At 64.9% G+C, this 227232-nt stretch carries 206 protein-coding genes, 1 tRNA gene and 5 pseudogenes (1 of these 212 only partly in view); 106 read left to right on the forward strand and 106 right to left on the reverse strand.

The genetic code is table 11. The annotated features are described in order from the left end of the window. Nucleotides 1-637, reverse strand: a pseudogene (locus RND78_RS07340) (hybrid sensor histidine kinase/response regulator); the annotation flags it as partial. A 617-nt stretch (nucleotides 638-1254) separates the two neighbouring features. Between RND78_RS07340 and RND78_RS07345 the strand changes: the two are divergent. From RND78_RS07345 to RND78_RS07355, 3 genes are all read left to right on the forward strand, one after another. Continuing rightward, a complete protein-coding gene (locus tag RND78_RS07345; protein ID WP_312727292.1) occupies nucleotides 1255-1758 on the forward strand; it encodes a hypothetical protein in 504 nt (167 codons plus the stop codon). A 66-nt stretch (nucleotides 1759-1824) separates the two neighbouring features. Next, the gene (locus RND78_RS07350; protein ID WP_312727293.1) at nucleotides 1825-2217 is read left to right on the forward strand and encodes a hypothetical protein; all 393 of its coding nucleotides are present in this window, start codon (nucleotides 1825-1827) and stop codon (nucleotides 2215-2217) included. A gap of 93 nt (nucleotides 2218-2310) precedes the next feature. Further along, nucleotides 2311-2817, forward strand: coding sequence for an OB-fold protein (locus tag RND78_RS07355; RefSeq protein ID WP_312727295.1), 507 nt, complete (start codon nucleotides 2311-2313; stop codon nucleotides 2815-2817). Between the two features lie 51 nt (nucleotides 2818-2868). Here RND78_RS07355 and RND78_RS07360 read toward each other — a convergent pair whose 3' ends face one another. Next, complete coding sequence (locus RND78_RS07360) at nucleotides 2869-3558, reverse strand: YoaK family protein (RefSeq protein ID WP_312727297.1); 690 nt, start codon at nucleotides 3556-3558, stop codon at nucleotides 2869-2871. Between the two features lie 125 nt (nucleotides 3559-3683). Here RND78_RS07360 and RND78_RS07365 point away from each other — a divergent pair, with 125 nt between their 5' ends. Continuing rightward, nucleotides 3684-4529: an EamA family transporter gene (locus tag RND78_RS07365; RefSeq protein WP_312727299.1), complete on the forward strand. Its 846-nt coding sequence runs from the start codon at nucleotides 3684-3686 to the stop codon at nucleotides 4527-4529. Nucleotides 4530-4583: 54 nt separating this feature from the next. Then, entirely contained in the window at nucleotides 4584-5660 is a 1077-nt protein-coding gene (locus RND78_RS07370) for a zinc ribbon domain-containing protein (protein WP_312727301.1), read from the forward strand. Here the strand turns inward: RND78_RS07370 and RND78_RS07375 are convergent. Further along, nucleotides 5626-6156 (reverse strand): GNAT family N-acetyltransferase, encoded by a 531-nt coding sequence (locus RND78_RS07375; RefSeq protein ID WP_312728099.1) that lies wholly within the window; start codon nucleotides 6154-6156, stop codon nucleotides 5626-5628. The two genes, RND78_RS07370 and RND78_RS07375, sit on opposite strands and share 35 nt — an antisense overlap. 57 nt (nucleotides 6157-6213) lie before the next feature. Further along, entirely contained in the window at nucleotides 6214-7008 is a 795-nt protein-coding gene (locus RND78_RS07380; RefSeq protein ID WP_312727303.1) for an OBAP family protein, read from the reverse strand. Between the two features lie 229 nt (nucleotides 7009-7237). Between RND78_RS07380 and RND78_RS07385 the strand changes: the two genes are divergently transcribed. From RND78_RS07385 to RND78_RS07405, 5 genes are all read left to right on the forward strand, one after another. Further along, on the forward strand, nucleotides 7238-7996 hold the full coding sequence (locus tag RND78_RS07385) for a ParA family protein (protein WP_312728100.1): 759 nt from the start codon (nucleotides 7238-7240) through the stop codon (nucleotides 7994-7996). Nucleotides 7997-8079: 83 nt separating this feature from the next. Further along, complete coding sequence (locus RND78_RS07390) at nucleotides 8080-8772, forward strand: AzlC family ABC transporter permease (protein ID WP_312727305.1); 693 nt, start codon at nucleotides 8080-8082, stop codon at nucleotides 8770-8772. Next, nucleotides 8769-9080 carry an AzlD domain-containing protein gene (locus RND78_RS07395; RefSeq protein WP_312727307.1) on the forward strand — a complete coding sequence of 104 codons (312 nt, stop codon included), beginning with the start codon at nucleotides 8769-8771 and terminating at the stop codon, nucleotides 9078-9080. Before RND78_RS07390 ends, RND78_RS07395 begins: the two co-directional genes overlap by 4 nt. A 36-nt stretch (nucleotides 9081-9116) precedes the next feature. Beyond that, a complete protein-coding gene (locus RND78_RS07400) occupies nucleotides 9117-9944 on the forward strand; it encodes an AraC family transcriptional regulator (RefSeq protein ID WP_312727309.1) in 828 nt (275 codons plus the stop codon). Between the two features lie 176 nt (nucleotides 9945-10120). Next, entirely contained in the window at nucleotides 10121-10345 is a 225-nt protein-coding gene (locus RND78_RS07405; RefSeq protein ID WP_312727310.1) for a DUF2934 domain-containing protein, read from the forward strand. A 20-nt stretch (nucleotides 10346-10365) separates the two neighbouring features. Here the strand turns inward: RND78_RS07405 and RND78_RS28180 are convergent. From RND78_RS28180 to RND78_RS07420, 4 genes and pseudogenes are all read right to left on the reverse strand, one after another. Next, nucleotides 10366-10650: pseudogene (locus RND78_RS28180) on the reverse strand (methyl-accepting chemotaxis protein); the annotation flags it as partial. Next, nucleotides 10651-11670, reverse strand: a pseudogene (locus RND78_RS07410) (PAS domain-containing protein); the annotation flags it as partial. Between the two features lie 130 nt (nucleotides 11671-11800). Then, nucleotides 11801-12742 carry a GNAT family N-acetyltransferase gene (locus tag RND78_RS07415; protein ID WP_312727314.1) on the reverse strand — a complete coding sequence of 314 codons (942 nt, stop codon included), beginning with the start codon at nucleotides 12740-12742 and terminating at the stop codon, nucleotides 11801-11803. A 69-nt stretch (nucleotides 12743-12811) separates the two neighbouring features. Next, entirely contained in the window at nucleotides 12812-14131 is a 1320-nt protein-coding gene (locus RND78_RS07420) for a Na+/H+ antiporter family protein (protein WP_312727316.1), read from the reverse strand. 316 nt (nucleotides 14132-14447) lie between these two features. Here RND78_RS07420 and RND78_RS07425 point away from each other — a divergent pair, with 316 nt between their 5' ends. After that, nucleotides 14448-14732: a hypothetical protein gene (locus RND78_RS07425; protein ID WP_312727318.1), complete on the forward strand. Its 285-nt coding sequence runs from the start codon at nucleotides 14448-14450 to the stop codon at nucleotides 14730-14732. 242 nt (nucleotides 14733-14974) lie between these two features. Here RND78_RS07425 and RND78_RS07430 read toward each other — a convergent pair whose 3' ends face one another. From RND78_RS07430 to xylA, 4 genes are all read right to left on the reverse strand, one after another. Further along, a complete protein-coding gene (locus tag RND78_RS07430; RefSeq protein WP_312727320.1) occupies nucleotides 14975-16111 on the reverse strand; it encodes an ABC transporter permease subunit in 1137 nt (378 codons plus the stop codon). Further along, the gene (xylG, locus tag RND78_RS07435; RefSeq protein ID WP_059229007.1) at nucleotides 16111-17667 is read right to left on the reverse strand and encodes a D-xylose ABC transporter ATP-binding protein; all 1557 of its coding nucleotides are present in this window, start codon (nucleotides 17665-17667) and stop codon (nucleotides 16111-16113) included. Before xylG ends, RND78_RS07430 begins: the two co-directional genes overlap by 1 nt. A 63-nt stretch (nucleotides 17668-17730) precedes the next feature. After that, complete coding sequence (xylF, locus tag RND78_RS07440) at nucleotides 17731-18732, reverse strand: D-xylose ABC transporter substrate-binding protein (RefSeq protein ID WP_059229005.1); 1002 nt, start codon at nucleotides 18730-18732, stop codon at nucleotides 17731-17733. A 115-nt stretch (nucleotides 18733-18847) separates the two neighbouring features. Further along, nucleotides 18848-20164 carry a xylose isomerase gene (gene xylA, locus RND78_RS07445; protein WP_312727322.1) on the reverse strand — a complete coding sequence of 439 codons (1317 nt, stop codon included), beginning with the start codon at nucleotides 20162-20164 and terminating at the stop codon, nucleotides 18848-18850. A gap of 183 nt (nucleotides 20165-20347) precedes the next feature. On the opposite strand from xylA, the gene RND78_RS07450 reads away from it, so the two are divergent. Beyond that, nucleotides 20348-21601 carry a DNA-binding transcriptional regulator gene (locus tag RND78_RS07450; RefSeq protein ID WP_312727324.1) on the forward strand — a complete coding sequence of 418 codons (1254 nt, stop codon included), beginning with the start codon at nucleotides 20348-20350 and terminating at the stop codon, nucleotides 21599-21601. Here the strand turns inward: RND78_RS07450 and RND78_RS07455 are convergent. From RND78_RS07455 to RND78_RS07465, 3 genes are all read right to left on the reverse strand, one after another. Then, nucleotides 21583-22113, reverse strand: a complete 531-nt coding sequence (locus tag RND78_RS07455; RefSeq protein WP_312727325.1) for a DNA starvation/stationary phase protection protein — start codon at nucleotides 22111-22113, stop codon at nucleotides 21583-21585. The two genes, RND78_RS07450 and RND78_RS07455, sit on opposite strands and share 19 nt — an antisense overlap. A 337-nt stretch (nucleotides 22114-22450) precedes the next feature. Further along, nucleotides 22451-22603, reverse strand: a complete 153-nt coding sequence (locus RND78_RS07460; RefSeq protein ID WP_312728124.1) for a hypothetical protein — start codon at nucleotides 22601-22603, stop codon at nucleotides 22451-22453. Nucleotides 22604-22814: 211 nt separating this feature from the next. Then, the gene (locus RND78_RS07465; protein ID WP_312727327.1) at nucleotides 22815-23795 is read right to left on the reverse strand and encodes an aldo/keto reductase; all 981 of its coding nucleotides are present in this window, start codon (nucleotides 23793-23795) and stop codon (nucleotides 22815-22817) included. A gap of 255 nt (nucleotides 23796-24050) precedes the next feature. Here RND78_RS07465 and RND78_RS07470 point away from each other — a divergent pair, with 255 nt between their 5' ends. From RND78_RS07470 to RND78_RS07490, 5 genes are all read left to right on the forward strand, one after another. After that, nucleotides 24051-24965, forward strand: a complete 915-nt coding sequence (locus tag RND78_RS07470; protein WP_312727328.1) for a LysR family transcriptional regulator — start codon at nucleotides 24051-24053, stop codon at nucleotides 24963-24965. Nucleotides 24966-25068: 103 nt separating this feature from the next. Next, nucleotides 25069-26802, forward strand: a complete 1734-nt coding sequence (locus tag RND78_RS07475) for an OPT family oligopeptide transporter (RefSeq protein WP_312727331.1) — start codon at nucleotides 25069-25071, stop codon at nucleotides 26800-26802. Between the two features lie 219 nt (nucleotides 26803-27021). Further along, entirely contained in the window at nucleotides 27022-28302 is a 1281-nt protein-coding gene (locus RND78_RS07480; protein WP_312727333.1) for an MFS transporter, read from the forward strand. Nucleotides 28303-28437: 135 nt separating this feature from the next. After that, nucleotides 28438-29496 carry a haloacid dehalogenase-like hydrolase gene (locus tag RND78_RS07485; RefSeq protein WP_312727335.1) on the forward strand — a complete coding sequence of 353 codons (1059 nt, stop codon included), beginning with the start codon at nucleotides 28438-28440 and terminating at the stop codon, nucleotides 29494-29496. 57 nt (nucleotides 29497-29553) lie between these two features. Then, the gene (locus RND78_RS07490) at nucleotides 29554-30084 is read left to right on the forward strand and encodes a glycine cleavage system protein R (protein WP_312727337.1); all 531 of its coding nucleotides are present in this window, start codon (nucleotides 29554-29556) and stop codon (nucleotides 30082-30084) included. Nucleotides 30085-30177: 93 nt separating this feature from the next. On the opposite strand, the gene RND78_RS07495 is transcribed toward RND78_RS07490, so the two are convergent. The 3 genes from RND78_RS07495 to RND78_RS07505 form a co-directional block, all read right to left on the reverse strand. After that, entirely contained in the window at nucleotides 30178-30666 is a 489-nt protein-coding gene (locus RND78_RS07495) for a UPF0158 family protein (protein ID WP_312727339.1), read from the reverse strand. A 220-nt stretch (nucleotides 30667-30886) separates the two neighbouring features. Next, nucleotides 30887-32287, reverse strand: coding sequence for a sugar porter family MFS transporter (locus RND78_RS07500; protein ID WP_312727341.1), 1401 nt, complete (start codon nucleotides 32285-32287; stop codon nucleotides 30887-30889). Between the two features lie 195 nt (nucleotides 32288-32482). Then, nucleotides 32483-33466 carry a LysR family transcriptional regulator gene (locus RND78_RS07505; RefSeq protein ID WP_312727342.1) on the reverse strand — a complete coding sequence of 328 codons (984 nt, stop codon included), beginning with the start codon at nucleotides 33464-33466 and terminating at the stop codon, nucleotides 32483-32485. Between the two features lie 95 nt (nucleotides 33467-33561). Between RND78_RS07505 and RND78_RS07510 the strand changes: the two genes are divergently transcribed. The 6 genes and pseudogenes from RND78_RS07510 to RND78_RS28190 all read left to right on the forward strand — a co-directional run bounded on the left by RND78_RS07510 (nucleotide 33562) and on the right by RND78_RS28190 (nucleotide 38052). After that, nucleotides 33562-34200 carry an alanyl-tRNA editing protein gene (locus RND78_RS07510; RefSeq protein WP_312727344.1) on the forward strand — a complete coding sequence of 213 codons (639 nt, stop codon included), beginning with the start codon at nucleotides 33562-33564 and terminating at the stop codon, nucleotides 34198-34200. Between the two features lie 35 nt (nucleotides 34201-34235). Continuing rightward, on the forward strand, nucleotides 34236-35006 hold the full coding sequence (locus RND78_RS07515; RefSeq protein WP_312727346.1) for a 2OG-Fe(II) oxygenase: 771 nt from the start codon (nucleotides 34236-34238) through the stop codon (nucleotides 35004-35006). 1 nt (nucleotide 35007) lies between these two features. Beyond that, nucleotides 35008-35649, forward strand: a complete 642-nt coding sequence (locus RND78_RS07520) for a LysE family transporter (RefSeq protein WP_312727347.1) — start codon at nucleotides 35008-35010, stop codon at nucleotides 35647-35649. Between the two features lie 32 nt (nucleotides 35650-35681). Then, the gene (locus tag RND78_RS07525) at nucleotides 35682-36011 is read left to right on the forward strand and encodes an Arc family DNA-binding protein (protein WP_312727349.1); all 330 of its coding nucleotides are present in this window, start codon (nucleotides 35682-35684) and stop codon (nucleotides 36009-36011) included. A 196-nt stretch (nucleotides 36012-36207) separates the two neighbouring features. Beyond that, nucleotides 36208-37197 (forward strand): annotated as a pseudogene (locus RND78_RS28185) (methyl-accepting chemotaxis protein); the annotation flags it as partial. A gap of 120 nt (nucleotides 37198-37317) precedes the next feature. Continuing rightward, entirely contained in the window at nucleotides 37318-38052 is a 735-nt protein-coding gene (locus tag RND78_RS28190; protein WP_409457028.1) for a methyl-accepting chemotaxis protein, read from the forward strand. Nucleotides 38053-38078: 26 nt separating this feature from the next. Here the strand turns inward: RND78_RS28190 and RND78_RS07535 are convergent, their stop codons facing one another. Next, nucleotides 38079-38663 (reverse strand): flavin reductase family protein, encoded by a 585-nt coding sequence (locus RND78_RS07535; RefSeq protein WP_312727355.1) that lies wholly within the window; start codon nucleotides 38661-38663, stop codon nucleotides 38079-38081. 175 nt (nucleotides 38664-38838) lie between these two features. Here RND78_RS07535 and RND78_RS07540 point away from each other — a divergent pair, with 175 nt between their 5' ends. Next, nucleotides 38839-39531 carry a hypothetical protein gene (locus RND78_RS07540; protein ID WP_312727357.1) on the forward strand — a complete coding sequence of 231 codons (693 nt, stop codon included), beginning with the start codon at nucleotides 38839-38841 and terminating at the stop codon, nucleotides 39529-39531. 4 nt (nucleotides 39532-39535) lie between these two features. Here RND78_RS07540 and RND78_RS07545 read toward each other — a convergent pair whose 3' ends face one another. After that, the gene (locus tag RND78_RS07545) at nucleotides 39536-40345 is read right to left on the reverse strand and encodes a hypothetical protein (RefSeq protein ID WP_312727359.1); all 810 of its coding nucleotides are present in this window, start codon (nucleotides 40343-40345) and stop codon (nucleotides 39536-39538) included. A gap of 211 nt (nucleotides 40346-40556) precedes the next feature. On the opposite strand from RND78_RS07545, the gene rep reads away from it, so the two are divergent. Next, nucleotides 40557-42569 (forward strand): DNA helicase Rep, encoded by a 2013-nt coding sequence (gene rep / locus RND78_RS07550; protein ID WP_312727360.1) that lies wholly within the window; start codon nucleotides 40557-40559, stop codon nucleotides 42567-42569. 264 nt (nucleotides 42570-42833) lie between these two features. Here rep and RND78_RS07555 read toward each other — a convergent pair whose 3' ends face one another. Both RND78_RS07555 and RND78_RS07560 read right to left on the reverse strand, forming a co-directional pair. Beyond that, nucleotides 42834-45464, reverse strand: coding sequence for a cellulase family glycosylhydrolase (locus RND78_RS07555; RefSeq protein WP_312727363.1), 2631 nt, complete (start codon nucleotides 45462-45464; stop codon nucleotides 42834-42836). Between the two features lie 417 nt (nucleotides 45465-45881). Further along, the gene (locus RND78_RS07560) at nucleotides 45882-46865 is read right to left on the reverse strand and encodes a hypothetical protein (protein ID WP_312727365.1); all 984 of its coding nucleotides are present in this window, start codon (nucleotides 46863-46865) and stop codon (nucleotides 45882-45884) included. Between the two features lie 148 nt (nucleotides 46866-47013). Between RND78_RS07560 and RND78_RS07565 the strand changes: the two genes are divergently transcribed. Continuing rightward, nucleotides 47014-47565 carry a DinB family protein gene (locus RND78_RS07565; protein ID WP_312727367.1) on the forward strand — a complete coding sequence of 184 codons (552 nt, stop codon included), beginning with the start codon at nucleotides 47014-47016 and terminating at the stop codon, nucleotides 47563-47565. 258 nt (nucleotides 47566-47823) lie between these two features. On the opposite strand, the gene RND78_RS07570 is transcribed toward RND78_RS07565, so the two are convergent. From RND78_RS07570 to dadA, 4 genes are all read right to left on the reverse strand, one after another. Then, nucleotides 47824-48378 (reverse strand): cupin domain-containing protein, encoded by a 555-nt coding sequence (locus RND78_RS07570; protein WP_059228949.1) that lies wholly within the window; start codon nucleotides 48376-48378, stop codon nucleotides 47824-47826. A 261-nt stretch (nucleotides 48379-48639) separates the two neighbouring features. Further along, nucleotides 48640-49710, reverse strand: a complete 1071-nt coding sequence (gene alr / locus RND78_RS07575) for an alanine racemase (RefSeq protein ID WP_312727369.1) — start codon at nucleotides 49708-49710, stop codon at nucleotides 48640-48642. A gap of 90 nt (nucleotides 49711-49800) precedes the next feature. Next, nucleotides 49801-50157, reverse strand: a complete 357-nt coding sequence (locus tag RND78_RS07580) for a RidA family protein (protein ID WP_058761624.1) — start codon at nucleotides 50155-50157, stop codon at nucleotides 49801-49803. Next, nucleotides 50132-51430: a D-amino acid dehydrogenase gene (dadA, locus tag RND78_RS07585; RefSeq protein ID WP_312727371.1), complete on the reverse strand. Its 1299-nt coding sequence runs from the start codon at nucleotides 51428-51430 to the stop codon at nucleotides 50132-50134. The genes RND78_RS07580 and dadA overlap by 26 nt, the downstream gene beginning before the upstream one ends. Before the next feature lie 157 nt (nucleotides 51431-51587). Between dadA and RND78_RS07590 the strand changes: the two genes are divergently transcribed. The 9 genes from RND78_RS07590 to RND78_RS07630 all read left to right on the forward strand — a co-directional run bounded on the left by RND78_RS07590 (nucleotide 51588) and on the right by RND78_RS07630 (nucleotide 60450). Beyond that, on the forward strand, nucleotides 51588-52076 hold the full coding sequence (locus tag RND78_RS07590; protein WP_058785672.1) for an Lrp/AsnC ligand binding domain-containing protein: 489 nt from the start codon (nucleotides 51588-51590) through the stop codon (nucleotides 52074-52076). Nucleotides 52077-52135: 59 nt separating this feature from the next. Continuing rightward, nucleotides 52136-53416 carry an FAD-binding oxidoreductase gene (locus RND78_RS07595; protein ID WP_312727374.1) on the forward strand — a complete coding sequence of 427 codons (1281 nt, stop codon included), beginning with the start codon at nucleotides 52136-52138 and terminating at the stop codon, nucleotides 53414-53416. After that, nucleotides 53413-54963: a phospholipase D family protein gene (locus RND78_RS07600; protein ID WP_312727377.1), complete on the forward strand. Its 1551-nt coding sequence runs from the start codon at nucleotides 53413-53415 to the stop codon at nucleotides 54961-54963. Before RND78_RS07595 ends, RND78_RS07600 begins: the two co-directional genes overlap by 4 nt. Nucleotides 54964-55438: 475 nt before the next feature. Beyond that, nucleotides 55439-56488 (forward strand): biotin synthase BioB, encoded by a 1050-nt coding sequence (gene bioB / locus RND78_RS07605; protein ID WP_312727378.1) that lies wholly within the window; start codon nucleotides 55439-55441, stop codon nucleotides 56486-56488. A 144-nt stretch (nucleotides 56489-56632) separates the two neighbouring features. Beyond that, nucleotides 56633-57808: an 8-amino-7-oxononanoate synthase gene (gene bioF, locus RND78_RS07610; RefSeq protein WP_312727381.1), complete on the forward strand. Its 1176-nt coding sequence runs from the start codon at nucleotides 56633-56635 to the stop codon at nucleotides 57806-57808. Between the two features lie 7 nt (nucleotides 57809-57815). Beyond that, entirely contained in the window at nucleotides 57816-58541 is a 726-nt protein-coding gene (locus RND78_RS07615) for an alpha/beta fold hydrolase (RefSeq protein ID WP_312727384.1), read from the forward strand. After that, nucleotides 58522-59319, forward strand: a complete 798-nt coding sequence (gene bioC / locus RND78_RS07620; protein ID WP_312727386.1) for a malonyl-ACP O-methyltransferase BioC — start codon at nucleotides 58522-58524, stop codon at nucleotides 59317-59319. The genes RND78_RS07615 and bioC overlap by 20 nt, the downstream gene beginning before the upstream one ends. Before the next feature lie 5 nt (nucleotides 59320-59324). After that, nucleotides 59325-59996 carry a dethiobiotin synthase gene (bioD, locus tag RND78_RS07625; RefSeq protein WP_312727388.1) on the forward strand — a complete coding sequence of 224 codons (672 nt, stop codon included), beginning with the start codon at nucleotides 59325-59327 and terminating at the stop codon, nucleotides 59994-59996. A gap of 187 nt (nucleotides 59997-60183) precedes the next feature. Then, nucleotides 60184-60450, forward strand: coding sequence for a hypothetical protein (locus RND78_RS07630; RefSeq protein WP_312727390.1), 267 nt, complete (start codon nucleotides 60184-60186; stop codon nucleotides 60448-60450). A 46-nt stretch (nucleotides 60451-60496) separates the two neighbouring features. Here RND78_RS07630 and RND78_RS07635 read toward each other — a convergent pair whose 3' ends face one another. Then, nucleotides 60497-62554, reverse strand: coding sequence for a methyl-accepting chemotaxis protein (locus tag RND78_RS07635; RefSeq protein WP_312727391.1), 2058 nt, complete (start codon nucleotides 62552-62554; stop codon nucleotides 60497-60499). A 183-nt stretch (nucleotides 62555-62737) separates the two neighbouring features. On the opposite strand from RND78_RS07635, the gene RND78_RS07640 reads away from it, so the two are divergent. Next, the gene (locus RND78_RS07640) at nucleotides 62738-63310 is read left to right on the forward strand and encodes a xanthine phosphoribosyltransferase (RefSeq protein ID WP_312727393.1); all 573 of its coding nucleotides are present in this window, start codon (nucleotides 62738-62740) and stop codon (nucleotides 63308-63310) included. A 3-nt stretch (nucleotides 63311-63313) separates the two neighbouring features. After that, on the forward strand, nucleotides 63314-63718 hold the full coding sequence (locus RND78_RS07645) for a YkgJ family cysteine cluster protein (protein WP_312727395.1): 405 nt from the start codon (nucleotides 63314-63316) through the stop codon (nucleotides 63716-63718). 166 nt (nucleotides 63719-63884) lie between these two features. Here the strand turns inward: RND78_RS07645 and RND78_RS07650 are convergent, their stop codons facing one another. Then, complete coding sequence (locus tag RND78_RS07650) at nucleotides 63885-64199, reverse strand: YkgJ family cysteine cluster protein (protein WP_312728101.1); 315 nt, start codon at nucleotides 64197-64199, stop codon at nucleotides 63885-63887. A 130-nt stretch (nucleotides 64200-64329) separates the two neighbouring features. Here RND78_RS07650 and RND78_RS07655 point away from each other — a divergent pair, with 130 nt between their 5' ends. Continuing rightward, nucleotides 64330-66033, forward strand: a complete 1704-nt coding sequence (locus RND78_RS07655) for a penicillin-binding protein 2 (protein ID WP_312727396.1) — start codon at nucleotides 64330-64332, stop codon at nucleotides 66031-66033. A 63-nt stretch (nucleotides 66034-66096) separates the two neighbouring features. Here RND78_RS07655 and RND78_RS07660 read toward each other — a convergent pair whose 3' ends face one another. The 4 genes from RND78_RS07660 to znuA form a co-directional block, all read right to left on the reverse strand. Then, nucleotides 66097-66549: a YiiD C-terminal domain-containing protein gene (locus tag RND78_RS07660; protein WP_312727398.1), complete on the reverse strand. Its 453-nt coding sequence runs from the start codon at nucleotides 66547-66549 to the stop codon at nucleotides 66097-66099. Between the two features lie 61 nt (nucleotides 66550-66610). Then, nucleotides 66611-68005 carry an ATP-binding protein gene (locus RND78_RS07665; protein ID WP_059228914.1) on the reverse strand — a complete coding sequence of 465 codons (1395 nt, stop codon included), beginning with the start codon at nucleotides 68003-68005 and terminating at the stop codon, nucleotides 66611-66613. After that, a complete protein-coding gene (locus RND78_RS07670; RefSeq protein ID WP_007159882.1) occupies nucleotides 68002-68679 on the reverse strand; it encodes a response regulator transcription factor in 678 nt (225 codons plus the stop codon). The genes RND78_RS07665 and RND78_RS07670 overlap by 4 nt, the downstream gene beginning before the upstream one ends. A 500-nt stretch (nucleotides 68680-69179) precedes the next feature. Continuing rightward, nucleotides 69180-70166, reverse strand: a complete 987-nt coding sequence (gene znuA, locus RND78_RS07675; protein ID WP_312727400.1) for a zinc ABC transporter substrate-binding protein ZnuA — start codon at nucleotides 70164-70166, stop codon at nucleotides 69180-69182. 65 nt (nucleotides 70167-70231) lie between these two features. On the opposite strand from znuA, the gene RND78_RS07680 reads away from it, so the two are divergent. Genes RND78_RS07680 through znuB form a run of 3 tightly spaced genes read left to right on the forward strand, consistent with a single transcriptional unit; the run spans nucleotide 70232 to nucleotide 72262 of the window. Then, the gene (locus tag RND78_RS07680) at nucleotides 70232-70717 is read left to right on the forward strand and encodes a Fur family transcriptional regulator (RefSeq protein ID WP_312727403.1); all 486 of its coding nucleotides are present in this window, start codon (nucleotides 70232-70234) and stop codon (nucleotides 70715-70717) included. After that, nucleotides 70714-71484 carry a zinc ABC transporter ATP-binding protein ZnuC gene (gene znuC / locus RND78_RS07685; RefSeq protein ID WP_059228907.1) on the forward strand — a complete coding sequence of 257 codons (771 nt, stop codon included), beginning with the start codon at nucleotides 70714-70716 and terminating at the stop codon, nucleotides 71482-71484. Before RND78_RS07680 ends, znuC begins: the two co-directional genes overlap by 4 nt. Further along, on the forward strand, nucleotides 71477-72262 hold the full coding sequence (znuB, locus tag RND78_RS07690; RefSeq protein ID WP_312727408.1) for a zinc ABC transporter permease subunit ZnuB: 786 nt from the start codon (nucleotides 71477-71479) through the stop codon (nucleotides 72260-72262). Before znuC ends, znuB begins: the two co-directional genes overlap by 8 nt. Before the next feature lie 5 nt (nucleotides 72263-72267). Here the strand turns inward: znuB and RND78_RS07695 are convergent, their stop codons facing one another. Continuing rightward, a complete protein-coding gene (locus RND78_RS07695) occupies nucleotides 72268-73224 on the reverse strand; it encodes a sulfonate ABC transporter substrate-binding protein (protein WP_312727409.1) in 957 nt (318 codons plus the stop codon). 198 nt (nucleotides 73225-73422) lie between these two features. Here RND78_RS07695 and RND78_RS07700 point away from each other — a divergent pair, with 198 nt between their 5' ends. Beyond that, nucleotides 73423-73719 (forward strand): YciI family protein, encoded by a 297-nt coding sequence (locus tag RND78_RS07700; RefSeq protein ID WP_312727411.1) that lies wholly within the window; start codon nucleotides 73423-73425, stop codon nucleotides 73717-73719. A 301-nt stretch (nucleotides 73720-74020) separates the two neighbouring features. Beyond that, nucleotides 74021-75082: an acyltransferase gene (locus tag RND78_RS07705; protein ID WP_312727414.1), complete on the forward strand. Its 1062-nt coding sequence runs from the start codon at nucleotides 74021-74023 to the stop codon at nucleotides 75080-75082. A gap of 56 nt (nucleotides 75083-75138) precedes the next feature. Here the strand turns inward: RND78_RS07705 and RND78_RS07710 are convergent, their stop codons facing one another. Continuing rightward, nucleotides 75139-76155 carry a zinc-dependent alcohol dehydrogenase family protein gene (locus RND78_RS07710; protein ID WP_312727417.1) on the reverse strand — a complete coding sequence of 339 codons (1017 nt, stop codon included), beginning with the start codon at nucleotides 76153-76155 and terminating at the stop codon, nucleotides 75139-75141. 149 nt (nucleotides 76156-76304) lie between these two features. Between RND78_RS07710 and RND78_RS07715 the strand changes: the two genes are divergently transcribed. From RND78_RS07715 to RND78_RS07760, 10 genes are all read left to right on the forward strand, one after another. After that, complete coding sequence (locus RND78_RS07715) at nucleotides 76305-77225, forward strand: LysR family transcriptional regulator (protein ID WP_007159891.1); 921 nt, start codon at nucleotides 76305-76307, stop codon at nucleotides 77223-77225. 197 nt (nucleotides 77226-77422) lie between these two features. After that, on the forward strand, nucleotides 77423-78640 hold the full coding sequence (locus RND78_RS07720; protein WP_312727421.1) for an efflux RND transporter periplasmic adaptor subunit: 1218 nt from the start codon (nucleotides 77423-77425) through the stop codon (nucleotides 78638-78640). Nucleotides 78641-78796: 156 nt separating this feature from the next. Beyond that, the gene (locus RND78_RS07725) at nucleotides 78797-81973 is read left to right on the forward strand and encodes an efflux RND transporter permease subunit (RefSeq protein ID WP_312727423.1); all 3177 of its coding nucleotides are present in this window, start codon (nucleotides 78797-78799) and stop codon (nucleotides 81971-81973) included. Continuing rightward, entirely contained in the window at nucleotides 81970-83403 is a 1434-nt protein-coding gene (locus RND78_RS07730; protein WP_312727426.1) for a TolC family protein, read from the forward strand. Before RND78_RS07725 ends, RND78_RS07730 begins: the two co-directional genes overlap by 4 nt. A gap of 429 nt (nucleotides 83404-83832) precedes the next feature. Continuing rightward, nucleotides 83833-86640 carry a monovalent cation/H+ antiporter subunit A gene (locus tag RND78_RS07735; protein ID WP_312727429.1) on the forward strand — a complete coding sequence of 936 codons (2808 nt, stop codon included), beginning with the start codon at nucleotides 83833-83835 and terminating at the stop codon, nucleotides 86638-86640. Nucleotide 86641: 1 nt separating this feature from the next. Further along, nucleotides 86642-86971, forward strand: a complete 330-nt coding sequence (locus RND78_RS07740) for a Na+/H+ antiporter subunit C (RefSeq protein ID WP_312727431.1) — start codon at nucleotides 86642-86644, stop codon at nucleotides 86969-86971. After that, nucleotides 86968-88467 (forward strand): monovalent cation/H+ antiporter subunit D, encoded by a 1500-nt coding sequence (locus RND78_RS07745; protein ID WP_312727433.1) that lies wholly within the window; start codon nucleotides 86968-86970, stop codon nucleotides 88465-88467. Before RND78_RS07740 ends, RND78_RS07745 begins: the two co-directional genes overlap by 4 nt. Beyond that, nucleotides 88464-88961, forward strand: a complete 498-nt coding sequence (locus RND78_RS07750) for a Na+/H+ antiporter subunit E (RefSeq protein ID WP_312727436.1) — start codon at nucleotides 88464-88466, stop codon at nucleotides 88959-88961. The genes RND78_RS07745 and RND78_RS07750 overlap by 4 nt, the downstream gene beginning before the upstream one ends. Beyond that, entirely contained in the window at nucleotides 88946-89215 is a 270-nt protein-coding gene (locus RND78_RS07755; RefSeq protein ID WP_295462422.1) for a K+/H+ antiporter subunit F, read from the forward strand. The genes RND78_RS07750 and RND78_RS07755 overlap by 16 nt, the downstream gene beginning before the upstream one ends. Before the next feature lie 14 nt (nucleotides 89216-89229). Further along, nucleotides 89230-89559, forward strand: a complete 330-nt coding sequence (locus RND78_RS07760) for a Na+/H+ antiporter subunit G (RefSeq protein WP_312727445.1) — start codon at nucleotides 89230-89232, stop codon at nucleotides 89557-89559. A 27-nt stretch (nucleotides 89560-89586) separates the two neighbouring features. On the opposite strand, the gene RND78_RS07765 is transcribed toward RND78_RS07760, so the two are convergent. Further along, on the reverse strand, nucleotides 89587-91164 hold the full coding sequence (locus RND78_RS07765; RefSeq protein ID WP_312727447.1) for an ABC transporter substrate-binding protein: 1578 nt from the start codon (nucleotides 91162-91164) through the stop codon (nucleotides 89587-89589). A 485-nt stretch (nucleotides 91165-91649) separates the two neighbouring features. On the opposite strand from RND78_RS07765, the gene rpmB reads away from it, so the two are divergent. Continuing rightward, nucleotides 91650-91886, forward strand: a complete 237-nt coding sequence (gene rpmB, locus RND78_RS07770) for a 50S ribosomal protein L28 (RefSeq protein ID WP_059228874.1) — start codon at nucleotides 91650-91652, stop codon at nucleotides 91884-91886. Nucleotides 91887-91897: 11 nt separating this feature from the next. Next, nucleotides 91898-92053 carry a 50S ribosomal protein L33 gene (gene rpmG, locus RND78_RS07775; RefSeq protein ID WP_007159904.1) on the forward strand — a complete coding sequence of 52 codons (156 nt, stop codon included), beginning with the start codon at nucleotides 91898-91900 and terminating at the stop codon, nucleotides 92051-92053. A gap of 66 nt (nucleotides 92054-92119) precedes the next feature. On the opposite strand, the gene RND78_RS07780 is transcribed toward rpmG, so the two are convergent. From RND78_RS07780 to RND78_RS07790, 3 genes are all read right to left on the reverse strand, one after another. Further along, complete coding sequence (locus tag RND78_RS07780) at nucleotides 92120-93514, reverse strand: HDOD domain-containing protein (RefSeq protein WP_312727452.1); 1395 nt, start codon at nucleotides 93512-93514, stop codon at nucleotides 92120-92122. Between the two features lie 75 nt (nucleotides 93515-93589). Continuing rightward, nucleotides 93590-95665, reverse strand: a complete 2076-nt coding sequence (gene recG / locus RND78_RS07785; RefSeq protein WP_312727456.1) for an ATP-dependent DNA helicase RecG — start codon at nucleotides 95663-95665, stop codon at nucleotides 93590-93592. Beyond that, nucleotides 95662-96594 carry a LysR substrate-binding domain-containing protein gene (locus RND78_RS07790; protein WP_312727459.1) on the reverse strand — a complete coding sequence of 311 codons (933 nt, stop codon included), beginning with the start codon at nucleotides 96592-96594 and terminating at the stop codon, nucleotides 95662-95664. The genes recG and RND78_RS07790 overlap by 4 nt, the downstream gene beginning before the upstream one ends. A 354-nt stretch (nucleotides 96595-96948) precedes the next feature. Here RND78_RS07790 and RND78_RS07795 point away from each other — a divergent pair, with 354 nt between their 5' ends. Further along, nucleotides 96949-97794, forward strand: coding sequence for an NAD-dependent epimerase/dehydratase family protein (locus tag RND78_RS07795; protein WP_312727461.1), 846 nt, complete (start codon nucleotides 96949-96951; stop codon nucleotides 97792-97794). Between the two features lie 46 nt (nucleotides 97795-97840). Here RND78_RS07795 and gltP read toward each other — a convergent pair whose 3' ends face one another. The 5 genes from gltP to RND78_RS07820 form a co-directional block, all read right to left on the reverse strand. Beyond that, the gene (gltP, locus tag RND78_RS07800) at nucleotides 97841-99208 is read right to left on the reverse strand and encodes a glutamate/aspartate:proton symporter GltP (protein ID WP_312727464.1); all 1368 of its coding nucleotides are present in this window, start codon (nucleotides 99206-99208) and stop codon (nucleotides 97841-97843) included. A gap of 311 nt (nucleotides 99209-99519) precedes the next feature. After that, nucleotides 99520-100350 (reverse strand): aldo/keto reductase, encoded by an 831-nt coding sequence (locus tag RND78_RS07805; RefSeq protein ID WP_312727467.1) that lies wholly within the window; start codon nucleotides 100348-100350, stop codon nucleotides 99520-99522. Nucleotides 100351-100419: 69 nt separating this feature from the next. Next, complete coding sequence (locus tag RND78_RS07810) at nucleotides 100420-100782, reverse strand: hypothetical protein (RefSeq protein WP_312727469.1); 363 nt, start codon at nucleotides 100780-100782, stop codon at nucleotides 100420-100422. Nucleotides 100783-100926: 144 nt separating this feature from the next. Then, complete coding sequence (gene fdhA, locus RND78_RS07815) at nucleotides 100927-102126, reverse strand: formaldehyde dehydrogenase, glutathione-independent (RefSeq protein WP_059228860.1); 1200 nt, start codon at nucleotides 102124-102126, stop codon at nucleotides 100927-100929. Nucleotides 102127-102265: 139 nt separating this feature from the next. Continuing rightward, nucleotides 102266-103579: an MFS transporter gene (locus RND78_RS07820; protein WP_312727476.1), complete on the reverse strand. Its 1314-nt coding sequence runs from the start codon at nucleotides 103577-103579 to the stop codon at nucleotides 102266-102268. Nucleotides 103580-104063: 484 nt separating this feature from the next. Here RND78_RS07820 and RND78_RS07825 point away from each other — a divergent pair, with 484 nt between their 5' ends. After that, nucleotides 104064-104465, forward strand: coding sequence for an acyl-CoA thioesterase (locus RND78_RS07825; protein WP_058761821.1), 402 nt, complete (start codon nucleotides 104064-104066; stop codon nucleotides 104463-104465). A gap of 3 nt (nucleotides 104466-104468) precedes the next feature. Here the strand turns inward: RND78_RS07825 and RND78_RS07830 are convergent, their stop codons facing one another. Next, nucleotides 104469-105704 (reverse strand): aldose 1-epimerase family protein, encoded by a 1236-nt coding sequence (locus RND78_RS07830; protein ID WP_312727478.1) that lies wholly within the window; start codon nucleotides 105702-105704, stop codon nucleotides 104469-104471. Between the two features lie 269 nt (nucleotides 105705-105973). On the opposite strand from RND78_RS07830, the gene RND78_RS07835 reads away from it, so the two are divergent. Beyond that, the gene (locus RND78_RS07835; RefSeq protein ID WP_059228854.1) at nucleotides 105974-106408 is read left to right on the forward strand and encodes a hypothetical protein; all 435 of its coding nucleotides are present in this window, start codon (nucleotides 105974-105976) and stop codon (nucleotides 106406-106408) included. Nucleotides 106409-106508: 100 nt separating this feature from the next. On the opposite strand, the gene RND78_RS07840 is transcribed toward RND78_RS07835, so the two are convergent. The 9 genes from RND78_RS07840 to RND78_RS07880 all read right to left on the reverse strand — a co-directional run bounded on the left by RND78_RS07840 (nucleotide 106509) and on the right by RND78_RS07880 (nucleotide 117319). Continuing rightward, nucleotides 106509-107195: a DUF2931 family protein gene (locus RND78_RS07840; RefSeq protein ID WP_312727481.1), complete on the reverse strand. Its 687-nt coding sequence runs from the start codon at nucleotides 107193-107195 to the stop codon at nucleotides 106509-106511. Beyond that, nucleotides 107192-109075 (reverse strand): PAAR domain-containing protein, encoded by a 1884-nt coding sequence (locus RND78_RS07845; RefSeq protein ID WP_312727484.1) that lies wholly within the window; start codon nucleotides 109073-109075, stop codon nucleotides 107192-107194. Before RND78_RS07845 ends, RND78_RS07840 begins: the two co-directional genes overlap by 4 nt. Nucleotides 109076-109259: 184 nt before the next feature. Further along, nucleotides 109260-110660, reverse strand: coding sequence for a sugar porter family MFS transporter (locus RND78_RS07850; protein ID WP_312727486.1), 1401 nt, complete (start codon nucleotides 110658-110660; stop codon nucleotides 109260-109262). 102 nt (nucleotides 110661-110762) lie between these two features. Continuing rightward, a complete protein-coding gene (locus tag RND78_RS07855) occupies nucleotides 110763-111815 on the reverse strand; it encodes an SMP-30/gluconolactonase/LRE family protein (protein WP_312727488.1) in 1053 nt (350 codons plus the stop codon). A gap of 91 nt (nucleotides 111816-111906) precedes the next feature. Continuing rightward, nucleotides 111907-113232 (reverse strand): MFS transporter, encoded by a 1326-nt coding sequence (locus tag RND78_RS07860; protein ID WP_312727489.1) that lies wholly within the window; start codon nucleotides 113230-113232, stop codon nucleotides 111907-111909. Between the two features lie 468 nt (nucleotides 113233-113700). Next, nucleotides 113701-114849, reverse strand: a complete 1149-nt coding sequence (gene dgoD / locus RND78_RS07865) for a galactonate dehydratase (RefSeq protein WP_145011302.1) — start codon at nucleotides 114847-114849, stop codon at nucleotides 113701-113703. Between the two features lie 106 nt (nucleotides 114850-114955). Continuing rightward, complete coding sequence (locus tag RND78_RS07870; protein ID WP_312727496.1) at nucleotides 114956-115582, reverse strand: 2-dehydro-3-deoxy-6-phosphogalactonate aldolase; 627 nt, start codon at nucleotides 115580-115582, stop codon at nucleotides 114956-114958. Continuing rightward, nucleotides 115575-116528, reverse strand: a complete 954-nt coding sequence (locus RND78_RS07875; RefSeq protein WP_312727498.1) for a 2-dehydro-3-deoxygalactonokinase — start codon at nucleotides 116526-116528, stop codon at nucleotides 115575-115577. Before RND78_RS07875 ends, RND78_RS07870 begins: the two co-directional genes overlap by 8 nt. Next, nucleotides 116525-117319 (reverse strand): IclR family transcriptional regulator, encoded by a 795-nt coding sequence (locus RND78_RS07880; protein WP_312727500.1) that lies wholly within the window; start codon nucleotides 117317-117319, stop codon nucleotides 116525-116527. Before RND78_RS07880 ends, RND78_RS07875 begins: the two co-directional genes overlap by 4 nt. Before the next feature lie 159 nt (nucleotides 117320-117478). Here RND78_RS07880 and phoB point away from each other — a divergent pair, with 159 nt between their 5' ends. From phoB to RND78_RS07915, 7 genes are all read left to right on the forward strand, one after another. Further along, the gene (phoB, locus tag RND78_RS07885) at nucleotides 117479-118168 is read left to right on the forward strand and encodes a phosphate regulon transcriptional regulator PhoB (RefSeq protein ID WP_295465932.1); all 690 of its coding nucleotides are present in this window, start codon (nucleotides 117479-117481) and stop codon (nucleotides 118166-118168) included. Nucleotides 118169-118188: 20 nt separating this feature from the next. Continuing rightward, nucleotides 118189-119502 (forward strand): phosphate regulon sensor histidine kinase PhoR, encoded by a 1314-nt coding sequence (gene phoR, locus RND78_RS07890; RefSeq protein WP_312727505.1) that lies wholly within the window; start codon nucleotides 118189-118191, stop codon nucleotides 119500-119502. A 55-nt stretch (nucleotides 119503-119557) separates the two neighbouring features. Then, a complete protein-coding gene (locus RND78_RS07895; protein ID WP_312727506.1) occupies nucleotides 119558-121306 on the forward strand; it encodes an ATP-binding protein in 1749 nt (582 codons plus the stop codon). Nucleotides 121307-121413: 107 nt separating this feature from the next. Continuing rightward, complete coding sequence (locus RND78_RS07900) at nucleotides 121414-122742, forward strand: sigma-54 dependent transcriptional regulator (RefSeq protein ID WP_312727508.1); 1329 nt, start codon at nucleotides 121414-121416, stop codon at nucleotides 122740-122742. Between the two features lie 169 nt (nucleotides 122743-122911). After that, nucleotides 122912-124219, forward strand: a complete 1308-nt coding sequence (locus RND78_RS07905) for an MFS transporter (protein ID WP_312727509.1) — start codon at nucleotides 122912-122914, stop codon at nucleotides 124217-124219. A 176-nt stretch (nucleotides 124220-124395) separates the two neighbouring features. Then, nucleotides 124396-124704, forward strand: a complete 309-nt coding sequence (locus tag RND78_RS07910) for a hypothetical protein (RefSeq protein WP_312727511.1) — start codon at nucleotides 124396-124398, stop codon at nucleotides 124702-124704. 370 nt (nucleotides 124705-125074) lie between these two features. Next, the gene (locus tag RND78_RS07915; protein WP_312727512.1) at nucleotides 125075-125407 is read left to right on the forward strand and encodes an endonuclease domain-containing protein; all 333 of its coding nucleotides are present in this window, start codon (nucleotides 125075-125077) and stop codon (nucleotides 125405-125407) included. Here the strand turns inward: RND78_RS07915 and RND78_RS07920 are convergent. Continuing rightward, nucleotides 125394-127352 carry a DNA topoisomerase III gene (locus RND78_RS07920; protein ID WP_312727514.1) on the reverse strand — a complete coding sequence of 653 codons (1959 nt, stop codon included), beginning with the start codon at nucleotides 127350-127352 and terminating at the stop codon, nucleotides 125394-125396. The two genes, RND78_RS07915 and RND78_RS07920, sit on opposite strands and share 14 nt — an antisense overlap. A 244-nt stretch (nucleotides 127353-127596) precedes the next feature. On the opposite strand from RND78_RS07920, the gene RND78_RS07925 reads away from it, so the two are divergent. Then, nucleotides 127597-127788: a hypothetical protein gene (locus RND78_RS07925; RefSeq protein WP_312727515.1), complete on the forward strand. Its 192-nt coding sequence runs from the start codon at nucleotides 127597-127599 to the stop codon at nucleotides 127786-127788. A gap of 18 nt (nucleotides 127789-127806) precedes the next feature. Here RND78_RS07925 and RND78_RS07930 read toward each other — a convergent pair whose 3' ends face one another. After that, the gene (locus RND78_RS07930; protein ID WP_312727517.1) at nucleotides 127807-128712 is read right to left on the reverse strand and encodes a LysR substrate-binding domain-containing protein; all 906 of its coding nucleotides are present in this window, start codon (nucleotides 128710-128712) and stop codon (nucleotides 127807-127809) included. Nucleotides 128713-128868: 156 nt separating this feature from the next. On the opposite strand from RND78_RS07930, the gene RND78_RS07935 reads away from it, so the two are divergent. Further along, on the forward strand, nucleotides 128869-129483 hold the full coding sequence (locus tag RND78_RS07935) for a glutathione S-transferase (protein WP_312727519.1): 615 nt from the start codon (nucleotides 128869-128871) through the stop codon (nucleotides 129481-129483). A gap of 140 nt (nucleotides 129484-129623) precedes the next feature. Here RND78_RS07935 and gcvT read toward each other — a convergent pair whose 3' ends face one another. From gcvT to RND78_RS07965, 6 genes are all read right to left on the reverse strand, one after another. Beyond that, the gene (gcvT, locus tag RND78_RS07940; protein WP_295465897.1) at nucleotides 129624-130733 is read right to left on the reverse strand and encodes a glycine cleavage system aminomethyltransferase GcvT; all 1110 of its coding nucleotides are present in this window, start codon (nucleotides 130731-130733) and stop codon (nucleotides 129624-129626) included. Between the two features lie 183 nt (nucleotides 130734-130916). Next, complete coding sequence (gcvP, locus tag RND78_RS07945) at nucleotides 130917-133772, reverse strand: aminomethyl-transferring glycine dehydrogenase (RefSeq protein WP_312727522.1); 2856 nt, start codon at nucleotides 133770-133772, stop codon at nucleotides 130917-130919. A 7-nt stretch (nucleotides 133773-133779) separates the two neighbouring features. After that, entirely contained in the window at nucleotides 133780-134148 is a 369-nt protein-coding gene (gcvH, locus tag RND78_RS07950; protein ID WP_312727523.1) for a glycine cleavage system protein GcvH, read from the reverse strand. Between the two features lie 253 nt (nucleotides 134149-134401). Continuing rightward, nucleotides 134402-135556 carry a glutathionylspermidine synthase family protein gene (locus RND78_RS07955; RefSeq protein WP_312727524.1) on the reverse strand — a complete coding sequence of 385 codons (1155 nt, stop codon included), beginning with the start codon at nucleotides 135554-135556 and terminating at the stop codon, nucleotides 134402-134404. Between the two features lie 3 nt (nucleotides 135557-135559). Next, the gene (locus RND78_RS07960) at nucleotides 135560-136105 is read right to left on the reverse strand and encodes a DUF1190 domain-containing protein (RefSeq protein ID WP_312727525.1); all 546 of its coding nucleotides are present in this window, start codon (nucleotides 136103-136105) and stop codon (nucleotides 135560-135562) included. Nucleotides 136106-136114: 9 nt separating this feature from the next. Then, nucleotides 136115-136519: a DUF350 domain-containing protein gene (locus tag RND78_RS07965; RefSeq protein WP_295465890.1), complete on the reverse strand. Its 405-nt coding sequence runs from the start codon at nucleotides 136517-136519 to the stop codon at nucleotides 136115-136117. A 193-nt stretch (nucleotides 136520-136712) separates the two neighbouring features. Between RND78_RS07965 and poxB the strand changes: the two genes are divergently transcribed. After that, the gene (gene poxB, locus RND78_RS07970) at nucleotides 136713-138437 is read left to right on the forward strand and encodes a ubiquinone-dependent pyruvate dehydrogenase (RefSeq protein WP_312727527.1); all 1725 of its coding nucleotides are present in this window, start codon (nucleotides 136713-136715) and stop codon (nucleotides 138435-138437) included. A 3-nt stretch (nucleotides 138438-138440) separates the two neighbouring features. Here poxB and RND78_RS07975 read toward each other — a convergent pair whose 3' ends face one another. The 4 genes from RND78_RS07975 to RND78_RS07990 form a co-directional block, all read right to left on the reverse strand. Then, the gene (locus RND78_RS07975) at nucleotides 138441-139175 is read right to left on the reverse strand and encodes a transporter substrate-binding domain-containing protein (RefSeq protein ID WP_312727529.1); all 735 of its coding nucleotides are present in this window, start codon (nucleotides 139173-139175) and stop codon (nucleotides 138441-138443) included. Further along, nucleotides 139172-141040 (reverse strand): diguanylate cyclase, encoded by a 1869-nt coding sequence (locus RND78_RS07980; protein WP_312727531.1) that lies wholly within the window; start codon nucleotides 141038-141040, stop codon nucleotides 139172-139174. Before RND78_RS07980 ends, RND78_RS07975 begins: the two co-directional genes overlap by 4 nt. Continuing rightward, nucleotides 141037-141777: a transporter substrate-binding domain-containing protein gene (locus tag RND78_RS07985; protein WP_312727533.1), complete on the reverse strand. Its 741-nt coding sequence runs from the start codon at nucleotides 141775-141777 to the stop codon at nucleotides 141037-141039. Before RND78_RS07985 ends, RND78_RS07980 begins: the two co-directional genes overlap by 4 nt. Before the next feature lie 267 nt (nucleotides 141778-142044). Next, nucleotides 142045-143565: a sigma-54-dependent transcriptional regulator gene (locus RND78_RS07990; protein WP_312727535.1), complete on the reverse strand. Its 1521-nt coding sequence runs from the start codon at nucleotides 143563-143565 to the stop codon at nucleotides 142045-142047. An 87-nt stretch (nucleotides 143566-143652) separates the two neighbouring features. Between RND78_RS07990 and RND78_RS07995 the strand changes: the two genes are divergently transcribed. From RND78_RS07995 to RND78_RS08005, 3 genes are all read left to right on the forward strand, one after another. Then, complete coding sequence (locus tag RND78_RS07995) at nucleotides 143653-144087, forward strand: MarR family transcriptional regulator (RefSeq protein WP_312727536.1); 435 nt, start codon at nucleotides 143653-143655, stop codon at nucleotides 144085-144087. Between the two features lie 143 nt (nucleotides 144088-144230). Then, a complete protein-coding gene (locus RND78_RS08000; RefSeq protein ID WP_312727538.1) occupies nucleotides 144231-144647 on the forward strand; it encodes an organic hydroperoxide resistance protein in 417 nt (138 codons plus the stop codon). A 301-nt stretch (nucleotides 144648-144948) separates the two neighbouring features. Continuing rightward, on the forward strand, nucleotides 144949-145974 hold the full coding sequence (locus RND78_RS08005; RefSeq protein ID WP_312727540.1) for an alpha/beta hydrolase: 1026 nt from the start codon (nucleotides 144949-144951) through the stop codon (nucleotides 145972-145974). Between the two features lie 51 nt (nucleotides 145975-146025). Here the strand turns inward: RND78_RS08005 and RND78_RS08010 are convergent, their stop codons facing one another. Continuing rightward, the gene (locus tag RND78_RS08010; RefSeq protein ID WP_312727543.1) at nucleotides 146026-146934 is read right to left on the reverse strand and encodes a LysR substrate-binding domain-containing protein; all 909 of its coding nucleotides are present in this window, start codon (nucleotides 146932-146934) and stop codon (nucleotides 146026-146028) included. A 104-nt stretch (nucleotides 146935-147038) separates the two neighbouring features. Here RND78_RS08010 and RND78_RS08015 point away from each other — a divergent pair, with 104 nt between their 5' ends. Together RND78_RS08015 and nfsB are read left to right on the forward strand one after the other, a co-directional pair. Then, entirely contained in the window at nucleotides 147039-148046 is a 1008-nt protein-coding gene (locus RND78_RS08015; protein ID WP_312727545.1) for a zinc-binding alcohol dehydrogenase family protein, read from the forward strand. Nucleotides 148047-148119: 73 nt separating this feature from the next. After that, on the forward strand, nucleotides 148120-148767 hold the full coding sequence (nfsB, locus tag RND78_RS08020) for an oxygen-insensitive NAD(P)H nitroreductase (RefSeq protein ID WP_312727547.1): 648 nt from the start codon (nucleotides 148120-148122) through the stop codon (nucleotides 148765-148767). A gap of 340 nt (nucleotides 148768-149107) precedes the next feature. Here the strand turns inward: nfsB and RND78_RS08025 are convergent, their stop codons facing one another. Together RND78_RS08025 and RND78_RS08030 are read right to left on the reverse strand one after the other, a co-directional pair. Next, a complete protein-coding gene (locus RND78_RS08025) occupies nucleotides 149108-150109 on the reverse strand; it encodes an LLM class flavin-dependent oxidoreductase (RefSeq protein ID WP_312727549.1) in 1002 nt (333 codons plus the stop codon). Continuing rightward, nucleotides 150093-150503: a helix-turn-helix domain-containing protein gene (locus tag RND78_RS08030; protein ID WP_312727552.1), complete on the reverse strand. Its 411-nt coding sequence runs from the start codon at nucleotides 150501-150503 to the stop codon at nucleotides 150093-150095. Before RND78_RS08030 ends, RND78_RS08025 begins: the two co-directional genes overlap by 17 nt. 194 nt (nucleotides 150504-150697) lie before the next feature. Between RND78_RS08030 and betI the strand changes: the two genes are divergently transcribed. The 3 genes from betI to betA all read left to right on the forward strand — a co-directional run bounded on the left by betI (nucleotide 150698) and on the right by betA (nucleotide 154847). After that, nucleotides 150698-151285 carry a transcriptional regulator BetI gene (betI, locus tag RND78_RS08035; RefSeq protein ID WP_027597348.1) on the forward strand — a complete coding sequence of 196 codons (588 nt, stop codon included), beginning with the start codon at nucleotides 150698-150700 and terminating at the stop codon, nucleotides 151283-151285. Nucleotides 151286-151551: 266 nt separating this feature from the next. Beyond that, nucleotides 151552-153024, forward strand: coding sequence for a betaine-aldehyde dehydrogenase (gene betB / locus RND78_RS08040; RefSeq protein WP_312727556.1), 1473 nt, complete (start codon nucleotides 151552-151554; stop codon nucleotides 153022-153024). An 80-nt stretch (nucleotides 153025-153104) separates the two neighbouring features. After that, on the forward strand, nucleotides 153105-154847 hold the full coding sequence (gene betA, locus RND78_RS08045) for a choline dehydrogenase (protein ID WP_312727560.1): 1743 nt from the start codon (nucleotides 153105-153107) through the stop codon (nucleotides 154845-154847). Between the two features lie 157 nt (nucleotides 154848-155004). Here the strand turns inward: betA and RND78_RS08050 are convergent, their stop codons facing one another. Continuing rightward, on the reverse strand, nucleotides 155005-155349 hold the full coding sequence (locus RND78_RS08050; protein ID WP_312727562.1) for a hypothetical protein: 345 nt from the start codon (nucleotides 155347-155349) through the stop codon (nucleotides 155005-155007). 115 nt (nucleotides 155350-155464) lie between these two features. Here RND78_RS08050 and RND78_RS08055 point away from each other — a divergent pair. Beyond that, nucleotides 155465-155540 (forward strand) — tRNA-Thr (locus RND78_RS08055). Nucleotides 155541-156724: 1184 nt separating this feature from the next. On the opposite strand, the gene RND78_RS08060 is transcribed toward RND78_RS08055, so the two are convergent. From RND78_RS08060 to wecB, 16 genes are all read right to left on the reverse strand, one after another. Then, the gene (locus RND78_RS08060; protein WP_409457024.1) at nucleotides 156725-158761 is read right to left on the reverse strand and encodes a polysaccharide biosynthesis protein; all 2037 of its coding nucleotides are present in this window, start codon (nucleotides 158759-158761) and stop codon (nucleotides 156725-156727) included. A 21-nt stretch (nucleotides 158762-158782) separates the two neighbouring features. Then, a complete protein-coding gene (locus tag RND78_RS08065; RefSeq protein ID WP_312727564.1) occupies nucleotides 158783-159364 on the reverse strand; it encodes an acetyltransferase in 582 nt (193 codons plus the stop codon). Further along, the gene (locus RND78_RS08070) at nucleotides 159361-160398 is read right to left on the reverse strand and encodes a glycosyltransferase family 4 protein (RefSeq protein WP_312727566.1); all 1038 of its coding nucleotides are present in this window, start codon (nucleotides 160396-160398) and stop codon (nucleotides 159361-159363) included. Before RND78_RS08070 ends, RND78_RS08065 begins: the two co-directional genes overlap by 4 nt. 330 nt (nucleotides 160399-160728) lie before the next feature. After that, a complete protein-coding gene (locus RND78_RS08075; protein ID WP_312727567.1) occupies nucleotides 160729-162873 on the reverse strand; it encodes a bi-domain-containing oxidoreductase in 2145 nt (714 codons plus the stop codon). Nucleotides 162874-162973: 100 nt separating this feature from the next. Further along, nucleotides 162974-164902, reverse strand: a complete 1929-nt coding sequence (gene asnB / locus RND78_RS08080) for an asparagine synthase (glutamine-hydrolyzing) (RefSeq protein ID WP_312727570.1) — start codon at nucleotides 164900-164902, stop codon at nucleotides 162974-162976. Nucleotides 164903-164912: 10 nt separating this feature from the next. After that, complete coding sequence (locus RND78_RS08085) at nucleotides 164913-166223, reverse strand: O-antigen polysaccharide polymerase Wzy (RefSeq protein ID WP_312727572.1); 1311 nt, start codon at nucleotides 166221-166223, stop codon at nucleotides 164913-164915. After that, entirely contained in the window at nucleotides 166210-167484 is a 1275-nt protein-coding gene (locus RND78_RS08090) for a hypothetical protein (RefSeq protein ID WP_312727574.1), read from the reverse strand. The genes RND78_RS08085 and RND78_RS08090 overlap by 14 nt, the downstream gene beginning before the upstream one ends. 40 nt (nucleotides 167485-167524) lie before the next feature. Beyond that, nucleotides 167525-168607 carry a glycosyltransferase family 4 protein gene (locus tag RND78_RS08095; RefSeq protein WP_312727576.1) on the reverse strand — a complete coding sequence of 361 codons (1083 nt, stop codon included), beginning with the start codon at nucleotides 168605-168607 and terminating at the stop codon, nucleotides 167525-167527. Continuing rightward, on the reverse strand, nucleotides 168576-169496 hold the full coding sequence (locus RND78_RS08100; RefSeq protein WP_312727578.1) for a GDP-mannose 4,6-dehydratase: 921 nt from the start codon (nucleotides 169494-169496) through the stop codon (nucleotides 168576-168578). Before RND78_RS08100 ends, RND78_RS08095 begins: the two co-directional genes overlap by 32 nt. Next, a complete protein-coding gene (gene gmd, locus RND78_RS08105; RefSeq protein ID WP_312727579.1) occupies nucleotides 169480-170517 on the reverse strand; it encodes a GDP-mannose 4,6-dehydratase in 1038 nt (345 codons plus the stop codon). The genes RND78_RS08100 and gmd overlap by 17 nt, the downstream gene beginning before the upstream one ends. Before the next feature lie 135 nt (nucleotides 170518-170652). After that, nucleotides 170653-171708 carry an LPS O-antigen chain length determinant protein WzzB gene (locus RND78_RS08110; RefSeq protein WP_312727581.1) on the reverse strand — a complete coding sequence of 352 codons (1056 nt, stop codon included), beginning with the start codon at nucleotides 171706-171708 and terminating at the stop codon, nucleotides 170653-170655. A gap of 223 nt (nucleotides 171709-171931) precedes the next feature. Beyond that, nucleotides 171932-172903 carry an SDR family oxidoreductase gene (locus tag RND78_RS08115; RefSeq protein WP_312727583.1) on the reverse strand — a complete coding sequence of 324 codons (972 nt, stop codon included), beginning with the start codon at nucleotides 172901-172903 and terminating at the stop codon, nucleotides 171932-171934. Between the two features lie 2 nt (nucleotides 172904-172905). Then, the gene (locus RND78_RS08120; RefSeq protein ID WP_312727584.1) at nucleotides 172906-174084 is read right to left on the reverse strand and encodes a glycosyltransferase family 4 protein; all 1179 of its coding nucleotides are present in this window, start codon (nucleotides 174082-174084) and stop codon (nucleotides 172906-172908) included. A gap of 6 nt (nucleotides 174085-174090) precedes the next feature. After that, nucleotides 174091-175707: an alginate lyase family protein gene (locus tag RND78_RS08125; RefSeq protein WP_312727586.1), complete on the reverse strand. Its 1617-nt coding sequence runs from the start codon at nucleotides 175705-175707 to the stop codon at nucleotides 174091-174093. Between the two features lie 404 nt (nucleotides 175708-176111). Next, nucleotides 176112-177377 (reverse strand): UDP-N-acetyl-D-mannosamine dehydrogenase, encoded by a 1266-nt coding sequence (wecC, locus tag RND78_RS08130; protein WP_312727588.1) that lies wholly within the window; start codon nucleotides 177375-177377, stop codon nucleotides 176112-176114. 12 nt (nucleotides 177378-177389) lie between these two features. After that, entirely contained in the window at nucleotides 177390-178514 is a 1125-nt protein-coding gene (gene wecB / locus RND78_RS08135; RefSeq protein ID WP_312728105.1) for a non-hydrolyzing UDP-N-acetylglucosamine 2-epimerase, read from the reverse strand. Between the two features lie 698 nt (nucleotides 178515-179212). Between wecB and RND78_RS08140 the strand changes: the two genes are divergently transcribed. Further along, the gene (locus RND78_RS08140; protein WP_312727591.1) at nucleotides 179213-180916 is read left to right on the forward strand and encodes a DUF4214 domain-containing protein; all 1704 of its coding nucleotides are present in this window, start codon (nucleotides 179213-179215) and stop codon (nucleotides 180914-180916) included. Nucleotides 180917-181285: 369 nt separating this feature from the next. On the opposite strand, the gene RND78_RS08145 is transcribed toward RND78_RS08140, so the two are convergent. The 4 genes from RND78_RS08145 to RND78_RS08160 all read right to left on the reverse strand — a co-directional run bounded on the left by RND78_RS08145 (nucleotide 181286) and on the right by RND78_RS08160 (nucleotide 183903). Further along, complete coding sequence (locus RND78_RS08145) at nucleotides 181286-181738, reverse strand: Lrp/AsnC family transcriptional regulator (protein WP_312727592.1); 453 nt, start codon at nucleotides 181736-181738, stop codon at nucleotides 181286-181288. Between the two features lie 60 nt (nucleotides 181739-181798). Beyond that, on the reverse strand, nucleotides 181799-183130 hold the full coding sequence (locus RND78_RS08150; RefSeq protein ID WP_312727593.1) for a VOC family protein: 1332 nt from the start codon (nucleotides 183128-183130) through the stop codon (nucleotides 181799-181801). 250 nt (nucleotides 183131-183380) lie between these two features. After that, nucleotides 183381-183629: a hypothetical protein gene (locus RND78_RS08155; RefSeq protein WP_312727594.1), complete on the reverse strand. Its 249-nt coding sequence runs from the start codon at nucleotides 183627-183629 to the stop codon at nucleotides 183381-183383. A 70-nt stretch (nucleotides 183630-183699) separates the two neighbouring features. Continuing rightward, the gene (locus RND78_RS08160) at nucleotides 183700-183903 is read right to left on the reverse strand and encodes a hypothetical protein (protein WP_312727597.1); all 204 of its coding nucleotides are present in this window, start codon (nucleotides 183901-183903) and stop codon (nucleotides 183700-183702) included. Between the two features lie 196 nt (nucleotides 183904-184099). On the opposite strand from RND78_RS08160, the gene RND78_RS08165 reads away from it, so the two are divergent. The 12 genes and pseudogenes from RND78_RS08165 (at nucleotide 184100) to RND78_RS08215 (ending at nucleotide 195543) form a co-directional block, all read left to right on the forward strand. Continuing rightward, entirely contained in the window at nucleotides 184100-185914 is a 1815-nt protein-coding gene (locus RND78_RS08165) for an ATP-binding protein (RefSeq protein ID WP_312727598.1), read from the forward strand. A 31-nt stretch (nucleotides 185915-185945) separates the two neighbouring features. Next, the gene (locus RND78_RS08170) at nucleotides 185946-187370 is read left to right on the forward strand and encodes a sigma-54 dependent transcriptional regulator (protein WP_312727600.1); all 1425 of its coding nucleotides are present in this window, start codon (nucleotides 185946-185948) and stop codon (nucleotides 187368-187370) included. A 475-nt stretch (nucleotides 187371-187845) separates the two neighbouring features. Next, a pseudogene (locus tag RND78_RS28195) lies at nucleotides 187846-188787 on the forward strand (cache domain-containing protein); the annotation flags it as partial. A gap of 120 nt (nucleotides 188788-188907) precedes the next feature. Continuing rightward, nucleotides 188908-189645 carry a methyl-accepting chemotaxis protein gene (locus RND78_RS28200; RefSeq protein WP_409457029.1) on the forward strand — a complete coding sequence of 246 codons (738 nt, stop codon included), beginning with the start codon at nucleotides 188908-188910 and terminating at the stop codon, nucleotides 189643-189645. 394 nt (nucleotides 189646-190039) lie between these two features. Continuing rightward, nucleotides 190040-191050: an SIS domain-containing protein gene (locus RND78_RS08180; protein WP_312728107.1), complete on the forward strand. Its 1011-nt coding sequence runs from the start codon at nucleotides 190040-190042 to the stop codon at nucleotides 191048-191050. Nucleotides 191051-191259: 209 nt separating this feature from the next. Further along, nucleotides 191260-191886 (forward strand): LuxR C-terminal-related transcriptional regulator, encoded by a 627-nt coding sequence (locus tag RND78_RS08185; RefSeq protein ID WP_312727602.1) that lies wholly within the window; start codon nucleotides 191260-191262, stop codon nucleotides 191884-191886. Then, complete coding sequence (gene csgE, locus RND78_RS08190; RefSeq protein ID WP_312727604.1) at nucleotides 191883-192266, forward strand: curli production assembly/transport protein CsgE; 384 nt, start codon at nucleotides 191883-191885, stop codon at nucleotides 192264-192266. Before RND78_RS08185 ends, csgE begins: the two co-directional genes overlap by 4 nt. Beyond that, nucleotides 192263-192667: a curli assembly protein CsgF gene (locus tag RND78_RS08195; RefSeq protein ID WP_312727606.1), complete on the forward strand. Its 405-nt coding sequence runs from the start codon at nucleotides 192263-192265 to the stop codon at nucleotides 192665-192667. The genes csgE and RND78_RS08195 overlap by 4 nt, the downstream gene beginning before the upstream one ends. A gap of 15 nt (nucleotides 192668-192682) precedes the next feature. Continuing rightward, nucleotides 192683-193522 (forward strand): CsgG/HfaB family protein, encoded by an 840-nt coding sequence (locus RND78_RS08200; RefSeq protein WP_312727608.1) that lies wholly within the window; start codon nucleotides 192683-192685, stop codon nucleotides 193520-193522. Nucleotides 193523-193784: 262 nt separating this feature from the next. Further along, nucleotides 193785-194270 carry a curli fiber surface-exposed nucleator CsgB gene (locus tag RND78_RS08205; RefSeq protein WP_409457025.1) on the forward strand — a complete coding sequence of 162 codons (486 nt, stop codon included), beginning with the start codon at nucleotides 193785-193787 and terminating at the stop codon, nucleotides 194268-194270. Between the two features lie 23 nt (nucleotides 194271-194293). Beyond that, entirely contained in the window at nucleotides 194294-195214 is a 921-nt protein-coding gene (locus tag RND78_RS08210; RefSeq protein WP_312727610.1) for a hypothetical protein, read from the forward strand. Beyond that, nucleotides 195211-195543, forward strand: coding sequence for a hypothetical protein (locus RND78_RS08215; protein ID WP_312727611.1), 333 nt, complete (start codon nucleotides 195211-195213; stop codon nucleotides 195541-195543). The genes RND78_RS08210 and RND78_RS08215 overlap by 4 nt, the downstream gene beginning before the upstream one ends. A gap of 185 nt (nucleotides 195544-195728) precedes the next feature. Here RND78_RS08215 and RND78_RS08220 read toward each other — a convergent pair whose 3' ends face one another. Both RND78_RS08220 and RND78_RS08225 read right to left on the reverse strand, forming a co-directional pair. Further along, on the reverse strand, nucleotides 195729-196682 hold the full coding sequence (locus RND78_RS08220) for a homoserine kinase (RefSeq protein ID WP_312727613.1): 954 nt from the start codon (nucleotides 196680-196682) through the stop codon (nucleotides 195729-195731). Between the two features lie 62 nt (nucleotides 196683-196744). After that, on the reverse strand, nucleotides 196745-197035 hold the full coding sequence (locus tag RND78_RS08225; RefSeq protein WP_312727614.1) for a DUF2782 domain-containing protein: 291 nt from the start codon (nucleotides 197033-197035) through the stop codon (nucleotides 196745-196747). 254 nt (nucleotides 197036-197289) lie between these two features. Between RND78_RS08225 and polA the strand changes: the two genes are divergently transcribed. Then, nucleotides 197290-200037 carry a DNA polymerase I gene (gene polA, locus RND78_RS08230; protein ID WP_312727616.1) on the forward strand — a complete coding sequence of 916 codons (2748 nt, stop codon included), beginning with the start codon at nucleotides 197290-197292 and terminating at the stop codon, nucleotides 200035-200037. Between the two features lie 201 nt (nucleotides 200038-200238). Here the strand turns inward: polA and RND78_RS08235 are convergent, their stop codons facing one another. The 7 genes from RND78_RS08235 to RND78_RS08265 all read right to left on the reverse strand — a co-directional run bounded on the left by RND78_RS08235 (nucleotide 200239) and on the right by RND78_RS08265 (nucleotide 209524). Then, nucleotides 200239-201039, reverse strand: coding sequence for an electron transfer flavoprotein subunit beta (locus tag RND78_RS08235; RefSeq protein ID WP_409457026.1), 801 nt, complete (start codon nucleotides 201037-201039; stop codon nucleotides 200239-200241). Beyond that, nucleotides 201029-202264, reverse strand: coding sequence for an electron transfer flavoprotein subunit alpha/FixB family protein (locus RND78_RS08240; RefSeq protein WP_312727617.1), 1236 nt, complete (start codon nucleotides 202262-202264; stop codon nucleotides 201029-201031). The genes RND78_RS08235 and RND78_RS08240 overlap by 11 nt, the downstream gene beginning before the upstream one ends. A gap of 217 nt (nucleotides 202265-202481) precedes the next feature. After that, nucleotides 202482-204473 carry a dimethylglycine demethylation protein DgcB gene (dgcB, locus tag RND78_RS08245; protein WP_312727619.1) on the reverse strand — a complete coding sequence of 664 codons (1992 nt, stop codon included), beginning with the start codon at nucleotides 204471-204473 and terminating at the stop codon, nucleotides 202482-202484. Nucleotides 204474-204616: 143 nt separating this feature from the next. Beyond that, nucleotides 204617-206677, reverse strand: coding sequence for a dimethylglycine demethylation protein DgcA (dgcA, locus tag RND78_RS08250; RefSeq protein WP_312727621.1), 2061 nt, complete (start codon nucleotides 206675-206677; stop codon nucleotides 204617-204619). 102 nt (nucleotides 206678-206779) lie between these two features. Further along, a complete protein-coding gene (locus RND78_RS08255) occupies nucleotides 206780-207310 on the reverse strand; it encodes a DUF5943 domain-containing protein (protein ID WP_312727622.1) in 531 nt (176 codons plus the stop codon). 118 nt (nucleotides 207311-207428) lie between these two features. After that, nucleotides 207429-208406, reverse strand: a complete 978-nt coding sequence (locus tag RND78_RS08260; protein ID WP_312727624.1) for a dipeptidase — start codon at nucleotides 208404-208406, stop codon at nucleotides 207429-207431. 131 nt (nucleotides 208407-208537) lie between these two features. After that, nucleotides 208538-209524 carry a GlxA family transcriptional regulator gene (locus RND78_RS08265; protein WP_312727625.1) on the reverse strand — a complete coding sequence of 329 codons (987 nt, stop codon included), beginning with the start codon at nucleotides 209522-209524 and terminating at the stop codon, nucleotides 208538-208540. A 155-nt stretch (nucleotides 209525-209679) separates the two neighbouring features. On the opposite strand from RND78_RS08265, the gene choX reads away from it, so the two are divergent. The 7 genes from choX (at nucleotide 209680) to RND78_RS08300 (ending at nucleotide 215693) form a co-directional block, all read left to right on the forward strand. Then, nucleotides 209680-210615 (forward strand): choline ABC transporter substrate-binding protein, encoded by a 936-nt coding sequence (choX, locus tag RND78_RS08270; RefSeq protein ID WP_059228423.1) that lies wholly within the window; start codon nucleotides 209680-209682, stop codon nucleotides 210613-210615. 17 nt (nucleotides 210616-210632) lie between these two features. Next, nucleotides 210633-211520: a 3-keto-5-aminohexanoate cleavage protein gene (locus tag RND78_RS08275; RefSeq protein ID WP_059228425.1), complete on the forward strand. Its 888-nt coding sequence runs from the start codon at nucleotides 210633-210635 to the stop codon at nucleotides 211518-211520. Continuing rightward, nucleotides 211517-212461 carry an L-carnitine dehydrogenase gene (locus tag RND78_RS08280; RefSeq protein WP_312727635.1) on the forward strand — a complete coding sequence of 315 codons (945 nt, stop codon included), beginning with the start codon at nucleotides 211517-211519 and terminating at the stop codon, nucleotides 212459-212461. The genes RND78_RS08275 and RND78_RS08280 overlap by 4 nt, the downstream gene beginning before the upstream one ends. A 9-nt stretch (nucleotides 212462-212470) precedes the next feature. Further along, nucleotides 212471-212941, forward strand: a complete 471-nt coding sequence (locus RND78_RS08285) for a thioesterase family protein (RefSeq protein WP_312727638.1) — start codon at nucleotides 212471-212473, stop codon at nucleotides 212939-212941. Nucleotides 212942-212978: 37 nt separating this feature from the next. Further along, nucleotides 212979-214133: a gamma-butyrobetaine dioxygenase gene (locus tag RND78_RS08290; RefSeq protein ID WP_312727640.1), complete on the forward strand. Its 1155-nt coding sequence runs from the start codon at nucleotides 212979-212981 to the stop codon at nucleotides 214131-214133. Then, complete coding sequence (locus RND78_RS08295) at nucleotides 214130-215101, forward strand: alpha/beta hydrolase (RefSeq protein ID WP_312727643.1); 972 nt, start codon at nucleotides 214130-214132, stop codon at nucleotides 215099-215101. The genes RND78_RS08290 and RND78_RS08295 overlap by 4 nt, the downstream gene beginning before the upstream one ends. Nucleotides 215102-215444: 343 nt before the next feature. Continuing rightward, nucleotides 215445-215693 carry a hypothetical protein gene (locus tag RND78_RS08300; protein WP_295465751.1) on the forward strand — a complete coding sequence of 83 codons (249 nt, stop codon included), beginning with the start codon at nucleotides 215445-215447 and terminating at the stop codon, nucleotides 215691-215693. Here RND78_RS08300 and RND78_RS08305 read toward each other — a convergent pair. The 3 genes from RND78_RS08305 to RND78_RS08315 all read right to left on the reverse strand — a co-directional run bounded on the left by RND78_RS08305 (nucleotide 215690) and on the right by RND78_RS08315 (nucleotide 218554). Continuing rightward, nucleotides 215690-216484, reverse strand: a complete 795-nt coding sequence (locus RND78_RS08305; protein ID WP_312727645.1) for a phosphatase PAP2 family protein — start codon at nucleotides 216482-216484, stop codon at nucleotides 215690-215692. The genes RND78_RS08300 and RND78_RS08305 overlap by 4 nt on opposite strands. 104 nt (nucleotides 216485-216588) lie before the next feature. Then, the gene (locus tag RND78_RS08310) at nucleotides 216589-217467 is read right to left on the reverse strand and encodes an alpha/beta hydrolase (RefSeq protein WP_312727647.1); all 879 of its coding nucleotides are present in this window, start codon (nucleotides 217465-217467) and stop codon (nucleotides 216589-216591) included. Between the two features lies 1 nt (nucleotide 217468). Then, nucleotides 217469-218554 carry a tartrate dehydrogenase gene (locus RND78_RS08315; RefSeq protein ID WP_312727648.1) on the reverse strand — a complete coding sequence of 362 codons (1086 nt, stop codon included), beginning with the start codon at nucleotides 218552-218554 and terminating at the stop codon, nucleotides 217469-217471. Nucleotides 218555-218658: 104 nt separating this feature from the next. On the opposite strand from RND78_RS08315, the gene RND78_RS08320 reads away from it, so the two are divergent. Genes RND78_RS08320 through RND78_RS08330 form a run of 3 tightly spaced genes read left to right on the forward strand, consistent with a single transcriptional unit; the run spans nucleotide 218659 to nucleotide 221097 of the window. Then, nucleotides 218659-219588: a LysR family transcriptional regulator gene (locus RND78_RS08320; RefSeq protein ID WP_312727649.1), complete on the forward strand. Its 930-nt coding sequence runs from the start codon at nucleotides 218659-218661 to the stop codon at nucleotides 219586-219588. 37 nt (nucleotides 219589-219625) lie between these two features. Continuing rightward, entirely contained in the window at nucleotides 219626-220465 is an 840-nt protein-coding gene (locus RND78_RS08325) for an AraC family transcriptional regulator (RefSeq protein WP_312727650.1), read from the forward strand. Nucleotides 220466-220512: 47 nt separating this feature from the next. Further along, the gene (locus RND78_RS08330; protein ID WP_312727652.1) at nucleotides 220513-221097 is read left to right on the forward strand and encodes a LysE family translocator; all 585 of its coding nucleotides are present in this window, start codon (nucleotides 220513-220515) and stop codon (nucleotides 221095-221097) included. Here RND78_RS08330 and RND78_RS08335 read toward each other — a convergent pair. Next, nucleotides 221094-222002, reverse strand: a complete 909-nt coding sequence (locus RND78_RS08335; RefSeq protein WP_312727654.1) for a LysR family transcriptional regulator — start codon at nucleotides 222000-222002, stop codon at nucleotides 221094-221096. The two genes, RND78_RS08330 and RND78_RS08335, sit on opposite strands and share 4 nt — an antisense overlap. Nucleotides 222003-222110: 108 nt before the next feature. Between RND78_RS08335 and RND78_RS08340 the strand changes: the two genes are divergently transcribed. Continuing rightward, the gene (locus RND78_RS08340; protein WP_312727656.1) at nucleotides 222111-222713 is read left to right on the forward strand and encodes an FMN-dependent NADH-azoreductase; all 603 of its coding nucleotides are present in this window, start codon (nucleotides 222111-222113) and stop codon (nucleotides 222711-222713) included. 165 nt (nucleotides 222714-222878) lie between these two features. On the opposite strand, the gene RND78_RS08345 is transcribed toward RND78_RS08340, so the two are convergent. Then, the gene (locus RND78_RS08345) at nucleotides 222879-223859 is read right to left on the reverse strand and encodes an aldo/keto reductase (protein WP_312727658.1); all 981 of its coding nucleotides are present in this window, start codon (nucleotides 223857-223859) and stop codon (nucleotides 222879-222881) included. Between the two features lie 118 nt (nucleotides 223860-223977). On the opposite strand from RND78_RS08345, the gene RND78_RS08350 reads away from it, so the two are divergent. Together RND78_RS08350 and RND78_RS08355 are read left to right on the forward strand one after the other, a co-directional pair. Further along, nucleotides 223978-224406 carry an OsmC family protein gene (locus tag RND78_RS08350; RefSeq protein WP_059228458.1) on the forward strand — a complete coding sequence of 143 codons (429 nt, stop codon included), beginning with the start codon at nucleotides 223978-223980 and terminating at the stop codon, nucleotides 224404-224406. A 115-nt stretch (nucleotides 224407-224521) separates the two neighbouring features. Further along, nucleotides 224522-224650, forward strand: a complete 129-nt coding sequence (locus RND78_RS08355; RefSeq protein ID WP_269085527.1) for a hypothetical protein — start codon at nucleotides 224522-224524, stop codon at nucleotides 224648-224650. Nucleotide 224651: 1 nt separating this feature from the next. Here RND78_RS08355 and RND78_RS08360 read toward each other — a convergent pair whose 3' ends face one another. The 3 genes from RND78_RS08360 to RND78_RS08370 form a co-directional block, all read right to left on the reverse strand. Beyond that, nucleotides 224652-224924, reverse strand: a complete 273-nt coding sequence (locus RND78_RS08360) for a cupin (RefSeq protein WP_312727660.1) — start codon at nucleotides 224922-224924, stop codon at nucleotides 224652-224654. Between the two features lie 177 nt (nucleotides 224925-225101). Next, entirely contained in the window at nucleotides 225102-225335 is a 234-nt protein-coding gene (locus tag RND78_RS08365) for a hypothetical protein (RefSeq protein ID WP_312727662.1), read from the reverse strand. Nucleotides 225336-225399: 64 nt separating this feature from the next. Then, nucleotides 225400-225816, reverse strand: coding sequence for a MarR family transcriptional regulator (locus RND78_RS08370; protein ID WP_312727665.1), 417 nt, complete (start codon nucleotides 225814-225816; stop codon nucleotides 225400-225402). A 54-nt stretch (nucleotides 225817-225870) separates the two neighbouring features. On the opposite strand from RND78_RS08370, the gene RND78_RS08375 reads away from it, so the two are divergent. Next, nucleotides 225871-226665, forward strand: a complete 795-nt coding sequence (locus tag RND78_RS08375; protein WP_312727668.1) for a siderophore-interacting protein — start codon at nucleotides 225871-225873, stop codon at nucleotides 226663-226665. Continuing rightward, nucleotides 226662-227232, forward strand: the beginning of a protein-coding gene (locus RND78_RS08380; protein WP_312727671.1) for an MFS transporter. Its footprint extends 773 nt past the window's final position; 571 of the gene's 1344 nt are visible here — the first part of the coding sequence; the start codon lies at nucleotides 226662-226664; the stop codon falls past the right edge of the window. The genes RND78_RS08375 and RND78_RS08380 overlap by 4 nt, the downstream gene beginning before the upstream one ends.

Below are 227232 nucleotides of genomic sequence, written 5' to 3' on the forward strand. Positions count from 1 at the left end.
GGGCATGGATCGGCTGGCGCAGGTCATGGCTGGCCTGGGCCAGGAAGCGGGCCTTGGCCCGTTGCGCGGCCTCGGTTTCGCGCATGGCGCGCTGCAAGCGGTCGAGCAAATAGTAGATGTAGCCGGGCACGATCAGAGTGGTGATCAGCAGCGCCAGGGCCACCGCCGGATACTGGCGCAGGAAGGGCAAGCCGGCTACCAGGATGCCCAGGCAGAGCAGGGCGAAGGCGGTCGCCAGCAGCAGGTAGCTACGGCCGAATCTCAGACCGTTGCCCACGGTGATCCAGACCACAACGCCGTGCAGCAAGAGGAAGTTCTCGCCGATCATCAGGGTGGAGAAGGTGATGGTCCCATAGTCGAGGCACATGCCGAGCAGCCGCCGCCAGAAGATGGCGCCTGGACGACGACCGATATGCCAGAGAATGCCGGTGGCGATGAGCAGAAAGAGGCTATGGGCGATCAGGATGGTCAGCAGCGTCCCGAAGGTGACGGCGCCCCAGAGATACAGCAAGACGACATACAGCGTCGCCAAAGCGGCGATGACCAATCGAATACGCGCCTGACCGCGCTCGGCATCGGCCCACTGCATCGCCGGCAAGTCATTGCGCAGGCTCAGGGCAAAGCGCGAACTAAACATGGACCTAACTCCTGTGACGTCAGCGACACTGAAATCCTTCTTAGACGGTCAACTGAGCGGTGCCTGCATCATCAGGAACAACACAGCTTCTGCAACTGACGGCCAAGATCGCAGAACAGCACGGGACGTTGGCCGAAACGCGTTGGACGGCAATCGAGTCTGCCTGAAAATATGGCACGGCACACCCGTACATCTATACTAATCAGCTATAAACCAAGGACTCCGTTGTGCCGACACCAGGGCGCATTGATGGCATCCAGAGCGCCACTCCCAGCAACAACCCCAATGCCGGCAGGTACGTCCCGGGCATATCGCGACATTATTACAGCAACAATTATCGCCATCATGAAGATCATCGAGGTTCACCTATCCCCTTATCCCCGCTAACCAGTACATCTGTACTATTCCTTGCCAAAACCGCCTTTCCCTAGACTCCTCCCGAACTTGCCACTCTTGCTCGGTCGCCTGCGATAACGGCATTCAGCGGCATAGCCCCAGTATTTCCCGCCAGCCACGCAGTCAGGGCAGCGGCCCGCTCCTTCCCGACCAACGTGTCTGGCCGGACCCTTTGCTGCCCCGCGGCGCGAAATCAGGATTCATCTAACAAGGGAACGTCCATGCGCACCTCTCTGCGAAACACCCTATTTTCCATGCTATCCGCCTTTACCCTGGTCATGCTCACGGGCTGCCAAGGCGGTGGCGGCATTGGCGACCTCACGAATCCACTGGGCCCAGGCGGCAAGAAGTACGAAGCGGCCTACTTGAAGCAAAATCTAATACCGGGCAAGACGACCAAGGATCAGGTACTGCAGCTGTTGGGGGCGCCACACGACGAAGATGCAAACTCTAGCAACGGCAGCAACGAAATAACCTGGAGCTATGAGAAGAGCCAGGAGCCCAGCCTGGACAAGTACCTCAACGTGGCTCAAAAATATGTTTCAACGGATACATTCTGGAAAATAAATGACGCCAAAGTTGAGGCAAACAAGGGTCAGGATGTAATGAAGGACATCAACACCGTTACCGGGACCAGTAATAAAAAACTGTCGAACGGCGCGACTGGCAACATACTGCGAATCTACTTCAAGAATAACGTGGTAGACCACTACTACCTATACTAACCCCCTACTTATAGCCAAAGAGCAGAGCCAAGCTTCCGGCGGGCTACGATTGTTCAGGGACACTCCATGCGCAACACGTACCTCTTTATCTTGCTGGTTTGCCTTACCGGCCTGGCATCCCTGACCGCCCGAGCAGACACCCAAGCCTGCACCCTGGAAGGCCAGGTGAACGCCCTGGGCACCCTGGTGGATACCAAGGACTGCATGGAGACCAGTACCGACTTGCCGGTCGCCCGCTTCAAGGAAAGCTGTTCGGCCCTGGCGCAACTGGGCGCCATGGGCGGTGGCACGCCGGGCAAGGTCACCTACAGCGAGAAGTGCCCGGCCAATCCCCAGGCGGTCTGCAAGCACTTCATGGGGCAGGCGGTGGATGCCTACTACTACCGTCGTGATGCCGACCTACTCAAGACGACTCGCGAGGGTTGCGGCAAGACGGGCGGCACCTGGTGGGTGCCCTAGATTCCCAACCGGCTCCTTCAAGCACCGATAAGCCAGGCCTAGAAAGGCCAGCGCCCGGATCGCGAACACTCGACACGGAAAAAGGACTCAGTCATGAAGAGATGCCTGGCATTGGCCATCATCCTTACCTCGCTATCGGGCTGCGAAAGCCTCGACCAGGCGATGTCCGCCACCAATAACGCCCTGGGCACCACCGGCGACCTCCTGAATGGCGACCTGAGATCGCTCTCCGCGACCCAGCAGACCACGCTGTCGGACATCTGGAAGGACTGGCAGCAGAACGAGGTCGCGGCCAAGGACAAATGGAGCCTGAAGAACCTCGCCATCCCGGGCGTCGTGACCCGGGTGACGACCACCGGGGTGATCACGGGGCAGAACAAGATCGTCGTGGTCTTCAACGATCCGACCAACCCCAAGTGCTCGGCACAGGCCATCACCCGGGATGACCTGCTGGTCAACAAGAAGGCTACCAACAAGCTCAAGAAGGGTGATCGCGTGACCGTTACTGGGGTGCTCAATAGCGATCCCGCCATGTTCACCGACGATCCCGACAAGTGCTGGTTCACCATCGGCAATGCGCAGATCACCGCGAACCAATGACCCTGTCCAGGCGCGGATGAAGCAACGCGGCGCGCCTTCCCCGCTGCCGGCTCAGCCCGCCAGATAACGCACCTGCCAACCATGCGGCACCAGGCGAAACGCCACCGCCAACGCGGCGGCCAGGCCGCTGCTGACGAACAGCGCGGCAAGGCCCAGGTGGCTCTCCAGCAAGGCCCCCAAGATCCCTCCGAGCAGCATGCCGCACCAGGGCACCAACTGACTGCGCCAGCCCGGCCGGCGCTCACCCAGCAGCCAGCGCCCGAGGCCGCGGCCGAAGCGCGACAGGGCGCCGGTCACGTAGGTGAGGCCAATGGGCAGGCCGTTCACCTGCTCCACCGCCGCATTCACCATGCCCATGGCGAAGATGGCCAGCAACAGTGCCGCCTCCGCGTTCGGCAGCCAGGCGGCCAGGCCCAGCAGCAGCGCCAGGAACGCCAGCAGCACGCAGGCGCGGCGACCGCTGAGACGCTGGAACAGTACCCCACCGGCATTGCCCAGGACGAACACCAGGATGGCCAAGGCCAGCTGGACGGCCGGCCACCACTGGCCATGGCCGAGATCGGCCGCCAGGCGCGTGGTATTGCCACTCATGAAGGAGACGAAGTTGCCGGTGGCGAGAAAGCCGATGGCGTCGGTCATGCCAGCCAGGATCGACAGCCCGGCGACCAGGGCCAACCCAACGCGCCCCTGGCGCGCCTCGACCCCATCGGGTAGCAAAGTAGACAGCTGCTGTGGCCCCATGAACCCTCCTGGTCAGGGTGACGACAGCTGGCATTCTGCGCCGTGCCGCTCCGACCGCCAAGCCGATCGACTACCAGGCCGGAGGCTTCTTGCTAGACTCGGGAGCTGACCCAGTCGGAGGCCTCGTGACCACGCCCCTGTTCGCCCTGGTACTGCTCGCCGCCCTGCTGCACGCCGGCTGGAACGCCCTGCTCAAGATCGGCCTCGACCGTTTCCTCACCGCCAGCCTGATCCAGATTGGCGCCGGCAGCGCCGCGCTGCTCGCCCTGCCCTTCGTCGCCGTCCCACCCGCTGCCGCCTGGTCCTGGATCGCTCTCTCCGCCCTGCTGCACATTGGCTACAACGCCTTCCTCGCCCGTGCCTATCGCTATGGCGACCTCGGCCAGGTCTATCCCCTTTCCCGTGGCAGTGCGCCTTTGCTGGTCAGTGGGGTGGCCTTCTTTGCCCTGGGTGAAGCCCTTTCGCCACCGGCCCTGCTCGGGCTGGGCCTGCTGGTGACGGGACTCGCCTTGATGGCGCTGCTCGGTGCCCGGCGGGGGACGCCACCGAGCCTGGCACTGCTGGCCTGCGCCTTCACCACCGGCACCTTCATCGCCGGCTACACCCTGGCCGATGCCCTCGGTGCCCGCGCCAGCGGCGATGCCGTGGCCTATGCCCTCTGGCTGTTCGCGGTGAACGGCGCGGTGGCGGCCCTGGTGTTGCGGCTGACCCGCGGCGCCCAGGCCTTCGCCGGCCTCGGTCCGCACTGGCGTGCCGGCCTCGGCGGTGGGGTGATGTCGATGCTGGCCTACAGCCTGGTGATCGTCGCCACCACCCAGGCGCCCCTCGGCCTGGTCTCGGCGTTGCGCGAGACCAGCGTGCTGTTCGCCCTGCTGATCGGCGTGCTCTGGCTGCGCGAGTCGCTGCCGCTGGGCCGCATCTGCGCCGGCCTGGCCATCGTCGCCGGGGTGGTGGCGATCAAGCTGGCCTGAGCGGCGCTGCCGCCGACCGGCTAAGCTGAGACCTCTCTCGACCAGGACGGACCCATGGGCAAATCGCTGCGACTCTCGGAAAAGTGGTTCAACCGCGGCCTCTGGCTACTGGCGCTGGTGTTCGCCGGCTTCCTCATCGGCCTGGGCGGCACCCTGGTCGGCGACCTGCCCCAGGTGGAGCGCCAGCAGAGCCTGGACGACTTCATGGACCCGGCGGCCACCGCCGCGGCGCGAAACGACCAGCGCCAGGCGAGCCGGGCCCGACGCGACGCCCAGGACGCCCTCGACCAGGCCCAGTTGCAGCAGGCCGCGGCGGCGCGCAGCTACCAGGCCAACCGCGCGACCTTCGACAACTGGCTGGCGACTCGCCAGACCACCCAGCGCCCCGAGCAGGACGCCGAGCTGATCGCCCGCAGCCGCGCCCTGGATGAACTCAAGGCCAGCGAGCGCGCGGCCGAGCAGCAGGTCGAGCGGCAGCAGCAATTGCTGCTGAATGCCGAACAAGGCGCCGAGGGTGCCCAGCGACGCCTGGCAGAGCTGTCCGCGGCAGCCCAGAACGCCTGGCTAGACGCCCGTCGGCAGGCCGAATTGCGCGTCTTCCTCTATCGACTGGCGCTCACCCTACCCTTGCTCGCCGTGGCCGCCTGGCTGTTCGTCCGTCAGCGCCAGAGCCCCTGGTGGCCCTTCGTCTGGGGCTTCATCTTCTTCGCGCTGTTCGCCTTCTTCGTTGAACTGGTGCCTTATCTGCCGAGCTACGGCGGCTACGTGCGCTACCTGGTGGGCATCCTGCTGACGGTGCTGGGTGGACGCTACGCCATCCGCGCCCTGCAGGACTATCGCGCGCGCCTGGCGCTCAAGGAAGCCCAGCCGGATACCGTGCGTCGCGAGGAATTGCACTACGACACCGCCCTGGCACGCCTGGCCAAGGGCGTCTGTCCTGGCTGCGAGCGCCCGGTGGACCTCAAGGACCCAGGGATCGACTTCTGCCCTCACTGCGGCATCGGCCTGCACGACCACTGCGGCACCTGCCAGACGCGCAAGAGCGCCTTCGCGCACTTTTGCCATGCGTGTGGGACGGCAGCGCGTGGGCCTGGGACTACCTCTGCTGCGCCAACCACTGCGCCCGGGTGAGCGCCCAGCGCTCCGCGGGCAGCCGTCCGCTCACGCTGTCCATCTCCAGGCAGGCGATACGCTGCATGCCTTCGCGCTGCGACAGCCGGCGGGAGCCTTCATTGGCGATCACCTTGGTCACCCGCAGACTCGGTCGTGCGAGTGTCTGGAACCAGTAGCGATTGAGCTCGACGCAGGCCTCGCTCATGAGACCCTGCCGCCAGTATCCGGGATCGAGCCAGAAGCCGCGCTGGTTGTCTGGTTCCTCCTGCAGACTAGCCAGGCCGATCAGTTCGTCTGGTCGTGCCTGAAGCCGCAGAGTCCAGCACCAGTGGGTATTAGCGGCCATGCCGGGCAGGACCAGATCACGGACGAAATTCAGGGCACCGTCCGTGGGATAGGGCCAGGGCACCCGGGCAGACAGGTACCGCACGATCTCCCACTGCGGAAAGATCCGCTGGATCGCTTCTGCATCCTCCAGCTGCAAGGGGCGTAGCAGCAGGCGGGGCGTATGCAGCCTGGGCAAGGGCCTGGCGGACTCCGGTCAGGTTCCTGACCGGAGCCTAACCTACCCTCAGGGCTTGTTCGAACTGGTATTGACGCCCTTCTCGGTGTGCTCGCCAGCGTGGTTGTGCAATTGGCCAGTGGGGTCCTGCAGCTGGATGACCTTGCCCTGCTGCCAGGCGTCGGCGCCGGGGGCGACCGCAGGTGCGGGCAGGTCGGCACGGGCGGTCTTGGTCTCGGCGCTGGAGACGCCCAGGCGGCGATCACGCTCGGCGAGCAGCTTGGGATCGAGCTGGCCATCGGCGGTGAAGCCCATCATCAGCTGAGGAACGCCCAGCGGCAGCTCCAGGTCCTGGTCGGTATGCCAGGTGTGCCAGGTCTTGCCGTAGGTGTGCACCAGCTTATCCATCAGGCGGTGCTCGGCCACCTGGGGGACGCCGGGGGCGATCAACTGGCCGGACTTCACCTCGTGCACATGGCTGTGCCAGAGCGCCTTCTCGGCAGCGGGAAGAGTCTTGAACAGCCGCTCGCTGATGATGTACTCGACGCCCATCAGCTTGGCGTCGGCGACGTTGCCGTCGTAGATCACGCACTGGAACATCTCCTCGCCCAGCACGCTGCAATAGTGGTGGGCCTCCATCTGGCCCTGGGGATGGCCATTGTAGAAATGGAAGCCGTCCAGGTAGGTGTTGAGGGCGGCGATGGGTGGCTTGCGCTGCAGCACGTCGGCGCCGGCTTCGAGGACGCGGGTGTCGGTCTGGGCGGGGGCACCCGGTACCGGTACCGGCGACTGGGTGTCGCCTGCGGCCTGGGCCAGGGAGGCGCAGGCGAGCAGCAGCAGAATGGGGAGCCGGGAGGCGGTCATGGCGGATTCTCGCAGGGGACTTGCCGGGTTCGAAGGCCGGGCAGACGCCAAGGTTCCACCGCTGCGCTAGGCTCGTCATACGGCTGTCATGCAATGGCCATAAATTCGTCATCATCCGATCGCGGCGTTTCGGTATAAGCAAAGCGGTCGCTCGGGCCTCGCGCCTCTGGCTTTCCATTTCTGTCGGGACGACTCCATGAACGCACACAGCTCCCCTTCCGGTCAGGCCCTGCGCCGGGTGGTGTTCAACAAGAAGGGCGGCGTCGGCAAGTCCAGCATCGCCTGCAACCTGGCGGCCATCAGCGCCCACGAGGGCTATCGCACCCTGCTGGTGGACCTCGACCCCCAGGCCAACTCCAGCCAGTACCTCACCGGCCAGGTGGGTGACGACCTGCCGCACGGCATCGCCGACTTCTTCAAGCAGACCCTGAGCGGCGGCAAGAAGGCCCAGGCCAACATCCATGCCACCGCCTGGCCGAATCTGGATCTGATCGCCGCCTCGGGCGAGCTGACCGAGCTGCAGTTCAAGCTCGAGTCCAAGTACAAGATCCAGAAGCTGGCCAAGTACCTCGACAAGCTCGGCGAAGACTACGACCGTATCTACCTGGACACCCCGCCGGCGCTGAATTTCTACAGCATCTCGGCGCTGATCGCCGCCGACCGCTGCCTGATCCCCTTCGACTGCGATGTCTTCGCCCAGCAGGCGCTGTACGACCTGATCGAGGAGCTGGAGGAGATCCGCGAGGACTACAACGAAAAGCTTACCGTCGAGGGCATCGTCATCAACCAGTACCACGCCCAGGCCAGCACCCCGCGCCAGCTGATCGAGGAACTCCAGGCCCGTGACCTGCCGGTGCTGGCGGCGCCGCTGATGTCTTCGGTGAAGATGCGCGAATCCCACCAGCAGCATCGTCCGCTGATCCACCTGGACCCAGGGCACAAGCTGACCCGGCAGTACCTGGAGCTGTTCGCCCTGCTGGAAGGCTGAGGGCGCAACAGCGCAAGAACGTTCAAGACGGCGGTGACGCGGTGCGGCACCCTGGGTATCCCCTGCACTCCGGAGCCCTGCCGATGACCGCTTCCCGCCGCCGCGCCTTCCTCCAGGGCGCCTGGCAGATCATGCCGCTGTCGCTGGCCTGCGCGCCCTGGGGCCTGCTGGTCGGCGCCCTCGCCATCGAGACCGGGCTCAGCGTGCTGGAAGGCCAGGCCTTTTCCCTGCTGGTGTTCGCCGGCGCGGCCCAGCTGGTGGCCCTGGGCATGCTCAAGGCCGGCGCTGGCCTCGCTGCCATTCTGCTGACTACCCTGCTGCTCACCTCCCAGCACCTGCTCTACGGCCTGCACCTGAGACGCGTGCTGGCGCCGCAGCCGCTACCCTGGCGGCTAGGCTTCGGCTTTCTGCTCACCGACGAATTCTTCGCCCTGAACCACGCCGAACAACCAGCGGGCTTCGATCGCTGGCGCGCCCTGGGCATGGGCCTGAGCTTCTACCTGCTGTGGAATCTGTTCACCCTTGCCGGTCTGCTGCTGGGGCGGGTGCTGCCGAACCTGGGCGCCCTGGGCCTGGACTTTTCCATCGCCGCCACCTTCATCGCCCTGGTGGTGCCCCTGGTGCGCGACCTGGCCACCGTCGCCTGCGTGCTCACCGCGCTGCTGGTGTCGGTCTGGCTGCATCATCTGCACTGGCAGGGCGCCCTGGTGCTGGGAGGCCTGGCCGGGATGGGCGTGGGCTTCATCGTGCGCCGCCTACGGGAGCACCGCTCATGATCCTCGCTACCCTGCTCGGCATGGCCGCCCTGGTCTTCTTCAATCGCTATCTCTTCCTCGAACCCCGGCTGCCGCTGCGTCTGGGACGCAACCTGCGCACCTTCCTGGAATTCGCCGTGCCGGGCATGCTCACCGCCATCTGCGGCCCCATCCTGTTCTCTGGCGAACAGTCGCTGGCCGCGATCCTGGTCGATCCCTATCTGCTGGCGGGCCTGGCGGCGGTGGGGCTGATGCTGTGGACACGGCGGGTGCTGACCACGGTGATGCTCAGCGTGGGGGTGTTCTATCTGCTGCGCTGGCTGCTGTAGCGCGTTAAGGTGAGCCGAGTTCACCCCGAGGGCATCATGAAGGAACAAGAAGAACGGGCCCGGCTCTGGTCCGCCCCTAGGCTGGGGGGCGTCGAGTTGTTGCACGCCCATTATCGACGCCGGCGCTTTGCCCCCCATGCCCACGACGGCTATGTGTTCGCCTTGATCGAGCGCGGCGTCGAACGTTTCAACCATCGCGGCATCGAGCACTTCGCGACGGTGGGCAGCCTGGTGCTGATCAACCCAGACGAATTGCACACCGGCGCCACGGCGGTCGAGGAAGGCTGGCAATACCGCGGCTTCTATCCGACGCTCGCGCAACTGGCACCGGTGTTCGCTGAACTGGGGCGACCGCTGCAGGCCACCCCGGCCTTCGCCACCAGCGTGCTGCACGACCCGCAGGTGAGTGCGGCCTTCAGCCAACTGCACCGGTTGGCCGACCAGGGCGCCGAAGCCTTGGAGCAGCAGACCGCCTGGCGTGAGGCCCTGCTGTTGCTGTTCGGCCGACACGCCCGCCTGGATGCCATCCCGGAGCCGGGTCGCGAACCCCTGGCGGTGCAGCGCGCACGGGAATTGCTCGGCCAGCAGTTGCAGCAACCGCCGAGCCTCGAAGAACTAGCCCAGGCGGTGGGGCTATCGCCCTTTCATTTCCTGCGGGTGTTTCGCCGTGCGACGGGCCTGCCGCCCCATGCCTGGCTCAAGCAGCAACGCCTGACCCGCGCCCAAGGCCTGTTGCGCGCCGGCTGGGCGCCCCTGGAAGTAGCCCTGCACCTGGGCTTCGCCGACCAGAGCCACCTCGGCCGCCAGTTCAAGCAGGCCTACGGCGTGGCACCCGGTGCCTATCGACGCGCCTGGCACGGCTAGGTGATTACCGACGAACGGTCAGCCGGCCCAAAGTCGCCAGCCAGAGCCGGACAAGCGGCGGCCACTGCCTGGCGGACATCGCCCAGGGAGAAACTTTCGCCGACGCCGCCAGCCTAGTCAGGGAGAAGCACGGCTCTGCCGTCCCTTCTCCCTGCCCTCTGCCTGGAGTCACCGCCATGAGTCTCGAAGAACGCATCCGCCAACGCGCCTATGAAATCTGGGAGCGCGAAGGCCGTCCGCATGGCCAGGATTTCGAACACTGGTTTCGTGCTAATCGCGAGCTGGAAGACCAGCCCGACGACAACCTGACCCAGGTCGGCGGCATCCAGAGCAGCGTCGCCCCGCCAGCGCCCAAACCGCGCAGTCGCTCGCCCAAGAAGGCGAGCGCCGGCCACGCCTGACGCCGCGCCCGCTATTTGCGGATCATATCGGCCGCCCGCTGCGTCGCCTCCGAGGTGCGAGTCGCCAGCTTGCGTACCTCGTCCGCCACCACGGCAAAGCCGCGACCGGCTTCACCGGCCCGGGCAGCCTCGATGGCCGCGTTGAGCGCCAGCAGGTTGGTCTGGGCGGCGATGCCCTGGATGGAACCGACGATCTCGGTCACCTTGTGCAGGTTTTCTTCCATGGTGCGGTGCTGGGCTTCCTGGGTCTCGCGCAAGGATTCCTGCTCATGCGTGGCGTGGACATCGGCCAGCGCACCGACCACCCGTAGCGGAGTACCGTCAGCAGCGCGCTTGGTCTGGCCACGGGCGCGGAACCAGCGTACCTCGTTGTTCTTCAGCAACAGGCGATAGGTGATGTCGAAGCCGGTGCGGCCGGTACGGTCGTTGATGTGCGCGCCAAAGGCCTCGAGCACGCGCTCGCGGTCTTCCGGATAGAGGCGCGAGGCCCAGCTGTCCAGCACATCGGGAAATTCCTGGATGGTCTCGTAGCCGAGCAGGCGACGGAATTGCGGCGACCACCAGAAGGGATTCTTGGGATTGATGGGATCGCCGGCGATCACCTCCATGTCCCAGAGGCCGTCGTTGAGCATCTCGCGCGCCAACTCGAAACGGGTCAAGGTGACGTCCAGTTCTTGGTCGCGCAGGCGCTGGTCGTGGATGTCACGCAGGGAGCCGGCCACCCTCAGTGGTACGCCGCGATCATCACGCAGCGTCGCACCCGTGGCGCGCATCCAGCGGTATTCGCCGGACTTCAGGGCGATGCGGTACTGGACATCGAAAGGCGTCTGGCCGCTGCGATCCTTCATGTGGGCGGCGAAGGCGTCCAGTACCCAGGCGCTGTCCTCGGGGTGCAGGCGCTTGGCCCAGCTGCCGAGTTCGCTGGGGAAGTCGCTTTCGTCGCGAAAGCCGAGCATGGCGCGGAATTGATCCGACCACCAGAAGGCGTTGCGCGGATTGACTGGATCGCCGGCCACCACTTCCATGTCCCACAGACCCTCGCTGGAGCCCTGGCTGACCAGCTCGAAACGCGTCCCTAGACGTTTGGCCAAGGATTCGCTCTCGGCCATCCGCGCCGTCAGGGCGGCATTGTCCTGACTGAGCGTCTGGACCTGCTGCTGCAATTCGCGCTGCTGCTGCAGCAGCGCCTGGAGACCAGAGGCCAGGCGCGCCAGCGTGCGATCGCCCTGGAAGCTACCGACCTCGGCGAGGGGCGTGGCGTTCTCGGTCGCGGCAGCCAGGGTGTCCAGTGCACGCATGATCGAGTAATGCTTGAGCAGGGCCATGATGGGCTCCTCAGGAGGGATTAGCCGCGGCAGCGCTGCGCGCGGTCCAGCTCTCCATATCGGCGGCGCCGCTTCGCTCTTTAGCCCGCCCTAGAGCCTTTTTTTCACGGTCGCGCCGGGCTGCTGGCGATCAGCGCCAGTCGTCCAGCAGCCAGACATCGGGACGATCGTAGTGCCCTTCGCCCCGGTGCAGGGTGATGCCGAGGATCTCGCTGCGAAAACCCTGGGCCAGCAGCCACTGGTAGGCGCCCAGGCGGGCGGTGTTGACCCCGGCCAGCAGCCGCTGCTGACCTTGCTCGCGGGCCAGGCCGTCGCAGGCGGCGATGAGTTGGGCGAAGCGGGTCTCGGCGCCGCGGCCTGGGCGCACGGCGGCGCACTTGACGTAACAGACCCCCGCGCCTGCCTCGCTGCTCGGACCGAAGTGGCAGACGGCGAAGCCCGCCGGGCGACCGTCGTCGGCGTGGAGGAACAGGCTATCGCCCAGGTCCTGGTCGCGCACCGCGCTCACCTCGGCCGAGACGTCCAGTCCGGGCGCGTTGGCGGCGCCCAGCTCGGCACAGGCCGCCAGCAGGGCAGCCGGATCGGTGGCCCGGGAAAAGCGCTGCGCGGTAGTCGGGACCGGCGCACCCAGCGCGCGCGCCATCACCGCCGTCAGGGTCTGTGGCCAGAAGCCGAAGCCCTGGTAGAGCCCCAGATGGCGTGGGCTGTCGGGAAAGGTGAAGAGCCCGGCATGCTCCAGTCGCCAGGCATCGAGCTGACCGACCGCGGCGCCCAGCAGCGCCTTGGCGACCTTGGCGTCCCAGTAGTCGGGGTGCACCGCCAGCGGCCCGAGGATGCCATGGCGACCCCAGCGGGTGACACCCACCGTACCGACCAGGCGCGCCCCGTCCAGCGCCTTGAACCAGGCGGTGTGGGGTGCGACGAAGCGACTGCGCACATAGTCGCGGTCGTTCCAGAACTCCCCCGGCTCGGCAGCGCCCATCCAGGTGGCGAAGGCCAGGCGGACCACCTCGGTGGCGGCAGGCAGGTCGGCGGCGGTGAGGGGTTCGAGGCGAAAGGCGGCAGCGGACATGGGCGACTCCTGGGCGATAGGCCTTGGACCCGCCCGGCCGTCGCTTTGCGCCCGTACGGCAACCGCCGGTTACAGCAGCAGGACCGCAGCCCAGCCGAACGCCAGCATCGGCAGGCTGAAGTGCAGGAAGGACGGCACCACGGTGTCCCAGATATGGCTGTGCTGGCCGTCGACGTTGAGGCCGGAGGTGGGCCCCAGGGTGGAATCCGAGGCCGGCGAACCCGAGTCGCCCAGCGCACCGGCGGTGCCGATTAGGCAGACGATGGCCAGCGGCGAGAAGCCCAGGTGCAGGCATAGCGGGCCGAGGATCGCCGCGAGGATGGGCACGCTGGAAAAGGACGAGCCGATGCCCAGGGTCACCAGCATGCCCAGCAGCAACAGGAGCAGCGCGCCCAGGGCGCGGTTGTCGCCGATCAGCCCGGCGGCGGTCGCGGCCAGGTCCTTGATCTGGCCGGTGGCGGTCAGCACCTCGGCGAAGCCGCCGGCGGTGAGCATGATGAAACCGATCACCGCCATCATCTTCGCCCCCTCGCTGAACAGGTCGTCCGCCTCGCGCCAGCGCACCACGCCGGTGGCGGTGAAGACCACGAAGCCGACCAGGGCGCCGAGGATCATGGAGTCCAGCCAGAGCTGCACGCCGAAAGCCGCGACCACGGCGATCAGCGCCACTGCCAGGGTCCGGCGATTGTACGGCCGGTCGGCCCGCTCGGTGCGGGCGACCAGACTCAGGTCGTAACGGCGCGGCCGGCGGTAGCTGACGAAGACCGCCAGCAGCAGGCCAGCCACCATGCCCAGGGCGGGCAGCAGCATGGCACGACTCGGGTCCACGCCGCTGACGTCCACCCCGGCGCGGGACACGCTGGCCAAGAGGATGTCGTGCAGATAGAGGCTGCCGAAGCCCACCGGCAGGAACATGTAGGGGGCGATCAGGCCGAAGGTCATGACGCAGGACAGCCGCCGCCGGTCCAGCTCCAGGCGTGTCAGCACATAGAGCAACGGCGGCACCAGCAGCGGGATGAAGGCGATGTGGATGGGCAGGATGTTCTGCGAGGCGATGGATACCGCCAGCAGCAATCCGAGCAGCGCCCAGCGCAGCGACCGTCCGCCCTGGGCCGCCTGCCGCTCCATCAGCGCCAGGGCCCGATCAGCCAGCATGTGCGCCAGGCCCGACTGGCTGATGGCCACGGCGAAGGCACCCAGCAGCGCATAGGAGAGCGCCACCTTGGCGCCATTGCCCAGGCCGGCGTTGAAGGCCAGCAGGGTCCCTTCCAGGCCGAGTCCGCCGACCAGCCCACCGGCCACTGCCCCGGCGATCATCGCCACCACCACGTGTACCCGGGCGAGACTCAGCACCAGCATGAGTCCCACCGCCACCACCACCGCATTCATCGCCGACTCCGCACCGCCAAAAGGGCGCGCACTCTGCCGCAGCCTGGCGCAGGCGTCAAAGGTGAGGGATGGATGGATGCGGGCCGGGGTTATCCACAGCCAGGATGACCGTACCCAGGTGGAAAACCCGAACGACACGGGCGCTCGGCCAGGGCAGGTATCACCTGGATACGCCACCCTTCTCGCCAGCCTGGACAATCATCATATTTTTCATATGATGAAATCCCGAGCTGAAATCGCTCTGGAATGAACCTTTGAGACCCCGGGCAGGTCTGACCCGGACGCTTTCCACGGTCATGACAGGGACGATCTGCCCATGCAAAACGCTATTGATGCGCTGATTGACGCCTTCAGCCCCCACTCCTGCCTGGCGGTTCCTCGCCGGGCCGACCGCACCCTGCTGTTCACCATCAACGACACCGCCCGCTCGGCCACGGTGACCAAGGCCATCCCCTTCTGCAATCTGGAATGCGCCACCTCCCTGGCCACCGTGATCCAGGACCTGCAGCGCGATCTCGACCGTGCCGTCGGCACCCTCAGCCCGGAGAGTCTGGCCGACCTGCGCCAGCGCGGGCCGCGGGTGCAGCGGTTCGAGACCTGAGGTGATGGGGGCGCTGCCGATCCATCCTCTCCCAGTCCTATCCCAGGAAAGGACGACGATTCGAGGCCATGTGTAAGGGGAACCATTTTGATCGCGGCCATGGGCCGCTCCTACAAAGGCATCACTTCCTGTAGGAGCGGCCCATGGCCGCGATTGACCGGCCCCCTCACCCCAGCCCTCTCCCCGAGGGAGAGGGGGTGGTCAGAAGCGGTGGATAGGTCCCTGGCTGGGATGCCGTCTCCTCAGCGCCGGCTGGTACGGGTGCTGACGTCGACCCAGACGGCCAGGACCAGGATGCCGCCCTTGACGATCATCTGCCAGTAGCTGTCCACGTCGAGCATGGACATCCCGTTGTCCAGGCTGGCGATCACCAGGGCGCCGAGCAGGGCGCCGTAGACGGTGCCGGAGCCGCCGCGCATGGAGGTGCCGCCGATGAAGCAGGCGGCGATGGCGTCCAGTTCGCCCATGGTGCCGGCCGAGGGTGAACCGGCGGCGAGCCGTGCGGTGTTGATCAGTCCGGCCAGGGCGCACATCACGCCCATCAGGCCGAAGATGCCGAGCTTGATCGCCTGGACGTTGATGCCGGACAGCCGGGTGGCTTCCAGGTTGCTGCCCACCGCATAGATGCGCCGGCCGAACACCGTCTGGCTGGTGATGTAGCTGAATACCCCGAGCAGCACCAGCAGGATCAGCACCGGCACCGGGATGCCGTCGTAGCGGTTGAGGGTGGTGATGAAGCCGACCAGCACCGCGCCGATCACCGCCACCCGCAGCACGTCGCGCCACAGCGGCGCCAGGGCGAGGCCGAGGGTCTTGCGCCTGCTGCGCTGGCGCCAGCTGAGCACGACGGCCACCGCGAACAGCAGCACGCCCAAGGCGCTGCCCACCGCCGGCGGCAGGTAGCCCTGGCCGAGGTAGACCAGTTCCGGCGACACCGGGGCGACGGTGACGCCGCCGGTGAGACCGAGCAGCACGCCGCGAAAGGCCAGCATGCCGCCGAGGCCGACGATGAAGGAGGGAATCCCGCGATAGGCACTGAGGTAGCCGTTGACCAGGCCGATCAGCAGGCCACCGGCGGCCACCGCCAGCAGGGTGATCGGCAGGGGCACGTGGTAGGTCACGTCGAGTATCGCCGCCACCCCGCCGAGCAGGCCGAGTTGCGAGCCCACCGAGAGATCGATCTCGCCGGCGATGATCACCAGCACCATGCCGCAGGCGAGGATGCCGGTGATGGACATCTGCCGCAGCAGGTTGGAGAGGTTGCGTGGGGTAACGAAGCCGCCCTCGGTCTGCCAGCTGAAGAACAGCCAGATCAGGGCCACGGCGATCAGCAGGGCGAGCATCTTGTAACGGGTGAACAGCTGTTTCACGGCGTGCATCAGAAGTGCTCCCGGGCTTGGGCGACCGCCCGTTCGGTGGTGCCCAGGGCGGCGGCCAGTACCCGCTCCTGGGTCAGGTTCTCATTGGGGAAATCGCCGCGCAGCCGGCCTTCGCCGAGTACCAGCACCCGGTCGGAGACGCCGAGGACCTCGGCCAGCTCCGAGGAGACCATGACGATGGCCACGCCCTCCGCCGCGAGCAGGCCGATCAGCCGGTAGATCTCGAACTTGGCACCGACGTCGACGCCACGGGTGGGCTCGTCGAGGATCAGCACCTTGGGCCGCGCCAGCAGCATCTTGGCGAGCACCGCCTTCTGCTGGTTGCCGCCGGAAAGGCCGGTGATGGGCAGGAAGGGGCTGCTGGTCTTGAGTTGCAGCCGGGCGATCTCGGTGTCGATGCAGGACAGTTCCGCCTCGCTGTCGATGCGACTCAGGTGGGCGAATCTATCCAGCACCGTGAGGGTGATGTTCGAACCAACGCCCAGGTCGGGAATGATGCCCTGGCGCTTGCGATCCTCCGGTACCAGGCAGAGGCCGGCGCGAATGGATTTCAGCGGAGAGCGGGTATCGATGCGCTGGCCATGGAGCCAGACCTCGCCTTCGTAGCGGCCGTCGTAGGCACCGAAGATGGCCGAGACCAGCTCGGTGCGCCCGGCGCCTACCAGCCCGGCGATGCCGAGGATCTCGCCGGCGCGCACGGCGAAGGAGACGTCGTCGACTCTCTTGCGCTGGGGGTTGTCGACGTCCAGGCAGGTGAAGTGGCGCGCCTCGAAGATCACCTCGCCGATCTGGTGGGGGATCTGCGGATAGAGGTTGGTCATGGCGCGGCCGACCATCTGGGTGATGATGCGGTCGATGTCCATCTCGGCCATGGGCGTGGTGGCGATGTGCTTGCCATCGCGGATCACCGTGATGGTGTCGCAGATGGCCGCCACCTCGTCGAGCTTGTGCGAGATGTAGACGCAGGCGACGCCCTGCGCCTTGAGGTCGCGGATGATGTCCAGCAGCACGGCGATCTCGGAGGTGGTGAGCGCCGAGGTCGGTTCGTCGAGGATCAAGAGCCGGGCGTTCTTGTTCAGCGCCTTGGCGATCTCCACCAGCTGCTGCAGGCCGCCGCCGTACTGGGACACCGGCAGGGCCACGTTCATGTCCGGCACCTTGAGCCGGCGCATCAGCTCGGCCGAGCGCTGCAACATGGTCGGGTAGTCCAGCCGCCCGCCGAAGCGGCGCGGCTCGTGGCCCATGAAGATGTTCTCGGCCACGGACAGATCGGGCACCAGGGTCAGTTCCTGGTGGATGATGACGATGCCGGCCGCCTCGGATTCGGCGATGGACTGGGCCTCGAGGGGGCGCCCGTCCCAGCGGATCTCGCCTTCCCAGGTACCGTGGGGATAGACCGCCGAAAGCACCTTCATCAGGGTGGACTTGCCGGCGCCGTTCTCGCCGCACAGCCCTACGCATTCGCCCGGACGCACCTTGAGATCGATGCCGTCCAGCGCCCGCACCCCGCCGAAGCTCTTGGCGATGCCGTGCATTTCCAGCAGATAGTCGGCCATGGCCGCTCCTCGCCCAGCAGCCGCCCGACGCCAGGCGTCAGGCAGCCAGCCGGTGGCCAGTGGTTATTTGCCGTCGATCTGGGCCTGGGTGTAGAAGCCGTCCTTGACCAGCAGGTCGACGTTGGCCTTGGTCAGCTCGGTGGGGGTGAGCAGCAGGGTGTCGACCTTCTTGGTGCCGTTGTCGTAGCTGGAGTTGAAGGCCGGCTTCTCGTTGCGCACCAGTTGCACCGACAGCTTGGCCGCCTCGGAGGCGATCAGCTTGAGCGGCTTGTAGACGGTCATGGTCTGGGTCCCGGCGATCACCCGCTTGATGGCGGCGAGGTCGGCGTCCTGGCCGGACACGGCGACCTTGCCGGCCAGCTTCTGCGCGGCCAGGGCCTGGATGGCGCCGCCGGCGGTGGCGTCGTTGGAGGCGACGATGCCGTCGATCTTGTTGTCGTTGGCGGTCAGGGCGTTCTCGACGATGGCCAGGGCCTCGGTCGGGTTCCACTCCTTGACCCACTGCTGGCCGACGATCTTGACATCGCCCTTGTCGATGGCCGGCTGCAGGACCTTCATCTGGCCCTGGCGGAGGATCTTGGCGTTGTTGTCGGTGGGCGCGCCGCCGAGCAGGAAGAAGTTGCCCTTGGGCTGGGCCTTGAGCACGCCACCGGCCTGCATCTCGCCGACCTTCTCGTTATCGAAGGAGATGTAGGCGTCGATGTCGGCGTTGAGGATCAGGCGGTCGTAGGAGATCACCTTGACCCCGGCCTTCTTGGCCTCGGCCACCACGTTGTTCAGCACCGTGGCGTTGAAGGGCACGATGACGATGGCGTCCACGCCGCGGGAGATCAGGTTCTCGATCTGCGACAGCTGGCGCTGTTCGTTGGCGTCGGCGGATTGCACATAGACCTTGGCGCCGAGTTGTTCGGCGGCGGCGACGAAGTAGTCGCGGTCACGGGCCCAGCGCTCCAGGCGCAGGTCGTCGATGGAGAAACCGATCTTGGGGTGCTGGGCGTCGGCCTGGGCGAAACCGGTGGTGCACAGGGCGAGCAGACCGGCGAGCAGGGTCGTCTTGAAGTTCATGGTGGCGTCCTTGGTTATTGTTGTTGTGGAGCGAGCGAACGGGTTTGAGTGTAACGATTCAGCGGGCTTGTACAAGCGGGTCGGCATGGCTTTTCTGCCGACCCGCTCGCGCGGTTCAGCGATACAGGTAACGATTGACCACGCCTTCGAGCAGCTCCTGACGGCCGCTCACCGGCTGGGGTGCCAGACCCTGAGTGAAGGTGTGTTCGGCGAGCTGCGCAAGGTCCAGCTCGCCCCCGAGGATGCGCTGGCCGAGGGATTGGTCCCAGCCGGCGTAGCGCTCAGCCTTGAACTTGCCCAGGGGGTCGTCCTGCAACAGCGCCGCGGCGCGTTCCAGGGACAGCGCCAAGGTATCCATGGCCGCCACGTGGCCGTGGAACAGGTCGACGTCGTCCAGGCTCTGGCGCCGTACCTTGGCGTCGAAGTTGAAGCCGCCGCGGGTGAAGCCGCCGCCCTTGAGGATCTCGTAGATCGCCAGGGTCATTTCCTCGACGCTGTTGGGGAATTGGTCGGTGTCCCAGCCGTTCTGCGGATCGCCACGGTTGGCGTCGATGCTGCCGAACACGCCGAGGGCCACGGCGCTGGCGATCTCGTGCTGGAAGCTGTGCCCGGCCAGGGTGGCGTGGTTGGCCTCGATGTTGACCTTGATCTCCTTTTCCAGCCCGAATTGCTGCAGGAAGCCGAAGACGGTGGCCACGTCATAGTCGTACTGGTGCTTGGTCGGCTCCTGGGGCTTGGGCTCGATCAGCAAGTCGCCCTGGAAGCCGAGGCGGTGCTTGTGTTCCACCACCAGTTGCATGAAGCGGCCGAGTTGCTCGCGCTCGCGCTTGAGATCGGTGTTGAGCAGGGTCTCGTAGCCTTCGCGACCGCCCCAGAGCACGTAGTTCTCGCCGCCCAGGCGGTGGGTGGCGTTCATCGCCGTGCACACCTGGGTAGCGGCGCAGGCGAAAATCTCCGGATTGGGGTTGGTGGCGGCGCCCGCGGCGTAGCGTGGGTGGCTGAAGCAGTTGGCGGTGCCCCACAGCAGCTTGAGGCCGGTCTCGCTCTGGTGGCGCTCCAGCTCGTCCACCAGGCAGGCGAAGTTCTCGCGGTACTCGGTGAAGCTGGCGCCCTCGGGGGCCACATCGGTGTCGTGGAAGCAGTAGTAGTCCACGCCCAGCTTGCTGAAGAATTCGAAGGCCGCAGCGGCCTTGGCGCGGGCTTGCTCCAGCGGCGCGCCGGCAGCGTGCCAGGGGCGCTGGAAGGTGCCCTGGCCGAAGACATCGCTGCCCGGCCAGACGAAGGTGTGCCAGTAGCAGACCGCCATGCGCAGGTGCTCGCGCATGGGCTTGCCCATGACCAGGCGGTCGGCCTCGTAGTGGCGGAAGGCGAGTGGGGAAGAGCTGTCGGGGCCGGCGTAGCGGACCTTCTCGACATTGGGGAAATAAGCCATGGCGTTGTCCTTGTTCTTATCTGTCGCACCCGGCACGGCGTACCGGCTTGTCTCGATGGTAGCGCTGCCACCCGGGCTGCCTATTGTGAAAATCACCAGGGCCGAGTGCGATTTTGCCGCTTGAGAGACGCCCGGCGCGGTCGTAGTCTGGTATCCCACCGCGCCTCTCGCCGGAAGCCAGCCATGCCCAGCCAGCCGCCCGTCCATCGCGTCGCCCTGCTGTTCAACGGCAGCAAGATCTACGACCGCGGCATCCTCGCCGGCATCGGCAACTACCTGAGCGGTACCCGGGCGCGCTGGGACCTGTTCCTCGAAGAGGACTTCCTCTGCCGGCTCAAGGGCATCGAGCGTTGGCAGGGCGACGGCATCATCGCCGACTTCGACGACCCCGCCGTGAGCGCCGCCCTGGCCGACAGCAGGCTGCCGGTGGTGGCCGTGGGCGGCTCCTATGCCGAGGCGCACGACTATCCGCCCGGCATCCCCTACGTCGCCACCGATAACGCCGCCCTGGTGCGACTGGCCTACGACCACCTGATCGAGTCCGGGCTGACCCGCTTCGCCTGCTTCAGCCTGCCCGCCGCCGACACCAATCGCTGGGCCGGCGAGCGTGAGGCGGCCTTCGCCGCCCTGCTCCGCCGCGACGGCCTGCCGGTGGAGATCTATCGCGGCCTGGAGACCAGTGCGCCGCTGTGGGACACCGCCGTGGAGCAGCTGATCGCCTGGCTGGAGGCGTTGCCCAAACCGGTGGGCATCCTCGCCGTCACCGACGCCCGGGCGCGGCAACTGCTCCAGGCTTGCTTCACGGCCGGCATCCCGGTGCCTGAGCAGGTGGCGCTGGTGGGCATCGACAACGATCCGCTGGCGCGCACCCTGACCCGAGTGCCCCTGACCTCGGTCATCCAGGGTACCGAAGCCATCGGTCGCGAGGCCGCGCGCCTGCTGCACCAGCGGCTGCACGGTGTCGACCTGGGCGCACCGCGAGTGCTGATCCCGCCGGAGGGGATCAATATCCAGGCCTCCAGTCGCCACCAGGCGGTGCACCACCCCCAGGTGATGCGCGCCCTGCACTTCATCCGTCAGTACGCCTGCCAGGGCATCAAGACCGACCAGGTGGCCAGCTACGTCGGTATCTCCCGTTCGGCGCTGGAAACCTCCTTCCGCCGTGAGCTGGGGCGCAGCGTTCACGACGAGATCTTAGGCTTCAAGCTGGCCGCTGCAGCGGTTGCCCTGCAGGAAGAGACGCCGAGCCTGGCCGAGGTCGCCCGGCGTTGCGGCTTCACCTCGGCGCAGTACCTGCACGCGGTGTTCCGCCGCGAATTCGGCTGCACCCCGCGCCAATACCAGCAGCAACCCCGCGCCCTGGCCAGCGCCCATGAAAAAGCCCGTCCGGAGACGGGCTTTTCGGTAGATCCCGTGGCTTACTTACCGACGGTCTGACCCAGGAACCAGGCACGCTCTTCGGCCTGGTCGATCCACTCTTCCAGCAGGCTGGTGGTGGAGACGTCGTTGGCGTCGTCGGTCAAGGTGTGGGTGGTACGCATGTAGGCAGCCAGCGACTGGTTGTCGTCGTGCAGCTCGGTCAGCATCTGCTCGGCCGACAGGTCGGTGGCATCGCTGCTGGCCAGGCGCTTGAGCTGCACCATCTGCTCCAGGGAGCGTACGGTGGGCTGGCCGATCTTGCGGGCGCGCTCGGCGATCAGATCGGTGATGCCATACAGCTGAGCGGCTTGCTCGTCCAGCAGCAGGTGATAGTCGCGGAAGTGCGAGCCCTTCATGTGCCAGTGGTAGTTCTTGGTCTTGATGTACAGCGCGAAGACATCGGACAGCAACACGGCCAGGGCCTCGCCCACGGCCGGCTGGTTCTGCAGGGTGGCGTCCTCGCCCTGGTGGGCCTTCTGCTTGACGCTGGAAACGGTCTTCAGTTCTTGCTTGGCATTGGCAACGGCCATGAGAGATCTCCTGTCATTGTGACGTGAGTTGAAGAGGGAGGTCCGCACTCGGCGAACGTCAACGTCTGCATGAATCGACCGCACCGGGCGAAAAAACGTTCATCGAATTTCCATATCGCCACCATGGGCAAGACGAATGGTTGCCCAGGTTGCGATTGCGTTTCATTGCCAGGCCTAGAGCGGCTCGCAGCCGGGTGCGGTAGGCGATGAAAGTGGCATGGGCATCGCGCGTCGCGGCTAAACGCAAGGTACCCTCGGGGCACGGGCACCCTTCCGAACGAAACGAAGGCGCACGGGTTTCTACCCATGCGCCTTCGTCATTTCAGCAACTGCTCTCTCAATAACCCGGGTCCGGATTCTCCTTCGGCTGCTCGGGTCGTTTGCTGTTCTGCGGGCGCTGTTCTTCACCGCCTTGGTTGAGATCCTTGTGGGTCTCGCCGACCTTGCCGGCGTTTTCCGGCTTGTGGTCGAGATCGTCGCGCTTGGCCATGATCCTCACCTCTTGTGGCTGAGTTCTTTAGAACCTGTTCACGATCTCGCGAGCTAGAGCAAAACAAGGCAAAAATGGCTGAGGAAGCGGAGTTTACGAGTGGTAAATGAGCATTCCGAAGCCATTTTTAACGCCGTTTGGCCGACGCGCAGCAGATCGTGAACAGGTTCTTAGGCAACAAGGCGGGGCCAGGGTGCCCCAGCCGCCGGGATCAACGCAGAGGGGGCGCCATGAACTCTGGCCCCACCGGGTCCTCGACGTGTTCGGCAAGGATGCTGTCGATGGCCGCCAGGTCCTCGCCGGACAGCCGCCAGCCGAAGGCTTCGTCCAGCCCCTGCAATTGCTCGGGCTTGCGCGCGCCCCAAAGGGCGATGGTCGGCCCCTGGTCGAGAATCCAGCGAATCGCCAGGGCCAGCACCGACTTGCCATGGCGCTCGCGGGCAAAGGCCGTCAGCGCCTCCACGGCGGCCAGATACTGGACGAAGCGCGGCGCCTGGAACTTGGGATCGCCCTGGCGCAGGTCGTCGCCGTCGAAGCGGGTAGCCGCACTCATGCGGCCGGACAGCAGGCCGCGGCAGAGCGCGCCGTAGGCCAGCACCACCAGGCCGTGGCGCTGGGCATAGGGCAACACATCGGCCTCGATGGCGCGCTCGAACAGGTTGTAGGGCGGCTGGACAGTGGAGGGATTGGCGAACTGACGGAAGGCCTCCAGTTGCTCGGGCGAGTAGTTGCTCACGCCGATGGCGAGGATCTTGCCCGCCTGGCGCAGCCTCTCCAGTTCGCGCGCGGTCTCTTCGTGGGGCACCTGGGGATCGGGCCAGTGCACCTGATAGAGATCGATGCGGTCGGTACGCAGGCGACGCAGCGAATCCTCCACCTCCTGGCGAATACGGGTCGCGCTGGCGTTGCGGCGCACCTCTTCGTTCGGCCACTCCAGGGCCACCTTGGTGGCGATCACCGCCTGGTCGCGGATGCCTTCCAGGGCCTTGCCGACGATTTCCTCGGAGCGGCCGAAGCCGTACACCGGGGCAGTGTCTATGAGGTTGATGCCGCCCTGCACGGCGCCGCGGACGGTCTCGATGGAGCGGGCTTCGTCGGTGCCGCCCCACATCCAGCCACCGATGGCCCAGGTGCCGAGGGCAATGCGGGAAACGGGGGTATCGATACCCGGGATACGGAGGGTTTCAGTCATGGAAGGCTCCAGGCGAAGACGCCAGTTGGACGGATCAATGTTGTGAGGCTAATTCAAAAGGCGTTGAATAGGGCTCAACGAACGCTTGACCCTTAGAGCCTGTTCAAAGGCTCGCGAGCTAGAGCCAAACAAGGCGAAAAGACCTGAGGAAGCGGAGTTTACGAGTGGTAAATGAGCATTCCGAAGGGCTTTTCAACGCCGTTTGGCCGACGCGTAGCAGACTTTGAACAGGCTCTTATCGCGCGAGGATTATGCATGCCGACCTTCAATCGCGGCGAACTGGCCGATCTCAACGTCTTCGTCGCCCTGGTCCGTCGCCGTAGTTTTCGCCAGGCCGCCATCGAGCTGGGCGTCACCACCTCGGCGCTGAGCCATGCCCTACGCCAGCTGGAGACGCGCCTGGGGGTCAAGCTGCTCAATCGCACCAGCCGCTCGGTGGTGCCGACCCTGGCCGGTGCCGCCCTGGCGGAAAAACTCGAACAGGGCTTCGCCCTCATCGGCGAGGCCCTGGGCGAGCTGGACCAGCACCGCGACGCCCCGGTCGGTCGCCTGCGCCTGAGCGTGCCGCGCGATGCAGCGCGCCTCTTGGTCACCCCTACCCTGCCGCGTCTGCTGGCCGCCTATCCGCAGTTGCAGCTGGATATCAGTGTCGAGGATCGTCCGGTGGACATCGTCGCCGACGGCCTGGACGCCGGCATCCGCTATGGCGATACCGTGCCCCAGGACATGGTCGCCCTGCCGCTGACCGACGAGCTGCGTTGGGTGGTGGTGGGCGCCCCCGCCTACCTCGACCGTCATGGCCGACCGCAGCAGCCGGAGGATCTCGCCGAGCATCGTTGCGTGCGGGTACGGCTCGGCAACGGTGCCCTCTATCGCTGGGAATTGGGCAGCGGCGCCGCAACGCGGGTGGTCGACGTCCCCGGCCCGCTCACCCTCAACGAGACCGAGACCTCGATCCAGGCCGCCCTCGACGGCCTGGCCCTGGCCTACTGTCTGGAATGGCGGGTGGCCGAAGAGCTGCGCGACGGTCGCCTGGAGCAGGTGCTGCCGGACTGGGCCTCACCCGGTGCGCCGCTGTGCATCTACTACCCGAGTCGGCGCCAACCGCCACCGGGGCTGCGCCAGTTGATCGAGGCGCTGCGCCAGACCTGGACCGAAAGGCACCCCTGAAAGCCTGCGCAAAGGCTGCTGCGCATCGGCCAAACGGCGAACCAACCGGCGTACGAATGAGTCCCCTAACGACGCTCGCCGTTTCCGAGACCAGGAGCCCCGCTTGCCTGACGCCACCGCCGCCCCATCCGACCTGCCGCTGCCCGTGGAGCGCGAACTCAGCCCCCGGGCCCTGCTCACCGGCGCGCTACTGGGCATCCTGCTGACCCCGGCCAACGTCTACGCCGGGCTCAAGATCGGCTGGTCGTTCAACATGTCGATCATCGCCCTGCTGGTGAGCTATGGCCTCTGGCACCGCCTCGGACGACGGCTGCAGCAACCGGGCTGGACGCTGCACGAGAGCAACATCAACCAGACCGTGGCCTCGGCGGCGGCCAGCATCGTCTCCGGCGGCCTGGTGGCCCCCATCCCGGCCTACACCCTGCTGACCGGCCAGCAACTGCCCACGCTGCCGCTGATGAGCTGGGTGTTCGCGGTGAGCTTTCTCGGGATCTGGGTGGCCTGGTACCTGCGCCCCCTGTTGCTGGCCGATGCCAGTCTGAAATTCCCCGAGGGCCTGGCCACCCTGGAAGCCCTGCGCCACGTGTATGCCAGTGGTGCCGAAGCCCTGGCGCGGCTGCGGGTGCTCCTGGGCGCCCTGGTGCTGTCGGCGGCGGTCAAGCTGGTGGATACCTTCGCCTGGGCCCTGCCACGGACGGCGCCCTCGCCCGTCCTGGAGCGGCTGACCTTCAGTTTCGATCCTTCCCTGCTGCTGCTCGGCTTCGGCGGCATCATCGGTCTGAAGGTCGGCCTCTCGCTGCTGCTCGGTACCCTGCTGGCCTGGGCCGGGCTGGCGCCCTGGTTGCTGGCCAGTGGCGTGGCCGAGTTGCCGGCGGATGCCAGCGGTCCGCAATATGCCTTCCTGGTGCAATGGCTGCTCTGGCCGGGGGTGAGCCTGATGGTCAGCGCCACCCTGGCCTCCCTGGCGGTGCGCCTCGTCACCCTGCCCCGCGGTGAGCGGCAGCGCTCGGGCTGGCGGCGCCCGCAGGGTTGGCCCCTGGTCCTGCTGCTGCTCGCGAGTCTGCTGGTGGTGGCACTGCAGGTCCGGCTGTTCGGCATCGATCCCTGGCTGGCCCTGCTCGCTCTGCCCCTGGCACTATTCCTCGCCGCCATGGCCGCCCGGGTGGTGGGCGCCACCGGCATTCCACCCATCGGCGCCATCGGCCAGCTGTCGCAGCTCACCTTCGGGCTGGCGGCGCCCGGGCAGGTCAACATCAACCTGATGGGCGCCAACACCGCCGGCGGCGCGGCGGGCCAGAGCACCGACCTGATGAACGACTTCAAGGTCGGCAAGGCCATCGGCGCCACCCCGGCCAAGCAGGTGGTCGCCCAGTGCCTGGGCATCGCCCTCGGCGCGGTGACCGGGGTGCTCACCTATCGGCTGCTGATTCCCGATCCCCAGGCGCTGCTGCTCAGCGCCGCCTGGCCGGCGCCGGCGGTGGCCCAGTGGAAGGCGGTGGCGGAAACCCTGACCCAGGGCCTGGGCGCGCTGGACACGGCGATGCGCCTGGGCATCGTCCTCGGCGCCCTGGCCGGCTTGCTGCTGGGCTTGGCCGAAGCCCTGCTGCCCGTCCGCCGCGCGCGCTGGCTGCCCAGCTCGGCAGCCCTGGGCCTGGCCTTCATCCTACCGGCCTCGGTGTCGCTGATGATGACCCTGGGCGCCCTGCTCACCGCCCTGGTGCGCTGGCGGACGCCGGCGGCGGCCGAGCGCTTCGCCCTGGCTGCCGCCGCCGGCCTCATCGCCGGGGAAAGCCTGGCCGGCGTCGGAGCGGCGTTCTGGCAAATGCTCTCAGCCTGAACTGCGACAACGTGTCAACTGGACAATAATTTCCAGACGTAATGTCGCGAACCTTTCACCAACCTTTCAAATCCAGGAAATTCACAGGTTTCGGTCGGATTAAGCTTGCCAGCGCCGTTTTGCAACACATAAGGTTACAAACAGCGCGACCCACCCGCGAGAGGTTTGGGCGCCCTGCGCGAGCTGTCTCCATAACAAACCCAATCCGAGCTAGCAGTCATGGCCACCACCTCGAAAGCCAAATCCGTGTTCCGCGTCGTCAGCGGAAACTTCCTCGAAATGTACGACTTCATGGTGTATGGCTTCTATGCCACCGCCATCGCCAAGACGTTCTTCCCCGGCGACAACGAAATCGCCTCCCTGATGCTGTCGCTGGCCACCTTCGGCGCCGGCTTCCTGATGCGCCCGCTGGGTGCGATCTTCCTCGGCGCCTACATCGACAAGCACGGCCGTCGTCATGGCCTGATCGTGACCCTCGCGCTGATGGCCCTGGGCACCCTGCTGATCGCCGTGGTGCCGGGCTATGCCACCCTGGGCGTCGCCGCACCGCTGCTGGTGCTGCTCGGCCGTCTGCTGCAGGGCTTCTCCGCTGGCGTCGAACTGGGCGGCGTGTCCGTCTACCTGTCGGAGATCGCCACCCCCGGTCGCAAGGGCTTCTTCGTCTCCTGGCAGTCCGCCAGCCAGCAGGTCGCCGTGGTCTTCGCCGGCGTACTGGGCGCCCTGCTCAACCATTGGCTGTCGCCCGCCGAAATGGGTGAATGGGGCTGGCGCATCCCCTTCCTGATCGGCTGCCTGATCGTGCCCTTCCTGTTCATCATCCGTCGCTCCCTGGAAGAGAGCCCCGAGTTCGAGGCACGCAAGCATCGCCCGAGCTTCGGCGAGACCATGACCTCCATCGGCCAGAACTTCGGCGTGGTGCTGGCGGGCGTGGCCATGGTCTCCATGACCACCGCCTCCTTCTACCTGATCACTGCCTACACCCCGACCTTCGGCCGTCACGAGCTGCACCTGACCGATCTGGACAGCCTGATCGTCACGGCCTGCGTGGGCATCTCCAACTTCATCTGGCTGCCGGTGATGGGCGCCCTGAGCGATCGCGTCGGCCGCCGTCCGCTGCTGATCTTCGCCACCGTGCTGGCCATCCTCAGCGCCTACCCGGCGATGATCTGGCTGACCAACGCCCCGGGCTTCGGTCGCCTGCTGATGGTCGAGCTGTGGCTGTCCTTCCTCTATGGCACCTACAACGGTGGCATGGTGGTGGCCCTGACCGAGGTGATGCCGGCCCATGTGCGCACCACCGGCTTCTCCCTGGCCTACAGCCTGGCCACCGCGACCTTCGGCGGCTTCACCCCGATGGTTTGCACCTGGCTGATCCAGGAGACCGGCAACAAGGCTGCCCCCGGCATGTGGCTGACCGTGGCTGCGGTACTCGGCCTGGTGGCGACCCTGACCCTGTTCAAGGGCAACGCCGAGCCTCGCTTCAAAACCGTCACCGCCTGAAGCCGTGTCGCAGAGCGGCAGGCCCTGCCGCTCTCGCATCTACCCAGGTCGCTCCGTGCATCGAACTGTCATGACCTTTTGTTATGGTCTAGACCAGATGACCGCATATCGCGGTCGCCGTGCCGGAGCCCGCCAATGTCCACCCTCACCCGCCTTCTCGCCGGCTTGGCCGGCGGTCTGCTCAGCCTCACCGCTGCCGCCACCGAGCTGACCCACTGGCCCGCCGAGGCCGCCCGCCAGCTCGACGCCCTGATCGCCGCCAATGCCAATAAAGGCAACTACGCGGTGTTCGACATGGACAACACCAGCTATCGCTACGACCTGGAAGAGTCCCTGCTGCCCTTCCTGGAAATGAAGGGCGTGCTGACCCGCGACACCCTCGACCCCTCGCTCAAGCTGATTCCGTTCAAGGACGTCGGCGGCCACAAGGAAAGCCTCAACAGCTACTACTACCGGCTGTGCGAGATCGACGACCTGGTCTGCTACCCCTGGGTCGCCCAGGTGTTCTCCGGCTTCACCCTGCAGCAGCTCAAGGGTTACGTCGACGAGCTGATGGCCTACGACAAGCCGATCCCCGCCACCTATTACGGCAAGGACGACAAGGTCGAGACGGTACAGATCAACCCGCCCAAGCCCTTCACCGGCCAGCAGGAGCTCTATCACAAGCTGATGGAGAACGGCATCGAGGTCTATGTGATCAGCGCTGCCCATGAAGAGCTGGTGCGCATGGTCGCCGCCGATCCGCGCTACGGCTACGGCGTGAAGCCGGAGAACGTCATCGGCGTCACCACCCTGCTCAAGGACCCCGCCACCGGCGCCCTGACCACCGCCCGCAAGCAGATCGCCGCAGGCAAGTACGATCCCCAGGCCAACCTGAAGCTGCAGGTCACCCCCTACCTGTGGACCCCGGCTACCTGGTTCGCCGGCAAGTACGCTGCCATCCTCACCTACATCAGCCCCTGGAAGAAGCCGATCCTGGTCGCGGGTGACACCCCGGTCAGCGACGGTCCCATGCTGTTCCAGGGCGTGGACGGCAGCAAGGGCGGCATCCACCTGTGGGTCGACCGCAAGCCCAAGTACCGTACCCAGATCGAGGCGATGATGAAGAGCAACGCCGAGGGCCAGGCCCAGAACGGCGTAGCGGTGAACGCGGACAAGAACTGGGTGATCGTCAAACCCGAGGACATCCAGTAGGCCAGCGCTCCAGGGCGGGCTAGACTGCAGGCAACCCTGTCTGCCCTGGAGCCCGCCATGGAACACTTGGTCCTGACCGTCATCGCCCCCGATCGCCCTGGTCTGGTGGAAGCCCTGGCCGACTGCGTAGCCGCCCAGGGCGGCAACTGGCTGGAAAGCCGCATGGCCCACCTGGCCGGGCAATTCGCCGGCATCCTCTCGGTGGAGGTGGAACCGGAATTGCGCAACGGCCTGGTGGAGGCCCTGCAACAACTGGCCATTCCCGGCCTGCGCATCCTGGTGGGAGAGCCTGGCCAACCGGCCCCGGTGGGCGCGCCGCTGGTGCAGCTCGAACTGCTGGGCAATGATCGCGTCGGCATCGTCCGCGACATCACCCGGGCGCTGCATCAGGTCGGCGTCAATGTCGAACGGCTAGCCACCGAGACCCGCCCAGCGCCCATGAGCAGCGAACTGCTGTTCCACGCCACCGCCCTGCTGGCGCTGCCGGCCGATCTCGAACTCGAGGCCCTGCAGGCCCACCTGGAAACCCTCACCGACGACCTGATGGTGGAGCTCAAGCTCTATCGGCATGGGCATGATCAGGCCTGAGCAGGCTGCAGGGCGACGATCTCTAGAGATCGGGGAAGGCCCTCAATCACCTGTAACGACGCGCTTCGGTGATTTTCACCGCCGAGGTGCCGCTCAGCGCTCCCGCCCCTTCTCCAACCGCCGCCGGATGCCTTCGGGCACATCGTCCGGTAGCGGCACCCGACCATCCGCCGGCAGAGCCTCCAGGCCGGCTTCGTCCAGCAGTACCAGCAACTCTTCCTTGAGCCGATTCAGGGCGAAGGCCTGCCAGGCCTCGCGCACCGTGGGGAAGAGCTCCAGTTCGTAGTCGAAGGTGCGGATCGGCCGGCGGCTTTCCAGGGCGGCGCGCAGCAGCGGCTGGGCGTGGGGATGGCGCAGTTGGTGCAGGAAAGCTTCGCGCAGCTCCAGGCGATCCTCCTGGGTCAGGCGTGGCAGGGGCAGGTAACGTTCGGGATCTTCCAGTTCCTCGCGTTCTTCCAGGCTGAGGTCGTCCGGATCGAGCAGACGCAGGACGCCGCTGTCGAGATCGAGGAAGTGGGTACCTCGCTCGCGGCTGTCGAGGGCGGCAGCCAGCAGATCGAGGTCGAGGGTGAGGGGGCGCATGGCAGGACTCCGGCACAGGCGAACAGGAGCGGAGAGCTACCTCCGCTCCTGTTGCGACCTCAGAGCCTGTTCAAAGGCTCGCGAGCTAGAGAAAAACAAGGCGAAAATGGCTGAGGAAGCGGAGTTTACAAGTAGTAAATGAGCATTCCGAAGCCATTTTCAACGCCGTTTGGCCGACGCGCAGCAGCCTTTGAACAGGCTCTGGCACTGGAGCCTGCGTTCAGCCTTGCCTTTGATAGGGAAAGAAGCGCCGCTCGCGCAGGTCGTGCTCGATCTGCTCCAGGCTCTTGCCCTTGGTTTCCGGCACCAGGCGCCAGATGAACAACAGGGCGACCAGAGAGATGCCGGCGTAGAGCCAGAAGGTATGGGCAGCGCCCAGCTGGGTCACCAGGCTCAGGGTGGTGAGGGTCACCAGCAGGTCGAAGCCCCAGTGGCTGAAGGCGCCGACGCTGGCGCCCTTGCCGCGCACGAACAGCGGATACACCTCGGCGTTGATCAGCCAGATGCAGACGCCGAAGCCGCCGCAGTTGAGCATCAGGTAGGCCGCCAGGCAGGCCACCACCGTCCAGCGTTCGACATCAGTCTGGGGGCCGGCACCCTGGAACAGGTAGCCCATGATCGCCAGGGCGATGATGGAGCCGGGAATAAGCGTCAGCAGGTAGCGGCGACGACCGATGCGATCCACCAGGAAGCTGCCGACCACGGTCATGATCACCACCAGGATGGTGCTGCAACCGGTGGCCAGCACCGCGGTCTGGTCGGAGAAACCAGCCTGGGTGAGGATGGTCGGCGCGTAGTAGATCAGGGCGTTGTTGCCGGTGATCTGCGAGAACATGGCGATCCCCGCGCCCACCAGCAGGGCTGGCCGTACCCAGGGCGAGAACAGATCGCTCCAGCTGCCTTCCGGTGCATTGCTCACGGTCTTGATCTCGGCCAGCTCTGCCTGGGCCGCAGCGGCGCCGCCACGCACCCGCTCCAGCACGGCCAGGGCGTCCCGCTCACGACCTTTCACCAGCAGCCAGCGCGGGCTTTCCGGCAGCACCGCCATGCCGGCCAGCAGGATCAGCGCCGGCACCAGGCCGAGGCCGAACATCCAGCGCCAGTGCTCGTCGAGGGCGAAGCCGGTGAAGTAGGCCACGGTGATGCCGAACACCACCATGAACTGGAACAGCACCACCAGCTTGCCACGGTGCTCCGGCGGCGCCACCTCGGCGATGTACACCGGGATGATCTGGGTGGAGCTACCGGCCGACAGGCCGAGCAGGAAGCGCGACAGGATCAGCAGGGTGACGTTGGGCGACAGCGCCGAGAGCACCGAGCCCAGGGCGAAGACCAGGGCCACGCCAATGATGGTCTTGCGCCGGCCGAGGCGGTCGGAGATCGGGCCGGTACCCAGGCAGCCGAACAGTGCACCGAAGATGATGGCACCGGTCACCAGTTGCTTGACGGTGTCGTCCATGGCGAATTCCCGGCCGAGGCCGAGCAGGGCGACGCCGATGATGCCGGTGTCGTAGCCGAACAGCAGGCCGCCCAGAGCGGCGATCACGGCGATGAGCACGACCAGCCCCTTGCGCGGGGTGGCCGCCACGGGTGCGGCGAGCGAGGGTGAGGAAGCGAGCATGGGGGAAAATCCTTTCTTGTTCTGCCAGGGCCAGGATCGCGGCAGCGACCTGCACGACCCGCGCAAGCGGGCCGTCATGAGCATGGCCCAGGAAAAAGCGCCGCACGTGCATGAAAGAAACGTTAGGTGAATCGCTTCACCTAATAGGGCGCGTTGTAACAGGAGTTGTGAAAAGTCTCACGAAAAGCCGGATGGCTAGCTGCCGATGGTGAGCTCTTGAAAGCGTTGCTCAGGCAAGGCCGCAGCGCCGCGCCCCTGGCGTAACGCCTGGTCACTCAGGCGCTCGACGAGAAAGTCGATGAACACCTTGAGCTTGGGCGGCAGGTGGCGGGTTGCCGGATAGAGCAGCCAGGCACCGCCGTGGTAGTGCGGCAGGAAGGTCCAGTCGGGCAGCACCTGGATGATCTCGCCACGGGCCAGCGCCGCCTGGGCGGTGAAGAATGGCAGGCTGCCGATGCCGATATGGCTGAGCACCGCGTCCAGGCGCACGCCGGTATGATTGGCGGCGTAACGACCGCGCACGTTGACGTGGACCACCTTGGCGCCTTGGCGGAATTTCCAGCGCGAATCGGCCGGCTCCTCGCCCAGGTAGATGCAGCTGTGCTGGGCCAGGTCGCGCGGATGCGCCGGACTGCCGTGTTCGGCCAGGTACTGCGGCGTGGCGCAGAGCAGGTGCTCGATGGTCAGCAACTGGCGCCCGACCAACCCCGGCGGCGGGCGGTCGGTGATGCGGATGGCCAGGTCGACGTTGTCGTCGATCAGGTCGACATAGCGGTCCTCCAGCATCAGTTGCACGTCCACGGCCGGATAGCGGCGCAGGAAGTCGGCCATGTGCGGATGGATCACCGTGCTGCCCACTGCCTTGGGCACCGACAGCCGCACGATGCCGGCCGGCGCCTGGTTGAACTGGCCGCTGACCTCCAGCACAGCCCGGGCGGCGCCGACCATGTCGCTGCAGCGCCGGTAGACCTCCGCCCCCGCTTCCGACAGCCGCAGCTTGCGCGTGCTGCGATTGAGCAGTCGGGTGCCCAGGGCCTTCTCCAGGCGCGCCACGCTGCGGCTGGTGGACGAGGGCGTCAGCCCCAGTTGCCGGGCCGCGGCAGAGAAGCTGCCGCTCTCCACCACCCGCACGAAGATGGCCATTTCGCTGAGCAATGGTAGGGGGAGATTCATGCTCACAGCGCAAAATTCCTTTGGAGGGAGGGTGGATTATCACCTTATCGAGCGATCTTTAGAATGAGGGCGTTTCTCGTTTTCCAAGAGTAGTAAGACAAATGACCGAACGCCTGTATTTCCTGAGCGACAGCCTGATCGCCGAGGTCGAGGTCCTTGCCTGTACCGCCACGGGAGATGGGTATGCCGTCGAATTGCGCGCCACGCCCTTCCATCCCCAGGGCGGTGGCCAACCCAGTGACACCGGCTGGCTCGGTACCGCCGAGGTGCTGCATGTGGTGCAGGACGGCGAACGCATCCTCCACCACGTCAATCGTCCGCTGCAGCTGGGTCGCGTCCTGGCCCGGATCGACGAAAAGCGTCGCCTCCTGCATTCGCGCCTGCATTCGGCCGGCCACCTGATCGGCCATATCGGCGAGGTCCATGGCTGGCAGCCGGTCAAGGCCCATCACTGGCCGGGCGAAGGCAAGATCGAATTCGTTCCGGGGCTGGAACCCCGTCCGCTGGACGGCGCTGCCCTGCAGGCGCACTTCGATGCGCTGGTGGAGGCAGACCTGGCGCTGCACAGCGACGTCGATGCCGACGGCCAGCGCCAGGTGCGCTTCGGCGAAGACATCGCGCGCTACGCCTGCGGAGGAACCCATGTGCGCTCCACGCGCACCGTCGGTCAGCTGAGCGCGCTGGGCATCAAGGAAAAGAAGGGGCGCCTGCTGGTGAGTTACGACATGGCTGGCGCCTGATCACCCGCCTCCCTCACCCGCAGAAAGGAAGCGCCATGCTGCTCGAACTCGACACTCTCGACACCGAGAGCCTGAACCGTCTCGCCGATGAACGCCTGCTGGCCGTACGTATCCGGCGTTTCGTCCCCCGCCCCCTGGCCGACGACCTGGGCAAGCAGATCCTCGGCAACGGCTTCGCCACCTACACCAACGCCCCCAGCATCGGCCGCATCGGCATGGCCTTCTACGAGGCGGAGAACCAGCGCGCCCAGATGGACGACTATTTCGCCAGCGTCGCCCACAACCTGGAAGAGCTGCGCCGCCGCTGCCGGCCCTATCTCAATCCCATCGACCTGGTGCGCTGCGTCCTCGACGAGGTCTGGCCGGCCGGTGCCCGCCTGCAAACACTCTGGGGCCGCAAGATGTATGTCGGCCTGTCGCGCGTGGTGAAGCCCGGGGTGCGCTTTCTCGCCCACCACGACATCTTCGCCAAGGACGCCCCCGGCAGCACCGAGGCCGAAAGCGTGGTGACCCAGCTGGCCTGCAATGTCTACCTGACCATGCCCAGCCAGGGCGGTGAATTGCAGCTCTGGGCCAAGGAGCTGTCACCGGACGACTTCGACGCCCTGCGCGGCGACAGCTACGGCATCGAGCCCGACCTGCTCGGCCCGCCGAGCCTGACCATCCGCCCGGAACCGGGCGATCTGATCCTCTTCAATTCCCGGCGCATGCACGCCGTGACGCCCGGCACCGACCAGCCGCGCCTGTCGCTCTCGTGCTTCGTCGGCTATCGCGGGGCGACCGAGCCCCTGACGTACTGGAGCTGACATGTCCCCTTACCTGAGCGAATTCCTTGCCCTGGCGACCATCCATTTCCTCGCCGTCCTGGCCCCGGGCCCCGACTTCGCCGTGACCGTGCGGCAGAGCGTGAGGTTCGGCCGCCTGATCGGCCTCTGCACCGCGCTCGGCATCGGCGCTGGCATCTCGGTGCACGTGCTCTACACCCTGCTCGGCATCGGTGCCCTGATGCACACCACGCCCTGGCTGCTGGACGCCGCGAAGGTACTCGGCGGTGCCTACATCCTCTGGCTGGGTTTCAACCTCATCCGCAGCAAGCCCACCGCCGCGCCGCTGGACGACAGCCAGTGGCAGGCCGCCGACCTGGAACGCCAGGCACCGGCCAGGGCCTTCCTCACCGGCTTCCTGACCAATGCTACCAACCCCAAGGCCACGCTGTTCTTCCTGGCCATCTTCACCACCGTGGTCAGTGGCAGCACGCCGCTGGCCGTGCAGGGCCTTTACGGCCTGTGGATGTGCGCGGTCAACGCCGGCTGGTTCGCCCTGGTCAGCCTGCTGTTCTCCAGCGCCCGCGTTCGCCAGACCTTCCTGCGCCTGGGCCACTGGTTCGAAAGAACCATGGGCCTGGTGCTGGTTTTCTTCGCCGGTCGACTGCTGTTGTCGGCGCTTTGACGTCAGCCACCCCTTGTCTTCGGAGGTTCGCCATGCCTTACGTCCACCGCGCTCCCGCTGGAATCCCTACGGAAAAGTTCGTCGTCCGCCTGCCCGATGGCATGCGCGAACGCATCGCCACCGTGGCCCGGACCCATCGCCACAGCATGAACACCGAGATCGTCGCCTGGCTGGAGCGCAGCCTGGTGCAGGACGGCGTGCTGGTGCAGAGCGATTCCCACCAGGACGACGACCTGCTCAGCGGCAACGAGCAGTTGCTGCTGCAGCGTTTCCGCCAGCTCAACGAGCGTCAGCAGAACGCACTGATCTCGGTGCTGGAGCTGGAGCTGCCGGTCCCCCTGGCCAACCAGGAGCACGCCTGACCGCGGCCTGCCCCCAGGCGCCGGTCGTCGGCGCCTGGCGCGGTGTCGCTTGGGACGGTCAAGAATCGGGGGCTGCGGCCGATGCAGGGAAACTGAACCTTTCCCTGGTATCGCCATGTCCGTCTCCAAAGCCTCCTGGCTGAACAATCTCGGTATCTCCAAGAAGCTGGCCCTGGGCTTCGGCGCCCTGCTGGTCATGGTGGTGGTGGTGGCCCTGTTCGGCTACCTCACCGCCAACACCCTGCTCGAACGGATCAACAAGACGCGCTACAGCGGCCAGCTCAAGGCGAACATCCTCAACCTCCGGATCGATGAGAAGGACTACCTGCTCAACCCCAGCGCGGCCAATGTTTCTCGACAGCAGGCCGACCTGACCGCGGTGACGAACGATCTCGCCAAGGGCCTCAACCTGCTTGGCAATCCGAACAACCGAGCCATCCTGAGCAATATCCAGCAGGAGCTGGGGACCTACCAGCAGCGCTTCACCGCGCTGCAGCAGGCCAACCAGGCCAGCACCGTGGCCCAGCAACAACTGACCCAGATCTCCGACAGCCTCACCAAGATCCTCGATGAACTGTTCGAGCTGGCCTTCAGCCCGGACGGCAATTACCGCACCGAAGACCTCAAGGCCGTGGCCCAGATCAAGGCGCAGATGGTAGGCGTGCGCCTGGCCATCCGGCGCTTCCTCGGCAATCCCGAAGAGAGCAAGGCCCAGGCGGCGCTGCTGGCCATCGACGACCTGCTCAAGACCTTGACCACGGTGCAGGGGCAGATCGACGGCGACAGCGCCGCGCGCTTCTACAGCGCCATGCAGGACGTGACCCGCTATCGCACCTTCTTCGAAACCATCGTCACCCAGACCCGCCAGGCCCAGGCGGCCGTGCCGACGCTGCAGGAACAGGGCAACAAGCTGGTGCAGCTGCTCGACGAGCTGAGTGCCGGCCAGCTCAAGTCCGCCGCCGCCGAACGAGACTCGGCCTTGCTGCAACTGGCCCTGAGCATCCTTATCGCCCTGCTGATCGGCATCGCCGCCGCCTGGCTGATCACCCGCCAGATCACCCAGCCGCTGGCGACCGCCATGGCCATGCTCAAGCGCGTCGCCGCCGGCGACCTCACCCAGCGCAGCGAGGTGCGGCGGCGCGATGAACTGGGCGAACTGCAACGCACCACCCAGGCCATGGCCGACGACCTGCGCCAATTGGTCGGAGGCATCGCCAGTGGCGTCAGCCAGCTCAGCAGCGCGGCCGACGAACTGTCCGCCTTCGGCGTGCAAACCAGCCGGGGCGTCACCCAGCAGCGTGACGAGATGCACCAGGTGGCCACCGCCATGAACGAGATGGCCGCCACGGTGCACAACGTGGCGCAGAACACCTCCACCGCCTCCAGCGCGGCCCAGAACGCCGACAACATGGCCCGCGAGGGCAGCCGCACGGTCAAGCGTGCGGCCCAGGAGATCGCCCTGGCCGCCGAGGAGGTCCAGGGGCTGGGCACCGCCATGGAGCAGTTGGACGCCGCCAGCGGCCGCATCGGCAGCGTCATCGACGTGATCAAGGCCATCGCCGAGCAGACCAACCTGCTGGCCCTCAACGCCGCCATCGAAGCCGCCCGCGCCGGCGAGCAAGGCCGCGGCTTCGCCGTGGTGGCCGACGAGGTCCGTTCCCTGGCCAAGCGTACCCAGGAGTCCACCCAGGAGATCGGTGACCTCATCGCCGCCCTGCAGCAGGGCACCACGACGGCCAGCGAGCGGATGCAGGCCAGTCGCGACCGTACCCTGGGCACCGTGACCCTGGCCCAGGACGCCGAGCGCGCCCTGGACGCCATCTACCAGACGGTGGCGGAGATCCAGAACCTCAACCAGCAGATCGCCACCGCGGTGGAAGAGCAGAGCCTGGTGGCCGAGGAAATCAACGGTAACGTGGTCAAGGTCAGTGGCCTGGCCGAGGAATCCGCCACCGCCAACGCCCATGCCGCCGCCTCGGTAAGCGAGCTGGCGCGCCTGGGCGGCGACCTCCAGCGGATGGTGGCGCGCTTCCGCGTCTGAACCTCCCGGCGCGGGCGTCGACGGCTTCAGTCCAGGGGCGGCAGCATCCGTCCCTGGATACCGTCGCCGATCACCAGGAAGTGCCCGCCCGCCACGTGGTGCAGGGTGCGCAGCCCGTCCTGGCCGGCGAAGTCCCAGTGGCCGTCGCGAAACACCCGGGTATCGGCCTGGGCGGCGACCACCTCGCCAAGGAAGAGGTCGTAGCCCTGCTGGTTGTGCGCCTCAGGTAGCAGCCGGCACTCCAGCCAGGCCACGCAACTGGCGATCAGCGGCGCGCTGACCTTTTCGCCTTCCAGGGTCTCGATGCCATAGGCGGTGAACTTGTCCAGCTCGCGGCCGGTGGTGTTGCCCACCGTCTGCACCAGATCCACCTGGGCGGCGCAGGGCACGTTGAGCACGAAGCTGCCCTCGGCTTCCAGCAGCTCGCGGGTCCAGGTCTGCTTGTCCAGCACCACCGCCACCTTGCAGGGCTCGAAGTCCACCGCCATGGCCCAGGCCGCCGCCATGACGTTGCGCCGGCCGCCATGGGCGGCGCTAACCAGCACGGTGGGGCCGTGGTTGAGCAGGCGATAGGCCTTGGCCAGGGGGACGGGGGCGAGGATCGAACTCATGGGCGGACTCCAGCGGGAAAGCCCCAGGGTAGCGCAGCGGGCACCATTCGGCGCCAAGTGAGCAAAAAGTTGCCATTTTCGTCGCAACGCGCCAAACGCTCCGGCTCATCCAGGGTCTATCGGCCACTCCCCGCTGTCCGGGACCGACAAGAAACTCGTGTTAAGGATGACCCCCATGCCCTCTCGCCTGGCCCTTCCCGCCCTGCTGCTCTCCGCCTGCTGCCTGGCCGTACCGCTGGCCCATGCCCAGAAAGCCAGCCCGCCGGCCACCAGCACGGCTCCCCAGCCGCTGCTCTCCAGCTCGATCAACGACTTCACCAACGAGGATTGGGATCGCGGCGTACTGCGCCGGGTAGCCGGCGTGACCATTCCCGCCACGCCGGCCAACGTCGAGGGCTTCATCAGCGGCCGCCAGGCGCAACTGGGCGATGGTCAGTGGCGCGCCATCACCGACGTCCAGCGGGTGGGCAACAACCTCGCGGTGTTCGTCGAGGGCGAACCACTGGACGCCGAGACCGTAGGTTATCCGCGGCGCCTGGCGGTGGACGACGCCCCCGGTACCGGGCGCCATCTGCAGCGGCTGCCGGGGCGCTTCAACACCCCGATCAACGACTTCACCAACCAGGACTGGCTCAAGGGCATCTATCGCAAGGCCGCCGGGGTCTCCATCCCGGTCACCGAGCGCAACCGCGAGGAATTCAAGAGCGGCGCCATCGTCCGCCTGGCCGATGGCCAGGACTATGCCGTCACCTACGTCAACGAATTCGGCCGCAGCATGGCGGTGTTCCTCGACAGCCCGGCCCTGCCCGGGGAGAAGTACGGCTATCCGCGCCAGCTGACCTTCGTCGCGCCGCCACCCAAGCCGTGACCGGTCAACGCTGATTGACGGTCATGCTGTTGCCATTGCCGTTCTGGGTCAAAAAGGCCGTGTTGGCGTCGCGCTGGGTCAGCGCGACCTGGTTGGCGTTGCCATTCTGGTAGACGTAGGCGGCCGGGTACAGGATGCCGTCCGGCCCGGCCGGCGTCCAAACACCCAGGCCAGTCTGCTCGATGGTGACCAGGTTGTTGTCGCCGATCTGCTGTGCTCCCGCGCTGAGGAGCTCACCGTCCTGACTGATGTCGATGCGGTTGTCGTTGCCGCGGCTCGCGTTGCTGATGTTGTTGCGGCGGCCCGAGACCGACAGGGTCTGCACGTTACGATCGCCATCCTGGCTCACATTGATCGCCGAGGAGCCGCGCTGGGTGACGGTCAGCTGGTTGTCGTTGCCGATCTGGATGAGGCCGGCCGACACATACTCGCCGCTCGGGCCGCCCGTCTGTTCCAGTGTCGCGCTATTGCCGTTGCCGACCTGGGAAAGATTGCCGTCAAAATCGAGGGAGCCCTGCTGGGAGATCTGGGCGGTATTGAGTGCACCCTCCTGGCGGATGACCGCCAGCGAATCGCGGTTCATCTGATAGAGGACAGCCTGGTTGTCGGCCCCCTGCTGCTCGATCCAGGCCGCGCTTCGCGTGGCCTCCTGGGTGATCGAGGCGCTCAGGCGATCGCCATTCTGAGTGACGCGTCCGTCGTTCGCATCGCCCGTTTGCCTCAGCTCCGTGGTATTGGCGGCGGCCAGGGCCAGACCGGAGCAACCGAACAGGGTGGAAAGCAGCAGAACGCGGGATAGGGACATGGCGGGCATCTCATCAAGGGAGGTTGAGGTTTTCAGGACGACCGCCGGGCCGCCCCGCAGGCCTGAAGTCTAGTGAGGCTGGCTGATAACGCTCTCGCTCGATCGGTCCCTTTTGCGGCCGGCAAGGCATTAATCCTCTGTCGATGGCATCGGCCAGTGCTCCCCGTCTGCGGGCCGTGACTGCTAGAATCCACCGCCCAGCGTCACCCCTCGGTCCGCCATGTCCAAGCTCAATCCCCGCCAGGCCGAAGCCGTGGCCTACATCAGCGGCCCCCTGCTGGTGCTGGCCGGCGCCGGCTCCGGCAAGACCAGCGTCATCACCCGCAAGATCGCCTACCTGGTGCAGCAGTGCGGCATCCGTGCCCAGTACATCTGCGCGGTGACCTTCACCAACAAGGCGGCGCGGGAAATGAAGGCGCGGGTGGCCAGCCTGCTCAAGGCCGGCGAAGGCCGCGGCCTGACCGTCTCCACCTTCCACAACCTCGGGCTGAACATCATCCGCCGCGAATACGTGCACCTGGGCTACAAGCCGGGCTTCTCCATCTTCGACGAGGGCGACATCAAGGCGCTGCTCACCGACATCATGCAGAAGGAATACCAGGGCGACGACGGCCTGGACGAGATCAAGAACTACATCGGCAACTGGAAGAACGACCTCATCCTGCCGGAAGAGGCCCTGGAAAAGGCGCGCACGCCCAAGGAGCAGACCGCCGCGGTGGTCTACCTGCACTACCAGCGCACCCTCAAGGCCTACAACGCGGTCGACTTCGACGATCTCATCCTGATGCCGGTGAAGCTGTTCCAGGAGCATCCCGAGGTGCTGGAGCGCTGGCGCAATCGCATCCGCTACATGCTGGTGGATGAGTACCAGGACACCAACACCAGCCAGTACCTGCTGGTGAAGATGCTGGTGCAGGAGCGCGCCCAGTTCACCGTGGTGGGCGACGACGACCAGTCGATCTACGCCTGGCGCGGCGCGCGGCCGGAAAACCTGATGCAGCTCAAGGACGACTTCCCCTCGCTCAAGGTGGTGATGCTGGAGCAGAACTATCGCTCCACCAGCCGCATCCTCAAGTGCGCCAACGTGCTCATCGCCAACAATCCCCATGTGTTCGAGAAACAGCTGTGGAGCGAGATGGGCCACGGCGATCCGATCCGGGTGCTGCGCTGCAAGAACGAGGACGGCGAGGCCGAGCGCATCGCCCTGGAGATCCTCACCCTGCACCTCAAGACCCAGCGGCCCTACGCGGACTTCGCCATCCTCTACCGCGGCAACCACCAGGCCAAGCTGATGGAGCTCAAGCTCCAGCACCACCAGATTCCCTACCGGCTCTCCGGCGGCACCAGCTTCTTCGCCCGCCAGGAGGTCAAGGACGTGATGTCCTACCTGCGCCTGCTGGTGAATCCGGACGACGACAATGCCTTCCTGCGGGTCATCAACGTGCCGCGCCGGGAGATCGGCTCCACCACCCTGGAGAAGCTCGGCAACTACGCCGGCAGCCGCGATCTGTCGATGTACGCCGCCGCCGACGAGATCGGCCTGGGCGAGCACCTGGACGCCCGCTTCACCGAGCGCCTGGCGCGCTTCAAGCGCTGGATGGACGGGGTGCGCCAGAACTGCGCCGGTGAAGACCCCATCGGCGCCCTGCGCAGCATGGTGATGGACATCGACTACGAGAACTGGATTCGCCAGAACGCCAGCTCCGACAAGGTTGCCGACTTCCGCATGGGCAACGTCTGGTTCCTCCTGGATGCGCTGAAGAACATCCTGGAAAAGGACGAGGACGGCCAGCTGACCATCGAGGACGCCATCGCCAAGCTGGTGCTGCGCGACATGCTCGAACGCCAGCAGGAGGAAGAGGAAGGCGCCGACGGGGTGCAGATGATGACCCTGCACGCCTCCAAGGGCCTGGAATTCCCCTATGTGTTCATCATGGGCATGGAGGAAGAGATCCTGCCCCACCGCTCCAGCATCGAGGCCGACACCATCGAGGAGGAGCGCCGCCTGGCCTACGTGGGCATCACCCGCGCCCGCCAGACCCTGGCCTTCACCTACGCTACCCGGCGCAAGCAGTACGGCGAGCTGATCGACTGTACCCCCAGCCGCTTCCTCGACGAACTGCCGCCAGAGGACCTGCAATGGGAAGGTCTGGAAGAGGCGCCCCAGGAACAGAAGGCCGCCCGCGGCAACGACGCCCTGGCGGCGATGCGGGCGATGTTGAAGAAGGGCTGAGCGCCGCTGCCGAGGATCACCCTCACCCCAACCCTCTCCCCGAGGGAGAGAGGGCTAACGTGTGCCGTCGCGAGCCGAGGCATTTAGCCTTGGGCTTAGTCATACCGCCACTGGCTACGCGACCAACCCACTCACTCCGATCAGTCCCCTCTCCCTCCGGGAGAGGGCTAGGGTGAGGGCCCGCCCAACTCCCATCCCCCCAAAACGACACCGCCCCCACGCCAGACAGGCAGTGGGGGCGGCGCGTTTTGACGCTGGGCGTCCTTACTTGGCGAAGCTGGTCACCATGTCGAAGATCGGCTTGGGTCGCTTGAGGTCATACATCATCCCGAAATGCTGCTCGTGGACCACCGGGTTGTTCGGCTCGTCGAGCAGTTCATAGACGTTGATCTCGGCCACCACGTCGCGGTAGCTGGTGTTGAGCACCGTGAGCATCTGCTTGACGCTGTCGTAGCAGGCCTGGTCGCCGGCGCGGCCGCCGTCGGTGTTGCCCTGGTAGACGTTGCCGCAGTTCATCTCGTTGAAGAACACCTTGGTCTTGTACTTGGTGGCCATGGCGCGCATCTGCCCCAGGTACATGTCCATCCAATAGCCCTTGTCGTCGAAGTAGGGGTAGTAGTGGAAGCTCACGTAGTCGAAGTTGAAGCCCGACGCCTTGGCCTGGTCGAGGAACCACATGGCGCCATTGCGATCACCCGGGCAGCGCGCGGTGCTGCTCTTGTCGTCCGAGTTGCAGGCCATGACGTTGATGGTGGTCTTGAGGTTGGCGCCCAGCTCGTCCGAGGCCTGCTTGATGCCACGGTAGATGCCGACCAGCACGTTGATGCGGTCCTGGGCACCGGTCTTGGTGTAGTCCTGTTCGTTGCCGATCTCCCAGATCTTGATGTCGTTGGCGTAGCGCTTGGCCAGGGTATAGGCCTGGGCCTGACTCAGCTTGTGGGTGATCACCGGCCGCAGGGTGATCTTGTACTGGCGTGCCAGGGCCACCAGCCGATCCAGCCGGTCGAAGTTGGTCACCAGGTACTCGCCGGAACGATAGGTGCGCAGGTTACGCGCCGCCAGGAGTTGCAGGCGGGCTTCCATCTCCGAGTCCGGATAGGCATCGCTGTTGTCGTGCCCCACCACCCCCAGGGGGATGTTGGCGAAGCCACTCAGCGGCGCCGAGGAGACCGTGCCATTGGCCACCGGCGGGGTCACGGTCTGCACCGGCTGCACGCTGGCCGCGGGGGTTGGCGTGGTGGCGGTGCCCTGGGCCATGGCCGTGCTCACCTTCTTGTCGAAGGCGGTCTTATCGTCGCCGAGGCTGCTGCGCATGACCTCCAGCGGCAGGTTGGCACGTGAGGTGACGCCATTGGCCAGACGGCTGGTCCAGTAGGCGCTGCCACTGCTATCGGCGCTGCGCCCATAGAGGGTCTGGTAGACCTGGTTGACCAGGGCCGCGCCACTCAGGGAGCCATAGAGGGCGGTGGATTCGCTGTTGGCGGCGAAGGTGGCCGCCAGTTGCTCGACGCTCAGGTCGCTGGCCAGGCGCGAGGCCCAGTAGTTCAGGCCGCCGGCATCGGCCGCCCGCCCGTAGTAGGCCAGGTAAAGCTGCTGCACGGTAGTCAGCTTGGACGAGGTCGCGGCATTGGCGGCAGTCCCGGTCGTGCCGGTGGTGGTGCCCGTCCCCGTGCTCACGCTGGCACCTGCGGTGATGGCGGTGGTGGTGCCCGTACCCGCAACCGGTGCGGCGCCCGTGGTGGCACCGGTGGTCCCGCCCGCAGTGCCGGCGGTTCCGATTGCGCCGGTGGTGCCCGTCGTCGCCCCGCCGGTGGCGGTCTCGGTCTTGGCCGGCGTGGTGGCGGTTGGCGTGGCGGCGGTTGGCGTCACCTGGGGGCCGATGCCGCTGCAGCTGTCCTTGTCGAGATACTTGGCGAGCACTGCCCACTGCGGCCGGTCCTTGCCATTGATCGGCTCGACCGCCTGGTTGTAGTTCGCCCAGCCGGGGCCGGCAGCCCAATAGGTGGCCGGGATGCAGTTCTGCTTCAGGTAGGCCAGCATGTTGTCGAGAATGGGCAACCAGCGCGCATCCGTGTCAGGCACGCCGAAGCCACCGATGAAACCGCGCTTGTTGTTGGCCTTGAGCCAGGAGACGAAGGGCTTGAGGCGATCGACGCCATAGCTGGGCGCCAGGGTCGCGACGTTCAGGTTGGTGTCGAAGAAGGCCTGGGCCATGAAGACCAGGTTGTTGGCGGGGTCGGTCAGCCCGCGCAGGGCGTCGTTCCACTGCGGCCAGCGGGTGGTGTCGGCCCAGCCGTTGCCCTCGATGAAGATCGGGTGGGTGGTGTCGGCCACGCGCACGCCGTTGATGCCGTACTGGGCGGCGGTCGGCCAGTTGCTCACGGCGTCGTGGGGCTCGTTCATGATGTCGTAGCCATAGAGCGCCGGATGGGTACCCCAGCGCTGCGCGACCCGGGTCATGAGATTCTGGAAGGCCTCGTAGGGGACTTCACCCGCGCCGATGACCTTGCCCTGGTAGCGGGCGTAGTTGTGCAGATCGAGGATGACCTTGACGCCGTACTTCTGGGCATAGCCCAGGGTGCGATCGACCAGGCCCGCGTAGGTCGGGTCGAGGTTGACCCCCATGGACGGCTGCAGACGCTCCCAGAGGATGGGAAAGCGCACCAGCTTCACGCCCTTGGCGCTCCACTGCTGGAAATGGCTCTCGGCCGGGAAGATGAAGTTGCGGTCGTTGACACCGGGCAGTATTTGAGCGGCGAAGGTGGCGCCGGAGAAGTTGAGGCCGACCAGGTCGACGGCCTGGGCCGAGGTAGCGAGCGAAGCGGTAGCGAGCAAAGCAGGGAGCAGCAGCGCCTGACGCGGCAGGCGACGCGAGATAGAGCGAAGGATAGTCATTGAAGCGGAACCAGATAGGCCCGAGGTGCGCGATTCGATCCGTGCATCCCACCTCGGTACAGCAGGAAAACTGCCAGGGAAGATCGTTTGCCCGGCACCCGCGGAGACTAGTGCAAGCGCTGGACCAAGAAAAACCGGTGCCATCACAAAGCGCAGTGAACGTGACGCTTTTCCAGATGTACGGCGCTGATGATGGCACCTTCGCTACCGTTGGTCGGTGACTGGGCGGTCAGCCGGTGGTCCAGCCGTAACGAAAAGTCAGACTTGTCCGCTTTCTGACGCCTAGTATGGTGTTTCAGAAGTTCCGCAAGAATTGGCGGTGATTCTGGTTCGGTTCGGCGCTCCGGCTGAGCGGCAACGCCACTCAGGGGCAAAAAGCGCCGCCAAAATTGTCTAGATAACTTCTGAAACACCACACTAGGGCGAACCGGCATAACGACGAACCAGCGCCATCACCGCCTTTGGTCGATCCAGGTCGTACAGCAGTCCGAAGTGCCGCTCGTGGGGCACCGGATGGGTGGGCTCGTCGAGCAGTTCGTAGATATTGATCTCGCGTACGACGTCTCGATAACGCCCATTGAGTTCGGACAGCAGCTGTTCGAGGCTGTCGTGGCAGCCGTGGTCGCCCGGCCGGCCGCCGTCGGTGGCGCCGTTGTAGATCTCGCCGCAGTTGGCTTCGTTGAAGAAGACCTGGGTGCGGTACTTCTCCGCCAGGGCACGCATCTGGCCCAGGTAGAGATCCATCCAGCGCCCGCGGTCGTGGTAGTGCGGGTAGTAATGGAAGCTGATGTAATCGAAATCGAAGCCGGCGGCCTTGGCCTGCTCGAGAAACCACAGGGAGCCCGACCGCTCACCGGGGCAGCGCGCCTTGGGGCCGGTGTCATAGGGATTGCAGGCCATGACGTTGATGGTGGTCTGCAAATTCGCGCCCAGTTCGTCGGAGGCCCGGCGGATGCCACGGTAGATGTCCACCAGGCGACTGATGCGGACGCCGGCGCCGACCCGCGAATGATCCTGCTCGTTGCCGATTTCCCAGATCTTGATGTCACTGGCGTAACGCTTGGCCAGGGCATAGGCCTGGGCCTGGGTCAGTTGCTGGGTGATCACCGGCCGCAGGGTGATCCTGTATTGCCGGGCCAGGGCGACCAGGCGATCCAGGCGCGGCAGGTCCAGCAGCAGGAATTCGCCGGAGCGGTAGCTGCGCAGGTTGTAGCGGTCGAGCAGTTGCAGCCGCTTTTCCATCTCGGCATCGGGATAGGCGGCGTTGTTGTCGTGGCCCACCACGCCCAGGGGAATATAGCCCAGTGCCGGCAGGGTCACGGACTCGGCGGCCGGCACCGTGCCGACCAGGAGCAGCGCCAGCGCCAGTCCCAGGCCGTACCCTCGCGAACCCTGTCGCATCGTGCACTTCCTTGCCGGTGAGAGATCCAGGGCGCGAGCATGGCAAAGCGCCGCCAGAGCCTCAATGCCGAGGGTGCCCAGGCTGCGACCTCCGGCACACAGCGGCAGGTTACAGTAGGTGTCCGCGCGCCTTGCCGAGGACTTGTCCATGACCACCACCCTGCTGCTGGCCCAGGCCTGCAACAATCGCTGGTCCAATCACCGCCTGCTCGCCGCCTGCGCCACGCTGTCGACCGATGCCCTGCACGCGCCGCAACCCGCGGCCTTCTTCGGTTCGCTCTGGGCCCTGCTCACCCACCTGCTGGATGTCGATCGTTTCTATCTCGATGCCCTGCACGACCAGCCCCGACCCTACCGTGATGAGGACTGGCCGGACCTGGCCACGCTGACGGCAGCCCAGGCCGTCAGCGACCAGCGCCTGATCGCCCTGTGCCGCACCCTCGATGCCGAGCATCTGACCCAGCTCATCACCCTGCCCCGCGCCACCGGCCCGGTACGGGAACAGCGGCTGCGCACGCTCCAACATCTCTTCGTGCACCAGCTGCATCACCGGGGCCAGGCCCACGCCCTGCTGCTGGCCAGCGGCGTGGCCCCGCCGCAACTGGATGAGTTCTTCCTCGCCCAGGACGAGCCGCTGCGCCGGGCGGAATTGCAGGTGCTGGGCATAGATGAAGGGGAGTTGTGGGGGACTACCTTGTAGGAGCGGCCCATGGCCGCGATTGCGCCCCCTCGACGCCATCCTATCGCGGCCATGGGCCGCTCCTACGAAGCCAGGTCGTAGCGTGGAAAACGCTGTAGCCTTTTCCACCTGGAATCCATCATCAGGGGCACCCTCACCCCAACCCTCTCCCGAGGGGAGAGGGAGCTATCCGAGCAGACGCTTGCCTCCATCACTCCAGGCAAGATCGCGATCAGCCGTTGCGCTCCTACAGAGATACGCCCTGCGCCGCGGCGATACTCAGAAATTCGCCGGCGTGGTCGCGCTGATCAGCCGGGCGGGGGCCTCGAAGGGATTGCGGAAGCGGTGCGGCCGGCTGCTTTCGAAGTAGTAGCTGTCGCCGGGTTCGAGGATGTGCACCTCGCCGCCCACGGTCAGTTCCAGGCGGCCTTCCACCACCAGGCCGGCCTCCTCGCCTTCGTGGGCGTACATCTCCTCGCCGGTGTCGGCACCCGGCGGATAGGTCTCGTCGAGGAAGGCCAGGGCGCGGCTGGGATGGGCGCGACCGACCAGGCGCATGCGCACGGTCTGGGCGCCGCTGGCGATGTCGATGAGTTCGTCGGCGCGATAGACCACCTGGGTCGGGGCGTCCTGCTCCAGGTCCAGGGAGAAGAACTCGACCAGAGACATGGGGATGCCGGCCAGCACCTTCTTCAAGGAGCTGATGGAAGGGCTGACGCTGTTCTTCTCGATCATCGAGATGGTGCTGTTGGTCACTCCGGCGCGCTTGGCGAGCTCGCGCTGGGACAGGCCCTTGAGGGTGCGGATGGTTTGCAGGCGGGCACCGACGTCCAAGGTGGTGAAGTCTCCTCGACAGGGCGGACGAGCCGCGGGCTAGCACCACGAAGGTGTGGTGTTCAGCATCATGGCAACGCTGTTCGAGATTTACAACACGCCCGCGGCGCCGGCTGTCTTAGAGCCTGTTCATAAGCTCGCGAGCTAGAGCCAAACAAGGCGAAAATGGCTGAGGAAGCGGAGTTTACAAGTGGTAAATGAGCATTCCGAAGCCATTTTCAACGCGGTTTGGCCGACGCGCAGCAGATTTTGAACAGGCTCTTAGCCTTGGTAGTGGCGTGGCACCCGCTTGAGGTTGCACAGCAGCTGGTAGGGAATGGTGCCGCAACGTTCGGCCAGGTCGGCGACCGAGACCTGCCGCCCCCAGAACTCCACCTCGCTGCCTACCCCCGCCTGGGGATGATCGCTGAGATCGACGGTGAGCATGTCCATGGATACCCGCCCGATCAACCGCCCTGGACGGCCCTCGATGGCCACCGGAGAGCCATTGGGCGCATGACGTGGATAGCCGTCGGCATAGCCCAGGGCAACCACGCCGACCCGCGTCGGGCTCTCGGTGACGAAGCGGGCGCCATAGCCCACCGGCTCGCCGGCGGCCAGCTCGCGTACGGCGATCACCCGCGAGGTCAGGGTCATCACCGGCTGCAGTCGCTCGGCGGCGGCCTGGGGCGTGGTGAAGGGCGAGACGCCATAGAGCATCAGCCCCGGGCGTACCCAGTCACCGGCCGCCTGGGGCCAGCCCAGGGTAGCCGGCGAATTGCGCAGGCTGGTGGGACCCCGCAGGCCCTCGGTGGCCGCGCGAAAGGTGGCGATCTGCGCCGCGGTGGCCGGGCTGTCCGGTTCGTCGGCGCGAGCGAAGTGGGTCATTTTTACGATGCTGCTGACCTTGCCGCTGGCCAGCACCCGCTGATAGGCCGCCGCGTAGTCCTGGGGAAAGAAGCCGACCCGGTGCATGCCGGAATCCAGCTTCAGCCAGACCTGCAACGGCCGCGCCAGGGCGGTCCGCTCCAGGGCGTCGAGTTGCCAATCGGCGTGGATCACCGTCCAGAGATCGTGCTCGGCGATCAAGGGCAGCTCGTCGGCGGCGAAGAAGCCTTCCAGCAACAGGATAGGCGCGCGGATGCCCGCGGCGCGCAGCTCCAGCGCCTCCTCGAGGCAGGCCACGGCGAAGCTATCGGCGTCGTCAGCCAGGGCGCCTGCCACCGCCACCGCACCATGCCCGTAGGCATCGGCCTTGATCACCGCCAGGGCGCGGGCATCGGAGAGTTCCCTCGCCAGGCGATAGTTCTGGCGCAAGGCGGCAAGGTCGATGAGGGCGCGAGCGGGACGCATGGAGAGGTCTCGGCAGAGAGGGAAAGTTTGGCGGGCGTTGAAACACCCTCACCCCGGCCCTCTCCCAGGGGGAGAGGGGGAATAGCGGTCTTACGCCTTGACGGCGGCGATGACGTTCATTTCCACCAGGATATCCGGCTTGGCCAGCTTCGCCTCTACCGTGGTACGACCCGGGGTGGCGCCCTGGGCGACCCACTCGTCCCAGGCGCGATTCATGCCCTCGAAATGCAGGGCGATGTCGCGCAGGAAGATGGTCACCACCAGGATGTGCTGCTTGTCGCTACCGGCCTCGGCGAGAAATTTGTCGACGTTGGCCAGGGTCTCGCGGGTCTGCTGGTAGATGTCGCCGGAAAAATCGTCGGCCAGCTGGCCGGCCAGGTAGACGGTACCGTTGTGGATGTTGATCTCGCTCAGGCGACGATCAGTGTGCAGACGCTGTACGGGCATTGCGCGGGGACTCCTGGGTAGCGGAATAACGGGAGATGTCGAGACCCGCGGCGCTGATCTGCGGCTGCTTGCGGGCGATCAGGTCGGCCAGCAGGCGACCGGAGCCGCAGGCCATGGTCCAGCCCAGCGTCCCGTGCCCGGTATTGAGGAACAGGTTGCGATAGCGGGTGGCACCGACGATGGGGGTCCCGTCCGGGGTGGTGGGACGCAGGCCGGTCCAGAAGCTGGCCCGGGCGAGGTCGCCGCCGCGAGGATAGAGATCGCCGGTGATCATTTCCAGGGTCGCGCGCCGGCGCGGGTCCAGGCTCAGGTCGAAGCCGCAGATCTCGGCCATGCCGCCGACGCGGATGCGATCGTCGAAGCGAGTGATGGCGACCTTGTAGGTCTCGTCGAGGATGGTCGAGGTCGGCGCCATGGCGGCATCGACGATGGGCACGGTCAGCGAATAGCCCTTGAGCGGATAGACCGGGGCGCGAATGCCCAGGGGCGCCAGCAGTTGCGGCGAATAGCTGCCCAGGGCCAACACATACTGGTCGGCGGTGAGCAGCTCGCCATCGACCTTGACGCCGTCGATACGATCGCCATTGGCGCTGAGTTGCTGGATCTCGGCGCCGAAGCGGAATTCCACGCCCAGGCGGCGGGCTTCCTCCGCCAGGCGATTGGTGAACAGGAAGCAGTCGCCGGTCTGGTCGTTGGGCAGGCGCAGACCACCGGCCAGCTTGTGCTTGACCGCCGCCAGCGCCGGTTCGACGCGGGCCACGCCGTCGCGGTCGAGCATTTCGAAGGGCACGCCGGAGCGCTCCAGGACGGCGATATCCTTGGCTGCCGCATCCACCTGCTGCTGGGTGCGGAAGATCTGGGTGGTGCCCAGCTGACGGCCTTCGTAGGCGATGCCGGTCTCCTCGCGCAGCTCGTCGAGGCAATCGCGGCTGTATTCGGACAGCCGCACCATGCGCTCCTTGTTCACCGCATAGCGGGCCGCGGTGCAATTGCGCAGCATCTGCGCCATCCACAGGTACTGGCTGGCATCGCCGGTCAGGCGAATGGCCAGGGGCGCGTGCTTCTGGAACAGCCACTTCAGGGCCTTGAGCGGCACGCCGGGCGCAGCCCAGGGCGAGGCATAGCCAGGGGAGACCTGGCCGGCGTTGGCATGGCTGGTCTCCAGCGCGGGACCGGCCTGGCGATCGACCACGACCACCTCGAACCCCTGGCGGGCCAGATAGTAGGCGCTGGTGGTGCCGATGACGCCGCTACCCAAAACCAGTACACGCATCGTTAGCTCCTGGCCGGCGAGAGGATTTCGCCGGCTTTCGTCGGAATGAAGGCAGATACAGCAAGTATAGAAAGCAGCGTGCAGTGCTAATCACTGAAGAATTGCCTATATTCGGAGTAATTTTCCGGTAAAGCCCCCTTTGGCAGAGACCCCCGCGATGCGTACCCATCACCAGGCCAGGCGCGAGCTGGACAAGATCGACCGCAACATCCTGCGCATCCTCCAGGAAGACGGGCGCATTTCCTTCACCGAGCTGGGCGAGCGGGTGGGCCTGTCCACCACGCCCTGCACCGAGCGCGTCCGCCGGCTGGAGCGCGAAGGCATCATCCAGGGCTACAACGCCCGCCTGAATCCGCAGCACCTCAAGGCCGGCCTGCTGGTGTTCGTCGAACTGAGCCTGGACTACAAGTCCGGCGACACCTTCGAGGAATTCCGCCGCGCCGTGCTCAAGCTGCCCCAGGTACTGGAATGCCACCTGGTCTCCGGCGAATTCGACTACCTGGTCAAGGCGCGCATCTCGGAGATGGCCTCCTACCGCAAGCTGCTCGGCGACATCCTGCTCAAGCTCCCTCATGTGCGCGAATCCAAGAGTTATATCGTGATGGAAGAGATCAAGGAGACCCTGAGCCTGCCGGTGCCGGATTGAGGCTTTTCGTCGTGCGTCCGACGCGGTAGGGTCCCGCATCGCCCGAAGTGAAGCCACCCATGTCCGCGCATGCCCCCTCCTACTACGCCGCCACCGTCAACCAGACGCTGAGCTTTCCGCCCCTGGAGGGCGAGGTCCAGGCCGATGTCTGCGTGGTCGGTGGTGGCTTCTCCGGGCTCAATACCGCCCTGGAACTGGCCGAGCGCGGCGCGCGGGTGCTGCTGCTGGAAGCCCGGCGCATCGGCTGGGGCGCCAGCGGGCGCAACGGCGGCCAGTTGATCCGCGGCGTCGGCCATGACGTCGAGCAGTTCGAACCGGTGGTAGGCGCCGAAGGTGTGCGCGAACTCAAGCGGCTGGGCTTCGAGGCGGTGGACCTGGTGCGCCAGCGCATCGCCCGGCACGGTATCGACTGCGACCTCACCTGGGGTTTCGCCGACCTGGCCAACAAGCCGCGCCACTGGCAGCACCTGCAGGAAGAACAGGCCGCGCTCCAGGCGCTGGGCTATCCCCATCCGCTACGGCTGGTGCCCAAGGCCCAGTTGGCCGAGGTAGTGGGCTCCGAGCGCTACGCCGGCGCCCTGGTGGACGAGGGTTCCGGCCACCTACATCCACTCAACCTGGCCCTCGGCGAAGCCGCCGCGGCCCGGGCCCTGGGCGTGCAATTGCATGAAGACAGCCAGGTCACCCGCCTGGAACACGGGCCCAAGGTACGGATACACACCGCCCGCGGTCGGGTGGTCGCCGATACCCTGGTGCTCTGCTGCAACGCCTATATCGATGACCTGCAACCCGACCTTTCCGCCCAGGTCCTGCCGGCCGGCAGCTATGTGATCGCCACCGAGCCACTGCCCGCCGAGCGCGCCGCGCGGCTGTTGCCGGGCAATCGCGCGGTCTGCGACCAGAACGTGGCGGTGGACTATTTCCGCCTCTCCGCCGACCGTCGCCTGCTGTTCGGCGGTGCCTGCCACTACTCGGGACGCGATCCCAAGGACATCGCCGGCTACATGAGACCCAAGATGCTGGAGGTCTTCCCCGAGCTGGCGGACGTGCGGGTGGACTATGCCTGGGGCGGCATGATCGGCATCGGCGCCAATCGCCTGCCGCAGATCGGCCGGTTGCGCGAGCACCCCAACGTCTTCCATGCCCAGGCCTATGCGGGTCATGGGGTCAACGCCACCCACCTGGCCGGTCACCTGCTGGCGGAGGCGATCCTGGCCCAGTCGGCCGGTTTCGACCTCTTCGCCCAGGTGCCCCATGCGCGCTTCCCCGGCGGTCGCCATCTGCGCTCGCCGCTGCTGGCCCTGGGCATGCTCTGGTATCGCCTCAAGGACCTGCTGTGATCCGTCTGCTCGTCCCCCTGCTGCTGGCGCTGCTGGCCGGCTGCACCACGCCGATCCCACGCCACGCCTCCCAGGTCCTGCCCGCCACCGGCACCGCCCTGGACCGCCAGGTGCGCGCGGCCGGCGCCGCCCACCCGGGTCTGTCTGGCCTGCGCCTGCTGGAAACCAGCACGGATGCCTTCACCGCCCGCGCCGAGCTGATCCGCAAGGCCCAGCGCAGCCTGGACATCCAGTACTACATCGTCCACGACGGCCTGACCACCCGCCTGCTGGTCAACGAATTGCTCAAGGCGGCGGATCGCGGCGTGCGCATCCGCTTCCTCATCGACGACACCAGCAGCGACGGCAACGATTACCAGATCGCCGTGCTGGCGGCCCACCCCAACGTGCAGATCCGCGTGTTCAATCCGCTGCACTTGGGCCGCAGCACCGGCCCGACCCGCGCCCTGGGACGGCTGGTGGACCTCAACCACCAGCACCGCCGCATGCACAACAAGCTATGGCTGGCCGACGACAGCGTGGCCATCGTCGGCGGGCGCAACCTGGGCGACGAGTACTTCGATGCCCGCCCGGAGATGAACTTCACCGACCTCGACCTGCTCGCCGCCGGCCCGGTGGCGCGCCAGCTGGGTACCAGCTTCGACCAGTACTGGAACAGCCCCCTGAGCCAGCCGGCCCGGCGCCTGCGCTGGTTCGCCCCCTCCGCCGGCGCCCTGGTACGGCTGCGCGAACGGCTGCATCACTACCTCGACAGCGAACGCACACAGGACCTCGCGCTCTACAACCGCCTGCGCCGCTACGCCACCGCGCCCCAGCTCGATGGCTGGCTGCAGGAGCTGACCTGGGCCCACGCCCAGGCACTCTGGGATGCGCCGCGCAAGGTACTGGCCGACGACGAACCGGACTGGCAACTGCTGCTGACCCGCCAGTTGCAACCGACCCTGGATGGCGCCCAGCACGAACTCTTGCTGGTGTCCTCCTACTTCGTGCCCATGGACCAGGGGGTCGCCTACCTGGGAGGCCTGGCCGCCCGTGGCGTCGACGTCCGGGTGCTGACCAACGCCCTGGAAGCCACCGACGTCCCCGCGGTGCACGCCGGCTACGCGCCCTATCGCGCCGCCCTGCTGGCCCAGGGCGTCAAGCTCTTCGAGCTGCGCGCCCGTCCGGACCAGAAGAGATCCGCCCTGCCCTACAGCTTCGGCGAGTCCGAATCCAGTCTGCACAGCAAGGCCATGGCCATCGACGGGCGCTGGTCCTTCATCGGCTCCTTCAACTTCGATCCGCGCTCGGTACTGTGGAACACCGAGGTCGGCATCCTGGTAGACAGCCCGGTTCTCACCGGCCGCCTGCGCCAGCTGATGCTGCAGGGCATGGCCCCCAGCGTGTCCTACGAGGTGCAGCGCGTCGAGGATCAGGGGCGGGTACGGCTGGAGTGGGTCAGCGAACGTAACGGCCAACCCCGGGTGCTGCACCACGAACCCGGCAGCGCCTGGCGCCGCTTCAACGCCTGGGTGGTCAAGGCAGTGGGATTGGAACGGATGCTCTAACCCAGGTGGGGCCACCGCGGCCATGGCGGTCCGCCGATGCGGCCGCTCCTACAGAAGCATCACACCCCTGTAGGAGCAACTGTCTCATCGTAGGAATACATCACGTAGCGTGGAAAACGGCGTAGCCTTTTCCACTGGGCCTCGTGGTGAGGGGCACCCTCACCCCAACCCTCTCCCGCGGGGAGAGGGGGCTACCCGCGCAGGCACTCGTCTCCATCACCCCGGCAATACCGGGATCGGACGTCTCCCCTTCCGTAGGAGCGGCCCATGGCCGCGATAGCCCTTAGGCCTACGAAGTTACCTCCGTACCGAACCCAACGAACCCGATCCGCGCCACAGCGCGTCAATCTCCCTGCAAAAAATCCGGTAATTGGTCGTTTTTCACACAGTAGTCAACCACAACTTCCGCTAAGGTCGACCGCATTCCGAAGGCCCCGCTCCGGCACCCGGCCGTCCAATGCATCGAGGATCTCCCATGAGCGCTACCACCCTGCGTCACGACTGGACTCTCGCCGAAGTCCGCGCCCTGTTCCAGCAGCCCTTCAACGACCTGCTGTTCCAGGCCCAGAGCGTGCATCGCCAGCACTTCGATCCCAATCGCGTACAGGTCTCCACCCTGCTGTCGATCAAGACCGGCGCCTGCCCGGAAGATTGCAAGTACTGCCCCCAGTCCGGCCACTACAACACCGGTCTGGAAAAGGAAAAGCTGATGGAGGTGCAGAAGGTGCTGGAGGCGGCCGCCGAGGCCAAGGCCATCGGTTCCACCCGTTTCTGCATGGGCGCCGCCTGGAAGCACCCCTCCGCCAAGGACATGCCCTACGTCCTGCAGATGGTGCAGGGCGTGAAGGCCCTGGGGCTGGAGACCTGCATGACCCTCGGCCGCCTGGACCAGGAGCAGACCCGCGCCCTGGCCGACGCCGGCCTCGACTACTACAACCACAACCTGGACACCTCGCCGGAGTTCTACGGCAACATCATCACCACCCGCACCTACGGCGAGCGCCTGCAGACCCTGGCCTACGTCCGCGAAGCCGGGATGAAGATCTGCTCCGGCGGCATCCTCGGCATGGGCGAGTCGGTGGACGACCGCGCGGGCCTGCTGATCCAGCTGGCCAACCTGCCCGAGCACCCCGAGTCGGTGCCGATCAACATGCTGGTCAAGGTCCAGGGCACCCCGCTGGCCGAGGAAAAGGACGTCGATCCCTTCGACTTCATCCGTACCCTGGCCGTGGCGCGCATCCTCATGCCCAAGTCCCACGTGCGCCTGTCCGCCGGCCGCGAGCAGATGAACGAGCAGATGCAGTCCCTGGCCTTCCTGGCCGGCGCCAACTCCATCTTCTACGGCGAGAAACTGCTGACCACCGGCAACCCCCAGGCCGACAAGGACATGCAGCTGTTCGCCCGCCTCGGCATCCAGCCCGAAGCCCGCGAGGAGCATGCCGACGAGGTACACCAGGCCGCCATCGAGCAGGCCCTGGTGGAGCAGCGCAACAGCGAACTCTTCTACGACGCCGCCACCGCCTGACTGCCCCCGCTCTTCCCCCTCTCCCTCTGGGAGAGGGCCGGGGTGAGGGAACACCCTTCAGCCAACCCGCGCTCCAGACCACCCCCTCTCCCCTTGGGAGAGGGCTGGGGTGAGGGGCTCTAAGAACCACTGAGATACCATCCCATGGCCTTCGACCTCGCCGCCCGCCTGGCCCAGCGTCACGCCGAGCACCTCTACCGGCGCCGACCACTGCTGGAAGCGCCCCAGGGCCCCGAGGTGGTGGTGGATGGCGAACCCCTGCTGGCCTTCTGCAGCAACGACTACCTGGGCCTGGCCAATCACCCGCAGGTCATCGCCGCCCTGCGCGCTGGCGCCGAGCGCTGGGGCGTGGGCGGTGGCGCCTCGCACCTGGTGATCGGCCATAGCGGCCCCCACCACCAGGTGGAAGAGGCCCTGGCCGAACTCACCGGCCGGCCGCGCGCCCTGCTGTTCTCCACCGGTTACATGGCCAACCTGGCGGCGGTCACCGCCCTGGTCGGGCGTGGCGACAACGTACTGGAAGATCGCCTCAACCACGCCTCCCTGCTCGACGCCGGCCTGCTCAGCGGCGCGCGCTTCGCCCGCTATCTGCACAACGACCCCGCCAGCCTGGCCGAGCGCCTGGCCAAGGCCGAGGGCGATACCCTGGTGGTCACCGACGGCGTCTTCAGCATGGACGGCGATCTCGCCGCCCTGCCCGAACTCTGCCAGGTCGCCCAGCGCCACGGCGCCTGGACCCTGGTGGACGACGCCCATGGCATCGGTACCCTGGGCGCCACCGGCGGCGGCATCGTCGAGCACTTCGGCCTGGACCACACCCAGGTCCCGGTGCTGGTCGGCACCCTGGGCAAGGCCTGCGGCACCGCCGGGGCCTTCGTCGCTGGCAGCGAGGAACTGATCGAAACGCTGATCCAGTTCGCCCGCCCCTACATCTACACCACCAGCCAGCCACCGGCGGTGGCCTGCGCCTCCCTCGCCGCACTGCAGCTCGTCCGCGAAGAGGGCTGGCGCCGTGAGCTCCTGCACACTTTGATCCAGAGATTCCGCACGGGCGCGACGGCCCTCGGCCTGGACCTTATGCTCAGCGCCACGCCGATCCAGCCGATCCTGGTCGGCGACAGCGCGCGCGCCCTCGCACTCTCCGCCGCCCTGCGTCGCCGCGGGATCCTGGTCACCGCCATCCGACCGCCCACCGTACCGGCCGGCAGCGCCCGCCTGCGGGTGACTCTGACGGCGGCCCATCGCGAAGCGCACGTGGACCTCTTGCTCGACGCTCTGGCCCAGGCCATGGCCGAATTACCGCCCGACGCGGATAAGTGACCGACCGATGCGCGATACCCTGATCTTGCTACCCGGCTGGGGCCTGGGCAGTGCCCCGCTGGAGCCTCTGCGTGACGAACTCGTCGAGCAGGCCCCCTTTCTCGACGTGCTGATCGAGCCGCTGCCGACCCTGACCGACACCCAGGCCTGGTTCACCGACCTGGAAGCCCGCATCGCCGAGGGCGTCTGGCTGGCCGGCTGGTCGCTGGGCGGCATGCTCGCCAGCGAGTTCACCCTGCGCCGCCCGGAAGGGGTGCACGGCCTCGTCACCCTGGCCAGCAATCCCTGCTTCGTTGCCCGTGCCGGCTGGCAGACCGCCATGGCGCGCAGTGTCTTCACCGATTTCTTCGAAGCCTGCTCGCTGGACGCCGACCAGACCCTCAGGCGCTTCACCCTGCTGGTCGCCCAGGGCGCGCGCGACAGCCGTACCCTCGCCCGCCAGTTGCAGGTGACCCTGCCCGAGGTCGAGCCCGAGGTGGTCCTCGCCGGCTTGGAACTCCTGGCACGGCTGGACACCCGCGCCGCCCTGCAGGCCTTCAGTGGTCCCCAACTGCACCTGTTCGGCGCCCACGACGCCCTGGTCCCGCCTAGCGCCGCCCAGGCGTTGCGCGACGAACTGCCCAGCGCCCAGATCGAGGTCCTGGAGCACGCCAGCCATGGCCTGCCCCTGGAGCGTCCGGACGAGGTGGCCACCCGTATCCGTGAATTCATCTATGCAGGACGCGATGGCTGACGTATTGCCCGACAAGCGCCAGGTGGCGCTGTCCTTTTCCCGCGCCGCCGACCACTACGACGGTGCCGCCCTGCTGCAACGCCGGGTCGCCGACCGCCTTCTCGCCCGGCTACCCGCCATGAGTCCGCGACGCTGGCTGGACCTGGGCAGCGGCACCGGCTATTGCAGCCGCGCCCTGGCCCGCCGCCATCCTCAAGCCGAAGGCCTGGCCCTGGACCTGGCACCCGGCATGCTCCGCCACGCCCGGACGCAGGGCGCCGGCGCCCGGCACTACCTCACCGCCGACGCCGAACGCCTGCCCCTGCGCGCGAACTGCTGCGACCTCATCCTTTCCAGTCTGGCGCTGCAGTGGTGCCCGGACCTGCCCGCCGTGCTCGCCGAGGCGCACCGTATCCTGCGTCCGGGCGGGATACTGGCCTTCAGCAGCCTGGTCGAGGGCACCCTCGACGAACTGCGCCAGAGCTGGGCCCAGGTGGACGACCAGGTCCACGTCAACCGCTTCCGTCGTCAGGTCGCCTACGTCGAGGCCGCCGCAGCCAGCGGCCTGGCGACGCTGGCCCTGGAGGTCGAACCCGAGCGGCTGCACTTCCCCGACCTGCGCGCCCTCACCCAGCACCTCAAGGCCATCGGTGCCCATAACCTCAACCAGGGTCGCCCCCAGGGCCTCACCGGACGCCAGCGCCTGGCGGCCTTCACCCAGGCCTACGAAAGCCTGCGCCAACCCGCCGGCCTGCCCGCCACCTACCAGGTGATCCACGTCCTGCTGCGCAAGGAATGACCACCATGCCCGCCTATTTCGTCACCGGTACCGACACCGAGATCGGCAAGACCACCATCGCCGCCGGCCTGCTGCACCGGGCCCGGCTGCAGGGCCTCGCCACCGCCGGGGTCAAGCCGGTAGCCTCCGGTTGCGAACGTACCGCCGAGGGCCTGCGTAACGGCGATGCCCTGGCCCTGCTCGGCGAGACCTCGCTGCCCCTCGCCTACGCCGACATCAATCCCATCGCCCTGGAACCGGCCATCGCCCCGCACCTGGCCGCCCGCGAGGCAGGTATCGACCTCAGCGTCGCTACCCTGGCCGCACCGGTGCGGCGCATCCTGGCACTGCAGGCCGACTTCACCCTGGTGGAAGGCGCGGGCGGCTGGCGCGTCCCCCTGGCCGGGCGCGAGTCGCTGTCCGACCTCGCCCGCGTACTGGGCCTGCCGGTGATCCTGGTAGTCGGCGTTCGCCTGGGCTGCATCAACCACGCTCTGCTCAGCGCCGAGGCCATCCTCGCCGACGGCCTGCCCCTGGCCGGCTGGGTGGCCAACCTGGTGGCGCCGGCCACCCTGCGCCTGGACGACAACCTCGCCACCCTGCACGAGCGCCTGCCCGCGCCCTGCCTGGGCATCGTGCCGCACCTGGCCGAGGCCGGCCCCGCCGCGGTCGCCGCGCACCTGCGCCTGCCCGGCTGATATCAGCTGGGCGCTGGTCAACCCGCTGCCATCAGCCAGGCGAGTGCGGGCAACCACGTCAGCCTCCAGCGTGGCCTGGGCGACGATCCAGCAATAGCAGGGACACAGGCGGTCACAGAGAACGATGGTTTGTTGGCGTCAAAACTGATCTAATAGCCCTCTGACATCACCGTCGAGGACGTCGTCCATGAACGTGACATCAAGCAACTCGCTCTACGGCGGCCTGCAGGCCTTCCAGAACGGTAGCCGTATGGTCGACAAGGCCGGCACCGCCATTGCCTCCCAGACCGCGCGCAACCAGGAACAAGCCCTGGGGGCGACCACCAACAGCGAGGCTGATCTGGCCAGCCAGCTGGTCAATCTGGATGTCGGCAAGTACCAGGCATTGGCCGGCAGCAAGGTCATGCAGACCGCTCAGGAAACCCTCGGGACCCTGATCGATACCAAGGCCTGATCGTACATCTTGGTTGAAAGGGGCGCCTGGGCGCCCCTTTCGTCTTTCAGCTCAGCCGGAATTTCGTGGTGTTGGCCACCAGGGTTCGGCTGCCCTCGGCCAGCCCGGCTGCCGTGTTCTGCACGGTGCGGGCGTTGCCGAGCAGGTCGGCGGCGGCGGCATCGATCTGCTGGATGTTGCCGCTGACCTCATCGGCAGTGGCTGCCTGTTCCTCGGCTGCCGTGGCGATCTGCACCAGGGTATCCGACACTCCCTGCACCGATTCGGCGATTTCCTCCAGCCGTCGCCCCAGGCCGGTGACCGACTGGGCGTCGCTGGCGGCCTGGCCACAGGCCTCCTGCATCAGGGACACGGCCTGGGCCACGGTGCTGCTCAGGCTGCCGACGGTCCCGGCGATCTGCGCCGTGGAGGCCTGGGTGCGTTGCGACAGCGAGCGCACCTCATCGGCCACCACCGCGAAGCCGCGCCCCTGATCACCCGCCCGCGCCGCCTCGATGGCGGCGTTGAGCGCCAGCAGGTTGGTCTGCTCGGCGATGCCGCGGATCACGTCCACCACCTGCTGAATCTGCCCGGCCTGGGCATTGACCTGGGCCATGGCCTCGGCGGTGTCGCCCAGGCGCTGGTTCAGCCGCTGGATGCTGCTGGTGGTCTGCCGGCTGTCGTTCTGGCTGGCCTGGGCCATCTCGCGCATCTGCTCGGCGCGCCCAGCAGCCTGCTCGCAACTCTCCGCCACACCCTGGGCCGTAGCGGCCAATTCGGTCGCCGCGGTGGCGATCTGGGTGATCTGCAGGCGCTGGGCCTCCACTGCACCCAGGGCCGACTCGGCCTGCTGGCCCAGCTGCCCGGAGGCGACGCCCACCTGGCGACTCTCCTGGTCGACCGCCTGCAGACTGCCGCGCAACTGGACCACGGCCAGATCCAGGGCCTGGCCGATGTCGGCCAGCTCGTCCTGGCCGACGATCCGCGCAGTGCGGGTCAGATCGCCGTCGCGCAGGCCTTCGGCCAGGGTGGTGATGCCGCGGGCACTGCCACGAATGGCGGCCTGCATGCACAGCAGCAGATAGCAGGTCACGATCAGCAGCAGGCCGAAGCCGGCGGCGATGACGCTGAAGCTGCGCACCGCATCGGTGGCGTAATACTGCAGCCGACCATCCAGGCTCAGCAGGGTCTGCTGCCGAAAGGTCTGCAACCCTTGCAGGATACCGTCGATCGTTGCCTCGAACTGCTCCGGCTTGAAGGTGATCTCGGTGCCATACAGGCCGTCATCGATGCGCTTGAGGCTGGCGTCCAGCTGGCCCAGCAGTTGCTGGTAGTCGCCGCTCCAACTGGCCATGCTGGCGGGCAGCTTGTCACTGAGCAGGGTACCGACCTTGACCAGGCTGTCGCGGGAGTCGCCGACGCGCGCGCGCAGGTCGCGCAATTGCAGGCGGCTCTGCAGGCTGAATTGCCCCGCCACCACGCTGGTCTGGCCGATGCTGCCCAACCGGCCCAGGCGCTCGGTCAGATCGACCGCTTGCGTCGTACCTATCTGCATCAGCAGATAGGTTTCCAGCCAGGGATCGAGGATCAGGCCGCTGCTGAGAGCGATCTCCTCGCGCAGCGCCTGGACGGCGACGAGAGCATTGGTCAGACGATCATAGCCATCCGGCCACCAGCCGAGGTTGCGCAGGTCCTCGACCCCCAGGCCCTTGAGGGCCTGCTGCAGCGTCTGTAGCCGCTCGTTCACTCCAGCACCCAGGCGCTCCGCCTGAACCTGTTGCTGCAGCGCGGCCAGGCGTTCCTGACGGTTGGCGATGCGTTGCTCCATGGCCGCGATGGCGGCCTGCACGGCCGGCGTCGGCTGGCGGACGACATCGATCGCCTTCCAGCGCGCGGTCAGGTTGCGTTGCGCGATGATCCCGGCCTCCAGGGCATCCAGCCGTTGCAGCAGGCGGACACCGCTGCGCTCGCCACTGACGGTCGACAGCTTGGCCTGAAAATCCGCGCCCAGCAGCCAGAGGCTGATCCCCATGGGCAACAGGAACAGCACGAACAGCAAGGCGAACTTGCGGGCGAAACCGAACCGGCTCAGCACCCGGATCCCCGGTGACAACAAAACACCCATGACCCACCGCTCCTCTGCCCATCCGCCCACTATCGCCGTTCACCCCTTGCGGGTGTTCATAAGACGAATTGTCGGCAAACTAACGACTTTCTTGATAGATAGGGCACAATCGCCGCCCTTCCCGTTTTCCCAGACCCGGTCCTGCCCGGCAGGACCGGGCGTTGCCGTCAAAGGACCGCCCGCGTGGACCGTCTCAAAGCCAAGATCCAAACCGAAGGCCAGGTACTTTCCGAACAGGTGCTCAAGGTCGATGCCTTCCTCAACCACCAGATCGATCCGGCCCTCATGCAAGCCATCGGCCAGGAATTCGCTCGTCGCTTCGCCGGGGCCGGTATCACCAAGATCGTGACCATCGAAGCCTCGGGCATCGCCCCGGCGGTAATGACCGGACTGGAGCTTGGCGTGCCGGTGATCTTCGCCCGCAAGCACCAGTCCTTGACACTCACCGACAATCTCCTGGTGGCCAGTGTCTATTCCTTCACCAAGCAGATGGAGAGCACCATAGCCGTCTCGACCATGCATCTGTCGTCCGACGACCGGGTGCTGATCATCGACGACTTCCTCGCCAACGGTAAGGCGGCCAAGGCCCTGATTTCGATCATCGGCCAGGCCGGCGCCCAGGTCGTGGGACTGGGTATCGTCATCGAGAAATCCTTCCAGGCCGGACGCGCCGAACTCGACGCCCAGGGTTACCGGGTCGAGTCCCTGGCGCGCGTCGCCTCCCTGGCCGATGGCCAGGTCACCTTCGCCGAGTAGATCATGGCCCAAGTACTGCGCATTCTCGGAGCGGATCTCGATCGCACCGAAACCTGGATCCGCTACGACAAGGCCATGTGCCTGGATTGCGTCTCCAGTTGCTGCACCCTGCCGGTGGAAGCGCGGCTGTCCGACCTGATCCGCATGGGCGTGGTGGACGAATTCGAGAAGGGCGAGCCGCTCAAGGACATCGCCAAGCGGCTGAAGAAGGATGGCATCGTCGAGCGTCTCAACGCCAAGACCGGGCTGTTCACCCTGGTGCGGCTGTCCAACAACGACTGCCTCTATCTTCATCCGAAGACCCGGCTGTGCACCATTTACGGTCAGCGCCCGGAAACCTGCCGCAACCACCCACGGGTCGGCCCGCGGCCGAACTACTGCGCCTACAAGCCACAGAAGCTGCGTTGAGTCTCTGATCGCGGCCATGGCAGTCCGCCGCTGTGGCCGCTCCTGTAGGAGTCAGGTGCTTTGCTGATCGCGGCCATGGGCCGCTCCTACGGAACCATCCGCGCCTGTAGGAGCGGCCCAGGGCCGCGATATGACCACCCGGCGGCCTAGCCTTTCAGGCGAACCGCTAGAAATCGCCACTCTCCATCGCCCTTTTCATTTCCGCGCGCTCTTCCAGGCATTCCGGCCCGGCCATGTCGAAGATCCGGCAGACCCAGGGTCGTACCTCGTAGATGCTGCAATTCATCTGCTCGCGATCCAGGGCCGCGCACCAGCCGTCGTCGAGACGCTTCATGCGGGTGCCGGTCCAGTCTTCCTCGATGTAGCGGGCGGGCACGCCGGCGTCGTCGAACAGCAGCACTTCCTGGCGGCAGCACCAGGCCTGGCAGCTGTCGCAGGTCACGGCGGGAGGGGTGAGATCGTGCAGGGGGATGTCGCTCATCCGCGCAGTGTAACGCGCCGTGTCGCCCAGCGGTTTCCGGGCGATGGCCGGAGCAGTTACCATGCGCGCTCCCGAATGGTTGTAACCAGTTGTGACCATGCCCAAGCCCTCTTCCCGCGCAGGAGCCGCCATGACGGCCGCACCCCGCTATCGCTTCTATGTCGTGGTCATCGTGCTGGTCCTGTTGACCTGCGTGGTCGCCGGTCGCATCACCTATCTCAAGCTGTTCGACGCCGACTTCCTCGGTGACCAGGGCGACCGCCGCTCGGTACGCCACATTCCCATCCCGGTCACCCGCGGCATGATCACCGACCGCAACGGTGCGCCCCTGGCGGTCTCCACCGAGGTGGTGACCATCTGGTGCAACCCGGCGGAGATGCAGGACAGCGCCGACCAGTTGAGCCGCCTGGCCCAGGCCATCCACAAGCCCGAGGCCGAGCTGCGCAACCTCATCCTCGGCCACCCGGAAAAGCACTTCCTCTACCTGGCCCGCGCCCTGTCGCCCATCGACGGCGAGAACATCATGGCCCTGGGCGTGCCCGGCGTACGCCAGATCAAGGAGTACAAACGCTACTACCCCAGCTCCGACCTGGTGGCCCAGGTGATCGGCATGGTCAACATCGACGGCCATGGCCAGGAAGGCCTGGAGCTGGGCTTCGAGGACTGGCTGGCCGGCCGCGGCGGCGTGCGCGAGGTGCTGATCAACCCGCGTGGCTCCGTGGTGAAGAACATGCGCGTGGTACGCCAGCCGCGGCCGAGCAAGGACGTGGCGCTGTCCATCGACCTGCGCCTGCAATTCATCGCCTATCGGGCGCTGCAATCGGCGGTGGAGAAGTTCGGCGCCCAGTCCGGTTCCGCCGTGCTGGTCGATCCCAAGACCGGGCAGATCCTGGCGATGACCAACTTCCCCTCCTACAACCCCAACAACCGGGCGACGCTGCAGATCCCCAACATGAGAAACCGCACCCTGACCGATGCCTTCGAGCCCGGATCGGTGATCAAGCCGTTCAGCATGTCGGTGGCCCTGGCCTCGGGCAAGTTCAACGAGAACAGCACCGTCGACGTGGCGCCCGGCTGGATGACCATCGACGGCCACACCATCCACGACGTGGCCAAGCGTGGCGTGCTGACCATGACCGGGGTGCTGCTCAACTCCTCCAACATCGGCATGAGCAAGGTGGCCCTGCAGATCGGCCCGCTGCCCATCTACGAGCAGCTCAGCCGCGTCGGCTTCGGCAACCCCATGGAGCTGGGCTTCCCCGGCGAGAACGCCGGCTACCTGCCCGGCCATACCAAGTGGTCGCAGATCGCCACCGCCAGTATGTCCTTCGGCTACAGCCTGGCGGTCAACGTCGCCGAGCTGGCCCAGGCCTACTCGGTGATCGCCAACGACGGCAAGCTCACCCCCCTGACCCTGCTCAAGGACCAGAAACAGCAGAGCGTCCAGGCCATGGACCCGACCATCGCCCGGCGCATCCGCATGATGCTCAACCACGTGGTGGAAGACGACGGCGGCGTAATCCGCGCCCGGGTGCCCGGCTACCACGTGGCGGGCAAGTCCGGTACCGCGCGTAAGGCCGGGGCCGGCAGCTACACCGAGCACGCCTATCGCTCGCTGTTCGTCGGCATGGCGCCGGCGGCCGATCCCAAGCTGGTGCTGGCGGTGATGCTGGATACGCCGACCAAGGAAGGCTACTTCGGCGGCCTGGTCTCGGCGCCGACCTTCAGCGAGATCATGTCCGGTGCCCTGCGCGCCCTGGCCGTGCCGCCGGACAACCTGCCCAAGACCGATACCGCCCAGCAGGCGCCCGCCGAGTCCCACTCCCACGGCTAGTCATAGACCGGCAATGAAAAAGGGCGACCCTGGGGGTCGCCCTTTTTCATGCTGCTGCAGCCGTCAGCGATGCAGCACGTACTGGCCGCTGAAGCGCACACCATCCTCGCCACTTTCGGTGACGATACGCGACTGCAGGGTGATGCGCGCCCGCCCGCGACGGCGGAAGGTGGTCTCGAAGCGCTCCCAGGCGCGTTCATCGGCCGGCTCGCCGTAGGCCAGGGCATCGGCGGTGATCGGCCGCGGATAGCTGATCTGGCCTTCCTGGATGAGGATGTGCCCTTCCTCGATGCCCGCCTCGCGCAGCCGCAGGTACAGCCAGCCCCAGCCGGCCAGCACGGCCACGCAGTAGAGGCTGCCGCCGAACATGGTGCTGGCGTGGTTGATGTTGGCGTCCAGCGGCGCGTGCAGTTGCAGGCGGTGCTCGCTCCAGTCGCGGACTTCCAGGCCCAGGGCCTTGGTGATGGGAATATCGTGGTGCAGCAGGGATTCGAGGTGACGGCAGTCGCGGCTCATGCCGGGATCCTTACAGACAAAATTTCACTATCGGGAGCAGACGCCAGTCATGACCAACGGGTCACGTCCTGGCGCCATTGTGCACCAAGGAAGGACGCTCCGGGGAAATGGCGGCGGGCAGGCGGAAGCGGAAGCGCGCACCGCCCAGGCTGGATTCGTCGATGGTCAGGCTGCTGCGATAGCCCTCGAGGATGTCCTGCACCACCGCCAGGCCGATACCCTGACCGGGATGCCGGCTGTCCATGCGCATGCCGCGGCGCAGCACGCTTTCGCGGCGTTCGGCCGGGATGCCCGGGCCGTCGTCCTCGATGTCGAGGATCCAGTGCTCGGTATGCCGCCGGGCGCTGACCCGCACCTGGGTCAGGCACAGCCGGTAGGCGTTCTCCAGCAGATTGCCGAAGACCTCCAGCATGGCCGCTTCCTCCGCCTGGACGCGCAGGTTGGGCGGCAGCTCCAGCTCGGCCTGGACGCGCTTCTCGGCGTAGACCTTGTCCAGGGTGCTGAACAGCGATTCCAGCAGTGGCGCCAGCTCCAGCGGCCGACTGAGCACCGCACCGCCCTGGCGGGTGGCCCGCTGCAGCTGGTACATCACCTGCTGGTTCATGCGCTCGATCTGGGTCTGCAGGGTGCCGACCTCCTGGTCCAGCTGCGGCCGTCGGCGCAATTCCTCGGTCACCCCCTGCAAGACCGCCAGGGGTGTCTTCAGGCTGTGGGCGAGATCGCCGAGCGTGTCGCGATAGCGCTCGCGCTGCAGGCGTTCGTGGTCGAGCAGGCGGTTGAGCGAACGGATCAGGCGGCTGATCTCACTGGGCACGTTCTTTTCGTCGAGCAGGTCGCGCTGGTCGGTTTCCACCGCGTCGAGTTGCTGGCTGAGGCGACGCAGGGGGCGCAGGCTCCATTGCATGACCAGCGCCAGCAGCAGCAACAGGGCACCGAGCACCCCCACCAGCCAGAGGATCACCTGGTGCAGGAAGGTAGCGCGCAACCGTTCGTATTCCTCGGCCGGCTGCATGGTAACCACGCTGAAGCCCGCCACCGGCGGATTGCCCAGCAGCACCTCGCGATCGAAGACGAAGAAGCCCTGGCCCTGGTCATCGGTGGCCTTGACCAGCTTGACCCCGCCGCCGTCGAAGGTGGGCTTGTAGTTGGGTCGCTCCTTGATTGCCGAGCGCGAGCGCCAGAGCAGGCGCCCGTTCTGGTCGTAGACATAGCCGAGGATCGGCGAACCGGGCCGGTCGAAGACCTCCTCGGCGATCATCTCCGGCATCGCCAGGCGTCCGTCGATGGCCCGTGCCGCGCCGATCAGGGTGTTGGCGTTGGCTTCCAGGCGCGCGGCGACGAAGTTCTCCACCGTGCGATCGAAGGCATTGCGAATCGCCGGCACGATCAACGCCAGGCAGACGATCACCAGCAGCGCCGCGCTGAGCAATAGCCGCACGCGAAAGGAACGGATCACTGGCAGCGCTCGGTGAACAGGTAGCCGCGGCCCCGGACCGTTTCGATGGGTTGCATCTGGCAGCTGGCCTCCAGCTTGCGCCGCAGGCGGCCCACCAGCACCTCGATGACGTTGCTGTCGTGCTCGCCGTCATCGTCGTAGAGCTGCTCCATGAGCCGCTCCTTGGTGATCACCTGCTGGTGGTTGCGCATCAGGTATTCCAGCAGGCGGTACTCGTAGGCGGTGAGCTGCAGCGGTTGCTCTTCGTTGAAGGCCTGCTGGCGACCCAGGTCAAGCTTGAGCGAACCGGCGCGGATGCTCGGCTGGACGAAGCCCGCCGAGCGCCGCAGCAGCACGTTGAGGCGCGCTTCCAGCTCTTCGAACTGGAAGGGCTTGACCACGTAGTCATCCGCGCCGGCACCGAGACCCTCGACCTTGTCCTGCCAGCTGCCGCGGGCGGTGAGGATGAGGATGGGCAGGGTGGCGCCCTGGTTGCGCAGCTGGCGGATCAGATCGAGCCCGCTCATGCCCGGCAGGCCCAGGTCGATGATGGCGAGGTCGTGATGGAATTCGCGGGCGCTGTAGAGCGCTTCTTCCGCATCGGCCACGGCATTGACGACATGACCGGCTTCACCCAGACGCACCTTGAGGTGGTGGCGCAGCAGGTTTTCGTCTTCGACGACGAGGATCTTCATGCAGACTCCTGAACAGCTAACGAGACGCTCTCTGGTCGCGATCGCACATGTCGCACGCTTCGCGCAGCGGAGCCGGGATACCGATTATGGCGCCTGTGGCGGGCTGGCGGCGAGAGTGCGGGATGGATGGACGAGGTCACTCACTTTATTCCAGGCAAAAAAAACCTCTCCAGTTGGAGAGGTAAGGAGCACTTCATGGGGATCGGAAACTGCCGTTGGGGGACGGCTACAGGGAACCAGAGCTGACTTGGTGACCCTGCAATGGAGTTACAAGGATGAACATCGCCAGGTCGGGTCGAAGTGTCCGGACGATCTGCCTTAGCGGGAGCTGCGCTAGGGTGAACATATCCGGGCGACCTCGGCGTTGCTGATCTGACAGTTGCAGATTAGGCCAATGGCCCTGAACGCTCCCTGAACTCGTCCTGAACGCTAGCTGAACGGTGGCGAAGTGGCGCGAAGGCTATGAACAGGCGGCTCAGCCGATCCGTCGCCCAACGACTTCAGGGCAGCTGGCCCAGGCAACCGCCGAGGGTGTCGGCCACGCGCTGCAACAGCGCGGTGTAGCCCTGTCGATCCACGGCGATGCGGGCACCCAGCGGGTCCAGCTCCACCAGGGTCACCGGCAGACCGCTGCTCAGGGTGGTGGCGATCTTCGGCTGCAGCGGCGGCTCGGTGAAGACACAGGTCGGCCCGGCCGCCTTGAGTTCTTCACGCATGGCGGCCACGTGACGGGCGCCGGGCTGGACGTCGGCGCCTAGGGCGAAGACGCCACGATGCCCCAGGCCATAGGCCTCCTCGAAATAGTCGAAGGCCTCGTGGAAGACGAAGTAGGGCTTGCCGGCCAGGGGCGCCAGCTGAGCGCGCAAGGCCTGATCCTTGGCCGCGAGTTCGGTCTCGAAGGTCTGGAGGTTGGCCGCATAGCGTTGCGCATTGGCCGGATCGGCCTGGCTCAGATCGGCAGCCAGGCGGGTGGCGATCACTCGGGCATTGGCCGGGGCCAGCCAGAGATGGGCGTCCAGGCTACCGGGACGATGGTCATGGTCGTGGGCATATTCGGGCTCGCTACCATGTTCATCACCGTGCGCATGGTCGTGGCCATGCTCGTGCTCGTCGCCGTGATCGTCGTCCTGGGCGTCCGCCTGCTCTTCGCCGAAGCGCCGCAGGTGCAGGCCCGGCAACTCCTGAATCGCCACGCTGGGGCCCTGGCGCTCCTTGAGCACGGCCGGCAGGAAGGTCTCCAGATCCGGGCCGATCCAATAGACGAGATTGGCCTCGCGCACCTGGCGCAGGTCCGAGGGGCGCAGGGCGTAATGGTGTGGCGAGGCGCCCGGTGGCAAGAGCACGGCGGGCTGCCCGGCACCGTCCTGGATGGCCGCGGCGATCAGTTGCAGAGGCTTGATGCTGGTCAGCACCTTGACCTCGGCCTGGGCGGGCAGCAGGGCGCAGGTGAGCAACAGGGAGGCGACGAGGGGTAGGAGGCGCGGCACGTGAAAATCCCGATTCTTAAGAGAGGTGCAATATAATAACGTCCTGGCTTCCAAGGTACTGCTCCATGTCCGACGCTCCCCTGGCCTTTCGGCCCCACGATCACTCCCGCTGCGTCGCCCACGCGCTGGCCGAGGCCGACGATCTCTGCCGTCGCGCCGGCGTGCGCCTCACCGACCTGCGCAAACGGGTGCTGGAGTTGGTCTGGCAAAGCCATAAGCCTCTGGGCGCCTACGACATCCTGGCCGTGCTCAGCGAGCAGGACGGCCGCCGCGCCGCGCCACCCACCGTCTATCGGGCATTGGATTTCCTCGTCGAGAACGGCCTGGTGCATCGCATCGCCTCGCTCAATGCCTTCGTCGGCTGCAACCATCCCGGCGAGGCCCACCAGGGCCAGTTCCTGATCTGCCGTAGCTGCCAGGTGAGCATCGAGCTGGAACAGCCGGCCGTGCACCAGGCCATCCTCGACGGCGCCAGCGCCGTGGGCTTCCAGGTGGAAGGCCAGACCGTGGAAGTGGTCGGTCAGTGCTCCGCCTGCCGGAAGCAGGCATGAGCGAGGCGCTGATCCGACTGCAGGATGTCAGCGTGACCTTCGCCGGCCAGCCGGTGCTCGACCAGGTCAGCCTGACCCTGGATCCCGGCCGCATCGTCACCCTCATCGGCCCCAACGGCGCCGGCAAGACCACCCTGGTGCGCAGCGTGCTCGGCCTGCTCACGCCGGATCGCGGCAGTGTCTGGCGCCGCCCGCGGCTGCGCATCGGCTACATGCCGCAGAAGCTGCAGGTGGACGCCACCCTGCCACTGTCGGTGCTGCGCTTCCTGCGCCTGGTGCCAGGGGTGAATCGCGCCAGCGCCCTGGCGGCCCTGGGCGAAGTGGGTGCCGAAGGGGTCATCGACAGCCCCCTGCAAAGCATCTCCGGCGGTGAATTGCAGCGAGTGCTGCTGGCCCGCGCGCTGCTCCGCCAGCCCGAACTGCTGGTGCTCGACGAACCCGTGCAAGGGGTCGACATCAATGGCCAGAGCGAGCTGTACCGACTGATCGGCCAGTTGCGCGAGCGCCATGGCTGCGGCGTGCTGATGGTCTCCCACGACCTGCACCTGGTGATGGGTGCCACCGACCAGGTGATCTGCCTGAATCGCCACGTCTGCTGCTCCGGCCATCCCGAGCAGGTCAGCGGCGATCCGGCCTACCAGGCGCTGTTCGGCCAGAGCGCGCGCAATCTCGCCGTCTATCACCACCACCACGATCATGCCCACGACCTGCATGGCAGCGTGGTCAAGACCCCGCATGTCCATGGAGCCCACTGCAAGCATGGCTGATTTTCTGCTGTATGCCCTGCTCGCCGGTCTCGCCCTCGCCTTGGTCGCTGGTCCGCTTGGCTCCTTCGTGGTCTGGCGACGCATGGCCTATTTCGGCGACACCCTGTCCCATGCCGCCCTGCTCGGGGTAGCGCTGGGCTTCCTGCTGGATGTCAGCCCGACCCTGACCGTCACCGTCGGCTGCCTGGCGCTGGCCGTGCTGCTGGTGGTACTGCAACGCCGCCGGGGGCTGGCCGCCGACACCCTGCTGGGCATCCTCGCCCACAGCACCCTGTCGCTGGGGCTGGTGGCGCTGTCGTTCATGCACGAGGTGCGGATCGACCTGATGAGCTATCTGTTCGGCGACCTGCTGGCGGTAGGTCCGGCCGACCTACGCTGGATCCTCGGCGGCAGCGCCCTGGTGCTGGCGGCCCTGGCCTGGCTGTGGCGGCCGCTGCTGGCCATCACCGTGCACGAGGAGCTGGCCCAGGTCGAAGGCCTACCGGTGACCTGGATCCGCCTGGCGCTGATGCTGCTGGTGGCCATCGTCATCGCCGTGGCCATGAAGATCGTCGGGGTGCTGCTGATCACCTCGCTGCTGATCATCCCCGCCGCCACCGCCCAGCGCCATGCCCGCAGCCCGGAGCAGATGGCCTGTGGCGCCAGTCTGCTGGGCATGGCCGCGGTCTGCCTGGGCCTGACGCTGTCCTGGTACCAGGACACCCCGGCCGGCCCCTCGGTGGTGGTGGCCGCTGCGGGAATGTTCCTGCTGGGCTATCTGCTGCCGCGGCGCGCTTAGCCGTTCTAGTGGGGCGCCTGCCACACCGCCTGGCTCACGTCGACCTTGCGCGGAATCAGCCCCTGGGCGTGGAAGATGTCGGCAGTCTGCTGCTGGGTGGCGATGATCTCGGGCGTCAGTGCCGTCACCCCATAGCCGGCACGGGCCTGCCAGGTGGCGATCACCGCTTCCGGCAGACCGATCTGCTGCGCCAGGATGCGGCTCACCTCCGGCTTGTGGGTATTGGCCCAGGCCCCGGCCTTGGCCAGCTCCGCCAGCAGCAGGCGGATCGCCTCGGGATGGGCATCGGCGAAGCGGCGCGACCCTTCATAGAAGCTGTTGGCGTGCAGCAGGCCCTTGTAGTCGGCGAGTACGCGCACCGGCTGGCTTTGCTGGATGGCCGCCAAGTACGGGTCCCAGACCACCCAGGCGTCCACCGAGCCGTTGGCGAAGGCGGCGCGGGCATCGGCGGGCGGCAGATAGACCGGCTGGATGTCCTTGAAGCCGAGCCCGGCCTTTTCCAGGGCAGCGACCAGCAGGAAGTTCGCGCTGGAACCCTTCTGCACCGCGACCTTCTTGCCCTTGAGTGCCGCCACGTCGCGGATCGGTGAGCCTTCCGGCACCAGGATGGCCTCGACCGACTCACTGGCCGGTTCGGCCCCCAGATAGACCAGATCGATCCCGGCGGCCTGGGCGAAGATCGGGGGCGGCGAGCCGGTGTAGCCGACGTCGATGCTGCCGGCGTTGAGCGCCTCCAGCAGCTGCGGGCCGGCCTGGAACTCACGCCAGCTCACTTGGTAGCCCTGGGCGCCCAGGGTCTGCTCCAGGGTACCCTGGGCCTTGAGCACGGCCAGCAGGCCACCGCCCTTCTGGTAGCCGATCCGGAGTGGCTGGTCGGCGGCCTGGGCCGCGGCCAGGCTGCCGAAGGTCGTCAGGGCCACCAGGGCGATGCATGCCAGGCGACGAAGAGTTGCGAAAGTCATAGCGGCCTTCCCTTATTCCATTGAGGAAGGCCAGCTTGGCTGCTTTATACGAAAAGGTTTAATACTCTTCTCGCCTAAGGCTATGCCGTCCGCCAGGGTGTGGTCAGTTGTCGAAGGTCCGATTGACGCTGTGCCCAGGATCACGCCACCCTGCGCGGGCGGCGGCCACCGGGGCCACCGCCCCTATCGGAGCCTGCCATGCCTTTTCTGATCGAGACCTTCGACAAGCCGGACAGCCTGGCCCTGCGCCAGCAGCATCGCCCGGCCCACCTGGACTTCCTCCGCGAGCAAGCCGCCGCCCTACTGGCCTGCGGCGCCAAGCTCAGCGACGACGGCGAGACCGCCAGCGGCAGCATCTACATCGTCGACGTGGAAACCCGTGCCGAGGCGGAGGCCTTCCTGGCCCAGGACCCCTTCAGCCAGGTCGGCCTGCCCGCCGAGGTGCGCATCACCCGCTGGCGCAAGGCGGTGCTCGACGGCAAGGCCTTCATCTGAGTATCCGGCGGCCCCGGCCGCCATCCCCGACCCCTCCTTTGGCTTAAGAAATCCTTAAAACTGGCAGAATGCCAGCTTAATCACCGCCATTCGCCGGTGTTGTCAGTTCACACTTTCGGGAATCGCTTCACGGAAAAGTGATGCAGCGCAAGAAAACCCGGGCTTTTCCGATCGCCTCGTTAAGGAAGGAAGCGAACTAGCCTAAGCTCAGCGGGCTCAGATGAACGATGCGCCGACATCCGTTCCCCATCGCTCGATTGAGGCAACGCTGTCTCGCCTTCGCTAGTACAGAGGACTCAGCATGACCAAGACCACGCCCGAGAAAGACCTGCGGATCGAGACCATTCGTGGACTGGCGCTGTTTCTGATGGTGGCGGGCCATGTCATCGGCAACTCTTCCATCTACGGCATGAAGGTGCCGGACGATTCGACGCTCCGCTACCTGTACGACTCCCTGGTCTACGTGCGCATGCCGCTGTTCACGGCGATATCCGGCTATGTCTATGCGCTCCGCCCGGTAAACACCGGGAGCGATCTGTCGCGTTTCTATCTGGGCAAGTTCAAGCGCATCGGCATTCCCCTGCTAGTCGTGTCGACACTGTTCTTCGCCGTGCAGATGGCCATTCCCAATACCAACACCAAGCCGCAGCTGACCGACATCTTCAGCATCTACTTCTTCAGCTACGCACACTTCTGGTTCCTGCAGTCGATCTTCTGCATCTTCGTGTTCATCGCACTGCTGGAGAAGGCCGGGCTGTTGCTCAGCCTGCGGAATTTCGGTTTCGTGCTCCTGGCCGCGCTGGTTGCATCCCAGGCCTGGGAAAACTTCCCGGACCTTTTCAGCCTGAACAAAGCCATGCAACTGCTGCCGTTCTTCCTGTTGGGCCTGGGGTTGTACCGTTTCGCCGATCGCCTGATCACGCATCGAAACATCGTCCTTGCCGGCATCGCCTTGTGCTTGCTGGTGGCCATCGATCAGGCCTATCTGTTCGAACTGCTTGACCTCGATGAGAACGAGATCGAACTCATAGGTACTGCCCTGGGCCTGGCCGCCATCAGCCTGCTGATAGCCCGGCGCTTCTATTTCAAGCCACTGGCCTGGCTGGGCTATTTCTCCTTCGAGATCTACCTGTTCCACGTCTTCGGCACCGCTGGTGCCCGCATCGTGCTGAACAAGCTGGAGGTCCATAACCTCTGGGTGATCTTCACCGTCAGCATGGTGCTGGGCTTGTTCCTGCCGGTGGCGTTGAAGCTGGTGCTGGAGCGGATCAGCCCGCTGCACTTCCTCAGCGTGGCCTTCTTCGGCGCCAAGACACGGGTCAACCGGGCCACGCCGCCGCTGCAGAAAAAGGCCGCTGCCTGACTCGACCGGCCACAAAAAACCCACGCCGAGGCGTGGGTTTTTCATGACCGCGAGGATCACTCGACGCTGAGCACCACGCGCCCCCGGGTCGGGCACTGCTCCATGCAGCGATGGGCCTCGACGTACTGGTCGAAGGGGAAGACCTGCTTGATCTGTGCCTTGAGCAGCCGATCACGGGTCAGCTGGTCGATGTGCTGCAGCGCCTCGCGTACCACGGCGCAGTCCGCTTCCAGGCCCATCTCCGGCTGGCCGGTGAAATCCTGCACGCAGTGGATGTAGAGCTTGAATTTCTTCTTGAAGGCCGCGCAGGCCGGCAGCGGGGTCTGGTTGCCGCCGTTGAGGCCGTAGAGCAGCAGGCGCCCACGGGGCGCCATGGCCTCGCCGAGCAGTGCCAACTGCGGGCCGCCCAGGGCATCCAGGGCCACGTGCACGCCTACGCCGTCGGTGATGCTGGCGATGCGGCTGACCAGATCCTCTTCCTCGGCGGCGATGACCTTGTCGGCACCCAGTTCGCGCAGGTAGTCGCGGTCGCCGGCATCGTGGGTACTGGCGATGACCCGCGCGCCCAGGGCCTTGGCCAGCTGAATGGAGACCGGTCCGCAACAGCGGCTGGCGTCGGTGATCAGCACCCATTCGCCTGGCTGCAGGCGCGCCTGGTGCACCAGACCGGTGTAGGCGGTCAGCAGCGGGGTGTAGTGCACCGCGGCCTCGACCGGGGTAAGGACATCCGGATAGCGCACCAGGGAGGTGGCAGGATAGACCAGGTCATCACCATAGGCCGGATAGCGATTGATGTCGTGACCGAGGAAACTGGCCACCCGATCACCCACTGCCAGGTCGGCAACGCCCTCGCCCAGGGCGGTGACCACCCCGGCCAGCTCGCAACCGAGACCCGCTGGCGGATTGGCCTGCTCGGGGGCCAGGTTCTGCCGCCAGAGCACGTCGTACCAGCTCACGCCAATAGCCTGCACCTGCACCAGCACCTCGCCGGGCCCGGCCATGGGCGTGGGCCGGTCGATGCAGGTGAGCACCTCCGGTGGGCCGAATTCGGTGAACTGGATCAGGCGGGACATGGGACTACCTCGCGTTGATGCCGACCCCGGAACGGTTGCCGAGGCGGACTGCTATGACTAGGACTCTAACCAGCCTTCCCTTAGGATTCTATGCATCCCCATCGATAATGGACATCGGGGGTATCGATCCACTCCCTGCCGGGGCCTGAATGAACCGTACCGATCTGCGTCGCGTCGACCTCAACCTGCTCATCGTGTTCGAGACCCTGATGCTCGAGCGCAGCGTCACCCGTGCCGCGGAAAAGCTGTTCCTTGGCCAGCCGGCGATCAGCGCCGCCCTGGCGCGGCTGCGCACCCTGTTCGACGATCCACTGTTCGTCCGCACCGGGCGCAGCATGGAACCCACGCCCCGCGCCCAGGAGATCGCCGCCCTGCTGTCGCCGGCGCTGGACCAGATCTCCAGCGCGGTGAGCCGCACCCAGAGCTTCGAGCCGGCCAGCGCCGACCGGGTGTTTCGCGTCGGCCTGTCCGACGATGTCGAATTCGCCCTGCTGCCGCCCTTGCTGCGACGCATCCGCATCGAGGCGCCGGGGACCACCCTGGTGGTGCGACGGATGAACTACCTCACCGCCGCCGGCATGCTGGCCTCCGGCGAGATCACCGTGGCGGTGGGCTACACCGAGGAGTTGCCGGCCAACGCCAAGCGCCGACCGGTGCGCCGCTTCGGCTTCAAGGTCTTGCGCGCCGACAGCAAGCCTGGGCGCCTGACCCTGGACGAGTACTGCGCTCGTCCCCATGCCCTGGTGTCCTATGCCGGCGACCTCACCGGCTATGTCGACGAATTGCTCGACAAGCTCGGCCGCCAGCGCCGGGTCGTGCTGGCGGTGCCCCAGTTCAACGGCCTGGGCTCGCTGCTGGCGGAAACTGACCTGCTGGTGATGGTGCCGGACTATACCGCGCGCCTGCTGGCCAGCACTGGCGGTCTTCGCTACGAGGACCCGCCCGCCGAGCTGAACGACGGCGGCCACGAACTGCCCATGGCCTGGAGCGGCGCCCAGGATCACGACCCCGGCGAGCGCTGGCTGAGGTCACGCATCCAGATGTTCATCGGCGATCCGGACAGCCTTTGAGGCTGAGCCCCTGCCCTCGATCGGGCGGAAGGGCTCAACAGCGGCCCTTTCCGGCGGGCGCCATCACCGCCAGCGATACCTACGTCAAAACCATCATCGACATCGATAAATAAGTTCGAGCCCTTCGATTCGTCGCTGCCCTCGCGCGGCGGCAGACTCGCCTTCCTGACCTCTTTCCACCTCGGGCGGACTCGAACATGGAACTCTTCGCGAAAACCCTCGGCCCCCTGGCCCTGACTTCCACCCTGCTGCTCGCCGCCTGCGGTGATTCCCATCCCCAGGCCAGCGCTGCACCGCCCGCGCCCAAGGTGAGCGCCGCCGAGGTGCTGCGCCAGCCGGTGGTGGAGTGGGACGAGGTGACCGGTCGCCTGGAGGCCCCGGAATCCGTGGTAGTGCGACCCCGCGTGTCCGGCTACGTCGACCGGGTAATGTTCCACGAAGGTGCCCAGGTCAAGCGCGGCGACCTTCTCATGCAGATCGATCCGCGGCCTTTCCAGGCCGAGGTCAAGCGCCTCGAAGCCGAGCTGCAACAGGCTCGCGCCAACGCCAGCCGCACCGCCGACGAAGCCGCCCGCGGCGAACGCCTGCGCAGCAGCAACGCCATTTCCGCGGAGATCGTCGAGGCCCGCCGCAGTGCCGCCCAGGAAGCCAAGGCCAGCGTCGCCGCCGCCCAGGCGCAACTGGACGCCGCCCGCCTGAACCTGGGCTTCACCGAGGTCCGCGCCGCCATCGACGGTCGTGTCGGCCGTGCCGAGGTCACCGCCGGCAACCTGGTGAACGCGGGCGATACCCGTCTCACCACCCTGGTCTCCACCGACAAGGTCTACGCCTACTTCGATGCCGACGAGCGCGTCTTCCTCAAGCAGCAGGCGCTGGCCCGCCAGGGTCAACGTGGCAACGCCAGCCCGGTCTACATGGCGCTGTCCAACGAGGAGGACTTTTCCCACGAAGGCCACATGGACTTCATGGACAACCAGCTCGATCCGCGCACCGGCACCATCCACGGCCGCGCCGTGTTCGACAACGCCGACGGGCGCTTCACCCCCGGGCTCTACGCCCGACTGCGCCTGGTGGGCAGCGGCACCTACGAAGGCACCCTGATCCAGGACGCCGCCGTGGGCACTGACCTGGGCAAGAAATTCGTGCTGGTGGTGGATGGCCAGAGCAAGGCCGCCTACCGCACCGTCGACCTGGGCCCACGCCTGGAAGGCTTGCGCATCGTCCGCAAGGGCCTGGAAGCCGGCGATCGCATCGTGGTCAACGGCCTGCAGCGGGTCCGTCCGGGCATGACCGTCGACGCCCAGTCGGTACCCATGGCCGACGCCACCACCCTGGCCGCCCTCAAGCGCCAGCGCGATGCGGTATTGGCCAGCCTGCCGGCGCCTAACCAGCCGCTCAAGCTGGGTAGTCGCTAGACCCCAGGCTCCACCCCGTCCAGCTCAAAACCTTCGCCCATATAGGCATCGCGGTATCGCGGCCATGGGCCGCTCCTACGAGATATCCGGCTTCTGTAGGAGCGGCCCATAGGCCGCGATGGACGCGACGGCCGCCTGTTGCCCAAGGAAAGCCCGATGAACTTCTCCCAGTTCTTCATCCGCCGGCCGATCTTCGCCGCCGTGCTCTCGCTGATCATCCTGATCGGCGGAGCCATCTCGCTGTTCCAGCTGCCGATCAGCGAATACCCCGAGGTGGTGCCGCCCACCGTGGTGGTGCGCGCCACCTTCCCCGGCGCCAACCCCAAGGTGATCGGCGAGACCGTCGCCGCGCCCCTGGAGCAGGCCATGAACGGCGTGGAGCACATGCTCTACCTGTCGTCGCAGTCCACCGCCGACGGCAAGCTGACCCTGACCATCACCTTCGCTCTGGGTACCAACCTGGATACCGCCCAGGTACAGGTGCAGAACCGCGTCACCCGCACCCTGCCCAAGCTGCCGGAAGAGGTGCAGCGCCTCGGCGTGACCGCCGACAAGGCCTCCCCGGACCTGGCGATGGTGGTGCACCTGACCTCGCCGGATCAGCGCTACGACATGCTCTACCTGTCCAACTACGCCCTGATCAACGTCAAGGACGAACTGGCGCGGCTGGACGGCGTGGGCGATGTCCAGCTGTTCGGCATGGGCGACTATTCCCTGCGCGTCTGGCTCGATCCGGATAAGGTGGCCTCGCGCGGCCTGACCGCCAGCGACGTGGTCGCCGCCATCCGCGAGCAGAACCGCCAGGTCGCGGCGGGCGCCCTCGGTGCGCCGCCAGCGCCGGGCAGCACCAGCTTCCAGTTGGCCATCAACACCCAGGGCCGCCTGGTGGACGAGGAAGAATTCGCCAACATCATCGTGCGCGCCGGCAGCGACGGCCAGATCACCCGGCTGCGCGACATCGCCCGCATCGAACTGGGCTCCAACCAATACGCCTTGAGATCCCTGCTGAACAACCAGCCGGCAGTGGCCATCCCGATCTTCCAGCGCCCCGGCAGCAATGCCATCGACCTGTCCAACCAGGTGCGCGCCAAGATGGCCGAGCTCAAGCAGAGTTTCCCCCAGGGCATGGACTACGAGATCGTCTACGACCCGACCATCTTCGTGCGCGGCTCCATCGAAGCCGTGGTCCACACCCTGTTCGAAGCCATCATCCTGGTGGTGCTGGTGGTGATCCTGTTCCTGCAGACCTGGCGCGCTTCCATCATTCCCCTGGTGGCGGTGCCGGTGTCGCTGATCGGCACCTTCGCGGTGATGCACGCCTTCGGCTTCTCGCTCAATGCGCTGTCCCTGTTCGGCCTGGTGCTGGCCATCGGCATCGTGGTGGACGACGCCATCGTGGTGGTGGAGAACGTCGAGCGGAACATCGGCCTGGGCCTCGATCCGGTGGCCGCCACCCGCCGTGCCATGGGTGAAGTGACGGGCCCCATCATCGCCACCGCCCTGGTGCTCTGCGCGGTGTTCGTCCCCACCGCCTTCATCTCCGGCCTTACCGGGCAGTTCTATCGCCAATTCGCCCTGACCATCGCCATCTCCACGGTGATCTCGGCGTTCAACTCCCTGACCCTGTCGCCGGCCCTGGCCGCGGTGCTGCTCAAGGGCCACGACGCGCCCAAGGACCGCTTCTCGCGGCTGCTCGACCGACTGTTCGGTGGCTGGCTGTTCGCCCCCTTCAACCGCTTCTTCGAGCGGGCCAGCCACGGCTACGTCGGTACCGTGCGCCGGGTGCTGCGCGGTAGCTCCATCGTGCTGGTGCTCTATGTGGTGCTGCTCGGCCTGACCGGCCTGGGCCTGGTGAAGACGCCGACCGGCTTCGTACCGCCCCAGGACAAGCAGTACCTGGTGGCCTTCGCCCAGCTGCCCGACGCCGCCACCCTGGATCGCAGCGAAGAGGTCATCCGCCGCATGTCGGCCATCGCCCTCAAGCACCCGGGCGTGGAAAGCACCGTGGCCTTCCCCGGCCTGTCCATCAACGGCTTCACCAACAGCCCCAACAGCGGCATCGTCTTCGTGACCCTGAAGCCCTTCGAGGAGCGTCGTGATCCCTCGCTGTCGGCCGGTGCCATCGCCGCCCAGCTGAACGGTGAATTCGCCGCCATCCAGGAATCCATCATCGCCATCTTCCCGCCGCCACCGGTGCAGGGGCTGGGCAGCATCGGCGGCTTCCGCCTGCAGGTGGAAGACCGTGGCAACCTGGGTTACGAAGAACTCTACGCCCAGACCCAGAGCGTGCTGGCCAAGGCGCGGCAGTTGCCGGAGCTGGCGCCGGAGTCGCTGTTCACCAGCTACCAGGTCAACGTGCCACAGATCGATGCCCACATCGACCGTGAGAAGGCCAAGACCCACGGGGTGCCCATCGACGCCATCTTCGACACCCTGCAGGCCTACCTGGGCTCGGTCTACGCCAACGACTTCAACCGTTTCGGCCGTACCTTCCAGGTCAACGTCCAGGCCGACCAGCGCTTCCGCCTGGAGCCCGAGCAGATCGGCCAGCTCAAGGTGCGCAACGACCGCGGCGAGATGGTGCCCCTGTCCACCTTCGTCAAGATCAGCGATACCGCCGGCCCCGACCGGGTGATGCACTACAACGGCTTCCTCACCGCCGAGATCAACGGCGCGCCGGCACCGGGCTACAGCTCCGGCCAGGCCCAGGCGGCCATCGAGCGACTGCTCAAGCAGGAGCTGCCCAACGGCATGACCTTCGAATGGACCGAGCTGACCTACCAGCAGATCCTCTCCGGCAATACCGCCCTGCTGGTGTTCCCGCTCTGCGTGCTGCTGGCCTTCCTGGTGCTGGCTGCCCAGTACGAGAGCTGGAGTCTGCCGCTGGCGGTGATCCTGATCGTGCCCATGACCCTGCTCTCGGCCATCACCGGGGTGATCCTGGCCGGCAGTGACAACAACATCTTCACCCAGATCGGCCTGATCGTGCTGGTGGGCCTGGCGTGCAAGAACGCCATCCTCATCGTCGAGTTCGCCAAGGACCAGCAGGCCACCGGCAAGGACCGCGTCGCCGCGGTGCTGGAGGCCTGCCGCCTGCGCCTGAGGCCCATCCTGATGACCAGCTTCGCCTTCATCATGGGCGTGGTGCCCCTGGTGACCTCGACCGGTGCCGGTGCCGAGATGCGCCATGCCATGGGCGTCGCGGTGTTCTCCGGGATGCTCGGGGTGACCTTCTTCGGCCTGCTACTCACGCCGCTGTTCTATGTACTGGTGCGCGCCTTCGTGGAGCGTCGCCAGGCCCGTTCCGCCATCGCCCGGGAGGCCCAGGCATGAAGGTCTTCGCTCCCCTGCTGCTGGCGCTGGCGGTTTCCGCCTGCGCCGTCGGCCCGCACTACCAGGCCCCGCAACCGACACCTGCGCAGCTCAAGGCCAGCGAGCAGCCCGCGGTCTACGACCAGGGCCGCTTCGAGGCGCTCTGGTGGCGCCAGTTCGAGGACCCGACCCTCAACGCCCTGGTGGCAAGCAGCCTGGACGGCAACCGTGAATTGCGCGCCGCCTTCGCCCGGCTGCGCGCCGCCCGCGCCCTGAGGGACGACGACGCCAACGATCTCTATCCGACCGTCACCAGCCGCGCCAGCAGCCAGCTCGGCAAGGCCCAGCAACCCGGCTTCACCGAAGAGCGGGTCAACAGCGACCGTTACGACCTGGGCCTGGACATGGCCTGGGAAATCGATCTGTTCGGTCGGGTACGCCATACCCTGGAAGCCAGCGACGCCCGCGCCGAGGCGGCGGCCTCCGACCTCGCCGGGCTGCAGGTCAGCCTGATCGCCGAACTGGTGGATGCCTATGGCGATCTGCGCGGCGCCCAGTTGCGCGAACGCATCGCCCGCGACAACCTGGGCAACCAGCGCGAAGCGCGCCGCCTGACCGTGACCCTGAGGGACGAAGGCATGGGCAGCGACCTGGACGTGCAGCGCAGCGAAGCGCGCCTGGCCGCCACCGAAGCCAGCCTGCCGGAATTCCAGGCCCAGGCCACCCGCGCCCGCAACCGCATCGCCACCCTGCTCGGCGAGCGGCCGGACGCCCTGAGCGTGGATCTCTCGCCCAAGGCCCTGCCGGCCATCGCCAAGCGCCTGCCTATCGGCGATCCCGGCGAATTGCTGCGGCGGCGCCCGGACGTGGCGGCCGCCGAACGCCGCCTGGCCGCCGCCACTGCCGACGTCGGAGTCGCCACCGCCGATCTCTTCCCGCGGGTCAGTCTCTCGGGCTTCCTCGGCTTCACCGCCGGGCGCGGTTCGCAGATCGGCAGCAGCGCCGCGCGCGCCTGGACGCTGGGGCCGAGCATCAGCTGGCCGGCCTTCGACCTGGGCAGCGTCCGCGCCCGCTTGCGCGGCGCCCGTGCCGGCTCGGACGAGGCCCTCGCCAATTACGAGCAACAGGTGCTGACCGCCCTGGAAGAAAGCGCCAATGCCTTCAGCGACTACGGCCGCCGCCAGGAGCGCCTGCAGGCATTGATTCGCCAGTCGGTGGCCAGCCGCGCCGCCGCCGATCAGGCCGAGATCCGCTACCGCGAGGGCGGCACCGATTTCCTGGTGCTGCTCGATGCCCAGCGCGAGCGCCTGGCCGCCGAGGACCAGCAGGCCCAGGGCGAGATCGAGCTCTATCGCGGCATCGTCGCCCTCTACAAGGCCCTGGGTGGCGGCTGGGACGTGCAGCCCGCCCGTCTCGCCCAGGGCAACGTTTCCCCCGCGCAGGCGTTCTGACCGTCTGCGCTTACCCCCGGCACGCGTTTCTTGCTCCTTTGGCGTGTCGGGTTTTTTCTTCCCCGCAGCCGGCGCCCGTCCAGCACGACGCGCCGGCTGCTGCCCTCTCGCCCGCCCTTGAGCAAAAGCCCGCTCCAGAGGTCTCAATCAGGTCTGGAACGCACCTGCCGCCGGCCTGGACGACCCTGGGGTTCGCCTGTGCCCTGTTTCCTAATATTTTGTAAGGGAGACAGGCCTAGGAATTCGTGGTCTCTCTTTTATTATCACCGTAGGTTATTAAACCGTCGGTTCTTGTACGAAACTCATAGATCGATTGCCTTACCGCTCGCCGTCCGGCGAGTCTCCCGGTGAGCGGATCGAATGCCTCGAAGCCTCGAGGGAGCCCCATCTACCAACCGCCGTGAGGCGGCTCAGCTAAAGGATGCAGGCATGGTATTGGCGCTGATCATCGCGTTGCCCTTCCTGGGAACATTGCTGTCGCTGGCGACCGATCGCGTTGGTCGGCGCGCCTGTGCCCTGGGCGCCGCCGTGGCCCCTGCCGTAGCTCTCGCCCTGCTGGCGACGCAACTGCCTGCAGTACTGGACGGCGCCGTGCTGCTGCACCGGGTCGACTGGCTGCCCGCCCTGGGCCTGAACCTCAGCCTGCGCCTGGATGGCCTGGGGCTGATGTTCGCCCTGATGATCCTGGTCATCGGCCTGTTGGTGATCCTCTATGCCACCTATTACCTGAGCAAGGACGAACCGGTCGGGCGCTTCTTCGCCTACCTGCTGCTGTTCATGGGTGCCATGCTGGGCGTGGTACTGGCGGAAAACCTGCTGCTGCTGATGGTGTTCTGGGAGCTGACCAGCCTGTCGTCCTTCCTGCTGATCGGCTTCTGGAGCCACAGCAAGGAAGCCCGCCAGGGTGCGCGCATGGCGCTGACCGTCACCGGCGGCGGCGGCCTGGCCCTGCTCGCCGGCATCCTGCTGCTCGGCCATATCGTCGGCAGCTTCGAACTGAGCGACGTCATCGCCGCCGGCCCGCTGATCACCGGCCATGCGCTCTATCCCCTGGCGCTGATCCTGGTGCTGCTGGGCGTCTTCACCAAGTCCGCACAATTTCCCTTCCACTTCTGGCTGCCCCAGGCCATGGCCGCGCCGACACCCGTGTCGGCCTATCTGCACTCGGCGACCATGGTCAAGGCCGGGGTCTTCCTGCTGGCGCGGCTCTATCCGGCGCTGGCCGATTCGGAGTGGTGGTTCTATATCGTCACCCTCACCGGCCTCACCACCCTGGTGGTGGGCGCCATCCTGGCGCTGTTCCAGCACGACCTCAAAGGGTTGCTGGCCTATTCCACCATCAGCCACCTGGGCCTGATCACCCTGCTGTTCGGCCTCGACACCCAGCTCTCCACCGTGGCGGCGGTGTTCCACATCCTCAACCACGCCACCTTCAAGGCCTCGCTGTTCATGGCCGCCGGCATCATCGACCACGAGACCGGCAGCCGCGACATGCGCCGCCTGGCCGGCCTCTGGCGCTACATGCCGCACACCGCGGTGCTGGCCATGGTCGCCGCCGCGGCCATGGGCGGGGTACCCCTGCTCAACGGCTTCCTGAGCAAGGAGATGTTCTTCAACGAGACCCTCAACCACGGCCTGTTCGGCAGCTTCAGCTGGATCGTGCCGGCGGTGGCGGTGCTCTACGGGGTCTTCTCGGTGGCCTATTCGCTGCGCTTCATCCACGACGTCTTCTTCAACGGCGAACCGCGCGACCTGCCCCACTACCCACCCCACGAGCCGCCACGCTACATGAAGATCCCGGTGGAGATCCTGGTGCTGCTGTGCCTGCTGGTGGGCGTGGTACCGGGCTACACCGTGGCGCCCCTGCTGGCCGCCGGTGCCAGTGCCGCCCTCGGTGGCAGCCTGCCCGACTACAGCCTGGCCATCTGGCACGGCTTCAATACCGCCCTGGTGATGAGCATCCTGGCCATGGTCGGTGGCGTACTGGTCTATGCCTGCCGCCAGCCGCTGTTCCGCTGGCAGGCCGGCCTGCCGGACGTTGACGCCCGCCTGGTCTTCGAACACAGCCTCAATCGCCTGATCGGCTTCGCCCAGCGCCTCACCGGGCGCCTGGAGAGCGGCTCGCTGCAGGGCTACATCGCGCTGATGCTGTCGGCCACCCTGGTGCTGCTGGTCGCGGCGCTGTCCGGCCTGGAAAGCCTCGGTGGCGAGGTTGCGCTGTCGCCCTTCGATCCGCTCACCGCCCTCGGGCTGGGCATCCTCATGCTGACCGCGGTGCTGACGGTGGTCTTCCACCGCAATCGCCTCAAGGCGCTGATGACCCTGAGCACCGTCGGCCTCATCGTCTCCCTACTGTTCGCTCGCTATTCCGCACCGGACCTGGCCTTGACCCAGCTGTCGGTGGAGGTGGTGACCATCATCCTGCTGGTGCTGGCGCTGTTCTTCATGCCCGATCGCACCCCCATCGAATCCAGCAGCCTGCGCGGCCTACGCGATGTCCTGCTGGCCGGCGGCCTGGGATTGCTGGTGGCGCTGCTGGCCTACGCCGTGCTCACCCGTCCCTACGAGGGCATCGGTGACTTCTTCCTGGCCAACTCGGTGTCCGGTGGCGGTGGCTACAACGTGGTCAACGTCATCCTGGTGGACTTCCGCGGCTTCGACACCCTCGGCGAGATCACCGTACTGGCCATCGCCGCGGCCGGCGTCTATGGCCTGCTCAAGCACCTGCACCTGCCGCATCCGCTGGTCGATCCCAAGGGCACGCCCTGGTCCCGCGACAGCCACCCGATGATCCTCAACAACGTGGCGCGGGTACTGCTGCCACTGGCGCTGCTGGTGTCGGCCTTCATCTTCGTGCGTGGCCACAACCTGCCCGGCGGCGGCTTCATCGCTGGCCTGATCACCGCCATCGCCCTGATCCTGCAATACGTGGCCCACGGCGTGACCTGGACCCAGCGGCGCCTGCCGATCAGCTACCACGCCATCTGCGGCCTCGGCGTGCTGATCGCCGCCCTCACCGGCCTGGGCTCGTGGGTCTTCGGCTACCCCTTCCTCACCACCGCCTTCGACTACTTCGCCATCCCGCTGATCGGCAAGACCGAACTGGCCACCGCCCTGATCTTCGATCTCGGCGTCTACCTCGCTGTGGTCGGCGCCACCCTGCTGATCCTCTCCAACCTCGGCCACGTCAGCCGGGACGAGACGGACAAGGACGGCTCCAACCAGGAGGTGCTCTGACATGGAAATCCTGTTCTGCACGGCCCTCGGGGTGCTCACCGCCAGCGGCGTCTACCTGCTGCTAAGGGCGCGTCTCTACCCGGTGGTGCTCGGTCTCACGCTGCTCTCCTATGCGGTCAATCTCTTCCTGTTCGCCATGGGCCGGCTGCGCACCGGCGTGCCGGCGGTGATCGGCAAGGCCGCCGAGCAGGCCGATCCGGTGCCCCAGGCGCTGGTACTCACCGCCATCGTCATCGGCTTCGCCATGACCGCCTTCGTGATCGCCCTGTCGCTACGCGCCCTGGGCGAGCTGCGCACCGACCACGTGGACGGCGAGGAGCCGCGCCGATGAAACACCTGATCATCCTGCCGATCCTCGTCCCGCTGTTCATGGGCGCCTTCCTGCTGATGCGTCCGCGGCTATCGGTGACCACCTCGCGGCGCCTGTCATTGCTCGCCACCTGGGCGCTGCTGCCACTGGCCGTACTACTCCTGCAGCGCGCCGATGGCGGCCAGCTGGAGGTCTACGCCCTGGGCGACTGGTCGGCACCCTTCGGCATCGTCCTACTGCTGGATCGCCTGGCCGCGCTGATGCTGGTTACCGTGGCGGTACTGGCCGGCTGCGCGGCGCTCTACGCCTGCCGGAGCGATGACGAACGCGGCCCGGATTTCCATGCACTGTTCCAGTTCCAGCTGCTGGGGATCAACGGCGCCTTCCTTACCGGCGACCTGTTCAATCTCTTCGTCTTCTTCGAGATCCTGCTGATCGCCTCCTACGCCCTGCTGGTGCACGGCGCCGGTCCCGCGCGGGTACGCGCCGGCCTGCACTACGTGGTGCTCAACCTGGTGGGCTCGGCGCTGTTCCTGATCGGTATCGGCCTGCTCTACGGCCTGCTCGGTACCCTGAACCTGGCCGACCTGGGGCTGAGAGTCGCCAACGCCGATCCCGAACAGGCACCACTGCTGGCCGCCGCGGGCTTCCTGCTGTTGGTGGTGTTCGGCCTCAAGGGCGCCATCCTGCCGCTGTACTTCTGGCTGCCCAGCGCCTATTCGGCGGCCAGCGCGCCGGTCGCCGCGCTGTTCGCCATCATGACCAAGGTCGGGCTCTACGCCATCGTCCGCGTCTTCCTGCTGGTGTTCGGCGCCGCTGCCGGGCCGCTGGCCGGCTACGTCCTTCCCTGGCTCTGGCCACTGGCGGCCATCACCCTGGCCGCCGGGGTGTTCGGTGCCCTGGCGGCCCACCACCTCAAGGCGCTGCTCGGCTACCTGGTGGTCATCTCGGTGGGCCTGCTGCTCAGCGGCGTCGCCCTGGGCAGTGTCGCGGGCCTGGCCGGGGCGTTGTTCTACCTGGTGCATAGCACCTGGATCGCCGGTGCCCTGTTCCTGCTGGCGGACCTCGTCGCCCAGCAGCGCGGTGCCCAGGGCGATACCCTCAACAGTGGCCCGCAGCTGGCTCACCCACGCCTGCTCGGCGGCCTGTTCTTCCTGGGTGCGGTATCCGTGGCGGGGCTGCCGCCCTTCCCCGGCTTCCTCGGCAAGGTGATGCTGCTGCAGGCCACCGGCACCGCCTGGCCGGCGCTGATCGTCTGGCCGGTGGTGCTGCTCGGCGGCCTGGGCATGATCATCGCGCTGTCCCGCGCCGGCACCACGCTGTTCTGGCGCAGCAACAGCGTGGCCCTGGACGTCCGCCTCGACCCCGTCCAGCTCGCCGCCGTGCTCGGCCTGCTGCTGGGCAGTCCGCTGCTGATGGCGCTGGCGGCCCCGCTGCATGGCTACGCCCTGGAGACCGCCCGGCAACTGCTGGACGTCGCGCCCTACTTCGACATCGTCCGGGGGGTTGGCCCATGAAGCGCTGGCTGCCGCATCCGCTGCTCACCGGGCTGCTGACCCTGACCTGGCTGCTGCTCAACAACACCCTGAGCCTGGGCCAACTACTCTTGGGCCTGCTGCTCGGCTGGGGCATCCCGCTGCTCTGCCAGGACTTCCTACTCAAGGCCCCGCGCCTGCGCCGCCCCGGCCTGTTGCTGCGCTACATGCTGATGGTGGTGTACGACATCGTCGTCGCCAACCTGCACGTCGCGCGCCTGGTGCTGGGGCGTACCCAGGACCTCAAGCCGGCCTTCATCGAGGTGCCCATCGACATCGAGGACGAGTTCCTCCTCACCCTGCTGGCCTGCGTGGTGTCCCTCACCCCCGGCACCGTCTCGTCCGGCCTCAGCGGCGATCGCAAGACCCTGCTGCTGCACGGCCTGGACGTCGCCGACAAGGACGCGGTGATCCACCAGGTCAAGACCCGCTATGAAGCCCCGCTCAAGGAGATCTTCGAATGCTCACCTACGTGACCCTGCTGTGCATGGGAATGATGGGCGTGGCCGCCGTGCTCAACGTCTATCGCCTGGTGAAAGGCCCGGACATCCCGGATCGGGTACTGGCCCTGGATACCCTCTACATCAACGTGCTGGCGCTGATCGTGCTGTTCGGCATCTGGCTGGCCACCGACGTCTTCTTCGAAGCGGCGCTGCTGATCGCCGTGACCGGCTTCGTCGGCACCGTGGCGCTGGGCAAGCATATGCTCCACGGCGAAATCATCGATTAACGAGGAGCTACCTCATGCCCTTCTGGCTCGAACTCCTGATCTGCGCCCTGCTGCTCATCGGCAGCGGCTTCGCCCTCATCGGCGCCATCGGCCTGTACCGGCTGCCGGACTTCTTCATGCGCCTGCACGGCCCGACCAAGGCCACCACCCTGGGCGTGGGCAGTACCATCATCGCTTCGATGCTGTTCTTCAGCGTCCAGGGCGATGGCCTCAGCCTGCACGAGTTGCTGATCGCCCTGTTCCTCTTCATCACCGCGCCGGTGAGCGCCCACATGATGGCCCGTGCGGCCATCCAGCAGAAGGTCAAGCTGGTGGAGCGCACCGACGGCCAGCCTTGGCGCTAGCACGCTCCAGAAGAGCCGCGCTGGCCTTCAGCGTCCGCCGCTGACCTGGCTGAAGTCCTGGCGACCGAAGGGACTGGGCTGGTAGCCCTGCACGCCGCTTCTGGTCAGCACCGTCACCGTCGGGTGCGCCAGCGGCAGCCACAGCGCCTGGTCGTGGATGATGCGCTGCGCCTGATGATAGACCGTAGCCCGGGCCATCTGGTCGGACAGGGTCTTGCCCTTGGCGATGGCGCCATCCAGGGTCTTGTCGCAATAGCGGGCGAAGTTGAGCCCCGACTGCACCGAGGCACAGGAGAATTGCGGGGTCAGGAAGTTATCCGGGTCACCGTTATCACCGGCCCAGCCCATGAACAGCAGATCGTGCTCGCCGGCCTTGGCGCGGCGGATCAGCTCGCCCCACTCGATCACCTGGATCTGGGCATCGACGCCGATCTTCTTCAGGTCCGCCTGCAGCATCTGGGCGCCCAATTGCGGATTGGGGTTGAGCAGGCTGCCGCTGGGTCGCGTCCAGATGGTGGTCTTGAAACCGTCCTTCAGGCCCGCCTGGGCCAGCAGCGCCTTGGCCTTGGCCGGATCGTAGGGATAGGCCGGCACGTCCTTGGCATAGCCCCAGGTCGTGGGCGGATAGACGTTGTCCGCGGCCACCGCGGTGTCCTGGAACACCGCCTTGAGGTAGCTCTGCTTGTCGAAGGCCAGGTTGATGGCCTGGCGCACCTTGATGTTGTCCAGCGGCGCATGGGTGGTATTGATGCCAACGAAGGCGGTCATGAAGGCCGGGGTCTGCAGCGCCTGCAGGTTCCTGTCCTCCCGGGCGCTCTGCAGGTCCTGGGGCTTGGGCGACAGGGCGATCTGGCATTCGCCACGCTTGAGCCGCTGCAGGCGCACCGCCGAATCCGGGGTGATGGCATAGATCAGGCCGTCCAGCTTGGGCTTGCCGCCGAAGTAGTCCGGATTGGCCGCGTAGCGCACCACGGCATCCTTCTGGTAGCGCTTGAAGACGAAGGGGCCGGTGCCCACGGGCTCGTCGTTGAGCTGGGCGGTCTTGCCCGCCTTGAGCAACTGGTCGGCGTACTCGGCGGAATAGATGGACGCGAAGCCCATGCTCAGGGTCGGCAGGAAGGTGGCATCAGGGGTGCTGAGCACGATGCGCACGCCCAGGTCGCCGGTCTTCTCCACGCGCTTGATCAGCTTGGGCCACTGCATCGACTGGGCATGGGGATAGCCGCTCTTGGCCACCGCGTGCCAGGGATGGTTCTTGTCCAGCATGCGCTGGAAGCTGAACACCACGTCGTCGGCATTCAGGGTGCGGCTCGGGGTGAAGTAGTCGGTCTGGTGGAACTTCACGTCCGGACGCAGGGCGAAATCGTAGGTAAGTCCATCGCTGGAGACCGTCCAGCTCTGTGCCAGGCTCGGCACCAGCTTGCCTTCGCCGGCGTCGTACTCCACCAGGCGATTCATCAGCACGTCGGCCGAGGCGTTGGTGGTGGTGAGCGAGTTGTACTGCACCACGTCGAAACCGTCCGGACTCGCTTCGGTACAGACGCTGAGCGTGGCGGCCTGGGCCAGCAGGGGCGCGAAGAGCAGAGGCAAGGCGGCGAAGCGCATGGACGTATCCTTGTAAACCTGGGGTGGGCAGACGTTCGGCTGAGTCTTAAACTAGTGCGGTATTTCAGAGGTTGACTGCACAATTCTGGCGGCGCTTTTTCGGCCCTGCCGGCGTTGCCACTCCTCGCCATAGCCCTGCTATGACTCGTCGCGGCGCCTAGCAGGACCAAAAAATCACTCGCCAATTCTTGCGCGAACCTCTGAAACACCACACTAGACCACCCGTCCGTCCGTCACAATGCTTCCGACCGACGAGCGGTCCACATGCCGGCGCCTGTCGCACAGGCTGCTGTTTCCAGGCATTTCATCCGTCGCCCTACCTTGTGGTCACGGAGCGCTTCTGGTATAAAACAGCGCTCTTTTTTCGGGGTATGGCCGCTTCCGGTCCCCGGCTTTGGCCGGCTCTCCCCGTCAAAACAGGAATCAATACAGTACAAGCGGCCAACCCATGCCGGGTTTGGCATGAGGTTTATGAGGGCTGAGCCATGTCGAGAGTTTGCCAAGTAACCGGTAAGGGTCCGATTACTGGGAATAACATTTCCCACGCTAACAACAAAACCCGTCGTCGTTTCCTGCCGAATCTGCAGCATCACCGTTTCTGGGTAGAATCCGAGAAGCGCTTCGTGCGTCTGCGCGTTTCTGCCAAGGGCATGCGTATCATCGACAAGCGCGGTATCGAAACCGTCCTGTCCGAGCTGCGTAGCCGCGGCGAAAAATTCTAAGGGGATTCGTCATGCGTGAATTGATCCGTTTGATTTCCAGTGCCGGCACCGGTCACTTCTACACCACTGACAAGAACAAGCGCACCAAGCCCGAAAAGATCGAGATCAAGAAGTTCGATCCGGTCGTGCGCAAGCATGTCATGTACAAGGAAGGCAAGATCAAGTAATTGATCTGTCCCTTGACGAAAAACCCGCCTCGGCGGGTTTTTTGTTGTCTGGCGTTCGGGCGGCCTTCACTTGAACTGGCCGGTCAGTTCGCGCAGGGCGGCTTCCGCGCCGAGGATCTTCTGCATGCACTCCCAGGCCTTGGCCGGATCGATGTTCAGGCGGGCATAGAGGTCGTCGGGGATCGGCTGCGCCGGGTCGTTGCCGATGCCCTCGCGGCGCAGCAACTGCACGGCGAGGAAGATCAGGTTCGGATAGACGGCCTGGGCGCCGCGATAGTCAGGATCGCCCTGGAAACGCAGGGCGCTCACCACCTCCTCGGGCATTTCCCAGCAGCGCATCAGGGCCGCACCGATCTGTTCGCGAGTGATACCCAGCAGGTGATGCTCGATCACCTGGTGATCCAGCTGGCGATTGGACTCCAGGTGGCGGCAGATCAGCGAGAAGTGCGGCGGGAAGACATGAGCCAGCACCAGGTAGCCGAAGTTGTGCAGCAAGCCGCCGAGGTAGGCCAGGCCCATCTCCGGGCGCTCGGCGCGCGGCATGGCGCGCGCCAGGCCCTCGATCAGGGCAGCGGTATAGATGGCCTGTTTCCAGTAGGGCGTTTCCTGCTGCGGCTGGTCACTGGGCAGGCTGAGGGTCTTGCCCAGAGCCAGGCCGAGCGCCAGGTTGATCACCAGGTCGAAGCCCAGCACCCGGACGATGGCGTCTTCCACCGAGCGGATCTTGCCGGGGGCAGCGTAGTAGGGCGACGCGGCCCAGCTGATCACCTGGGCCGCCAGCGCCGGATCGGTCTCCACCACGTTGGCCAGCTCGTCCACCGTGGCGTCGGGGTCGACCCGCAGCTTGATGACCTTTTCCGCGGTCTTCGACAGCGGCGGGATTTCCAGGGTCTCTTCCAGGCGCTGGCGGATGCGGCGCGCGGTGAAGGCCGTGGCGGCGTGCAGGATTTCCGCCTCGTCGCGCTCGGGATGACGCAGGTTCGGCTGGATGCCGGCGACCGGGATGCCGAAGCGGCCGGCGGTCGCCTGGCTCAGCAACCGGCGATAGTCGGCGGTCTCCACCTCCAGCAGCAGCGCACGCTCGCCGGACTCCAGCAGCAGTTGCGGCGTGTCCAGCAGCCGTTCATCGAAGAGGCAGGGCGAATTGGTCAGCGAGGGCAGACCCGGCAGTACGTCCAGCTCGTAGCGCTCCAGCGTACGCATCAGGCGCTCCGGCGCCACCACTTCGAGCTGGCGACCGGTGAACTCCACCAGGCGCCGCAGATCCAGCAACTGGTCCTGGGGCAGCAACACCAGCAACATGCCGACGCTGTCGCTCAGCAGTACCGTGTGCACCCGGTTCGCCTGCAGCTGGGCAGTCGGCACCGGGAGCGGACGATAGGGCAGCCCCAACTGGGTCAGCAACTGCTGGATCGAAGGGGGAACTTCCGGAAGGGGCGAAGCGAGCGCTACATCGGTCATGGCATTTTTATCCTCACGTGCGCCCGTGAGTATAACCATTCGGCTCCGTAGGTACCGCCGTCTGTATAGGTATTGTCAAACCTGACCGTATTGCTGCCCATGGCGCAACCAGCGCTCCAGCAGTGGCCCGGCATGGCTCGGCCAGCGCGCCAGCAGCTCCTGGGCGGCATCGCGCACGGCGGGCAGCCAATGGGCATCGCGCATCAGGTCGGCCACCTTGAATTGCAGCAGTCCGGTCTGGCGGGTGCCGAGCATCTCGCCGGGACCGCGCAGCTCCAGGTCCTTCTCGGCGATGATGAAGCCGTCGTTGGTCTCGCGCATGATGGCCAGACGCTCGCGGCCGATCTGCGACAGCGGCGGATGGAACAGCAGCACGCAGTGGCTGACCGCACTGCCCCGCCCGACCCGACCGCGCAGCTGGTGCAGCTGGGCCAGGCCCAGGCGCTCGGGATTCTCGATGATCATCAGGCTGGCGTTGGGCACGTCCACCCCTACCTCGATCACCGTGGTGGCCACCAGCAGTTGCAGGTGGCCGGCCTTGAACTCGGCCATCACCGCGGCTTTCTCCGCCGGCTTCATGCGGCCATGGATCAGGCCCACGCGCAACTCGGCCAGGGCCAGCTGCAATTCCTCGTAGGTGGTCTCGGCAGCCTGGCAGGTGAGCTCCTCGGACTCCTCGATCAGGGTACAGACCCAGTAGGCCTGGCGCCCTTCGTGGCAGGCGGCGCGCACCCGCTCCACCACTTCCTCGCGGCGGCTGTCGGTCACGCTCACGGTATTGACCGGGGTGCGGCCTGGCGGCAGTTCGTCGAGCACCGAGGTGTCCAGGTCGGCATAGGCGCTCATGGCCAGGGTGCGCGGGATGGGGGTGGCGGTCATTATCAGCTGGTGCGGCGCCAGGCGGCCGTCGACGCCCTTCTGGCGCAGGGCCAGGCGCTGCTGCACGCCAAAGCGGTGCTGTTCGTCGATCACCACCAGCGCCAGGCGGGCGAAGCGCACCTCGTCCTGGAACAGCGCATGGGTACCTACCACCATGGGCGCTCCCGCGGCGATGCGCTCCAGGGAAGCGGCGCGGGCCTTGCCCTTGAGCTTGCCGGCCAGCCAGGCCACCTCGATGTCCAGGGCGGCGAACCAGCGCTGGAAGTTGAGGAAATGCTGCTCGGCGAGGATCTCGGTGGGCGCCATCAAGGCCACCTGGTAGCCGGCCTCGATGGCCTGCAGGGCGGCCAGGGCGGCGACCACCGTCTTGCCCGCGCCCACGTCGCCCTGCACCAGCCGCAGCATGGGCTCGGACTGGGCCAGGTCGAAGGCGATCTCGCGGCCGACGCGCTGCTGGGCGCCAGTGGGGGTGAAGCCCAGGTTGGCCAGGTAGCGGCCGGGCAGGCGCTGGGCCGCCGGCAGGGGTACGGCACGCTGGGCACGCAGCGTCTCGCGCAGTCGCTGCAGCGACAGCTGGTGGGTCAACAACTCTTCGAAGACCAACCGCTCCTGGGCCCAGTGGCGACCTTCGGCCAGTTCTTCCAGGTCCGCATCCGGCGGTGGTCGGTGCAGATAGCGCAAGGCGTCGGCCAGGGGACCCAGGCGATAGTGCTCGGCCATCTCCGGTGGCAGCCAGTCCGGCAAGGACTCGGGCCCAAGCCGCTCCAGTGCCTGGCCGCTGAGCTGGCGCAGGCGCAGCTGGGTGAGGCCCTCGGTGGTCGGGTAGATGGGCGTCAGCGTCTGCTCGACCGGCGCCGGGGCGCTTTCGTCCTGGGCGCGGTATTCCGGGTGGTAGATCTCCAGCCCCGAGGCGCCGGGGCGCACCTCGCCATAGCAACGCAACAGGGTGCCGCGCTTGAGGCCGTCCTTCTGCGCCTGGCTGAAGTGGAAGAATCTCAGCGACAGGGTGCCGCTGCCGTCCTGCAGCCGCACCAGCAGGCTGCGGCGGCGGCCCATGATCACCTCGGCGGAGGCGACCATGCCCTCCACCACCGCGTCCTGGCCGGGCCTCAGGGCACCGATGGGCACGATGCGGGTGCGATCCTGGTAGCGCAGCGGCAGGTGGAAGAGCACGTCCTGCAGGGTTTCCAGCCCCACCCGCGCCAGTTTCTCCTGCAGCGCCGCGCCGACGCCCTTGAGGGCGGTGACCGGCGTCGCGGCCAGCTCATTCATGCCGGCTGTACGACGCCCTTGGCCTCGGGCCGCGCCACCGAGCACAGCCGGACCGAATCGGCCAGCACCTCGATGGCCTTGGGCCGCGGGAAGCTGGCGCGCCAGGCGATGGCCACGGTGCGATAGGGCACCGGCCGCTCGAAGGGTCGTACCTCGATGATCCCCGGCGCATAGTGGTGACTCTCCACCGCCGAGAACGGCAGTACCGAGACGCCCAGGCCCGAGGCCACCATGTGGCGAATGGTCTCCAGCGACGAGGACTCCACCGTGGAGTTCTTGTTCTCCTCGTGCTTGCGTACGGTCGGGCAGGCTTCGAGGACCTGGTCGCGGAAGCAGTGACCCTCGCCCAGCAGCAACAGGCTCTTGTCGCTGAGCTGGTTCTGCGGGATGGTCTTGAGCTTGGTCCAGGGGTGCCGCGCCGGCATCATCACGTAGAAGGGTTCGTCGTACAGCGGCAGGGTCAGGACGTCCGGCTCGCTGAACGGCAAGGCGAGGATGACGGCATCCAGCTCACCCGTGCGCAGCTTGTCGCGCAGCAGATGGGTGAAGTTTTCCTCGATGTACAACGGCATCTCCGGCGCCACCCGGTTGAGTTGCGGGATGAGATGCGGGAAGAGATAGGGCCCGATGGTATAGATGGCGCCGATCTTCAGCGGGGCACTGAGCTGGTTCTTGCCGGCCTGGGCCAGCTCGCGAATGCCCTGGGCCTGCTCCAGCACCTTCTGCGCCTGGGCGACGATGCCCTCGCCGGTGGGGGTGAGGCGCACGGCACTCTTGCTGCGCTCGAAGATCAGAATGCCCAGCTCGTCCTCGAGCTTCTTGACGCCCACCGACAGCGTCGGCTGGCTGACGTGGCAACGCTCGGCGGCTCGGCCAAAGTGCTGTTCCTGGGCGAGCGTGACGATATAGCGCAGTTCAGTCAGGGTCATAGTCAAATTCCATGGGTTGCCGGCCAATCTTAGCGGCTGTCTCTATCAACGGCCAAGCGCGACGGGTGCGCAGCCGGCCTATCCGGTTGGACCCCGGTCACGCTCGGGCTACCCTGGCCATTCGTCCAGGCCTTTTCCAGGTTCTGTACGAAAAGTGCCTGCGCTCGGTAATGCTTCGTTGAAAAAGGCCTCGGAATGCTCATTTACCGTTCGTAAACTCCGCTTCCTCAGCCTTTTGATTCGCTAACGCTCACCCTCCGGGCCAGCCTTTGGCTGTTACTCCCGTTGGTCGTTTCGCCTCGCCTGACCTTCGCTCGGCGACTTTTCGTACAGAACCAGAGGAAGGAAACACCGATGAGCACCATCCTGATCGCCGGCTGCGGCGATGTCGGCAGCCGCCTCGGCCTGCAACTGGTCGCCCAGGGCCACCGGGTCTACGGCCTCAGACGCAACGTTGCCGCCCTCCCCGCCGAGCTGCTGCCGGTCGCGGGCGATCTCGCCGACGCCAGGCCACCGTCCGCCTGGCCGCGGGAACCCCTCGACCAGGTAGTCTATGCCACCGCGGCCACCGACCACGACGAAGCCGGCTACCGCGCTGCCTACGTCGACGGCCTGCGGCACCTGCTGGGCTGGCTGAGCGCCTGCGGACAGCATCCGCAGCGGCTGCTGTTCGTCTCCAGCAGCGGCGTCTATGCCCAGCAGGACGGTGCCTGGATCGACGAGACCGCACCGGCCGAACCCCAGCGCTTTTCCGGGCGCCTCCTGCGCGAGGCGGAAGACCTGGCACTCGGCAGTGGCATCCCCGCCACGGTGGTACGCCTGACCGGCATCTACGGCCCCGGACGCGAGGCGCTGCTGCGCCAGGTCCGCGCCGGCGCGCGAGCCGCTCGACAACCGCCGCTGTACGGCAATCGCATCCATGTCGAGGACGCCGCCGGCCTGCTGGCACTGTTGCTGCAGCGGGATCGCGAAGGCGTCGCCCTGGACGAGCTTTACCTGGGGGTGGACGACGATCCTGCCCCCTTGGACGAGGTGGTCGACTGGCTGCGCGCCCGCCTGGGCATCAGCTTCTGGTCGGACGCAGCCGAACTGCGCCGCGCCGGCAGCAAGAGATGCCGCAACGCCCGCGCCCGGGCACTGGGCTGGGAACCGCGCTTCCCCAGCTATCGCGAGGGCTACGCGGCGATTCTCGAAGGCTGAAACGAAGAAGCCCGGCGCAAGGCCGGGCTTCTTTCAGGACGAGCGTTTAGCGCGAGAGATCCAGACCGTCGCGCGGCTGTTCGCTCTGGGCGACCTGTGAAACCTCTTCCTGTACGGCGCCGTTCCTCAGGTGCGGCAGCGCGGCCCAGTAGGCGGCGCCCTTCTCGGCGTCGTAGAGGCCTTCCCACTTGGCGATGACCAGGGCGGCCAGGGCGTTGCCGATGACGTTCAGGGCGGTACGCGCCATGTCCATGATGCGATCCACGCCGGCGATGAAGGCCAGGCCTTCGAGCGGGATGCCGACGCTGCCCAGGGTGGCCAGCAGCACCACGAAGGACACGCCCGGCACGCCGGCGATGCCCTTGGAGGTGACCATCAGGGTCAACACCAGCAGCAGCTGCTGGCCGAGCGACAGGTCGATGCCATAGAGCTGGGCGATGAACAGTGCCGCGATGCTCTGGTAGAGGGTGGAGCCATCCAGGTTGAAGGAGTAGCCGGTGGGCACCACGAAGCTGGTGATGGACTTCGGCGCACCGTAGGCCTCCATCTTCTCGATGATGCGCGGCAGCACGGTTTCCGAGCTGGCGGTGGAATAGGCCAGGATCAGCTCGTCCTTGAGGATGCGGATGATGCGGAAGATCGAGAAGCCGAACAGCTTGGCCACCAGGCCCAGCACGCCGAGGGCGAAGAAGCCGATGGCGACGTAGACCAGCACCACCAGCTTGGCCAGCGGCAGCAGGGAGGCGAAGCCGAAGTTGGCCACGGTAACCGCGATCAGCGCGAAGACGCCGATGGGGGCGTAGTTCATGATCATGTGGGTGACCTTGAACATGGCCTCGGAGATACCCTGGAACACGCGCACCACCGGCTCGCGGGTGGCTTCCGGCAGGGCACCCAGGCCCAGGCCGAACATCACGGCGAAGAAGATGATCGGCAGCATCTCGCCGCGGGCGACGGCGGCGAAGACGTTGGACGGGATCAGGTTGAGGATGGTCGCGATGAAGGCATGGTCATGCTGCACTTCCGCGGTGGTCTTCTGGTACTGGGAGATGTCGGTGGTGCCCAGGGTGCTCATGTCGATGCCGGCACCGGGCTGGACGCTGTCGGCGAAGAACAGGCCGACGACGATGGCCAGGGTGGTGACGATCTCGAAATAGAGGATGGTCTTCAGCCCGATGCGGCCCAGCTTCTTGGAATCGCCGACGCCAGCGATGCCGACCACCAGGGTGGCGATGACGATGGGCACCACGATCATCTTGATCAGCCGGATGAAGATGTCACCCGCCGGCTTGAGGACGTTCGAGATCCACCAGGCCTTCTCGGCGCTGAAGTGATTGAGCAGTGCGCCGACGGCGATCCCCAGCACGAGGCCGATGAGGATCTGCCAGGCGAGGCTGAGCTTGGGCTTGGTCATGTACCGACACCTTTGTTCTAGTTGCTTGAGTTCGGGACGAACGTCACCGGGCCGGTACGAGATGCGCAAGGCGCATGCGATGCCAGCGGAAGGTCTGCGTTCAGGCTGCGGAAACGGCGCTCGAAAAGGACGAGGAGCGCCAAAGCGCTACACCTTTTGCCAGAGCGTTACCGGACGTGTCTAATGCCGCTGTCGCCTGCCCTATGCCGATCCGGCATGAGGCGTCCCGAAAGGGCCGCGCAGCATACAGGCACTGGCGCCTTGCGCGCCAGGCATACAGAGACGCCGCTCATCGCGGCGCCTCGTGAACGTCAGCCGTTGAAGGTGGACGGGTCCGGACCGAGGCGCTTGTCCTCGTTGAGCCCGGCGATCTGTCGCAGGTCCTCGTCGTCCAGGGCGAAGTCGAAGATTTGCATGTTCTCTTCGATACGCGCGGGCGTCTTGGACTTGGGAAAGATGATGTTGCCGAGCTGGATGTGCCAGCGCAGCACCACCTGGGCCGGGGTCTTGCCATGCTTGGCCGCCAGGCGCTGCAATACCGGGTTGCCCAGCAGCTCGCCACCCTGGGCCAGCGGGCTCCAGGCTTCGGTGGCGATGCCCTTGTAGGTGTTGAAGTCGCGCAGCTCTTGCTGTTGCAGCAGCGGATGGCATTCGATCTGGTTGACTACCGGCACCACGCCGGTCTCGGTCAGCAGCGTCTCGATGTCGGCCTGGCGGAAGTTGGACACGCCGACGGACTTCACCCGGCCCTGATTGCGCAGCTCGATCAGGGCTTTCCAACTGTCGAGGAACAGGCCCTTCTCCGGCAGCGGCCAGTGGATCAGGTAGAGGTCGACGTGGTCCAGGCCCAGCTTGGCCAGGCTGGCATCGAAGGCGCGCAGGGCGCTGTCGTAGCCCTGGTCGGCATTCCACAGCTTGGTGGTGACGAACAGTTCGTCGCGCGGTAGGCCGGCTTGGGCGATGGCCTGGCCGACGCCCTCTTCGTTGCCGTAGATGGCAGCGGTATCGATATGGCGATAGCCCAGGTCGAGGGCCGTCTTGACCACCCGGGCGGTCTCGTCGGCGGGGGTCTGCCAGACGCCGAGGCCGAATTGCGGAATATGGTGACCGTCGTTGAGCTGGAGACGGGTGATGGCGGACATGCGTCGCTCCTCTGGAATGAATGGATGTCAGAGGTGTGACTGGCGGCGATGGCCTTTTGCTCCCGGTGGCTAGTCGAGACGCATGGCCTCGGGCACGTTGTAGCTTTCCACCCAGCCCAGCAGGGTGCGACCATCCTGCTGCACCTCGACGCGCTTCCAGCGCTGGAAGGAGCGGGTTTCGATCACCCGCACCTGGGTATCGCCGTCAAGGCGCACCAGGGTATTGCGCGCCCGTTCACGGCTACGGTCGTAGACGAAGGGCCACTTGAGGACATCGACCGGACCGCGCAGCAGCCAGCCCTGCCCTTCTTCGGCCAGGCGAAAGGAGACCCCACCCTCGGCGCGGGCGGCATTGCCGCCCAGCAACAGCAGGGACGCCACGAACAGCGAGGGAAGGATACGGCGAAGGGTCGAAAGGACATTCGGAGTCATGCTGGCCTCGTGTGTGGCACCGAAAAAGCAGCGTCCAGGGCGGACGCTGCGGAGGTAGACCCTCTGGTGCGACAAACGACTGCACGGCTTGCCCGAGAAATGCCAAATCGCCAGCACTCTCGGACAAAATCCCCAGTGCGATAGCTAGGCCGCGCTGAACAACCGGTGCGGATCGATGACGAATTTCTTCGGCACGCCCGAATCGAATTCGCTGTAGCCGCGCGGGGCCTCGTCGAGGGTGATCACCTGGACACCGACGATGTCGGCGATCTTGATGCGATCCCACATGATCGCCTGCATCAACTGGCGGTTGTACTTCATCACCGGGGTCTGGCCGGTGTGGAAGCTGTGGGACTTGGCCCAGCCCAGGCCGAAGCGGATGCTCAGGGCGCCCTGCTTGGCGGCGGCGTCGACGGCGCCCGGATCGTCGGTGACGTAGAGACCGGGGATGCCGATCTTGCCGGCGACGCGAACGATGCCCATCAGCGAGTTCAGCACCGTGGCCGGCGCCTCGCTCTTGGCGCCTTCGTGACCATGGCCGCGAGCCTCGAAGCCAACGGCGTCGACGGCGCAATCCACCTCCGGAGTACCCAGCAGCGCAGCGATCTGCTCGTGCAGCGGGGTGTCCTGGGACAGGTCGGCGATCTCGAAGCCCTGGGCCTTGGCATGGGCCAGGCGCACCGGATTGACGTCGCCGACGATGACCACGGCAGCGCCCAGCAGGCGGGCCGAGGCCGCGGCGGCCAGGCCGACGGGACCGGCACCGGCCACGTAGACGCTGGTGCCCGGGCCGACGCCGGCGGTGACGGCTCCGTGGTAGCCGGTGGGCAGGATGTCGGACAGGCAGGTCAGGTCACGGATCTTCTCCATGGCCGCGTCGCGATTCGGCAGTTTCAGCAGGTTGAAGTCGGCATAGGGGACCAGCACGTACTCCGCCTGGCCGCCGACCCAGCCACCCATGTCGACGTAGCCGTAGGCACCGCCGGCGCGGGAGGGGTTGACGGTCAGGCAGACGCCGGTGTCCTGCTCCTTGCAGGTACGGCAGCGACCGCAGGCCACGTTGAACGGGACCGAGACCAGGTCGCCTACCTTGAGGGTTTCGACATCGCGGCCCGCTTCGATCACCTCGCCGGTGATCTCATGGCCGAGCACCAGGCCTTCGGGCGCGGTGGTCCGGCCGCGCACCATGTGCTGGTCGGAGCCGCAGATGTTGGTGGAGACCACGCGCAGGATGACGCCGTGGTCGATACGCTTGCCTTGCGGGGTTTCCATCTTGGGATAGGGGATGGTCTGCACCTCGACCTTGCCCGCCCCCAGATAGACGACGCCACGATTACCGGACATGTTGCACCTCGCTCTTATTGTTGGACTGGCTGTAGCGCTTCGAGCCTAGTCCTCGCGAGGCGAGACGTCTGTGGGGATGACGTTTTTGGCGATGCCGAGGTCGCCCAGGCCGCCACGACCGGCGGCCTGGGCGTCGCGATCAGGCAGTGGCCAGGGCAGCAGCGCGGCGTTCGCGACCGAGCAGATAGAAGCCGATGCCGACCCCCAGCAGGGCCAGGCCCGTGACGTACCAGGCCGGGCCCAGCGGGTGCTGCTTGAGCATCAGGGTGACGACCATGGGCGTCAGCCCGCCGAAGATGGCGTAGGCGACGTTGTAGGAGAACGACAGTCCCGAGAAGCGCACCTTGGGCGGGAAGGCCAGCACCATCACCCGCGGTACCCCACCGATCACGCCCACCGCGGCACCGGCGAAGGCATAGAGCGGGAACAGCCACTCCGGATGAGTCTTCAGCCCCGCATAGAGCGCCCAACTGGCCACCGCCAGCAGCAGACCGCCGACGATGAACACCGGGCCGCTGCCGAAGCGATCGGACAGGGCGCCGGAGAGGATGCAACCGAGGGTCAGGAAGACGATCGCCAGGCTGTTGGCCTTGAGCGCCAGGGCGGCGGAGAAGCCGTACTGGGTCTGCAGCAGGGTCGGGGTCATGAGGATGACCACGACGATGCCGGCAGTGAGCATCCAGGTCAGCAGCATGGACAGCACCACGCTGCCGGGGTGGTCGCGCAGCACGGCCTTGAGCGGCACCTCCTCGGCCAAGGACTTGTGGATCGCCAGCTCGGCGAACACCGGCGTCTCGTGCAGCCAGCGGCGCAGGTAGACCGAGAACAGGCCGAAGATACCGCCTACCAGGAAGGGTAGGCGCCAGGCGTAGTCGGCCACTTCCAACGGGGTGAAGACGGTATTGATCAGGGTCGCCATCAGCGAGCCGAGCAGGATGCCGAAGGTGAGGCCGGCGGTGAGGGTGCCGCAGGCATAGCCGACGTGCTTGCCGGGGACGTGTTCGGAGACGAACACCCAGGCGCCGGGTACCTCGCCACCGATGGCCGCGCCCTGGATGATGCGCAGCACCAGCAGCAGGATGGGCCCACCTACGCCGATCTGGGCGTAGGTGGGCATCAGGCCCATGCCCAGGGTGGGCAGGGCCATCATGAAGATGCTCAGGGTGAACATCTTCTTGCGCCCGAGCAGGTCACCGAAGTGGGCCATGACGATGCCGCCCAGAGGGCGCGCCAGGTAGCCGGCGGCGAAGATGCCGAAGGTCTGCAGCTGCCGCAGCCATTCGGGCATGTCGGCGGGGAAGAACAGTTTCCCCACCACCGCAGCGAAGAAGACGAAGATGACGAAGTCGTAGAACTCCAGGGCGCCACCCAGGGCGGACAGCGACAGGGTCTTGTAGTCGCTACGGCCCAGGGGGCGCGACGTGAGGGGCGCGGAGGCGGATTGCAGTTTCATCGGAGATCCCGGACAGAAGAGGAGCGCAAAGGGAATTCGGCCTCTGGCATCCCTCCGGGTGTAGCGGACAAGACGCGGCCCCGAGTGACGTTCCGCCTGGGACGGATGGGGTAAGGATCGGGCGGGCCGCCGGATGGGCGCCGGACCTGCACTGCACCGCGCGTGCCCTTGTGGAGCCGCGCGGCAGCAGGTCTGACCGATCGTTACCTGATCACCGGACGTGCCTGGCCCTCTGGATTGCCTGGCCGGGCACGGATACCACGATAGCAAATCTGCAAGGAATTTCCGCTATAGATTCAGCTGGCATTCAGCCGCCATCTGCCGAGATATCTCGCCCCTACTCTCGGCGAAAGCGGTCGAGCGGCTCTGCCACAGGCGTTATACTTTAGCCTCCTAACGATCTCCGACGCAGGGATTGGCAGCATTCTTGCGTGTGGATGGTGAACGTTACCTACCTATCCGGGCTCCCGAGGGCCCTGTCATGATCGAAGAGCTCGAACAAGAAGATCCCATCCCCCAGGGCGACCTGGCCATGCAGATCACCGCCCTGCCCCGCGAGACCAATGGTTTCGGCGACATCTACGGCGGTTGGCTGGTGGCCCAGATGGACCTGGCCGGCAGTGCCATGGCCAGCCGACTGGCCGCTGGACGCGTCGCGACCGTGGCCATCGATCGCATGGCCTTCATGACGCCGGTGCCCGTGGGCGCACAGCTCTCTTTCTATACCAACACCCTGGAGATCGGCCGCAGTTCCATCCAGATCCTCATCGAGGTCTGGAGCGACGATCCCCTGTCCAGCGAGTGGCGCAAGGTGACCGAGGCGGTGTTCGTCTTCGTCGCCATCGATGGCAGCGGACGCACCCGCCCGGTGCCGGCGCGGCGCTAGTCGCTACCTGGCTGCCCCGCTTTCGCTGGCCTGGGGCTCCTGTGCCAGGGGCGTCTCCCGCACCCTCATGGGGCGCCCCTGCTGGATCTTCTCGACCTGGCCGAGCGCCTGTTGGACCGCCGCGGCACTGGGTAGCAGGCGATACTCCAAGATGAAGTCGCGGGTGCCCCCGGCCTCGATACGGGGTACCAGCCCGAGGGCTCGCTGCAGGCTGCGGTTGTAGGAGAAGCTGGTGCCCGGCTCCAGCCCGGTGACGTAGCCCTGGGCCTTGCCATCGGTGTTCTTCCACAGGGTGAAGACCGGCAGCTCGTGTACGTTGAAGGCCAGGGCCACGCCCTGATGGGCACCGCGATCATGCAGGACCGCCAGGCTGCGACCCTGGTCGTCGCCCAGGGGATAGAGGTTGTAGACCGTCTCGCCATAGCCCGGCGTGGGCGCACGGAAGCTCTGCCACTCGCCAAGTTCGCGGCGCGCCCGCGTATCGAAGGGTGACACCTCACGTACCGGCGCAGCGAAACGGCTGCCCTCGCCGAGCAACGGGGGGCCGAAGTTGCTGTGGTAGAGCACTTGATACTCGGCGGCCTGGTCACCCTGGTTGGTCAGGCGATCGTGCAAGGTGAAGCGGGTGGCGCCGGCCTGGGTGACCAGTTCGGTGTCGATGCGGAAGTTGGCCTGCTTGAAGGCCTCCTCGTGCAGCACGCCCTTGAGGCTGATGCGATGGGGTGGCTGCTCATCGATGGTCAGTACCACCTGACTCGCCGGCAGGTAGCTGGCCCGGCCATGCAGGGTCAGCAGCTGACCCTTGTCCAGCCCCGGATGGCCGACCCACTCGAAACCGGCGCGGGCCACCAGTTCGTTGAAGCCCTCCAGCCAGCCCAGGCCGCCGCGGCTCTCCAGGTTGACGAAGGCTGGATTGACCACCTCGCGCACCGGCGAATCCCAGCCCAGCCGCAGGGTGCCGGCCTGGGCGCGCAGGACATTCATGCCGCGGGTGGCGACCACGGTGAGCTGCAGGGCGCCGGTATCGATCTCGATCAGCACCGAGCCCTCCTGGCGTCCGCCGCTCAGGCGATGCATCCCGACGGTGAAGGCCAGGCCGTCGCGAATCCCCAGTCGATCGCTGCTGATGCTCCAGTTCTGCACTGGCTTGTCAGGGGCGATGAGGGTGTATTCCCAGGCCTGGGCGGCGGGCAGGACGCCCGCCAGCAGACAGCCGAACAGCAAACGCGCCTGGATCATGGAGTCCCCTTGCCGATGCACACGGCCGACGCGCGAGCGCGCCGGTAAGCCCCAGTCTAGACCAGTGCGGCCGTCCTGACAGCGCAGTCAGCGGTAGCGGCGAGTCGCAGGCGAAAACCCGCTGAGACCGGTCCGCGGAGTAAGGGTTTCTTCAGCGAAATCAAAGCATTGAGTAAAGACAACCTTTACCCTTCAAACGACCGTTCGGTACTTGCCAGGGCAGCGATTTGGACCGAGGATCGGCTCGTCTCTACCACGGAGTGGACTCCATGAAACCTTCAGCCCTATTCCTGTTGCTAGCCCTGGCGGGCGTTGCCCCGGCCTATGCGGGCAATACCGAAGCCGGACTTGGCGGCGCCGTGGGTGGCGTGCTCGGCACCCTGGTCGGCCAGCAGGTCGGCGGTAGCACCGGTGCGGCCATCGGCGCCGGCGTGGGTGGTGCGGCCGGTGGTGTACTGGGCGCGGATCGCCGCAACAGAACTGAGGCCGCCATCGGCGGTGGCCTGGGTGCAGCCGGTGGCAACGTGATCGGCAATCGGGTCGGCGGCAGCACCGGCGGCCTGGTCGGCGCGGCCCTGGGTGGTGGCGCCGGTAGCGCCCTGGGCAACAATCTGGGTGACGACGGCCGCGACGACCGCCGCTACCGTGACCATCCCGGCAAGGGCTGGAAGCATGCCAAGCATCGTCATCATCGCCATCGCTGAGCGATAGACAAAAAACGCCCGGCACTGCCGGGCGTTTTCGTTTCCACGAGGCGAATGGTATCGCCACCGCCTCTGGCAGCTTTCATCCGACCCCAGTACCTCAAGGGCCGACCGTGGTGTAGGGAATCGGCGCCCACCAGCTGCCATAGGGTACGCCGTACTTGGCAACGTAGCTCTTGACCACTGGCGACAGTGGACGGTACTTGCCATTGGATTTGCCGCCATAGGGCCCTTTGGGCTCGACCTCGGCTTGGAGGGTCAGGACTTCGATGGGGTCGAGGCATGGGCCCATGATCCAAACCTTGACGACACCACCCGGTGCCAGGCCGATGGTGAGGTCCTTGCGATAATCCGAGGTACGACCACTGACGGGACAGTCTGCCGGCAGACGCTCGACCATCTTATTCCGCGCCCAGTCAGGGATAAGGAACACCGCGTGGTAGGTCTGGGGCTCGACCATGGACTGCCAACGCAGCGAAACCACATAGGGCAGGTCCAGGCCGGTCAGGTAGCGGCCAGCGCCCGAACCGATTCTCCTAGGCCAACCCTTGGCAGTAGCCGATAGACTCTCGGGCTGGCCCATGGCAACCACGCCCCCCATGGCCCGGGGAAAGATGAGTCCGTTGACATCGCTGATATTGGCCTGCTCCAGCCAGACTTCCATGTAATTGGGCGCCAGGAAGCCTAGGTACCAGGCAGCGTAGGGCAACTTGGGGTGGGTCGCAGCACTTGAATGGCGGCCGGTCAGGCCCAGCGCCAGGATGAGGCAAAGCAGCCAACGGCTCATTGTGGATAGCCTGCCTGGGGACGATTGGGATAGGCGTAACGCCGACCGTCGGGTGTAGGGGCATGGACGAAGACCGCGTCCACGTTGCCCAGGCCGCGGCCAATCTGAGCCTGCCAGTGGGCGGAGAGATGCACGTAGCGCCCGAACAGCAAGCGCGTTTCAGCCTGATCGAGATTGAGCGCAGCACCCTGAGCATGAGCCTGAAGCTTGGTGGCTATCACCTGAAGCTCATCCGGCAGGCGTAATTCGGGATCCTCATCATCGATGACCGACAGCGGTACCCCGTGGGCACTGGCCAGGCGATGCATCACCCGCAGGTAGACCAAGGACAAGTCCCCCCGCACCCGTCGCTCCAAGCGCACGGCGGCGAAGACCTCGGATTCCGGCAGTTCGCCGCGAGCGGCTGGCAGCCTGGTGCGCCAGGTGTCTAGGGTCAGACTAGCCTGGCCCGGAGCGAACCAGGACGACTGCTGGAGGCGCGCCAGCTCGGCCTGGGCCTGGCGATAGCTCCAGGCGAAGTGACTGTCGGTGCCATAGCGCTCGCGTGAGACGAGCGGTCGGGTCAGCAATAGGCGCTCGGTCATCTCGGCCGGATAGCCACCACCCAGATCGGCATGGGCGCCGGGCAGGACGATGTCCTCGTGTTGGGGCGCGACGCGGGTAAGGGCGAAGTTGCGGCGCTGCTCGTCGTTGGCCACCAATTGCACCACCTTACGCGCGCATCCGGCCGGCAGATAGAGGTTGAGCCCTGGATTGACGGCATTGGCCGGGCTGAAGTCGCCCCGCAAGGGGTCGGCCACTGCCGCGACTGTATCGAGCAGGCCGATGAAGTTGAGCCTTACCTTGGCGCGTTGCCAGGAAAAGCACGGCGCCAGCCCCGTAGCCGCGATACCACCATCGGCCTTGAGCACCTCGTTGGCGAAGTGTCGCGCCGCCGCCGCACCCCGGCTGAAGCCGAAGAGATCGAACTCGATGGCTTCGACGATGACCTCGGGGTTACTACGCTTGAATTGGTCGTACCGTTCCGAAAAAGCGGTTGGAAACGTCCGAACGCAAGCCAGGACGCCAGTGCTCCCAAGGCCGGTACCCATGGATAGAAGGCTATCCGGCTGCCCAGCACGGGTACCGATGCCTTCGATATAAATACGTAGTTTGGCGATTGACTCGTCATCCTCGAGTACACGTTCGGAATCGTTGTTATACAGCCTGAACAACCGCGCAATGTTCGTCTCCGCATTGCCATAGCTACTGTCGGCGTTGCGCATGAACTGCTCGCAGTGCTGCGCAATGCTTTCTGCCTGGTCCTGTCGAAAGCCCAGTTGCTCGGTCCGGCAGGCGGCGCCGGTGGCGGCGTTGAACTGGTTGTTGCCGGTGCCATCGAAGAACACCCCGATACGCAGGGTGATGCGTTGCTCCACCGCACGTTCAAGCTCGCCAGACGAGGTGCCCTGCCCTGTCGGCGTATCAGCCGGGTGACTGGATGAGCTTCCCGGCCCCGGCCGCTCCCGACCGCGCAACCCCAGAGGTGCGCCCCGCCCCGGTGCCCGCCGCACGGGCGCTCCGTTCGCTGCGCAGGCATCAGGAGCCACCCTGCCAGCGCTGGTCCCGCCGCCCGTACCGATGACGACAGTGCCCGAGCCGCCGATCACCACACCGCCATGGTTGGTGACACTGCCCAGCACGGCCGCCGGCTGGCCGTTGATGAGGACGTTGGGGATGACGGCAGCACTCAACGCCGCCCCGCAGCCACAGGCATGGCCCAGGGTGGCGGCGGGCAGGCCGTCGAAGAAGACATTAACTGAGCCCTGGACCAGGGCGGTGGTACCGCATTTGGGGCAGGTGACGGCGTCACCCAGGCGTGCCGCGGGTTTTCCAGACATGACCGATCTCCCTATCGGTAACTGCAGGTGCTGAAAATGCCGCAGGAGAGGCTCTAGAACAAGGCTTTCGCCCGGGTTTGCGTCCACCATCACAAAAGCACCATCGCGGTGGAGCGCACCTTGGCATGGCCAACACAGACGAAAACGCCCGGCACTGCCGGGCGTTTTCGTTTCGCTCTGACCCTTACTGACCCAGGTCGCGCAAGCGCTTGCCCTGCATCAGGTTGCGCTCGATGCGCTCCAGGGTGACGCCCTTGGTTTCCGGCACCAGCAGGAACACCAGGAAGATGAACACCACGTTCAGACCGGCGTAGATCCAGAAGGTGGTGCCCTGGCCCAGGGTACCCAGCATGGTCAGGAAGGTGGCGCCGACGATCATGTTGGCGATCCAGTTGGTAAAGGTGGAGCAGCCGATGCCGAAGTCGCGGCCCTTGAGCGGCTGGACTTCCGAGCACAGGGTCCAGATCAGCGGACCGGCCGACATGGCGAAGCCGACGATGAAGATCAGCAGCATGACCACGGTGAAGGTCTGCTGGCCATGGCTCAGGTTGCCCATGCCGAGCATGGTGCCGACTACGCCCAGGCCTACGGCCATGACCACGAAGCCGGTGTAGAGGATGGGTTTGCGGCCCCACTTGTCGACCAGGAAGATGGCGATGAAGGTGGCCAGCACGTTGGTCAGGCCGACCGCGGCGGTGAACCACATCTGGGCGGCGGTATCGTAGCCCATGCCTTCGAAGATGCGCGGGGCGTAGTACATCACCACGTTCATGCCGGTGAATTGCTGCACCACCTGGAGGAGCACGCCCAGGCCCACCGAGCGACGGAAGTTGGGATTTTCCTTGAACAGCGACCAGCCTTTCTGCGGGACCTTGAGTTGCTCTTCGATTTCCCGGACTTCCTGCTGGATGACCTTTTCGTCACCGCGCAGCCGGTGCAGGACCTTGATGGCTTCCTCTCTGCGACCGGCCATGATCAGCCAGCGCGGACTGTCCGGCAGGGCGAAGACGCCGATCAGGAACAGCACGCCAGGGATGGCGATGATGCCGAGCATCCAGCGCCAGGCTTCGTAGTAGCTGAAGGCGGTGTTGGAGAGAAAGGCCAACAGGATGCCGGCGGTGATCATCAGCTGGTACAGCGAGATCATCGAGCCGCGGATGTTTTCAGGAGCGACTTCGGCCAGGTACAGCGGCGCGGTGAAGGAGGCGATGCCGATGGCCAGGCCCAGCAGGAAGCGGGCGAAGATCAGCATGGTCGGCGAGGTGGCCAGGCCGCACAGCACCGAGCCGACCACGAACAGCACAGCGCCCAGCATCAGCGACTTCTTGCGACCCAGCTTCGCCGACAGCGAACCCGCGCCCAGGGCACCCAGGGCAGCACCGGCCATCATGCTGGAGACGATCCATTCGATCACCTGGTCGGAGATCTGGAATTCCTGCTGGATGAACTTGGTGGCGCCGGAGATCACGCCGATGTCGAGACCGAACATCAGGCCGGCCAGGGCGGCCATCAGGCAGGCGAAGATGGCTTTTGGCTGGGCCTTTTCAGTGACGTGGCCGTCGGCCGTCGTAGTGGTACTGCTCATGGGAGGCTCCTCTCTCGCTTCGTGGGCGATTTTGTTGTCGCGGTGGTTCCGTTTCCGTTTGTTACAGACCTAGCTAACGATTCTTGGTTCGCCGCAGGCCGCTTACCAGAGCCGCGCGGGCTGGGCATTCACATAGGTGGCATAGAGCGAACCGCCGCCGGTGATGAACAGGCGGTTACGCTTGAGCCCGCCGAATTCGACGTTGGAGACGGTTTCCGGCAGGTGCAGGGTGGCCAGCGGCTGGCCGCTCGGATTGAACACCCGCACGCTGTTCTGCTCGGCCGAGCCGGCCCAGCTGCACCAGAGGTTGCCATCGCTGTCGACGCGGAAGCCGTCGATCACGCCCTGATCCTTGGCGTCGATCAATACCTCGCCGCCGCCCAGGCTGCCGTCGTCCTTCACGCTGAACGCCCGTACGTGATTGGGCTTGCCGGGATTGCCACCGCCGGCGGTGTCGCTGATGTAGAGCCGCTTGCCGTCGGGCGCGAAGGCCAGGCCGTTGGGCCGGCCGAAATCGCCCGCCGCTACCGTGGCCTTGCCCTGGGGGTCTATGCGATAGACGTTGGTGGGCAGCTCGAATTCAGCCTTGTGGCCCTCGTAGGCGCCGAGGATGCCGTAGCCCGGATCGGTGAACCAGAGGGCACCATCGGCGCCGACCACCACGTCGTTGGGGGCGTTGAGCGGCTTGCCGTCGAAGCGGTCGAGCAGCACGGTGACGCTGCCGTCGTGCTCGCGGCGGGTGACGCGACGGGTGTCGTGTTCGCAGCTGACCAGGCGCCCCTCGCGGTCTCGGGTGTGGCCGTTGGCGTTGTGCGATTGGTCGTCGTAGATACTGACGTGGCCGTCGTCGGCGCTCCAGCGCATCACCCGGGCATTGGGGATGTCGCTGAACAGCAGGCAGCGCCAGTCGGCCATCCACACCGGCCCCTCGGTCCAGAGACCGCCGGACCAGAGCCGCTCGACGAAGGCATTGCCCAGGCGCCCCTTGAAGGCCTGGTCATGGATCTCCCAGGCGGGATCGGGCATGACGATGGGCGGCTTGCCCTCCCAGTTGCGGGTGAGACCGAATTTGTCTTCGGCCAGGGCGCGGCTGGCGACCAGACCGGCCGAGGCGGCCAGGGAGACGCTGAGGAAGGTGCGACGGGCGAGCGGCATGGGCAGGTTCCTTTATTGTCGTTGTGGGTCCGGCAAGGCCGGTGGCAGAGCGCCTCCGCATTCAGGACAAGAGGCGCCTCTTTAGTCGCCCTTATTCGGGCAGACGTTCAACCTTGCCCACCACCAGGCCATAGCAGAGGGCACCGACCAGCGCGGTCACGCCGATGAAGGCGATGGCCGGGGCGAAGCTGCCGTCCTTGACCAGGAAGCCGATGACGATGGGCACGCAGATGGCCGAGAGGTTGCCGATGAAGTTGAACATCCCACCGGTCAGGCCGATCAGCCGCTCCGGTGCCATGGCCGAGACCATCGACCAGGTGATGGAGGCCAGGCCATTGCCGAAGAAGGCCAGCGCCAGGCAGGCGATGATCAAGGCCGGCGAGTCGACGAAGTTGGCGCCGACGATACTGGTGGAGATCAAGAGGCCACCGATGATCGGCAGCTTGCGCGCCAGGCCCACGGAGGCGCCGCGGCGGACCAGCCAGTCCGACAGCAGCCCCGAGCAGATCACCCCGAGGAAGGCGGCGAGGAAGGGCAGCGAGGCGAGGAAGCCGGCCTTGATGAAGTCCAGGCCGCGGTATTTCACCAGGTAGGTGGGGAACCAGGTCAGGAAGAACCAGAGGGTGGAGTTGAGGCAGAACTGGCCGATGTAGATGCCCCAGAGCTTGCGCTTGTTGAGCACGCTCCAGAGGTCGCGCCACTGGAAGGCGGCGCGGCGGCGGTTCTTCTGCTCCAGGTCGACCAGACCGCCGCCCTCCTGGATCAGTGCGACCTCGGCGGCGTTGGCGCCGCGGAAGTCCTTGGGTTCGCGATAGACCAGGTACCAGATGGCCGCCCAGAGGATGCCCACGCCGCCGGTGACGACGAAGACCATGTGCCAGCCGAAGGTCTGCTGCAGGTAGATCAGCACCGGGGTGAGAAAGGCCAGGCCGACGAACTGGCCGGAGGTGTAGCAGCCGATGGCGGTGGCCCGCTCGCGCTCGGGAAACCAGGTGGTGACCACCCGGTTGTTGATCGGATAGGCCGGTGCCTCCAGGGCGCCCACCGCCAGGCGCAGGACGATCAGGCCGATGAAGCTGCCGACGAAACCGAGGCCGATGGTGGCCAGCGACCAGAGCGCGATGGCGACCGGATAGAGGATGCGCGGGGCGACCTTGTCCACCAGCCAGCCACCGGGGATCTGCATGGCGGCGTAGGTCCAGCCGAAGGCCGAGAGGATCAGGCCCATGTGTACCGGTTCGATGCCCAGGTCCTGCGCCAGGTGCGGCGCGGCGATGGAAAGGTTGCTGCGGTCGAGGTAGTTGATCACCACGGTGACGAACAGCAGCAGCATGATGAAGAAGCGGGCCCGGCTGGGCTTGGCCAGGGTCGGCGCGGCCGTGGCCGCCGCCGGGACGGCGTGGGTGGGGATGGGCATGGCTCGGGTCCTGTAGTTGGCGTTGTGGCGAGCGTTGGTGGTGTTTGCGGATCAGGGCGCCGCGGCAGCCCTCACCCTGGCCCTCTCCCTAAGGGAGGGGGGATGGTCGGTACGGTAGTCGAGCCCCGCGCTCCTGCTCTTGCCCCCTCTCCCCTCGGGAAAGGGCTGGGGTGAGGGGCCAGCGGTGTGCCTGGCCATTAATGGTGGCGTTGCTTTTCCCTCACCCTGGCCCTCTCCCAGAGGGAGAGGGGATGGTCAGTGCGAGCGTCGGGGCCGGAGCTCCTGCTCTTGCCCCTTCTCCCTTGGGGTGAGGGAGCAGCGGCGCCAATCTTCGAAAGCAACGCGTCGCGAGCGCAGGCGGAGCAAGGCGAAAGCCGGTGAGAAAGCGGAGTGCACATCAAGTGCATGAGCATTTCGAACCGGCTTTCAACGCCGCTCCGGCAAGCGCAGCAGCGTTGAATCGAAGATTTACCACTCGGCGAAACTGCCGTCCTTGTGCCGCCATACCGGATTGCGCCAGCGGTGGCCGATGGCGGCGCGCTCCTTGACGAATTCCTCGTTGACCTCCACGCCGAGTCCTGGCCCCTGGGGGATCTTCACGTGGCCGTCACCGTAGTCGAACACCTCGGGATTCTTGATGTAGTCCAGCAGGTCATTGCCCTGGTTGTAGTGGATGCCCAGACTCTGCTCCTGAATGAAGGCGTTGTAGCAGTTGGCGTCCAGCTGCAGGTTGACCGCCAGGGCGATGGGGCCGAGTGGGCAATGCAGGGCGATGGCGACGTCGTAGGCCTCGGCCATGTTGGCGATCTTGCGCGTCTCGGTGATGCCACCGGCATGGGACGGATCGGGCTGCAGGATGTCGACGTAGCCCTCCTGGAGGATGCGCTTGAAGTCCCAGCGCGAGTACAGCCGCTCGCCCAGGGCGATGGGCGTGTTGCTCATCAGGGCGATTTCCTTGAGCGCCTCGTGGTGTTCGCTGAGCACCGGCTCCTCGATGAACATCAGGCGGAACTGCTCCAGTTCCTTGACCAGCACCTTGGCCATGGGCTTGTGCACCCGGCCGTGGAAATCCACGCCGATGCCGAAGTGCGGCCCGCAGGCGTCGCGAATGGCGGCGACGTTGGCGATCACCTGGTCGACCTTGTCGTAGGTGTCGACGAACTGCATCTCTTCGCTGGCGTTCATCTTGATGGCGGTGAAACCCTTGGCCTGGCGCTCCAGCGCCTGGGCCGCGGTCTCGGCCGGGCGGTCGCCGCCGATCCAGGAATAGACGCGGATGCTCTCGCGCACCTGGCCGCCAAGCAGTTCGTGCACCGGTACGCCCAGGGCCTTGCCCTTGATGTCCCACAGCGCCTGGTCGATGCCGGCCAGGGCGCTCATGTGGATGCCGCCGCCGCGATAGAAGCCGCCGCGGTAGAGCACCGTCCAGTGGTCCTCGATGTTGCGCGGGTCCTTGCCGATCAGGTAGTCGGCCAGTTCCTCGACCGCCGCCGCCACGCTGTGGGCGCGGCCTTCCAGCACAGGTTCGCCCCAGCCGTGGATGCCCTCGTCGGTCTCGATCTTGAGAAAGCACCAGCGCGGCGGGACGACATAGGTGGTGAGTTTGGTGATTTTCATGGTGTGCACATCTCGATTTTAATTGTTGGATCGAGGGGGGATCGCGGCCATGGGCCGCTCCTACAGGCACGGACGCCATCGTAGGAGCGGTCCATGACCGCGATAATCAGGAACCTTTGGCTACTCGCCACCCCGCCGCGAAGGCCTGGGCATTGGCACTGACCTGAGCGGCGTTCAGGCCCGGCTTGTACAGCGCCGAGCCGAGGCCGAAGCCGTTGGCGCCGGCGGCCACGTAGGGGCCCATGTTGTCCGGGGTGATGCCGCCCACCGGCAAGAGCGCCAGCTCCTTGGGAAACACCGCGCGCCAGGCCTTGACCACCGCCGGGCCGAGTTGCTCGGCGGGAAACAGCTTGAGGCTGTCGGCCCCGGCCTCAAGGGCGGCGAAGCCTTCCGAGGGGGTGGCCACGCCCGGCGCACTGACCAGGCCGGCGGCCTTGCTGGCGCGGATCACCGCCAGGTTGGCATTGGGTGAGACGATCAACCGGCCGCCGGCGGCGTCCACTTCGGCCACCTGGGCCTCGGTGAGCACGGTGCCGGCGCCGATCAGGCAGCTGTCACCCAGCTCGACGGTGAGCCGGCGGATGCTCTCGAACGGCTGCGGCGAATTGAGCGGGATCTCGATGACGCGAAAGCCGGCGTCGTACAGGGCGCGGCCGACCGCGACGATCTCGTCCGGGGTGACACCGCGCAGGATGGCGATCAGCGGCAGGTCCTTGAGATAGGTATCAAGCATGGGAACCTCCAGAGGCGGGAAGCAGGCCGGCGGCCTGGGCCAGGCGCCAGAGCCCGGCCCGGGTGGCCTGCTCCAAGAGGCGAACCTGATGGATATCGAACAGCGCCAGGGCGTCGCGATAGCGCTGGCAGAGCGCCGCGTCGCCGATCAGCACCAGGGGTGGACAGGGATTGCCCGCGAGGGCGGCGACCTGGCTGCGCAGCTCTTCGCCGATCAGCAGGCCGGAGAGGTAGTCGAGGCTGTGCGCCGCACCCAGCTCTCCGGCCAGCACCCGGCTGCGGGCGGTGAAGAGTCGGCCGAACAGACCCTCGGCGCCGGCATCGCGCGCCGTGGTGAGGCCCAGGCGGAAGGCCTCGGCGCTGGCTTCGGGACCGGCCTCGGCGGCTGGGCGACCGAGAATGGAATGCTCGCGCAAGACGGCGAACAACTCGCCGGTCATGTAGGTGGCGAAGTCGGTGAGACGGCCGTCGCGTACCCGTACCCACTTGCTGTGGGTGCCGGGCAAGACCAGCAGGGCCTCGGCGGCCAGGTCCGGCTCCAGCTCGAGGGCGCCGAACACCTGGGTTTCTTCCCCGCGCAGGACATTGGGCAAGGCGCCGCGCTGCATCACTCCGGGCACCAGGTGGAGGTCGCCGCAGCCGCTGTCCAGGCGCAGCAGGCCGGCGGCCAGGCTGTGGACGTCCGCCGGGCACTCGGCATAGGGCACCTCGCGCCAGCCACCGCGACTGCCGACCATGCCACAGGCGATGGCGGGCAGTTCTGGATGGGCCTCGCGCCAGTCGCCCACCAGGGTGCGATAGGCCGCGGCGAAGTCGCCGTCGGGCACGTGCATGATGCCCCAGGGCCGGCTGCGGGTTTCCAACACGGCGCCCTGGGCGTCGAGCAGTTGGGCACGCAGGGACGAAGTGCCCCAGTCGAGGCCGATGAGGTGCGGGGTGGCGGTCATGCGGGACTCCAGCCGAGTTCGCGGGAAATGGCCCGGGCGCAGGCACTGACCTCGGGCTGCAACTCGTGCAGCCGCGCCTCGGGCATATAGGGAATAGCACTGGCCACGCTCAGGGCCGCGACGATGGCGCCGTCGGCACCGCGGATGGGAGCAGCCACGCAGCGGATGCCCAGTTCGTTCTCTTCCAGGTCCAGGGCATAGCCCTCGGCGGCGTGGCGCCGCAGGCGCGCGTAATAGTCCGCCCAGGGTAGGAAATCCTCGCGCAGGCCGGGCTGGCCGGTTCGCCGGGCCACGCCTTCGCCGTAGAGGGTTTCCCATTCATCTTCGGCGAGATCCAGCATCAGCGCCTTGCCGACCCCGGTCAGTGCCAGCGGCATGCGCAGGCCGACCCGGGATCTCATCTCCAGCCCCCGACTGCCCGGCAGCTTGTCGAGATAGAGGACGTCGCCGCCCTCGCGCACCCCGAGGTGCACGGTGTCGCCACAGTGCTGGGCCAGGCGTTGCAGATGGGGACGCGCCACGCTGGTCAGCGGCAGCTGCTCGCGAGCCTGGTAGCCGAGGGCGATGAGATGGCTGCCGAGGATCAGCCGCCCGCCATCGCTACGCAGGTAGCCAGCCTGGGTCAGGGCGGCGACCAGTCGGTGGGTGGTGCTGCGGGTGCAGCCGATGGCGGCGCCGACCTGCGCCAGGCTGTCGGCACCGGCGGCGACGGCTTCGAGCACGGCCAGGCCACGAAACAGTGCCTGGGCCCCGCTGGGCGCTTCGCCCTTGTTGGAATTGTTGTCGTTCATGGCCTTCACTTTAGAAGGCTCATCAGAAAATCTCAATATGTGATACGTAATCCCATATTGTGGGATAAAAGTTAGATATGACAGCCTTGTCACATAGCTGCAATATTGGCGCTATCTAATGCACGGCACATTGCAAGGACTCGAGAGGCAGAGCGCTCCATGACGGGTAAATCCATCCTGATCGTCGACGATGAGGCGCCCATTCGCGAGATGATCGCCGTGGCCCTGGAAATGGCGGGCTATGAATGCCTGGAGGCGGACAACAGCAAGGACGCCCACGCCCTGATCGTCGATCGCAAGCCCGATCTCATCCTGCTCGACTGGATGCTGCCCGGCACCTCCGGCCTGGAACTGGCCCGCCGCCTCAAGCGCGACGAGCTGACCGACGCCATCCCCATCATCATGCTCACGGCCAAGGGCGACGAGGACAACAAGGTCCAGGGCCTGGAAACCGGTGCCGACGACTACATCACCAAGCCCTTCTCGCCCCGCGAGCTGGTGGCGCGGTTGAAAGCCGTGCTGCGCCGCACCGGGCACCTGGAGAACGACGGCCCGCTGGAGGTCAACGGCCTGGTGCTGGACCCGGTCAGCCACCGGGTGACCATCGACGGTGCGCCGGCCGAGATGGGCCCCACCGAATACCGCCTGCTGCAGTTCTTCATGACCCACCAGGAGCGCGCCTACACCCGCGGCCAGTTGCTCGACCAGGTCTGGGGCGGCAACGTCTATGTCGAGGAGCGCACCGTCGACGTGCACATCCGCCGCCTGCGCAAGGCCCTCGGCGAGACCTACGAAAACCTGGTACAGACGGTGCGCGGCACCGGGTATCGCTTCTCCACCAAACTCTGACCGCGCAGGCCACCGCCGCCGTGAACATCAACTGGCGCTCCCGCTTGGCCACCCAGCTGTCGATCGTGGTCGGCGGCTGCGCCCTGGCCGGCTGGCCCTTCGGCCATGTCGGCCTAGCGATGGCCCTGGGACTGGCGGTGTACCTCGCCATCACGCTGCGGCACCTGTTGCGCCTGCATGCCTGGCTGGCCAGCGAGGTCACCGGCGAGCCGCCCGAGGCCGAGGGGCTGTGGGGCGATGTGCTGGATCGCCTCTATCGCCGCCAGCGCCACGAATTGCGCCAGCGCGAGGAACTGCTTGCGGTCATCGGTCGCGCCCAGGCCTCCACCGAGGCCCTGCGCGATGCCATCATCCTGGTGGATCGCCATGGCAACCTGGAATGGTGGAACCGCGCCGCGGAAACCCTGCTGGGCCTGCGCCAGCCCCAGGATCTCGGCCAGCCCATCACCAACCTGGTGCGCCATCCGCGCTTCGCCGACTACTTCCTCGGCGGTGACTACGGCGAGCCGCTGGAACTGGCCTCGCCGCTCAACGACGATCAATACCTGCACATCCTGGTCACCCGCTTCGGCGAAGGCGATCGCCTGCTGCTGGTGCGCGACGTGACCCGCGTCCACCAGTTGGAACAGATGCGCAAGGACTTCGTCGCCAACGTCTCCCACGAATTGCGCACCCCGCTGACGGTGATCACCGGCTACCTGGAGACCCTGCTGGACAACGCCGAGCACGCCACCCCGCGCTGGCGGCGGGCGCTGGGGCAGATGCAGCAGCAGGCCGGGCGCATGCAGCACACCATCGACGACCTCTTGCTGCTGGCGCGCCTGGAAGCCACCGACTACCCCGCCGACAATCGTCCGGTGACCCTGGCACCGCTGCTCGGCTCCATCCTGCAGGACGGCCGGGCACTGTCCGGCGCCGTTGGTCACCGTCTGAGCCTGGAGTGCGAGCCGGGCCTGGCGCTCCTGGGCAGCGAGACCGAGTTGCGCAGTTGCTTCTCCAACCTGGTGTTCAACGCGGTCAAGTACAGCCCCGAGGGCGGCGAGGTGCGGGTGCGCGCCTGGCAGGACGCCGAAGGCGCCCACGTCGCCGTGCAGGACAATGGTCCCGGCATCGACGCCCGCCACCTGCCGCGGCTCACCGAGCGCTTCTATCGCCTCGATGCCAGCCGCGCCTCCAGTACCGGCGGCACTGGCCTGGGCCTGGCCATCGTCAAGCACGTGCTGATCCGCCATCGCGGTAGCCTGGACATCCACAGCGTGCCCGGCGAGGGCAGTCGCTTCACCTGCCATTTCCAGCCCGAGCAGATCGCCCGGCGCGCCGCCGCCTCGGCCTGAGTCAGCTCCCCGTGGCCGTGCTATCGTCCGGCCATCCCGGCCACGGTCTCGCCCCATGCCCCCTGCCCTGCGCCTGCTGCCGGTCCTGCTGCTCGCCCTGCTCGGCGGCCTGCTGCTCGGCAGCCAGGCCTGGCACCGCGCCGAACAGGCGACCCTGGCCGAGGCCAGCCTGCTCGGCCAGGAGCAGTTGCGCCTGCACGCCAGCGGCCTGCAGACCCTGATCGACCGCTTTCGCGCCCTACCGGCGGTGCTGGCCCAGGACCCCGAGCTGATCGCCGCCCTCACCACCGCGCCGGACGCCGCCACCACCGAACGCCTGAATCTCAAGCTGGAGCGCCTGAACGCGGCGGCGCAATCCTCGACCCTGGAACTGCTGGATCGCAGCGGCCTCGCCATCGGCGCCAGCAACTGGCGACTGCCCACCAGCTACGTCGGCCACAACTACGGCTTCCGTCCCTATTTCCGCGACACCCTCGCTGGCGGCAGCGGGCGCTTCTATGCCGTCGGGGTCACTACCGGCATTCCTGGCTATTTCCTTTCCCACGCCGTGCTGGATGCCCAGGGGCGCTTTCTCGGTGCGGTGGTGGTCAAGTTGGAGTTTCCCGCCATCGAGGCGCGCTGGGGCGAGCATCCCGAGATCCTGCTGGTGAGCGATGCCCGTGGCGTGGTGTTCGCCGCCAATCGCCCGGCCTGGCGCTATCGCCTGCTGCGCGACCTGTCCCCAGCGGATCGCGCCGAACTGGCCGCTACCCGCCAATACGACCGGCGCCCGCTGCAGCCGCTGCCCCAGGTCGTTCGGCAGGTGCTGGGCGACGGCGGGCAGGTGGCGCGGATCGAAGCACCGGATGGCACCGCCGACTACCTCTGGGACAGCCTGCCGCTGCCCAGCGAAGGCTGGACGCTGCACCTGCTGCGGCCGACCCGGGACCTGCAGGGCGGTGGGCTGGGTGCCGCGTTGGCCGCCGCCTGCGTCTGGCTGCTGTTGGTCTGCGCGGGCCTGCTATGGGCACAAAGGCGACGGCTGCAACGCCTGCGCCAGCGCAGCCGGCTGGAACTGGAACGCCTGGTGGAAGCCCGCACCACCGAATTGCGTACCGCCCAGGATGGCCTGGTGCAGGCCGCCAAGCTGGCTGCCCTGGGGCAGATGTCGGCGGCCCTGGTGCATGAACTCAACCAACCGCTCACCGCCCAGCGCATGCACCTGGCCAGCCTGCGCCTGCTGCTGGACCACGGCCGGCTGGACGAGGCCCGCGCCGCCCTGGAACGCCTCGATGGCCTGCTCACCCGCATGAGCGGCCTGACCGGCCACCTCAAGACCTATGCGCGCAAGACTCCCGCCGGCCTGCGCGAAAGAGTCGACCTGGCGCGGGTGGTGGACCAGGCGCTGGAATTGCTGGAAGCGCGCCGCACCGAAGTGAACGCCGAACTGGTGCTGGAGCTACCGCGACCGGCCTGGCTGCTGGGTGATCCGATCCGCCTGGAGCAGGTGCTGGTGAATCTGCTGCGCAATGCCCTGGACGCCGTGGCCGAACGACCGACGCCGCGGGTCACGGTCAGCCTGAGGCGTGACGGCGACAGCTGGCAGCTGGACGTGGCGGACAATGGCGGCGGCATCGCCGAGGCGCACCTGGAGCAGGTGTTCGACCCTTTCTTCACCACCAAGCCGGTGGGCGAAGGCCTCGGCCTGGGGCTGGCGGTGTCCTCGGCCATCGTCCAGGCCCAGGGCGGCGCCCTCACCGTCGCCAATGGCGGCGAGGGCGCCGTCTTCAGGCTACGGCTGCCCGTCGCACCCGAGTCGGGCTAGCTGCCGGTCAAGCCCTGGCCTGGTCCTGTTGCGCTGGCCGCCGAGGACTCGACCGCTCCACGCTGTTCGGGCAAGGTAGCGGCGCGCAGGCAGCGAGAGGACGCCCCATGCAAGCCCAGGTCTATCTGGTCGACGATGAAGCCAGCATCCGCGAGGCGGTACGCCAGTGGCTGGAGCTGTCCGGGCTGCAGGTGCGGCTGTTCGCCCGCGCCGAGGACTGCCTGGCGGCGGTGACCCCGGACTTCGCCGGGGTGGTGGTCAGCGACGTACGCATGCCGGGCATGGACGGCCTGGCCCTGCTGGAGCGCCTGCAGGCGCTGGATCGCGACCTGCCGGTGATCCTGCTCACCGCCCATGGTGACGTCGCCCTGGCGGTGGCCGCCATGCGCCAGGGCGCCTACGACTTCCTGGAAAAGCCCTTCAGCCCCGAAGCTCTGCTGGGCGGCCTCGGCCGCGCCCTGGAAAAGCGCCGGCTGGTGCTGGAGAACCGCCAGCTGCACCGCCGGGTCGACGGCCAGAGTGCCCTCGCCCGACGCCTGCTGGGCGTCTCCCCCGGCATCGTCCGCCTGCGCCAGCAAATCCTCGACCTGGCGCCGACGCCGGTGAACGTCCTGCTGCGCGGCGAGACCGGCAGCGGCAAGGAACTGGTCGCCCGCTGCCTGCACGACTTCGGCCCCCGCGCCGGCAAGGCCTTCGTCGCCCTCAACTGCGCGGCCATTCCCGAACAGCTGTTCGAGAGCGAGCTGTTCGGCCACGAGAGCGGCGCCTTCACCGGTGCCCAGGGCAAGCGCATCGGCAAGCTGGAATACGCCAATGGCGGCACCCTGTTCCTCGACGAGATCGAGAGCATGCCCCTGGCGCAGCAGGTCAAGCTGCTCAGGGTACTGCAGGAACAGCGCCTGGAACGCCTGGGTTCCAACCAGAGCATCGCCCTGGACCTGCGTATCGTCGCCGCCACCAAGCCGGACCTGCTCGAAGAGGCCCGCGCCGGGCGCTTTCGCGAAGACCTGGCCTACCGCCTCAATGTCGCCGAACTGCACCTGCCGCCGCTGCGCGCCCGGCGTGAAGACATCCCGCTGCTGTTCGATCACTTCCTCGCCGAGGCCGGCGCCCGCCTGGGCCGTCCGGCCGCACCGCCCAGCGCGGCGCGGCTGGCCCAGCTCCTGGGCCACGGCTGGCCGGGCAACGTCCGCGAACTGGCCAACGCCGCCGAGCGCGAAGTGCTCGGCCTGGGCGCCCCCGCTACCACGGTCGCGGGCCACTCCCTCGCCGACCAGTTGGAAGCCTTCGAAGCCCAGTGCCTGCGCGCCGCCCTGGCCCGCCATGGCGGCGAGATCAAGGCGGTGATGGATGAGCTGCAGCTGCCACGCCGCACCCTCAACGAGAAGATGCAGCGCCACGGCCTAGTGCGCGCCGATTTTCTCGACGAGGATTGATCGGCGATAGGCGGAAATCCGCTCATCGCCGCGATCGATCCGGCAGACTTTCGCCTATTACACCCCCAAAAACCTAGCCAGCACAGGCCTTTGCGGCTTGGCACGCCGCCTGCACAAGCCCTTGTCGACGCCTCGAGCGCACTAATAACAACGACAAGAGGACTACCCTGTGGATAGCACCGCTACCCTCGCGACCGGCCTAGCCGCGCCCAAGACCACCTCGCAACGCATCAAGTCCATCTTCAGCGGTTCCGTCGGCAACCTGGTCGAATGGTTCGACTGGTACGTCTACGCCGCCTTCTCCCTGTATTTCGCCAAGGCCTTCTTCCCCCAGGGCGACCAGACCGCCCAGTTGCTCAACGTCGCCGCCATCTTCGCCGTGGGCTTCCTCATGCGCCCCATCGGCGGCTGGCTGATGGGCCTCTACGCCGACAAGGCTGGACGCAAGGCCGCGCTGATGGTCTCGGTGGTCATGATGTGCGCTGGCTCCCTGATCATCGCCCTCACCCCCAGCTACGCCACCATCGGCGTCGCCGCGCCGGTCATGCTGGTACTGGCGCGTCTGCTGCAAGGCCTCTCCGTGGGCGGTGAGTACGGCACCTCCGCCACCTACCTGAGCGAGATGGCCACCAAGGAAAGCCGCGGCTTCTACTCCAGCTTCCAGTACGTGACCCTGATCTCCGGCCAGCTGCTGGCCCTGGCCACCCTCATCGTGCTGCAGCAGACCCTCACCGTCGAGCAGCTGGAAAGCTGGGGCTGGCGCATTCCCTTCGTCATCGGCGCCGCCTGCGCCGTGACCGCCCTCTACCTGCGCCGCGGCATGGAAGAGACCAGTTCCTTCACGAAGGCCGAGAAGCCCAAGGAAAGCCTGATGCGCACCCTGGCGCGGCATCCCAAGGAGCTCTTCACCGTGGTCGGCCTGACCATGGGCGGTACCCTGGCCTTCTACACCTACACCACCTACATGCAGAAGTACCTGGTCAACTCGGTGGGCATGAGCAAGACCGACGCCACCACCATCTCGGCGGCCACCCTGTTCCTCTTCATGCTGCTGCAGCCCCTGGTCGGCGCCCTCTCCGACAAGATCGGCCGCCGTCCGGTGCTGATCGCCTTCGGCGTGCTGGGTACCCTGTTCACCTATCCGATCCTGACCGCCCTGGGCAGCGTCACCTCCTGGTGGGGCGCCTTCTGGCTGATCATGGCGGCGCTGGTGATCGTCAGCTTCTATACCTCGATCAACGCCGTGGTGAAGGCCGAGTTGTTCCCCACCGAGATCCGCGCCCTCGGCGTCGGCCTGCCCTACGCCCTGACCGTCTCCATCTTCGGCGGCACCGCCGAATACGTGGCCCTGTGGTTCAAGAGCATCGGCCTGGAGAGCGGCTACTACTGGTACGTGACCGGCTGCATCGCCTGCTCGATGCTGGTCTACGTCTTCATGAAGGATACCCGCGACCACTCGCGCATCGTCCACGAATAACCGCTCGTCCCGGGGTGCGGGCCTCTCGGTCGCAAGATTCGTCCGTCCGGCCCGCCCCTCTTTGCCTGGGCTTTCCGGCGCGCCATGGTAGCGCCACCGGCAGCCGTCGCATCGGCCGTTCTTCTCGGTCAATGTGGCGAGTTCGCCCCCTCCTCCCAAGCCCCGGTTACACACTCATGGAAATCGACTACGGTCCCAGCTACGCCAAACTGGGTCTCCAGTTCCAATACCAGTGGAGCACCCTGCTGCGGGATGCCCTGAAAAAACACGGCATTACCGACGCCCAGGCCAAGGCCATCTGCGGCGACTTCGCCTTCGACCTCTCCAAGCTCATCGACGAATCCGAGATCCAGGCGGATGGTGTCTCCTACCGCCCGGTGATCGCCTTCACCGAGGACGAGGAAACCCTGCTGGTGCAGTCGGCCGAGTTCGACTACCACGAAGCGGCCTACGCCACTGCCGCTGCCGCGTTCGACAAGAAGTAAGCCGCGCAGGGCTGGCGTGCGCCCTCACCCCAACCCTCTCCCCCGGGGAGAGGGGGCGGTCTGGAGCGGCGGCGGGCTTCTCCGCCAGGGGCAAGCACCGCCAGCGTTTTGAAGTTACTGCGCTAACGGTTGTCGGCCATAGCGTCAGAAGATATTCCAATAGCACCCTCTTCGTTCAGTACCGCTCCCCTGCCGAGCGCTACCTCCACACACAAACGCTCAAAACTGCGTCCCAGGGCTCTCGCCAAACGCAAAACATCCGGCAATACTCAAAAAAATCACCTCTCGCTCCATACCGCCCCCTCTCCCTCCGGGAGAGGGTTGGGGTGAGGGCAAGCCCAAACCCAGAATCTCAAGGGAACGGACTCCCATGCCCCTCATCACCCACGCACGCAGCCTAAGACGCAACCAAACCGATGCCGAGCGAGCCCTTTGGTACCACCTGCGCGGCAACCGTCTACAGGGCCATAAATTCCGCCGCCAGCATCCATACGGCCGCTACATCCTGGACTTCGTCTGCCTGGAAGCGCGTTTGGTGATCGAGCTGGACGGCGGCCAGCATCAAGGCAGCGTCGCCGACCGCGAACGCGATGCCTGGCTGCAAGCCCAAGGCTTCCAGATCCTGCGCTTCTGGAACCACGAGGTCCTGACCCAACCGGATGCCGTACTCGAACGTATCTTCGGCGCCCTCAGCCCGGCTTGACCTTCGGCTTGCGCACCCGCGTCGGGGCGCCGCCAGACTTGGTCTTCGCCTTACCCCCACCCGCCCGCCGCTTCTTCTTCCAGGGCGCGCCCTTGCCCGCCGGTGGTGGGCCGCTGATGGTCAGGGTCAGGCCCAGGCAGCGCTCCACCTGCTTGCCCATCCAGGTCGATTGCTTGGCGACGAACTCGGCCAGGCTCAGCTCGCCCTCCTGCACCCGATCCAGCGCCTGCTCCCAGAGCGCCGTGGTGCCCGGATCGGCGATGGCGCGGGGCACTGCATCGATCAGACCGAAGGCCGCGGGCGTCGCCGCCAGCGCCTTGCCCTGCTTGACCAGGTAGCCGCGATCCAGCAGGCCCTGGATGATGCTGGCGCGGGTCGCCTCGGTGCCGATGCCGGTGGTGTCCTTGAGCTTCTGCTTGAGCGCCGGGTCTTCCACCAGCTTGGCGACGTTCTTCATCGCCTTGATCAGATCGCCCTCAGTGAAGGGCTTGGGCGGCTGGGTCAACTGATCCTTGCAGCGCACCTCGACCACCGGATAGTGCTCGCCCTCGCGCAAGGCGGGCAGCGCCTGGGGGGGCGGCGCCTCGCGGCCCCTGGGCGGGGTCAGGGCTTCGGGCAGGGCGCGGCGCCAGCCCTGCTCCACCAGGCGCTTGCCGGTGGCCCGCAGGCGTTCGCCGCCCGCCTCGAAGTCGGCCTGGGTACGGTCGAATTCGTGCTGCGGCAGGAACTGCGCCAGGTAGCGGGCGCGGATCAGGCCGTAGACGTTGCGCTCCTGGGGACTCAGCCGGCCCAGGTCGCGGGTCACCAGGGTCGGGATGATACCGTGGTGGGCGCTGACCTTGGCGTCGTTCCAGGCCCGCGAGCGGCGACTGGCATCCAGGTGCTCGCGCAGCGGCGCCAGACTGCTGTCGGCGCCCAGCAGGGCCGCCAGCAGCGCCGGTGCCTCGGCATGCTGGGACAGCGGCAGGTAGCCGCAATCACTGCGCGGGTAGGTAATCAGCTTGTGGGTTTCGTAGAGCGCCTGGGCCACGTCCAGGGTCTGCTGGGCGCCGAGATTGAGGCGCTTGGAGCAGACCTCCTGCAGGGTACCCAGGTCGAAGGGCAAGGGCGCCACCTCGCGAATGCGCTCGGTCTTGAGCTTGACCAGCCGCGCCTGGCCGGCCGCCTCGATGGCCTGGGCCGCCGCCTGGGCCACGTCCGGCTTGAGACAGCGCCCCTGGTCGTCGCAGACGTCCTCCGGCGGCTGCCACTGGGCCTGGAAATGATTGCCCGTGGCGTCCAGCGTCGCCTCCACGGTCCAGAAGGGCACCGGTACGAAGGCGGCGATGGCGCGATCGCGGTCCACCACCAGACGCAGGGTCGGGGTCTGTACCCGCCCGACCGAGAGCACACCCTGGTAGCCCGAGCGGCGCCCCAGCAGGGTGAACAGCCGACTCATGTTCATGCCGATCAGCCAATCGGCCCGCGAACGGCCCAGGGCCGACTGATAGAGCCCATAGGTCTCGGCACCGGGCTTGAGCGCAGCCAGGGCGCGGCGGATGGAGACGTCGTCCAGCGCCGACAGCCATAGCCGGCGGATCGGCCCCCGGTAGCGGCAGTGCTCCACCAGCTCGCGAGCGATCATCTCGCCCTCGCGGTCGGCGTCGGTGGCGATCACCAGTTCGCTGGCCTCGCCGAGCAGACGCTTGACCGCCTTGAACTGGCTGCCGGTGGTCTTCTTGACCTGCAGCTTCCACTGCGCAGGAACGATGGGCAGGTCGTCCAGCGACCAGCGCTTGTAGCGGGCGTCGTAGGCATCCGGCGGCGCCGTCTCCAGCAGATGGCCTATGCACCAGGTGACGGTCACGCCCGGCCCCTGCAGGCAGCCCTCGCCACGCCGGGTGGCGCCGAGGACGCGGGCGATGTCCTTGGCCTGGGAAGGTTTTTCGCAGAGATACAGCTGCATGGTGGGCATCGCGCAACGGGGAATGACGACAGGATGCAAAGCCGCGGCGACCCGCGCAAGAACTAATCTGTATATCCATACAGAAAGCCGCCTTTGCGCAAATTCGCCCAATGGGCCACAGCACCCGTAAGACGTGGATCACAGCCTGGGCGGCGGTTGCCGCGGGCGCGGAATCTTGCCGCTGCTGGGCAGTCCTTGGGCTACGGCACTTTCGCCGTCTTTAGCCGAGCTCTGGGAGGCGTCAATGAATACTGTAGCTATGGACCGCGCCAAGGCCGAGAGCACCGGCGCCGGAAATCTCGTGGATACCGCCAGCAGCCAGGCGCTGCGGGCCGCCATCAGCACCATGCGGCGCACCACCAGCCAGGTGCAGCGGATCAACGATCAACTCTGGGAAGTTTGGCCCGATGGTCGCCGCAAGCTGCTGCTGCGCTGAGACCTCTTACCCGACGCCCTAAACGGGCGCCGGGGTATCCAGTGCAGCCAGATAGGTCGCGACCTCAGCGTGGATCCAGGCCATGAAGCGCTCCTGCTTTTCCGCCGACTCCGCCCGCTCCGGCCAGACCAGCCAGTAGGCGTAGGGATAGGGCGCCACCACCGGGCTGAGCTGGACTAGCCGACCCTCTTCCAGCGCGGTCTGCACCAGGCTGCGTCTTTCCAGTGCCAGAGTCTGCCCGAGGCGCAGCGCCTCCAGCACCAGGTTGGAGTCGTTCACGCTGATGGCGCAACTGGGTGTGGCCTCTCCCATGCCGGCCGCTTCGCCCCAATGCCGCCAGGTTTCCTCGGTGTGCATCAGCGGCTGCGCCAGGGCCTCGTCCAGGGTGCCTGGCAAGCGACCACCGTTGTATTCGGGCGCGGCCACCAGCAGCACGTCGTCCTGGAACAGCCGTTGCGCCGTCAGGCCATCCCACTGCCCCTCGCCCATGCGTACCCCGATGTCCACCATGCCCTGGCGCAGGTCCTGGAAATCCATGCTGGTCTGGATGCGGATACGGTACTCCGGATACCGGGCGCGAAAACGCGGTAGCCGCGGCAACAGCCAGTGGGCAGCGAAGGAAGGGAAGGTGGCGACTACCAGCTCGTTGCGCCGTGGTCGGGCCTGCAGCCGGCGGGTCGCCTCGCCCAGGTCGGCGAGCAACTGGCGTACCTGCTCGGCGTAGACGCGCCCGTCGCCAGTGACCTCGATGCCGCGCCCCTGACGCTCGAACAGCACCATGCCCAGCTGATGCTCCAGCCCCTTCACCTGCTGGCTGACCGCGGCATGAGTCAGGTGTAACTCGCTGGCGGCGCGGGTCACGCTGCCCAGCCGGGCCACGGCCTCGAAGCAGCGCAGGGCATTCAGCGGGGGCACTCGCGACATGTAAGATTTCCTTAACGATCTGGTCAGATTTTCTCGCTGGAAGCAGCTTCCTCGAATCCTTAATGTCTTGTCCAGAGCGGAACCTAGCGCTAAGTACGCTACGAAGGTGACGTTCCACGTGAAACAGGATTCACCCTTTCTGACAGGATGCTCTCAATGCAACTCATCGGCATGCTCGACTCGCCCTATGTACGGCGGGTCGCGATCTCCCTTCGCCTGCTAGCGCTGCCTGTCGAGCTGCGCCAGTTGTCGGTGTTCCGCGATGTCGAGCGCTTTCGCGCCTTCAATCCGGTGATCAAGGCGCCCACCCTGATCTGCCTGGACGGTCAGCGGTTGATGGATTCGTCGCTGATCCTCGACTACGCCCAGCACCTCGCTTGCGGCAGCCGCCAATTGCTGCCCAGCGGTCATGCCGCGCGCGCGACCGCCCTGGGCCGGATCGGCCTGGCGCTGGCACTGTGCGAGAAGGCGGTACAGCTGGTCTACGAGCGTGACCTGCGACCCGAGGAGAAGCGCCACGAGCCCTGGCGGCAGCGGGTGGAGGGGCAACTGCGCGCCGCCTGTGGCGCCCTGGACAAGGCCTGGCTGGGCCCGCGCCCACCGCTGGGCGAAGGGGACATCGGCCAGGACGCCATCGACCTGGCGGTAGCCTGGAGCTTCCTGCACTACGCCCTGCCGGGGCTGATCGACCGGCGTAATTACCCGACGCTGGAAGCCCTCGCCACCGAGGCGGAAGGGTTGTCGGTATTCAGGGATTATCCGCTGGTGTGACGGCGAAAGCATCGCGGCATGGCGGCCCGCCGATGCGACCGCTCCCAAGGAGCACGCCTTGCTCATCTGCCGCGGCCATGGGCCACTCCTACGGGACCCAGTAGGAGCGGCCCATGGCCGCGATGCTCTTGGTCGACTATTTACCCGCGGTAGTACCGCTGCGGCACGAAGGGCGTCTTGGCGACCTTGACCGGGACCTGCTTGCCGCGCACCACGGCGAAGAGCTCGGTATCCAGGGCGGCGAAGGCGCTGTCGACATAACCCATGGCCACCGGCGCGCCCAGGGTCGGGCCGAAGCCGCCGCTGGTGACGCGGCCGATGCTGGCACCGTTGGCATCCACCAGCTCAGCGCCTTCGCGCACCGGTACCCGCTCCTGTACCAGCAGCCCCACGCGCTTGCGGCTCACGCCGTCGCGCTGCTCGGCGAAGATGCGCTCGGCACCGGGGAAGCCACCGGCGCGGCCATTGCCTTCGCGACGCACCTTTGACAGCGCCCAGCCCAAGTTGGCCATCACCGGCGTGGTGCCGGCGTCCATGTCGTGGCCATAGAGGCAGAGTCCGGCTTCCAGGCGCAGGGAGTCACGGGCGCCCAGGCCGATGGCTTCGACCTCGGGCTCGGCCAGCAGGCGGCGGGCCAGGGCTTCGGCGGCGGCGCTGGGTACCGAGATTTCGTAGCCGTCCTCGCCGGTGTAGCCGCTGCGGCTGACGATGCAGGGCTGGTCCAGCAGCTTCACGCGGCGTACCTGCATGAAGGTCATCTCGGCCACTTCCGGCGCCAGGCGCGCCAGTACCGCGGCGGCGGCGGGCCCTTGCAGCGCCAGCAGGGCGCGATCGAATTGCGGCAGCACCTGGCAGCGATCGCCCAGGTGCTTTTCCAGATGAGCGAGGTCGGCTTCCTTGCAGGCGGCGTTGACCACCAGGTAGAGGCAGTCACCCAGGTTGGCGACCATGAGGTCGTCGAGGATGCCGCCATTGTCGTCGGTCAGCAGGGCGTAGCGCTGCATGCCGCTGGGCAGGTCGATGATGTCGACCGGGACCAGGGTCTCCAGGGCTTCGGCGGCGGCGTCGCCTTCGAGCAGCACCTGGCCCATGTGGGAGACGTCGAACAGCCCGGCCTGGGCGCGGGTGTGCTGGTGCTCCTTGAGCACGCCCAGCGGATACTGCACCGGCATCTCGTAGCCGGCGAAGGGCACCATGCGGGCGCCGAGTTCCAGGTGCAGGGCGTGCAGCGAAGTCTTGAGCAGGGACATGGTGGGGCTCCTGTCGGTTGGCGGCTGTCGCGCTCCTGGCAGGAGGAGCGCGACAGCGCTGGGCTGTTGGGTCGCAACTTTGGGTGATTCGGGCCATCCCTCACCCCGGCCCTCTCCCAGGGGGAGAGGGGGAAGAGCGGCTCTGCTCCCCTCTCCCTCCGGGAGAGGGGCCGGGGGTGAGGGTCAGGCCTCCCCGTAGGCTTCGATCGGCGGGCAGGAGCAGACCAGGTTGCGATCGCCGTAGACGTTGTCGATGCGCGCCACCGGCGGCCAGTACTTGCCATCCACCAGGCTGGGCAGCGGGAAGACCGCCTGCTCGCGGCTGTAGGGGTGGGTCCACTCCCCGGCCAGTTCGCGGGCGGTATGCGGCGCGTTCTTCAGCGGGTTGTCCTGGGGGTCCAGGGTGCCGGCTTCCAGGGCGCTGATCTCTTCGCGGATGGCGACCATGGCGTCGCAGAAGCGATCCAGTTCAGCCTTCGACTCGCTCTCGGTGGGCTCGATCATCAGGGTGCCGGCCACCGGGAAGGACATGGTCGGGGCATGGAAGCCGAAGTCGATCAGGCGCTTGGCCACGTCGTCCACGGTCACGCCGCTGCTGTCCTTGAGCGGGCGCAGGTCGAGGATGCACTCATGGGCCACCAGGCCGCTGGTGCCGGTGTAGAGCACCGGGTAGTGCTCTTCCAGCCGGCGGGCGATGTAGTTGGCGCTGAGGATGGCCACCTGGGAGGCGCGGGTGAGACCGGCGCTGCCCATCATCTTCAGGTACATCCAGGAGATCGGCAGGATGCTGGCGCTGCCGTAGGGCGCGGCGCAGACCGCACCTTCCTTGCGTTCCAGGTGCGCATGGCCGGGCAGGAAGGGCGCCAGGTGCGCCTTGACGCCGATGGGACCGACGCCCGGACCACCGCCCCCGTGGGGGATGCAGAAGGTCTTGTGCAGGTTGAGGTGGGAGACGTCGCCGCCGAACTGGCCCGGGGCGCAGAGGCCGACCATGGCGTTCATGTTGGCGCCGTCGATGTAGACCTGGCCGCCGTGGTCGTGGATCACCTGGCAGATCTCGCGGATGGCCTCCTCGAACACCCCGTGGGTGGACGGATAGGTGATCATCAGCGCGGCCAGGCGCTCGCTGTGCTGCTCGGCTTTGGCGCGCAGGTCGTCGAGGTCGACGTTGCCGCGCTTGTCGCAGGCCACCACCACCACGCGCATGTCGACCATGCTGGCGGTGGCCGGGTTGGTGCCGTGGGCCGAGGCCGGGATCAGGCAGACGTCGCGCTCACCCTGGCCGCGGCTCTGGTGATAGGCGCGGATGGCCAGCAGGCCCGCGTACTCGCCCTGGGAACCGGCATTGGGCTGCAGGGAGACGGCGTCGTAGCCGGTGGCCGCGCAAAGCATGGCTTCCAGCTCGGTGGTGAGCTGGGCATAGCCCTGGGCCTGGTCGGCCGGGGCGAAGGGGTGGATGCCACCGAACTCGGCCCAGGTGACCGGGATCATCTCGCTGGCGGCGTTGAGCTTCATGGTGCAAGAGCCCAGCGGGATCATGGTGCGATCCAGCGCCAGGTCCTTGTCCGCCAGCTTGCGCAGGTAGCGCATCAGCTCGGTCTCCGAGCGATGGCTGGCGAACACCGGGTGGGTCAGGAAGGCCGACTGGCGCTGCAGCGCCGCGGGCAGTTCCACGCCCTTGGCATCGCCCAGCTCGGCAACCTGGGGCGCGGCCTTGCCGTCCGCCAGGATCTCCAGCAGCACCTGGACGTCGGCCAGGGTGCTGGTCTCGTCCAGGGAGATACCCAGGGCTTCTTCGCTCACTTCACGCAGGTTGTAGCCACGGGTACGGGCGGCCTCGTGCAGGGCGGCGGTGCGTTCGCCGAACACCAGGGTCAGGGTGTCGAAGGCGGTGTGCTGGGTCTGGTGACCCAGGCGCTGCAGGCCGGCGGCCAGCAGGCTGGTCAGGCGCTGCACCCGGGTGGCGATGCGGGTCAGGCCTTCGGGGCCGTGGTAGACCGCGTACATGCTGGCGATGTTGGCCAGCAGCACCTGGGCGGTGCAGATGTTGCTGGTGGCCTTCTCGCGGCGGATGTGCTGCTCGCGGGTCTGCAGGGCCAGGCGATAGGCCGGGTTGCCGTGGCGGTCGATGGAGACGCCGACGACGCGCCCGGGCATGTCGCGCTTGTACTTGTCTTGGGTGGCGAAGTAGGCCGCATGGGGGCCGCCGAAGCCGAGCGGTACGCCAAAACGCTGGGCGGTGCCGATGGCCACGTCCGCGCCCAGTTCGCCGGGTGGGGTGAGCAGGGTCAGGGCCAGCAGGTCAGCGGCCATGGCCACCAGGGCACCGGCGGCCTGGAAGGCCTGGATGCTCTCGCGGTAGTCGCGGATCTCACCGGTGGTCATCGGATACTGGAACAGCGCGCCGAAGAAGCGGCCGTGGTCCTCGAGCTCGGTTTCAACGCCCACCACCACCTCGATGCCCAGCGGCTCGGCGCGGGTGCGCAGCACGTCCAGGGTCTGCGGATGGCAGTGCACGGAGGCGAAGAAGGCAGTGGCCTTGTTCTTCGCCAGGCGCTTGCAGAAGGTCATGGCCTCGGCGGCGGCGGTGCCCTCGTCCAGCAGCGAGGCGTTGGCCACCGGCATGCCGGTGAGATCGCCGATCAGCGTCTGGAAGTTGAGCAGGGCTTCCAGGCGACCCTGGGAGATTTCCGGCTGGTAGGGGGTGTAGGCGGTGTACCAGGCCGGATTTTCCAGCAGGTTGCGCAGGATCGGCGCCGGGGTGTGGGTGTTGTAGTAACCCTGGCCGATCAGGCTCTTGAGTAGGCGGTTCTTGCCGGCGATGGCGCGCAGCTCGGCCAGGGCGTCGGCTTCGGAGAGGCCGGCGGGCAGGTCCAGCACGCTGGTGCCCTTGATGCTCTCGGGGATCACCTGGGCGGTCATGGCGTCCAGGGACTCGTAGCCGAGCAGGTTCAGCATGGCGATCTCGTCCAGCTCGCGCGGACCAATGTGGCGCGGGACGAATTCGTCGGCGGTGCTGAGGGTGTCGTGCAGCGACATGGCGGTCTTACCCCTTGATCAGTTGCTGATAGGCGGCTTCGTCGAGCAGTGCGGCGAAGGCCTCGGCATTGGCGGGCTGGAAGCGGAAGAACCAGCCGGCGCCCAGCGGATCGCTGTTGATGGTCTCGGGCGCATCGTTGAGCGTCTCGTTGACCGCCAGCACTTCGCCGTCCAGCGGCATGGTGATGTTGCTGGCGGCCTTGACCGATTCCAGCACCGCCACCTCGTCGCCCTGGGCGTAGCTGCGCAATTCCGGCAGTTGCACGAAGACCAGGTCGCCGAGCGAATCCTGAGCATAGTCGGTGATGCCAACGGTGATGCTGCCATCGGCTTCCTGACGCAGCCATTCGTGTTCTTCGGTATAGCGCAGACCCATTGCAGACTCCTGCGGACGTTCGTCCCGGTGGATAGATGGGCGTGACCAGTGCAAGGCCGATGCCAGGCGCGAAAGCCAGCGTTTTCAAGACTTTTGCCCAGCATCGAATGGCCATCCGTAGCGAAAACGTTACAACTGGGCAGGATGCCACTCTTGCGCGTAACGATTTCCGAACGATGTATCCAATTCACTACAGATATAGCGTTGCTCCTGGGTCCGATAGTCCAGCTGCACGTTCCAGACGGGCTGGCTGTCAGTCGAGGATGAAATGCGGCAGGAAGCGCGAGCTGTCCTGGGTGATCAGCGAACGATCCTCGCGGATACCCAGGCCGCAGGCGCGGTCACCCACCACCCAGCTGCCCAGTACCGGGTAGTGACCGTCGAAACAGGGCAGTGGCTGGCACGCCTGGCGGATGGTCGCCCCGCCGTAGGGACCAGGCACCGCTGCCCGGCGACCGTCGGCGGCATGCAGGCTGACGTTGGCGCCCTCGCGGGAGAACAGCGGCTTGCGTACCCAGCCCGGCGCCAGGTGCGTGCTGGGGCGGGCGTCGAAATAGCTCGGCAACAGGTTGGGATGCCCCGGATGCTGCTCCCAGAGCAGCGCCAGGATGCCCTTGTTGCTCAGCAGCGCCTTCCACGGCGGCTCGATGAAGCGGGTGCCGCTGGCCGGGATGGCAGCGCCAAAGGGGTCTTCCAGCAGTTGCTCCCAGGGATAGAGCTTGAACAGGCTGAAGATGGAATGGCCATTGAGATCGACGAAGGTGCCCGAGCGTTCCAGGCCGATGTCCTCGACGGCGATGAAGCGCGCATCCAGCCCGGCCTGGACGGCGCAGTCGCGCAGGTAGTCGACGGTGCCGCGGTCTTCCAGGGACTCGTGCACCGCCGCCAAGTACAGCGGCTGCGGCACGCCCAGGTCGGCCAGGGTCTCGATCAGCCGCTCCTGGATCAGGTTGTACTGGTCGGCGGCGGGCGGCAGGGCGCCGCGTGCACGCTGCTGCTCCAGCCACAGCCACTGGAAGAAGGCCGCCTCGTAGAGCGAGGTAGGGGTGTCGTAGTTGAGCTCGAACAGCTTGGCCGGGCCCTGGCCGCTGTAGCAGAAGTCCATGCGGCCATAGAGCGAGGGCTCGCGCCGACGCCAGCTGATACGCAGATGCTCCCAGAAGAAGCGCGGGATGTGCAGCCGCTCCAGCAGCTCTTCGCGCTCGACGATGAGATCCACCAAGGCCAGGCACAGCTCGTGCAACTCGGCGGTGGGCGCCTCGAGATCGTCCTCGATCTGCCGCAGGCTGAAGCGGTAGGCCGCGGTCTCGTCCCAATAGGGCTCGCCCTCGAAGGTATGGAAGGCGAAGCCCAGGGCTTCGGCCTGCTGGCGCCAGTCGGGACGTTCGCTGAAGGAGATCCGCTGCATGATCTAGCCTCCGCTGCTGGCACGCGCCGCGGCGGCCTGGCCGAAGCCACCACGACTGACGAAACGCCCCGTGTCCACCGCCTGGGCGGCGCGATCCACCGCGACCCGACCGCTGCGATCAGCCACGGCGACGTTGCTGCCAGTGCGCCAGGTACCCGGATCGTCCAGCGAGCGGTAGAGCGGCTGACTGTCGCGGCGGCGGTCACGGGCCTGGTCCAGGTCCGGTACGTTGGAGCCAGAAGCCGCTTCACGATTGATCAAGAAGCCGGACATCCGTGGCGTGTAGTAAGGCTGCGGTCCTTCGCAGCCACCCACGCCGAAATCTGCCTCGCAGTCGCCCGACTGGATATAGCGGGGTGCCTGCAGGGCTTGGGCACTGCGGGCACTGGCGTACTCACGGGCGCAAACCGTGTTGCTGAACACCCCGTCCCGGGTGCATTGCTCGGCCGTCGCGTAGGTATAGCCGGGGGTGGGCCGACTGGTGCACCAGGCCAGGGTCAGTACCGGGGCGCCGATGAGCACCAGCTTGAGCGCTTGGCTGCGTTTCATGGCGTGCCCTCAGCCGGTGATGGCGGCGGCGTTGAGCACACCCACGGCGATGGCGAAGCAGGCGGCGAGGATGCCGCTGGCCATCTCGTTGGCCGCCAGCCGCTGCGGCAGTCCGGGCAGGCCCAGACGCAGCAGCTGGAAAGCCAGCAACTGGGTGACCAGGGCGATGAGTGCCCAGATGAGAAAGTCGGTCAGGCTCACCGCCACGCGCATGGCGCCCGCCAGTGGCAGCACGAAGCCGAGCAGGCTGCCACCGAAGGCCAGGGCCGCCGCCGGCACGTTGGCGCGGATCAGCTGCCATTCGCGATGGGGCGTGAGCCAGGCGTAGAGCACGCAGAACAGCCCGAGCAGAGCCAGGGACAGCAGCAGATAGAGCAGGAAGGCGGAAAACCCGCTGAGGTAGGCGGCGAGCACGAGAGACGTTCCTTGTCGATGAAGAGTCAGGCGCGATTATCGCCGCCTACGCGGGCTCCGCGCCGACCGTTCACCGGGCGAAACGGCGGGACGGTCGCGAACTTCCGCCTTTTTCATGGGACCAACACAGCACAAAAAGACCTCTACCAAGCGGCTCTAGACCTTCCCACCCCTCTCGTCTGGAGATCCTGTCATGGCTGTAAAAACCGTTGCCGATCTACTCGTCGCCACCCTCGAAGCCGCCGGCGTCGAAACCATCTGGGGCTTGCCGGGCGATTCGCTCAACGGCCTCACCGAAAGCCTGCGCAAGCGCGAGCGCATCCGCTGGCGCGGCGTGCGCCATGAAGAAGCCGCGGCCTTCGCCGCCAGCGCCGCCGCCGACATCAGCGGCCGCCTCAGCGTCTGCGCCGGCTCCTGTGGCCCGGGCAACCTGCACCTGATCAACGGCCTGTTCGACGCCCAACGCAGCGGCGCGCCGGTCCTGGCCATCGCCGCCCAGATTCCCTCCAGCGAGATCGGCTTGGGCTACTTCCAGGAGACCCATCCGGAGCGGCTGTTCCGCGACTGCAGCGACTACTGCGAGGTGGTCTCCCATCCCGAGCAGCTGCCGCGCATCCTCGAGACCGCCATGCGCTCGGCCATCCTCAATCGCTCGGTGTCGGTGGTGGTGATCTCTGGCGACGTGGCCCTGGCCGAGGCGCCCACCCAGCAGGTCCAGTGGAGCGAGCCGGTACGCCCGGTGGTGGTACCGCCGGAGGCCGAACTGGATGCCCTGGCCGAATTGCTGGCCGGCGAAAAGCGCATCACCCTGCTCTGCGGTGCCGGCTGCGCCGGGGCCCACGCCCAGGTGGTGGCCCTGGCCGAGCGGCTGCAGGCGCCGGTGGTCCACGCCCTGCGCGGCAAGGCCCATATCGAATATTCGAACCCCTACGGCGTGGGCATGACCGGACTGATCGGCTTTTCCTCCGGTTACCATGCGCTCAAGGAGTGCGACCTGCTGCTGATGCTGGGCAGCAATTTCCCCTATCGCAACTTCTACCCGGACCACGGCCGGGTGGTGCAGATCGACCTGCGCGGTGCGCACCTGGGTGTGCGTACCCCGCTGCTCAAGGGCCTGGTGGGCGATGTCCGCGCCACCCTCGACGCCCTGTTGCCGCGCCTCAAACCCAACGACCATCGCCGCTTCCTGGAAAAGGCTCAGGAGCACTACCGCAAGACCCGCGCCGAACTGGACGACCTGGCCACCCCGACTCCGGATGACACCCCGCTGCACCCGCAATACCTCACCGCCCGCATCAGCGAGCTGGCCGCACCGGACGCCCTCTTCACCTGTGACGTCGGCACCCCCACCGTCTGGGCCGCGCGCTACCTGGCGATGAACTTCGAGCGCAAGTTGTCCGGCTCCTTCAGCCATGGCTCCATGGCCAATGCCCTGCCCCAGGCCATGGGTCTGCAGGCGGCCTTTCCCGGTCGGCAGGTAGTAGCCCTGGCCGGTGACGGCGGGCTGTCCATGCTGCTCGGCGAATTGGCGACCCTGGCCAGCGAGCAGCTGCCGGTCAAGGTCATCGTCTACGACAACGCCACCCTGGGCTTCGTCGCCATGGAGATGAAGGCCGCCGGCATGCTCGACGAGACCACCGATCTCGCCGCCGTCGACTTCGCTCAGGTGGCCGAGGCCTGTGGCGTGCGCGGCTGGAAGGTGGAGTCGGCCAGCCTGCTCGACGCTACCCTGGAAGAAGCCTTCGCCCACTCCGGGCCGGCACTGGTGGATGTGCGCATCGCCAAGCAGGAGCTGTCGCTACCGCCGAAGATCGAGGCCGCCCAGGCCAAGGGCTTCAGCCTCTATATGCTGCGCGCGGTAATGAGCGGCCGGGGTAGCGAGGTGCTGGACCTGGCCAAGACCAACGTGCTGCGTTGACGGCTAGCGCCCGCCCGACTGCTCCAGCAGCCGGGCGAGTTCGCCGCTGGCCTTGAGCTGCGCGAAAGCCTCGCGTAATCGCGCCACCAAAGGCGCCGGCGTGGTCGGACTGAACGCCATGTACAGCGGGGTATCGAGATCCTCCAGGACGGCCAGGCGGTGCAATCCCGGGCAGGTGCTGGCCGCATCCTGGCAGAAGTGGCTGGCATCCCTCTCCGGAAGCAGCAGGGCGTCCACCTGGCCGTTGAGCAGGCGGCTGAAGTTGTCCTTCTGCTGGCCCGACACCACCAGTCGCTGGAAGCCGAGGGTCTGCAGATACTGGTGGCGCACGTCATCGCGCATCACCCCGAGACGATAGGCACGCGCATCGTCGAGCCGCTCGATACGCACGTCGTCGCGGCTGGCCAGCCGATAGAAGTAGTAGCGCAGGCGCGTGACCTCCCCGACCCACTGGAATTGGGCCTCGCGGGCCGGGGTACGGGCGATGAGATAGATCAGCACCCCCGGTTCGTGCAACGCCAGGTCATAGGCGCGGGCCCAGGGGTAGAGTTCCATGCGGTAGTCGGCGATGCCCGCCAGCGCCAGGGTGCGCTCCACCACCGCGGCTGCCGGCCCCGCTACCCGGCCGTCGACGCTCCAGGTAAAGGAGGTCTCTTCGGTCACGGCGCGGACCGTGGCGGCCTCCACACCCTGACCCAACAGGGCCAACAGCATGGCCAACAGCAGACGATGCTTCATAGCGGTGGCTCCTCATGCAACTGACAACTGCGATGGCGGCCCAGGCTCTTGGCGCGGTAGAGCGCACGGTCGGCCTGCTCCATGAGGGCAGCGAAATCAGGCATCTCGGCGCTCAGCGAGGCGTAGCCGATGCTCAGGGTGACATGGTTGGCGATCTCCGAGCCGGCATGGGCGATCTCCAGCGCGCTCACGGCCCGACGCAGGCGCTCGGCCATCTCACCCGCGCCCGCCAGATCGGTCGCGGGCAGCAAGACCGCGAATTCCTCGCCGCCGATTCGCGCCACCAGATCGCCGGAGCGCGTGACGACCTGCTGCATGGCGGTCGCCACCCGCTGCAGGCAGAGGTCGCCCTGGGCATGCCCGTAGGTATCGTTGTAGCGCTTGAAGAAGTCGACATCGCAGAGCAGCAGCGAGAGCGCCAGCCCGGAGCGCCGGGCACGACGAAACTCCTGGTGTTCGGCCTCATCGAAGCAGCGTCGGTTGGCCAGGCCCGTGAGTGGGTCGCTGAGCGACAATTCTTCCAGCCGCGCGTTGGCGCTGCGCAACGCCTCCTGGGATGCCAGCAGATCGCGCAGTTGTGCCTGGTGGTGGGACGCATGCAGCAGCAGCTGGGTGGTCATATTGATCAGGGCGCGCTCGTCGGTGCGCCACTCGCCCCCCTGTGCACAGCCGAAGAGCAGCAACCCGTATTCGTCGTCGGCGATCCGCAGGTGGACCAGCGCCAGGGCCTCGTTACCCAGGGCCAACAGGGGCTCGGCCGCCTCACCGAAAGTGGCCACGAGCGCCTCGCGCGTGGCGAAGGTGGAAGGCACCTCGGGCTCCAGCAGGCCCTCCAGCACCTGAGCGCAAGCGGTCGGCAGCAGCATCATGCCCTGGGCCGGCTCGGCCTCGCCGAACCAGCCCTGGTACAGGCGATAGGGCGCATCCTGGGCGTGGCGCTTGAACCAGCAGGCCTGACGCGCGCGCAGGCGTTGCGCCACCTCCTGCAGGCAGAGCTGGCAGTGCTGATCGAACCGCTCGTAAGGGGCATGGATCAGCTGGTTGGACAGTCCGAGGATGGTTTGCTGCGCCGTCGCCAGTGCCTCGAGCTCTGCCGTACGCTCGCGAACCCGGTCCGCCAGGCGATCACGATGCGCGGCCAGCTCCTCTTCATGCCGATGCTGCCGGGCGAGGTGGTCCGCCAGGTTGCCCTGCAGCGCATTGATACCGCTCACCAGCAGATCCAGTTCGTCCTGCCGGGCGGGTCGCTGCAGACGGAGGGGTTCGGCAAGGGTGGCGGCCGACAGCCGTGACAGGTGTCGGGCGATCCGGCGGACATGCAGGGTCACCAGCCGATTGAACGCCAGGCTGACTAGGCCGGCGAGCAGCAGGGAGAGCACCAGCTGGGTCAGCAGGGTGCCAGCCACGCTGTCGCGCAACTCGTGCCAGAGCACGGGTTCGCTGCCTTGGATGAGGAGTTCGCCGAGCACCTCGCGACCGCCGGGATAGGGGCTGTAGACCAGCTCGCAATGCCGGCTCGGTGCCAGGCTCGAGGGCGCCCAGTCGGCCCGCTGACGGGACTGGACCTCGGACTCCTGGCCGTGACCGCTGAGACGCAGCTCGATGCGGCCGACCGAGGCGATGCGCAGCGCGCCATCCAGGTGCGCCTGCACCGCGGGTTTGTCCAGCTCCCAGATGGCCTTGGCCAGGGTCGATTGGTACACCTGCTCCAGCAGTTGCAGCTCGGCATCCATTCTGACGCGATTCTGCTCCCAGATATTCCAAGTGCGCAGCCCCGCCGTAAGCACGGAAAACAGCAGGCAGAACAGCACCATCAGCAGCGCCAGGCGGTGGCCGAGCGAGCGCCGCTTCAGGACGCCATTCATAGCCAGCGGCGCTGGAGCTCGGCCAGCGTGCCGTCCTGCTGCAGGGTCGCGAAGGCGGCGCGTAGCCGCGTCATCACCTCGGGAGAGGTACCCAGGCTGGCCGCCAGGTAGAGAGGATAGGGCGGCGCGCAATAGACCTGCACCAGATCGCGCCGAGGATCGTAGCCCGCCTGCCGGGCCATGTGATTGACCATGACCCGATTGGCGATCCATAGATCGACCCGCCCGGCTCGCAGTTTCTCCAGGTTGAGGCTGTAGTGCGCACTGGGTTGCAAGTCGCGGCCGATGACGAAGCCCTGCTCCACCAGGATGCGTTCGCCGGCGTCACCATTGACCGTGGCGATCTGCAGACCACGAGCCGCCTCCAGGTTGGCCAAAGGCCGAACGCGACCTTGCCAGCTGAACAGACAGAGATTGGTCTCGGTGAGGGGTACCACCCAGTTGAACAGCGCCTCCCGTTCGGGCAGGCGCGCCATGGAAAAGATCAGGACGTCGGGCCCACCCTGGGCCTGGGCGAAGGCACGGGCCCAAGGCATGACCTGGGGCTCGGCGACCAGCCCGGCACGGGCCAACAGCAACCGCACCAGCTCGATCGAAAAACCGGTCACCCGACCATCCGGCTGGACTTGGCTGAAGGGCGGATAGTCCTCGGTCACCACCTGCAAGGCGGTCGCACGGACGCCAGTGCCGACCAGCACCAGACCGAAAAGTAGACATCTCAGGAGTTTGCTCGTCACGAAGCCCTCCCCGTCCGAGCATGACGTGATCTGGACGTTATCGGGCTGCAATGACGAAACTTGAAGCGTGGCGCTAGTGTGGTGTTCCAGAAGTCCGCGCAGGAATTGGCGCGTGATTCTTGGGCGGTTCGGCGCTCTGACTGGGCCAGGCGCCGCGGCGAGTCATGGCAGGGCTATGGCGAGGAGTGGCAACGCCGCCCAGACGGTCCGCCGCTGCGGCCGAAAAGGCGACGCCAAAATTGTGTAGTTAACTTCTGAAACACCACATTAGTCCCGCCGCGGAATACCGTAGCGCCGCAGGCGCATGGCGATGGCCGAGTGGGAGGTCTGTAACCGCGCGGCCAGTTGGCGGCTGGAAGGGTACTGGGGATAGAGCCGCTCCAGTAACGCTGCTTCGAAGCCCTGCACGGCGGCTTCCAGCGTGCTGACCTCGGTCTCGACGTGCCCGGCCACCGCGGTGCCGGCCAGATCGAGGTCGTCGACGTCGATCTGACCGCTCTCGCTGATGGCGGCGGCGCGGAAGAGGATGTTCTGCAGCTGGCGGACGTTGCCCGGCCAGGCGTTGCCCAGCAGCACCCCGTAGGTGGCCGGCGCCAGGCGGCACGGCGGGCGGCCGATCTGGGCGCAGGCCTGCTGCAGGAAGTGCCGCGCCAGCAGCAGGATGTCCTGGCCGCGCTCGCGTAGCGCCGGTACCTGCAGGCTCAGCACGTTGAGGCGGTAGAAGAGGTCCTCGCGAAAGGTGCCGGCGGCCACCATGGCCTGGAGGTCGCGATGGGTGGCGGCGAGGATGCGCACGTTGACCCGGGTCTCGTGGGCCCCGCCGACCCGGCGGAAGGTGCCATCGGAGAGAAAGCGCAGCAGCTTGGCCTGCAGATAGGGCGACATCTCCCCCACCTCGTCGAGGAACACCGTGCCCTGGTCGGCCAGCTCCAGCAGCCCCGGCTTGCCGCCACGCTGGGCACCGGTGAAGGCGCCCGGGGCATAGCCGAACAGTTCGCTCTCGGCCAGGCTCTCCGGCAGGGCGGCGCAGTTGAGCGCCAGGAAGGGTGCGTCGCGCCGGGCGCTGGCGGCGTGGCAGGCGCGGGCCACCAGCTCCTTGCCGGTACCCGTCTCGCCGAGGATCAGCAGCGGCGCCTCGAGCGCGGCCAGGCGCTGGGCGCGGGCCTTGAGGGTGCGGATGGCGGCGCAGTCGCCGAGCAGCGAATCGAAGCCCTCGGGGGTATCGTGGCGCAGCGCCGACAGACGACCGCCGATGCGACTGGGGGCATAGAGGGTCAGTAGCCCGCCCGCCAGGCCGCCCACCGGCTCGCCGATGGGGGTGGCGTCGAGCAGCAGTGCCTGGCCGCGCAACACCACCTCGCGCAGCGGCAGGCGAAAGCCCTGGTCCAGCAATTCGGCGGGCAACTCGGCGTCGTTAAAGAGTTCGGCCAGGGTCACGCCGGCATCCTCGCCAGCGAGGGCGGCGAAGGCCGGGTTGGCCAGCAGGATGCGGCCTTCGCCGTCCACCGCCAGCACCGGATCGGCCATGGCGGCGAGCAGGGCGTCGAGCTGCAAGGTGCGCCGCTGGCCGGGCAGGATGTCCACCACCCGCACCGCCTCCACGCCCACCACGGTCAGCAGGGCGTCGCGCAACTCCTCCAGCACCGCCGCGCTCAGGGTCGGCGCATCGATGTAGACGTTGGGCGGCACCATTTCCACGGCATCGAGGTTGAGATTGCGCGCACCGAGCAGGGCCAGGACTTCCTGGGTGATGCCGACGCGATCGATGAACGATACATGGATACGCATTGAAGCCCTGGGGTCTGAGAACGAAAGGAACATGCTACCCAAAGGCTCGGGGTAGAATCACTTCTCATTTGCCAGGGCGAGGCCACCATGACCACCAAAGATCCCCTCCTACTCGATCAGCAGCTGTGCTTCGCCCTGTACTCCACCTCCCTGGCGATGACCAAGGTGTACAAGCCGCTGCTCGAAGAAGTGGGCCTCACCTATCCGCAGTACCTGATGATGCTGGTGCTCTGGGAAAACGACCGCCTACCGCTCAAGGAACTGGCCCGCCGGCTGCACCAGGATTCCGGCGCCCTGACCCCGGTGCTCAAGCGCCTGGAAACCGAGGGCTACGTGACCCGCCAGCGCAACGTCGACGACGAGCGCAACCTGTCCATCGAGCTCACCCCGGCGGGCCGTGCCCTGCGCGAGCGGGCCCACGACATCAACGGCACCATCGGCAGCTACTGCGCCCTGGGCGACCAGGAGATGACCGAACTGCGTGAGCACCTCACCGCCCTGCGCGCCAAGCTGGAGCGCTGAGACCGCGAACGGCCGTTGGTCGTCTCTCCAAAAATATATTTGCGCGATAACAAATATCACGATAACTTAAATCCGTACCCGGGCCTTCCCCTTCGGCGAGTCCCGACCAAACAGTTATCGCGATACCTAACCAGGAGCACGCCATGAACATCCTCTATACCGCTTCCGCAACCAGCACCGGTGGCCGTGACGGCCGTTCCATCAGCAGCGACAAGACCCTGGACGTGCAGCTGTCCACGCCCAAGGAACTGGGTGGCGCCGGTGGTGCGGGCACCAACCCCGAGCAACTCTTCGCCGCCGGCTACTCGGCCTGCTTCATCGGCGCCCTGAAGTTCGTCGGTGCCAAGGAAAAGATCACCGTTCCGGCGGATGTCAGCGTGACCGCCCAGGTCGGCATCGGCCCGATCCCCACCGGCTTCGCCCTGGACGTCGAGCTGACCATCAGCCTGCCGGGCGTCGATCGCGCCGTGGCCGAAGACCTGATCGAGAAAGCCCACCAGGTCTGCCCCTACTCCAACGCCACCCGCGGCAACGTGGACGTGCGTCTGACCTTGGCCTAAGAACCTGTTCACGATCTCGCGAGCTAGAGCCAAACAAGGCGCAACGACCAACGGGAGTAACAGCCAACGGCTGGCCCGTAGGGTGAGCGCCAGCGAATCAAATGGCTGAGGAAGCGGATCGGACCCGCGCTCGGATTTACCAGTGGTAAATGAGCATTCCGACGGGGCTGGCCTTCCAGGCCATTTTCAACGCCGTTTGGCCGACGCGCAGCAGATCGTGTACAGGTTCTAAGCGTCACGGCCGCTACTAGGCGCCTCAGTACGAGGCGCCTGGTCCTTCAGCTTCGAGGAGTCATCCGTCATGCGCACCTTCTCTCGTCTGCTCGGTCTTTCCACCCTCACCCTGGCCATGGGCAGCGCCTTCGCCGCGCCCCAGCCCGATCCGCACCTGGAGCGCACCACCCAGGGCTTCGTCGACGGCTTGAACGCCAGCGGTGGCAAACCCCTGGAGACCCTGTCGCCCAAGGATGCCCGCGCCGTCCTGGTCGGTGCCCAGGCCAGCGTCAAGGTCGACCTGTCCGGGGTCAAGACCAGCCAGAAGACCATCCAGGTGGATGGCAAGCCGCTGGAACTGACCATCGTCCGCCCGGCGAACGCCAAGGGCGCCACCCCGGCGTTCATGTTCTTCCACGGCGGCGGCTGGGTGCTGGGCGACTTCCCCACCCACCAGCGCCTGGTGCGGGACCTGGTGGTGGCCTCGGGTGCCACGGCGGTGTTCGTCAACTACACGCCGAGCCCGGAAGCCCATTTCCCGGTGGCCATCAACCAGGCCTATGCCGCGACCAAATGGGTCGCCGAGCACGGCAAGGACATCGACGTCGACGGCAGTCGCCTGGCCGTGGCCGGCAATAGCGTCGGTGGCAACATGGCGGCAGTGGTCAGCCTGATGGCCAAGGACAAGGGCACGCCCAAGCTGCGCTACCAGGTACTGTTCTGGCCGGTGACCGATGCCAGTTTCGACAATGGCTCCTACCAGGCCTATGCCGAAGGCCGCTTCCTCACCCGCAACATGATGAAGTGGTTCTGGGACAACTACACCACCAGCGAAACCGACCGCGCCAACGTCTACGCCTCGCCGCTGCGCGCCAGCGAAGACCAGCTCAAGGGGCTGCCGCCGGCGCTGGTGCAGACCGCCGAGAACGACGTGCTGCGTGATGAAGGCGAGGCCTATGCCCGCAAGCTCAACGCCGCCGGCGTCGACGTGGTCCAGGTGCGCTACAACGGCATGATCCACGACTACGGGCTGCTCAACGCCCTGGCCAAGGTGCCCGAGGTCCAGGCCGCCCTGACCCAGGCCGGGCAGCAGCTCAAGCAGCACCTGCAGTAAGGTTCGACGCAAGTCCCGGAGGGGCGCCAGCGATGGCGCCCCTTTTTCGTTTCAGCCCGGCTCGCCTAGGGCGGTGAAGCGCTCCGCCAGCCAGTCGTGCAGTTGCCGGACCGCCGGCGAGAATTGCCGGCGATGCGGACAGAACAGCTGCAGCGGCAGCGGCTCGCCGGACAGCTCGGGCAGCAGTCGCACCAGCCGCCCGGTCTGGAAGTCCTCGCGCAGCTCCAGCCAGGACTTATAGAGGATGCCTTCGCCCGCCAGTGCCCAGCGATGCACCACCTCGGCATCGTCGCTCTGCAGCGGCCCGCTCACCCCCACCTGGCGCAGGCCGCCCTCGGGCAGCACGAAGCTCCACTTGTCGTGGATCCGGCCGTGCAGCTGATAGAGCAGGCAGGCGTGCCCGGCCAGCTCGTCCAGGCTGCGCGGTGTGCCATGGCGCGCCAGATAGGCCGGCGCCGCGGCCAGCAACCGGCGGTTGTCCGGTACCAGCGGCAGGGCCACCAGGCTGTCGTCCTGACTGCGCCCGTAGCGGATGGCGATGTCCACCGGATCGCGATAGACGTCCGCCTGCTGGTCCGACACGTACAGCCGCAGCGTCAGCCCCGGATGTCGCTGGCGGAATTCGGTCAACCAGGGCAACAGCAGATTGCGCCCCAGATCGGACGGCGCGGCCACCTGCAGCACGCCACGCAACTCGGGACTTTCGCTCTGCAACCGTTCGCGTCCCTCGCGCAAGGTTTCCAGCACATCCCGGGCATAGGGCAGATAGGCCTCACCCTCGGCGGTGAGCCTCAGGCTGCGGGTCGAGCGGGCGAACAGGCGGATGCCCAGTTCGCGCTCCAGCCGGCCGATGGCCGCGCTCACCTGACCCGGCAGCAGGTCTGCCTCGCGGGCCGCACCGGAAAAGCTGCCCAGGGCTGCGGAGCGCACGAAGAGGCCAAGATCGTCGAAGCGGATCATTTTCACTCCAGCAGTGAAGGTGCTATCCAATTCTGCCGCTTTTTCCCACCAACGATGAAGAAGACCATGGCTCCCTCTCTTCCCAGCGCTCAAGGAGCCCCTTCATGAAAGCCATCGTCCACGGTGACATCACCCTGCCCGCCAGCGATCCCCGCGCCCTGCAGGACGTCGAGCTGCCCGCGCCCACCCCCGGAGCCCATGACCTGCTGGTGGAAGTCCGCGCCGTCGCGGTCAACCCGGTGGACGCCAAGGTGCGCCAGGGCCTGGTGGAGCGCGAATCCAAGGTACTGGGCTGGGACGTCTCCGGTGTGGTCCGCGAAGTCGGCAATGCGGTCAGCCGCTTCGCCGTGGGTGACGAGGTCTACTACGCCGGCGAGCTGTTCCGTCCCGGCTGCAACAGCGAGCTGCACCTGGTGGACGAGCACCTGGCCGGACACAAGCCCAGGAGTCTCGACCATGCCCAGGCCGCCGCCCTGCCGCTGACCGCCGTCACCGCCTGGGAGTTGCTGTTCGATCGCCTCGGCGTCGCCGAAGGCGGTGGCGCCGGTCAGCAACTGCTGGTGATGGGGGCCGCGGGTGGCGTCGGCTCCGTGCTGGTCCAGCTGGCCCGCCAGCTCACCGACCTGACCGTGATCGGCACCGCCTCCCGCGCCGAGACCCAGGACTGGGTGCGCGAGCTCGGTGCCCACCACGTCATCGACCACCACCAGCCGCTGCGCCCGCAACTGGAAGCCCTCGGTCTGGACGGCGTGACGATGGTCGCCAGCCTCACCCACACCGACCAGCACTACGCTCAGCTCGTCGAGGCGCTGCGGCCCCAGGGTCGCCTGGCGGTGATCGACGATCCCGAACGACTCGATGCCGTGCCCATGAAGCTCAAGTCCCTGTCGCTGCACTGGGAGCTGATGTTCACCCGCTCGCTGTTCCAAACCCCGGACAAGGTGCGCCAGCACGAGATCCTCGAACGGGTCGCCCAACTGGTCGACCAGGGCACGCTCAAGACCACCCTGGGCGAACACCTCGGCCGCATCGATGCCGCCAACCTGCGCCGCGCCCACGCCCTGCTGGAGAGCCATCAGGCACGCGGCAAGCTGGTGCTGGAAGGCTTCTAAACACTCTTCAAGGCTTCACGTTGTCGCCGCGCCCCCAGGGGCGCGACGCTCACCCCCGATCAGGAATCGACCCATGCAGCTGTCCCAGATCGCCCGTACCCGCTACACCACCAAGGCCTTCGACGGCTCCCGCAGCATTCCCGCCGAGCAGGTCGAGGAATTGCTGGAGCTGTTGCGTCAGGCGCCCTCCTCGGTCAACTCCCAGCCCTGGCACTTCGTGGTCGCGGCCAGCGCCGAGGCCAAGGTACGCATCGCCCGTGGCATGCAGAGCCCCTACAACGAACCCAAGGTGCTGCCAGCCTCCCACGTCATCGTGCTCTGCACCCGCCTGGAGATGACCGAAGGCCATCTGGCCCAGGTGCTGGAGCGGGAGGCCCAGGACGGCCGCTTCGCCAAGCCCGAGGCCCGCGCCGCCCAGGATGGTACTCGCCGCCACTTCGTCGACCTGCACCGCCATGAGCGCAAGGACGTGCAGCACTGGATGGAGAAGCAGACCTACCTGGCCCTGGGCACCCTGCTGCTGGGCGCCGCCGCGCTGGGCATCGACGCTACCCCGATGGAGGGCTTCGACGCCAACAGCCTGGATAAGGAACTGGGTCTGCGCGAGCAGGGCTACACCGCCCTGGTGGTGGTCGGCCTGGGCTATCGTGGCGAAAGCGACTTCAACGCCGCCCTGCCCAAGTCCCGCCTGGCCCGCGAGCAGGTGTTCACTTTCCTGTAAATCGCCCAGCCTCGTAGCGTGGATAACGGCGCAACCTTATCCACAACTCACGCCAGCACCAGCCAGTGGAAAACGCTGCGCGGTTTTCCACGCTACGAGACGCGGCTCGTGTCGGTTGGGCTGAGCCCAGCGAAGCCCAATAAAGCACCACCACGCTGCACGTACAAAAAAGCCGACCGTCGCAAGACGCTCGGCTTCTGTTTCTGGGCCGCTCCTACAGGGGCGATGTTTTTGTAGGAGCGGCCCATGACCGCGATAGAAAGATCGAGCTATAAACCGAAGCGGCCTCGATGAACCTTGGCTGGCTGAGCACAGCCAAACCCAAGGTTAATCGCTGCCATCAACCGCCCTTCAAATCCGCCAGGATCGAAAACGCCCGCAAGCGATCCGCCTGCTCATAGACGTCGCAGGTGAAGATCAGCTCGTCGGCATCGGTCTTCTCCAGCAGCAGCTCCAGGCGCTCGCGCACCTTGTCCGGTCCGCCGATCACCGCCATGCCGAGGAAACTCGACACCGACTCCTTCTCGTGGGGCAACCAGATGCCCTCCATGCTGCGCACCGGCGGCTGCAGGCGCAGGCTATCGCCGCGGAACAACGCCAGGATGCGCTGGTAGAGGGTGGTCGCCAGGTAACTGGCCTCGTCGTCGCTGTCGGCCGCCACCAGGGGTACGCCGAGCATCACATAGGGGCGGTCGAGTACCTTGGACGGCTGGAAGTTCTCCCGGTACAGGCGGATCGCCTCGTGCACGTAGCGCGGTGCGAAGTGCGAAGCGAAGGCGTAGGGCAGTCCCTTGGCCGCCGCCAGCTGGGCGCTGAACAGACTCGACCCGAGCAACCAGATCGGCACCTCGGTGCCCACGCCGGGCATGGCGATCACGCCCTGGCCGGGTTGCTGCGGGCCGAAGTAGTGCTGCAGTTCCTCCACATCCCGCGGAAAGTCGTCGGAACTGCCCAGGCGGTCGCGGCGCAAGGCATAGGCGGTACGCTGGTCCGAACCCGGCGCGCGGCCGAGGCCCAGCTCGATCCGCCCTGGATACAGCGACGCCAGGGTACCGAACTGCTCGGCCACCACCAGCGGTGCATGGTTGGGCAGCATGATGCCACCCGAGCCGAGGCGCAGGGTGCTGGTGCCGGCGGCCAGATAGCCCAGCAAGACGCTGGTCGCGGAACTGGCGATACCGTCCATGTTGTGGTGCTCGGCCACCCAGTAGCGGGAAAAATCGAGCTGCTCGACATGCCGCGCCAGGGTCAGGGCATTGTGCAGCGCCTGGGTCGCATCGCCATCGTCGCGGATGGGGACGAGGTCGAGGACCGACAGGGCGGTCTTAGAGAGACGAGTCATCAGGGATCTCCTCGGCGGCCTGGTCGTAGGCCGCCCTGTGGCGCTGAATGAGAGGCTGCTTCGCGGACGCCCAGGCGGCCAGGGCGCCTACCGGCACCATCAGGCTCTGGCCCAGCGCGGTGAGGGCGTACTCCACCTGGGGCGGCTTGCTCGGCGTCACGGTGCGCGAGACCAGGCCATCGCGCTCCAGCTGGCGCAGGGTGACACTGAGCATGCGCTGGGAAATACCCTCTACCCGCCGGCGCAATTCATTGAAACGCAGCGGCCCGGGTTCCAGGGTGAACAACGTGAGCAAGGACCAGGCATCGCCGATCCGATCCAGCACATCCCGGATCGGACAGGCATGGGCATGCAAACGACGGCGACTGGAGATACGACTGACCACGGCGTCCATGACGATCCTCGAAGCAGAACTGACTTCAGCCTACGCCTTTCAGGCGGTTATTAAAAGTAACCACCCGTCAGGGCTGGTGCAGCTGCCTTGGCCAAGGCACAATCCAAGAGGTCGTGGCATTTTTTATTGATTGAACGTTCAATAAAAAATAGTTACCCTCGGAGGCTCCTTCCGCTCTATTCAGGAGACGCTCCGTGCCCAAGGTCGGGATGCAACCCATCCGCCGCTCGCAGCTCATCGCCGCGACCCTCGAAGCCGTCGACGAAGTCGGCATGGGCGATGCCAGTATCGCCTTCATCGCCCGCAAGGCCGGCGTCTCCAACGGCATCATCAGCCACTACTTCCAAGACAAGAACGGCCTGCTCGAAGCCACCATGCGGCATCTGATGAATGCCCTGCGCCAAGCCGTGCGCGAACGCCGCGCCGCCTTGCCTGGTGACGACCCTGCCGCCAACCTGCGGGCCATCATCCAGGGCAACTTCGACGATACCCAGGTCAGCGGTCCGGCCATGAAGACCTGGCTGGCCTTCTGGGCCACCAGCATGCACCAGCCCAACCTGCGTCGCCTGCAACGCATCAACGACCTGCGCCTCTACTCCAACCTCTGCTGGCAATTCCGGCGTCTCCTGCCCCATGAGCAGGCCCGTGCCTCGGCTCGCGGCCTGGCCGCCATCATCGATGGCCTCTGGCTACGCGGCGCCCTCTCCGGCGACACCTTCAACACCCAGCAGGCCCTGCAGATCGCCTACGACTATCTGGATCTGCAACTGGCCAAGGCTTGACCGCCCCCACCCTGCCGTCATCGATGGCAGGGGCTCCATCCCTGCCTCCCCCGCTGCCCCCTCTCCGCTGATCCTCTGCCGTCGTGCCCGAGCCCCTCTGGACCGCCCACCGAGCCGTCTCCGTACGCCCGCGAATTTTTCATTGATTGAACGTTCAATAAAAATTAAGTAGACTGGATTCATCGCTGGAGCAGAAAGGCCTCGCCTCTCGCTCCCCCTGTGTTCCTCGCGGGTGCCACGGCGCCCGCCCAGCTTGGGAGATCGTCATGGCCCGTTTCGCCGAACAGCAGCTCTACATCGGTGGCCGTTACGTCGCCGCCACCAGCGGCGTCACCTTCGAAACCATCAACCCGGCCACCGGCGAAGTCCTCGCCAAGGTCCAGCGCGCCAGCCGCGCCGACGTCGACAAGGCGGTCGAAGCCGCTGCTGCCGGCCAGAAGGTCTGGGCCGCGATGACCGCCATGCAGCGCTCGCGCATCCTGCGCAAGGCCGTGGACATCCTCCGTGAGCGCAACGACGAGCTGGCGCTGCTGGAAACCCTGGACACCGGCAAGGCCCTGTCCGAGACCCAGGCCGTCGACATCGTCACCGGCGCCGACGTGCTGGAGTACTACGCCGGCCTGATCCCGGCCCTGGAAGGCGAGCAGATCCCGCTGCGCGAGACCTCCTTCATCTATACCCGCCGCGAGCCGCTGGGCGTGGTCGCCGGCATCGGCGCCTGGAACTACCCGATTCAGATCGCCCTGTGGAAATCCGCCCCGGCCCTGGCCGCCGGCAACGCCATGATCTTCAAGCCCAGCGAAGTCACCCCGCTGAGCGCCCTGAAACTGGCCGAGATCTACACCGAAGCCGGCCTGCCCGATGGCGTGTTCAACGTCGTCAACGGCCAGGGTCGCGAGGTCGGCGCGGCCATCACCGAGCACCCCGGCATCGAGAAGGTCTCCTTCACCGGCGGCGTGGACACTGGCAAGAAGGTCATGGCCAGCGCCGCCGGCTCGACGCTCAAGGAAGTCACCATGGAACTGGGCGGCAAGTCGCCGCTGATCGTCTGCGCCGACGCCGACCTGGATCGCGCCGCCGACATCGCCGTCATGGCCAACTTCTTCAGCTCCGGCCAGGTCTGCACCAACGGTACGCGGGTCTTCGTGCCCCAGGCGCTCAAGGCCGAGTTCGAAGCCAAGATCCTCGAACGCGTCAAGCGCATCCGCCTGGGCGATCCACTGGCGGCCGAGACCAACTACGGCCCCATGGTCAGCTTCGCCCACATGGAGAGCGTGCTCGACTACATCGCCAAGGGCCGCGCCGAGGGCGCCCGCCTGCTGGTCGGCGGCGAGCGGGCCACCGACGGCGCCCTGGCAAAGGGTGCCTTCATCACCCCCACCGTCTTCACCGACTGCCGCGATGACATGACCATCGTCCGCGAGGAGATCTTCGGCCCGGTCATGAGCATCCTGGCCTACCGCGACGAAGACGAAGTCGTCCGGCGCGCCAACGCCACCGAGTTCGGCCTGGCCGCCGGCGTCGTGACCCGCGACCTGGCCCGCGCCCATCGCCTGATCCATCGCCTGGAAGCCGGCATCTGCTGGATCAACACCTGGGGCGAATCCCCCGCCGAGATGCCCGTCGGCGGCTACAAGCAGTCCGGCGTCGGTCGCGAGAACGGCATCTCCACCCTCGGCCACTACACCCGCATCAAGTCGGTGCAGGTCGAGCTGGGCGACTACGCCTCGATTTTCTGAGGCCAGGCCTTCCCCATCGTTCTCCCCTCCTGTGCGCAGGAGGGTCCGGGCCAGGGCCCGCTGCTAAGAGGAGACACTTCATGGCACACGAATTCGACTACATCGTCATCGGCGCTGGCTCGGCCGGCAACGTTCTGGCCACCCGGCTGACCGAAGATAAGGACGTCACCGTCCTGCTGCTGGAAGCGGGCGGCCCCGACTATCGTCTGGACTTCCGCACCCAGATGCCCGCCGCCCTGGCCTATCCGCTGCAGGGCAAGAGATACAACTGGGCCTACCAGACCGAACCCGAGCCGCACATGGACAACCGCCGGATGGAATGCGGCCGCGGCAAGGGCCTGGGTGGCTCCTCCCTGATCAACGGCATGTGCTACATCCGCGGCAACGCCCTGGACTACGACAACTGGGCGCAGCTCGACGGCCTGGAAGACTGGACCTACCTGGATTGCCTGCCCTATTTCCGCAAGGCCGAGAGCCGTGACGCCGGCGCCAACGACTGGCACGGCGGCGACGGCCCGGTCTCGGTGACCACCGCCAAGCCGAACACCAACCCGCTGTTCGAAGCCATGGTCGAGGCCGGCGTCCAGGCCGGTTATCCGCGCACCGAAGACCTCAACGGCTACCAGCAAGAAGGCTTCGGCCCGATGGACCGCTTCGTCACCCCCGACGGCCGGCGCTCCAGCACCGCGCGTGGCTACCTGGACCAGGCCAAGGGTCGGCCCAACCTGACCATCGTCACCCATGCCACTACCGATCGCATCCTCTTCGATGGCAAGCGCGCCAGCGGCGTCGCCTACCTGAAGGGCGACTCCCTGGAGGCCATCACCGTGCGCGCCCGCCGCGAAGTGCTGCTCTGTGCCGGCGCCATCGCCTCGCCGCAGATCCTGCAGCGCTCCGGCGTCGGCCCCGCGCCGCTGCTGCGGCGCTTCGACATCCCGCTGGTGCTGGATCTACCCGGTGTCGGCCAGAACCTCCAGGATCACCTCGAGATGTACCTGCAATACGAGTGCAAGCAGCCGGTCTCGCTGTATCCGGCGCTGAAGTGGTACAACCAGCCGCAGATCGGCCTGGAGTGGATGCTCAAGGGCACCGGCCTGGGCGCCACCAACCATTTCGAGGCGGGCGGCTTCATCCGCTCCAGCGAAGAATTCGACTGGCCCAACATCCAGTACCACTTCCTGCCGATCGCCATCAATTACAATGGCACCAACGCCATCGAGGCCCACGGCTTCCAGGCCCACGTCGGCTCCATGCGTTCGCCCAGCCGCGGCCGCATCGAACTGACCTCGCGCGATCCGCGCCAGCATCCCAGCATCCTGTTCAACTACATGAGCACCGAGCAGGACTGGCGCGAATTCCGCGACGGCATCCGCCTGACCCGCGAGATCATGCAACAGCCGGCACTGGACCCCTATCGTGGCAAAGAGATCAACCCGGGCCGCGATTGCGTGACCGATGCCCAGCTGAACGCCTTCGTGCGCTCCCACGCCGAGACCGCCTACCACCCGTCCTGCTCCAACAAGATGGGTACCGACGACATGGCGGTAGTCGACGGCGCCGGTCGCGTGCACGGCCTGGAAGGCCTGCGCGTGGTGGACGCCTCCATCATGCCGATCATCGCGACCGGCAACCTCAACGCCCCGACCATCATGCTCGCCGAGAAGATCGCCGACAAAATCCGCGGCCGCGCCCCGCTGCCGCGCAGCAACGCTGCCTACTACGTCGCCAACGGCGCCCCGGTACGCGGCACCCCGCTGCGTGACGTCAACGGTCAGCGTGCCACCGAGCCGGTCCCGCAGCGCCGCAACCAGCCGGCCGCCTGACTTCAGGCACTGAACGCAAGAAGGGCGCCCATGGGCGCCCTTCCTGTATCTGACCGTCGACGTTCGAAATCACCTGCCAGGTCTTAGCGATGCAGCCCGCTCTTCCCCCTCTCCTTCAGGGAGCGGGCCAGGGTGAGGGCCCGCCGCGCCTGTCACCTCACAAACAATCCTTCACCGCCGACAACACTGCCCGCGGCCGCAGCGGATTGTTCGCCATCTGCTCACGCAGCTGGACCCGTGTCCCGCGCGACGCCGAGCCGATATCGATGATCGCCGCGGTCGCCCCGGGCACCTTGCTGTCCACCAGCACCCGCTGACTGCTGCCCTGGGCCTGGATCTCCACGTGGCGCCCATCCTTCTCCAGCCCAGCCACCAGGCAGCTCCGGTAATCCGCGGCACTCTTGCCGGTGCGCAGCTCCATCGGCGGATTGCGCTCCAGATTCGCCTGGCTGGTGCAACCCGCCAGTGCAGCGGCCAGTACGGCCAGGGTCTTGGCTTTCATCAAAGGCTCCTTGCAGCTTCAGCTTTCATTTTACCGCGCCGTGCTTACGCCTGGCTTAACCAGCGCACATCCTTGGTTTACAAGGGCTTATCCATGGCTATAATGGCCTCCCCTTGCCGGTATAGCTCAGCTGGTAGAGCAACTGACTTGTAATCAGTAGGTCCCGGGTTCGACTCCTGGTGCCGGCACCAAGCGCTACAAGACCCTTAGGCCAACCTTCCGGTTGGCCTTCGTCGTTTCTGGGCCGAGGCAAACACGCTTTCGACACGCTAGCGCACGGACGGGCCTCTCTCGCATGTCTTGGGCGAGTCGCTGCTCCCCTCCTATCAAGAAACTCCTCGATCAGCTCGAGCGGCGGCACTCCTATAGGTGTGTCTCAGGATATGCGCCCAGTTCGGCCCGCTTGACCTCGGAGGCCCTGCACTGCGACTGTCTGCGGGGAATAGCCAGCGCGAGCTGGCGCCCTGCCGGCGGTGCTCCATCAGGTCCCGAAGCGACTTGAGGGGCAGGTCGAAAGTCTTGGCGGCGCCACCCTTCGGCCTCGTAACGTGCAGAGCGTCGCCCGTCGGTAGTAGTTGCTCGACCTGGTCAGCACAGGCGGAGGTCCTGCTCATGCCGGTCAGAATCATGAAGAGGTGGAGGTCTCGGCGCACCGGGTTGTCCAGCGCCACGACCGCCCTACCCCACGCTCGCAGGCGATCCTCGTCCGCGTCGACGCGCCTGCGCTGTAGGCCATGGAAGTCGACATTCGCCGTCGGGTTGGAGGGCAGGTCGGGGGTGCTCCCGTAGGACGCGGTTGTATACGGCACGTAGCACCCGCATGACGCCGTCAGCGCCGAGAGGTAGAGTTCCAGTGTCTCGCCTAGCGTGACGCCGCAAGCTTGCGCCTTGCCTCGCTCCTCGTTCGGGTTCGCCTCGCATGCTGACCAGCGCGTTGCGGGCGAGGTCGCGGGCGGCCTTGGCGTCGAGCGCAGGGTGATCGTCGAACTTGGTCCGCACTTGTCGCCCGTTAACAAGTGACTGTACATAGTAGGCGCGCTTGGTGGGAGAGAGGATGAAGTAGAAGCCCTGAACTCGGTGTCGGCGTACAGGGGGTTTCGGCCACGCTCGGGGACGGGGCTCGCTCGGCAAGGGACTGGGTTATCTTCGACGTCAAAGGGGACGCGTTCCGTGTTGAAAGGTCACATCCCGGACACGATTCGCTGCCACAAGGCACCAGGTTCGATCACGCAAGCCCCGCTGATTTATCCCCATTAAGTCGCGTTAAATCAGCCTCGTAAGCTCCTTTTGGCCTTCCGATTCAAATGTTGGCACGAGTTCCGGCGCCCGACTTGTAATCAGCAGGTCCCGGATTCAACTCCTGATGCCGGCACCATCATTTCTCTACGTTGATCAGCCCTCTGTTTTTCTTCAAGAGGTAGCACCAGTCAACGATTTCTCCCTCTGGCACATAGCCAATAACCATTTCTCGCAGTAGTCTTCTGACTGCATCATGGTCTTTGCTCTCAGTTGCCTCAAGTAGGTTTTTTAGCAAAGGTCTCAACTGTGCCCACGAGAGATATTCCTCGTCAGCGCGCATAATCATGGGATGTTCAGTCGAGGTTACTCCCTCGTCTGTAATCAATAGCTCCTCGTAGAGCTTTTCTCCAGGTCGTAGGCCTGAAAACTCTATTGCTATTTCACCATTAGGGTTGCTTTCCGAACGGACGCTTGAGCCTGACAACTTAATCATTTTTTCCGCCAGATCAACGATACGAACAGGTTTACCCATATCTAGGACGAAAACATCCCCGCCACGCCCCATAGAGCCTGCCTGAATGACAAGTTGTGCGGCCTCCGGAATAGTCATGAAATAGCGCGTGATGTTCGGATGAGTAACAGTGACCGGCCCACCGCGCGATATCTGTTCGCGGAAACGAGGAATCACCGAACCTGAGGATCCCAGTACATTACCGAACCGCACCATGGTAAAGCGCGTCTTGTTCAAGCAGTGTAATGAGCCTTTGTCGTGTAGTGGTACCGGCGCCTCTTCCTGACTCAAAGCTTGCAGGACCATCTCGGCAATACGCTTTGTACTACCCATCACATTTGTTGGTCTTACCGCCTTATCTGTAGAGATAAGCACGAAGTTCTCTACATTGGCGTTCAGGGCTGCTTGCGCGGTATAGAGAGATCCGAAGACATTATTTAATACGCCCTCAATGATGTTGTGCTCAACCATAGGCACATGCTTGTAGGCTGCCGCGTGATAGACCGTCTCAACTGCCCACTCGCACATTAGTTCTTCCAGATACAGATAGTCACGCACCGAGCCTAAAAGTGGTATAATAGTAATAGGCGCAGATTCTTTTAGTATTCTTCTCTCTAACTCGCAGTGAATGGAATACAAGTTGAATTCGCTATGCTCAAAAAGCAAAAGCGTTTTCGGTAAGCTAGATATGATCTGACGACAAAGTTCAGAGCCGATGGAACCGCCTGCACCTGTTACCATTACCACCTTATCGCGGATGCATTTCTCAAACAACTCTTGACGCGGAGGGACTGCTTCTCTACCCAACAAGTCTGCAATGTCCACTTCCTGGACATCTTCTACTTTGACTCGACCAGAAGTAAGATCTAAAAAGCTTGGGACACTGCGCACATGAACTGGAAACCTTTCCAAATAGGCTAAGATTTCGCCACGACTGCTACGACTAGCGGAAGGGATAGCAAGCAGTATCTCTTGAGCACCTGTCTCATCCAGCATCTGTTGTACATGCTTCCGACTATAGACTTTAAGTCCTGCGATTACTCTATTAGCTAAGGCACGATCATCATCGATAAAGGCAATGGGTTCAAAACCCCGACCAACACGCAAAGCATATGCTAATTGATTGCCAGTTTGACCAGCCCCCCATATCGCAACCTTTGGCATGTTTCCACGCTTACCCAGAAAAGGAACGTGGCGAATAGCGCCATACCAATCGCCAAGGAAATATTGACGCATCAGCAAGCGTAACCCACCGATTAGCATAAGGCTTAACCACCAATAATTAAAAATGGCCGATCGAGGAATTAGAGCATCGGTAAATTGATTCCAATACATTATCAGGGTCAATAATAAAGCCGAGAGCGTTACCGCCTTAAAAATTGCCATTAGTGCGTCATTTCCAATATAACGCATCACTGCCCGATAAAGCCCAAACCGCACAAATATAGGAATACCGATGATAGGTGCAGCAGCAAATAGCCATAGGTGTTTTCCAAAAGGATCTAACCTCTGATCCAACCCCAAACGCAATACAAACCCTAACCAAAGCGCCAACCACAACAGAAACACATCCGTGACGATTTGGAGCAAACGTTTCTGCCGACGCGGTAAACGCACCAACCAGTCACGTATCCTTGAGCCAATCCTGGACAATGCCTTCACCTTCCTCTTAACTTACAGCAGTCAATTTTGGAAAAGCACGGTACCTGGGGCGATTACCGACCCGCTCTCTATTACCACTGAATAGCCGGCACAGCAGCCCGCCTGCAGCCAAGCACCTTCACCAATATGTACACCACCGGCTAATTTCACACCAACGCCCAGATGTGCAAACTCACCCAGGATAGTATCGTGATCTATGACGGATCCTGCATTGACGATAGCGCCACGACCGACGATAGCGTTGGTTCCTATTATCGCACCGGCCATGACGACAGATCCGACGCCCACTTGAGCTGAACCACTAACAAAAGATCTTGGGTGGAAGACCGATACCAACGTAAGACCCACGGCCTCTATCGCAGCGGTCCATACCTGACGACGCTTGTTGTCACCTACCGCTGCAACAGCGCCTCCCACCTCTCTGCACAACCCAGCTATACTAGAAATGTTTGCAACTACACGTGCACCAAAGCACTGCGTCAATTCCGGCCAGCGATCATCAGCGAAAATTACCTCTTGCCATTCGCCACTTGATAGAGCCGCCTCTGCAACAGCTTTGCCGTGTCCGCCAGAGCCTAATACAAGTAAGGTCCGAGGTATCATGCCGCCCTCTCCAGAGCTCCAGCTCTAAACCTCACCGCAAGCAACAATAGCGGCGAGTAAGCTAAAACAAGAGACACTAGGCCATCCAACAAGCCCAGGCCTGCGCACAACGCCAAAGGTATCAACCAAAAGACATTGATCAATAAAACTGCAATAGTAATGGGGAGATGGTGCCCATAATGACGAGAGGCGTATTGGTATGCATGACTTCGATGGGCTTCATAAACTCGCTCCCCACGTAGTAAGCGGCGTAAAAGTGTAAAGGTTGAATCTACAATGAAAACACCCAGCAGAATTAGCCAACTCCACAACCAACGTGGTTCAGTCCACGCAGACTGTAGTGAAAAGGTCGCTAAGACAATGCCTAAAAATCCACTACCCGCATCTCCCATGAAAATTTTTGCTGGCGGAAAGTTCCAGAATAAAAATCCCGCTACCGCAGCTGCAAGCGCGGTCAATGGCCACCATTGAGTCTTTATAGCTACAGAGTTATCCAAAATGATCAAAAGCACTCCACCGATGCATACACAAATTGCTTCAATGCTGGCAAGTCCATCAATTCCATCCATAAAGTTATATAAATTGAGCAGCCATACGAGATAGAGTGCGCCTATAATTTGCCCAAACCAGCCTGGGGCAAAAGAACTACCGAATAACCAAAAATTAGGCATGCCGTCAAGCCAAACCAATACCCATACTGCTGCAGCAAAGTGCCCCAGTAAGCGCCAGCGTGCAGCTACATGTCCACGATCATCAAAAAAGCCAAGGACGGCAATACCAGCTCCAGCCCCTCCAATCCCTACTAAAATATAAAACGGAACGTTTCCCCAGCAATAGCCTAAAACCAGCCATACCAAATAGACGATTACGATAGCTATACCGCCCCCTCTGGGTGTTGGAACCGAGTGAGAGCTACGCGCATTAGGCATATCTATAATATTACGAGAGATAGCGTACCGCCTTATACTTCCAGTTAGTATATAGCCGAAAAACATAAGAATAAAAACACCAGCAAAACTCATTAACAAGAACATGATCTATAACATCCCCTGAACCTAAAAAACCAAAAGGGATAAAAATCGTTCATAAGGAAAACCCTATAAGATAATCTTCACCCAAAATAACTTTGAAGGACAAATTAGGTATGAGAAGCAACTCGGCCGGCTAAAGTCTATTGACGAAAGCTCCACGCGAAACACTGGAATTCTTTTGGGAAAGTTTCTAAAATTCCAATTCATTTATACATCACTTCTATAGCGCTAACACACCTTGCACAAAAACACTCAAAATAAACCATCACAACGATCCATAATGCTAGTACAATGAGGGCGCATATTGAAAGCATTTATATTTTTGATCGGAAGTTACTGCTCACGAAGCATTTGTGCCACTTCAATACTAACTCGCGCCACCTCGAAGACTTCCTCACTAGAAATAGGAGTTGCCTCGCCCTGCGCCACTGCACTCAAAAAAGCAGCTGCACACTCTGCTTGCCCTTTGTTTTGCTTCCACAGGTTCATACGATTGAACCCAGGCCAGCCGAAGCCTTTGAGCTTGCGGAAGTTGTCCAACTGCAGCACCCGACCGGCAGTGAAAACCTCAACGCGTTCTTTGGGAAAGCTGGCGGCGCCATTAGCAAGGTAATGAATAGTGCCGAACGAACCATCCTCGAAGCCGAGGATAATGGATACCTTGTCCTCACTCACCGCAATCAAGGGCGTATCACCCATTCTACGCGCCTGAATGGAAACAATCGGAACGCCCGCCAGGAAGCGCATCAAGTCTATAAAGTGGCAAGCCTCGCCGATGATTCGGCCACCGCCTACCGCGATATCCTGCGTCCAGTGATCGGCGGGAATGGCCCCTGCATTCATGGTCATTATGAATGACTTCGGCTCCCTCACGGCTCTCAGCAGCGCCTTCATCTTCTGCACCTGCGGCGAGAAGCGCCGGTTGAAACCTACCATCAGGTGCGGCTTGAAACCTTTCTGTACCGCATCGAGATAGGCAGACTCGACATGCGACAGTTCTTGGGGCTTGATCGCCAGCGGTTTTTCGACGAACACATGCTTACCGGCTGCCAAGGCCTGGGTGACCAGTCGGGCATGGCTGTCATGTCGGGTGACGATCGCTGCAACATTGATCTCAGGATCAGCTAGCAACGCCTCGATATCTGTGGATGCCTGGGTAAAACCTGCCTTGCTGCCATGGATTACGCCGCTGAGCCCACCCGCGGTGACGATGGTTCGAAACTGCGCGCCCGCCGCCTTGAACGCTGGTATCAACATGCGTGAGGCATAGTTGCCAGCGCCGATGAAACCGACCACCGGCTTAGCGGGATCGAATGGGAGTTGCGACTGGGCTGGCAGCGCGACTTGCTTGACATGACGCTCCTGAGGCGGCGAATTGTACTCAAGGACGATACCCAGTGCCGAACCCTCATTGGTCAGGACCTGGTAGGCGTCAGGCGCAGCTTCGAACGCGAAGCGGTGGGAGATCAGGCCTTCGACATCGAGCTGCCCACTGGCCAGCATATCCAGTACAGCTTCGAAATTTCGTTGTTCGGTCCATCTTACGAAGCCGATGGGAAAATCGTTGCCCTGCTCCTCATACACCGGATCGTATCGACCCGGGCCATAAGAACAAGAAACTTGGAAGGTCAGCTCCTTCTCATAGAAATCCGACCGGTTCAGTTCCAGCCCCGTGACCCCTACCAGCACGATACGGCCGCGCTTGCGGCACATGTTCGCCGCTTGTGTCACCGGGTTAGACGACTTGGTGGAGGCGGTGATGATGACACCATCGACGCCTCGGCTACGGCTGAAGGCCATTCCCGCCGCCACGGGATCTTCGCCCTTGCCGGGGTTACAGATCTCGGCACCATAGCTGCGAGCCAGAGCCAGCTTCTGCTCGTCGAAGTCGATGGCTAATACCCGGCAACCCTGCGCACGCAACAATTGCACGGTGAGCAGGCCGATCAAGCCGACTCCTGTCACGACAAACGCCTCCCCCAACGTAGGCTGCGCTAGGCGAATACCCTGTAAGCCGATGCTGGCCAGTACCGTAAACGAAGCGGCTTCGTCGCTGACCGCATCTGGGATCAGCGCGCAGAGATTCTTGGGCACCACCACGACGTCGGCATGGGGTCCGTTGGAGACGACACGATCTCCCGCCTTGAATCCCGACACACCGGCTCCTACGGCACCGATCATACCCACATTGCAATATCCCAAGGGCAGCGGTTGCGCCAACTTCGAGCGCACAGCCTCGACGGTGGTCGCTAAGCCATCAGTCTGGATCTTCTGCAGTACCATGCGCACCTTGTCCGGCTGTTGGCGTGCCTTGTCGATCCAGTTCGCCTTGCCGAAGCCTACCAGCATCCTTTCGGTACCGGCAGAGATCAGAGTCCGCGTGGTGTTGATCTGCAATGCACCACTACGAAGAGCGGGCATCGGCGCCTGGACCAGCGTGGTATCGCCGTTCGCCATGTTCTGAACAACTTGCTTCATGAAGTACTACCAATGAAAGTGAAGATCCTGGTGCACTGACCGTGATCGAAAAATGAACCATGTGATCGTACCGTATACTCTGCCAAGCCAGCTCAGGCCTTCAGGCATCAAGCGCGAAGCTACCGTCCAGATACTGTTTGCACCACAGCTCGATACAGACGATGCCGAACAGGGTATAGGCTGCATCGATACGGCCAGCGCGATCGTCGCTGATCAGCTTGGCGACTGCCTTGGGATCGAAGATGCCGCGCCGACTCAGCGAGTCGGAAGACAGGACTTCGTCGACCAATGGTTTCAGTCGCCCCTGCAGCCAATGGCGCAATGGCACGCCGAATCCAGTTTTGGGGCGATAAATGATGTCGTGCGGCAGGTAGGGCTCCATCGCCTTCTTGAAAATCCACTTACCCTCATGCCCCTTCTGCTTGATCTTCTCGGGCAAGGAGCCAGCTAGGCGCACCAGATCCAGATCCAGTAGGGGCACACGAACCTCGACGCCGGGAGCCATGCCCATCTTGTCGGTGTAGTTGAGGTTGTGATCGGCTAGGAAATGCTTGCATTCGAGCGTCAGCATCTTGTCAAGCTGAGTCGCGTCTGCAGGTAGTCGCGCTAGCGTCTCGCGCAAAGGCGCGAACAATTCATCGGCCGCTAGTTGGCGGCGTAAGTCCGGGGCAAGCAGGCCATGCGCCTGCTTGGGCTCAAGCCAGAAGAAATAGCTGATCAAACGGTCATTTGTAGGCAGGTCTGCATAACGGAAGGCCTTGCGCAAGCGGCGCGACAATGGCAGCGAAGTCGGTAGTAAGTTAGAACCCTGGGCGAGTGCGCCGCGTACAGGCGTAGGCAAGCCACTCCACCAGCGCTCCTGGGTCAGTGCAAAATGCCGGCGGTAACCTGTGAAGATATCGTCGCCACCGGCTCCGGATAGCAATACCTTGATGCCGTTCTGGCTCGCCAGCTCGGAGATGAACAGGGCGTTGAGCGCGGCAGGATCCGGTGTCGGTTCATCCAATAAGTAGACCATCTCCGGCAGGCGGTCCATCATCTCATCGCCAACGCTTACGACATTTAGATCCACGCCAAGATGCTTGGCAACCCGCTCTGCATAAGGTAAGTCATCGGCAAATCCGTCATTGGCGGCCGCACCATCCTCAATCCGGATACTGAAACACTGCAAACGCCCCTTGTCACACATCTCTTCGGCCGCAAAGGCGACGATGGCACTTGAATCAAGGCCGCCTGATAGGAAGGCACCTACAGGGACGTCCGATACCAGCTGGCGCTTAACTGCCTTACGGACGGCCTCACTGACCAGGGTAGCGGTCTGCTCAACGCTATCCTGAAGAGGCTGCTCAGCGATAGGCAATTGATAATAAAACCATTTTTTTTCGATCTGCCCCTTGCGTACGCAAAGCGCCTGCCCAGGCAGAACTTTGTGGATACCTCGCACGATGGTGCGCTCCCCGGGCGACCACAGGTAACCCAAGTGGGCGAGGACTGCCTTTGCATCGATCTCGGGTGTACCGAAGCCCCCTCTGATCAACCCCTTCATCTCACTGGAAAACGCAAAGCAACCCGCGTCTTCTTGGATATAGAGTGGCTTCACGCCCAGCGGATCGCGTGCCACCCAGAGCGTCTCGCGGTCGCGCTCCCAGAACACCACAGAAAAGATGCCATTCAGTTGACCTAGGCAGTCAATGCCATGGCGACAGAACAGAGCCAACAGTACTTCGGAGTCGGATTGGCTGGTGAAGGTAAGCCCATCCGACTCAAGCGCGGCCCGCAACTCTCGGAAATTGTAGATCTCGCCATTGAAGACCATGATCACGCGTCCATCCGGAGAGACCATGGGCTGGTGACCGGCCGAAGATGTATCCAGAATGGACAGACGAACTTGGCCCAGCCATACACCGGCACTCGCATCGGACCATATTCCCTTATCGTCGGGACCTCGTCGCCTGATGAAGGAAAGGGCCGAGGTAATATAAGGCGTTTCTTTCGCATCCGAATGTAGATAACCCAAAATTCCGCACATAACTATATCTCTAAACCGGATTAGGGGCAGGCGGTTCTCGTCTTGAACTCAATAGCAGAAAAGGCAGCCAAATTGAAGCTACTAAAAGTAACACCGACGAAAACTCGCCACGAAAAAGATGCAGCATGGACGCTACGGCTAAAGCATAAGTGCCTAATGCCCGATCACTTTGGGGGTTGTACATAACAGCACCGTAAAGTCTTCCCCACACTATACCTAGCAGTATGCCACCCAAGAGCACCCCAACGGCGCCAAAGTTCATGTAAACCTCGCCGAATACTCCTGGGGGCAATGTGGTCCCCTCCATTAGCCATTTATTGGGCCAAAAAGCAGTTGTAAAAACACCAGCTGCGGTGAGCGGTTTACCAGGAAAAAAAGCCGAGGGTACCAAAATCAAGGCGATCATAAGTAATGTAGAACCATTCTGCCAAGGCAACCGTTCTGGCATAGCATCTATCAGTACCGTCATAGTCTGCAGCTGCATTAGGTTTCCGGTAAACTGCGTTGCCATAAAGCTCAGAAAAGATATAAAGACACCCTCATCTTTCTTTATAAAGAAGAATTTGCCAGTTGCTAGATACTCTTGCTTAAAAACATGATAAATCATTAGTGAAACAAACATCACGAAACCCAGCAGCGCAGCCCTAGCTAGATTGATGCGCTTTACCCGGTAATGCCTTACAACTATTAGAGAAAGCAAAGAGATAAAAAGAGTTGACTTCTGACCTTGCAAGGCGCAAATCATCAATGCTCCAACAAAATAACCCCAAAACAAACACCTCTCAAAAAAGATCGACTCACTGCTCCGGGTCAGGCGTATATACCAAGCCAAGGAAACTGAAAGCAATAAATTTTGCAACAAAAATAATCCATTTAAGCCAGCGAACGCTCTGATTCTATCACTGGCACCTTGAATTAATCCGGAAACACCGCCAATAACAAATAAAATAACTAGAAAAGCTGACGCCGCAACTAACGTAAAAATCGCCGTTCGCTGTAAAAAGATACGCGGACTGACAATGAATCTTGTTTGGCTGGGAAGATCTATTTGAGTTTTCCGCCCCACATAAGTCCCAATCAATACTAATATTAGCGTAAAGCTGTATAGAACCAGCGCATTAATTAAAGATGATTCCTTGTCTGAGTATTTGAACTCCCAAAACGCAGTAAAACCATCGAACCCCATTAAAAATGGATAGAGCGGGACTAGAACCCCCGCACACCAAATAACCAAAAAAAAGAAACCCGCAGAGAAGCAATCAAAATTTTGTGGATAGACTTTTCGCCCTCTCAATCTTCCTATAGCCCTACATTCTCGCACGCTTATTGGTTCCTTTAAATTTCTTTATCTGAAATACTACCGCCAAATAAAATAGTATTGCTGACAGCAGTGATCCTCCGACATAGGCCAAAACCCCAGCCCATCCGTTTAGCACGGGAATCAAAAAATATAATATGGCAAAGACCAAAAGCCCCTCAAGCATATTGATCTTTAAGCTTAGATGGAAAACTCTAAGCACTACAAGCATGGTTCCTGACGCAAGCATAATCGCCTTAAAAGGCAAACTCATCGCGAGGATAAGTACATATTTTGCCGTTGGGGCATATTGGCCGCCTACGAATATTAGCCAAAACGCAGCGCCAGTAATCAATGAAGCAGTCATCGCCGATGACACTAGGACCATAGATTTTAGTAGCAGTCTAAACTTTCCATAAATTAAAGATTTATCATCGAGCACCTCTACCAAATCTGGAATCATCCGCTGCGCAATAATAGCCAATGGTAGCTGACCTAGTAACAAGCTTAAAATCGCCAAACCAAAAAAGCCGATCTCGTCAGTTCTGATACGCATTGCGGTAAGCGTAAGTACCGGAAGGCTATCTACTAGCAAGCGTACAAAAAGACTTGCATTGATGATCAAACCTGAGCCTGCGATAGACGCAAGATCACTGCGTTTTACTTCAGAAAACTTAAAAGCAGGAACAACGTAGGCGCGCAAACGCCACCATACTACAAGGAGGCAAGTTATCTCAGTAATATAGCGGGCAACTATCCAGCCGCCAACTCCATAAAGGCGGGTCAGGACCACATGCAGGATAACTCCCATGCCTGTAGCCAGCGTGAGCGAAAGATAAATTTTGTTGATGACCTTTGCGCCTTGAGCAAACCCGGTGGTTACGCGAACAAGATTAGTGAGCAGAACCAAGCCAGACGTAGTGAGTACATAGTAGCTAATAGCAGTGGTGATCACGAACTCGTGAGCGATAAAAATACCTAGTATAACAATGCAGGAAGTAGCGCCAACCAAGAGGAAAACTTGCCGTAACACTACACTTTGACTAGACATTTCTAAGCATGCCGACGTGTCGCGTATAGCGATGCTTTGCATGCCCAAACTGCCTGCCAAAACTACCAGAGCTATCACTGTTTCTAGTGATCGCACAACTCCGACAAGGGATGGATCAACAAAAGGAGCTATGAGAAACTGACTAACAACAACTCCACCTTGAATACAAATCGTAACAACAAACAAAGGCAATAGCCTGGAGTTATCAAAAATATTTATCAGACGCGCGAGCACGCAGCACCACCATTCTCACTTATCATCATCAGCATACCAGTCAATTTATGTGTAAAGATTCAAAAACTTGCTTGATTGCTTCCTTGCGAGAATCTATTGAATAGTTTTCAGCGATCCAACGGTGCCGCGCCAGTACATATTTGACGGCTGAAGGTGCGTTAATTACATTCCGCATTGCCTCCTCAATTTCCGCAATATTATCGGGTTGGACCCAGTCAACAAATGTTCCCGCCACTTCGGGAACCGCCCCACTCGGAGAGGTAATAACGCGCGCCCCACAAGCAATAGCCTCACCAATCGCGTGGCCAAAACCTTCGTGCAAAGTGGGTTGTATATATGCGATGCAAGAGCGATAATAATGAAGCTTTTGCTCATCTGAAATGAAGCCAACGAAATCGACGCGTTCACTTATTTTAAGCTCTTGAGTCAAGGCTTTAAGTTGAGGTAGATAGTCGCCAGGTTTACCAGCCACTATCAAACGAACATGAGGGTAGCTTTTTGCCAACCGAGCAAAAGCTCTAATGGTAGGTATCAGTCCCTTCCGAATTACGTTGGTTCGACTAGTCCATGTGACGGTGAAAAAGTAATCTGACTGCCGTGCTGGATGGGCAATAGGACAGTAATAGTCGGTATTGATGGCCAGGGTTGCGTAGACCGGATTACGCACAGGGAGATTTTCCGTAACCTCGCTATATTCTGCCTTAGAAATAAATAGATTCCTATCAGCCAGCAACAGTGAAGTGCGCAAAACAACCTTTTGCCAAAGAGGTCTATCGAGGTAGCACATGCCAGGGATCTCATTCCGGCACGTCGAGTAGTCGAATGCCCCGGTCACCACCACAGGCTTGCGTCGCAATTTTCCTACCAGAAGAGGAAGAGGAGCATGCCCCCACCACCAGCAATAATAAAGATCAGCTTTCCAATCCAAGGTCGAAGGCGTACCAGACAGTACCACCTCATGCCCCAACTCATTGAGAATGCGGATGTCAACCCGATAGAATTCGACTCTATCGAACATTTCCCGCCAGTTTTCATGAGCAGACATATTTGCAAAAAAACATATGCGCACAGTTACACCAATATCCTTGCAATTACTTGCCTTGGCTTTGAATATTCCATTCATACATGGAGCTTAATGTCTCATGCAGGCTTGGCACTTCGAGCGGCCCTATTAATCCAGATAGCTTGCGAGGACTTCCATAAAGTTCCTTGACTTCATCCGCCCTTACCAGTGCCGGATCAACTACGATTCGCGGACGATGGCCGGCAATTATCTCCAATTCGGAGATCACTTCGAGCAGGGAAACGCTACGGCCTGAACAAATATTTACAAAAGTGCTCATATCATCGCATTCAAGTAGTCTTGCATAGGCTTCAATAACATACCGAACATCAGAAAGATCACGGGACACGTCCAAATTCCCCAGTCGTAGCTCTGCTTGACGACGAGCAAAAGCTGCAACTATCTTGGCAAACACAAATGATTCCGACTGTCCAGGACCTGTATAGTTAAATGGTCGAGTTACTATTATAGGAAATCTTACGAACCACTTCTTCACTAGCGCTTCCATTGCTAGCTTACTCAATGCATAGTGGTTCATAGGCTGGAGCTCGCTGCCCTCCACAATGGGCGAGACTAGCGCATTACCATAAATGTTGGCACTGCTAGCAATAATGATCTTAGATACAACCACCTCGCTCTTTTGTAGCGCAACCAATAGACTCTCGGTGCCGAGAACATTCACACGATAGTACGACAAGGCATCGCTGGAAGTAACATGAGACAAGGCAGCCAGATGAATTATGTGCGTCGGCTGCACAGCACGTATCCATTGCGTTAGACGCTTCGTATCGTTAAGGTCCGCTTCCAAATGATCGAATTCGCACTCATGGCGATGCCCACCCAGCCCTGCAACTTTCCAACCTGCTTGGGCCAGTTGATGCGCCAAGTGCTCACCCGTAAATCCCGAAAGCCCCGTGACGAGCACAGTTCTATCAGAACGATACGCCATATTTAGCTCTCTTCAGATCCGCGTTCACCATCAACTGGCATAGTTGTTCCAGAGAGGTCTTTGGCGTCCATCCAAGACGTGCTTTAGCGAAGGAGGCATCGCCGATGAGCAGATCTACTTCCGCGGGCCGATAAAATTGCGGATTCACTTTCACTCGGGTAATGCCAGTGCGACGATCAACACCGAACTCTTTCTCACCACTCTCACGCCATTCGATCTCAACACCTATAGCTTTGAAGCTCATGGTGACAAAATCGCGAACTGATTCGGTACGACTAGTAGCCAGAACGAAAGTTTCTGGCGTCTCAATTTGTAGCATGCGATGCATGCCATCAACATATTCTTGAGCATATCCCCAATCGCGCTTGGCATCCATGTTACCTAACTCCAAGAGCTTCTGACGCCCAACTTCGATATTAGCAACTGCATCAGTGATTTTTCGCGTAACAAATTCTTTGCCACGAAGTGGTGACTCGTGATTAAATAAAATACCACTAGCGCCGAAAATCCCGTAGGACTCTCGATAGTTGACTGTCATCCAATGTGCGAAGAGCTTAGCCACCCCATAAGGACTACGAGGATAAAAAGGCGTGTCCTCACTCTGAGGAACTGCCTGTACCAAGCCAAACATTTCTGATGTAGATGCTTGGTAGAAACGGATCTCAGAGTTAACTATTCTGATTGCCTCTAGTAAATTTAGCGCCCCCACCCCTGTAATTTGAGAGGTTGTAATAGGCTGTTCAAAAGATACACCGACAAAGCTTTGAGCAGCCAGATTATAAATTTCATCCGGCCGCACTTTTTCCAGTAATCGCACGACCCCAGAAAGATCAGTCAAATCAAATTCGACCAATCGAAGATTTTCGTGATTTAAAACACCTACTTCGTTGAGCCGCCAAAAGTTTACAGAACTCGTCCGCCGAAATGTACCATAAACGTCATAGTTTTTTTCGAGCAATAGCTTTGCGAGATAAGCTCCATCTTGTCCTGTAACCCCTGTAACTAATGCAATCTTTTTCACACAGACTCCGATTTAAGTTAGGCTCTTAAAAGGATACGCATTTAAAACCATGCATCTCATGCTAAATTTAAAACCACCACAAACAATGGAAACTAGCGGCCTATTTATCACGCCCAGGCATCCAGCTGACTAACACTAACCATACTTAACCTTATATTTTTTACCAAAAAACTCTCGCATGAGGCCTAAGAATCCTCCAATCAAAATACCAAAAAGTGCCCCTAAAAAAATAATTAGTGGCTTGTTCGGCTTCACGGGTCTATCTGGCAGCTGGATAGCACCATCCTGCCGATAAACCTCAAAATTGCTACTATCGACAGAGAATGACTTATAAAAACTCACCAGCTCTTCTTTTTTTCGCAGATCACGAATGAATGGATCGTCTGAAGATCGATTTTTCAAGTTTTCAATTTCAGTTTTTATAGCCTTACTACCTCGCATGTAAGTTAGCTCACCCTCCATCCCGGCAGATACCTCTCCTGACAGGGAGTTTGATATAATAGGCGGCTTTTCTAAACCAATAGAATTAGCAACGCTAAGCGCCTCTGTTAGTAGTGCGATTTGATCATCCCGTTGTTTTTTGGCACTATTCCTAGAGGCGAGTATGCTTTGCTCGAGGTTCTTAGCTTTAACCAATACACCGGCCTTCAGGTCTCTGATCAACTGGCTTTTTGTTCGATCACTGGCCAATTCTGAATATTTCGCCAACCAGTTAGCCGCAGTCTCCGGACTACTTGAGCTCACCATCATATAGTATTTACCAGGTGACTCAGCACCTAGCGCTCCAAACTGTAGAATTTTAGAAAATTTAGAATACAATTCATCCTGTGATTCTTTACCAAATTCTCCGCCTAAACTGGGGAGATAAAATTCTCGAAAAAACTGTCGTCGCAAATACTCTGACTGCAAATTCTGCAAGTAAAAGTCATATACCTCTTTAGCACCTAAAGGATCCAATTCAGAAGCACGGTCACGGCCTATATTTAGCTGAGCGATATCGCTTTCAGTTGGAGGTAGGATTACTAAACGAGCCTCATAGGTGGGTGTTGTGGTAAATGCATAAATTGCTGAACCGCAAATCAATAGTGAAGCCACAGCGAAAACGAGTAGCTTCTGTCGCCATAAGCCACTGGCAATATCCCCAATAGAAACCTCACTTTCAAAGTGGGGCGGATTAATATTCTTATTCATCGATTGAAAATCCTTCATGCATATTGTATTAAAATTCAATTTTCTGAAGCACCTTAAACTCTCCGTGATTTCTTCGCTAAAGTATAGCATACTTACATAGCGCCACAAGAATTCAAATCTGAAAGTGACGCATTTGGCACTTTGAAAATGTAATCACAATCAACTTTATAAATTATGTGCCTAAGGGCATCAAAACCGTAATGATCAGCTCTAGTTAAAAATTTTAATTTTTACTCACAGCATATTTGCTCTTAAAGTCTTGAACAACTCTATCTATTGAAAAATCCATTGTGAATGGCGGTGTCCAACCTAACAATGTATTCGTTTCGCTAATATCGACCTCTAAAGATCCGCACAACCTACGTAAGTGAGACTCTTTCTTTAAGAGGACCGCACAGAGCTCCAAGCAACAAACAGGAATCGGGAGCAAGAAAACTTTTCTATTCATTGCTTTGCCTATTTTTTGGATTAGCATTGTTGTAGACAAGTTTTCTCCATCGCTGACGAGAAAAATTCGATTCGCTGCCGCTGGGTGTTCAAGGCAGTGTAAAATTAGATCAACCAGATTATCCAATGAAACAAAACTTCTTCGATTTCTAATAGCGCCAAATGGCAAAGGTACTCCCTTATGTATCAAGGCCATCAACTTCATAAAGTTCGCGCGAACACCTGGCCCATAAACTAACACCGGACGGATTATCACTACCTCCATGTCCGTTGAGGATGCTATGGCTAATAGACCCTGCTCTGCCTCCATTTTTGAGATGCCATAGGGATCTGTCGGAGCAGCTTCTGTACTAGCCGTATAAGGCTTACCTGGAAAAGTTTGCTCACCGTTGACCTTAATGGAACTTATAAAGATGAAGCGCTTAACTCCTGCAGCGGCTGATTGCCTTGCTAAATTGAGCGTACCCTCAACATTTACCTTTCGAAACTCTGATAATGGATCATTCGCACCTTCACTCATCACATGCACGCGCGCAGCTGCGTGAATGACCACTTGTTGATTATCTACTATTGATCGCCAGTCTTGCTGAGCAGACAGGCCATCAATTATTTGCTTGCTAGCGCGCGAATCAAATTTTGCTGAGCTCGATTTACGCACTACGGCTCTAACTACATGCCCGGGCTCAAGCAAGCGAGCAATTAGGCCACCGCCAACAAAGCCACTGGCGCCCGTCACAACAATACGCATAATTAAACCTTTTCAGCGGTGGTGATAACGTCTAATGCCATATTCTGCTGAATAGTCTTTCGAGAAAAACATTCAACAAATGCGATACGCGGTTTGGTAGTCAATCGCAAATATTCAAAGGAGTGAACCGCTGCGTCAGCATTACATGGAGCAAACACTACAGCATTATCGATGTGTTCCTTGATAAACTCAGCAGCATAGCCCGCAACACCAGCCCAGATTGGCTTGCCAATGGCAGCGTATTCGAACAATTTCGATGGCAATACCTTGCGGAAGGCGTCGTAATCGTTAAGGTGCAAAAACAGTACATCAGCGGTTTGGTAGATTTTGATCAATTCATTGCGCTTGACGGGACTTATGATCTCGACGTTGGTGCAGCCCGTTTTTACAATAGCTTCCTTCAACTGCAGCAACCGACCACCATCACCGATAAGGCGGAATCTGAGCTGGCCTTCGAAACGAAGGGCGATCTCGGGAATGATGTTGTGCAGCCCCTGTCCTTCCCCTATGTTTCCGGCGTAGATAACCTCAAGCACTCTGCTCGACGACGCCGCGCACGTTGTCGGCTGAACCTCAAGGAACTCGTCATCGATCCCGTTGGTAAAGATGGAGTAGCACTGACGTGGATATTTACCCTTAAAATAAGGCATAAAACCAGCAGAAACTAGGTTGACTTTCCTTGCACTACTTATTGTCAGTCTTTCAATTACCGAGAATACCGGCCTGACCAGCAAAATAATTTTTCTGGGTAGAACTTCCGTGATTGTGTCAACGAAAATATCTCGAATGTCTAGGTACAACGGTGCCTTCGACATGCGGGAAACGAACGCTCCCAACGCGGCGGTCATCAGGCGCGAAGAAGTCGCATAAACCAGAGAATAACGTTGTCCTCGAACGATACTACGAACAAAATTAGCGTATACGAAGAATGCCCTGGCCTGATCCAGCATGCCGCTTTTATGGGCGGGCAAGGCGACGCGACGAATCGATAATCGCGGATGTTCCTCCAGTTCCGGCGCTTCGCTGTTGTATGAGCTGTAGCGGTTAGGCAGCGTGGTCAACAGCTCGATATGGGCATTCTCGGGTAACTGATCCAGAAGTGCCTTTACCAGTGTCGTCGTGCGGAACGATCCCGCTGAAAGATCAGGCGGGTAATAGAAACTCAAGATTAGAATATTCAAAGGGAACTACCAAGCTATGGTCGTAATAATAGTATTTGCCGAGAAGCTTGCGGTAATGCACTTATTTGGGACGGACAAGCCAAACTCGGGGTGCCAGGTGGACGCGACCACCTCCACATGGCTGGCCCCTTGAATGACAATCCGCACGACTTCCCCACCTGGCAAGGTTGCGAGTAGCAGCTCGCCATCCTGTATGACAGCGACCTTTGGATGCGTGAAGAGCCTTGCCGTCGCCTGACCAAAGGTTCCGGTCAAGCGGTCCGTAACCTTCAAGCTGCCGACCTTTGCCTCCCATTCCCGCATGTGCAGGTTTTTGCCTTGCAGGCGCCGGTAGCCATCATGGTGACAACGGATCCTAACCATGTCCGGCTCCGCCACGACCTCCTCAAGTACGGCACGGGCACGCCGGGCGACCCGAAATCCAGCCCACACCTCAGAAGAGTTTTCACCATCAATCTCGACGGTGTTGTGGGCAGCCGTACTGCGTTGACGATTGCGCTCACTGTCTTCGCCGTATTGCGAGGTTCCAGAATTGACAAACACTCTATGGCCAAACAGGCTAAGTTCATAGCTCAGGGTGTCCGCATGGCTGTGTCCTGGTTGGTAAACCGGGGCTATCTGGGCAAAATTGACCAAAGCCTTACAGCCATCGCCAAGGTCTATGACGCCATAACCGCTTTCGGTATGGCAGTTTACTGAAACCGGGAGTGCCTCCGGAGCCTTACTCGGTGGAAGACAACCCAGCTGACCTGCATAACCCTCCAAGTCGCTCAACGTAGGAGAGATACCAAACGCAGCATCGTTGAAGAAGGGAATACGACCATCGGGATGCTGTACGCTACGCAGCCAAGCGATACCACGCATGATTACGTGCTGCCAGCTGGCCAGACGGGCACTCAAAGGCGCCTGGGGTACGTGGAGTGCAAGATTGACCAGATCGCACATGTCCCAGAGCAACGCAGCGTGATACATGGGAGATAGTTCGAAGTGCGCTCCGTCGGCCAGAAACTGCTCAGTAATCTCGGCATCCATTATCTTGAGTCCCTGCGCCTGCCATCGGTCGGCGTGGACACCCTCAAGAAAGCTACCAGCAAATATGAGAGCCTTGCCATTGACGAAGAGATGATTGGCCAAGATGTGGTACTCGACCTGCTGAGACAAGGCATGGGTCTGAAGTGCCAGGCTTTCTAACCACTCGGCTTTGCAGGTGGTCTGGCGCTGGAACCACTTGATGAGATTGACGATACGCAGAGACAACGGATAAGGCTCCCAACCCACTCCTGCAAATGGAGGGTTGCTCTGGATCCAGCTATCGATCAGAAGGCCGTCGGCTTTGGCTGAAACCTTGCTGGAGGATGCAAGATGCTCGAGGTAATGCAGGTTGTAAAGCCAGATCTTGGGCAAGGTCGTATTGCCCCACGCTACAGGGCCTTGAATGCCCATGAAGTTAAACTCACCATTTTCCAGAAAGCGCGATGGCCCCCATTGGGGGGGGGGCACCAAGTAGAAAGAGCCCCGACGAACGAACCCGCTGGCAGTGAATTTTTTCACCCTATGCAAACGATAGTAGAGGCGATAGAAAATCTGCTTCAATCGCAACGTTTTTGCGGTGTGGTAAAACATCAGAAATCGAGAAATTGACATCCTATCCATATTCAAGTCTTCATCAAGCTAGCTGTGAACCAGATGCCCTGCGAACCCCCCATAAATCGGTCCAGAAAGGCCAGCCTAAGGTTTTCATATGTGCAAGCTCCTTTTGATAACTTACCAAGAACGACAAACACAAGAAATGACTGCTCGAGAGCGTCACAATACAGACACTTTCGGTTTTGAGAAGTCTCGATAGAACGGCGCTCATCCCACTCTGTCAACAAAGGGTAGCCCTTGGTCAGAAGACTCGCTTGTGGGGCAGGCTTGTCGGCATCATGACCTATCGAGGCCCTTGAGCCGCAGGACCTACAAAGCTTTGAGAAATAGCACCTAGCGGAGCCGGCGCTATTTCCCTCATCACGATCAGCAACCGTCGATCAGGTCCAGATACCTCGAGTATCGATGAGCTCAATGGAACCCAAATCGCTTCTATGGATGCCTTTGAAGACACTGTGGTCAACGAGCAGAACCACGACGTCTGCACAGGACAGCGCTTGATCGACACTGACTAGGGATGCGATGCCCTCCAGAGAAGCAGGCAATTTCTCAATGTTGGGCTCTACCGTCAGTACCTTCCCAGGGTGGGATTGGGCGATATGAACTGTAATCTCCAGCGAGGGGCTTTCACGCAGATCGTCGATGTCCGGTTTGAATGCCAGCCCTAAACACGCGATTGTTACGTCGGCAGCGGTCTTTGCCGGCTGCCGTTGCAGAAAGGTGCCAATGGCCAAGCGGACTTGTTCCATCACCCAGAGCGGCTTGCTGTCATTCACTTCCCGAGCGGTGCGGATCAAGCGCGCCTGCTCGGGGGCTTTGCTCACGATAAACCAGGGATCAACCGCTATGCAGTGGCCGCCGACACCTGGGCCAGGCTGCAGTATACTGACACGCGGGTGATGGTTGGCCAGTCGAATGAGTTCCCAAACGTTGATGTCGAGCTTGCTGCAGACCATGGATAGCTCATTAGCGAACGCAATATTCACGTCGCGGAAGCTGTTTTCGGTGAGTTTGCACATTTCAGCGGTACGCGCATCTGTAATAATACACTCGCCCTCCACAAAAGTTCGATACAGGCTCACGGCCGCTGCGGAGCACTTGGCTGTCAGGCCACCGATGATACGGTCGTTTTCAATCAGCTCGCGCAGAACATGTCCCGGCAGTACCCGTTCAGGGCAATGGGCGATGCGAATGTCCGAAGCTTCGCCATGGCTGGCGGGAAAGGTAAGGTCCGGGCGTGCTTCGGCCAGCCAGGCAGCTATCTGTTCAGTAGCCCCCACTGGCGAGGTTGATTCGAGGATAACCAAATCGCCCTTTTTCAATACGGGTGCGATAGCCTTGCTGGCCGATTCGATGTAGGTCAGATCGGGTTCATGATCTCCCCGGAAGGGGGTAGGTACCGCCAGCAAAAATGCATCTGCCGGCTCTGGTGTCGTAGTTGCGCGCAAATATCCTTCGGTTACAGCCGCTCGTACAACAATATCAAGGTCGGGCTCGATGATGTGAATATTACCGCGGTTTATAGTATCGACGGCATGGCGATTCACGTCTACACCAATGACTTTCTTTTTACGCGCTGCAAAAACAGCGGCTGTAGGCAGGCCGATATAACCGAGTCCGACTACGGAGATAGTTTCAAAGCTCATGCGTTAGCCCTACTAGAATTTGGAAAGAATTTCGAGAATACGAGAACAGGCCTCACCATCGCCGTAGGGGTTATGGGCAAAGCTCATCCTAGAATAGGCAGCAGCGTCCGTCAGCAACTGGTATAAATTACGCTTGATAAGATCGACGTCTGTACCTACCAGTTTGACGGTACCGGCTTCGACCGCCTCTGGTCGCTCGGTCGTGTCGCGCATTACCAGTACCGGCTTACCCAAAGAGGGAGCCTCTTCCTGAATACCACCCGAGTCGCTCAGAATTAAATAGGATCGATTCATTAAATAGACAAATGGCAGATAGTCAAGTGGCTCAATCAGATGAATATTGCGAACACTGGCCAGCAAGCGGTTTACCGGCTCACGAACGTTCGGATTCAAGTGTACCGGGTAGACAATCTCGACATCCGGAAAGGCTAGCGCGGTTTCGAGTAGAGCTTGGCATATCTTTTCGAAGCCGCCGCCGAAGCTTTCGCGGCGGTGCCCAGTTACCAAGATGATACGCTTGCCCTCACCGATAAAAGAAAACTGCTCATGAAACTGCTTTTGCAATCTCGCACTACCTGCCACTCGTGCAACAACACTTAGCAGGGCATCAATCACGGTATTCCCCGTGACATAGATACTAGCAGGATTTACACCCTCCCTAAGCAAGTTTTGCCGGGATGCATTCGTTGGCGCGAAATGTATCTTGGCCAGCGCGCCGGTCAACTTACGATTAGCCTCCTCCGGCCAGGGCGAGTATAGGTTACCTGTACGCAGCCCGGCTTCGACATGGGCTACGGGAATCTGCTGATAGTAGGCCGCCAAGGTGACCGCCAAAGTGGTAGCGGTATCGCCGTGTACCAAAACTATATCCGGCTTAAAAGCTGTGAAGACCGACTTCATACCCTGCAGTATAGCGGTCGTCACGTCCGTAAGATCTTGCCCCGGCTTCATAATATTCAGATCGAAATCAGGAACGAGCTCGAACAGTTCTAGAACTTGGTCCAGCATTTCTCGGTGCTGGCCGGTAACGCAGACCTTTGTTTCAAAGCGCTCGTCGGCAGCGAGACTCAAGGCCAGGGGAGCCATCTTTATGGCTTCAGGTCGTGTGCCAAACACACATAGAGTTTTCAAGGTCATCGTTGCACCAGTATTAAGAATATGCATGGTGTGTAAACCAAGGCACGACATTCACTGTTTAATGCCCAAATGACGTTTAGTCGCATCCGTTCACTGGACCAGAATACGTGACATCAAAGAGGAGGTTAGCCCTCTTTCCTGCCAGATAGGCGTGCATTGTAGACACATTTACGTGAGCCATATACCAATCGTGCGGTAGGCTGAGCGACTGCTGTGGCGTGCGCCGGAGAAGCCATTTTGTCCACCTCGGCTATGAGCGGGCTGCCTAGCAGGCGAGGGCTAGAATACGCCTTGGAGCTGGCTACGGCATGCGTGAAAAATCGGCAGGTGCCTTTGCGGCTCAGGCTTGTTGGTCGCACTGGTGCCACTGACCTGTCCAGATCGTTAGGCGATGAAAACGGACAGACTTGGTGGTATCCCTCCACTTTACAGCACGGCCTGCAAGGCGAAAATACGAAGATAGCTCAGGCACCTACGTGCAGCACGATAGGGATCCTACCGCAACGGTGGCTGGCGATAGAAATCGTTACCTTCAGCGGTTCCAGGTCAAATACCAAGCGGTGCCTTGGACACCTTTCATCGCCTGGATCTAAAGAAATCTAGAGCAGCTACAGATATCAATGCATGTCAGGTCGCCCTGCAGAGCTCTGCTCCGCAAGGCCTCGCTGGATGTTCAGACTTGGTATCCGTAGGCGCTTATGATCTCCAACCTTCGCTTTCTCTGCCTCGCCAGTGCCCTCGGTGCGCTAACAAGCCTGTCTGCCTCGAATCTTCAGGCTGCAACAGTGCATCTGCTTGGCCTCAATCTATCCGGCGCCGCCTTCGCTCCTCAAGTGCTGCCAGGGATAAATGGTACCCATTACATCTTTCCAGTCGAGGCCCATTTCAAGCAGTGGAGTGACAGAGGCGTAAAACTGATCCGTTTCCCCATTTTATGGGAGAGGCTGCAACCGACGCTGGGTAATGCTCTGGACCCTACCTACTCTGCCTTAATTGATCGCACCTTCGCCTATGCCGAAAAATACGGCATGAAAATTATTCTCGACCTACACAATTACATGCGTTATCGGGGAGTGGTGATTGGCACTGGCAACGTGCCCTATTCCCAGTATCAGGATGTCATGACCCGTATCGCGCAACGCTGGAGCTCTCAGAATTCTCTGTACGCTTACGATTTAATGAACGAGCCCCACGACGCAGTTAGTCAGTGGCAAATTGCCGCTCAGTACGGTATCAACGGGGTGCGTACCTATGACTCGATTAGACCTATCTTAATCGAAGGAAACGGTTGGGCTGAGGCCACCCGCTGGCCTCAGTGGAATGATCCTCTGCTAACGCTAAAGGACCCGGCCAATAACATAATCTATCAGGCGCACGTCTATTTCGATGGGGAGGGCGGTGGTGGCACCTATGTCAATACCAGTGCCAGCAGCTATGACGATGAATATGGAATCGAACGGGTCCGCCCCTTTGTCGACTGGCTGAGGAAAAACGGCAAGCGAGGTATGATTGGTGAGTTTGGCGTACCGGACAGTGACCCCCGCTGGAATACCATCATGGGTCGAATGCTGGCCTATCTAAAGCAAAATTGCATTCCAGCGACTTATTGGGCAGCTGGTCCGGGCTGGGCAAACTACAATCTTTCAGTTGAGCCGGTGAACGGCGTAAACCGTCCACAGTGGATAACTTTGCAGGCTTATTTGGACGATATCAGCTGTGCCAGCGTGGGACCAATGGGCACAGGGGTCGCCGCAAATATTGTAAATACTAATAACGTTAGTGCCGTGACCAGCGTCTATCAGGATTATCTGGGCCGCGCCCCCGACCAGACCGGCTTAGACTACTGGACGACTCGAATAGCCAACGGCAGTATGACATTGGCTGGAGTCGTCAACGCTATAATGAGCAGCACTGAGTATCAGAATCGCTCCACAGTGGATCGACTATATCAAACTTACTTAGGACGTAGCGCTGACAGTGCGGGATTAAGCTATTGGGCCAGCAAACTGAATACCGGCACCATGACCGTCAATGCTGTGGCTGCAGCGCTCATCGGCAGCACTGAGTTTCAGGGCAATCTCTACACCACACTCAATCAACTTTACATTTCCTATCTCGGGCGTAATGCTGAGCAGGTCGGAATTTCTTACTGGGCGCAGCAGATATCTAGCGGCACCATGACCATCTCCGCAGTCAAAACGGCCATTGCGGGAAGTGCAGAGTGTTTGGTACGTACTCAGACAAACGTCAGGCAGTTCTATCGAACCTATCTGGGCCGGGAAGCGGATTCTATTGGCCTGAACAGCTGGACTGCGCAGGTAATCAGTGGCACCAAAACATTGGACGATGTATTGGTAGCTATCAAAGCTAGCGATGAGTATCTAGCTCATAGCACCAACTGACCGATCAATTCTTCTGACATCTACTGCTATATCGCTTTAGAGACCGAAACTCGTACTCATCATCTCAATGGATTTTCAAAAATTTTAAAATCTATAAATATACACTTCGAACTGATCAATAGAGCATGCTCTTAAAGCGAAATCAATGAAGGCGCATAACATAAGTTTCAATCTTGCCGCAAACACGCATGGTTTCGGCTTGCTTTAACAGGCCTTTAGAAGAAAATTCGAGTAGATACCTCAACACACAATACAGCTGATACAGCTGATACAGCTGATACAGCTGATACAGCTGATACAGCTATAGTACTGTTATTCACTTATTCTCTAGTATACCACCCAGCAACAAACGGCTCTTTCGAACCAAGCTCAACTTTCCCCACCGCGCCGATCGATCTTCCGATTGAGGATGATCGACGTCTGCGTCTGCTTCACGCCCTCAAGGTTGCCGATGCGGTCCAGCAGGTCGTCGAGTTTTTCGTGGGTGGTGCAGCGCAGGAAGGCCAGGTAGTCGAACTGACCGCTGACGGAGGAGACTTCCTCGACCTCGATCATCTTTTCCAGGGCGCGGATGACGCTGGCGGTGCTGCGCGGCAGGACGCTGATGGCGCAGTAGGCGCGGACGGCGGCCTGCTCCAGTGTGGAACCCAGGCGCAGGCCGTAGCCCTGGATGATGCCCTCGCGCTCCAGGCGCGCCAGGCGGGTGACCACGGTGGTGCGCGCCAGGCCCAACTGGCGCGCCAGGGTGGCGTTGGAGGCGCGGGCGTTCTGCTGCAGCAGGTGGATGAGCTGCCAGTCGGTTGGATCGAGCTTGGTGAACATCGTGGCTCCCGGCCAGGGGCGGGCGTCGGCAGCATAGGCCGTCGACGCGGGAGCCTCATTCTAGGCGGGGCGGCCGAGGGCAGCCAGGGCGGCGTCCAGAGATTCGCGCTGCTGGCGCTCGTACAGCGCCATCTCGTCGAGCACCGGGGCGCCCAGGGCGGCTTCGAAGGCCGCGCGATTACCGCCGCTCTGGTATTCCTGCTGGCTGCCGGCACCCAGGTTGGACTGGAAGATGCCGGCGGCGCTGACCGGCAGGAAGTCCTCGTAGGTGATGGGGTCAGCAATGAGCTGGCCAGCGGCGATCAGGGCCTCGGGATCGCGACTATCGGTAGCCGGTCGGCTGCAGGCCGTAGCGCGGTAGCGGAACCAAGCCAGGCCTTGGCGGCGCAGTTCGTCCCAGTTGTCGGGCAGGGCCTGGAATACCTCGGCCAGCACGGTTGCATAGTCGCTACCCGGAGTCTTGCTGCGCTGACGGACGTCCTGCAGGAGTTCGTCGTAGCGCTGCCGACCGGCCGGGGTGAGGGCGACGCCGCGCTGTTCGATCTCGCCGAAGCGTGCGGTATGCGAGCCCTGGACTTCGCCCTGGAACAGGATGGGCTCTTCCAGGGCCTTGAAGCTGGTCTGGCGCAGCAGGATGGGGCACTGGCGACGGGGCGGACCTTCGATGGTTTCCTTGGGCGCGATGCCATGCGCAGGCATGAGTGCCTGGACGGCGTCGATGTCGAGGGTGCGTGGGGTGAGGTGGTTGATGTGGGGGCCCTTGAAGCAGACCACGTCGGCGATCAGCCGATGGGCATCATGCAGACGCTGATAGAGACCGGCGTCAACATTGGCCTCGCGGTGCCAGCGGAAGGTTTCGAGGGCTTCCTGGACGAAGGCATCGGCCTCGGCGTCGGTCAGGCCACCCTGGGTCTCGGCGCGCTCGATCAATTCCAGCGCACCGGGGGTGAAGATACGGCGCTCGGCCAGCACCCGCTCGGCCAGTTGGCGCAGTTCGGCGTCTCCAATCAGTTCCAAACGCAGCAGCGAGGTGAAGACGCGGAAGGGATTGCGCTGCAGGGCGACCGGGTCCACCGGGCGGAAAGCCGTGGAGTGTACCGGCACGCCTGCCACGCTCAGGTCGTAGTAGCCGACCGGCTGCATGCCCATCACCGCGAACAACCGGCGCAGGGTGGCCAGCTCGGCCGCGGTGCCGACCCGGATCGCACCATGGCGCTCCAGATCCAGGCGCTCCGCGGAGTCCTGGGCGAACCCCGGCTGTCCGGCGTTCACCTCGGCGACCAGTTCCAGCAGGGTGCCGTACTGGGGCACTTCCTGGCGGTACATCGCGGACATGGCCTGGGAAAAACGGGTACGGATGACGTCCGGGGAAAGCAGCGACGGGGCGGTCATGGGAGCGGCTCCTGGCTCAAGCTAGAAGCCGATTTCGACACGCCCGCGCAGGCCACTCAAGCGATCTTTACTCATCGGATCATTCCCGGCGGGAATGGGCGCCCCGACGAAGAGGCTGTTCAAAGTCTCGCGAGCTAGAGACAAACAAGGCAAAAATGACTGAGGAAGCGGAGTTTACGAGTGGTAAATGAGCATTCCGAAGCCATTTTTAACGCAGTTTGGCCGACGCGCAGCAGACTTTGAACAGGCTCTAATGCTGCTGATGCTTGGTCTTCGGCTTTTTCACATGATCGGTGCCGGTATCGCTGCCCGAGCCGGCACTGGTGCCATTGTCGGCGGCGCCGACACCGGTGCTGGGCGCCTTTTCCATACTGTGGGTACTGGTGGAATCCGGTCGCGCAGGGGTGGCAGGCGGATTGGTCGGGCTGGTTTGTGCAAACGTGGCAGCGGACAGGCCAAGGCCGAGAATCAGGGTGGGAAACACCAGGGTCTTGCGCATGGGAGGACTCCTCGACAGGGATTCACTTCCAGTTAGGCACCTCCCGCCCGGGGAGGTGCCGCACCGCGGATCAGCTGCCGCTGGTGCTGTTGGCCTTGTGGACCTTCTTGTGGGCCACCTTCTTGTGGTGGGTGGTGGCCTGCTTGCCGCTCTTGGCGGGACTGCTGGTGGTGGCGCTCGGCGTCGCCGCGGGATCGGCGGGCGCCGTCTGGGCGAAGGCGGCAGAGGTGGCCAGGAGGCCGGCGAGGGTCAAGCAGAGGGTGGTGCTTTTCATCGAAGTCACTCCTTCGGTGGCTGATTGCCGGTTCAGTTAGCCGCCTTTCGCCCGGCAAAAGCGTGTTCGCCTCCACAGTCGGGCCGATAGGTAACAAGATATTTCAGTCGACTGCCAACGCGTTAACAATCCGGCAACGCGTTCGCAGCGGCCTGGCCTTGGGCATAATGTCGGGAGTCCCCCACCGTGCCCGCCCATGTCCAAGAGCCCCGATCTACCCAAGCGCCCGCGCTGGAGCAGCCTGCTACTGCTGGCCCTGGGCCTGACGCTGCTGCTGATCCCGCTACGTTATGCGGCCCAGCACTACTATGAGGCGCAGCTGGCCGAGCAGAACGGCCAGACCCTGGATCTCTACGTGGCCAACCTGCTGGGCACCCTGAGACGCTACGAGGTGCTGCCGGACCTGCTGGGCGATCTCCCGGTGCTGCGCAACGCCCTGGCGCACCAGGGTGACGAGGCGTCCCAGGACGCCGCCAGTCGCATGCTGGAGGACATCCGCCAGCGTACCGGTGCGGACGTCATCTATCTGATGCAAGACGACGGCACCTGCCTGGCCAGTTCCAACTATCGCCAACCAGACAGCTTCATCGGCCGCGATTTCTCCTTCCGCCCCTATTTCAAGGCGGCCATGCAGGGCCAGCCCGGGCGGTTCTTCGGCCTCGGCACCACCTCCAGCAAACGCGGCTACTATTTCGCCGCAGCGGTACGCGACGGCGCAGGCGCCATCGGCGTGGTAGTGGTCAAGGTCGACCTGGACAGCGCGGAACAGCTCTGGGGCAAGTCGCCCGAGCAACTGCTGGTCACCGACGACCTGGGCGTGGTCATCCTCACCTCCCACGACGCCTGGCGCTTTCGCGCCACCCGTCCGCTGGACGAACGCCAGCGCGAGCAGGTCAATGCCAACCGCCCCTATCCCACCACCAATCCGCCACCCCTGAGCCTGGTACCGAGCGACTGGCTGACCCAGACCCGCGATCTGGACGAGGTGGGCTGGACCGCGCAGATCCTGGCGCCGCGGGAAATGGTCGAGCGCCAGGTACGCAGCGCGCTCTACGTGGGCGCGGCGACCCTGCTGGCGCTGCTCCTGCTGCTAGTGGTGATGACCTTGAGACGGCGCCACTTCATCGAGCGCCTGGCGCTGGATGCCCGGGCCAAGCGCGACCTGGAACTGAACGTGGAGGAACGCACCCGTGACCTGCAGACGCTGAACGCGCGGCTGCAGCAGGAAGTCCACGACCGCGAACAGGCGCAGCGCGAACTGATGCGCGCCCAGGACGAAGCCGTGCAGGCCGGCAAGCTCTCGGCGCTGGGCACCATGTCGGCCAGCATCAGCCACGAACTCAACCAGCCACTGGCGGCCATCCGCAGCTATACGGAAAACGCCGTCGTGCTGCTCGATCACGATCGGCTGGACGATGCCCGCGGCAATCTCAAGCTGATCGGCGAGTTGACCACGCGCATGGCCAACATCATCGCCCACCTCAAGGCCTACGCCCGTGGCGCCCGGCGCGCACCGGAAAGCGTGGTGCTGCAGGGCGCCCTGGAAGATGCCCTGGCGCTGGTCGCCGCCCGCCGCCGGGCCATGCAGGTGGAGCTGATCCGCGACCTGCCCGATGCACCGCTGTGGGTGCAGGCCGGGGAAACCCGCCTGCGGCAGATCATCAGCAATCTGCTGAGCAATGCCCTCGACGCCCTGGCGGAAAAGACCAGTACCCGCCGGCTGTGGCTGACGACGCGTATCGACGAACGCGGCGTGACCCTGGTCCTGAGGGACAACGGCCCCGGCTTCTCCAGCGAGGCCCTGGCCCGCGCCCACGAACCCTTCTTCACCACCAAGGCCACCGCCCAGGGACTCGGCCTGGGCCTGGCGATCTGCGATAACCTGTTGCGGACCCTGGGTGGCCACCTGCACCTGTCCAACCATGCCGATGGCGGTGCCGAGGTGCGCCTCTACCTGCTGCACGGCAAGCCCGGCGTCGCCTCGGTGCCCCAGGAAGAAGTCCGCGGTTGACCGCGTCGCCTCTCACATTCAGGTCTTTGTCATGAACACCCTGCCCCCCTTCGATCCCGCCAGCCAGATCCTGCTGATCGACGACGATGCCCATCTGCGCCTGGCCCTGAGCCAGACCCTGGACCTGGCCGGCTTCAAGGTGACCACCCTGGCCGATGCCCGTGACCTGGACATGGTCGCCGTGCGCGGCTGGCCCGGCGTGGTGGTCAGCGACATCCGCATGCCCGGCATCGATGGCCTGGAGCTGCTGGCCCAGTTGCACCAGCGCGACGCCGAGTTGCCGGTGGTGCTCATCACCGGCCACGGCGACGTGCCCCTGGCGGTGCAGGCCATGCGTGCCGGCGCCTACGACTTCCTCGAGAAACCCTTCGCCAACGACGCCCTGATCGACAGCGTGCGCCGGGCCCTGGGCGCCCGCCATCTGGTCCTGGAAAACCGCAGCCTGCGCCTGGCCCTGGCCGAGCGCCAGGAACTGCAGACGCGCCTGATCGGCCAGACCCCGGGCATGGCCCGCCTGCGCGATCAGATCGGCGCCCTGGCGGCCACCCAGGCCGATGTGCTGATCCACGGCGAGACCGGCGCAGGCAAGGAGGTAGTGGCCCGCGCCCTGCACGACCTGTCGAATCGACGTGACGGTCCCTTCGTCGCCATCAATGCCGGTGCCCTCGCCGAATCCGTGGTGGAAAGCGAACTCTTCGGTCACGAACAGGGCGCCTTCACCGGTGCCCAGAAACGCCGCATCGGCAAGTTCGAATACGCCAGCGGCGGCACCCTCTTCCTCGACGAGATCGAGAGCATGAGCCTGGATGTCCAGGTCAAGCTGTTGCGCCTGCTGCAGGAACGCAAGGTCGAGCGGCTGGGCTCCAACCAGCAGATTTCACTGGACATCCGGGTGATCGCCGCGACCAAGGAAGACCTGCGCCAGGCCGCCGACCAGGGCCGGTTCCGCGCCGACCTCTACTACCGGCTGAACGTCGCTACCCTGCGCATTCCCGCCCTGCGCGAGCGCAGCGAAGACATCCTGCCGCTGTTCCGCCACTTCGCCCTGGCCGCCGCCGAGCGCCATGGCACGCCGGTGCGCGAGCCCGATGCCGAGCAGCGCGCCGCACTCATCGGCCACAGCTGGCCGGGCAACGTACGCGAATTACAGAACGCCGCCGAGCGCTTCGCCCTGGGACTGGACCTGGCCCTGGACAACAGCGCCTATGCGCCCTTCAGTATGCCGCCCGGGGCTACCCCGACACCTGTCGCTCCAGCGCCGGCCGGACTGGCCGCGGGTCTGGGCGAACAGGTGGAGGCCTTCGAGCGCGAGCTCATCCAGCGCGAACTGGCCCGGCCCCATGCCTCCTTGCGCAGTCTCGCCGAAGCCCTGGGCCTGCCGCGCAAGACGCTCTCCGACAAGCTGCGCAAGCACGACCTGCAATTCACCGGCGGCGCGGCGGACGAGGGTGACTAGGGGCTCTGCACCCCGGTTCCGAAACGCATCGCTGCGGACCTCAAGCGCCCCACCGGGTGGCCTTGCCGCCTGGGTGCTTCACGCCCCAACGCCAGCTGTTCCCGGCAGGCAGCAAAGGGACTGATATCACCTGGCCACAATATCGGTCACGTCAGGCGGCGCTGCACTGACTTAGGGCCCCTTGCCCAGCAATGGCCTTTCGCTGAGCCGGACGGCAAGGTATCAAGCTCGCGGCTTCCACCTGGGTTTCGGACAGTGGCACGACTTTTGTCTGGAGATGAAAAGTTGTCCGAACGGTCATGTTTTCTCGTACGCCTGATTCCCGGGGTTTGTCATGCAGCGCTGGCGCAAAAGTATTCAATTCCAACTGACGGCCAGCATGGGGGCAGCCCTGCTCACCAGCAGCCTGATCATCATTGCCCTCTATGCCTTCGCCCTGAACCGGCTCAGCGATCGCTACCTGGTCGGCCAAGCCATGCCGGCCAGTGTCGAGGCCATCCGCAATGATCTGGAGCGGTTGCTCGCCGCCCCGCTGAACGCCGCCACGGACATCGCCGACAACACGCTGGTCGGCGAATGGCTGGCCAACGGGGAAGCTGCCGCTCAACAACCCGCCTTCATTCGCTATCTGGCCGAGATAAAGACCCGGCAACAGGCGCTTTCCACCTTCATCGTCGCCAAGGACAGCGCCCATTACTTCACCAGCCAGGGTCTCGACCGCACCCTCCTGCGCAGCGCGCCGGAGAATCGCTGGTTCTACGACTTCCTCGACAGCGGCAAGGAGCGCACGCTGGACATCGATATCGACCAGACCACCAAGGTCCCGACCCTGTTCATCAACCAGCGCGTGGAGCATGCCGGGACGGCGGTGGGCGTCGCCGGGCTCGGTTTCAGCCTGAGCAAGCTGTCCGAGCTGATCCGCGAATTTCGCTTCGGCAGCCAGGGCCAGGTCTTTCTCGTGAGTGCCGATGGCAAGATCAAGATCCATCCCGAGGCGAGCAGGAACGACGTCTCGACCCTGGCCGAGCTGACCGGCGCGGCGCCGGCCGCGGCCCTGCTCAAGGCGGGGGCGCTGGAGGGGAACACCCTGCATTTCACCCGTAACGGCGAAGACTATCTGGCGCTGAGCCGGCCGGTAGCCTCGCTGGGCTGGGTGCTGGTCGGCGAGATTCCCGCGGCCGAGGTGTATGGGCCCGCGCGCCAGACGTTGACCCTCATCGGCGCGATCAGCCTGGCGATCGTGCTGCTTTTCCTGCTGTTCGTGGCCTGGATCGCCCGCGGCATCGTCCGGCCGATACGCCAGGTCACGGCGGCGCTGGTGGACATCGGTGGCGGCCAGGGCGATCTCAGCCGGCGCCTGGACGAGCATCGCGAAAACGAGCTGGGTGACCTTGCCCGTGGCTTCAACCGCTTCATCGAAAGCCTGCGGCGGTTGGTCGGCGATGCGCTGCAGACCAGTGAAGAGTTGCGGCGCAGCGTCAAGGGCGTTGCCCAGGTGGTGGACGGTACCGCGACCCGGGCGGTGCGCCAGCAGGAAATGACGGAGACGGTCGCCACCGCCGTGCATGAGATGGGCCTGACGGTTCAGGAAATCGCCCGGAATGCCGCCGAAGCCGCAGAGGTGTCCCAAGACACCCAACACGAAGCGACCTCCGCCAGGACGGTGGTGGGACATTCGATCGCCACCATAGAAGGCATGTCGCGCGACATCGGCACCTCCGCCGGCGTGGTGGAACAGCTGGCCGAGCAGATCGCCACCATCGAGCGGATCGCCACCACCATTCGCGGTATTTCCGACCAGACCAACCTGCTCGCCCTCAATGCGGCAATCGAGGCCGCGCGCGCCGGCGAAAGCGGGCGCGGTTTCGCCGTCGTCGCCGATGAGGTAAGGACCCTGGCAGCGCGTACCCAAGGCGCGACCGGCGAGATCCAGACCATCATGGGGCAGTTGCGAACCGGCGCCGCCCAGGCGGTCGCCTCGATCCGTGCCGGTCAGGCGGCGACCGCGACCGGGGTGATGTCCAGCCAGCAGACGGGCGAGTCGCTGAATCGGATCGCCGACTATGTGGCTGGGCTCGCGGACCGGAATCAACAGGTGGCCACGGCCACCGAAGAGCAGAGCGCGGTGACCGAAGACATCAACGTCACCATCCAGGGCATCGCCGACCTCGCCCAGTCCACCGTCAAGGACGTGCAGACATGCCATCAGGACTGCCAAGCGCTGAACCACTATGCCGAGCACCTCGCCACCCAGATGGCACGTTTCAAGCTCTAGTGTGGTGTTTCAGACGTTCGCACAAGAATTGGCGAGTGATTTTTGTCTTCGGGCCAGGCGCCGCGACGAGTCATAGCAGGGCTATGGCGAGGAGTGGCAACGCCGCCCGGGGAGGTCCGCCTCTGCGGCAACAAGCGCCGCCGACATTGTGTAGATAACTTCTGAAACACCACACTAGAGTCCGTCAGGCCATGCTGGGGGCTCCTGCTGGAAAAACGGCGTGAGCGGTGGAGCCTGCCAACGCGAGAACCGTGACCTCCTGGGGAAAGCCCTCGGGGGAGTTCCGGGACCGTCCGCCTCCGCGGTCTCTTCACGATGCTGGTCGGCGACGGGGCGGAATGGCAGAGTGGGCGGCATCAGGCTATGGCCGTAGGAGACCCTCTTGACCTCGCTCATGCTCGCAGAAGCCGCCGCCAGCGGGGCGGCCGTCGCCCGCCAACTGGAGACCATCGACCAGGCCCTGGCGGACTTGGCTGCCGATCTCAGGGCCAATCCGCCCCAGCTGGCGCTCACCGTGGCCCGTGGCAGCTCGGATCATGCGGCGAGCTACTTCGCCTATCTGGCCATGGCCCACCTGGGTCTGCCGGTGCTGTCCTTGCCACCGTCCCTGGTGACCCTGCGCCAGGCGCCGCTGCGCGTCGAAGGCCAGCTCGCCCTGGGCTTTTCCCAGTCCGGCCGCAGCCCCGATCTGATCGAGACCCTCACCGCCCTGGATCGCTACGGCGCCCGTACCGCGGCGCTGGTCAACGAGATCGACTCGCCGCTGGCGCTGGCCTGCCGCCACGCCCTGGGCGTACAGGCGGGACCGGAACACAGCATCGCCGCCACCAAGAGCTTCATCGCCACCCTGGCCGCCGCGGCGCGGCTGATCGCCCACTGGCAGCAGGACGAGACCCTGCTCGCCGCCGGGACGGCCCTTCCCGCGGCCCTGGATCGCGCCGCCGAGTTGAGCTGGGCGCCAGCATTGCCAGTGCTGCGTGACGCCGAGCGCTGCATGGTGGTCGGCCGTGGGCCGGGCTTCGCCATCGCCCAGGAAGCCGCACTCAAGCTCAAGGAGACCTCGGCGCTGCAAGGCGAAGCCTTCAGTGGCGCTGAGCTGCAGCATGGTCCCCTGGCACTGGTGGAGCGCGGCTATCCGCTGCTGATCTTCGCCCTGCGCGGCCCGGAACAGGCCGGCCTGTTGCAACTGGCCCGCGACCTCCGCGGTCGCGGCGCCCGGGTGCTGCTGGCCGCCCCGGAAGACATCGCCGAACGTGACCTGCCCCTGGTCACCGCCGCTCATCCCGACCTGGACGGCCTCCTGGCGATCCAGAGTTTCTACCGCATGGCCGCACTGCTGGCCGAGGCCCGCGGCCAGGACCCGGACCAGCCGCGGCACCTGCGCAAGGTCACCCTCACCCGCTGAGGCCGAGAGGCACTGGCAGCCTGCCGGTGCCTCGCTCGCCGCTCCATCCTCCGAACTAATCCTTTGGATCTAGCAGCCAGAAGCCAGCACGGCAACAATCTGCCAAACGGTCCACAGAGCCGTTAAGTCGCTGGAAATCAGTCAGTTTTCGCTTGTCGTGCGGGTCGATTTGTCTCAGCGTTCGCGCAACGGATGATGAGGCAGCACATATGGACATGCGCACGGACCCTGCGAGAAAGGTCCGCCTGACGACGGCGAACGTCCTGCTGGCGGAATTGCTCAAACCCTTCCTGCACGAACGCCACGGTATCGAGCTGATCCTGGCCCGCGAACTGGATGACGTCGGTGACGCCAGCCTGGTGCTGGTCGATCTCGGCAGCGTGCCGGTGGCGCAGCTCGAGCGCTGGCTGGAAGGCCAGCCGCCGGTCGCCACCGTGGCCTTCCTCAACGCCACGCCCGAGCAGGCCTTGCCCTGGGTCGAGCGCTTTCCCGCGATCCAGGGCGTGTTCGCCCCGCAAGCCAGCCCCGAACAACTGCTGCAGGGCCTGGGTGCCCTGCTGGCCGGCGAGGACTGGCTGCCGCGCGCCATCCTCGCCCACCTGCTGCGCCGTTCGCGCGAGCGGCCGAGCATGGCCGTCGACGGCCTGACCCGCCGCGAGCGGGAGATCCTGCGGCTGGTCGGCCGCGGCCTGTCCAACGCCGCCATCGGCGAGGCGCTCTGCCTGAGCACCCATACGGTCAAGAGCCACATGCACAACCTGCTGCGCAAGACCGGCGCCGCCAACCGCGCCGAGGCGGCGCTGCGCTTCCATGCCGGCCAGGATCTGCCGGGATGAAGGTGGCCTGGCTGCTGCTCGGCCTGCTCCTGAGCGGCACGCTGCGCGCCGAGGGCGAGGTGATTCAGGGCCTGCTGGTGGACAACACCATCTCCCGCTTCGGCCACGACTTCTATCGCCACTTCGCCGACCGGCTGACCGACACCACCGAACTGGACTTCAACCTGGTGGTACGCGAACGGCCCTCGGCACGCTGGGGCAGCCTGGTCTGGGTCGAGTACGAGCAGCGGCTGCTCTATCGCCAGTTCATTCCGCCGAACAACAGTGAACTCAAGGATGCCGCCTACGCCGCGGCGGACCAGGTCCACGAGGGCATCACCCGGCGGCGCCTGGAGAACCTCCTGCAGGATACTTTCGACATGGATAAGGACGAGTTATGAACGCGCACGCCTGGAAGGCCCTGCCCCTGCTCTGGACCCTGGGCGTCGCCATGGCGCAAGCCACCGAGCTGGTCTATTCGCCGGTGAATCCCTCCTTCGGCGGCAACCCGCTCAACGGCACCTACCTGCTGAACAACGCCACCGCCCAGGATCGCCACAAGGATCCCGATCTGCGCAGCAGCAACAGCCAGTCGCCCCTCGAGCGCTTCACCAGCCAGCTGGAATCGCGGCTGCTGTCCCAGGTGCTGACCAACATCCAGGACGGCAACTCCGGCACGCTGTCCACCGACCAGTTCATCGTCAACATCGTCGACGACTCCGGCAACCTGACCGTGCAGATCACCGACCGCAGTACCGGGGAGATTTCGGAAATCTCCGTCAACGGTTTCAACCAACCCTGAGCACGGATGCCTGCCATGAACGCCTTTTCCCTGGCGGCGGCCCTGACCGCCGCCCTCGTCCTGACCGGGTGCGTGCGCGACCCCATGCCCGCCGAACAGCACGCCGCCCCGACCCTGACGCCGCGCGCCTCCACCTATTACGACCTGCTCGCCCTGCCGCCACCCAAGGGCCCGCTGGTGGCCGCCGTCTATGGCTTTCGCGACCAGACCGGCCAGTACAAGCCCAATCCGGCCAGCTCCTTCTCCACCGCCGTCACCCAGGGCGCCGGCAGCATGCTGGTGGATGCCCTGCAGGCCAGCGGCTGGTTCGTGGTGCTCGAACGCGAAGGCCTGCAGAACCTGCTGACCGAGCGCAAGATCATCCGCGCCACCCAGAGCAAACCCGACCAGCCGGAGAACCTGCAGCAGGCCCTGCCCTCGCTGCAGGCGGCCAACCTACTGCTCGAAGGCGGCGTGGTGGCCTACGACACCAACGTGCGCAGCGGCGGCGAAGGCGCGCGCTACCTGGGCATCGGCCTGTCCGAGGAATACCGGGTCGACCAGGTGACGGTGAACCTGCGCGCCATCGACACCCGCAGCGGCCGGGTGCTGGCCAACGTCATGACCTCCAAGACCATCTACTCCATCGGGCGCCAGGCCGGGGTCTTCAAGTTCATCGAATTCAAGAAGCTGCTCGAAGCCGAGTCCGGCTACACCACCAACGAGCCGGCACAGCTATGCGTGCTCTCGGCCATCGAGGCGGCGGTCGCCCATCTGATCGCCCAGGGCGTCGAGCGCCGCCTGTGGCTGGTGGCCGATGGGCGCGATGCCCGTGATCCGGCGCTGACCAAGTACCTGGAACCGACCCGCCGCTAGTGTGGTGTTTCAGAAGTTAACTGCACAATTTTGGCGGCGCTTTTTGCCGCAGAGGCGGACCTCCCCGGGCGGTGTTGCCACTCCTCGCCATAGCCCTGCTATGACTCGTCCTGGCGCCTGGCCCGGTCGGAGCGCCGAACCGGACAAAAATCACTCGCCAATTATGGTGCGAACGTCTGAAACACCACACTAGGCATTAATCCGCCCACCCGGTTGGTTTCGCTCCCTGGAGCGATAGCGAGGGGCCAGGCGGCTCTGGACAATGCTCCGCGACAACATCCACGCCATGACGGTGATAGCCATGCGCAGCTCCGCCAGCAGCCTCGCCGCCCGCCTCGCCCTGATGATGGGCCTGGCCGCTCCCGCCTTTGCCGCCGACCTCATGGAGACCGGTGACCTGGGCGCCGCACCGGTGGCCCAGCGCGACGCGGCCATCCTGCAGGTCGGCACCGGCAACCAGGCGCTCATCGAGCAGCGCGGCGCACCACTGCGAGGCTACATCGCCCAGAGCGGCGCCGCCCAGGAAGCTCGCCTGCTGCAGGAGGGCAACGACCTCAGCGCCGTTATCCTGCAGGCTGGCTATGGCAATGTCGCCCGCATCGAGCAGGTCGGCAGCGACAACCGCGCGGACATCCGCCAGTTGGGCGTCCAGGGTGACGCCCGCATCGAACAGTACGGCTCGGGGCTCTCCAGCCGCATCGTCCAGTACGGAAACAACCAGCACACGGTGGTACGGCAGTACCGCTGATGGCACTCATGGAGATCAGACAGATGTTTCTACTCAAGCCCCTGGCCGCCCTGACCCTGGCCCTCGTCGCCGGCGGCGCCCTCGCCCAGAACAACACCGCCAGCCTCCAGCAGGACGGCAACAGCGGCACCATTACCCTGGACCAGAGCGGCGCCGGCAACAACGCCACCCTCTATCAACTGCAGGGCGAGAGCAACGCCATCAGCGTGGTCCAGACCGGCGCCAGCAGCGCCACCATCACCCAGGGCGGGGATGTCTACGGCTACGCCGTAGGCAACATCGCGACCCTGCGCCAGGAAGCCGGCAGCAGCGTCCACAGCCTGACCCAGGATGGCTTTGGCAACCAGGCCACCGTCAGTTCCGTGGGCAGCAACAGCGGTACCCTGACCCAGACGGCGTCCAATGCCCAGCTGACCCTGGAGCAGAACGGCGACAACAACCAGGTGCGGGTCGACCAGAGCGGCGACAGCGCCATGGCCACCCTCACCCAGCTCGGCACCGACAACCGCCTCTCATTGACCCAGCAGGGCTATTCGGTCGACACCGTGGAACTGACCCAGCGCGGCCAGGCCAATGTCGCTACGGTCGCCTCCTCCGGCAAGTTCAACGAACTGACCTTCACCCAGGACGGCAACCGCAACGAGCTGAACGTCGACCAGGCTGGCCGCGGCAACCGCTTCACCGGCAGCTCGACCGGCGATGACAACCTGGCCAGCGCTACCGTGCGGGGCGACAGCAACCAGACCAGCATCGTCCAGACCGGCAACGGCAACGAGGCGCGCCTCGACACCACCAGTGCCATCAGCACCGCCAGCATCACCCAGGTCGGCGACAGCAACCGCGCAAGCATCCTGCAGACCTCGGCCAACTTCAACGGCTTCAACGACAGCGCGCGGATCTCGCAGAACGGCTTCGGCAACAGCGCCACCATCAACCAGCGATGAACCGCGCCGCCTGGCTGCTGGCGATCCTCCTGCCCCTGGCGAGCGGCGCCTTCGGCAGCGCCGAGCTGGAGCTGCAACCCCAGGCCGGGGGCGCCCAGGTACGGCTGTGCTTCCCCGGCGAAGCCAACGCGGTCAGCTATGAGCTGCTGCTGGAAATGCGGGGGCCGGCGGGCATTGCCCGCACACGGCAGGCCGGCGAGGTCAGGGACGCTGGATGCCCGGTGCTCAGTCGCCTGGGCGCCGCACCGGGCAGTCTGCTCCGGGCGACCCTGACCTGGCAGCGCCAGGGACAGGCGCAGCCCGTCATCGAGCGTCTATTGCCGTTGTAGCGCGAATGGTCAGCTAACGGGTTCCACGTGGAACCCGAGTCCTTAGATCCTATTCAAAGTCTGCTGCGCGTCGGTCAAACGGCGTTGAAAAGGCCTTCGGAATGCTCATTTACCACTCGTAAACTCCGCTTCCCCAGGCCTTTTCGCCTTGTTTGTCTCTAGCTCGCGAGACTTTGAACAGGCTCTTACAGAGTCAGTGGCAATTCCAGCACGGGCTGCTGGCGCGCCGCCAGGCGCTGCTGGAACTCAGCCGGGTCATGGATCAGCACGTCCTGGCCGGCGAAGGCCTCGGCGGCGATCAGGCGCGACAGCCAGAAGCGTACGCAGGCCACGCGCAGCAGCACCGGCCACAGCTCGGCCTCGCGCGGCGTGAAATGGCGATCGGCGGCATAGGCGGCCAGCAGGGCGCGAGCGCGGGGCAGGTCCAGCTCGCCACTATCGGTGGAGCACCAGTCGTTCACCGTGATGGCGAGGTCATAGAGCATCCAGCCGGAACTGGCGTTGTAGAAGTCGATGACACCTGACAGCCGGGGGCCGTCGAACATCACGTTGTCGCGGAACAGGTCGCCATGCAGATTGGCCTCGGGCAGCGCTGGCTGCTCCGCCAGCAGCTCACGGAGCTCCGCCAGGGTGCGCTCCAGCAACGGCCGGGCGGTCGCCTCCAGGGTCGGCGCCAGGCGTTCGCCTTCGGCCAGCATCCAGGCCAGGCCGCGGTCACTGGCGCGCTCGAGGCGGCGCTCGCCAGCGGTGGCCCGGTGCAGATGGCCCAGCAGGTGGCCGACTTCGCCGCAGTGATGGGGATTGGGCGCCCGCTCGTGGCGACCGGCCAGGCGCGGTTGCAGCAGTGCCGGCTTGCCGGCCAGCTCGCGCAGGGCCTGGCCATCCTGGGTACGCACCGCATAGGGTACCGGCAGGTCGGCGTCGTGGAGGACGTCGAGCAGCTCGATGAAGAACGGCATCTCCGCGACCGGACCACGCTCTACCAGGGTCAGGACGAACTCGCCGCCTTCCAGGCTGATGAAGTAGTTGGTGTTTTCCGATCCCTCGGCAATGCCCCGGAAATCCCGCAGCTGGCCCAGGCCATAGGGCGCGAGAAAGGCTTCGAGGGTGGGACGGTCGAGGGGCGTGAAGACGGACATGACGGGGCCTGGCGGGAGAATGTGCGAGCGGCGCGCAGTTTACCGGTCCAGGCGCCCTGCGCCTACCAGCTGAACAGGCGCCAGCTGGGCACGTGCAGGGTCGGCTTGTCGTTGGACGCAGTGCTGCTGCCATCGGCGGGCACCAGTTCGTAGGGCGCGCCATGCTTGGGGATCACCCGGGTGGACTGCAGCACGCCGCGGATGCGCGTCTCCTCGATGGTCTGGTCGCCGGCCTGGTAGCGGATCACCCTGATCTCGTCAGGCAAGGGCTTTTCCCCGGGCGGCAGCGGCTCCGCGGCCTGGACCAGCGGCGCCAGCAGCAAAGCGGCAAGAAGGAAGCGACGAGCACCCATGGTAACCTTTGACCTTTTGAACGGAGCGAGTGGTCGATTCTAGGCCCTGTACGAAAAGTCGTCGAGCGAAGGTCAGGCGAGGCGGAAAAGACTGAGGAAGCGGAGTTTACGAGTGGTAAATGAGCATTCCGAAGGCTTTTTCAACGAAGCATCACCGAGCGCAGACACCTTTCGTACAGAGCCTGGAACCCGGCCCAGTCGTAGTCGAGACTGGCCGGACAGACGCCGCACACGCCACGACAAAGGTCCAGACCATGAGCCACGCCCCTCTCGTCCTGGTGGACGGTTCCTCCTATCTCTATCGCGCCTTCCATGCCCTGCCGCCGCTGATGACCTCCACCGGCAAGCCGACCGGCGCGGTGAAGGGCGTGCTCAACATGCTGCTCTCGCTGCGCCGCCAGTATCCGGATAGCCTCTTCGCCGTGGTCTTCGACGCCAAGGGCCCGACCTTCCGCGACGAACTCTTCGCCGACTACAAGGCCCAGCGCCCGGCCATGCCCGACGACCTGCGCGGCCAGGTCGAGCCGCTGCACGCCTGCATCCGCGCCCTGGGCCTGCCGCTGCTGGCCGTCGAAGGGGTGGAAGCCGACGACGTCATCGGCACCCTCGCCCGCCACTGCGCCAGCGCCGAGCGCCCGGTGGTGATCTCCACCGGCGACAAGGACATGGCCCAGCTGGTCTGCCCCTATGTCACCCTGGTCAACACCATGAGCGGCAGCGTGCTGGACGTGGAAGGGGTCAAGACCAAGTTCGGCGTGGGCCCGGAACTGATCATCGACTACCTGGCGCTGATGGGCGACAAGATCGACAACATCCCCGGCGTGCCCGGGGTGGGTGAGAAGACCGCCGCCGGCCTGCTCAACAGCATCGGCGGTGGCCTGGATACCCTCTATGCCAATCTCGAGGCGGTGGCCGCCCTGCCCCTGCGTGGCGCCAAGTCCCTGGCCGCCAAGCTGGACCAGCATCGCGAGCAGGCCTACCTGTCCTACCAGCTGGCCACCATCAAGCTGGACGTACCGCTGGAGCTGAGCTTCGACGAGCTCAAGGTCGGCGAACCCCATGTGGAAGCCCTGATGGCGCTCTACCAGGAGCTGGAATTCAAGTCCTGGCTGGACGAGCTGATCCGCGACACCAAGGCCAAGGGAGCACCGCTGCCGCTGGCCGAGGACAGCACCGCCACTCAGGTGGAGACCCAGTACGACACCGTGCTGGAACAGGCCGAGTTCGACGCCTGGCTGGCTCGCCTGCAGCAAGTCGACTGCTTCGCCTTCGACACCGAGACCACCAGCATCGACGCCCAGCGCGCCGACCTGGTGGGGCTGTCCTTCGCCGTGGCGCCGGGCCAGGCCGCCTATGTGCCCCTGGCCCACAGCTACATGGGCGCGCCGACCCAGCTCGATCTGCACGAGGTACTGGCTGCGCTCAAGCCGCTGCTGGAAGACCCGGCCAAGCTCAAGGTCATGCAGCACGGCAAGTACGACCTCAATGTGCTGGATCGCTATGACATCAGGATCCAGGGCATCGCCTTCGACACCATGCTCGAATCCTATGTGCTGGACGCCACTGCCACCCGCCACGACATGGACAGCCTGGCGCTCAAGTACCTGGGCCACAGCACCATCCGCTTCGAGGACATCGCCGGCAAGGGCGCCAAGCAACTGACCTTCGACCAGATCGCCATCGAGCAGGCCGGTCCCTATGCTGCCGAAGACGCCGACGTCACCCTGCGCCTGCACCAGACACTCTGGCCCAAGCTGGAGGCCGTTCCGGGCCTGGCCACGGTGCTGCGCGACATCGAGATGCCGCTGGTGCCGGCACTGGCGCGCATCGAACGCAACGGCGCCCTGGTGGACTCGGCGCTGCTCGGGGTACAGAGCCGCGAACTGGGCGAGAAGATGATCGCCCTGGAAAAGGAGGCCTATGAACTGGCCGGCCAGGAATTCAACCTGGGCTCGCCCAAGCAGCTGGGCGAGATACTCTTCGTCAAGCTGGGCCTGCCGGTGGTCAGCAAGACCGCCTCCGGCCAGCCCTCCACCGCCGAAGCGGTATTGCAGGAGCTGGCCGACCAGGACTTCCCGCTGCCCAAGGTGCTGATGCAGTACCGGCAGATGAGCAAGCTCAAGAGCACCTACACCGACAAGTTGCCGCAGCAGATCAATCCGCGTACCGGGCGTATCCACACCAGCTATCACCAGGCGGTGACCGCGACCGGCCGGCTGTCTTCCAGCGACCCGAACCTGCAGAACATCCCGATCCGCACCGCCGAGGGCCGCCGCATCCGCCAGGCCTTCGTCGCGCCCCAGGGCTATCGCCTGCTGGCGGCGGACTACTCGCAGATCGAGCTGCGCATCATGGCCCACCTGGCCCAGGACGAAGGCCTGCTGCACGCCTTCCAGAACGACCTGGACGTGCACCGCGCCACCGCCGCCGAGGTGATGGGCGTGCCCTTGGAAGAGGTCAGCAACGAACACCGGCGGCGCGCCAAGGCCATCAACTTCGGCCTGATCTACGGCATGAGCGCCTTCGGCCTGGCCAAGCAGATCGGCGTCGGCCGCGCCGAGGCCCAGGCCTATATCGACCGCTATTTCCAGCGTTATCCCGGCGTGCTGGCGTACATGGAGCGCACCCGCGCCCAGGTGGTGGACCAGGGCTACGTGGAGACCCTCTACGGGCGCCGGCTGTACCTGCCGGACATCCACTCCAAGAACCAGGGTCTGAGACGCGCCGCCGAACGCGCGGCGATCAACGCGCCCATGCAGGGCACCGCGGCGGACATCATCAAGCGCGCCATGATCGCGGTGGACGGCTGGCTACAGGCGACCCCGGAGCTGGACGCCCGGGTGATCCTGCAGGTGCACGATGAACTGGTGCTGGAGGTGCGTGAGGACCAGGTGGAGCGTCTGCGCGAAGGCCTGCTACCCCTGATGAGCGGTGCCGGCGAGCTGGACGTGCCGCTGCTGGTGGAGTCGGGGGTGGGTGGCAATTGGGACGAGGCGCACTAGAGCGCGCATCTCCGCCTTTATCGCGGCCATGGGCCGCTCCTACGGGGTGTATCGGGAATCTGTAGGAGCGGCCCATGGCCGCGATAAAAGAACAATCAGCACCGTAGCGTGGAAAACGGGGCAGCCTTTTCCACCTGAGGCCTGGATGCCAGGGGCTACCCTCGTCCCGGCCCTCTCCCAAGGGGAGAGGGGGTTTAAGCTTCAGCGCACCACGCCTTCCTCGCGCAATACCTTGAGAATCGCGGCGGCAGCGGCTTCCGGGGCCAGGTCCTTCAGCACCTGGCCGCCGTCGCCGGACGCCTTGGCCGTGGCGGCCTTGAAACGGTCGGCGGCGGTCTTGGCCTTGATCACCTTGAGGCGCTTGGGGCGCGCCTTGGCCGGTTGCAGTTCGCCGCTGTCGAACAGGCTATCCTGCACTACCTCGAGGGTCTCCACCTGTAGCTCGCCACGCCGGGCGGGGCCGAAGGCGCTTTGGCGGGGTGCCGGGGCGGCGCTGTCGACGCTGGCGACGAAGGGCAGCCGTACCCGCAACCGACGGCGCTGGCCACGTGGCAGGGCCTGCAGTACGGTCGCCTGGCCGCCTTCCACGGCTTCCACCGCGGCAAGGCCAACCACCAGGGGCCAGCCCAGGGTTTCGGCCAGCAGATAGGGCAACAGGCCGGAGCCTTCGCCGGTTTCCGCCTGGCTGCCGGTCAGCACCAGACCGGCGCCGACATCACGTAGGGTATCGCCCAGCGCCGGCAGGGCATCGGCACCCGTCGGTTGTTCCAGTACATGCAGCGACGGCACGCCCATGCCGAGGTAGCCGCGCAGGGCCTCTTCGGCGGGATCACCGGCGTGCAGTACGCGCAGGCGCTCGCCGACCAGGCGCAGGCCCAGCTCCACGGCGCGGGCATCCTGTTCCGCGCGTCGTGCGCGACCGGAGGTGGGATGGGCCCCGACGGAGACCAGGGCCACGACGTTCACACCGTCCAACGACGGCAACTGCTGCTCAAGCGACATCCTGCAAGCCCTCCGCCCGCTGTTGTTCGACCAGGCGCGCCAGGGCGGCCAGGATGGCGTCGCCATCGCCGATCACCGACAGATCGGCACGCTTGACCATGTCGCAGCCCGGATTGGTGTTGATGGCGATGACCTTGTCGCAACTGGCGATGCCCTGCAGGTGCTGCACGGCACCGGAAATGCCCACGGCCAGATAGACCCGTGCGGTGACCCAGGTACCGGTGGCCCCGACCTGGCGGTTGCGCGGCATATGGCCGTCGTCCACCGCCACTCGCGAAGCCCCTTCGGTGGCGCCCAGCAGGGCAGCGGTGCGGTGGAACAGCGTCCAGTCGCTGATACCGTTGCCACCGGAAAGGATGAATTCGGCTTCGCCCAGGGGAATCTGCATGGGATCGACCGCGACCGGGCCGAGATCCTCAATGCGCGGCAGATGCCGGGCGATGCTGCCGCTCAATTGCAGTGGCAGGACTTCGTGGCGAGTCTCGCCGACCGGCTCCGCGCATTCCGGCAGGGCCAGCACCAGCCGTGGCAGCGGTTGTTGCAGGTCCTGGCGACCGGCACCGGCACGGCCGATGGCCAGGCCGTCCTTGACCTGCCAGACGCGGGTCGCGGGACGCTCATACAGGGCTGCGCCGAGACGCCGGCCCAGTTCACCGCCACCACTGCGGCTGTCGGGCAGCAGCCAGTGGCGCGGTTGCAGCTCGTTGTTCACCGCACGTAGGGCCAGCACCCGCTGCTCGGGCGCGTAGCCCTGGAATTGTTCGCCCTCCAGATGCAGCAGGCGATCCACGCCGGCGGTATCGAAGGCGGTTTCCTTGACCTCGCCGAAGACCACGGCCAGCACGGCGCCCTCGGCACCGGCCAGTTGCCGGGCCAGGCCCAGCAGGTCACGGTCATGGGCGGTCAGACGACCGCTGACCAGGTCGGGCACCACGGCGATGTAGAAGGCTGGTTCGGCGATCTGGTGCAACGGCAGTTGCTCTGCCACGGCCTGGGCCGCGCCACGCTGGTGGCCACCCTGCTGGGCGCCGCTGCGGTCGATACGCTTGAGGCCCTGGGGCCCGACGAAGCCCGCCGCGGCGGCATGGGGATTCTTGCGGACGAGGCCATTGGGGCCCATCCAGCGGCTTTCGGCATCGGCGCTGCTGGCGATGCTCGCGTGCAGGGGATGCAGACGGTTGCGCGCGATCCACTCGCGGCGCGGGTCGCGACGAATGATGCTCATGCGGGGCGCTCCGTGTGGGAATGTCGGGCGATGGGCGTGGTGGCCCCCTCACCCCAGCCCTCTCCCCTGAGGGGAGAGGGGGTAAAAGAAAAGAGCGGCAGCACGGCCGGATGGCAACTGCCGACGTTGCAGGCGAACGCTCGAACTCGCCCGGCACTCGCTACCATCCCCTCTCCCCTCGGGGAGAGGGCTAGGGTGAGGGGGCCACGACGCCCGATCACGACAAGGCCTCCGCCACCGGCCGGCGCGTGGCCGCGGGCTTGCTGTCCACCGGCGCCTCGACGATGGCCTCGGCCACCAGTTCGGCGATGTCCTTGATCTCCGGGCGCGGGGCGACCACGCCCTCCAGCATCAGGGTGCACTGGGGGCAGCCCACGGCCACCAGCTCGGCGCCGGTTTCCTGGATGTCGGCCATGCGCATGTCGGGAATCCGCTGCTTGCCGGGGATGTCAGTGATGGGCGCCCCGCCGCCACCGCCGCAGCAGCGCGAACGGAAACCGGAACGCTCCATCTCTTTGACCGCGATACCCAGCGCCTTGAGCACGGCGCGCGGGGCCTCGTACTCGCCGTTGTAGCGACCCAGGTAGCAGGGATCGTGATAGGTGATGGTGGCGCCCTGCTCGGCCAGCGCGTGCTGGCCCAGGTGCAGGGTGCCACGGCTGAGCAGGGTCTCGATGAAGGTGCTGTGGTGCTGGACCTGGTAGTGGCCACCCAGGGCGCCGTACTCGTTCTTGAGCACATGGAAGCTGTGCGGATCGCAGGAGACGATGGTCTGGAAGCGATACTGGCTCAGGGTTTCGATGTTGCGCCTGGCCAGTTGCTGGAAGGTCGCCTCGTCGCCCAGACGCCGGGCCACGTCACCGCTGTCGCGCTCTTCCAGGCCGAGCACGGCGAAGTCCACCTTGGCCGCCTTGAGCACCTTGACGAAGGCGCGCAGGGTGCGCTGGTTGCGCATGTCGAAGGCGCCGTCGCCGACCCAGAACAGCACCTCGGCCTGGCCCTTGTCCTGCATCAGCGGCAGGTCCAGGTCGGCGGCCCAGTTCAGGCGGCCACCGGGAGCGAAGCCGCCGGGATTGTCGGTGGCGATGAGATTTTCCAGCACCTCGGCGCCCTTGTTCGGCGTCTCGCCGCGTTCCAGGGTCAGGTGCCGACGCATGTCGACGATGGCATCGACGTGCTCGATCATCATCGGGCATTCCTCGACGCAGGCACGGCAGGTGGTGCAGGACCAGAGGGTCTCGGCGTCCACCAGGGCCTTGCCCTGGCGGGCAACGATGGGCAGGTGCGGACCGCCGGCGTGCTCGCCGACCGGCTTGCCCGGATAGGGCGAGCCGAAGTAGTGGGCATCGCTGCCGCCCTTGAGGCCGACCACCATGTCCTGGATCAGCTTCTTGGGGTTGAGCGGCTGGCCGGCGGCGAAGGCCGGGCACATGGCTTCGCAGCGACCGCACTGGACGCAGGCGTCGAAGCCGAGCAACTGGTTCCAGGTGAAGTCGGCGGGCTTTTCCACGCCCAGCGGCGCCTTGGGATCGTGCAGGTCCAGGGCCTTGAGACCGCTGGAGCGGGCGGCGCTGGCGTTGTGCGGGGTGCTGAAGCGCTCGGCGCGACGGTGCCAGGCCAGGTGCAGGGCACCGGCGAAGGCGTGCTTGATGGGACCGCCCCAGGTCATGCCGAGAAACAGCTCGGACACGCCCCAGGCCACGCCCACCGCCAGCACCGCGGCCAGCAGCCAGCCCCCGAAGTCCGGCGGCAGGATGCCGGCGACCGGCAGGGTGGCGATGAAGAAGCTCGCGGCAAAGGCCAGCAGGCTCTTGGGCAGGCGCATCCAGGGACCCTTGGACAGCCGCGCCGGCGGATCGCGACGACGCTTGGCGACGAACAGGGCACCGGTGAACATGCAGGCGGTGGCCGCCAGCAGGGCCCAGCCGAGAATACGGCTGTGCAGGCCGAAGCCGTGCACCAGGATGGCCAGCAGCGCCGCCAGGACGAAACCGCCGGCGGTGGCCACGTGGGTCTTGGAGATGTACTTGTCGCGGTCGACCACGTGGTGCAGATCCACCAGGTAGCGTCGTGGCATCTTCAGCAGCCCGCCGAGCCAGTCGACCTGGGCGGGGCGGCCCTGCCGCCAGAGACTGAACCGCCGCACGGCACCGATCACGGTGAGGGCCAGGGCGGCGAAGAGCAGGATGGGGAGGATGGTGTTCAACATCGATCTATCCTCACAGGGCGGGCCCCGCAGGCGCGGTCAAGATAGGCCGCAAGAGGTGGGCTTATCGCGGCCATGGGCCGCTCCTACGAGGGACGTTCGGAGCCTGTAGGAGCGGCCCATGGCCGCGATTTATCAATACGCCGTCAGAAGTCCTTGCACAGGCGCAGGGCGTCATAGATGGCGGCATGGGTATTGCGCTGGGCCACGCAGTCGCCGATCCGGTAGAGCAGGTAACCGTTGCCGGTCTCGTTCAACGCCGGCTGCGGCTCGATGGCGAACAGCGCCTCAATGTCCATCTGGCCCTTGTTGCGCGAACCTTCCTTGAGGGCGTAGTAGAGCCCCTCGTCCGGTCGCACGCCGTTCTCGATGACGACCTGATCGACCACCCGCTCTTCGCGGGCACCGGTGTATTCGTTTTCCAGTACCGCGACCTTCTTGTCGCCCTCGGCGTAGACCTTTTCCAGCATCAGGTCGCCGGTCATGATCACTTCCTTGGGATACATGCTGCGGTAGTAGGTCGGGAAGGTGGTGCCGCCGATGGCAACGCCCGGCTTGATGTCGTCGGTGACGATCTCCACCTGGCAGCCCTTGTCGGCCAGGTAGTCGGCTACCGACATGCCGGTGAATTCGCAGATGGTGTCGTAGACCAGCACGTTCTTGCCCGGCTCGACCTTGCCCGAGAGGATGTCCCAGCTGCTGACGACCAGGCCATCGGCGGCGTGCCAGTGCTCCACCTGCTCGAGGAAGGGATGACCGCCGTTGGCCAGGATGACGATGTCCGGCCGTAGGTCGAGGATGGTCGCCGGATCGGCAGCGGTGCCCAGGCGCAGGTCGATGCCCAGGCGTGCCAGCTCCAGCTGGTACCAGCGGGTGATGCCGGCGATCTGGTCGCGTTGCGGGGCACGGGCGGCCAGGGTGATCTGGCCACCGAGTTGTTCCTGCTTCTCGAACAGGGTGACGTCATGGCCGCGCTCGGCGGACACCCGAGCCGCTTCCATGCCGGCGGGGCCGCCGCCGACGATGACCACCTTGCGCTTGGGCCCGGTGGACTTCTCGATGATGTGCGGCAAGCCCATGTATTCGCGGCTGGTGGCGGCGTTCTGGATGCACAGCACGTCCAGGCCCTGGTACTGGCGGTCGATGCAGTAGTTGGCCCCGACGCACTGACGGATCTGGTCGACCTGGCCCATCTTGATCTTGGTGATCAGGTGCGGATCGGCGATATGGGCGCGGGTCATGCCGACCATGTCGACGTAACCGCCTTCCAGGATACGGGTGGCCTGGTTGGGGTCCTTGATGTTCTGGGCGTGCAGCACCGGGACGTTGACCACTTCCTTGATGCCCGCGGCCAGGTGCAGGAAGGGCTCCGGCGGATAGGTCATGTTGGGAATGACGTTGGCCAGGGTGTTGTGGGTGTCGCAACCCGAGCCGACCACGCCGATGAAGTCGAGCATGCCGGTGTCGGCGTAGTACTTGGCGATCTGCTTCATGTCGTCGTGGGACAGGCCATCCGGGTGGAATTCGTCCCCGGTGATGCGCATGCCGACGCAGAAGTCGTCGCCCACTTCGGCGCGTACGGCCTTGAGCACTTCCATGCCGAATCTCATGCGGTTCTCGAAGCTGCCGCCCCATTCGTCGGTACGCTTGTTGACCCGCGGCGACCAGAACTGGTCGATCATGTGCTGGTGCACGGCGGACAGCTCGACGCCGTCCAGGCCGCCGGCCTTGGCCCGGCGGGCCGCCTGGGCGAAGTTGCCGATCACCCGCCAGATCTCTTCCGGCTCGATGGTCTTGCAGGTGGCGCGATGCACCGGCTCACGGATGCCCGACGGCGACATCAGGGTCGGCCAGTGGCCGCCGTCCCAACGCGAACGCCGGCCCATGTGGGTGATCTGGATCATGATCTTGGCGCCATGCCTGTGCATGGCGTCGGCCAGATTCTGGAAATGCGGAATGATGCGGTCGGTGGAGAGGTTGACCGAACTCCACCAGTGCTGGGGGCTGTCGATGGCGACCACCGAGGAACCACCGCAGATGGCCAGGCCGATGCCGCCCTTGGCCTTCTCTTCGTAATACTTGACGTAGCGCTCGGTGGTCATGCCGCCGTCGGTGGCGTAGACCTCGGCATGGGCCGTGGAGAGCACGCGGTTGCGGATGGTGAGCTTGCCGATCTGGATCGGCTGGAACATTGCTTCGAAGGCCATGACCTTCTCCTCGATCGGCTGGTGCGCGGTCTGGAGCCGCGCTCTTGCTCTGGCGTTGCTGAGGTGGGCGCGGCCGGGCCGGCGTCCACCCTACGGAATGGCTTACAGCGGGCGGGTCACGAACAGGCCGTCGTCGTGGCCTTCTTCGGAACCGCTGTATTCCTGCACGGTGACGGTACGGATGGCACTGCCCTTGGCCGCCAGGATCTGGTCGATGGCACCGGAGAACCAGCCGGTGAACATGTAGTCGACCTTGCGATTGACCTTGCCGTAGACATAGACGAAGGCCGAATGCTTGAGCTTGACCTCGGCATAGCCGGTGTCCAGGTCGAGCTTCTGGGTCTCGAACAGGCCCCAGCCACGTTGCGACAGGCGCTTCATGTAGTGCTCGAACACCGCGGCGCCCTGGATGCCATGGCACTCGGCCTCTTTCTCGCACCAGTGCCAGGCGGACTTGTAGCCGGCCTTGTAGAGGATCTCGGCGTACTTGTCGGCGCCCAGGACTTCTTCGATGCCCATGTGGTTGTTGACGAAGAAGTGCCGGGGTACGTACAGCATCGGCAGGGCGTCGGTGGTCCAGACGCCGGTTTCGTCGTCGACCTGGATGGGCATTTCGGGGGCGTGGCTGGCCATGCGGGAACTCCAGAACAGAAGATCTTGGATCGGGTTGGGCGGGGGCCGAGCCCGATGGTCGGAAGGGGTTGGTAAGGTGTGTCGGGCTTCGCTGAGCGCAACCCGACCTACATCGAGATCATTCGCCCCAGACTTCGCCGAGGATGCGCATCCAGTTCTCGCCCATGACCTTGCGCACGGTGCGCTCGGGCATGCCGCGCTTGAGCAGGGTTTCGGTCAGGTTGGGGAATTCGCCCACGGTACGGATGCCCAGCGGGTTCACGATCTTGCCGAAGCTGGTCAGGCGGCGGGCGTAGCCCTTGTCGTGGGTCAGCCACTCGAAGAAATCGTGGCCATGGCCCTGGGTGAAGTCGGTGCCAATGCCGATGGCGTCTTCGCCGACCAGGTTCATGACGTATTCGATGGCCTCGGCGTAGTCGTCGATGGTCGAGTCGATGCCCTTGGCCAGGAAGGGCGCGAACATGGTCACGCCGACGAAGCCGCCGTGGTCGGCGATGAACTTGAGTTCTTCGTCCGACTTGTTGCGCGGATGCTCCTTGAGGCCCGAGGGCAGGCAGTGGGAGTAGCACACCGGCTTCTTGGACTCGAGGATGACTTCCTCGCTGGTCTTGGAGCCGACGTGGGAGAGGTCGCACATGATGCCGACGCGGTTCATCTCGGCGACGATCTCGCGACCGAAGCCGGACAGGCCGCCATCACGCTCGTAGCAGCCGGTGCCCACCAGGTTCTGGGTGTTGTAGCACAGCTGCACGATGCCCACGCCGAGCTGCTTGAAGATCTCGACGTAGCCGATCTGGTCTTCGAAGGCATGGGCGTTCTGGAAGCCGAACAGGATGCCGGTCTTGCCCTGGGCCTTGGCCTGGCGGATCTCGGCGGTGGTGCGCACCTGGACCACCAGGTCGCTGCACTCGCGGATCAGTTTCTGGCTGGCGGCGATGTTGTTGACCGTCGCCTGGAAGCCTTCCCACACCGAGACGGTGCAGTTGGCGGCGGTCAGGCCACCCTTGCGCATGTCTTCGAAGAGTTCGCGGTTCCACTTGGCGATGATCAGCCCGTCGATGACGATGCTGTCGGCGTGGAGTTCGGTGGCATTCATGACGGGCTCCGGCGAAAGTCTTGCGCCGGAACGAGTGCCGGCGATTCGAGGCCAGCATAGCCCCGGGGTTCCCGGCGACCGGATGCAAAAACGACAGGGGAATCCCCAGAAGCGTCAGCGGCCAGGTCGGCCTAGGGTGGCGGCAAGGCCGCGACCACCACGGCGGCCTCCGGCACCGACGACCGGTGCGGTCGATCCTCCCGCGGACTCAGGCCGAAGCGCTGCCGGTAGCAGCGGGAAAAGTAGGAGGCGGACTCGAAACCGCAGGCCAGGGCGACCTCCAGCACACTGGCGTCGCCCTGCTGCAGCAGCTGGCGGGCCCGATCCAGGCGCAGTTGCAGATAGAAGGTGGAGGGGGTCGTGTCCAGGTGGAGGCGGAACAGCCGTTCCAGCTGGCGGCGGGTCACCTGGATGCCAGCGGCCAGCTCCAAGGTGCCCAGGGGCGTCTCGGTGTGGCGCTCCATGCGCTCCACCACCCGGATCAGCTTGCGGTTGGCGATGCCATAGCGGTGCGCCACCTGCAGCCGCTGGTGCTCGCGCGGCGGGCGGATGCGCCCCAGCACGAACTGCTCGGAGACCTGCACCGCCAATTCGCTGCCATGGCTGCGGCCGATCAGCTCCAACAGCAGGTCGAGACTGGCGGTACCGCCAGCGCAGGTGATGCGCCCGCGGTCGATCTCGAACAACTCGCCGGTCACCGCCAGGTGCGGCCAGGCCTCGCGAAAGGCCGCCACCGCCTCCCAATGCAGGGTGACACGGTAGCCGTCCAACAGGCCGGCCCTGGCCAGGATCAGGGCGCCGGTATCGATGCCGCCCAGGGGATGCCCCTGGCGAGCGACCTGGCGCAGCCAGCTGGCGAGGCCATCGTCGTAGTGGGCCAGGGGTTCGAAGCCGGCCACCACGAACAGGGTAGTGCCCGGCGCCAGGGATTCCAGGCCGCCGTCGACGTTGACCGACATGCCGTTGCTGGCGGTCACCGCCGCGCCATCGCGCCCGAGGATGCGCCAGGCGTAGCTGCCCGGCCGAAAGCGATTGGCCACCCGCAGGGGTTCCAGGGTGGCGATGAAGCCCAGGGCGGAAAAACCGGGCAGCAGGAGAAAGGCAAAGGACTGCGGCATGGGTGGGGCGTCCTCGGTAACGGTTTGCTCTGGCAAGCAAGAAGGTCGCCAGGGTGCAAATTCCGGTCGTCGGACTGCGCATGGATGATCAGCGAGGCGCCTAGGGTAGAAGGCACCGGCAGTCATCCTCGGCCAGCCACCACCAGGAGTTCGCCATGCCCTTCAAGACGCTCAGTTCCACCCTCCTCGCCTGCGGCCTGCTGGCCGCCACCCTGGGCAGCAGCGCTCGCGCCGCCGATCCCGACAGCTGCCAGACCGTGCGTCTGGGCCTCGTCGGCTGGACCGATGTGGTCGCCACCAGCGCCCTCGCCGAAGTCATGCTCGAAAGCCTCGGCTACGGGGTCAAGCCGACCACCGCTTCCCAGCAGATCATCATGGCGGGCATGGGCAACAAGGACCTGGACGTCTTCCTCGGCTACTGGCAGCCGACCATGCAGCCGGTGGTGCAGCCCTTCGTCGACAAGGGCCAGGTCAAGGTGCTGGCCCCGCCGTTGCTGGCCGATGCCCAGTCCACCTATGCGGTGCCCGAGTACGTCTACGAAGGCGGCCTGAAGACCTTCGCCGACATCGCCCGCTTCAAGGACAAGCTCGGCGGCAAGATCTACGGCATCGAGCCGGGCAGCGGCGCCAACCGCGCCACCGCCGAGATGATCAAGACCAACCGCTTCGGCCTCAAGGACTTCCAGCTGGTGGAGTCCAGCGAGGCGGGCATGCTCAGCGCCGTGCGCCGAGCCGAGAAGCGCCAGGAGTGGATCGTCTTCTTCGGCTGGAAGCCGCACCCGATGAACCTGCAGATCAAGATGCGCTACCTCACCGGCAGCGAGGACATCTTCGGGCCCGACGAGGGCAAGGCCACGGTGTCGGTGGTGACCGCCGCGGACTACCCGCAGCGCTGCCCTAATGTCCAGCGCCTGCTCGGCAATCTGCACCTCGATAGCGCCGAGGTCAGCTCCGTGATGGCGCCCATCCTGGAGCGCACCGCGCCCAAGGACGCCGCCCGTGCCTGGCTCAAGGATAACCCGCAACGCCTCGATGCCTTCCTGCAGGGCGTCACCACCCGCGACGGCCAGCCCGCCGCCGTCAAGCTCTGATCGCCAAGGACAGACCCATGAATACCGATGTCATCATTACCTGCGCCCTCACCGGTGCCGGTGATACCGTAGGCCGCAATCCCCATGTCCCCGTTACCCCGGCGCAGATCGCCGAGGCCGCCCTGGAAGCCGCCCGCGCCGGTGCCACCGTGGTGCACGCCCACGTGCGTGACCCTGCCACCGGCAAGCCGAGTCGCGACGTGGCCCTCTACCGCGAAGTGGTCGAGCGCATCCGCGAGGCAGATGTGGACATCATCGTCAACCTGACCGCCGGCATGGGGGGTGACCTGGAGATAGGGCCGGGCGAGACGCCCACCGAATTCGGCGCCGGCTCGGACCTGGTCGGTCCCCTCACCCGCCTGCTGCATATCGAGGAACTGCGCCCGGACATCTGTACCCTGGACTGCGGCACCCTCAACTTCGGCGACGGCGACTTCATCTATGTCTCCACCCCCGCGCAGTTGCGCGCCGGGGCCAAGCGCATCACTGAGCTGGGCGTGAAGGCCGAGCTGGAGATCTTCGATACCGGCCACCTCTGGTTCGCCAAGCAGTTGCTCAAGGAGGGCCTGCTGGAGGACCCGCTGTTCCAGATCTGCCTGGGCATTCCCTGGGGTGCGCCCGCCGACACCACCACCATGAAGGCCATGGTCGACAACCTGCCGCCGGGCGCCTGCTGGGCCGGCTTCGGCATCGGCCGCATGCAGATGCCCATGGCCGCCCAGGCCATGCTGCTGGGCGGTAACGTCCGGGTCGGCCTGGAGGACAATCTCTGGCTGGACCGCGGCGTCCACGCCACCAACGGCAGCCTGGTAGAGCGGGTCATCCAGATCATCGAGCGGCTGGGTGGACGCGCCCTGAGCCCCGCCGAAGGGCGTCAGAAGATGAAGCTGGGAGGTGCCCGATGAGCGCCGTCTTCGCCGCCCTCGGCACGGGCGTGATCGGTGCCGGCTGGATCGCCCGGGCCCTGGCCCGGGGCCTGGACGTCCGTGCCTGGGACCCGGCGCCCGGCGCCGAGGCCGCCCTGCGCACCCGCCTGGCCAATGCCTGGCCGGCGCTGGAAGCCCAGGGCCTGGCGCCGGGCGCCAGCCTGGACCGCCTGAGCTTCCATACCGACCTGGAAGCCGCGGTGGCCAACGCCGACGTCATCCAGGAAAGCGCGCCCGAGCGCCTGGAGCTCAAGCGCGACCTGCACGCCCGGGTCAGCCGGGCGGCGCGGGCCGACGCCCTGATCTGCTCCAGCACCTCGGGCCTGCTGCCCAGCGACTTCTATGCCGATGCCCAGCACCCCGAGCGCTGTTTGGTAGGCCATCCGTTCAATCCGGTCTATCTGCTGCCGCTGGTGGAAGTGGTCGGCGGGGCCCAGACCTCGGCAGCCAACCTGGCGCGCGCCGAGGCCTTCTATCGCGAGCTGGGCATGCGGCCGCTGCGAGTACGCAAGGAGGTACCCGGCTTCATCGCTGATCGCCTGCTGGAAGCCCTGTGGCGCGAGGCCCTGCACCTGGTCAACGATGGCGTCGCCACCACCGGCGAGATCGACGATGCCATCCGCTACGGCGCCGGCCTGCGCTGGTCGTTCATGGGTACCTTCCTGACCTATACCCTGGCCGGCGGCCCGGCGGGCATGCGCCACTTCATGCAGCAATTCGGCCCGGCGCTGAAGCTGCCCTGGACCTACCTGGAGGCGCCGGAGCTGACCGATGGCCTGATCGACGCCGTGGTCGAGGGTACCCAGGCGCAACAAGGCGATCTGGAGCTCGCCGCCCTGGAACGCTATCGCGACGACTGCCTGCTGGCGGTGCAGGCGGCCATCGCCGACTGCAAGGCGCGCCACGGCATCCGGGACTAGGAGGACAGCATGCTCATCCATCGCACCACCGTCGCCCCCGAGTGGGTCGACTACAACGGCCATCTGCGCGATGCCTATTACCTGCTGATCTTCAGCCACGCCACCGACGCCCTGATGGACGCCATGGGCCTGGACGCCGCCGGTCGGGCCGCCAGTGGGCACTCGCTGTTCACCCTGGAGTGCCACCTCAACTTCCTCCACGAAGTGAAGGCGGATGCCCGGCTGGAAGTGCGGGTAAGGTTCCTGGCGCTGGACGCCAAGCGCCTGCAGCTGCACTTCGGGCTGTATCGCGAAGGCGGGGCCGAGCTGCTGGCGGCCTCCGAGCAACTGCTGTTGCACGTCGACCTGGCCGGTCCCAAGTCCGCGCCCTTCGCCCCCGCGGTGTACGACTGGCTGGCGACCCAGCTGGCGGCGCAGCAGGACGAGCCCTGGCCGGCACACGTGGGGCGGGTCATCGGGCTGCCGCCCGCGAGAAAATGACGAGCAATCCTTAAGGATCGAGCGGAGTCACCGTGACATGAGCGCCATCGCCGACTTCAGTACGTACAAGGTCATCAGCCCGATACGCAGTGCCCTGGGGGATGACACTCAAGTCACGGTGCTCTGGATGGATGGCCGGACCAGTCCCTACCATCTCATCTGGCTCAGAGACAATTGCCCCTGCCCGCATTGCGTCTATCCCGTTACCCGGGAGCAGATCGTCGAGATCGTGGATATCCCCGAAGACCTTCAGGCCTCCCGGGTAACCCTCGAGGAGGACGGCAACCTGGCGATCCTCTGGCAGGATGGACATGTCAGTACCTACGACGCGGGTTGGCTACGCGCCCATGCCTATGACGAAGCCTCCTTGGCTGAGCGGGAACGACTGAAGCCGAGGAAAAGGCTCTGGGACAGCCGCCTGGCTGTGCCAACCTTCCATTACGCCGAGATAATGGCCGACGAGGCGGCGCTACTGGCCTGGTTGCTCGACGTCAGAGATACCGGCCTGTCGTTGCTTCACGGCGTGCCGGTGGAAACCGGCGCGCTTGCAGCGGTGGCGAGACGGATCTCCTTCATCCGGGAAACCAATTTCGGCACCCTGTTCGACGTCCAGTCCAAAGTCGATGCCGACAGCAATGCCTATACCGCCTTCAACCTGCCGCTACACACCGATCTGCCTACCCGTGAGCTGCAGCCAGGACTGCAATTCCTGCATTGCCTGGTCAACGAGGCAACCGGGGGCAGCAGCACCTTCGTCGACGGTTTCAAATTGGCAGAGGTCCTGAAGGAAGAAGACCCGCCGTCCTTCGAGATACTCACCACGATACCCATCGAATTCCGCAATCGGGGGAGGTCTTCGGATTATCGCTACCAGGCTCCCATCATTGCCCTGGACGAAAACCATGAGGTAACGGAAATTCGCATGGCGAATTTCCTGCGCGGCCCCTTCAGCACCGCCCCTGACACCATGCCGCGCCTCTACCGCGCCTACCGTCGATTCATCGCCCTGACCCGGGATGATCGCTTCCGCTATCGACACCGACTCGAAGCCGGTCAGCTGTGGTGTTTCGACAATAGACGCGCCCTGCATGCCCGGGATGAATTCGATCCCGCCAGCGGCGCCCGCCACTTCCAGGGATGCTATGTCGACAGCGATGAACTGCACTCCAGGATTCGCGTGCTGCAACGATGAACCGACCTCATTCCGCGACCACCGCCGCAGCCGCTGCCACAGCGATGAGCCAGCCGCCGCTGTCGGCGGACATGGCCGCCTTCGTCGAGTCGAGCCGGGCCTTCGCCGTGGACGATCCGGCTATCACCGCCCAACGCCAGGCCTATGCGCGACTCTGCGCCGCCCTGGCGCCGGCTGACTATCAAGGCCTAGCGGTCGACGATCACCGCGCCGGCGACGTGCCGTTGCGGCTGGTGGCGCCACGGGAGCCCGCCGCTAACCGCCCCGCCCTGCTCTATCTGCACGGCGGTGGCTGGATGCTCGGCGACCTGGATTCCCATGGCTTTCTCGCCGCCCGTCTGGCGCGGTGGCTGGGGCTGGCGGTGCTGCTGGTGGACTATCGGCTGGCGCCGGAGCATCCCTATCCCGCCGCCTTGGAGGACGCCCTCCGGGCCTGGAATTGGCTGGGCGACGAGGCCTCTCGGCTGGGGCTGGACGAGACCCGGCTGGCGGTAGCCGGTGACAGCGCTGGCGGCAACCTGGCCGCGGCCCTGTGCCTGGCGCTGCGCACCCAGGGTCGCCAGCAACCGCGCCTGCAGGCGCTGATCTATCCGGCGCTGACGGATCGGCTGCTGCCCAGCGAACGCCATCACGCCCAGGCGCCGCTGTTGAGCGCGGCCGACTGGCGGGCCTGCCTGGAGGTCTACCTGCCGGAACGACGGGATCGCGCCGAGCCGTTGGCCCTGCCGCTGCAGGCCACCGACCACGCGGGGCTGGCACCGGCCTTCATCGCCGTGGCCCGCCGCGATCCCCTGCGCGATCATGGCCATGCCTATGCCCGCGTCCTGCGCGCGGCGGGTACGCCCTGTCGGCTCTGGGAAGGCGCCGGCCTGCTGCATGGCGCCCTGCGAGCGCCGGGTGCGCGCGCCGAGGCCTTGCGCCGGGCCCTGGAATCCAGCCTCGCTCGGGCCCTGGTCCGTTCGGCTTGATGGCGCAGCACCCAGGCCGTCGCTGAGGCAAAAAAAAACCTCAACCGCTGGAGACGGAAGAGGTTCAAACGCCCTGATGGGCCTCAGTGTGTAACCGGAGATTGCTCGCCTCTGGAGGCGAACGACCTGAAAAATCCGAGGAATGGCGCCATTCTACCGCCGATCTCGGTAATTGCCCCTGCGGCAGATTGTCCGAGCATATTTTCGTAATAAAACTACATTGCCTGGCTTGGGCACGGCCTCCTATCCAAAAACGACATCGGGCTGCGTGCCTACGCCAGCCTGGCTTGTCGTCGACGGCGCCAATGCGAGAATCCGACCAAAGACACCAGAGGGCAGAGCCATGATGATCGCCGACTTGATCGACCAGGATGACTTCCGCGACCGCCTGCGCGCGCTGGGCTTCAACGTCACCCCTGAGGCCTCGGCGGACGACGCCTGTCGCCAGGCGCTGACCGCCCTCACCCAGGAGCGCGCCGTCGCCCTGCGCCAGTTGATCCAGGAGCTGCTTTCCGGCAGCGCGGCGCTGCTGCCGGCCGTGCGCCAGGCCATCGACCAGCAATTGCTGCCGGCCCTGGCCGCCGCGCGTTAATTCCGCAGCAGACTCAAACGGCCGACCACTGGCAGTCGTCGCCCCAACCAGCACAGCGGTGGCGTCAGCAGGCGCTCACCCTGGTAGGCGAACCAGGCAGCCAGCGGCGTATGCAGGCCCAGGCTGATGACGCCCAGGGCCAGCGCCAGGCCGCCGATGTAGTCATCCGATCCCCAGTGGGCACCGGCCACCAGGCGCGGCAGCATGAACAGCACGGCCAGCGCGGCCACTACCAGGCGGCGCCCGCCGCGGGTGAAATGCGCCATGAACAGCGCCCAGAGCAGCAGCACCGAGGCATGGTCGCCGGGAAAGCTGGCGCCGGATCTGTCCTTCAACTCCCAGCCGTGTTCCAGCCCGGGAAAGCGCTCGCTGAGCAGATAGGCGCCGGCGAGCACATCGGACGGACTGGCATGTTGCAGGCCGTGGGCCTCGATGGCCTTGGTCAGCAACGTCCGCATGATCAGCAGAACCACCAGCAGACCGACGAAGGCCGCCAGCGCGGGGCGCACCTGCCGGGCTGGATAGGCCCAGCCACCGCGCACCAGGAGTGCCAGCAGGATCAGACCGACCAGGGCATCCACCGGTCTCAGGCTGAAGAAGGTCCAGAGATAGAGCCAGGCGGTGGACTGCGCCAGCGGCGTATTAAGGGCGTGGAACAGGCCAGCGTCGAACGCCAGCAACTGACTACGAACGGTAGGAATGAGCCAGAGCAGCAGCAGGCCAAAGGCCAGGCCCTGGCACAGCGCCAGGCGGCGCCATTGCCAGGCGGAAGTGAAGAGTGGAGCGTTCATCGGGTCCTCGTTTCACGAAAATTTCACGAATAGACCCGCTCGACCTCGATAACGTCACACTTTGTTACAGTCAGATGACGCAACAGTCCTTTGCAGCTGCTGATTCAACCGAAGAACGCCAGGGCCTCGTCCGCGACCAGATCCGGTAGCTCCTCTGCCAGATAATGACCGCCCGGCAGCGCACGACCGTCGACCTGGGTAGCCACCTGACGCCATTCGGCCAGCGGATCGAAACAGCGCCCCACCGTGCCTTCGGCGCCCCAGAGCACCCGCAGCGGCAGCACCAACCGCCGACCGGCATCCAGGTCGGCCTGGTCGTGCTCCAGGTCGATCCCGGCGCTGGCCCGGTAGTCCTCGCAGATGCCGCGGGCGGTGCCGGGCAGGCTCAGGCAGCGCAGGTATTCGGCCAGCACCTTCGGGGGAAAGGGGGCCAGGCCGGCACTGCGGGTACCCATCACGCCCTTGAGATAGCCTTCCGGATCGGCTTCGATCAGCCGCTCCGGCAGCGGCGCCGGACGGATCAGGAAGAACCAGTGCCAGTAGGCGCGGGCGAAGGCCTCGTCGGTCTGGCGATACATGGCCAGGGTCGGGGCGATGTCCAGCAGCATCAGCCGCTCCACCACGCCCGGATGATCCAGCGCCAGGCGATGGGCGACCCGGGCGCCGCGGTCATGGGCCAGCACGGCGAAGCGTTCATGGCCGAGCAGGCGCATCAGCTGGACGTTGTCCCGCGCCAGGGTGCGCTTGCTGTAAGCCTCCGCGCCGGCCTCGGGCTTGGCGCTGTCGCCATAGCCGCGCAGGTCGGCGGCCACCAGGGTGAAGCGCTCGGCCAGCCGCGGTGCCACCTTATGCCACATGACATGGGTCTGGGGGTGGCCATGGAGCAGCAGCAGCGCCGGGCCCTTGCCGCCGATGCGGCAATTGAGTTCGACGCCGTCGACGCTCAGCCGCCGCTGTTCGAATCCCGGAAAGAGGTCGTCCATCTCAGGCCAGGACCGCGGCGATGGCCTGGCCCAGACTCTCGGTGGTGCCCTGGCCGCCCAGGTCGCGGGTCAGGGGCGCCTGCTCCGGCCCCTGGCGCAGCACGGCCTCGATGGCCGCCACCACGGCAGCGCCGGCTTCGGCATGGCCGAGGTGCTCGAGCATCATGGCACCGCACCAGATCTGCCCAATGGGATTGGCGATGCCCTGGCCGGCGATGTCCGGCGCCGAGCCATGTACCGGCTCGAACAGGCTGGGGAAATTACGCTCCGGGTTGATGTTGGCCGACGGCGCGATGCCGATGGTGCCGGTGCAGGCCGGGCCCAGGTCGGAGAGAATGTCGCCGAACAGGTTGCTGGCCACCACCACGTCGAACCAGTCCGGGTGCAGGACGAAGTTGGCGGTGAGGATGTCGATGTGGAATTTGTCCACCGCCACGTCCGGATAGGCCTTGCCCATCTCTTCCACGCGCCTGTCCCACCAGGGCATGGTGATGGCGATGCCGTTGGACTTGGTGGCCGAGGTCAGTTTCTTGCGCGGCCGCTGCTGGGCCAGGTCGAAGGCGAACTTGAGGATGCGGTCGGTGCCATGGCGGGTCATCACCGTTTCCTGGATCACCACCTCGCGCTCGGTGCCCTCGAACATGATGCCGCCGACACTGGAATACTCGCCCTCGGTGTTCTCGCGCACCACATAGAAGTCGATGTCGCCGGGCTGGCGATTGGCCAGCGGCGCCCTGACCCCCGGCATCAGTCGGCAGGGCCGCAGGTTGACGTACTGGTCGAAGCGGCGGCGGAACTGCAGCAGCGAACCCCAGAGGGAGATGTGGTCGGGCACCACGTCCGGCCAGCCGACCGCGCCGAAGTAGAGGGCGTCATAGCCCTGGAGCGTCTCGAACCAGTCGTCCGGCAGCATCTTGCCGTGGGCCTGGTAGTACCCGGCGCTGGCGAAATCGAAATGGTCGAACTGCAACGCGAGGCCAAAGCGGCGAGCGGCGGCCTCCAGTACCCGGATACCCTCGGGCATGACTTCCGTGCCGATGCCATCACCGGCGATGACCGCGATCTTGTGGGGCTTGGACGCTTGCATGGGACGCTCCGGCAGTTCGAGTGGGGTGGCCCCAGTGTAGTCTCGCGCCAGAGGCGTACAATCCCGCGCCAGGGAAAGCCATTGTTAACCTGGAATCAAGAATCTTGTCCGCCGACGATCTCGCCTTCTTCGTTCACCTGGCCGCCCATCCCAGCCTGACCGCTGCGGCGCGGGAGTCGGGGCTGTCGCTGGCAGCGGTGAGCAAGAGACTCACCGCCCTGGAGCGTCGCCTGGGCGTGCAATTGATCCGCCGCACCACGCGGCGGCTGGATCTCACCCCGGAGGGCCTGCGCTACCTGGAGGGGGCCCGCCCCCTGCTGGGCCAGTTGGAAGACCTGGAAGCCGCGGTCAGCCGCCCCGATGCCCCCCTGAGCGGGGCACTCAATCTCAACGCCACCTTCGGCTTCGGGCGGCGGCACCTGGCACCGCTGCTGTCGGACTTCGCCCGCCGTCATCCCGAACTGGAGCTCAACCTGCACCTCTCCAGCCATCCGGTGAATCTCCTGGAGGGGCCCTTCGACCTGGACATCCGTGTCGGCGAGCCGCCGGACGCCCGGGTCATCGCCCATCGCCTGCTGGATAACCGCCGCCTGCTCTGCGCTGCCCCGGCCTACCTGGCCCGCGCGGGTGTCCCGCAGAGCGTGGCCGACCTGGCGCGGCACAACTGCCTGGTGCTGCGCCAGGACGCGGGGGACTACGCCGTCTGGCGCTTCACCAAGGATGGCCAGCACTTCGTCCAGAAGGTGCGCGGCAGCCTGAGCAGCAACGACGGCGAGGTGGTGGTGCGCCTGGCCCTGGACGGCCATGGCCTGATCCTGAGATCGGAATGGGACGTCGCCGAGCTGATCGCCAGCGGCGCCCTGGTACCGCTGCTGACCGATCACCAGGCGCCAGCGGCAGGCATCTATGCGGTGTACCGCCAGCAGCGCCACGTACCGCGACGAATTTCCGAACTGATCCGTCATCTGGCGCGGGAACTGCCCGCACGTCTGGGTCGCCAATGCACGAATCTTCCAGACCGCGGCGGGATCTGACTCTAGACTGACAAGCCCGACCCGCTTTTTCCGCGCCATGGCCGACGATCACTGGATCCAGTTGCAGCAGGACGCCGAGACCGGCATCGAGACCCTGCGCGCCCATTTCGAGGGCCATGCCTATGACCCGCACTGGCACGACGCCTATCTGGTGGGCTACACCGAGCAGGGCCTGCAGCAATTCCATTGCCGCGGCCAGCGCCACCGGAGCACTCCGGGGCAGGTATTCCTGCTGGAGCCCGGCGAACTTCATGACGGCCAGGCGCCGGAGGCCGAGGGCTTCACCTATTCCATGCTCTACCTCGACCCCCAGTGGCTGGCGCGCGAGCTGCAGGGGCTGCATGGCGATGCCCGGCTCTTCGGCGAACCCGGCTTCGCTCAGACGTTGGTCGAGCAGGCCGAACTGCATCGCGCCGTGGCCTGGGCCCACGAGGTACTGAGCCGGCCGGAGCTGCGCATCGTCCGCCAGAGCGCCCTGGACGCCCTGCTGCTGCGCCTCCTGCCGCAACTGCAATGGCGGGCGCCCCAGGCCGGCGATCCGCGGCTGCCCCAGGTGGCCCTGCGCGCACGGGACTTCCTGCATGCCCATCACCAGGAGGACCTCGGCCTGGAAGAGCTGGCCCAGGCCTGCGGCGTGGACAGATTCCGCCTGACCCGCGCCTTCAAGGCGGCCTTTGGCCTGGCGCCCCATGCCTATCTGGTGCAGTTGCGGCTGTCGCGCGCGCGCCGCCTGCTGGCGGACGGCCTGTCGCCAGCGGAAACCGCCGCCGCCCTGGGCTTCGCCGACCAGAGCCATCTGGGTCGCTGGTTCCGCCGCGCCTATGGCCTGACGCCGGCCGCCTACCGCGCACGCTGCTCGAATCTTCCAGACCGCTAGCGGCAAGGTTGCCACCCTGGAGGCTCAGTCCTTCCAGGAGTCTCCCTATGTCCCTGCTGCCTTTCCTGCTGTTCGCCCTGGTCGCCTCCATCACCCCCGGACCGACCAATGTGCTCATCCTCGGCCACAGCGCCCGGCATGGCGCCCGCGCGAGCCTGCCCCTGGTGCTGGGCGGCAGCCTGGGCGCGGTGGGCCTGGTGCTGGTGGTGGGCCTCGGCCTCGGCCAGACCCTGGCGCAGCATCCCGACTGGCAACGCGGCCTGGCCTGGGCCGGGGTGCTCTGGCTGAGTTGGCTGGCCTGGCAACTGGCGCGTGCCGGGGCGCCCGAGGTGATCGACGACGGTGTGCGCCTGGGTTTCGGCGGCACCGCCGGCCTGCAGGTACTCAATCCCAAGAGCTGGAGCATGGCGCTGGCGGTGGTGACCGTCTATGCCGAACCCGGCACCGATCTCGGGCGACAGGTGCTGGTGCTGGGGCTGGTCTTCCTGCTGGTGTCCGTCCCCTGCCTGGCCCTCTGGGCCCTGCTCGGCCGGGTGGCGGCGCATGGCCTGAGATCGAGCCAGGCCTGGCGGGGTTTCAATCTGGGGATGGCGGCGCTGTTGCTGGTCTCGGCCTGGGCGACGGTGATCTAAACCGGCCTCCCACCCTGGTCCTGGAAACTCTCCTCCAGGTGCTCCAGCCAGGCACGCACCGCCGGCAGCAGGCCGCGACGGTGGGCATAGGCGGCCTGGAGGTGGCCGCCGGGGAGTGACCAATCCGGTAGCAGGCGTTGCAGGCGGCCTTCGCTCAGCTCGGCCTCGCAATAGAGCAACGGCAGCATGGTGTAGCCGAGGCTCGCGAGGGCGGCGGTCTTGCGCACGCTGAAGTCGTCGATGCCCAGCCGGGCTTCCAGCACCAATTCGCGACGCTGGCCCTGGGGACCGACCATGCGCAAGTGCACCCTGCGATCCAACTCCAGGGCGCCGAGCAGGGGTACGCCCAGCAGGGCTTCCGGGGCATCCAGCTGACGACCGGCAAGGAAGTCGGGGGCGGCCACCAGTATCCCCGAGGCCTGCCGCAGGCGGCGCACGATCAGCCCCGGCTCGACGTCGTCGACGTCGCGCACCCGCAGGGCCACGTCGATGCCCTCGTTGACCACGTCCACTCGCCGATTGACCAATACCATCTCCAGCTGCACCTGGGGATAGCGCTGCAGGAAGCGGGTGACGATGTCAGGCAGATAGTCCTGGGCCAGGGCCACCGGGCAGGACACCCGCAGCGGACCGCGCGGTTCACTGGACAGGCTGGCGGCGGTTTCGGCGGCGCTCTCCGCCTCGCGCAGCAGGGCCTGGCAGTGCACCAGGTAGCGTTCGCCGAGGGTGGTGAGGGTCAGGGTCCGGGTGGTGCGCTGCAACAGCCGGGCACCCAGGCGCGTCTCCAGCTCGGCGATACGCCGGGACAGCCGCGACTTGGGAATACCCAGCAGCCGCCCGGCGGCGGCGAAGCCCCCGGCCTCCACCACCTTGGCGAAGTAGGCGAGATCGTTGAGGTCTTGCATGGAGGATTGTCCTACCCATGGGACGAAGCATCGCATTCTAGGCGACTAATCAAGCATTCGTCTTATCGGTAGTCTGGGCTCATCTTCGAACCCCACGGGACAGCCGCCATGAAACTACTGCACATCGACTCCAGCATCCTCGGTGATCATTCCGCCTCCCGCGCCCTGAGCGCCAAGGTCGTCGCCGCACTCAAGGCCGGCAATCCCGGGCTGGAAGTGACCTACCACGATCTCGCCCACGACTCCCTGGGCCACTTCTCCGCCGCCAGCCTGGCTGCCGGCGCCACGCCCACCGAGCAGCGCAGCGCCGAGCAACGCGACGAAGCCGAGCGCAATGCCCGCGCCCTGCAGGAATTCCTCGCCGCCGATGTGCTGGTGCTGGGTGCGCCCATGTACAACTTCACCATCCCGACCCAGCTCAAGGCCTGGATCGACCGCATCACCGTGGCCGGCACCACCTTCCGCTATGGCGAAGCCGGTCCGGAAGGCCTATGCGGCGGCAAGAAGGCGATCATCGTCGCCACCGCGGGCGGCATCCACGCGGGCAAGCCCACCGGCATCGCCCATGAGGACTACCTGAAGCTGCTGCTGGGCTTCCTCGGCATCACCGACATCCAGATCGTCCGCGCCGAAGGCCTGGCCTATGGCGACGACGCCAAGGGTGCCGCCCTGGCCAGCGCCGAGCGGCAGATCGCCGAGCAGTACGCTTAGGTTCGGGCACCCTCACCCCCGGCCCCTCTCCCAGAGGGAGAGGGGAGCAAAAGCCCTGAGGTTCAGGCTTTGCGGGGCATAGGCGCAAGGACTCATCCAACTGCACCAGCCCGCTCTTCCCCCTCTCCCTCCGGGAGAGGGCCGGGGTGAGGGCACGCCAGCACCTTAGCTGAACCCCACCACCGGATGCGGCACATAGGGCGCTTCCAGGGCAGCGATCTCTTCTTCGCTCAACCGTAGCGCCAAGGCCGCCACGGCATCCTCCAGATGCTGCGGCTTGGACGCCCCCACGATGGGCGCATCGATCCCGGGCTTCTGCAGCAGCCAGGCCAGGGCCACCTGGGCGCGGGGTACGCCACGGGCCTCGGCGATATGCGCCACCGCCGCCACGATCTGCCGATCGGATTCCTCGCTGGCGGTGTAGAGCGTCTTGCCGAAGGCGTCGCTCTCGGTGCGCGCGGTGCTGGCATCCCAGTCGCGGGTCAGGCGCCCCCGAGCGAGGGGACTCCAGGGAATCACCCCGATGCCGGCATCGCGACACAGCGGCAGCATCTCCCGCTCTTCTTCGCGAGCGAGCAGATTGACGTGGTTCTGCATGGTGGCGAATGTCGTCCAGCCATGGCGTTCCGCCGTGTGCAGGGCCTTGGCGAATTGCCAGGCGTACATGCTGCTGGCCCCGAGGTGCAGCGCCTTGCCGGCCTTGACCACATCGTGCAGGGCTTCCAGGGTCTCCTCGATGGGCGTGTGATAGTCCCAGCGATGGATCTGGTAGAGGTCGACATAGTCGGTGCCCAGGCGCTGCAGGCTGGCGTCGATGGCGGCGAAGATCGCCTTGCGCGACAGGCCGCCGACGTTGGGCTTGTCGCGCAGCGGGAAGTACACCTTGGTCGCCAGCACGATCTCCTCGCGCACGGCGTTGGCCTTGAGGAAGCGGCCGACGATCTCTTCGCTGGTGCCGTCGGAGTAGCTGTTGGCGGTGTCGAAGAAGTTGATGCCGAGATCCAGCGCCTTCTTCAGCAGCGGCTGGCTCTGGTCTTCCGGCAGGGTCCAGGGATGATTGCCGCGCTCGGGGACGCCGTAGGTCATGCAGCCGAGGCAGAGGGGCGAGATCTTGAGACCGGTGCGGCCTAGATTGCGGTAGTTCATGGGGGCCTCCAGGGGTGGTCGAAAAGAGTTGACCATGGCGGTCCCGGATCGACTGCAACGAACTTACCGGCTGCCGTCTGGTTCTAGATGAATTCTCATCCACAACCGGAGACGCTCCATGAAGAAATATGCTTCCGCGGTCTGGCAAGGCGGTCTGAAGGATGGCAAAGGCCATATCACTACCGAGAGCGGTGCGCTCAAGGACAACGCCTATGGCTTCAACACCCGTTTCGAAGGCACTCCGGGCACCAACCCCGAGGAACTGATCGGCGCGGCCCATGCCGGTTGTTTCTCCATGGCCTTCTCCATGCTGCTGGGCCAGCAGGGCCTTACTCCCGAGCGCATCGAGACCAAGGCCGACGTCACCCTGGACAAGGTCGGCGAGGGTTTCGAGATCACTACCATCGATCTGACCATGAAAGCCAAGATTCCGGGCGCCACCCAGGAGCAGTTCACCACCATCGCCAACCAGGCGAAGGAAGGCTGCCCGGTGTCCAAGGTGCTCAAGGGCGCCAAGATCAACCTGCACGCCACGCTCGAAGGCTAACCACCTGCGCGCTTGCCGGTGCCACCCGGGCACCGGCAACACCGCGTCATAAAGGCCGTCCGCAAGGGACGGAGCGAATCGTTAGACTCCCTGGCTCGCGCTCAAGGAGGCCTCGATGAACGATTCTATCTTCATGGCACTTTTCTCCCTTCTTTCCTTGCTGCTGCTCGGCGGTGGTATCTACGGTTGCGTGATCCTCAATCGCCAGCGCCGCGATATCGAGAAGAACGACAGCGACGGTTGACTCAGGCGGGACGTCGTCCTGCCAGGTAGCGTACGCCCTCGGGCCCGAAGCCTTCCGCATGCGGCTCGTGGGCGTCCAGGTGGAAGATGTCGCCGACCTGGTAAAGCCGCTCACCCGCCGCGGTGCGCAGCCACAACTCGCCATCGATGACCAGCGCCCTGGCCTCGAAGGGATGGACGTGGACATCCAGGCGACCATGGGGCTCGCGCTCCACCAGCACCGGTGGCTGGAAGCCGTCGTGGGCGAGCTGGGCGAGAAAGGTGGCTTTGTCCATGACAGGTCCTGCATGAGGCGAAGGGTAGGCGCAACCCTAAGGCTGGACGGGCCTGGCGACCAGTGAAACGCCTCTATGGCGGTCCCTGGCCGGCTCTATGGCGTCCGCACCGATCAGCTGCCGACGCGATTGGACCGGTGGCATATCGTGCGGGAAACCAAGGTTCCACGTGGAGCATCAGGATTGGAGCTTGCGCTCCACCTCGGCAGTCTTGCGCCGCAATGCCTCCGCCTCCTGCTCCTTGGTCTTGATGTCGGTCGGGGTGATGATCTTGTCGATGCCATCGGTTGGCGTCGATTCCGGCTGCTGGATGTCCTTCTTCACCACATCCACGGATCGGCCGGCTTCGTCGCGTGCCGGCTCGTTGGGTGGCGTCTTGCCCAGATGGGCATCGGAACGCTGATCGCTCATGGAACATCTCCTCGCTGGGTTCTCAACTTCGAACCCGGCAACGGCCACGGAGTTCTCCCGTCGCTCAGGATGGCCGTCGAACCCGTTCGAGGTAGGCCAACAGTTGCGTCTGCTCGGCTGCGTCCAGCGGGGCGAAGACGGCTTCCAGCGCCTGGCGTCGAGGCACCTGGGCCTGGTCCAGGGCCTGACGGCCCTGCTCGGTGAGATGCACCAGCAGGGCGCGGCGATCCTGGGGATGCGGCTCGCGGCGAACCAGGCCATCGCGCTCCAGGGCGTCGAAGGCGTCGGTCAGGGTGCGCGGCGCATGGCGTAGCTGCTCGGCGACCTCGCCAGGGCGGCAGGGTCCCCGTTGCTCCAATACCTTCAGCACCTTGTAGCGGGCGAAGGAGAGTCCGGATGCCTTGAGGGTCTCATCCAGTTGTTGACGCATTTGCCGTTTCAGGTCCATCAAGGCTTCGGCAATGGCGGCGGCGGTTGACATGGGCAATGCTTCCCTCGAATATAGTGAGGAACCTCAATGAATGGTACCTCCACAATGGCGACATCTTTTCACAGCCACGAGGGCGATGCCAGTGCCCGTCACCTTTTCCAACGCGTGCGCTTCGAACTCAAGCGGCGCTGGGCGACCGTGGTCCGCCGCGAAGAACTGGGTGGCGACCTGCTGCGCCTGACCTTCGGTGGCCCTGACCTGGCCGATTTCCAGAGCGCGGCCTTCGACGAGCACGTGAAGCTGTTCGTCCCCGCCGACGCCACCCCCATCCGCACTGCCAGCCCCGAGCAACTGGTCGGCCGGCACTACACGCCCCGTCACTACGATGCCGCACGGGGCGAACTGGCCATCGACTTCTATCTGCACGAAGCGGGGGTGCTGACCTCCTGGGCGCGCCAGGCGCAGCCCGGTGCCGAGCTGGTCATCGGTGGGCCCAAGGGCGCCCTGGTGCCGCCCGAGGACTTCGACTGGTACCTGCTGGCCGGTGACGAAACCGCCCTGCCCGCCATCGCCCGGCGCCTCGAACAGCTGGCGGCCGGGGTGCGGGTGGTGGTAATCGCCGAGGTGGCCCGCGCAGGTCTGGAGATCGCCCTGCCCACGGCCGCTGACGCCGAGATCCGCTGGGTCTATCGCGACCTCCTGCCCGCTGCCCTGGTGCAGACCCTGGAAGCCCTGGAACTGCCCACCGGCGAGGGCTATGCCTGGATCGCCGGAGAAGCCAGCCAGGCCCGGGCGGCGCGCCAGGCCCTGCTGGCCAAGGGCTTGCCGAAAGACTGGGTCAAGGCCGCCGGCTACTGGAAGCTGGGCGAGAGCGACCAGCACGTGAAGGTCGAGGATTGAGCACCACCGCCGTCGCCGACGGCCTGCCCCGGCCACGCCGCTATCGGGCGGTCGCCGCGCTGCTGCTCGCCATCAGCATGACGGTGCTGGACAGCGGCATCGCCAACCTGGCCCTGCCCAGCATCGCCGAAGCCCTCGATGTCTCGGCAGCCGCTGCGGTGTGGATCGTCAGCGCCTACCAGCTGAGCCTGGTCGCCCTGCTGTTTCCCCTGGCCGCGGTGGCCGAACGCCAGGGACTGCGACCGGTATTCGCTGCCGGGGTCGGCATCTTCGGGGTGGCCTCCCTGGGCTGCGCCCTGGCGCCGGGCCTCGGCAGCCTGGTAGCCGCGCGCGCGCTCCAGGGTGTGGGCGCCGCCGCCATCATGTGCGTCAGCGCCGGCATCGTGCGACTGTCCTATCCCCGTGCGCGCCTGGGGCGCGGCATCGCCATCAATGCCCTCTGCGTGGCCCTGGGGTCGGCCGCCGCCCCCAGCCTGGGCGCCGCCATCCTGGCCGTGGGCGGCTGGCCCTGGCTGTTCGCGGTCAATGTGCCCGTCGCCCTGCTGATCGCGGCGCTGGTGCGCAATC

The organism is Pseudomonas oryzihabitans (assembly GCF_032027545.1).
Classification (GTDB): domain Bacteria; phylum Pseudomonadota; class Gammaproteobacteria; order Pseudomonadales; family Pseudomonadaceae; genus Chryseomonas; species Chryseomonas oryzihabitans_F.

Bases quoted from the DNA above. Each gene is read 5' to 3' on its own strand.
- RND78_RS07345 (WP_312727292.1), top strand. From the start codon at position 1,255: ATGCGCACCTCTCTGCGAAACACCCTATTTTCCATGCTATCCGCCTTT.
- RND78_RS07350 (WP_312727293.1), top strand. From the start codon at position 1,825: ATGCGCAACACGTACCTCTTTATCTTGCTGGTTTGCCTTACCGGCCTG.
- RND78_RS07355 (WP_312727295.1), top strand. From the start codon at position 2,311: ATGAAGAGATGCCTGGCATTGGCCATCATCCTTACCTCGCTATCGGGC.
- RND78_RS07360 (WP_312727297.1), bottom strand. From the start codon at position 3,558: ATGGGGCCACAGCAGCTGTCTACTTTGCTACCCGATGGGGTCGAGGCG.
- RND78_RS07370 (WP_312727301.1), top strand. From the start codon at position 4,584: ATGGGCAAATCGCTGCGACTCTCGGAAAAGTGGTTCAACCGCGGCCTC.
- RND78_RS07380 (WP_312727303.1), bottom strand. From the start codon at position 7,008: ATGACCGCCTCCCGGCTCCCCATTCTGCTGCTGCTCGCCTGCGCCTCC.
- RND78_RS07390 (WP_312727305.1), top strand. From the start codon at position 8,080: ATGACCGCTTCCCGCCGCCGCGCCTTCCTCCAGGGCGCCTGGCAGATC.
- RND78_RS07395 (WP_312727307.1), top strand. From the start codon at position 8,769: ATGATCCTCGCTACCCTGCTCGGCATGGCCGCCCTGGTCTTCTTCAAT.
- RND78_RS07400 (WP_312727309.1), top strand. From the start codon at position 9,117: ATGAAGGAACAAGAAGAACGGGCCCGGCTCTGGTCCGCCCCTAGGCTG.
- RND78_RS07405 (WP_312727310.1), top strand. From the start codon at position 10,121: ATGAGTCTCGAAGAACGCATCCGCCAACGCGCCTATGAAATCTGGGAG.
- RND78_RS07415 (WP_312727314.1), bottom strand. From the start codon at position 12,742: ATGTCCGCTGCCGCCTTTCGCCTCGAACCCCTCACCGCCGCCGACCTG.
- RND78_RS07420 (WP_312727316.1), bottom strand. From the start codon at position 14,131: ATGAATGCGGTGGTGGTGGCGGTGGGACTCATGCTGGTGCTGAGTCTC.
- RND78_RS07425 (WP_312727318.1), top strand. From the start codon at position 14,448: ATGCAAAACGCTATTGATGCGCTGATTGACGCCTTCAGCCCCCACTCC.
- RND78_RS07430 (WP_312727320.1), bottom strand. From the start codon at position 16,111: ATGCACGCCGTGAAACAGCTGTTCACCCGTTACAAGATGCTCGCCCTG.
- xylG (WP_059229007.1), bottom strand. From the start codon at position 17,667: ATGGCCGACTATCTGCTGGAAATGCACGGCATCGCCAAGAGCTTCGGC.
- xylF (WP_059229005.1), bottom strand. From the start codon at position 18,732: ATGAACTTCAAGACGACCCTGCTCGCCGGTCTGCTCGCCCTGTGCACC.
- xylA (WP_312727322.1), bottom strand. From the start codon at position 20,164: ATGGCTTATTTCCCCAATGTCGAGAAGGTCCGCTACGCCGGCCCCGAC.
- RND78_RS07450 (WP_312727324.1), top strand. From the start codon at position 20,348: ATGCCCAGCCAGCCGCCCGTCCATCGCGTCGCCCTGCTGTTCAACGGC.
- RND78_RS07455 (WP_312727325.1), bottom strand. From the start codon at position 22,113: ATGGCCGTTGCCAATGCCAAGCAAGAACTGAAGACCGTTTCCAGCGTC.
- RND78_RS07460 (WP_312728124.1), bottom strand. From the start codon at position 22,603: ATGGCCAAGCGCGACGATCTCGACCACAAGCCGGAAAACGCCGGCAAG.
- RND78_RS07465 (WP_312727327.1), bottom strand. From the start codon at position 23,795: ATGACTGAAACCCTCCGTATCCCGGGTATCGATACCCCCGTTTCCCGC.
- RND78_RS07470 (WP_312727328.1), top strand. From the start codon at position 24,051: ATGCCGACCTTCAATCGCGGCGAACTGGCCGATCTCAACGTCTTCGTC.
- RND78_RS07480 (WP_312727333.1), top strand. From the start codon at position 27,022: ATGGCCACCACCTCGAAAGCCAAATCCGTGTTCCGCGTCGTCAGCGGA.
- RND78_RS07485 (WP_312727335.1), top strand. From the start codon at position 28,438: ATGTCCACCCTCACCCGCCTTCTCGCCGGCTTGGCCGGCGGTCTGCTC.
- RND78_RS07490 (WP_312727337.1), top strand. From the start codon at position 29,554: ATGGAACACTTGGTCCTGACCGTCATCGCCCCCGATCGCCCTGGTCTG.
- RND78_RS07495 (WP_312727339.1), bottom strand. From the start codon at position 30,666: ATGCGCCCCCTCACCCTCGACCTCGATCTGCTGGCTGCCGCCCTCGAC.
- RND78_RS07500 (WP_312727341.1), bottom strand. From the start codon at position 32,287: ATGCTCGCTTCCTCACCCTCGCTCGCCGCACCCGTGGCGGCCACCCCG.
- RND78_RS07510 (WP_312727344.1), top strand. From the start codon at position 33,562: ATGACCGAACGCCTGTATTTCCTGAGCGACAGCCTGATCGCCGAGGTC.
- RND78_RS07515 (WP_312727346.1), top strand. From the start codon at position 34,236: ATGCTGCTCGAACTCGACACTCTCGACACCGAGAGCCTGAACCGTCTC.
- RND78_RS07520 (WP_312727347.1), top strand. From the start codon at position 35,008: ATGTCCCCTTACCTGAGCGAATTCCTTGCCCTGGCGACCATCCATTTC.
- RND78_RS07525 (WP_312727349.1), top strand. From the start codon at position 35,682: ATGCCTTACGTCCACCGCGCTCCCGCTGGAATCCCTACGGAAAAGTTC.
- RND78_RS28190 (WP_409457028.1), top strand. From the start codon at position 37,318: ATGCACCAGGTGGCCACCGCCATGAACGAGATGGCCGCCACGGTGCAC.
- RND78_RS07535 (WP_312727355.1), bottom strand. From the start codon at position 38,663: ATGAGTTCGATCCTCGCCCCCGTCCCCCTGGCCAAGGCCTATCGCCTG.
- RND78_RS07540 (WP_312727357.1), top strand. From the start codon at position 38,839: ATGCCCTCTCGCCTGGCCCTTCCCGCCCTGCTGCTCTCCGCCTGCTGC.
- RND78_RS07545 (WP_312727359.1), bottom strand. From the start codon at position 40,345: ATGCCCGCCATGTCCCTATCCCGCGTTCTGCTGCTTTCCACCCTGTTC.
- rep (WP_312727360.1), top strand. From the start codon at position 40,557: ATGTCCAAGCTCAATCCCCGCCAGGCCGAAGCCGTGGCCTACATCAGC.
- RND78_RS07555 (WP_312727363.1), bottom strand. From the start codon at position 45,464: ATGACTATCCTTCGCTCTATCTCGCGTCGCCTGCCGCGTCAGGCGCTG.
- RND78_RS07560 (WP_312727365.1), bottom strand. From the start codon at position 46,865: ATGCGACAGGGTTCGCGAGGGTACGGCCTGGGACTGGCGCTGGCGCTG.
- RND78_RS07565 (WP_312727367.1), top strand. From the start codon at position 47,014: ATGACCACCACCCTGCTGCTGGCCCAGGCCTGCAACAATCGCTGGTCC.
- alr (WP_312727369.1), bottom strand. From the start codon at position 49,710: ATGCGTCCCGCTCGCGCCCTCATCGACCTTGCCGCCTTGCGCCAGAAC.
- RND78_RS07580 (WP_058761624.1), bottom strand. From the start codon at position 50,157: ATGCCCGTACAGCGTCTGCACACTGATCGTCGCCTGAGCGAGATCAAC.
- dadA (WP_312727371.1), bottom strand. From the start codon at position 51,430: ATGCGTGTACTGGTTTTGGGTAGCGGCGTCATCGGCACCACCAGCGCC.
- RND78_RS07590 (WP_058785672.1), top strand. From the start codon at position 51,588: ATGCGTACCCATCACCAGGCCAGGCGCGAGCTGGACAAGATCGACCGC.
- RND78_RS07595 (WP_312727374.1), top strand. From the start codon at position 52,136: ATGTCCGCGCATGCCCCCTCCTACTACGCCGCCACCGTCAACCAGACG.
- bioB (WP_312727378.1), top strand. From the start codon at position 55,439: ATGAGCGCTACCACCCTGCGTCACGACTGGACTCTCGCCGAAGTCCGC.
- bioF (WP_312727381.1), top strand. From the start codon at position 56,633: ATGGCCTTCGACCTCGCCGCCCGCCTGGCCCAGCGTCACGCCGAGCAC.
- RND78_RS07615 (WP_312727384.1), top strand. From the start codon at position 57,816: ATGCGCGATACCCTGATCTTGCTACCCGGCTGGGGCCTGGGCAGTGCC.
- bioC (WP_312727386.1), top strand. From the start codon at position 58,522: ATGCAGGACGCGATGGCTGACGTATTGCCCGACAAGCGCCAGGTGGCG.
- bioD (WP_312727388.1), top strand. From the start codon at position 59,325: ATGCCCGCCTATTTCGTCACCGGTACCGACACCGAGATCGGCAAGACC.
- RND78_RS07630 (WP_312727390.1), top strand. From the start codon at position 60,184: ATGAACGTGACATCAAGCAACTCGCTCTACGGCGGCCTGCAGGCCTTC.
- RND78_RS07635 (WP_312727391.1), bottom strand. From the start codon at position 62,554: ATGGGTGTTTTGTTGTCACCGGGGATCCGGGTGCTGAGCCGGTTCGGT.
- RND78_RS07645 (WP_312727395.1), top strand. From the start codon at position 63,314: ATGGCCCAAGTACTGCGCATTCTCGGAGCGGATCTCGATCGCACCGAA.
- RND78_RS07650 (WP_312728101.1), bottom strand. From the start codon at position 64,199: ATGAGCGACATCCCCCTGCACGATCTCACCCCTCCCGCCGTGACCTGC.
- RND78_RS07655 (WP_312727396.1), top strand. From the start codon at position 64,330: ATGACGGCCGCACCCCGCTATCGCTTCTATGTCGTGGTCATCGTGCTG.
- RND78_RS07660 (WP_312727398.1), bottom strand. From the start codon at position 66,549: ATGAGCCGCGACTGCCGTCACCTCGAATCCCTGCTGCACCACGATATT.
- RND78_RS07670 (WP_007159882.1), bottom strand. From the start codon at position 68,679: ATGAAGATCCTCGTCGTCGAAGACGAAAACCTGCTGCGCCACCACCTC.
- RND78_RS07680 (WP_312727403.1), top strand. From the start codon at position 70,232: ATGTCCGACGCTCCCCTGGCCTTTCGGCCCCACGATCACTCCCGCTGC.
- znuC (WP_059228907.1), top strand. From the start codon at position 70,714: ATGAGCGAGGCGCTGATCCGACTGCAGGATGTCAGCGTGACCTTCGCC.
- znuB (WP_312727408.1), top strand. From the start codon at position 71,477: ATGGCTGATTTTCTGCTGTATGCCCTGCTCGCCGGTCTCGCCCTCGCC.
- RND78_RS07695 (WP_312727409.1), bottom strand. From the start codon at position 73,224: ATGACTTTCGCAACTCTTCGTCGCCTGGCATGCATCGCCCTGGTGGCC.
- RND78_RS07700 (WP_312727411.1), top strand. From the start codon at position 73,423: ATGCCTTTTCTGATCGAGACCTTCGACAAGCCGGACAGCCTGGCCCTG.
- RND78_RS07705 (WP_312727414.1), top strand. From the start codon at position 74,021: ATGACCAAGACCACGCCCGAGAAAGACCTGCGGATCGAGACCATTCGT.
- RND78_RS07710 (WP_312727417.1), bottom strand. From the start codon at position 76,155: ATGTCCCGCCTGATCCAGTTCACCGAATTCGGCCCACCGGAGGTGCTC.
- RND78_RS07715 (WP_007159891.1), top strand. From the start codon at position 76,305: ATGAACCGTACCGATCTGCGTCGCGTCGACCTCAACCTGCTCATCGTG.
- RND78_RS07720 (WP_312727421.1), top strand. From the start codon at position 77,423: ATGGAACTCTTCGCGAAAACCCTCGGCCCCCTGGCCCTGACTTCCACC.
- RND78_RS07725 (WP_312727423.1), top strand. From the start codon at position 78,797: ATGAACTTCTCCCAGTTCTTCATCCGCCGGCCGATCTTCGCCGCCGTG.
- RND78_RS07730 (WP_312727426.1), top strand. From the start codon at position 81,970: ATGAAGGTCTTCGCTCCCCTGCTGCTGGCGCTGGCGGTTTCCGCCTGC.
- RND78_RS07735 (WP_312727429.1), top strand. From the start codon at position 83,833: ATGGTATTGGCGCTGATCATCGCGTTGCCCTTCCTGGGAACATTGCTG.
- RND78_RS07740 (WP_312727431.1), top strand. From the start codon at position 86,642: ATGGAAATCCTGTTCTGCACGGCCCTCGGGGTGCTCACCGCCAGCGGC.
- RND78_RS07745 (WP_312727433.1), top strand. From the start codon at position 86,968: ATGAAACACCTGATCATCCTGCCGATCCTCGTCCCGCTGTTCATGGGC.
- RND78_RS07750 (WP_312727436.1), top strand. From the start codon at position 88,464: ATGAAGCGCTGGCTGCCGCATCCGCTGCTCACCGGGCTGCTGACCCTG.
- RND78_RS07755 (WP_295462422.1), top strand. From the start codon at position 88,946: ATGCTCACCTACGTGACCCTGCTGTGCATGGGAATGATGGGCGTGGCC.
- RND78_RS07760 (WP_312727445.1), top strand. From the start codon at position 89,230: ATGCCCTTCTGGCTCGAACTCCTGATCTGCGCCCTGCTGCTCATCGGC.
- RND78_RS07765 (WP_312727447.1), bottom strand. From the start codon at position 91,164: ATGCGCTTCGCCGCCTTGCCTCTGCTCTTCGCGCCCCTGCTGGCCCAG.
- rpmB (WP_059228874.1), top strand. From the start codon at position 91,650: ATGTCGAGAGTTTGCCAAGTAACCGGTAAGGGTCCGATTACTGGGAAT.
- rpmG (WP_007159904.1), top strand. From the start codon at position 91,898: ATGCGTGAATTGATCCGTTTGATTTCCAGTGCCGGCACCGGTCACTTC.
- RND78_RS07780 (WP_312727452.1), bottom strand. From the start codon at position 93,514: ATGACCGATGTAGCGCTCGCTTCGCCCCTTCCGGAAGTTCCCCCTTCG.
- recG (WP_312727456.1), bottom strand. From the start codon at position 95,665: ATGAATGAGCTGGCCGCGACGCCGGTCACCGCCCTCAAGGGCGTCGGC.
- RND78_RS07790 (WP_312727459.1), bottom strand. From the start codon at position 96,594: ATGACCCTGACTGAACTGCGCTATATCGTCACGCTCGCCCAGGAACAG.
- RND78_RS07795 (WP_312727461.1), top strand. From the start codon at position 96,949: ATGAGCACCATCCTGATCGCCGGCTGCGGCGATGTCGGCAGCCGCCTC.
- gltP (WP_312727464.1), bottom strand. From the start codon at position 99,208: ATGACCAAGCCCAAGCTCAGCCTCGCCTGGCAGATCCTCATCGGCCTC.
- RND78_RS07805 (WP_312727467.1), bottom strand. From the start codon at position 100,350: ATGTCCGCCATCACCCGTCTCCAGCTCAACGACGGTCACCATATTCCG.
- RND78_RS07810 (WP_312727469.1), bottom strand. From the start codon at position 100,782: ATGACTCCGAATGTCCTTTCGACCCTTCGCCGTATCCTTCCCTCGCTG.
- fdhA (WP_059228860.1), bottom strand. From the start codon at position 102,126: ATGTCCGGTAATCGTGGCGTCGTCTATCTGGGGGCGGGCAAGGTCGAG.
- RND78_RS07820 (WP_312727476.1), bottom strand. From the start codon at position 103,579: ATGAAACTGCAATCCGCCTCCGCGCCCCTCACGTCGCGCCCCCTGGGC.
- RND78_RS07830 (WP_312727478.1), bottom strand. From the start codon at position 105,704: ATGATCCAGGCGCGTTTGCTGTTCGGCTGTCTGCTGGCGGGCGTCCTG.
- RND78_RS07835 (WP_059228854.1), top strand. From the start codon at position 105,974: ATGAAACCTTCAGCCCTATTCCTGTTGCTAGCCCTGGCGGGCGTTGCC.
- RND78_RS07840 (WP_312727481.1), bottom strand. From the start codon at position 107,195: ATGAGCCGTTGGCTGCTTTGCCTCATCCTGGCGCTGGGCCTGACCGGC.
- RND78_RS07845 (WP_312727484.1), bottom strand. From the start codon at position 109,075: ATGTCTGGAAAACCCGCGGCACGCCTGGGTGACGCCGTCACCTGCCCC.
- RND78_RS07850 (WP_312727486.1), bottom strand. From the start codon at position 110,660: ATGAGCAGTACCACTACGACGGCCGACGGCCACGTCACTGAAAAGGCC.
- RND78_RS07855 (WP_312727488.1), bottom strand. From the start codon at position 111,815: ATGCCGCTCGCCCGTCGCACCTTCCTCAGCGTCTCCCTGGCCGCCTCG.
- RND78_RS07860 (WP_312727489.1), bottom strand. From the start codon at position 113,232: ATGCCCATCCCCACCCACGCCGTCCCGGCGGCGGCCACGGCCGCGCCG.
- dgoD (WP_145011302.1), bottom strand. From the start codon at position 114,849: ATGAAAATCACCAAACTCACCACCTATGTCGTCCCGCCGCGCTGGTGC.
- RND78_RS07870 (WP_312727496.1), bottom strand. From the start codon at position 115,582: ATGCTTGATACCTATCTCAAGGACCTGCCGCTGATCGCCATCCTGCGC.
- RND78_RS07875 (WP_312727498.1), bottom strand. From the start codon at position 116,528: ATGACCGCCACCCCGCACCTCATCGGCCTCGACTGGGGCACTTCGTCC.
- RND78_RS07880 (WP_312727500.1), bottom strand. From the start codon at position 117,319: ATGAACGACAACAATTCCAACAAGGGCGAAGCGCCCAGCGGGGCCCAG.
- phoB (WP_295465932.1), top strand. From the start codon at position 117,479: ATGACGGGTAAATCCATCCTGATCGTCGACGATGAGGCGCCCATTCGC.
- RND78_RS07895 (WP_312727506.1), top strand. From the start codon at position 119,558: ATGCCCCCTGCCCTGCGCCTGCTGCCGGTCCTGCTGCTCGCCCTGCTC.
- RND78_RS07900 (WP_312727508.1), top strand. From the start codon at position 121,414: ATGCAAGCCCAGGTCTATCTGGTCGACGATGAAGCCAGCATCCGCGAG.
- RND78_RS07910 (WP_312727511.1), top strand. From the start codon at position 124,396: ATGGAAATCGACTACGGTCCCAGCTACGCCAAACTGGGTCTCCAGTTC.
- RND78_RS07915 (WP_312727512.1), top strand. From the start codon at position 125,075: ATGCCCCTCATCACCCACGCACGCAGCCTAAGACGCAACCAAACCGAT.
- RND78_RS07920 (WP_312727514.1), bottom strand. From the start codon at position 127,352: ATGCAGCTGTATCTCTGCGAAAAACCTTCCCAGGCCAAGGACATCGCC.
- RND78_RS07925 (WP_312727515.1), top strand. From the start codon at position 127,597: ATGAATACTGTAGCTATGGACCGCGCCAAGGCCGAGAGCACCGGCGCC.
- RND78_RS07930 (WP_312727517.1), bottom strand. From the start codon at position 128,712: ATGTCGCGAGTGCCCCCGCTGAATGCCCTGCGCTGCTTCGAGGCCGTG.
- RND78_RS07935 (WP_312727519.1), top strand. From the start codon at position 128,869: ATGCAACTCATCGGCATGCTCGACTCGCCCTATGTACGGCGGGTCGCG.
- gcvT (WP_295465897.1), bottom strand. From the start codon at position 130,733: ATGTCCCTGCTCAAGACTTCGCTGCACGCCCTGCACCTGGAACTCGGC.
- gcvP (WP_312727522.1), bottom strand. From the start codon at position 133,772: ATGTCGCTGCACGACACCCTCAGCACCGCCGACGAATTCGTCCCGCGC.
- gcvH (WP_312727523.1), bottom strand. From the start codon at position 134,148: ATGGGTCTGCGCTATACCGAAGAACACGAATGGCTGCGTCAGGAAGCC.
- RND78_RS07955 (WP_312727524.1), bottom strand. From the start codon at position 135,556: ATGCAGCGGATCTCCTTCAGCGAACGTCCCGACTGGCGCCAGCAGGCC.
- RND78_RS07960 (WP_312727525.1), bottom strand. From the start codon at position 136,105: ATGAAACGCAGCCAAGCGCTCAAGCTGGTGCTCATCGGCGCCCCGGTA.
- poxB (WP_312727527.1), top strand. From the start codon at position 136,713: ATGGCTGTAAAAACCGTTGCCGATCTACTCGTCGCCACCCTCGAAGCC.
- RND78_RS07975 (WP_312727529.1), bottom strand. From the start codon at position 139,175: ATGAAGCATCGTCTGCTGTTGGCCATGCTGTTGGCCCTGTTGGGTCAG.
- RND78_RS07980 (WP_312727531.1), bottom strand. From the start codon at position 141,040: ATGAATGGCGTCCTGAAGCGGCGCTCGCTCGGCCACCGCCTGGCGCTG.
- RND78_RS07990 (WP_312727535.1), bottom strand. From the start codon at position 143,565: ATGCGTATCCATGTATCGTTCATCGATCGCGTCGGCATCACCCAGGAA.
- RND78_RS07995 (WP_312727536.1), top strand. From the start codon at position 143,653: ATGACCACCAAAGATCCCCTCCTACTCGATCAGCAGCTGTGCTTCGCC.
- RND78_RS08000 (WP_312727538.1), top strand. From the start codon at position 144,231: ATGAACATCCTCTATACCGCTTCCGCAACCAGCACCGGTGGCCGTGAC.
- RND78_RS08005 (WP_312727540.1), top strand. From the start codon at position 144,949: ATGCGCACCTTCTCTCGTCTGCTCGGTCTTTCCACCCTCACCCTGGCC.
- RND78_RS08010 (WP_312727543.1), bottom strand. From the start codon at position 146,934: ATGATCCGCTTCGACGATCTTGGCCTCTTCGTGCGCTCCGCAGCCCTG.
- RND78_RS08015 (WP_312727545.1), top strand. From the start codon at position 147,039: ATGAAAGCCATCGTCCACGGTGACATCACCCTGCCCGCCAGCGATCCC.
- nfsB (WP_312727547.1), top strand. From the start codon at position 148,120: ATGCAGCTGTCCCAGATCGCCCGTACCCGCTACACCACCAAGGCCTTC.
- RND78_RS08025 (WP_312727549.1), bottom strand. From the start codon at position 150,109: ATGACTCGTCTCTCTAAGACCGCCCTGTCGGTCCTCGACCTCGTCCCC.
- RND78_RS08030 (WP_312727552.1), bottom strand. From the start codon at position 150,503: ATGGACGCCGTGGTCAGTCGTATCTCCAGTCGCCGTCGTTTGCATGCC.
- betB (WP_312727556.1), top strand. From the start codon at position 151,552: ATGGCCCGTTTCGCCGAACAGCAGCTCTACATCGGTGGCCGTTACGTC.
- betA (WP_312727560.1), top strand. From the start codon at position 153,105: ATGGCACACGAATTCGACTACATCGTCATCGGCGCTGGCTCGGCCGGC.
- RND78_RS08050 (WP_312727562.1), bottom strand. From the start codon at position 155,349: ATGAAAGCCAAGACCCTGGCCGTACTGGCCGCTGCACTGGCGGGTTGC.
- RND78_RS08065 (WP_312727564.1), bottom strand. From the start codon at position 159,364: ATGATACCTCGGACCTTACTTGTATTAGGCTCTGGCGGACACGGCAAA.
- RND78_RS08070 (WP_312727566.1), bottom strand. From the start codon at position 160,398: ATGTTCTTGTTAATGAGTTTTGCTGGTGTTTTTATTCTTATGTTTTTC.
- RND78_RS08075 (WP_312727567.1), bottom strand. From the start codon at position 162,873: ATGAAGCAAGTTGTTCAGAACATGGCGAACGGCGATACCACGCTGGTC.
- asnB (WP_312727570.1), bottom strand. From the start codon at position 164,902: ATGTGCGGAATTTTGGGTTATCTACATTCGGATGCGAAAGAAACGCCT.
- RND78_RS08095 (WP_312727576.1), bottom strand. From the start codon at position 168,607: ATGAATGGAATATTCAAAGCCAAGGCAAGTAATTGCAAGGATATTGGT.
- RND78_RS08100 (WP_312727578.1), bottom strand. From the start codon at position 169,496: ATGGCGTATCGTTCTGATAGAACTGTGCTCGTCACGGGGCTTTCGGGA.
- RND78_RS08110 (WP_312727581.1), bottom strand. From the start codon at position 171,708: ATGAATAAGAATATTAATCCGCCCCACTTTGAAAGTGAGGTTTCTATT.
- RND78_RS08115 (WP_312727583.1), bottom strand. From the start codon at position 172,903: ATGCGTATTGTTGTGACGGGCGCCAGTGGCTTTGTTGGCGGTGGCCTA.
- RND78_RS08125 (WP_312727586.1), bottom strand. From the start codon at position 175,707: ATGTTTTACCACACCGCAAAAACGTTGCGATTGAAGCAGATTTTCTAT.
- wecC (WP_312727588.1), bottom strand. From the start codon at position 177,377: ATGAGCTTTGAAACTATCTCCGTAGTCGGACTCGGTTATATCGGCCTG.
- wecB (WP_312728105.1), bottom strand. From the start codon at position 178,514: ATGACCTTGAAAACTCTATGTGTGTTTGGCACACGACCTGAAGCCATA.
- RND78_RS08140 (WP_312727591.1), top strand. From the start codon at position 179,213: ATGATCTCCAACCTTCGCTTTCTCTGCCTCGCCAGTGCCCTCGGTGCG.
- RND78_RS08145 (WP_312727592.1), bottom strand. From the start codon at position 181,738: ATGTTCACCAAGCTCGATCCAACCGACTGGCAGCTCATCCACCTGCTG.
- RND78_RS08150 (WP_312727593.1), bottom strand. From the start codon at position 183,130: ATGACCGCCCCGTCGCTGCTTTCCCCGGACGTCATCCGTACCCGTTTT.
- RND78_RS08155 (WP_312727594.1), bottom strand. From the start codon at position 183,629: ATGCGCAAGACCCTGGTGTTTCCCACCCTGATTCTCGGCCTTGGCCTG.
- RND78_RS08160 (WP_312727597.1), bottom strand. From the start codon at position 183,903: ATGAAAAGCACCACCCTCTGCTTGACCCTCGCCGGCCTCCTGGCCACC.
- RND78_RS08165 (WP_312727598.1), top strand. From the start codon at position 184,100: ATGTCCAAGAGCCCCGATCTACCCAAGCGCCCGCGCTGGAGCAGCCTG.
- RND78_RS08170 (WP_312727600.1), top strand. From the start codon at position 185,946: ATGAACACCCTGCCCCCCTTCGATCCCGCCAGCCAGATCCTGCTGATC.
- RND78_RS28200 (WP_409457029.1), top strand. From the start codon at position 188,908: ATGACGGAGACGGTCGCCACCGCCGTGCATGAGATGGGCCTGACGGTT.
- RND78_RS08180 (WP_312728107.1), top strand. From the start codon at position 190,040: ATGCTCGCAGAAGCCGCCGCCAGCGGGGCGGCCGTCGCCCGCCAACTG.
- RND78_RS08185 (WP_312727602.1), top strand. From the start codon at position 191,260: ATGGACATGCGCACGGACCCTGCGAGAAAGGTCCGCCTGACGACGGCG.
- csgE (WP_312727604.1), top strand. From the start codon at position 191,883: ATGAAGGTGGCCTGGCTGCTGCTCGGCCTGCTCCTGAGCGGCACGCTG.
- RND78_RS08195 (WP_312727606.1), top strand. From the start codon at position 192,263: ATGAACGCGCACGCCTGGAAGGCCCTGCCCCTGCTCTGGACCCTGGGC.
- RND78_RS08200 (WP_312727608.1), top strand. From the start codon at position 192,683: ATGAACGCCTTTTCCCTGGCGGCGGCCCTGACCGCCGCCCTCGTCCTG.
- RND78_RS08205 (WP_409457025.1), top strand. From the start codon at position 193,785: ATGCTCCGCGACAACATCCACGCCATGACGGTGATAGCCATGCGCAGC.
- RND78_RS08210 (WP_312727610.1), top strand. From the start codon at position 194,294: ATGTTTCTACTCAAGCCCCTGGCCGCCCTGACCCTGGCCCTCGTCGCC.
- RND78_RS08215 (WP_312727611.1), top strand. From the start codon at position 195,211: ATGAACCGCGCCGCCTGGCTGCTGGCGATCCTCCTGCCCCTGGCGAGC.
- RND78_RS08220 (WP_312727613.1), bottom strand. From the start codon at position 196,682: ATGTCCGTCTTCACGCCCCTCGACCGTCCCACCCTCGAAGCCTTTCTC.
- RND78_RS08225 (WP_312727614.1), bottom strand. From the start codon at position 197,035: ATGGGTGCTCGTCGCTTCCTTCTTGCCGCTTTGCTGCTGGCGCCGCTG.
- polA (WP_312727616.1), top strand. From the start codon at position 197,290: ATGAGCCACGCCCCTCTCGTCCTGGTGGACGGTTCCTCCTATCTCTAT.
- RND78_RS08235 (WP_409457026.1), bottom strand. From the start codon at position 201,039: ATGTCGCTTGAGCAGCAGTTGCCGTCGTTGGACGGTGTGAACGTCGTG.
- RND78_RS08240 (WP_312727617.1), bottom strand. From the start codon at position 202,264: ATGAGCATCATTCGTCGCGACCCGCGCCGCGAGTGGATCGCGCGCAAC.
- dgcB (WP_312727619.1), bottom strand. From the start codon at position 204,473: ATGTTGAACACCATCCTCCCCATCCTGCTCTTCGCCGCCCTGGCCCTC.
- dgcA (WP_312727621.1), bottom strand. From the start codon at position 206,677: ATGGCCTTCGAAGCAATGTTCCAGCCGATCCAGATCGGCAAGCTCACC.
- RND78_RS08255 (WP_312727622.1), bottom strand. From the start codon at position 207,310: ATGGCCAGCCACGCCCCCGAAATGCCCATCCAGGTCGACGACGAAACC.
- RND78_RS08260 (WP_312727624.1), bottom strand. From the start codon at position 208,406: ATGAATGCCACCGAACTCCACGCCGACAGCATCGTCATCGACGGGCTG.
- RND78_RS08265 (WP_312727625.1), bottom strand. From the start codon at position 209,524: ATGCCGCAGTCCTTTGCCTTTCTCCTGCTGCCCGGTTTTTCCGCCCTG.
- choX (WP_059228423.1), top strand. From the start codon at position 209,680: ATGCCCTTCAAGACGCTCAGTTCCACCCTCCTCGCCTGCGGCCTGCTG.
- RND78_RS08275 (WP_059228425.1), top strand. From the start codon at position 210,633: ATGAATACCGATGTCATCATTACCTGCGCCCTCACCGGTGCCGGTGAT.
- RND78_RS08280 (WP_312727635.1), top strand. From the start codon at position 211,517: ATGAGCGCCGTCTTCGCCGCCCTCGGCACGGGCGTGATCGGTGCCGGC.
- RND78_RS08285 (WP_312727638.1), top strand. From the start codon at position 212,471: ATGCTCATCCATCGCACCACCGTCGCCCCCGAGTGGGTCGACTACAAC.
- RND78_RS08290 (WP_312727640.1), top strand. From the start codon at position 212,979: ATGAGCGCCATCGCCGACTTCAGTACGTACAAGGTCATCAGCCCGATA.
- RND78_RS08295 (WP_312727643.1), top strand. From the start codon at position 214,130: ATGAACCGACCTCATTCCGCGACCACCGCCGCAGCCGCTGCCACAGCG.
- RND78_RS08300 (WP_295465751.1), top strand. From the start codon at position 215,445: ATGATGATCGCCGACTTGATCGACCAGGATGACTTCCGCGACCGCCTG.
- RND78_RS08305 (WP_312727645.1), bottom strand. From the start codon at position 216,484: ATGAACGCTCCACTCTTCACTTCCGCCTGGCAATGGCGCCGCCTGGCG.
- RND78_RS08310 (WP_312727647.1), bottom strand. From the start codon at position 217,467: ATGGACGACCTCTTTCCGGGATTCGAACAGCGGCGGCTGAGCGTCGAC.
- RND78_RS08315 (WP_312727648.1), bottom strand. From the start codon at position 218,554: ATGCAAGCGTCCAAGCCCCACAAGATCGCGGTCATCGCCGGTGATGGC.
- RND78_RS08325 (WP_312727650.1), top strand. From the start codon at position 219,626: ATGGCCGACGATCACTGGATCCAGTTGCAGCAGGACGCCGAGACCGGC.
- RND78_RS08330 (WP_312727652.1), top strand. From the start codon at position 220,513: ATGTCCCTGCTGCCTTTCCTGCTGTTCGCCCTGGTCGCCTCCATCACC.
- RND78_RS08335 (WP_312727654.1), bottom strand. From the start codon at position 222,002: ATGCAAGACCTCAACGATCTCGCCTACTTCGCCAAGGTGGTGGAGGCC.
- RND78_RS08340 (WP_312727656.1), top strand. From the start codon at position 222,111: ATGAAACTACTGCACATCGACTCCAGCATCCTCGGTGATCATTCCGCC.
- RND78_RS08345 (WP_312727658.1), bottom strand. From the start codon at position 223,859: ATGAACTACCGCAATCTAGGCCGCACCGGTCTCAAGATCTCGCCCCTC.
- RND78_RS08350 (WP_059228458.1), top strand. From the start codon at position 223,978: ATGAAGAAATATGCTTCCGCGGTCTGGCAAGGCGGTCTGAAGGATGGC.
- RND78_RS08355 (WP_269085527.1), top strand. From the start codon at position 224,522: ATGAACGATTCTATCTTCATGGCACTTTTCTCCCTTCTTTCCTTGCTG.
- RND78_RS08360 (WP_312727660.1), bottom strand. From the start codon at position 224,924: ATGGACAAAGCCACCTTTCTCGCCCAGCTCGCCCACGACGGCTTCCAG.
- RND78_RS08365 (WP_312727662.1), bottom strand. From the start codon at position 225,335: ATGAGCGATCAGCGTTCCGATGCCCATCTGGGCAAGACGCCACCCAAC.
- RND78_RS08370 (WP_312727665.1), bottom strand. From the start codon at position 225,816: ATGTCAACCGCCGCCGCCATTGCCGAAGCCTTGATGGACCTGAAACGG.
- RND78_RS08375 (WP_312727668.1), top strand. From the start codon at position 225,871: ATGGCGACATCTTTTCACAGCCACGAGGGCGATGCCAGTGCCCGTCAC.